The sequence below is a fragment of the Chitinophaga nivalis genome, assembly GCF_025989125.1.
In the GTDB taxonomy this organism is placed as follows: Bacteria; Bacteroidota; Bacteroidia; order Chitinophagales; family Chitinophagaceae; genus Chitinophaga; species Chitinophaga nivalis.
Genome location: NZ_JAPDNR010000001.1, coordinates 5,161,458 through 5,392,143, shown reverse-complemented (window position 1 = coordinate 5,392,143; position 230,686 = coordinate 5,161,458). Strand labels below are relative to the sequence as shown.

Annotated in this window: 114 protein-coding genes (2 of these 114 only partly in view); 63 read left to right on the top strand and 51 right to left on the bottom strand. The window is 48.2% G+C overall.

Translation table 11 applies throughout. The annotated features are described in order from the left end of the window. The 10 genes from OL444_RS20945 to OL444_RS20900 form a co-directional block, all read left to right on the top strand. Window positions 1-2,321: the 3' end of a non-ribosomal peptide synthetase gene (locus tag OL444_RS20945; protein WP_264729961.1), read on the top strand. The gene continues 4,237 nt to the left of window position 1, outside the view; the window shows 2,321 of its 6,558 coding nt (coding positions 4,238-6,558); its start codon lies off the left edge, out of view; the stop codon is at window positions 2,319-2,321. A gap of 11 nt (window positions 2,322-2,332) precedes the next feature. Further along, complete coding sequence (locus OL444_RS20940) at window positions 2,333-11,986, top strand: non-ribosomal peptide synthetase (protein WP_264729963.1); 9,654 nt, start codon at window positions 2,333-2,335, stop codon at window positions 11,984-11,986. Continuing rightward, complete coding sequence (locus OL444_RS20935; RefSeq protein ID WP_307734952.1) at window positions 11,973-16,421, top strand: type I polyketide synthase; 4,449 nt, start codon at window positions 11,973-11,975, stop codon at window positions 16,419-16,421. Before OL444_RS20940 ends, OL444_RS20935 begins: the two co-directional genes overlap by 14 nt. Before the next feature lie 2 nt (window positions 16,422-16,423). Then, a complete protein-coding gene (locus OL444_RS20930) occupies window positions 16,424-20,452 on the top strand; it encodes a non-ribosomal peptide synthetase (protein WP_264729965.1) in 4,029 nt (1,342 codons plus the stop codon). Between the two features lie 25 nt (window positions 20,453-20,477). Further along, window positions 20,478-21,458 carry an NAD(P)-dependent oxidoreductase gene (locus OL444_RS20925; protein ID WP_264729967.1) on the top strand — a complete coding sequence of 327 codons (981 nt, stop codon included), beginning with the start codon at window positions 20,478-20,480 and terminating at the stop codon, window positions 21,456-21,458. After that, complete coding sequence (locus OL444_RS20920) at window positions 21,389-21,859, top strand: RidA family protein (protein WP_264729969.1); 471 nt, start codon at window positions 21,389-21,391, stop codon at window positions 21,857-21,859. The genes OL444_RS20925 and OL444_RS20920 overlap by 70 nt, the downstream gene beginning before the upstream one ends. Before the next feature lie 19 nt (window positions 21,860-21,878). After that, window positions 21,879-23,180 (top strand): PLP-dependent aminotransferase family protein, encoded by a 1,302-nt coding sequence (locus tag OL444_RS20915; RefSeq protein WP_264729970.1) that lies wholly within the window; start codon window positions 21,879-21,881, stop codon window positions 23,178-23,180. Window positions 23,181-23,205: 25 nt separating this feature from the next. Then, window positions 23,206-24,870, top strand: a complete 1,665-nt coding sequence (locus OL444_RS20910; protein WP_264729971.1) for a cyclic peptide export ABC transporter — start codon at window positions 23,206-23,208, stop codon at window positions 24,868-24,870. 49 nt (window positions 24,871-24,919) lie between these two features. Next, the gene (locus tag OL444_RS20905) at window positions 24,920-26,020 is read left to right on the top strand and encodes a D-TA family PLP-dependent enzyme (RefSeq protein ID WP_264729972.1); all 1,101 of its coding nucleotides are present in this window, start codon (window positions 24,920-24,922) and stop codon (window positions 26,018-26,020) included. Window positions 26,021-26,648: 628 nt separating this feature from the next. After that, entirely contained in the window at window positions 26,649-27,056 is a 408-nt protein-coding gene (locus tag OL444_RS20900) for an EamA family transporter (protein ID WP_264729974.1), read from the top strand. Between the two features lie 12 nt (window positions 27,057-27,068). Here OL444_RS20900 and OL444_RS20895 read toward each other — a convergent pair whose 3' ends face one another. Next, on the bottom strand, window positions 27,069-28,076 hold the full coding sequence (locus OL444_RS20895; RefSeq protein WP_264729976.1) for a D-alanine--D-alanine ligase family protein: 1,008 nt from the start codon (window positions 28,074-28,076) through the stop codon (window positions 27,069-27,071). 332 nt (window positions 28,077-28,408) lie between these two features. Here OL444_RS20895 and OL444_RS20890 point away from each other — a divergent pair, with 332 nt between their 5' ends. Together OL444_RS20890 and OL444_RS20885 are read left to right on the top strand one after the other, a co-directional pair. Further along, window positions 28,409-28,669: a hypothetical protein gene (locus OL444_RS20890; RefSeq protein ID WP_264729977.1), complete on the top strand. Its 261-nt coding sequence runs from the start codon at window positions 28,409-28,411 to the stop codon at window positions 28,667-28,669. A 285-nt stretch (window positions 28,670-28,954) separates the two neighbouring features. Then, window positions 28,955-29,308: a hypothetical protein gene (locus tag OL444_RS20885; protein WP_264729979.1), complete on the top strand. Its 354-nt coding sequence runs from the start codon at window positions 28,955-28,957 to the stop codon at window positions 29,306-29,308. A gap of 146 nt (window positions 29,309-29,454) precedes the next feature. Here the strand turns inward: OL444_RS20885 and OL444_RS20880 are convergent, their stop codons facing one another. Then, complete coding sequence (locus tag OL444_RS20880) at window positions 29,455-30,180, bottom strand: MBL fold metallo-hydrolase (protein WP_264729980.1); 726 nt, start codon at window positions 30,178-30,180, stop codon at window positions 29,455-29,457. Between the two features lie 938 nt (window positions 30,181-31,118). Between OL444_RS20880 and OL444_RS20875 the strand changes: the two genes are divergently transcribed. From OL444_RS20875 to OL444_RS20795, 17 genes are all read left to right on the top strand, one after another. Next, a complete protein-coding gene (locus tag OL444_RS20875; protein ID WP_264729983.1) occupies window positions 31,119-49,760 on the top strand; it encodes an SDR family NAD(P)-dependent oxidoreductase in 18,642 nt (6,213 codons plus the stop codon). 31 nt (window positions 49,761-49,791) lie between these two features. Then, on the top strand, window positions 49,792-66,678 hold the full coding sequence (locus OL444_RS20870) for an SDR family NAD(P)-dependent oxidoreductase (protein WP_264729984.1): 16,887 nt from the start codon (window positions 49,792-49,794) through the stop codon (window positions 66,676-66,678). Then, window positions 66,675-84,047, top strand: a complete 17,373-nt coding sequence (locus tag OL444_RS20865) for an SDR family NAD(P)-dependent oxidoreductase (protein ID WP_264729986.1) — start codon at window positions 66,675-66,677, stop codon at window positions 84,045-84,047. Before OL444_RS20870 ends, OL444_RS20865 begins: the two co-directional genes overlap by 4 nt. 43 nt (window positions 84,048-84,090) lie before the next feature. Next, window positions 84,091-86,373: an ACP S-malonyltransferase gene (gene fabD / locus OL444_RS20860; protein ID WP_264729988.1), complete on the top strand. Its 2,283-nt coding sequence runs from the start codon at window positions 84,091-84,093 to the stop codon at window positions 86,371-86,373. Between the two features lie 23 nt (window positions 86,374-86,396). Further along, window positions 86,397-86,642, top strand: a complete 246-nt coding sequence (locus OL444_RS20855) for a phosphopantetheine-binding protein (RefSeq protein ID WP_264729989.1) — start codon at window positions 86,397-86,399, stop codon at window positions 86,640-86,642. Continuing rightward, complete coding sequence (locus OL444_RS20850) at window positions 86,639-86,893, top strand: acyl carrier protein (RefSeq protein WP_264729990.1); 255 nt, start codon at window positions 86,639-86,641, stop codon at window positions 86,891-86,893. The genes OL444_RS20855 and OL444_RS20850 overlap by 4 nt, the downstream gene beginning before the upstream one ends. Next, on the top strand, window positions 86,890-88,152 hold the full coding sequence (locus OL444_RS20845) for a beta-ketoacyl synthase N-terminal-like domain-containing protein (protein WP_264729992.1): 1,263 nt from the start codon (window positions 86,890-86,892) through the stop codon (window positions 88,150-88,152). The genes OL444_RS20850 and OL444_RS20845 overlap by 4 nt, the downstream gene beginning before the upstream one ends. A gap of 33 nt (window positions 88,153-88,185) precedes the next feature. After that, entirely contained in the window at window positions 88,186-89,430 is a 1,245-nt protein-coding gene (locus OL444_RS20840; protein WP_307734946.1) for a hydroxymethylglutaryl-CoA synthase family protein, read from the top strand. Between the two features lie 2 nt (window positions 89,431-89,432). Then, window positions 89,433-90,215 (top strand): enoyl-CoA hydratase/isomerase, encoded by a 783-nt coding sequence (locus OL444_RS20835; RefSeq protein ID WP_264729994.1) that lies wholly within the window; start codon window positions 89,433-89,435, stop codon window positions 90,213-90,215. Then, a complete protein-coding gene (locus tag OL444_RS20830; protein WP_264729996.1) occupies window positions 90,203-90,949 on the top strand; it encodes a polyketide synthase in 747 nt (248 codons plus the stop codon). Before OL444_RS20835 ends, OL444_RS20830 begins: the two co-directional genes overlap by 13 nt. A gap of 12 nt (window positions 90,950-90,961) precedes the next feature. Beyond that, window positions 90,962-91,918 carry an acyltransferase domain-containing protein gene (locus OL444_RS20825; protein WP_264729998.1) on the top strand — a complete coding sequence of 319 codons (957 nt, stop codon included), beginning with the start codon at window positions 90,962-90,964 and terminating at the stop codon, window positions 91,916-91,918. 70 nt (window positions 91,919-91,988) lie between these two features. Continuing rightward, on the top strand, window positions 91,989-92,627 hold the full coding sequence (locus OL444_RS31830) for a CatB-related O-acetyltransferase (protein WP_307734944.1): 639 nt from the start codon (window positions 91,989-91,991) through the stop codon (window positions 92,625-92,627). Between the two features lie 69 nt (window positions 92,628-92,696). Then, window positions 92,697-93,356, top strand: a complete 660-nt coding sequence (locus OL444_RS20815; protein WP_264730000.1) for an MBL fold metallo-hydrolase — start codon at window positions 92,697-92,699, stop codon at window positions 93,354-93,356. A 207-nt stretch (window positions 93,357-93,563) separates the two neighbouring features. Next, window positions 93,564-94,673, top strand: a complete 1,110-nt coding sequence (locus OL444_RS20810; RefSeq protein ID WP_264730002.1) for a fatty acid desaturase family protein — start codon at window positions 93,564-93,566, stop codon at window positions 94,671-94,673. A gap of 291 nt (window positions 94,674-94,964) precedes the next feature. Continuing rightward, a complete protein-coding gene (locus OL444_RS20805; protein WP_264730003.1) occupies window positions 94,965-95,375 on the top strand; it encodes a fasciclin domain-containing protein in 411 nt (136 codons plus the stop codon). Between the two features lie 273 nt (window positions 95,376-95,648). Next, a complete protein-coding gene (locus tag OL444_RS20800; RefSeq protein WP_264730004.1) occupies window positions 95,649-96,131 on the top strand; it encodes a DUF1572 domain-containing protein in 483 nt (160 codons plus the stop codon). A 317-nt stretch (window positions 96,132-96,448) separates the two neighbouring features. Beyond that, a complete protein-coding gene (locus OL444_RS20795) occupies window positions 96,449-97,483 on the top strand; it encodes an FG-GAP repeat domain-containing protein (protein ID WP_264730006.1) in 1,035 nt (344 codons plus the stop codon). A gap of 57 nt (window positions 97,484-97,540) precedes the next feature. On the opposite strand, the gene OL444_RS20790 is transcribed toward OL444_RS20795, so the two are convergent. The 3 genes from OL444_RS20790 to OL444_RS20780 are packed head-to-tail and all read right to left on the bottom strand — an operon-like array spanning window position 97,541 to window position 99,831. After that, window positions 97,541-98,461: a helix-turn-helix domain-containing protein gene (locus tag OL444_RS20790; RefSeq protein ID WP_264730008.1), complete on the bottom strand. Its 921-nt coding sequence runs from the start codon at window positions 98,459-98,461 to the stop codon at window positions 97,541-97,543. Between the two features lie 35 nt (window positions 98,462-98,496). Further along, the gene (locus tag OL444_RS20785; protein WP_264730010.1) at window positions 98,497-99,213 is read right to left on the bottom strand and encodes an MIP/aquaporin family protein; all 717 of its coding nucleotides are present in this window, start codon (window positions 99,211-99,213) and stop codon (window positions 98,497-98,499) included. Window positions 99,214-99,231: 18 nt separating this feature from the next. Further along, window positions 99,232-99,831 (bottom strand): short chain dehydrogenase, encoded by a 600-nt coding sequence (locus OL444_RS20780; RefSeq protein WP_264730012.1) that lies wholly within the window; start codon window positions 99,829-99,831, stop codon window positions 99,232-99,234. A gap of 161 nt (window positions 99,832-99,992) precedes the next feature. Here OL444_RS20780 and OL444_RS20775 point away from each other — a divergent pair, with 161 nt between their 5' ends. Then, window positions 99,993-100,610 carry a hypothetical protein gene (locus OL444_RS20775; RefSeq protein ID WP_264730014.1) on the top strand — a complete coding sequence of 206 codons (618 nt, stop codon included), beginning with the start codon at window positions 99,993-99,995 and terminating at the stop codon, window positions 100,608-100,610. 140 nt (window positions 100,611-100,750) lie between these two features. Here OL444_RS20775 and OL444_RS20770 read toward each other — a convergent pair whose 3' ends face one another. From OL444_RS20770 to OL444_RS20760, 3 genes are all read right to left on the bottom strand, one after another. Further along, the gene (locus OL444_RS20770) at window positions 100,751-101,584 is read right to left on the bottom strand and encodes a hypothetical protein (protein ID WP_264730015.1); all 834 of its coding nucleotides are present in this window, start codon (window positions 101,582-101,584) and stop codon (window positions 100,751-100,753) included. 113 nt (window positions 101,585-101,697) lie between these two features. Beyond that, a complete protein-coding gene (locus OL444_RS20765) occupies window positions 101,698-102,078 on the bottom strand; it encodes a hypothetical protein (protein WP_264730017.1) in 381 nt (126 codons plus the stop codon). 246 nt (window positions 102,079-102,324) lie between these two features. Further along, window positions 102,325-103,278 carry an MBL fold metallo-hydrolase gene (locus OL444_RS20760; protein ID WP_264730018.1) on the bottom strand — a complete coding sequence of 318 codons (954 nt, stop codon included), beginning with the start codon at window positions 103,276-103,278 and terminating at the stop codon, window positions 102,325-102,327. 178 nt (window positions 103,279-103,456) lie between these two features. Between OL444_RS20760 and OL444_RS20755 the strand changes: the two genes are divergently transcribed. Then, the gene (locus tag OL444_RS20755; protein WP_264730020.1) at window positions 103,457-103,840 is read left to right on the top strand and encodes a winged helix-turn-helix transcriptional regulator; all 384 of its coding nucleotides are present in this window, start codon (window positions 103,457-103,459) and stop codon (window positions 103,838-103,840) included. Window positions 103,841-103,851: 11 nt separating this feature from the next. On the opposite strand, the gene OL444_RS20750 is transcribed toward OL444_RS20755, so the two are convergent. Together OL444_RS20750 and OL444_RS20745 are read right to left on the bottom strand one after the other, a co-directional pair. Further along, window positions 103,852-104,682, bottom strand: coding sequence for an HNH endonuclease family protein (locus tag OL444_RS20750; RefSeq protein WP_264730022.1), 831 nt, complete (start codon window positions 104,680-104,682; stop codon window positions 103,852-103,854). Continuing rightward, the gene (locus tag OL444_RS20745; protein ID WP_264730023.1) at window positions 104,679-106,829 is read right to left on the bottom strand and encodes an AAA family ATPase; all 2,151 of its coding nucleotides are present in this window, start codon (window positions 106,827-106,829) and stop codon (window positions 104,679-104,681) included. The genes OL444_RS20750 and OL444_RS20745 overlap by 4 nt, the downstream gene beginning before the upstream one ends. A 433-nt stretch (window positions 106,830-107,262) precedes the next feature. Between OL444_RS20745 and OL444_RS20740 the strand changes: the two genes are divergently transcribed. From OL444_RS20740 to OL444_RS20715, 6 genes are all read left to right on the top strand, one after another. Next, window positions 107,263-108,102, top strand: a complete 840-nt coding sequence (locus OL444_RS20740) for a hypothetical protein (protein WP_264730024.1) — start codon at window positions 107,263-107,265, stop codon at window positions 108,100-108,102. Between the two features lie 85 nt (window positions 108,103-108,187). Next, window positions 108,188-108,946 carry a DUF2314 domain-containing protein gene (locus OL444_RS20735; protein WP_264730026.1) on the top strand — a complete coding sequence of 253 codons (759 nt, stop codon included), beginning with the start codon at window positions 108,188-108,190 and terminating at the stop codon, window positions 108,944-108,946. Window positions 108,947-109,080: 134 nt separating this feature from the next. Further along, a complete protein-coding gene (locus OL444_RS20730; protein WP_264730027.1) occupies window positions 109,081-109,974 on the top strand; it encodes an arginase family protein in 894 nt (297 codons plus the stop codon). A 183-nt stretch (window positions 109,975-110,157) separates the two neighbouring features. Continuing rightward, entirely contained in the window at window positions 110,158-110,868 is a 711-nt protein-coding gene (locus OL444_RS20725) for a hypothetical protein (RefSeq protein WP_264730029.1), read from the top strand. A gap of 7 nt (window positions 110,869-110,875) precedes the next feature. Continuing rightward, a complete protein-coding gene (locus tag OL444_RS20720; RefSeq protein WP_264730031.1) occupies window positions 110,876-111,985 on the top strand; it encodes a hypothetical protein in 1,110 nt (369 codons plus the stop codon). Between the two features lie 28 nt (window positions 111,986-112,013). Next, entirely contained in the window at window positions 112,014-113,033 is a 1,020-nt protein-coding gene (locus OL444_RS20715) for an acetate and sugar kinases/Hsc70/actin family protein (RefSeq protein WP_264730032.1), read from the top strand. 155 nt (window positions 113,034-113,188) lie between these two features. Here OL444_RS20715 and OL444_RS20710 read toward each other — a convergent pair whose 3' ends face one another. From OL444_RS20710 to OL444_RS20700, 3 genes are all read right to left on the bottom strand, one after another. Further along, window positions 113,189-113,350 carry a hypothetical protein gene (locus tag OL444_RS20710; RefSeq protein ID WP_264730034.1) on the bottom strand — a complete coding sequence of 54 codons (162 nt, stop codon included), beginning with the start codon at window positions 113,348-113,350 and terminating at the stop codon, window positions 113,189-113,191. A 121-nt stretch (window positions 113,351-113,471) separates the two neighbouring features. Beyond that, window positions 113,472-114,182: an SDR family oxidoreductase gene (locus OL444_RS20705; RefSeq protein WP_264730036.1), complete on the bottom strand. Its 711-nt coding sequence runs from the start codon at window positions 114,180-114,182 to the stop codon at window positions 113,472-113,474. A 234-nt stretch (window positions 114,183-114,416) separates the two neighbouring features. Continuing rightward, window positions 114,417-115,949 carry a SulP family inorganic anion transporter gene (locus OL444_RS20700; RefSeq protein ID WP_264730038.1) on the bottom strand — a complete coding sequence of 511 codons (1,533 nt, stop codon included), beginning with the start codon at window positions 115,947-115,949 and terminating at the stop codon, window positions 114,417-114,419. Window positions 115,950-116,294: 345 nt separating this feature from the next. Here OL444_RS20700 and OL444_RS20695 point away from each other — a divergent pair, with 345 nt between their 5' ends. Then, window positions 116,295-116,876, top strand: coding sequence for a TetR/AcrR family transcriptional regulator (locus OL444_RS20695; protein WP_264730040.1), 582 nt, complete (start codon window positions 116,295-116,297; stop codon window positions 116,874-116,876). Window positions 116,877-116,988: 112 nt separating this feature from the next. After that, window positions 116,989-117,783: an SDR family NAD(P)-dependent oxidoreductase gene (locus OL444_RS20690; protein ID WP_264730042.1), complete on the top strand. Its 795-nt coding sequence runs from the start codon at window positions 116,989-116,991 to the stop codon at window positions 117,781-117,783. 163 nt (window positions 117,784-117,946) lie between these two features. Here OL444_RS20690 and OL444_RS20685 read toward each other — a convergent pair whose 3' ends face one another. The 3 genes from OL444_RS20685 to OL444_RS20675 form a co-directional block, all read right to left on the bottom strand. After that, a complete protein-coding gene (locus tag OL444_RS20685) occupies window positions 117,947-118,207 on the bottom strand; it encodes a hypothetical protein (protein ID WP_264730044.1) in 261 nt (86 codons plus the stop codon). Between the two features lie 232 nt (window positions 118,208-118,439). After that, a complete protein-coding gene (locus tag OL444_RS20680) occupies window positions 118,440-118,754 on the bottom strand; it encodes a hypothetical protein (protein WP_264730046.1) in 315 nt (104 codons plus the stop codon). A gap of 64 nt (window positions 118,755-118,818) precedes the next feature. Then, a complete protein-coding gene (locus OL444_RS20675) occupies window positions 118,819-120,489 on the bottom strand; it encodes a vitamin K epoxide reductase family protein (RefSeq protein ID WP_264730048.1) in 1,671 nt (556 codons plus the stop codon). 621 nt (window positions 120,490-121,110) lie between these two features. Between OL444_RS20675 and OL444_RS20670 the strand changes: the two genes are divergently transcribed. The 3 genes from OL444_RS20670 (at window position 121,111) to OL444_RS20660 (ending at window position 123,627) form a co-directional block, all read left to right on the top strand. Continuing rightward, window positions 121,111-121,833: an SDR family NAD(P)-dependent oxidoreductase gene (locus OL444_RS20670; RefSeq protein WP_264730049.1), complete on the top strand. Its 723-nt coding sequence runs from the start codon at window positions 121,111-121,113 to the stop codon at window positions 121,831-121,833. 134 nt (window positions 121,834-121,967) lie between these two features. Beyond that, entirely contained in the window at window positions 121,968-122,702 is a 735-nt protein-coding gene (locus OL444_RS20665) for a carboxypeptidase-like regulatory domain-containing protein (protein ID WP_264730051.1), read from the top strand. A gap of 178 nt (window positions 122,703-122,880) precedes the next feature. Continuing rightward, window positions 122,881-123,627 carry a peptidase associated/transthyretin-like domain-containing protein gene (locus OL444_RS20660; RefSeq protein WP_264730053.1) on the top strand — a complete coding sequence of 249 codons (747 nt, stop codon included), beginning with the start codon at window positions 122,881-122,883 and terminating at the stop codon, window positions 123,625-123,627. A 330-nt stretch (window positions 123,628-123,957) separates the two neighbouring features. On the opposite strand, the gene OL444_RS20655 is transcribed toward OL444_RS20660, so the two are convergent. Continuing rightward, window positions 123,958-124,656, bottom strand: a complete 699-nt coding sequence (locus OL444_RS20655) for a hypothetical protein (RefSeq protein WP_264730055.1) — start codon at window positions 124,654-124,656, stop codon at window positions 123,958-123,960. 469 nt (window positions 124,657-125,125) lie between these two features. Between OL444_RS20655 and OL444_RS20650 the strand changes: the two genes are divergently transcribed. Both OL444_RS20650 and OL444_RS20645 read left to right on the top strand, forming a co-directional pair. After that, window positions 125,126-127,516, top strand: a complete 2,391-nt coding sequence (locus OL444_RS20650; protein ID WP_264730056.1) for an ABC transporter permease — start codon at window positions 125,126-125,128, stop codon at window positions 127,514-127,516. A 126-nt stretch (window positions 127,517-127,642) separates the two neighbouring features. After that, window positions 127,643-128,791: an alpha/beta fold hydrolase gene (locus OL444_RS20645; protein ID WP_264730057.1), complete on the top strand. Its 1,149-nt coding sequence runs from the start codon at window positions 127,643-127,645 to the stop codon at window positions 128,789-128,791. A gap of 107 nt (window positions 128,792-128,898) precedes the next feature. Here OL444_RS20645 and OL444_RS20640 read toward each other — a convergent pair whose 3' ends face one another. Beyond that, window positions 128,899-129,066: a phosphatidate cytidylyltransferase gene (locus OL444_RS20640; RefSeq protein WP_264730059.1), complete on the bottom strand. Its 168-nt coding sequence runs from the start codon at window positions 129,064-129,066 to the stop codon at window positions 128,899-128,901. A 285-nt stretch (window positions 129,067-129,351) separates the two neighbouring features. Between OL444_RS20640 and OL444_RS20635 the strand changes: the two genes are divergently transcribed. The 4 genes from OL444_RS20635 to OL444_RS20620 all read left to right on the top strand — a co-directional run bounded on the left by OL444_RS20635 (window position 129,352) and on the right by OL444_RS20620 (window position 134,354). Continuing rightward, complete coding sequence (locus tag OL444_RS20635) at window positions 129,352-130,578, top strand: MFS transporter (RefSeq protein ID WP_264730061.1); 1,227 nt, start codon at window positions 129,352-129,354, stop codon at window positions 130,576-130,578. 76 nt (window positions 130,579-130,654) lie between these two features. Then, window positions 130,655-131,572, top strand: a complete 918-nt coding sequence (locus OL444_RS20630; RefSeq protein WP_264730064.1) for a helix-turn-helix transcriptional regulator — start codon at window positions 130,655-130,657, stop codon at window positions 131,570-131,572. Window positions 131,573-131,660: 88 nt separating this feature from the next. Beyond that, window positions 131,661-132,596, top strand: coding sequence for an alpha/beta hydrolase (locus OL444_RS20625; protein ID WP_264730066.1), 936 nt, complete (start codon window positions 131,661-131,663; stop codon window positions 132,594-132,596). Between the two features lie 477 nt (window positions 132,597-133,073). After that, the gene (locus OL444_RS20620) at window positions 133,074-134,354 is read left to right on the top strand and encodes a TCR/Tet family MFS transporter (protein ID WP_264730069.1); all 1,281 of its coding nucleotides are present in this window, start codon (window positions 133,074-133,076) and stop codon (window positions 134,352-134,354) included. Between the two features lie 248 nt (window positions 134,355-134,602). Here the strand turns inward: OL444_RS20620 and OL444_RS20615 are convergent, their stop codons facing one another. Next, window positions 134,603-135,499: a helix-turn-helix domain-containing protein gene (locus OL444_RS20615; RefSeq protein WP_264730071.1), complete on the bottom strand. Its 897-nt coding sequence runs from the start codon at window positions 135,497-135,499 to the stop codon at window positions 134,603-134,605. Between the two features lie 158 nt (window positions 135,500-135,657). On the opposite strand from OL444_RS20615, the gene OL444_RS20610 reads away from it, so the two are divergent. From OL444_RS20610 to hmpA, 3 genes are all read left to right on the top strand, one after another. Then, on the top strand, window positions 135,658-136,641 hold the full coding sequence (locus tag OL444_RS20610) for an aldo/keto reductase (RefSeq protein ID WP_264730072.1): 984 nt from the start codon (window positions 135,658-135,660) through the stop codon (window positions 136,639-136,641). A gap of 322 nt (window positions 136,642-136,963) precedes the next feature. Beyond that, window positions 136,964-137,395 carry an RrF2 family transcriptional regulator gene (locus OL444_RS20605; protein WP_264730074.1) on the top strand — a complete coding sequence of 144 codons (432 nt, stop codon included), beginning with the start codon at window positions 136,964-136,966 and terminating at the stop codon, window positions 137,393-137,395. 51 nt (window positions 137,396-137,446) lie between these two features. Then, entirely contained in the window at window positions 137,447-138,661 is a 1,215-nt protein-coding gene (gene hmpA / locus OL444_RS20600) for an NO-inducible flavohemoprotein (protein WP_264730076.1), read from the top strand. A gap of 58 nt (window positions 138,662-138,719) precedes the next feature. Here hmpA and OL444_RS20595 read toward each other — a convergent pair whose 3' ends face one another. Together OL444_RS20595 and OL444_RS20590 are read right to left on the bottom strand one after the other, a co-directional pair. Then, window positions 138,720-139,064 carry a 5-carboxymethyl-2-hydroxymuconate Delta-isomerase gene (locus OL444_RS20595; RefSeq protein ID WP_264730078.1) on the bottom strand — a complete coding sequence of 115 codons (345 nt, stop codon included), beginning with the start codon at window positions 139,062-139,064 and terminating at the stop codon, window positions 138,720-138,722. A gap of 79 nt (window positions 139,065-139,143) precedes the next feature. Further along, window positions 139,144-140,022 carry an MBL fold metallo-hydrolase gene (locus OL444_RS20590; RefSeq protein ID WP_264730080.1) on the bottom strand — a complete coding sequence of 293 codons (879 nt, stop codon included), beginning with the start codon at window positions 140,020-140,022 and terminating at the stop codon, window positions 139,144-139,146. Window positions 140,023-140,124: 102 nt separating this feature from the next. Here OL444_RS20590 and OL444_RS20585 point away from each other — a divergent pair, with 102 nt between their 5' ends. Both OL444_RS20585 and OL444_RS20580 read left to right on the top strand, forming a co-directional pair. Continuing rightward, entirely contained in the window at window positions 140,125-140,472 is a 348-nt protein-coding gene (locus OL444_RS20585) for a winged helix-turn-helix transcriptional regulator (protein ID WP_264730082.1), read from the top strand. A 707-nt stretch (window positions 140,473-141,179) separates the two neighbouring features. Then, window positions 141,180-141,563 (top strand): hypothetical protein, encoded by a 384-nt coding sequence (locus OL444_RS20580; RefSeq protein ID WP_264730084.1) that lies wholly within the window; start codon window positions 141,180-141,182, stop codon window positions 141,561-141,563. A 79-nt stretch (window positions 141,564-141,642) separates the two neighbouring features. On the opposite strand, the gene OL444_RS20575 is transcribed toward OL444_RS20580, so the two are convergent. From OL444_RS20575 to OL444_RS20530, 10 genes are all read right to left on the bottom strand, one after another. Beyond that, on the bottom strand, window positions 141,643-142,362 hold the full coding sequence (locus tag OL444_RS20575; protein ID WP_264730086.1) for a hypothetical protein: 720 nt from the start codon (window positions 142,360-142,362) through the stop codon (window positions 141,643-141,645). A gap of 464 nt (window positions 142,363-142,826) precedes the next feature. Then, window positions 142,827-143,558 carry a hypothetical protein gene (locus OL444_RS20570; protein WP_264730088.1) on the bottom strand — a complete coding sequence of 244 codons (732 nt, stop codon included), beginning with the start codon at window positions 143,556-143,558 and terminating at the stop codon, window positions 142,827-142,829. 149 nt (window positions 143,559-143,707) lie between these two features. Continuing rightward, the gene (locus OL444_RS20565; protein WP_264730090.1) at window positions 143,708-143,893 is read right to left on the bottom strand and encodes a hypothetical protein; all 186 of its coding nucleotides are present in this window, start codon (window positions 143,891-143,893) and stop codon (window positions 143,708-143,710) included. Window positions 143,894-143,906: 13 nt separating this feature from the next. Then, a complete protein-coding gene (locus tag OL444_RS20560) occupies window positions 143,907-144,632 on the bottom strand; it encodes a hypothetical protein (RefSeq protein WP_264730091.1) in 726 nt (241 codons plus the stop codon). Window positions 144,633-144,890: 258 nt separating this feature from the next. Further along, on the bottom strand, window positions 144,891-145,685 hold the full coding sequence (locus OL444_RS20555; RefSeq protein WP_264730093.1) for a class I SAM-dependent methyltransferase: 795 nt from the start codon (window positions 145,683-145,685) through the stop codon (window positions 144,891-144,893). Window positions 145,686-145,864: 179 nt separating this feature from the next. Continuing rightward, the gene (locus OL444_RS20550; RefSeq protein ID WP_264730095.1) at window positions 145,865-146,512 is read right to left on the bottom strand and encodes a ClpP family protease; all 648 of its coding nucleotides are present in this window, start codon (window positions 146,510-146,512) and stop codon (window positions 145,865-145,867) included. Window positions 146,513-146,514: 2 nt separating this feature from the next. Next, the gene (locus tag OL444_RS20545) at window positions 146,515-146,772 is read right to left on the bottom strand and encodes a hypothetical protein (protein ID WP_264730096.1); all 258 of its coding nucleotides are present in this window, start codon (window positions 146,770-146,772) and stop codon (window positions 146,515-146,517) included. After that, window positions 146,753-147,280, bottom strand: coding sequence for an RNA polymerase sigma factor (locus OL444_RS20540; protein WP_264730097.1), 528 nt, complete (start codon window positions 147,278-147,280; stop codon window positions 146,753-146,755). Before OL444_RS20540 ends, OL444_RS20545 begins: the two co-directional genes overlap by 20 nt. A 247-nt stretch (window positions 147,281-147,527) precedes the next feature. Next, the gene (locus tag OL444_RS20535; protein WP_264730099.1) at window positions 147,528-148,778 is read right to left on the bottom strand and encodes a putative sensor domain DACNV-containing protein; all 1,251 of its coding nucleotides are present in this window, start codon (window positions 148,776-148,778) and stop codon (window positions 147,528-147,530) included. Window positions 148,779-148,862: 84 nt separating this feature from the next. Beyond that, on the bottom strand, window positions 148,863-149,420 hold the full coding sequence (locus OL444_RS20530; protein ID WP_264730100.1) for a GNAT family N-acetyltransferase: 558 nt from the start codon (window positions 149,418-149,420) through the stop codon (window positions 148,863-148,865). Window positions 149,421-149,658: 238 nt separating this feature from the next. Between OL444_RS20530 and OL444_RS20525 the strand changes: the two genes are divergently transcribed. Then, entirely contained in the window at window positions 149,659-150,192 is a 534-nt protein-coding gene (locus tag OL444_RS20525) for a hypothetical protein (RefSeq protein WP_264730102.1), read from the top strand. A gap of 83 nt (window positions 150,193-150,275) precedes the next feature. Here the strand turns inward: OL444_RS20525 and OL444_RS20520 are convergent, their stop codons facing one another. After that, entirely contained in the window at window positions 150,276-150,428 is a 153-nt protein-coding gene (locus OL444_RS20520; protein WP_264730104.1) for a hypothetical protein, read from the bottom strand. A 205-nt stretch (window positions 150,429-150,633) separates the two neighbouring features. After that, window positions 150,634-150,783, bottom strand: coding sequence for a class I lanthipeptide (locus OL444_RS20515; RefSeq protein WP_264730105.1), 150 nt, complete (start codon window positions 150,781-150,783; stop codon window positions 150,634-150,636). A gap of 318 nt (window positions 150,784-151,101) precedes the next feature. On the opposite strand from OL444_RS20515, the gene OL444_RS20510 reads away from it, so the two are divergent. Continuing rightward, the gene (locus OL444_RS20510; protein ID WP_264730107.1) at window positions 151,102-152,001 is read left to right on the top strand and encodes a hypothetical protein; all 900 of its coding nucleotides are present in this window, start codon (window positions 151,102-151,104) and stop codon (window positions 151,999-152,001) included. A 139-nt stretch (window positions 152,002-152,140) separates the two neighbouring features. Here the strand turns inward: OL444_RS20510 and OL444_RS20505 are convergent, their stop codons facing one another. After that, window positions 152,141-152,290, bottom strand: coding sequence for a hypothetical protein (locus OL444_RS20505; protein ID WP_264730109.1), 150 nt, complete (start codon window positions 152,288-152,290; stop codon window positions 152,141-152,143). 534 nt (window positions 152,291-152,824) lie between these two features. Between OL444_RS20505 and OL444_RS20500 the strand changes: the two genes are divergently transcribed. Together OL444_RS20500 and OL444_RS20495 are read left to right on the top strand one after the other, a co-directional pair. Further along, window positions 152,825-153,790 carry a hypothetical protein gene (locus tag OL444_RS20500; protein ID WP_264730111.1) on the top strand — a complete coding sequence of 322 codons (966 nt, stop codon included), beginning with the start codon at window positions 152,825-152,827 and terminating at the stop codon, window positions 153,788-153,790. 186 nt (window positions 153,791-153,976) lie between these two features. After that, window positions 153,977-156,979, top strand: coding sequence for a polysaccharide lyase family 8 super-sandwich domain-containing protein (locus OL444_RS20495; protein ID WP_264730113.1), 3,003 nt, complete (start codon window positions 153,977-153,979; stop codon window positions 156,977-156,979). A 65-nt stretch (window positions 156,980-157,044) separates the two neighbouring features. Here the strand turns inward: OL444_RS20495 and OL444_RS20490 are convergent, their stop codons facing one another. Both OL444_RS20490 and OL444_RS20485 read right to left on the bottom strand, forming a co-directional pair. Continuing rightward, a complete protein-coding gene (locus OL444_RS20490; RefSeq protein ID WP_264730115.1) occupies window positions 157,045-157,680 on the bottom strand; it encodes a response regulator transcription factor in 636 nt (211 codons plus the stop codon). Continuing rightward, window positions 157,670-159,655, bottom strand: coding sequence for a tetratricopeptide repeat-containing sensor histidine kinase (locus tag OL444_RS20485; RefSeq protein ID WP_264730116.1), 1,986 nt, complete (start codon window positions 159,653-159,655; stop codon window positions 157,670-157,672). The genes OL444_RS20490 and OL444_RS20485 overlap by 11 nt, the downstream gene beginning before the upstream one ends. Window positions 159,656-160,095: 440 nt before the next feature. Between OL444_RS20485 and OL444_RS20480 the strand changes: the two genes are divergently transcribed. The 3 genes from OL444_RS20480 to OL444_RS20470 all read left to right on the top strand — a co-directional run bounded on the left by OL444_RS20480 (window position 160,096) and on the right by OL444_RS20470 (window position 162,408). Next, window positions 160,096-160,800 (top strand): DUF2461 domain-containing protein, encoded by a 705-nt coding sequence (locus OL444_RS20480; RefSeq protein ID WP_264730118.1) that lies wholly within the window; start codon window positions 160,096-160,098, stop codon window positions 160,798-160,800. Window positions 160,801-160,884: 84 nt separating this feature from the next. Then, complete coding sequence (locus OL444_RS20475) at window positions 160,885-161,469, top strand: hypothetical protein (protein ID WP_264730120.1); 585 nt, start codon at window positions 160,885-160,887, stop codon at window positions 161,467-161,469. A 30-nt stretch (window positions 161,470-161,499) separates the two neighbouring features. After that, entirely contained in the window at window positions 161,500-162,408 is a 909-nt protein-coding gene (locus OL444_RS20470; RefSeq protein ID WP_264730122.1) for an aminoglycoside phosphotransferase family protein, read from the top strand. Between the two features lie 4 nt (window positions 162,409-162,412). On the opposite strand, the gene OL444_RS20465 is transcribed toward OL444_RS20470, so the two are convergent. From OL444_RS20465 to OL444_RS20410, 12 genes are all read right to left on the bottom strand, one after another. Then, window positions 162,413-162,757 carry a darcynin family protein gene (locus tag OL444_RS20465; RefSeq protein ID WP_264730124.1) on the bottom strand — a complete coding sequence of 115 codons (345 nt, stop codon included), beginning with the start codon at window positions 162,755-162,757 and terminating at the stop codon, window positions 162,413-162,415. Between the two features lie 46 nt (window positions 162,758-162,803). Continuing rightward, a complete protein-coding gene (locus tag OL444_RS20460) occupies window positions 162,804-163,397 on the bottom strand; it encodes a Crp/Fnr family transcriptional regulator (RefSeq protein WP_264730126.1) in 594 nt (197 codons plus the stop codon). Between the two features lie 104 nt (window positions 163,398-163,501). After that, a complete protein-coding gene (locus OL444_RS20455; protein WP_264730127.1) occupies window positions 163,502-164,440 on the bottom strand; it encodes an alpha/beta hydrolase in 939 nt (312 codons plus the stop codon). A 92-nt stretch (window positions 164,441-164,532) separates the two neighbouring features. Continuing rightward, window positions 164,533-165,306 carry a 4'-phosphopantetheinyl transferase family protein gene (locus OL444_RS20450; RefSeq protein WP_264730129.1) on the bottom strand — a complete coding sequence of 258 codons (774 nt, stop codon included), beginning with the start codon at window positions 165,304-165,306 and terminating at the stop codon, window positions 164,533-164,535. A gap of 249 nt (window positions 165,307-165,555) precedes the next feature. Continuing rightward, on the bottom strand, window positions 165,556-166,083 hold the full coding sequence (locus tag OL444_RS20445; RefSeq protein WP_264730130.1) for a hypothetical protein: 528 nt from the start codon (window positions 166,081-166,083) through the stop codon (window positions 165,556-165,558). A gap of 1 nt (window position 166,084) precedes the next feature. Then, window positions 166,085-166,336, bottom strand: a complete 252-nt coding sequence (locus tag OL444_RS20440) for a hypothetical protein (protein ID WP_264730132.1) — start codon at window positions 166,334-166,336, stop codon at window positions 166,085-166,087. Between the two features lie 11 nt (window positions 166,337-166,347). Next, window positions 166,348-166,797, bottom strand: coding sequence for a hypothetical protein (locus OL444_RS20435; protein WP_264730133.1), 450 nt, complete (start codon window positions 166,795-166,797; stop codon window positions 166,348-166,350). Between the two features lie 312 nt (window positions 166,798-167,109). Continuing rightward, window positions 167,110-168,203 (bottom strand): IS3 family transposase gene (locus tag OL444_RS20430; RefSeq protein WP_371878118.1). Its coding sequence is split into 2 segments (ribosomal slippage): window positions 167,110-167,954 and window positions 167,954-168,203, totalling 1,095 coding nucleotides; the frame shifts between segments, so codons are not numbered across the junction. Window positions 168,204-168,410: 207 nt separating this feature from the next. After that, window positions 168,411-168,839 (bottom strand): hypothetical protein, encoded by a 429-nt coding sequence (locus tag OL444_RS20425; RefSeq protein WP_264730136.1) that lies wholly within the window; start codon window positions 168,837-168,839, stop codon window positions 168,411-168,413. 231 nt (window positions 168,840-169,070) lie between these two features. Further along, window positions 169,071-169,409, bottom strand: a complete 339-nt coding sequence (locus OL444_RS20420) for a hypothetical protein (RefSeq protein ID WP_264730138.1) — start codon at window positions 169,407-169,409, stop codon at window positions 169,071-169,073. Between the two features lie 10 nt (window positions 169,410-169,419). After that, window positions 169,420-173,820: a DUF6443 domain-containing protein gene (locus OL444_RS20415; RefSeq protein ID WP_264730140.1), complete on the bottom strand. Its 4,401-nt coding sequence runs from the start codon at window positions 173,818-173,820 to the stop codon at window positions 169,420-169,422. A gap of 55 nt (window positions 173,821-173,875) precedes the next feature. Continuing rightward, window positions 173,876-174,247, bottom strand: a complete 372-nt coding sequence (locus OL444_RS20410; protein ID WP_264730142.1) for a winged helix-turn-helix transcriptional regulator — start codon at window positions 174,245-174,247, stop codon at window positions 173,876-173,878. Window positions 174,248-174,335: 88 nt separating this feature from the next. Between OL444_RS20410 and OL444_RS20405 the strand changes: the two genes are divergently transcribed. Beyond that, window positions 174,336-175,145 (top strand): alpha/beta fold hydrolase, encoded by an 810-nt coding sequence (locus tag OL444_RS20405; RefSeq protein WP_264730144.1) that lies wholly within the window; start codon window positions 174,336-174,338, stop codon window positions 175,143-175,145. A 2-nt stretch (window positions 175,146-175,147) separates the two neighbouring features. On the opposite strand, the gene OL444_RS20400 is transcribed toward OL444_RS20405, so the two are convergent. Then, window positions 175,148-175,831, bottom strand: a complete 684-nt coding sequence (locus tag OL444_RS20400; RefSeq protein WP_264730145.1) for a response regulator transcription factor — start codon at window positions 175,829-175,831, stop codon at window positions 175,148-175,150. Beyond that, window positions 175,828-177,324 (bottom strand): sensor histidine kinase, encoded by a 1,497-nt coding sequence (locus OL444_RS32005; RefSeq protein ID WP_264730148.1) that lies wholly within the window; start codon window positions 177,322-177,324, stop codon window positions 175,828-175,830. The genes OL444_RS20400 and OL444_RS32005 overlap by 4 nt, the downstream gene beginning before the upstream one ends. 159 nt (window positions 177,325-177,483) lie before the next feature. On the opposite strand from OL444_RS32005, the gene OL444_RS20390 reads away from it, so the two are divergent. After that, window positions 177,484-178,278 (top strand): GLPGLI family protein, encoded by a 795-nt coding sequence (locus tag OL444_RS20390; protein ID WP_264730150.1) that lies wholly within the window; start codon window positions 177,484-177,486, stop codon window positions 178,276-178,278. A gap of 12 nt (window positions 178,279-178,290) precedes the next feature. On the opposite strand, the gene OL444_RS20385 is transcribed toward OL444_RS20390, so the two are convergent. Continuing rightward, window positions 178,291-181,113: an outer membrane beta-barrel protein gene (locus tag OL444_RS20385; RefSeq protein ID WP_264730152.1), complete on the bottom strand. Its 2,823-nt coding sequence runs from the start codon at window positions 181,111-181,113 to the stop codon at window positions 178,291-178,293. A 1,604-nt stretch (window positions 181,114-182,717) separates the two neighbouring features. Here OL444_RS20385 and OL444_RS20380 point away from each other — a divergent pair. Continuing rightward, window positions 182,718-230,686 carry the 5' portion of a non-ribosomal peptide synthase/polyketide synthase gene (locus OL444_RS20380; protein WP_264730154.1) on the top strand. It continues 29,029 nt past the right edge of the window, so 47,969 of the gene's 76,998 nt are visible here — the first part of the coding sequence; the start codon lies at window positions 182,718-182,720; the stop codon falls past the right edge of the window.

The following is a 230,686-nucleotide window of genomic DNA, read 5'->3' as shown; positions in this document are numbered from 1 at the left end:
CATTGCCGTTACGCATGAAGGTAACCGGAAGCCTGAGCTATAGTACCCTGCTGGCACAGTGGCGCAGCCATATATTACAGGCGTTCGACCATCAGTATTTCCCCTTCGAATTACTCGTGGAGGCCTTGCAGCCCCGGCGTGATCTTTCGCATTCTCCGCTGTTCGATGTAATGGTGGTGTTGCAGGAGGCAACCGGTATCAGCGGATCGGCGACTACGTTTTCAGATGGTGTGGTGCTGGAACAGCTACACCTGGATGCCGGGGTCACTAAGTATGACCTGACTTTCTCCTTTGAAGTGAAGGAGGAGCAGCTCTTACTGGAACTGGAATACAACACCGATTTGTTTGTGGAAGCAACGGTGGCAAGGTTTGTGGGCTATCTGCAGAAAATCATACATACAACCTGTCTTGCCCCCGATATCCTGATAAAGGATATTGCCGTGTCCGGGCAGCGGGAGTTGCAGCTGATATGTGACAAGGCAGATCAGACAGCAGTAGGATACCGTAAAGATGAAACCATCGTATCCCTGTTCAGGCGGATGGTGGCCGCTTATCCGGACAATATTGCCCTGAAGGTAAAGGACAACAGTATCAGTTATCAGGCATTGGATGAAAGCAGCGGAAAGCTGGCCAGGCTGTTAAAAGAACAATACGAGGTCGCCTCACAGGAGCTGGTGGCATTGCATATGGATCGTTCCGAATGGATGCTGGTAGCCATACTGGGCGTACTGAAAGCAGGAGCAGCATATGTACCCATAGATCCGGCCTATCCGGCTGCGAGGATCAGGTATATAGTATCCGATGCTGGAAGCCGCCTGCTATTGTACGATATATTACCCGTGCATGCATTGCCGGATGACGTACTGCTGGTAGATGTTGCCCGGCAGCCGGATGAAACGCTGACGCCCTATGCAGCCGCTGTACAGCCGGAAGATCTGGCATATGTGATCTATACTTCCGGTACAACCGGTCATCCCAAAGGGGTATTGATAGAACACCGGCAGGTGAACAGACTGTTTTTTAATGATGAAAATATTTTTGACTTCACCGAAAAAGACAGTTGGTCATTATTCCATTCCTACTGTTTCGATTTTTCGGTATGGGAAATGTATGGCGCCTTGTTGAATGGTGGCCGGCTGGTGATGGTACCGAAAGAAACAGCGCAGGATGCGCTTTTGTGCTACGATTTTCTGAAAGCGGAAAAAATTACGGTACTGAATCAGACACCTACTGCTTTCAGAAGTCTGCTGTTATTGAACGGACAACGTCTCGCACAGGAGGACCTCCGGGTGAGGTACGTCATTTTTGGTGGAGAAGCCCTGATGCCAGAACTATTGGCGCCCTGGAAAAAAGTATGTAGCGAATGCCGGCTGATCAACATGTATGGTATCACCGAAACAACGGTGCATGTCACCTGGAAAGAAATTACCGATGAAGCGATTGCGTTGAACAAAAGTAATATCGGCATACCTATTCCCACACTCAGTTGTTATGTACTGGATCAGGACCTGACTTTATGCCCGGTGCAGACCATCGGTGAACTATGTGTAGGGGGCGCAGGAGTGGCAAGAGGATATCATAACCGGCCGGAACTGAGCCGGGAAAAATTTGTACCGCATCCGTTTAAACCGGATGAACGCATTTATCGCTCAGGGGATTTCGCCAGAATATTATCCAATGGTGATATAGAGTATATCGGCCGGAAAGATGAGCAGGTGAAGATACGCGGTCACAGAATAGAGATGGCGGAAATAACCTCCGCTTTGCTGGCACTGGATGAAGTAAAAGATGCGGTGGTACTGGCGAAGAAAAGTGCCGGCGATGCGTATGAACTGATGGCCTATATCATTCCGGCAGCATCGGCAGATGTACCTGCCGCCAGCTGGCGCGGGCTGCTGGAAAACCGCCTGCCTGCCTATATGATACCTACCTGCTTTTTCCTGCTGGAAGCATTCCCGCTCACGGCAAACGGTAAACTGGACCAGCAGGCTTTGCCTGCATCTCTACAGGCAACAACTATCGGCAGTACTTATATAGCACCCAGGAATGAGATAGACAGACAGATTATTGACATCTGGAAAGAGGTATTGGACAGAGAGGTCATAGGACTCCGGGATGATTTCTTCGACCTCGGTGGCCATAGCCTCAAAGCAGCCCGGGTGATTTTAAAGATCCAGGAGATATATGGCGTAAAGATAGATCTGAAGAATCTCTTCATCTCACCTACCGTAGAACATCTCTCCAACTTTGTGGAAACGATGAAGTGGATGGAGGATGAAAGTAACAAAGCAGAAGAGAACCAGGAAGAGCTGATACTGTAAAATAAGTAACCATGCTAACGATTTTCAATAAATATAAATCCAAGGGTATCATCATTTCGCTCGATACTCCCGGCGAAAACCTAAGTCTTAAAGGTAATCTGGCCAGCCTCACCGCAGCCGACAAGGACGAGCTGAAACAACATAAGGAGGCGCTGATCAACTTCATGAAGGCGCAAAGGCAGGCCAGGCAGTTCATTCCGCAGGCGGTATCGCGGGATGCCAGGTATCCGTTGTCGCCTGGCCAGAAAAGTATCTGGGTAGATGATCAGCTGGCAAATGGTAAACATACCTATATCATCCCTGCTGTATATCGTTTCAGTCTGCCGGGCTTTACAAGGGAAAACCTGATAGCTGCTGCAGGCGCCCTGGCGGCGCATACGGAAATATTACGTACGGTTATCCGCAGTGAAGGAGGAGAACCCTATCATCTTACGCTGGAGCATATCGATATAGATCAGCACCTTTCTTTTATAGACTACAGCAGTCACCCGGATCCTGAAACGCCTATCCGGGCAGATATGACTATGATCCTGGCAAAGCCGCTGGCATACGAAGCGTTGCCGCCCTGGCAGATGACCTGTTTTATGCTGCCGGGAGAGGAGTGCTGCCTGCTGCTGAAGATTCATCACCTCATTGCAGATGGTGAATCGCTGGGATTGATGGTGCAGGAAATGATGGGGAAGTACGATCTGGTGTTGTCGGGAAAAGAGATGCCTACCCCAAAGGATACCTTTCAGTTCCGCGATTTTGTGAACTGGATCAATGATAAAAATCTGTTTACCCCGGCTGCGGCTTTCTGGCAACGGGAGTTATCCGGTTTTGAAGAAAATGCCGAACTGCCGGCACTATGGCCGGAGGCAGGTGCTATGGGCGCTGGTAATGAATATGCAGTAGTACTGGCAGCGGAAGTATATGAGCAGGTGATGCACTACGTGCAGGAGCAACGCATCCATCTTTCTGCTTTGCTGACGGCCTGCTACAGTATTGTAGTCAGTAAGTATACCGGCAGCCGGGACTTTGTTATCGGTACGCCTGCTGCCGGCAGAAGCCATGCACAGTTGCAGACCGTGATCGGCGATTTTGTAAACGTATTGCCGGTGAGGGTGAAGATGGATTATACACAGGGACAACATGCGTTTATTGCTGCGGTGCAACAAACGTTTTATCAGGTGCTGGAACACCAGTTGTATCCGTTTGAATATATACTGGAAGATATTGGGTATCAGCATAAAGGGGAAGGCTATCCGCTGTTTAATGTGATGATATCCTTTCCGAATAACCTGTCGTTGGACATAGAAGAAAGCGGACTGCATGCTACCCGTAACAGGAGCATGTATGATCTTACCTGCACGGTCATTGCGGCGCCGGCAGGATTGAAGCTGGTATTTGAATATAAAACATCGAAGTTCAGCAGCCAGGCTATTGCCCGGTGGGCGAAAGAAATGGAATGGGTGCTGACGCAACTGATACAACCTGTATCTGTACCATTGTCGGCTATTAAGTTGCTGACACCGGAAGAAGAAACGGCCATGCTGCTGCTGGGAAAAGGACAGGAGAAAGTGGAGGTGCCGTTTCTTTCGGTACCGGCGGCTTTTGTACACCAGGTACTGATAAATCCCGCTGAAACGGCGGTGATAGCGGGAGAGAGAAGGAGTACTTACGAAGAAATTTACCGGGAAGCCACGAAGCTGGCTATCAACCTGCAGCGCAATGGTGTTCGTAAAGGAGATAGGGTGGTCACCCTGTTACCCGCTTCCACGGCGCTGATTGAACTCATGTGGGGGATATGGTTTGCCGAAGCCGTATATGTACCTGTGGATCCGGAAGGCCCGGCAGAGAGAACAAAGGCAGTACTGGAAGATTGTACACCGGCACTGGTGGTAGACGGCTCCGTACTTTCCGGACTACGGTCTGTCGCCGTGATTCCTGATGTGGCGAACGAGTGGTCGCAACCGGACGATATGGCTTACCTGTTGTATACATCCGGCAGTACCGGTATCCCCAAAGGGGTGATGGTATCTCATCGTAACCTGGTCTGCAAGCTGTTTGAGGAGAAAGCATTGTTGGCACATGCCGGAAAAATAGTGACGCTTTCACTTACCAGTCCTGTATTTGATGTTGCTTTTCTGGAGACGGTTTTTCCGCTGATATGCGGAGGTACCGTTGTCGTGACAGGCAAAACCACAGCAGTGCCGGCTGATATTATTATCCGCGAAAAGGTAACGTTGCTGCAGGGGACGCCGACCTATTTTACCCATTTTATATCAGAGCTGCAGGCAGCCGATGCAATAAAGCTGAATGCCACATTGAAAATCATCTGTATCGGAGGAGAGTCGCTCAATGAAGTTTTATTGGGTAATATAAAGAAATTGCTTCCGGACGTTTGTGTGAATAACCACTACGGCCCTACAGAGATTACGATAGACGCCGTAGTGAACAGGAATGTAACTTCCTTTCATCAGAATATCATTGGAAAGCCTATCGGAAATACCGGGGTGATGATCACAGACAGTTGTGGTAACCTGCTACCTGTCGGGGTGGCCGGCGAATTATTGATTACCGGACCATCGGTGGCAGCAGGCTACTGGAACCGGGATGCGCTGACGGCAGCGCAATTCCGTACGCATCCGCTATCTGCCGATAAGGTGTACTGTTCCGGCGACCTGGCCAGATGGACTCCTGACGGTAATGTTGCCTTCATCGGCAGAAAAGACAGGCAGGTAAAACTAAGAGGATACCGTATAGAGCTGGAGGAAATTACCCATGTATTAAAACGGTATCCATTGGTGACAGATGCCTTTTCCGGAGTGATTGGACAGACCCTGGTAAGCTGGATAGTATGTAGCGGGGAAACAGATGAAACACTTATCAGGCATTGGTTAAAACAACAATTGCCCGATTACATGATCCCATCCGCAATTGCTTTCATCGACCATATGCCAGGGAATAGCAATAATAAAGTCGATACCCGGCAGCTGCCTGTACCTGCAACATTACAGGTAGCCTATGTTGCGCCGCGCAACAGACTGGAAGAAGAGATCACCGCTATCTGGCAGGAAGTATTGCAGCAGGAACAGCCGGGCATCTATGCCAACTTCTTTGAACTGGGCGGACATAGCCTCAAACTCATGAAGCTGATCAACCGTTATGCCGCAGTCTTCAATGTAGCGCTCAACCCACGTGAACTGTTTAACCGGGTAACGATAGAAAGTCATGCCTGGCTGATAAGCCGCACGGGCAAAGTATACCAGGATACTATTGAACGTATACCGGAGGCCGCAGATTATGCTGTTTCCTTTGCACAAAAAAGAATATGGGTGTTGAGCCAGCTGGATGCCGGCTCAAAGGCGTATCACATGCCAACAGCCATGCGCCTTGCTATGCCCCTGAATGTACCGGCCTTCCTGGAAGCCATGGAACAGGTGGTGGCAAGACATGAAATGCTCCGCACGGTATTTCTGCAGAATAGTCAGGGAGAGCTAAGGCAACGGATATTGCAGCCGGCGGAAACCGGGTTTAAAGTAGATTACGAAGATTACAGTCACCGGGCCGATGCCATCACCTATCTCACTACTACCTATTTCGATCGTATCAGGGAAGCCGTATTCCCGTTGGATAAAGGACCACTGCTGCGTGCCGGTCTGTTCAGGACCGGACCGGAAGACTACCTGTTCCTGCTCAATATGCATCATATTATCAGCGACGGCTGGTCTATGGAAATATTGATCCGGGATGTGCTGCATACTTATGGGGTGCTTACAGGCAGTATAACCACAGCGCTGCCACCATTGGAGATTCAATACAGGGATTATGCCGCCTGGCATAACCAGCAGTTATCCGGTGATTCGCTGCAGGCACACCGCTATTACTGGCAACAGCAGCTGGCAGCACTGCCCGGTGTGCTGGACCTGCCTGGCTGGCAGCAACGGCCTGTCATGAAAACCTATAATGGCGCCATCATACCATTTGCCTTCTCCGAAACAACTACCCGGCATATACATACCTTTATCCGGCAACACGGAGGCAGCCTTTTTATGTGTCTGCTGGCAGGATTGAATGGCGTATTATACCGTTATACGAGACAAACAGACATGATTATCGGTACGCCGATGGCTACACGCAATCATGCTGCACTGGAAGACCAGATTGGTTTCTATATCAACACGCTGGCACTGCGTTCCCGCTTTGCGGCAACAGACAGCTTTGCGGCACTCTATGAACACGTAAAGCAAACCACCCTCGATGCTTATAATCATCAGCAATATCCTTTTGATAAACTGGTAGATGATCTCCGGTTGCCGGTAGCCATCAACAGAAATCCGCTGTTCGATATCATGCTGGTATTGCAAAATACAGAACAGGAACAACACGATGCCAAAGCCACCTTCCGGCAGTTTGCTGCCGGCATCAGCTATATAGCAGATCATACCACTACCAGTCATTTTGATATTACGTTGCTGTTTACAGAAACGGAAGAAGGGATATCAGGTACGGCTGAATATAATACGGATATCTATCAGGAAGCATTTGTCGCACAGTTGCTGCGTCACCTGGAATCCTTTATCAATAAGGGAATAGTGGAGGAAGACGAGGCAATAGCCACACTGGATTACCTGCAGGAGGAAGATAAAACCTACCTGTTGCAGACACTCAATAATACCGATAGTGATTATGCCCGGAATGGCACTGTCATTTCTCTCTTCGAGTCACAGGTAGAAAGTACCCCCGATCACATCGCACTGGTTGCCGGTGAAATAACCCTGACTTACCGTCAACTGAATGAATGGTCGAACCGGCTGGCGTATTATCTGGTGACGCATTATCATATACGGCCTGACGACCTGATTGGGATGAAGCCGGACCGGGATGAATGGATGATCATTACCGTGCTGGGGATATTGAAATCCGGCGCCGCATATGTACCCATTGATCCGCAGTATCCGGAGGAAAGGATCCGCTTTATGGAACAAAACAGCGGCTGTCGTACGATTATCGACAGCCGGGAGCTGGCGGTTTTCAGAAGCCATTTTTCGGATTACAGTGAGCGTAATCCTGAAAAAATGTACACCGCAGCTAATCTCGCTTATATTATCTATACCTCCGGGTCTACCGGTAATCCTAAAGGCGTGATGATGGAGCACCGGCAGCTGAATAATCTCATTACCTATCACCGCCGGCTGGATATCAGCTACGAAAGGGTGACGCAGTTTACCAGCATCAGTTTTGACGTTTCTTTCCAGGAAATATTTTTCACCATCACCAGGGGCGGTACCCTGCATGTACTTAGTGAAGCCACAAAAATAAATCCTGAGTTGCTGATAGCGTATGTACAGCAGCATGCGATTACCACTTTGTTCCTGCCTACTTCATTTTTCAGGAATCTGGGGAACGATCGTCATTTTCTGACCGGGTTGAAGACGGTCAGCGACATCGTAGTGGCGGGTGAACAGTTGTTGTTGTCACCAGCCGTACAGGATTTTTTACAGGAAAATACTGTGAGGTTACATAATCATTACGGCCCGGCCGAAGCACATGTGGTAACTACCTATACGATCCCGGCTGCACAGGCGGCAACAGTGCCCCCCATCGGAAAACCCATTGCCAATACCCGTATTTACATCCTGGATGAACTGCTGGGATTACAACCCAACGGCACTTTCGGGTACCTGTACATCGGCGGCGATGCCGTTGCCAGGGGCTATCTGAACCGGGAAGACCTCACGGCAGAAAGATTTATTGCAGATCCTTTCGGACAGACGGCCCGCCTGTACCGGACCGGTGATCTGGGGCGATGGCTGCCGGATGGCAATATCGAATTCCTCGGAAGAAATGATGATCAGGTGAAGATAAGAGGATTCCGGGTGGAGCTGGGTGAAATTGAAAGTCAGTTGTTACAGCATCCTTTCATTACTGCCGCTACCGTGATGCTCCGGAAAAATGAAGATAGCGCGGAAGGTAAACTGGTAGCGTACCTGGTAAGTATACAGCCGCTGACGCCCGGAGACGTAAAGGCATTTCTGCTGACCCGTATGCCCCGTTATATGGTACCTGACTATTATAGCAGGATAGATAGTATACCGCTTACCAGCAACGGGAAAGTAAATCGTGCCCTATTACCGGAAGTAACAGCTGAAAACGGTGCTAACGATATCGCCTATACGCCACCGGCGACAGCTGCGGAGAAAAAGCTGACAACCATCTGGCAGCATATTCTCGGTATCGGAACCGACAGGATAGGCGTAGATGATGATTTTTTTGAACTGGGAGGACACAGCCTGAAGGTCATCAGCCTGTTGACTGCTGTCAGAAAAACATTTGGGGTGGCGCCGCCGCTCACGGGATTTTACCGGCATACCACTATCAGGAACCAGGCACTCCTGATCAGTCACACCACCACCGGGCAGGAAATAGCGATTCTGCCCGCGGCACCTGCTGATGGCTATACGCTTTCGCCTTCACAGCTGCGAATATGGCTGGTAGAACAATTGACAGATAACGCTGCCGGATATACGATAGGCGGTAGCTACCCCCTGGACCCCGACATCAACCCCGAAGTGTTGCGTGTAGCGCTGGACAGTGTGATACGCCGTCATGAAATACTGAGAACCATTTTCGGGGAAAAAGAGGGCGTTCCTCATCAGCTGGTAAAGGAAACCTACGATATCAACGATTATCTCGACATACATCTTGCTACTGCAGATGAAGAAAGTGTAACGGAGGAGATAAAAAATAACATAGCCGGTACCCGGTTCAACCTGGAAACAGGGCCTTTGCTGAAACTGGCTTTCGTAAACAATGGAAAAAAGGCGGTATTGTTTTTCAATATGCACCATATCATCAGCGATGGCTGGTCGATGGAAATATTGCTCCGCGACCTGTTTACTTATTACGATGCAGCGATAGCGGGTGAAATACCGCAGTTACCGCCCCTCCCCATACAGTACAAAGACTACGCGGCATGGTTGCCGCCATATCTCGCTGGTGAAAAACTGCGTAGCATGGAGGAGTACTGGATCGCACAGCTTTCCGGTACATTGCCGCTACTCCGGTTGCCGGCCGATTTTGAGCAGGATAACGCTATCTCCGCTACAGCCGGTACATATGAAGTAGTAGTAGATGCTACATTACATAACCATATCCGGCAGTTCATCCTGGAGCATAACAGCAGCCTTTTCGGCCTGTTCATTGCGGCCTGTAAAATTGTACTGAGCCGGCTCACGGGCCTGACAGACATCATAACCGGCATACCGGTGGCCAACAGAGATCCTGATGAGGTCAAAGACCTGATAGGTTGTTTTCTGAATACGTTGATGTTAAGAGATAAAGTGGATGCACAGCAGCCCTTTGTCGCCTTTCTGCAAGAGGTGAATAATACCCTGGTCAACGGATTGGAAAATCAGGCCTATCCGTTTGAACAGTTGCTCGATAAACTGCAAATAGATAAGCACTTTCATCATTTTCCGGTAAGCCCCGTGTTCCTGAACATGCTGAACTTCAACAACACGGTTCGGGCCCTGCCGGAAAACTATGTACCCGTCGATAATCCACATACAGGCTTTACCAGATTTGATCTGGAATGTTACTTTGAAGCAGTGGAAAACGGCCTGATAATCAGTTGTACCTATAAAAACAAATTGTTTAAACCGGCGACTATTGCTTCCTGGATGAATGCTATAGTGGATGTCTTACAGCAGGTGATGGTGCATCCGGCCATCCTGATAAACGAGGTGGCGCTTTTCCGGGAGCCGGTTGAGCGCACCTTGATGCCGGTACCCCGGCAACCATTTGTACCTTTTGAAGCCACCGCTGTGAACCAGTCAGTGGTGGCCCGCTTTGAGGAGATCGTGCAACGCTGCCCGGATAATGTAGCAGTAAACGAGGAGGGCATCATCTTCACCTATGCCACGCTGAATGCCTGCGCCAACGGACTGGCTACGCGATTGATGGAACAGCGCATGGCGGATCGGTACAAAGTGGCATTACTGATGGAACACGGCATTGAAGCGATCATCGGTATGTTGGCCGTATTGAAGGCAGGCCTGACTTATGTACCATTAGATCCTCACTTCCCGGTGGAAAGGCTGGTATATATCCTCGAAGACATTGACTGCGGGTTGATGATTGCTTCACCGGGAGAAATGGAACTGGCTGCCACCATCACAGCAAAGCTGCCTGAGGTGCCCGTATTGGTGTATAAGGACATCGCACCGGAAGAGGAAAATATAGGTGTTGACATCGCGCCGGATAGTCCGGCTTACATCCTGTATACCTCCGGTTCTACCGGCCAGCCCAAAGGAGTGATACAGCTGCACGGCAATATCCTGCATTTCATCAGGGTGTACACCAATAACCTGCATATCGATGCTGCTGACCGCCTCAGTCTTATGCCGGCATATACCTTCGATGCTGCCGTCATGGATATATATGGCGCATTGCTCAATGGCGCCTCGTTGTATCCCTATGATATCAAACAAAGAGGTCTGGAACAGCTGGGAGACTGGCTTACGGCCTGCGGCATTTCTATCGTTCATACCGTGCCTACGATCTACCGGTATTTTATATCCAAACTGCAGGAAGAAGTATTTGAAAACATACGACTTGTTGTACTGGGAGGAGAGGCCGTTTATAAATACGACTTCGACAACTTCAAAAAACATTTTGGCAGTAATGCCATCCTGATTAACGGATATGGCCCTACGGAATCTACCATCACCTTGCAGAAGTTCCTGGATCACCACAGCGTGGTAACAGCAGGAAGTATCTCGATCGGATATCCGGTAACGGATACGCAGATATACCTGTTGCACGCAGATGGCCGGCTGGCAGGGATATACGAGGAAGGGGAAATTGTCTACAAAAGTAAATACCTCGCACAGGGGTATCTCAACAAACCGGAACAAACGGCAAAAGTATTTACAACCGATCCGTTTACCGGAACAGAACGGGTATATCGTTCCGGAGATCTGGGCCGGTTGCTGCCCAATGGGGAAATTGAATTTATCGGGCGTAAAGACAATCAGGTAAAGCTCAACGGACAACGGGTGGAGCTACCGGAAATAGAACTGCAACTATTGAAGATACCCCTGATCGCAGAAGCAGTGGTGGTGGTGAAAACATGGAATGGGGAAGATACCCTGGTTGCCTACCTGCGGGTAGTCGCTCCGCTGGAAACAACAGAGGTGAAACGCAGCCTGGCAGCAACCCTCCCTGCTTATATGGTGCCGGCCAGGTATGTGTTGCTGGAGCAGTTTCCCCTGACGGCAACCGGAAAGATCAGCAGAATGGACCTGCCGGAACCTGCGGAAACAGCAGTGCCCTTAGCTCCTTATGTGGCTCCGGTCAATAATGTGGAAGCCACATTGGTGGATATCTGGAGTGAAGTGTTACAGATAGCGAAAGAGAAAATCAGTACCGGATATTCCTTCTTCGATCTTGGGGGTAACTCCATAAAACTCATAAAGGCCAATGCCCTTATCTCGCGGGCATTCAACAGGAAACTGCCGGTTACCACACTTTTCAATTACCCCAATATTCATTCACTGGCGGCCTGGCTGGGTGGTGGCGAGCTGGCTGCTGTATCGGCAACAGATGAAGAGTTGGATACAGCTGTAGGCAGGATGGAGGATCTGTTAAAACTTATAAACGATAATCATGATGAAGCATAATCATCCTCTTACAGGACTTGAAATTGCTATTGTTGGTATGGCATGCAGATTTCCCGGTGCATCCGACTGGCGGGAATACTGGCGGAATCTGGTGGCGGGAAAAGAGTCCGTATATTTTCTGTCAGACGAAGAACTGGCATCGATGGGGGTGGATAAGGAGGTGACAGAAAGGAAGGATTTTGTGAGAGCGGTATCGTATCTAAAAGACAAAGATCATTTTGATGCCGGTTTTTTTAATTATACACCGGATGAAGCAAAATTTCTGAGTCCGCAGATAAAGGTTTTTCATGAGTGTGTATGGCAGGCGCTGGAAGATGCCGGGTTTAACCCCGATAAAAATACTGTGCCTGTAAGCCTGTATGCAGGTACCCGGGATGATCTTAACTGGACGATATATAGTATGCTGGGGAATACTGCGCAGGAGGTAGATGAATTTACATTGAGTCATTTGAATAATAAAGATTATCTCACGTCTTTACTGGCGTATAAACTGAATCTGCGGGGGCCTTCCTTTGCATTGCATACTGCTTGCTCCACATCGCTGGTAGCCATTCACGAGGCTTGCAAAAGTTTGCTGCTGAGTGAAACGAAAATAGCAGTAGCCGGTGGTGTGAATATTGTAACGCAGCAACAGGCGGGGTATTTTTTTCAGGAAGGGATGATCAACGCGGCGGATGGGCACTGCCGTACCTTTGATAAAGATGCCACAGGCACCGTATTGGGCGAGGGGGCTGGCGCGGTGGTGTTAAAACGGCTGGCAGATGCCATAAATGACGGGGATCATATTTATGCAGTGATTAAAGGAAGTGCTGTCAATACAGATGGCGCCCGGAAAATAGGCTTTACAGCACCCAGTGTGGAGGGACAGGCGGAGTGTATCCGGAAAGCGCTGCGGTTCAGCAAGGTGGAGCCGGAAACAATCAGCTATGTGGAAGCTCATGGCACGGCTACACCGTTGGGCGATCCCATAGAAATTGCTGCCCTGAATATTGCATTCAGTAAGGCGATATCGCATCGTTGTGCCATTGGTTCCGTAAAAACAAATATGGGGCATCTTGATACGGCTGCCGGCATTGCCGGACTTATCAAAACAGCCCTCAGTCTGAGGTTCAGGAAAATACCTGCCAGTCTGCATTACAACGAGCCTAATCCGGAAATAGATTTTGCTTCCGGTCCCTTTTATGTAAATGCACAGCTGGCAGATTGGACGCCGCAGGGAGATACGCCATTACGTGCAGGCGTTAGTTCATTCGGGATCGGTGGGGTCAATGCGCATGTTATACTGGAAGAAGCCCCGCCGCAAACACCGGTGGCAGATGAAGCGCAGTCTTCTCCGGCTATCAACATCCTGACCTTATCTGCCAAAACAAAAAATTCGCTGGACCGCTATACGGAAAGTCTGAAAAGATTTATACAGCAAGATCCGGCTGTTAACCCGACAGATATTGCCTACACCTTGCAGACCAGCCGCAAGCATTTTGAATATAGAAGAGCGATTGCATTCACTCATCCGGAAACGTTGATGGATACGTTGCAGACAGACGAGGTAAGTCCGGTGGTGAGAAGGCTGGACGGCACACCGGACGTGATTTTTATGTTTCCCGGCCAGGGCTCGCAGTATGTAAATATGTGCCGGGAACTGTATCTCAACGAACCTGCCTTCAGGGCTACTATGGATAACGGATTTGGTTTGTTCAGGCGGGTTACCGGCGAAGATTTGAAAGCAATTCTTTATCCGGAGGGGGCTGATACAGGTGTCATTAACGAAGCGGCGTATGCGCAGTCCATCATCTTCCTGATAGAATATGCATTGGCGGCGCTGTTGATGTCGTATGGAATAAAGCCGCAAGGCATGATCGGGCATAGTGTGGGTGAATACACGGCGGCCTGTCTGAGTGGGGTACTTGATTTTGAAACAACCCTGACACTACTGATAAAACGTGGGAAGTTAATGCAACAAACCCTTGCCGGTAGTATGTTCAGTGTTTCGCTGACGCCTGCTGCTGCGGCGGGCTATCTGACTGTACGTATTGCGCTGGCGGCAGTGAATAGCCCGGACCAGGTGGTACTTTCCGGCGAGCAGGCTGCGATGGCAGAACTGGCGATACAGTTGGATACTGCTGGTATCTCCTATACAAAATTACACACGTCGCATGCATTCCATTCTCCTATGCTGGACCCTATGCTGGACGATTTCAGGCAGGAGGTAGCACGGTTGGAGTCAGGTGCGGCAACCATCCCATATATCTCTAATCTGACCGGTATGATGATGCGCGACAGCGATATCAGTGAGGGTGATTACTGGGTAAAACATATGAGAGACACAGTGCAGTTTTCTGCCGGCATAACAGTGCTCCGGGAACAATTCCGGAACCCGGTATTTATCGAAGTGGGAGCGGGGCATGCCCTCATCAACCTCGTCAGGCAGCATCCGCAAAATAATCAGGCGCCGGTTGCCGTGAACCTGGTGAGGAGTGTGAAGGAAAGCGTTGCGGACGACTGGTATTTTACAACCCGCATAGGCCAGCTGTGGGCGCTGGGTGTTCCGGTAGACTGGAATCGTTTTTATCCCGGTGGAAAAGGAAAAAAGATTTCCCTGCCGCCTTATACTTTTGAACCCATCAGGTATCCTGCAGAAGTGAATGCCTGGAAAATGCTGACAGATAGCGGTATGCTTACCGGTGCTGAAAGCAGGCAGGTAAATGACTGGTTTCACCGCGTGCAATGGAAACAGGGCTGTCGGTTACCGGGTCAGAAAAAGGATTTCTCTGCACAGCCTATACTATTGTTTGCAGCGCCGGGTGATGAAGGTATAACAGCATCCCTGTACCAACAGCTTACAGCCGTAGCTGCAACAGTTACGCTCATTAATAACGGTGATTACTATACGCAGCAGGGCGACGGGTATCTGAAAAAGCCCGGGGATGAAAGCGATATGAATGCCTTGTTTGCAGACTTGAAACGCCGTGGGATAAGGCCGGCGGGCATCATACATTGCGGGGCATGTACGGCAGCCGGTGCGGATGTTTATAAAGAGCTGCTGCATATCGCACGGAGTTATGTACAGTATTTTCCGGAGGACAATCTCCATATCGATGTCATAGGAAAATACTGGTATAACATATCCGGGAATGAAACCATTGTACCATTGAACGCATTGGTGCTGGGAGCCGTAAAGGTGATTCCGCTGGAATTTGAGCAGATTACCTGTCGCGCGGTAGAGATAGACGCTGCAGACAATACGGTGCAGGCGTTGATGCAGGAACTGCATACCCTGCCGGAAGACCAGGAAGTGGCGCTGCGGGGTCGCAACCGGTACATAAAAGGGTTTGAGAAGATCAACTTTCAGCTACCAGCTGCCAGCCCGGATATCCGGGTGAACGGTACCTATCTCATCACCGGAAGTGGCGGCATGGGCCGGCTGTTTGCCCATTACCTGGCCACGGAATACAAGGCCTCCCTGATTCTTGTCAGCCGGGGAGCAGAAGATACCGCCTTTGCTGAACAGATCAGAGAAAAGGGAGGTAAGTGGATATACATCCGTACCGATTTTACAGATGAAACATTACTGGCTGAAGGGATCCGGCAGGCGGAAAGTATACTGGGGCCGGTGAACGGAGTATTGCATACCGCAGGCATAGGCGATTACGCCGGGATGATTTTCCGCAGATCGGACGCCGATGATGAAAAGATATTTGCCGCCAAGGTAGGCGGAACGCAGCTGCTGAGCCGGATATTCCGGGAGAAGGAGCTGGATTTTTTTGTGAATTGTTCTTCACTGGCCGCCTCATTCGCACATATAGGGCAGGTAGGCTATGTAGCCGCCAACATCTTCCTCGACACCTTTGCGGAATGTGGTCAGCCTTCTTACCCGGTGATCAGCATAGAATGGGGCGCACTGAAAGAAGTAGGGATGGCGGTTGACGCCACCAGGCATCTTAATCAAGAAGAACAGCGGGAGCAGCTGAAATATAGCTGTACACCGGCAGAAGCTATCCGTGCGCTAACGGGCGCCCTGTATCTGAAACTCCCCGTGCAGCTCATTGCTACCAGAAGTATTAAAGCACTCTCAGAAAGGCATCTCCGGCGTCCTGATAACCATCAGGGGCATACGGAAGAAAAACTGTTACAGGAAAGACCTGCTTTATCTACTGCATACATTGCTCCGGAAACAGCCACAGAGCATCAACTGTCCGAACTGATACAGCTGGCACTCGGTATTAGTCGTGTAGGCGTCATCGATAAGTTCTTCGAACTGGGCGGAGATTCCCTGAAAGGCATGACGTTGCTGAAAAAAATAAAACAGGAAATGAATATAGAATTTCCAGTCAGACTTTTTTTTGAAAAGCAAACGATCCGGCAACTGGCAGCTGCCATAGATGATATCAGATTTGTACTCGAGAAGAAAGAAAGAACCTCAAAAATAACGATTTGACAATGGAAAATGAAATCTTAACCCTGATCAGAAATCTGAAAGAGAGCAACGTAGACCTGACGCTCGTTGGTAATGACCTGGAAATAAATTATGACGGGACATTATCCGAAATACTTTATGACCGTATAAAAGCACGCAAATCAGAAATCGTAGGATTTTTGAAAGCAATCCAGGAAGAAGCCGGGACGCGGGAAACGACAGGTATAATGGAACAACTCACCCCTTTCCAGAAAGGAATCGTGAGTTATGTCAAAAACAACCCGGATAGTAACCGGTATATCCTGCAATTCACCTTCAGATTCGATGAAACCTTACCCTTTACTTTCTTTCACCAGATATGTAGTATACTGGTATCACGGCATGAAATACTGAGAACCATTTATGATTTTGATGATAGTCAAGGTATGTTTACCGCACAGGTGCTGCCGGCAGACTGCCTGGTATGCAACAAGATCGAAGCCGGAACGGCAGCAGAGATAACCCGGCAGCTGGAACAGTTAAGTACCCGGAAGTTTGATATCAGCACCCGGCCGCTGATAAGATTTCATCTCCTGGAAACACCTACCGGATCTATCGCCGTCATCAACATACATCACCTGATTATGGATGGCAATACCGTATCGCTGTTGCTGGAAGAATTATGGCAGATAGGAGAAGACCTGAAAGCGGGCCGCCCCGTGCCTGTTTCCCTCGCAGACAACCGGCAGTTTTCCACTTATGTGAAGTGGATGAATAATCTTGACAGAAAGAAATCAGTCGCCTACTGGAAACAGCAGCTTAGTAATTGCAGTCCTGCTTTACCGGAATCCTGCAGTGTGGGAGAGGTACCGGCTGCACAACAGGTATATAGGGAACTAAAACAGGAATATACTTTAGATGCAGCTAGTCTCCGGCTGTTGAAAGCGGAAGGGTTATCCTTGTCTGCGGCATTCAATTTTTTCACGGGACAGGCACTCGCCGCCTGCTTTGGCTATCAGGAATTTATATGGGGTAATATGGTAACATTACGCCCTTCGGAATTGCACGGGATAGAAAATGTAATGGGGCCTTGTATCGCTACCATTCCGGTGAGAATGAACTTCGGTACAGACAAACCGGTAACGGACATGATCCGGGAGTTGCAGGCACAGGTGCTGGTGTCCAGAGAAAATGCCAACCTTTCGCTGAGTGAAATATTTAATGCCGGCGGCAGTCATAATCTGTTCAGTGTATTGTTCAGCTATCAGCATTTCAGTAAAACAAACCAACCGGCTACCGGGCAGGAAATCAATATCAGCGATGCCGGCAGAAGTGTAACGTCTCACTTTCCGCTAACGGTGATGGTGTACGAAAGAGATACGGCCGTGAACCTGATCGTGAGCTATCGGGCAGACCTGTTTACCGGATGGGTACTACAGTCGGTCATGCATACTGTGGCAGGTAATTTCAATCAACTTACTTCATTGGCGGAGCAATCTGTCTCCGCTTTGGATATTTTCACTGCGCCGGCAGCCATCAGCCCTGCAGTACTAAGGGGAGAGGTAGTGCCGGCGGGGGCATATCCCGTATCGCTGACAGACTGGTTTATGCAGGCCGTGGAACGGTATCCGCAACAGATTGCCGTTCGTGATCACGATGGTAAGGAGGTTACCTATGCCGCATTGGATCAGATGAGTAATTACATTGCAGCGCGATTGATCAGTCATCAGATCAGCGGAGCGGTGGGCATTCACCTGCACCGTTCCGTGAAGGCCATTGCAGGCGTCATCGGCACACTGAAAGCAGGTTGTCATGTCACGAGCCTGGAGAAGGATTTTCCGGAAGAAAAATTATTGTGGCTGCATGCCGCCATTGGTATAAAAGCAGTGATTGCTGACGAACAAGCAGTTTTGCTGCAGGCATTACCGGCCGATATCCTGCAGATACCACTGGGCGTGGAGGTCCCCTTGTATGATACGGCGATCACCTTCCCAGTGATCACAGCAGATATGGTCTGCGCAGTGAATTATACTTCCGGCTCCACCGGAGAACCCAAAATGGTATTGACTTCGCACGGAAGTCATCTGAACCGGTTGCAGTGGCTATATACACAATTCCCTGCGGAGGGCCACGACGTTTATTGCCAGAAGACATTGCTATCGTTTGCACCGGCTATACGTGAAATATTTGAACCGCTTGTGCAGGGGGCAACCTTATACTTATTTCCGGAAGCAGCTACCAAAGACCTGGAACTCTTTGAGCAAACCCTTGCCAACAGCGCTATTACAAGAATATTTCTGACACCCACCTTCCTGCAGCTGCTGGCAGATAACCATAAAATTTCCTGTTTGTCAGGACTGTCCATCCTGGAAATCAGCGGAGAACCGGTAAAGGTGACACTGTTGGAAAAAATTCGCGGGCAGCTGCCTGCTGTAAGGTTGCTGAACCGCTATGGCGCCACGGAAGCAGCATCAGTGGTGTATTATGAATATACGAATGCAGACAACAGCCCGTCCTCCTTTGTACAATTGGGAACACCTATTGCCAATACCCGGGTGTATGTCATGGATGAATCCCTGAAACCCAGACCGGTAGGAGTAGTCGGTGAAATTGTACTGGCCGGTGATAGCCTTGCCAGCGGTTATAGGGATGAGGTGCCGGAAGCAGGTGTATTTATTCGCGGAGTAGCTGAAAAAGAACCGGTGTTGCTGAAAACAGGTGACCTGGGGTATATAGATAACACTGGTAAACTTTGCTACCAGGGCCGGAAGAACCGGATGATAAAGATACGTGGGTTCAGGATCGAGCCGGGTGAAATAGAATTTAACCTGATGCAGCATACGTCTGTTGAACAATCAGCTGTGATACCGTTGAATACCAATGGGGGGCAGCGCATCATCGCGTTCTGTGTGCCGGCAGAAAAAGAAGTACAGCTGAATAACATCGCTATCAGGGCTTTCCTGCAGGAGCGGATGCCATCTTATATGTTGCCGCATGAAATCAGGAAGATAGACAGCATTCCGGTAACGGCGAGTGGAAAAGTGGATTACAGACGTCTGGAAAGTATGGTGGCTACTGATGTTTCGCGCAACACGGCCAATGCCCCGGTAACTCCTACCGAGCGCGCGATATATGATATTGTGAAGCTGCTCCTGCCGGAGATACAGCTGGATGCGCAGACAGACTTCTTCGAACTGGGGCTGGACTCCATTCTGGTGATGCGGGCAACCTATGAAATAAGAAAGCAGTTCGATGTAAAAATAGCCGGATCGGATATCTATAGCTGTAACAATATACAAAAGCTGGCCGGACTGATTGATAAAGTACGCAGGTCCGGCGATCAGGGTATTGGCTATTATACCCTCAATTTCAAAGCAGCAAACGAACATGTTATTTTCCTGATACCGCCCATTGTTACCAATTCACTCATCTATCATGGCCTGGGACCATTTGTGCCGGAAGGATTGTCTGTTGTGGTGTTTGATCCGTTTGACGTGGAAAAATACAAAGCCCAGAGTGATACCCTGGAAGAAATGGCGGCGGTATATGTAAACAGTATACTGAACATAGGTAAAGAGAAAGTGATACATCTGGCCGGCTGGTCATTCGGCGCCAGTGTTACCTACGAAGCTGCCGTACAGGTGCAGAAAAGCGGGGTGGAAGTGAGGTCGCTGATACTGATAGATCCTGGTTTTAATACCTCCGATTATGACGATGATATCAGCAGGGAGAAACTGGTAAACATTCTTAACCAGCTGTTGATACAGGGAGGAATCGACCCCAAGGCAGAAAGTGGTGTGGCAGAAACGTTCACGGAGCTGATGTATAAAGCTAATTTCCTGATAAAACAGTACCGGCCGGGTGATTTTGAAGGAGAGATCAATCTGGTGAAACCAGCGAGTGTATCCTCTTTTGAACGCAACTTCGACAAACCCTTCAATGGTATTGAAAAATTCAGCGGTAGTAAGGTGCAGGTAAGTACTATTACCGGCAACCATATGACGATGATGTTCAAACCATTTGAAGAAATAGCCGGGATTTTCTTCGGAAATATCAGGTATGATAAGCGTTAGTTGTTTTTCATAAAAAGATCAGCACATGGATACTATTCCCCAAATATTATTACTGGACACAATTGCCGATAAAGGTACAGCAGCGATACGCGAATTTGCCCATATTGTTGACGGAAGGTCCTGGTCGCAGGAAGAGATCAGACAGCGGATCGCCCCTTTTGATGGCCTGGTGATAAAAAGCAATAACTGGATAGGAGCCGATCTGTTGCGGGCGGCGGTCAATCTCAAAGTGATTGGCCGTGCCGGCGCCGGATTGGATAATATAGATGTGGCCGAAGCGGCCGCCAGGAATATCGAAATTATTTGTTCCCCCGAAGGAAATGTCTGTAGTGTAGCCGAGTACGTTATATGTATGGCGGTGTTACTGGGGCATCAGCTGCAGGAGGCACATGAAGGCTCCAGGCGGAATGATTTCAGAAGACATAGCTGGCAGGGCAGGAACCTGCAGCAGATGACAGTGGGCATTATTGGCCTGGGAAATATCGGACGCGGCGTACTTGAAAAAATAGCGCCCCTCTGCCGGCATGTATATGGTTATGATCCTTATGTCAGGCAACTGAATGGCCCATGGGACGAACGTTTTACCATGATGGAGCACTTGCATGAAATATTACAGCTGTCTGATATTGTTACCTTACACCTGCCACTGACAGCAGAAACGACCGATATGTTTGATGATACAGCTTTTTCGTATATGCGGCCGGGTAGTATACTCATCAACTCTTCGAGGGGGCGTATTATCAACGATCAGGCTTTGCTGAAAGCATTGAAAACCGGCGTCGTCGCCTCCTGTGCGTTAGACTCGCTGTATCCGGACCCGGTTTACAACAAGGCGCCGGAAGATGCCACCTATAGCCATTTCTTTGTGCATCACCCCAGGGTGTATTATACGCCACACATTGCTGCAGGAACCAAAGACGCCCTGGAAGAGGTGGCTTGCAATCTTGCCAGGAAAATGAAAGCCTGTTTATACAAGTCACATTCATTTGTTCACCCTTTAAAATAACGGCCATTAAATCCAAGATCCATACAACCGCAGCCCCAACGCCGGGGGGTAAATACTCTCAGGCAATCAAGTCCGGTAACCTCGTGTTTCTCAGCGGACAACTTCCCATGAATGCAACAACCGGCGTCATTGAAATGGATGATCCGCATGAAATGTACAGGATATGTTTCCGTAACCTCGCCGCTATCTGTGCAGCAGCAGGTGGGCATCTTAACCAGATCGTCAAATTACAGGTGTATTACACGGATATCTGCTACGCCTCTTTTCTGGATGAAGTAATTCCTGAATTTTTTCAGGAACCTTATCCCGCAAGGATACGATTGGTAGTAAAAGAAATATCGAAAAAAGCAAAAGTAGAAATAGATGGGATCATGGACCTGGAGATAGAAAGCGGTATTTGAACACTCTAAAGGTATTTTTATGATAGGAAAAGGATTTGAAATAGCAGACAATACCGGTATTGCTGATTATGTACTTGCTTTACTGCAAAGCGAGGAACAACTCAGCAGCGAAGCGCTGCATATGACGGCCAACGAAAATGTGTTGTCGAGAACTGCAGAAAGAGCGTTGGCCAGCGTGCTGTCGCAACGTTATCATATCGGCACTTCAAATGACTACCATTTTAATCATATTGCCCAGAAATCCAGCCTGCTGTTCAGAGGTCTGCCCAATATCTACCGGCTGGAATCATTGTCGCATGAAGTGCTGAGAAAATGCCTGAAAGGTACAGTTTCGGATACCCGGATGTTGTCGGGCATGCATGCCATGATGAGCGCTATCTCCAGCCTTACGGAGCCCGGTGATATGGTACTCTCCGTTCATCCGGATGGGGGCGGGCATTTTGCGACCGGAAACCTTATCAACAGGTTGGGACGCAGGAGTGTTTTTATTGAACATGATCCCCGGGAATTACTGCTTTCCTTGTCTCATCTGAAAAAACTGAAACAGGAACACAAAAATATCAAAGCGGTTTTTCTCGACGACAGCGCTCCGCTATATCGCATGCCCGTGGCAGCAGTAAGGGATATCCTGGGAAAGGAAGTAACTATTGTATACGATGCCTCCCACACGCTGGGACTGATCATGGGAGATGCCTATATCAACCCGCTGAAAGAAGGCTGTGACGTTATACAGGGAAATACGCACAAAACATTCCCCGGTCCGCAAAAAGGGCTACTTCATTTTGCAGATAAAAGTACCGGTGAAAAAGCCATGGAAGTAATCGGCAGTTCCCTGGTATCCAGTCAGCATACGCATCATGCAATTGCCTTGTACATCACGATACTGGAAATGGAAATGTATGGCAGAAGCTATGCGCAGACGACCATCGAGAATGCCCGGCTGTTGTCTGAGTACCTGGCCGGACATGGTTTACAGCTGCTAAGCAACGGAAAGTCATTCACCGACAGTAATCAGTTTCTGTTGCGGGTGCAGGAAGGAATGACCAACCATGAGGCATACCGGCGACTGCATGAATCACATATCTGTGTAAATGTCAAAAATGTGTTTCATCAGAATGTGATCAGGATAGGCGTTCAGGAACTGACCAGATGGGGAATGAAGGGCGATGAAATGAAAGAGATTGCAGATATACTTCGGATTATACTGCTGGAAGGAAGTTCACAGCATACGACGGCAAGAGTGGATGAACTAAGAAAAACATATAATAGTGTACACTTTTCTTTCGATAGCGATCTGGAGAAAATTTCAATGATGCAGTAATATTATCACTGATAACCCATAGTTGATGAAAGCACCCCATTTTGTCCCGTTTCGTTTTGTTGCCGGCTGGCAACTGGTCCGCATCATATTAAAAGGCGTATTGTCCGGCCTGGCAGGTTTTCTTTTTCTGGTGATGGTAAACCGTATGATTGCGTTATTGCTGGCAGGCCAATACAAACAGTTCGACGTTACACAGGTCCTGATATTTGCACCGCTTATCCTGGTTTTTATCCTGGCCAGAAAAAGCTTTGCAACGGATGTAGTCCGGTTTTCTCAAGGTGTTTTCTGGAAAATAAGGAATGAAATCCTGTATATCCTCATCCGGTCGGATTACGCACAGCTACAATCCCGGAAAGAGCAGGTCCAGGCCGCATTGGTGTATGATGTGAATGTACTGACACAGGCATCCCTGAATATAATCCAGTTCGCGATTTCGCTGGTGATGCTGCTGGCTTGTATGGGATATATGGCGATCAGGTCACTGCCACTTTCGGGGATTACATTGGGGGTGGCCGCATTGGGTGTTGCAGGATACCTGCTGAGTACAAAACAGCATAACGGGCACCTCCGCCGGGCACGCGATCTCGAAAACGACTTTATTAAATACTTTGGCGCCATTATGGGCGGATTCAAGGAAATACAGATGGATCCCGCCAAAGGAGACGATATTTATAACAGCAGGATACTGCCGGTGGCGGAAGCCGCATACGATAGCAATACCCGGGCATATACCGGGTTGCTGCATAATCAGATGAGCGGACAGGTACTTTTTTATCTGCTCATTTCCTTTATCCTGATCTACTATAGTGTGGCATCGGGTATAAGTGTATCCGTTACCGTTGGTTTCCTGTTTATATTACTCTATCTGCTCTCTTCCATTGAAACAATTATGGTATTGTTACCCAGCCTGCTGCAGGCGAGGATGTCTGCCAGAAGAATCGCGGAGCTGAAACAACAACTGGTGATGTCAGACAATAAAGTATTCCCGGAACAGCAGCCGGCCACCACAGATACCTTCAGTAATATCAGGATCACAGCGTTGACCTACTGTTACCATAATAAGCAACTGGAAACTACCTTCCGTTCCGGTCCTATCAACTTTCAGGTCACAAAGGGAGATGTTATCTTCATCTATGGCGGTAATGGCAGCGGTAAAACAACCTTTATCCTTTTGCTGCTCCATCTGCTGAAAGCGGATACAGGAACGATTACCTTTAACGGCCAGTTATTGAAAACAGAAAATGCCAGCCAGTATAAATCCCTGTTTGCTATTGTATTCAATGATTTCTATCTGTTCGACGAATTTTACGGACACAGAAATATGGACCGGGAGAAAGCGATGCACCTGATAACATTATTTGAAATACAGGAGAAGGTGACGATAACAGCAAACGGATTTTCGTCCATCGATCTTTCTACCGGGCAACGAAAGCGGCTGGCGTTGATTGCGGTACTCCTGGAAGACCGGCCGGTAGTTATATTGGATGAGTGGGCCGCTGACCAGGACCCTGGTTTCAGGAAGAAATTCTATAGAGAGATCATACCTTATCTTAAAGGGGAAGGCATTACGGTAATCGCTATCACACATGATGATGCCTATTATCATTGTGCAGATAAACTATTTAAAATGGAATACGGGCAGCTAACGGATGAAACCATGATCTTCCAGGAAAAGCGTATGGTAGTCTGATGCCGGGATCAAATTATTTTAATTAACCGCCACATTTATTTATACAACTATGCATTGGTATACCATTACAAATGTTTCAGAGATAGATTCACCATCATTGGTGCTGTACAGGGATAGAGTGAAAGATAATATCCTTGCATTGAAAAGTATGCTCAATGATACGGACCGGCTACGGCCGCATGTGAAAACGAATAAAATGAGCGAAGTATGCCAGATGTTGCTGGAAGCAGGTATCCACAAATTTAAGTGTGCGACCATCGCGGAAGCGGAAATGCTGGCTGCTGTCAAAGCGCCGGATGTATTACTGGCGCATCAGCCTGTAGGCCCGAAAGTGAACCGCTTTTTCAGCTTGATGACGGTCAGTCCTGATACCGTTTTCTCTTGTATTGTTGATAATGCAGGAACCGCTGATATCCTGTCGGCTGCAGCCAGTGAAGCTAACCGGCAGCTGGAGGTGCTGATCGATGTGAATGTGGGGATGAACAGAACGGGTATCAAACCTGAAAAGGCGCTGGAGCTGTATCGTTACCTGCAAACATTACCGGGGCTGATATGCAGAGGACTACATGTATATGATGGGCATATCAGGGATGTGGATCTGGCGGCGCGCAGCAAAAGAGTGAATGAATGTTTTGAAAAAGTGACACCGGTGATAGCTGGCATTACAGCCATATCCGGTGAGCCGCCCCGCATTGTTGCCGGCGGATCACCTTCTTTTCCCGTACATGCCGGCAGAATGGGCGTAGAGTGCAGTCCGGGCACCTTTGTTTTTTGGGATGGACTGTATAAACGTATACTGCCGGATGAACCGTTCGATCATGCGGTATTGATTGTTACCCGGGTCATATCAGTACTGGATGACCAGTTGTTATGCCTGGACCTGGGACATAAGTCTGTAGCGGCAGAGAATCCGTTTCCGCGGGTACATTTTCTGAATGCACCGGAGGCGGAAGCCGTGTCGCAAAGTGAAGAACACCTGGTGATGAAAGTACCGGATACCCGTGTTTATCAGGTAGGAGATGTATGGTATGGGGTGCCGCTGCATATCTGCCCGACGGTAGCATTGCATCAGCATGTGCATGTGATAGAAGCCGGTATGGCGGGCGTTAAATGGAAAGTGACGGCAAGAGACCGGATGATTAATGTATGATTTTTTTCGATGGATAGGTAGATATTACTGCCTCGTGAGGTGATATATGTGGTAATACCATAAAGAATATTGATGGGGATGATAGCCTTTCAAACGACACTTAATGAAATAGGTGGTCGTTTGGGAGGCTGTTATTGTTTATAGCATACCTTTTTTTTGATAAAGATAGCATCGGAGAGGAGAGGTACAGGTATGGTATAAATGCAGGTTGTTAATATGGTTGGAAATGGTGTACTATTGATCGGTAGTATGTTCAGGTGGTGTAATAAACGAACTTTATGGCGCGAAGCCGGGACAGCAGATATGTCCCGGCTTTTAGTTTAATATGACTGTATGGTAGCTCTTGGAAATGGAAGCAGAAGGTGTCGTATTGGGGGATGTCTGTCATATTAAATCAAGTGATTGGGGTATAATAAATAGGTGTCATTTGGACAATTTAATACTTTATTAGGAGGGTCGGATAAATAGCAGACGTAGTAGAGGAATGCGTGTAGGCGTAATGGGTAGTCGCTACAGGCGTGTTTTATTAATGGACAATATGACACTTGTCGTAGTGGTAACGGGTTGGCAATAATGCAGGCTGCGTTCGCTGTTGTGTGTGCGTGTTGGTGGGAGCGGGTAAGTGTTGATGGGTAGGATTGATGGAGGGGTGGAAAGGTGTAATGTGCAGAAGAAATGCAGTATATGTTTATTTGAAAAACATATTGCTGAGCAAATATTGATTGGCGGCCTGGGGTTATTACCATTGGCGCTGCTTACACAAACACAGGAAATACATATAGATACCAGCTTTATATTTTCTTTATGCTGGCTGGTTTTTATGATATCCATTGTAACGATGGCATTGTGGTTTTACCTGCTAAAAAAGGATATTGTAAAAGCCAGTCAGTGGCTATATCTGACACCTGTAGCCGGTTATGTAATGGGATACCTGGTACTGGGCGAACCCATTACCAGGTATTCACTGGCAGGCACCTTGCTGGTATTGGCCGGGCTCCGTATCAGCCACATAAGGTGGCGGGAAAAAAAAGTATAAGCGGCAGGCACTTTATTGTTGTTCCAGCGCCAGCAGGCATATTTTCTCGCACAGCGATGAAAAATCTATACCTGCAGCAGCGGCTGATTGTGGGAAAAGACTGGTTTTGGTCATGCCGGGTAACGTATTTACTTCCAGGCACCACAGCTGTCCGTCTTTGTCCAATCTGAAATCAGATCTGCTGTAGCCTTTTAATTTTAAGGCCTGGTGTACGGCTACTGCCAGTCTTTTGGCTTCCTGTTCAATGGCTGCAGGAATGTCTGCCGGGAATTTTTCTTTGGCAGCACCACTGTATTTGGTTTCATAATCGAAGATGATATCAGATTCCAGGAATATTTCTCCTACGCTGAGTGCCTGATTATCCAATACGCCCACAGATAATTCCCTGCCTGGAATATATTCTTCCAGCAGAATTTCAGCGCCGTATTGCCGGGCCAGTTCAACCGCGGCAAACAGCTCCTGCTCATTCCGGACAACAGACAGTCCCACGGTGGACCCCTGGAAATTCGGCTTAATGACAATCGGGAATGCGGAGGGCAGCTTTAAATCCTGTATGTTGGGCGGTACCATAGTCCAGCTGGGAGTAGGAATACCTGCTACCGTAAATAACCGTTTGGATAAATCTTTGTCCAGTGCGAGGCCGCTGGGAAGCTGAAGACTACCCGTGAATGCAAAGCCTGCTGCTGATAGGATTGCCTGTATAGTACCATCTTCTCCGGTACCGCCATGCAGTGCAAGAAAACAAACATCTATATCTGAGAGCAGGGGGGAACTGATGGCCTGGTGCAGATCATGTCCAAGCGCTGCCAGCGCTGCATTGTCCGGTGGAATGTCGCCCACTGACGTGGCAAACAACTTGTCCTCGGCAGCTGCATCTAAAGGACCTCTGGCAGTATCCACACTGATGACGGTATGACCGAGCTCCCGCAGTGCTTTTATTACCTGTGTACCACTGGCAATTGATACATCCCTTTCCTGGCTGGTACCTCCGAATAATACGGCTATTTTTAATGGCTTCATTTTTAAATAATTGCTTCCGGATTCAATTTAAATAAAAATATCAAACGCCGGAAAAAGTTATCTTGATATAAGATGAAAGCGAAGGATATAAGCGGGATGTATTGTGTCTTGTTTTACAGTACAAACATCGTCAATAATTTTATGCCCTGATATATCCTTTTATAAGTCACTGCCTGCTTAATAACGAATGCTTAACGGAATAACACAAACTGCAATCTTGGTAGTATCGTAGGTAATTGTAACCGGCTATTATCAAAAGCAATTATGTTGTACCCGTCTGGCTTTGCTTAAATGCATGAGTGATATATTGGACAACCTTTAAATGAAGTGTTATGGAAAAGAAGTCTGCAGGAATAATGATCCGGCTTTCCCACGAAGAAATGTATGGCATAAAGGGAGGAATCTCTATCGGTGTTACCTTACACGAGGATCCGGGAAATAATATACTGGGCAATATCATAACATCAAATGCCCTTAGCGTTAATCGGGATTTTTATGGGGATTTACATAATTTTGGCCATGTTGCGATCAGTTATATTCATGAACCTGATGGCAGCCTGGAACAAAGTATTGATATAAAATTAGGGCAGTGATCTTTCGAGGTAATTATTTTTAGCAGATTGTTTGTCGCAGGCAGGAGAGGAGACTGACCAGCCGCAACAGGGCGTATATATCCAGGCATTGGCTGATGTATATACGCCGTTTTTATTTAATGCCGGAATAAATAATGACCCAATATCCTGATTGGATAGTGGGGAATAACATATATGCGGACGATAACGCGTATATAATTATCGTGTTTGTTAACGGGAGTAATGGCTATCATCTCCCTATATATCCGCAGTGAAGAAAATTACTTTTAAATAAAGAAATACGTTATGAAAAAAATTCTCTTCCTGTTGCTGTTCTTTGTAACAGTAGCGCAGATTCCGTTGACCAGGGCGGGTATTCCACCGGTTGCACCTGCGTTCACTGTTTATACCCTGACATTTGAAAAAGAAAATTACATGATTATAGTACGACTTGCAGCAGACAAGGCAACTATTCTTGGGGTAAATGTATATACCCGAAAACCTGATCTGCTGATGTATGAATGCCCTTATCTGACAAGTCAGCTCACTACTTCGGTGGTAGACGCCACCCACAACCGGCTCACGGGATATGTGCTGTTCAGGGAGCTGAACTGGAATAGTAAAACAGTGCATGTGGATGACATCCTGGACGTCCGGTGATTTAGGAGAGTAATTATTTTTGAATGATTGATATTGGTTAAAAAAGACAGCGGGTACTCATTTATTGAAGAGATATCCGCTGCTATTATGTTGTTTAAATAGTTATGGAGGAGGTATATACACTGGATAGTGTGATGGAAAAGCAGTTAACTTTTGAATAAACCGGCGTGAGGAAATTTTCCGGTGGTAAGGAAAGTAATAATACCATAGGTAATATCATACCACCATATCTTCAACGGGCTTCCGTTCGTCTTCATTCTGAAGTTGAGGAAATGTTCTTTGCTCTTCAGCTGAAAGTAGATGTTATGGCGCAGCAGAAAGTCCATGTCTTTTCCTGGCTGCTCTGTAAAAGAATGCCCCGGCCAGAACAATGTATCCTTATGCAGGTATTGTTTCATGAATTGTATGGTGTTGTATAGTTTGTAGATATCTTTGCCCGCACATATGCCTACACCTTCTATGAAGATGCTGTCACCAGAAAAAAGGTGCTGGTCTATTAAGTAGCAAACACTGCCAGGTGTATGGCCCGGCGTGAGTATTGGCGTAATGTTGAAGCCAGCGAGTGATATTTCCTGCATGTGTAAAACCCTTTGCAGGTTGATGCAGTCAAATTGAAAATGATCTGTTTCTATTCCTGATAGGAATACAGGTACCCGATATTGTCTGGCAAATTTTTCTGCAAGATGACTGTGGTCTATGTGGGAGTGAGTGAGCAGGATGCCTGCCAATGTAATTTGGTTGTCCTGCAGGTATCGATTGATCAGTTTGTAATTCCATGCGGGGTCAATCAGTATGCCTGTATTGTTTTCATGGATCAGGTAACATTGGTTTTTAATAAAGAACCTGGAGGTATGAAATGTTTTAACAGTCATTAGCGGTATCTTTTGGGGTGATTATTTGCATGTGAAGGTAGTAGAAAACAACTAACGAACTTTCCACGAAAGTATATTTAAAAATTATTTTTTCGTTACTGTGAAAATACTACAGTTATGAATTATAATTTGCAATCGAATTAATCATTAACCCGTAATATTTTAAAAATATTTGTGAAACCCGATTCCTGCTATGTTTGCTGCCTTGATAGCGCAGCAGTTATAAGTGTATTGATGTCAGTTAATATCAGCCCTGTTAATTTAAATGAAGTATTTATGCATTTGATTTGAAAGATGCACATGCTTATTTTTATTTTATCTAAAAAAATAATCTTCGGTTTTTTTTGTGTAGAATTACAGAAGTGAAAAACCTGATTTGAAATTTAGTTGCATCCTATTTTTTAACAATTAAAATCCTTATGAGTCATCTGCAACTCATTTTACCATTAGCCTTTTCTGTTGCACCTACGGCCGCGAATGATATAGATTGTAATCACTTTGTGTCCATTCAGTAACGGACGGAAACCCCTGTGCTGTAGTACTGTTAGTTGAGAAAATTGAGCGGACAATGTAAAGAATTCATGCCCTTTCCCTTTCCTGTATAGTGTTGCTGCTGCCTGAAAGGCGCCTGCAACAGGGAATGTGTTGCCTGGGAAAGCGGATGATGTATGTCGCTTTATTGCCGGATGAATCGGGGATGAAAATGCCTGTCATGATTCATGCGTATGCGTAGCTTTTTTCCTGTAAAAAAACAGGTATGTGCTACTCATGCCGGTAAAGGCCTGTGTGATGGGTATTTGCTGCTTAATACCACTACCTTTTTAATGTAATTCCAGGTCAGTTTGCTTTTGAAATACAGCATCCGGATACGCTGTGCTTTTAAAAGCGGAATAGGAAGCTTATGCCTGATTTTTTAACCCATGGTAAAATAAATCATCTTGGTAAAGTTATTAAATGCATGGAGCAAAGGGTACATAGTAGTGCCGATACTCCTTTCAATGAGAGCTGCAGGTATTTGGGACCTGTTGATAAATGAAGGATTGTTGTTTGATGAGTGGAGAAAACAGGCGGGTTATAACGCCTCACAGCTGCATGCCGTTATCCATATGCTGCAATCGGAAGGGTGGCTGAGAAAAGAAAATAACGGAAAGTATCACCTGAAAGAAAGTGTAAGTGGACAACAGATTCCTGCTGCCATTATATCGCTTATCAGAGAAGATACCATCAGCTTACAGGCAGCCGATGACAAGGCGACAACTTTTCTGGAAATGCTAAAGGCAGCGCAAGCGCATTGGTTCATGAAGGATCATTCCTTGCGGACCATGCTGGATGGGTTGCTCTTAATGCCGGTTATCCTGCATCTGGGACTGCACCTGCGGGATATGGATAAGATATTTGATGGCAGGATATTTCATAGGAATATACAAAAGGAACTAACGTCGTTTTTGCTGTTGCGAAAATGGATTACCAAAGAAAAGGATACCTGTCTGCTCACGGATACAGGTAAGGCTTTTATTGAACAGGCGACAGCTGTTGCGCCGATAATAGCCGCTGCCAGATTAACCAATATGGCTGACTTTCGCAGTGAACAATACCAGGAGACTGCGGTGACCTGCATCAGTAAGCTGTTTGCACAGTCATCACAGGATAGGCGACCACGTTATATAGCAGAGATCGGCTGCGGTGATGGTAGCTTTTTAAAACGACTTCATGAAGCAATCATAGCGGTAGGAGAAAAAACGGGACAACCGGAAATGGATCCATTAATAATGATCGGAGTGGAGCCCGACGTTATCAATATCAGTGCCGCCAGAAGTAACCTGGAGGAAGTACCTCATTTACTGGTGCAGGGCGAACGGAATGATCCTGATAAAGTAGCGGCCTATTTGGCGGCGAATGATATCGATACCAGCGAAGTATTGTATGTACAGCTGTTTCCGTATCATCCGATCCATCATCCCGTTTTTACCTGTGCAGCGGAACAATCACTGCTACCGCATAATGAATGGCAGCCGGAAAGCTGCGATGTATTTACACCCGGGATATCATCAGCAGATGAGATCCGGCAGCAGTTGAAAGTATGGGCGGCCATGGAAAATAAACATGGCTTAATATTGTTGGAGCGCCATTGCCAGACACCGGAGGAAATATATTTATCACTGGAACAGGCTACTACAAACAATAGTGAGCTACTTCCAGTTTTTGATACCACATCGCCGGCAGCTGCTGCGTCATTAATGATGTATGCAGCCAATGCCGGTTTGTTTTTAATAAAGCCAGCTGAAAAATTCCCACCGCAACAACCAGTGACACAGGTCACCCTGGGGCATTATCAGCAAAGGGATTATCAGGTGCGTTATGCACTGCATAGCGACTTGCCGGTATTAATGCAATTGGAAAATGCCTGCTGGCCACCGGATATCTGTTTGCCTGAATCGGAGATTAAGAGAAGGCTGGAAGTATATCCGGAAGGACAATTGGTATTGGAAGAAAACGGTGCGGTGCTGGGTGTCATTTATTCACAACGCATACAGGATGAAGCCGATCTTTATACAACTACAGTAGATACGGTGGGTGCGTTGCATGATCCCGCCGGAAAAATAGTACAGTTATTATCCATCAATATTTTTCCTGCCTGTCAAAGCAGGGGACTGGGCGATGAATTGCTGGAATTCATGCACCAGCGTACGGCATTAATGAAGGGTGTAGAAAAGGTGTGTGCGATTACCAGAAGCCGGGATTTTAAAGGAAGTACGGATGCGGAATATGCTGCCTATATCCGTCAGGTAGATGAATATGGTTTTTATGTAGATCCCATTGTACGGTTTCACCAGGTGCATGGTGCGGCATTAAAGCAGGTCGTAACCGGTTACCGGGCAGGAGACAAGGAGAATTTAACCAATGGCATATTGGTGACCTATGATGTGCTGAACCGCGTTCCGTTTAGCGGAACAGGCCCGCACCTCGAAGCAGAAATTACGCAGCGGGTAAGCCGGCAGGAGGTATTGGATAGTATCAGCAATTATGTAGCGGGTATGCTAACCGCTGCCTCGGTAGAAGAAGACCAGCCACTCATGGAAATGGGCCTGGACTCCGGCGACCTGATGGGACTAACCCTCTTCTTAAAAAATGCGTATCGTTTAGATGTGCCTACTTCCTTTTTCTTTGAATATAATACCATTCATGCAGTAGTAAATAAACTGACTGCAGATATGGACGTGATGACCGAAGTACCATCGCATCCTGTGCTGCGTGAAACAGACATCCCTATTCAACCTATATCAACCGCCATACCTGCACCTGAAACTATGCAACAACATTTACCCGATTCCGGTACAACAAACGATATTGCTATTATAGGCATGGCATTCCGTGTGCCGGGCGCTCATACCAAAGCAGCACTATGGGATATGCTGATAACAGGCCGTTCCGCCATTACAGCAACACCGGATGACCGCTGGCAATGGCCGCAATGGGTAGACCTGGATGGAGATCATAAAGGAATTAACCAGGGCGGCTATCTCACAGATATTGATAAATTCGATGCCGCTTTTTTCAGGATATCAGCCCGGGAAGCCGCGTTGATGGACCCACAGCAACGACTGCTATTGGAGCTTACCTGGGAATTACTGGAAGAAGCGGGTTATAAACCGGCTACACAAAAAGGAACAAAAACCGGTGTCTATATTGGCGCCAGTGGCAGTGATTACGACCTGCTACTAAATGAGAAACAGGGCAGGGAATTATTAACGGGTACCGGCACATCACTGGCTATATTGGCCAACCGGTTATCTTATTTCTATGATTTTGAAGGACCCAGTTTGTTGATAGATACGGCATGCGCCTCTTCGCTGGTCGCCATCGATGAAGCAGTGAGTGCCATCAGGGCGGGGAAATGTACGCAGGCAGTAGTGGGAGGTATTCACCTGATGTGTCACCCTTCCCGAAGCCTGTCTTACTACCAGTCAAATATGTTGAGTAAAGATGGCCGGTGTAAGACATTTGATGAAAGTGCCAATGGATATGTAAGAGCGGAAGGCGCCGTAGTATTGCTGTTGAAGCCTTTATCTCAGGCGATAGCCGATAAGGATCACGTGCATGGCGTCATCAAAGGTACTGCTGTGAATCATGGCGGGCAATCCGGCGGCTTAACCGTGCCTAATCCGGAGAAACAAAGTAAGTTACTGGAAGATGCGTATAGCCGTGCCGGTGTGGATGTGCGTACCGTCAGCTATATAGAGGCACACGGAACCGGAACAAGCCTGGGGGATCCCATTGAAATAGCCGGACTCATAACCGCATTTAAACATTTGCAGGCTGCCACTGCTGCATCAGCAACGCAGGCGATAACAGGTAACAGTGAACCCTGGTGCGGGCTGGGATCCGTTAAAAGCAATATGGGACATCTGGAGGCGGCAGCAGGTATGGCAGGTATACTGAAGGTATTGCTGGCGATGGCCCATCAACAGTTGCCACCCACTATTCACTTTCATACGTTAAATCCCAAAATCGATTTAGATGGAAGTCCGTTTTATATACAGGCTGCCGTAAAGCCATGGGAGCCATTTTTCGCCGATGTACCCCTACGTGCAGGGGTGAGTAGCTTTGGTATCGGTGGCGCCAATGCACACATTGTACTGGAAGCTTTTGAACAGCCTGCCCCGGTAATCCATAATACGGCAGTAGATAATACACCCCATATTTTTGTGTTGTCTGCTAAAAATAAAGAACGACTAAAACACTATGCCGAAAGCATCATCGATCATATTCATAAAACCCCGGGGATAACTATTTCCGGGCTTTGTTACACGTTGCAAACGGTGCGGGAGGAAATGGAGGAACGGCTCGCATTTGTTTGTACCGATTTGCAGGTATTAAAGGATAAGTTGACAGACTACATCACGGAGCGCCCTGCAGCAGACCGCTATACCGGCAATATAAAAACGGATAAAGTGCTGGCCGCCGAACCGGCCGCCGTAAATAAATGGTGGGAGAAAAGAGACCTGGAAAAGATCGCGCAATACTGGTGTTATGGTTTGGCGGTTGACTGGCAGCTGTTTTATACCACTGATAAACCGCAAAAGATAAGTTTACCGGGATATCCCTTTGCCCGCAAAAGATATTGGTTCGATACGATACTGCCACAGGCAGCCACACCGGTTAATAATCAGCCATTGCCCGTTGTTCTTGACCTGCCGGAGATCCGGCCTGCGATACGTGCGGATGAAAAAGTTGCTTTGTCAGATCTTTCAACCGTAAACCTGTCTGCACGCCCCGGCTCCCGGGAAAAATATACCGGCGCTGAAATAACAACCACTGGTGCAAACCAACAGCAGCCATTAACGGAAAAATCAACCGGGCAACAGGTATTACCCCAATTGCAACAATTGCTGAAACAAATCCTGTATTTGGATAGAGAGGTAGTGGAAGAAGATGTTTTCCAGGAGCTGGGATTGGATTCTATTTTAGGCGTAGAGCTGATAAAGCAGGTCAATGAGTTATTCGGGCTGAAGATAGCGGCCGTAAAATTATATGACTATCCCACCGTAAAAAGAATGGCAGGGTATATCCACGAACAATTACAGGCTGCTGTACCCGTGCAGGATAAAAAAGTACAACTGCCAGGTGTAGGATATACTGTTGTGCCGGAAAGGACAAGTGAGCATAAAGTGGTATTGGAAAAACAACCTTATGCCAATGAGTCGGTCGGATCAAAAACGATACTGCAGGAACTGAAAGTATTGCTCAAAAATACCCTGTATCTGGATGATGATATGAATGAGGCCAGTACTTTTCAGGAACTGGGCCTGGATTCTATTCTGGGGGTGGAATTAATCAAAAACATCAATGAGCAATTCCGATTAACATTAAGTGCAACCAAACTATACGACCATCCGACCTTACATGCCCTGGCAGCTTATATTATAACACAGCAGTCAGGTGCGCCGGTACAGGAAATGGCAGCTTCCTCCCGCAGTGTATCAGCTGCTCCGTTAACTGTTGGTACTGAACCGGTAGTTGTCAGACATACGCCGGTGAATCAAGGCGGAAAAGAGCTGGAAGAAAAAGTAGCCACCCAACTGAAAATACTGCTGAAACATACTTTGTACCTGGAAGAGGAGATGAATGAAACGCAAACTTTTCAGGAACTGGGATTGGATTCTATTCTGGGAGTAGAGCTGATAAAAAATATCAATGAATATTTTGGCCTGCAGCTGGCTGCTACAAAGCTCTATCACTACCCGGGATTAAAAGAACTGACTGCTTACATCGTCACACAATTGCCGGTAGCAGCTGTACCCGTTGTACCGGTATCTCCTTTGCCGGAAGTACAACCGGCTGCACCGGCGCCAATGCAGAGAAAGCAGGAAGTGCCTGCGGCTGTTGACAATAATATTACCGGCCATACGGAAAAGATAGCGATTGTAGGCATGAGTGGCCGTTATCCGCAAGCCGCTGACCTGCGTGCGTACTGGGACAATATCGCAGCCGGCAGGGATTGTGTCACCACTATCGAAAAAGACAGATGGGATGTAGACGCATATTATAAAGCGGGTGGTGAAAAAACCGGCGACGTATATTCAAGGTGGTTAGGTGCCCTGGAAGACATTGATAAATTTGATCCTTTATTTTTTAATATTTCTCCTTCCGAAGCGGAGCTGATGGATCCGCAACACCGGATTCTGCTGGAAGAGTGCTGGAAGTCGCTGGAAGATGCCGGCTACAGACGGTCGCAGTTAGACGGTATCAAATGTGGTACCTATGTAGGCATCATGAGTAATGAGTATGCCGCCCGTATCAGACAACCGGGCCTGCAGCCCAATCAGGCGCAATCATTAACCGGTAATGCGCACTCTATTTTTGCAGCCCGTATCGCCTATGTATTAAACCTGAAAGGCCCCGCCATTGCAATAGATACGGCTTGTTCCAGTTCATTGGTGGCCATCCACCTGGCCTGTCAGGCTTTGCTGCAAAAAGAAACTGATCTGGCCCTTGCAGGCGGTGTAAGTCTTTATCTCGATGTGGAAGCCTATCAGCAGATGTGTGCAGCGGGCATGTTGTCTAAAGAAGGCAAATGCAAAACATTTGATAACAGCGCGGATGGTTTTGTACCGGGCGAAGGAGCGGGCGTAGTGGTGTTAAAGCGCCTGAGTGACGCTGTGCGGGATGGTGATGATATTAAAGGTGTAATACTGGGTACTGGCATCAATCAGGATGGAAAAACAAATGGAATTACAGCGCCCAGCATCAGTGCACAGGCAGACCTGTTAAAAGATATTTATACAAAGTATGCGATCCACCCGGAAACGATCAGTTATGTGGAAGCGCATGGTACCGGTACCAAACTGGGAGATCCGGTAGAAGTGGAAGCCCTGACCAGCGCTTTTAATGCGTTTACAAAGCAACGCGGTTATTGCGGCATTGGTTCCGTGAAAAGTAACCTGGGACATACCTCCGCGGCTGCGGGCGTAGCGGGCCTGGAAAAGATCCTCTTACAGTTTAAACACAAAAAACTGGCGCCGAGTATTCATTACCGGGAAGAAAATGAACACCTGCAATTGTCGGCCAGTCCGTTTTATGTAGTTACATCCTTACAGGATTGGGAACCTGCTCCACATACCCGCCGGCGTGCAGCCTTGAGCAGCTTTGGTTTCAGCGGTACGAATGCGCACCTGGTGGTAGAAGAATATACCGCTGCACCAGCCACACGGGCAACAGGCCTTCCTGTACTGATGGTATTATCTGCCCGTAATACCGACCGCCTGAAAGCGCAGGCACAGGCCCTGAAAGATTTCCTGCTGGCCGAAAACAATGTACTGCTGGAAGATATAGCCTATACCTTACAGGTCGGCAGAGAAGCGATGGAAGAGCGGTTGGCCTTTCCGGCAACAGATATCGCAACGGTCATCAGCCGGTTAGCTGATTATCTATCCGGAAAAGAAAATGACCTGTTTATCGGTAATACCCGCAAAGATACCCCCGGTATTTTACTGACAGGAGAAGCTGGCCGGGCTTATATTACCAGTGCCGTGCAGCATCATGAATTGCCTTCGTTGGCGCAGCTATGGATAAAGGGGGTAGACATTTATTGGGAAGTATTGTATGAAACTACCAGGCCCCGTAAAATCAGTTTGCCCACTTATGCGTTTGCCCGTGAACGTTATTGGATACCTGCCATGCCTGCATCGGCAGTAGTGCCAGTGCTAACCGGCGATCAGTTGCATCCCCTGTTGCATCGGAATAATTCTACCCTGAAAGGACAGACGTTTACCAGTATTTACACAGGTAAAGAATGGTTCCTGGCAGACTATAAAATAGGCGGCGAAAAAGTATTACCAGGTGCGGCACAGCTGGAGCTGGCGCGTGCGGCGGGTGTTTATGCGGCAGAAGCGCCGGTAACCCGTTTAACAGATATTACCTGGCTGGCGCCACTCCGGGTGAATGATGTACCTACTACCGTGCATATTGATCTTTTTACAAGCGAAGACGCAATCGCGTTTGAAATTTATACCCTGGCAGGATCCACCGTACAGGTATATAGTCAGGGACAGCTGCACACCACACCACTACCGGTGCCGGTTGTACAATCACCCGATGCCATCCGGCAAAGGTTACCTCACGTAAAAGAAGGGGCGGCCTGCTATGATCAGTTCAAAACAGCGGGATTAAATTATGGTACGGCATTCCGGGGTATAACAAAAATATATCACAGCGAAACGGAAGCGTTGTCGCAGATTACCGTAGCGCCAGCAGCAGGATATGGTCTTATTCCCGGTGTATTAGACAGCGCCCTGCAAATCTGTATGGGATGGGGAACTGAAAAAGATGTGGCGACGCTATCGCTGCCTTACAGCATGGGAGAAGTGATGATCTACCACGATCTGCCAGCTGTGGTATGGTGTTATGTCCGGCAGCAGGGCGAAGCTACCCCCACTTATGATATTGATCTGCTGGGAGAGGAAGGAGTAGTATTGGTGCGTATAAAAGAGTTGATACTACTGCCGGCAACTGATATGACACGGGAAGAGACACCGGTAGCTGCCAGCTTGTATACCTATAACTGGGAAGAAAGTTTACCGGCGATACCAGCACCGGAACCTACCGCTGTACGTCATCATATTGTATTGGCAGGTGGTGCTGCCGGTTTGGCCGACGCGCTGCAGGCAGCACTGGATGTACCGGTAACCGCTTTACCGACACAGGATGCTACCGAATATTTCATACAGGTGCTGGAAATTGCACAGGCAAAATTAAAAGAGAAAACAGACACACATATCCTCATCGTTTGCAGTAATGCAGATTATGCAGAAGAGAGTTTTGTATCCGGATTATTACAAACAGCCGCATTGGAGCGGCCAGGTATAAGCGGTAAGGTTATCGGGGTGGATCAGCTGTCGCTGCATCACCTGACCAGCCTTACAGCTGTATTGGAAGCAGAACTATATACAACGGATACGCAGGTACGCTATGTGGCCGGCAAGCGGATGATAAAGCAGCAGCAGGCAATACCGGATCTAACGTCAACGCCTGATGGCGTAGCTGTCAAAGCCGGCGGCGTGTACCTGATAACAGGTGGGGCCGGTGGTTTGGGAAAAGTATTTGCCACGCACCTGAGCCGTACCGCCGGTACAAAACTGATCCTGACCGGCCGTAGTGAATTGACGGCCACGCAGGCCGCATTCGTAGCCACGTTGCCGGAGGCGGTGTATCACCGTTGTGATGTGAGTAATAAAGCAGCAGTGGCCGCATTGATAACACTGATTAAAACACGGTACCACCGGTTGGATGGTATTATACACAGTGCAGGTGTGCTGCGCGATAGTTTGATTATCAACAAACAGGCTGCGGGTATTAAAGCCGTACTCGCTGCAAAAATACAGGGTACAAAAAACCTGGATGAATGCACAAAAGAAGAGCCGCTTGACTTCATGATATTTTTCTCGTCGGTAGCTGGAGTGCTGGGAAATGTAGGCCAGGCGGATTATGCAGCGGCCAACGCTTTTCAGGATAGTTATGCATTTTACCGGAATGAAAAGCGGGCAAAGAACGAACGACAGGGAAAAACACTGAGCATCAACTGGCCGTTGTGGCAGGAAGGCGGTATGCAGATAGATACTGTCAACGAACAATACCTGGAAAAACAATGGGGACTACAATCCTTACCTACCACTGCGGGTCTGCAGGCTTTCGATGCCTTGCTGGGCGGCGTATCCGGACAGGCAACTGTGATGTACGGAAAAGTGCAGCCAGCTGCTTCGGTACAGGTTACCCCGGCAGCAGCCCGTCAGCAGGAGGTATTGCCGGTAGCCGTGGAAGCCGGTCTGTCCGAAAAAGTAACCCATAAGATCCTGGAGGTAGCGGCCGCATTGCTCAAACTGCAGCCACATGCCATAGCCGTAAATAATAAATTGGGTAGTTATGGTTTTGATTCGATTTCATTTACCAGATATGCCAATGAGCTGAATAACTATTATGATCTCAACCTGGTACCTACCGTTTTTTATAATCATCCAACGATAGCAGACTTAACAGCTTTTCTGATCAATGATCACCGGGATCAGGTGGTAAACAGACATGCTGTAACATCATCGCAACAGGTAGCACCTATTGCCGTAGCAGACAGGAAGCAACGGCGGGTGGAGCGGATAGCTACCAGATTATTGCGGTCGCCACAAAAGCTGCAGGTGCCGGATCATACCGCGCAGGCAGCGGCCCCCATTGCTATTGTGGGTATCAGCGGCCGTTTCCCGGGTGCAGAGAACCTGGAAGCTTTCTGGGAAAACATAAAAACTAATAAAGACCTTATTGTGGAAGTGCCTGCAGACAGGTGGGATTGGCGCGAATATGATGGTGACCCGCAAAAAGATAAAAGTAAAACAAGGGCTAAATGGGGCGGCTTTATCAAAGATGCAGATAAGTTTGATCCCTTGTTCTTCAACATCTCGCCGAAAGAAGCAGCGCTGATGGACCCGCAACAGCGGATCACGCTGGAAGCCGTATATCATGCACTGGAAGACGCTGGTATCAACGCAGAAGAGTTGTCAGGATCTGATACCGGTGTATTTATCGGTACTTATTTCAATGATTATGCGGCCATCATCCGGCAACAGAAAGCAGGGCATGAAGCGCAGACGGCCACCGGATTATCGCATGCTATTTTAGCCAACAGAATCTCTTATCTGTTTAATCTGCACGGCCCGAGTGAGCCGGTAGATACAGCCTGTTCCAGTTCTTTGGTAGCCATTCATAAAGGCGTGGCACATATCCGGCAGGGAGCCTGCAACATTGTCATCGCAGGTGGGGTAAGCCTCGATCTGATACCAGATACTTTATTGCCACTCAGCCAGGCAGGGATGTTAAGTGAAACCGGCAGGTGTATGACCTTCGATCAGAAGGCCAATGGATATGTAAGAGGAGAAGGCGTGGGTATCGTCATACTGAAATCATTGCAACAGGCGGAGCTGGATGGCGATCATATTTATGGTGTTATTCTGGGTACTGCGGAAAACCACGGTGGAAGAGCCAATACATTAACCTCTCCGAATCCGCAGGCACAAAAGGAATTATTGTTGAAAGCCTACCGGTCAGCGCAGGTGCATCCGGAAAGTGTCAGCTATATCGAAACACATGGAACAGGAACCGCGATAGGGGATCCGATAGAAACAGAGGGATTGAAGCTGGCCTTCCAGGCATTGTATGAAGAACACAATATCGTATCGGCAACAGCACATTGCGGAATCGGCAGTGTAAAAGCCAACATCGGTCATCTGGAAGCAGCAGCGGGTATTGCAGGTGTAATAAAAATGCTGTACGCATTAAAATACCAGACCTTACCAGGTAACCCGCATCTGGAACAACCCAATACCTATTTAAAATTGGAAGGTAGTCCCTTCTATCTCCAGAAAGATACCCAGGAATGGCAAACCGTCAATGGCCAGCCAAGAATAACAGGTATCAGTAGTTTTGGATTTGGGGGCGCCAATGCACATCTTATTATCAAAGAATATCTGCCCAAACCGGTACCGGTGTATACCAGCACAGTGCCAGCCATCGTGGTATTATCTGCTAAAAATACAGACCGGCTTCGGGTGCAGGTAGAACAGCTGAAAGGTTATCTGGATACACACCCGGATGCGCATCTCTATGATGTGGCCTATACTTTGCAAACCGGCCGTGAGCCAATGGAAGAGCGGGTAGCCTTCCTGGCAGCAGATAAGACTGCATTACATGAACAGCTACATCATTATCTGTCCGGAAAAAAACAGGATTATTTCACCGGCAACGTAAGAACGGATCAATCAGATTTCCTGTTGCAAAGTGGCGCCGGCAAGGCTTATATTAAACATGCACTGGAAAATAAAGAACCGGCGTCTCTTGCACAATTATGGGTGAAAGGGGTAAGCATGGACTGGCAGCTCCTTTATGAAGGAAATAAGCCTCAAAAAATCAGTTTACCCGGGTATCCTTTTGAACGGAAGAGATACTGGGTAGAAAATAAAGCATCCCACATTACCAGCAGCTTCGTGAAGGAGGAAGTGACCGTTTCCGTTACCGCAGTAGCACAGGCGGTACCCGTAAAAACAGTGGCTGTTGAAAACAGTCGTCCGGTAGCGGAGAAAATATCCTTGTCCAATGCATGGGATGCAACGGCATTGGTGAAGCCTGCCCTGGAAAATGATCCGGTACGTTTAATGAATACACCTGTGGAAGTACCGGTAAACAGCCCTGCTGATATAAAAACCACCGCAAAAGAAGTAGGGGCTACGCTAACGGATATCCTGAGAAATACCTTGTATCTGGAAGGAGACATTGATGCCACAAAATCTTTTCAGGAGTTGGGGCTGGATTCCATTTTAGGTGTAGAGTTCATTAAAAGCATCAATGAGCAATTCCGTATAGGCATGGGTGTTACCAGGCTGTATGATTATCCGAACTTAGATACCCTGACAAATTATATTATCACGCAGTTGCCAACTGGCCCTGCGCCGGTCGTTGCTCCCCTGATTGTATCGGAGCAGCCGGTAGTTGCCCCGGTGGTGGTATCGGCGGAAATAATAAAGCCCCGGCAGATACCCAATAAAAAAGAGCTGGAAGCGGCGGTGCTGGCACAGTTGAAAAAGATACTGAGCGATACCCTGTATCTGGAAAATGAGATAGATGAAAGCCGTCCTTTACAGGAGTTAGGCCTGGACTCTATTCTGGGCGTAGAATTGATAAAGCATATCAACGAGCATTTTACGTTGCAGTTGAGTGTAACGAAGTTGTATGATTATCCGCTGTTGCGGGAACTGGCCGCATATGTAACGAGTGTGCTCCCGGTAAGTGAAGAAGCTGCACCATTGCCCGTTAACACGCTGCTACCGCCGGCAGCTCCGGCACCCGTTGTGGCATTGCCGGAAGCAGCCCCTGTTATAGCCAATACCGGCGCCGGAGATATAGAAAAGATCGCCATCATCGGTATGAGTGGCCGTTATCCGAAAGCCGCCAACCTGCAGGCTTATTGGGATAACATCGCCGCTGGCATGGACTGCGTGACCACCATTGAAAAAGACCGATGGGATGTAGCCGCCTATTATACACCTGGTGGCGAAAAGACCGGCGACGTATATGCCAAATGGTTAGGTGCGCTGGAAGACATTGATAAATTTGACCCCTTATTTTTTAATATCTCTCCGGCAGAAGCAGAACTGATGGACCCGCAGCACAGGATTTTCCTGGAAGAGAGCTGGAAGTCGCTGGAGGATGCAGGATACAGACGATCTCAGTTGGATGGTATCAATTGCGGTACCTATGTGGGGATATCCAGTAATGAATATGCCGCGCGTATGAGGCAACCGGGTTTGCAGCCCAATCAGGCACAGTCGATGACGGGTAATGCGCATTCCATTTTTGCTGCCCGCATCGCTTATGTATTGAATCTGAAAGGTCCGGCTATTGCAATAGATACGGCTTGTTCCGGTTCATTGGTAGCCATTCACCTGGCCTGTCAGGCCTTGCGGCATAAAGAAACGGATATGGCCCTGGCAGGCGGCGTAAGTCTCTACCTGGATGTGGAATGTTATCAGCAGATGTGTGCGGCCGGTATGTTGTCTAAAGAAGGCAAATGCAAAACATTTGATAACAGTGCGGATGGTTTTGTACCGGGAGAAGGAGCAGGTGTAGTTGTGTTGAAACGCCTGAGCGATGCGATCAGAGATGGTGATGATATTAAAGGTGTCATACTGGGTTCCGGCATCAACCAGGACGGTAAAACCAACGGTATTACGGCGCCGAGTGTGAGTGCACAGACAAAATTGTTAAAGGATATTTATACGCAATATCACATTAATCCGGAAACCATCAGTTATGTGGAAGCGCATGGTACCGGCACCAAACTGGGTGACCCGATTGAAGTAGAAGCCCTGACCAATGCCTTTGGCGCCTTTACATCGAAAAAAGGCTATTGTGGTATTGGCTCCGTTAAAAGTAACCTCGGACATACTTCCGCTGCTGCAGGGGTAGCTGGTTTGGAAAAGATCCTGTTACAGTTTAAACATGGCAAACTGGCGCCTGGTATCCATTACCGGCAGGAGAATGAACACCTGCAGCTGGCAGCAAGTCCGTTTTACGTAGTTACGGCTTTACAGCATTGGGAAACCAACGTACATCCCCGCCGCCGTGCTGCCTTGAGCAGCTTTGGTTTCAGCGGTACGAATGCACACCTGGTGGTGGAAGAATATGTGTCTGCAGGAAAAACAGCTTCCGCCGGATTGCCGGTACTGATTGTCCTGTCGGCGCGTAATACAGCCCGGTTGAAAGCACAGGTGCAGGCGCTGAAAGATTACCTGTTAACAGCACAGCACATTACACCGGAAGAAGTAGCCTATACCTTACAGACAGGCAGGGAGCCGATGGAAGAACGACTGGCTTTCCAGGCAAACGATATGGCTACGATCATCAATCACCTGGCTGATTATCTGGCAGGAAAAGACAGTAACGTATTTATTGGTCATACCCGCAAAGATAAGCCTGGCAACTCGCTGACGGAAGAAGTAGCAGAGGCGGCGCTCAACACCTTACTCCGAAACGGGGAGCTGAACACCCTGGCGCAGTTATGGGTAAAAGGTGCGGAGATTCCCTGGGAAGGGTTGTACGCCGCCGGCAAACCGGGTAAAATCAGTTTACCCACTTATCCGTTTGCCCGTGAACGTTATTGGATCGATGCCGTACCGGCAGGAGGTGTGGTTACCCTGCACCAGTTGCATCCATTGCTGCATGCGAATGAATCTGACCTGACAGCACAAAAATATACAAGTGTATTTACCGGCAACGAAACTTTCCTGGCAGATCATCAGGTACAATCCGCAAAAGTATTTCCGGGTGTAGCTTATCTGGAGCTGGCCAGGGAAGGAGGAACGCGGAGCCTGCACCAAAAGGTAACCCGGCTGCAGGATGTTACCTGGCCTGCTGCATTGCAACTAAAAGATACCGCTACAAAAGTATATACCGGTTTTTATGTTGCCGGGGAAGATACCCGGTTCAGGGTGTACACAGGAGCAGGTGAGCAGGAACAGGTGCATAGTGAAGGCCGGCTCAGTACCACCTTATTGTCAGCGCCGGTAAATCAGGACCTGACTGCCATCCGGAACCGGATGACAAACGAAAAAGACGGGGTAGCCTGTTATGAAATATTTACCACCCTTGGACTGCAATATGGTCCTGGATTTCAGGGAATAAACAAGCTGTATTATAATGAAACAGCAGCTTTGTCCCGGATTACTTTACCGGTAGCAGCGGGCTATCAGCTGTCGCCCGGAGTATTGGACAGTGCTTTACAAACAATTATTGGCCTGCAGCTCCATCAGGGAGCAGCCGCCTTGTCGCTGCCTTACAGTGCCGGGGAAGTGGCGATATATCAGGATTTGCCGGCTACGGTGTGGAGTTATGTCCGGAAGCGTAGTGATCATCCGGAAAGTGTAGTGACCAGTTATGATATAGATATCCTGGGGGATGCGGGCGAAGTATTGGTGCGTATCACTGATTTTGTGACGTTACCCATCGGGCTGCAGGAAAAAGCGGATAGCCGTATGGGTTTGTATACCTATAGCTGGGAAGATGCCTTACCAGTTGTGCTGCCAAAGGAAACCACCTACAGTCAGCACCAGATTTTATTGGCAGGTGGCTCCGCGGAGCTGGCAGTACAGTTGCAGGCTGCCTTGGAAGTACCGGTCATTGCTTTGCAGGCAGCTGACGCAGCGGCTTACTTTATTGAGGTATGGGAAAAGGTGAAAGCGATCTTACAAACGAAATCAAATACCCATCTGATCGTAGTGGGCAGTCATACCGGCTACGTGCAATACGGATGTGTAGCTGGCTTATTACAAACCGCTACGTTGGAGTATCCGGGCATCAGCGGGAAGGTGATCAGTGTGGACGAATTATCGCAAGATGCGATAACAGACCTTACAACGATCCTGGCAGCCGAATTATATACTACGGATACGCAGGTACGTTATGAAGCCGGAAAACGGGCGGTAAAGCGGGCAAAAACAGCCAGCCTGACAGACGATGGAGCAGGGATCAAAGCAGGTGGCGTATACCTGATCACAGGTGGCGCCGGTGGGGTAGGGAAAATCTTCGCCACCCACCTGAGTCAGACGGCGGGCACAAAGCTGATCCTGACGGGCCGCAGTGAGCTGACAGCAGCCAATGCCGCCTTTGTGGCCTCATTGCCGGATGCGATCTATCACCCATGTGATGTGAGCAACAAAGCAGAAGTAACGGCGCTGATAGCGATGATCAAAACACGTTATCAGCAACTGGATGGTATCATTCACAGTGCAGGTGTGGTGCGGGATAGTTTGATCGGCAATAAACAACTGGATAACATACAGGCAGTATTGGCCGCTAAGATCGCCGGCACGTATAACCTCGACGAATGTACGAAAGGAGAAAACCTGGACTTCCTGGTATTTTGTTCATCGGTATCAGCCGTCATTGGTAATGCAGGGCAGGCGGATTATGCGGCCGGCAATGCTTACCAGGATCACTATGCCGCTTACCGGCAGGAACTACAGTTGAAAGGAGAACGACAAGGGAAAACACTGAGCATCAACTGGCCATTATGGGAAGAAGGCGGTATGCAGGTAGATCCGGCACGGATAACATTCATGGAGAAACAATGGGGGCTGTTACCCATGCCTTCGGCAGATGGGATGGCAGCGTTTACCACCTTGCTTCGCAGTGGCTTATCTCAGGGAATTGTGTTGTATGGCCAGGCCCACCGGTTACCGGAATTATTGCAAGGCGTAATGGATCCGGTAGCAACAGTGCCGGTAATAGCGCCGATGAAGGCAACCACACAGTCGGGGTTGAAACCGGCGGCTATTCGTTTCCTGCAAACCGTATTATCTGCAGAACTCAAAATACCGGCAGACCAGCTGGAACCAGCGGTGGCATTGGAACACTATGGTATAGATTCCATGTTGATCACCCGGCTGACGAACCGCCTGGATGCGTCATTCGACCGGATTCCGCGCACCTTGTTTTTTGAATACCAGACACTGGATGCACTGGCAGACTATTTTGTGGCTGCGCATCCGGCCCGGTTGCAGGCATTAACAGGGCTGGATAAAGTATTACCGGATGTTATCCCTCACCAGCGGCAACGTTTTACGACGTTACCGGTTCGGCAGGCAGCTCCGGCAGTACCATTGCCTGAAGATATTGCGATCATCGGCCTGAGTGGCCGTTATCCGGGCGCGAAAAACATCGCGGCCTTCTGGGAAGTGCTGAAAGCAGGCCAGGACTGCATTACAGAAATCCCCGCAGAACGTTGGCCCATCGCCGGTTTTTACGATGCCGAAAAAAGAAGTGCCGGTAAGAGCTACAGCAAATGGGGTGGCTTTATAGCAGACGTAGATAAATTTGATCCGTTATTTTTTAATATATCGCCGCGGGATGCCGAATTGATGGACCCGCAGGAAAGATTGTTCCTGGAAACGGTATGGGAAACCATAGAAGATGCCGGGTATACCCGAACAGGCATATCGGATACCGCTAGCGGAAAATCAGCGCTGGGTGATAAAGTAGGGGTATATGTAGGCGTGATGTATGAAGAATACCAATTGTTGGGAACCGCAGAAAAACGGAATGGCCAACCCCTCATTCCCGGTAGTAGCCCGGGCAGTATTGCCAACCGGGTTTCTTATTGCTTCAATTTCCACGGCCCCAGCATGGCGGTAGATACGATGTGTTCTTCGTCATTGACAGCCATCCATCTGGCTTGTGAGAGCATCCGTAATGGCCACTGTGAGCAGGCGATTGCCGGAGGCGTGAATATCAGTATTCATCCCAATAAATACCTGTCTTTGAGCCAGGGACGTTTTGTATCGGCATCCGGCCGCTGTGAAAGCTTCGGCGCCGGAGGAGAAGGGTATGTACCCGGTGAAGGCGTAGGCGCCGTACTCTTAAAAAGATTAAGTGAAGCCATCGCGGATGGAGATCAGATCTATGGCGTGATTAAAGGAACAGCGATCAACCACGGTGGTAAAACGAATGGTTATGCCGTACCTAATCCCAAAGCACAGGCGGCTGTTATTAAAGCGGCGATGAATCGTGCAGGGGTACAGGCGGCAGACTTTAGTTACATCGAAGCACATGGCACCGGTACCAGCCTGGGCGACCCGATAGAGATAGCCGGATTGAATCAGGCATTTGCCACCACACAACAACAATATTGCAGCATCGGTTCGGTGAAGTCGAACATCGGGCATTGCGAATCGGCAGCAGGTATATCCGGGCTGACGAAAGTATTACTACAATTAAAACATCAGCAATTAGTGCCTTCGCTGCATGCAGCTACTTTAAATCCGAATATAGATTTTGCGGGCAGTCCGTTTAAAGTACAGCAACAGCTGGAAGCCTGGACGACCACCGATAATAAGCCACGAATTGCTGGTATCAGCAGCTTCGGGGCGGGTGGTAGTAATGCACATCTCATCGTAGCAGAATATCAGCCGGCAACCACCACCACCTACACCAGCTCTGCACCAGCTATCATTGTGTTGTCTGCCCGGGATACCGATCGGTTGCGGGAACAGGTCACCAATCTGAAAGATTACCTGGAACAGCACCCGGACAGTAACCTGTATGAAGTGGCTTACATGCTGCAAACAGGCCGGGAGCCGATGGAAGAACGATTGGTTATACTGGCACAGGATAAGGCAACAGTAATAGCCGGATTAACAGATTATCAGCAAGGAAAAACAGACCGGTTGCTGACGGCCAATATCAAAAAAGTAAAGCTGGATTTTGCACCGGAGGGAGGCGCCGGACAAGCTTATATCAATCATGCCATGGCACATAGAGAATATGCGGCACTGGCCCGGCTTTGGGTGAAAGGTGTCAACATCGGCTGGCACCAGCTCTACGACAGACAACTACCCCGGAAAATCAGTTTGCCCACGTATCCTTTTGCCCGGGAACGGTACTGGATACCGGAGCCGGAAGCACCGCGGTCTTTAAACGGCAACGGGAAATTACATCCGCTATTACATTTTCAGGAAACGCATCCGCTTTCTCCTGTTACACAGGCATAACCAGGTACATAAGTTCTAAATAAAACAAACAATGAAACAACAATTTATAAGCATCTATACAGGTCAGGAATCTTTTTTAACAGACCACCGGATAGGCACAGAAAAAGTACTGCCTGGTGTAGCTTATTTAGAGTTGGCCGCCGCGGGAGCGACGCATCTGAGACAGGAGCAGGTTACCCGGATAAAAGATATTACCTGGCCTGCTGCATTGCAGATCAGAGACACGGCTACGAAAGTATATACCGGCTTTGAAATAGCCGGTGAAGAAACCGGTTTCAAGGTGTATACCCTGGAAGGGGCCACGGCACATGTGCATAGCCAGGGACGACTCAGCACAGCAAAACTGACAGTGCCGGCGAATCAGGACCTGGCGGCTATCCGGCAGCAACTGACAGCAGAGAAAGATGGTGCGGCCTGTTATGAACTGTTTGCTACACTGGGCCTGCATTATGGTCCCGGCTTTCAGGGCATTCAAACGCTTTATTACAATGATACGACTGCTTTGTCGCGGATTGCGTTACCGGTAGAAGCGGGCTATCGCCTGCCTCCTGGTATATTGGACAGTGCTTTGCAAACATGTATCGGCATACATATGGCAAAAGGCACACCCGCGTTATCGGTTCCCTACAGTGCCGGAGAAGTTACTATTTATCAGGATTTGCCGGCAACGGTGTGGAGTTATGTCCGGAAGCGCAGCGATAACAACGGCAGTGCGATAACCCGTTATGATATTGATTTGTTGAACGAACAGGGCGAGGTATTGGTGCGTATCACCGATTTTGCGACACTCCCTGTTGATTTGTTTACAAAAGCGGATAGCCGTACCCGTTTGTATACTTATAACTGGGAAGAAGTATTACCAGTTAGCCCGGCAAAGGAAAACCCCGATAGCCGCCATCAGATTTTATTGGCGGGTGGCCCGGCTGGTCTGGCAGATCAGTTGCAGGCAGCACTGGATATACCGGTAACGGCTTTACTGGCAGATAATGCAACGGAATACTTTATCCGGGTATGGGAAATCGTTAAAGCGGAATTACAGACAAAAACTAATACCCATATTATCGTATTGGGCAGCCATGCAGATTATGTGGAGTATGGTTTAATAACAGGCTTATTACAAACAGCCGCATTGGAACATCCGGGTATCAGTGGTAAGGTGATCAGCGTAGAGGCGTTGTCGTTACATGCGATCACCGACCTGACCGCCATCCTGGAAGCCGAATTATATACTACGGATACGCAGGTACGTTATGCCGCCGGCAAGCGGTCTGTAAAACGCGTAAAAGCAGCCTCCCTGACAGAAGAGGGCGTTGCTGTTAAAACCGGTGGCGTATACCTGATCACCGGTGGTGTGGGTGGTTTAGGGAAAATATTCGCCACACACCTCAGTCAGACGGCCGGTACAAAGCTGGTCCTGACAGGCCGTAGTGAGCTGACGGCAGCCCATGCTGCCTTTGTGGCATCCTTGCCGGATGCCGTCTATCACCGTTGTGATGTGGGCAATAAAGCGGAAGTGGCTGCATTGATAGCGATGATCAAAACGCGCTATCAACAACTGGATGGTATCATTCACAGCGCGGGTGTGGTGCGGGATAGCCTGATGGGCAATAAACAGATAGATAATATCCGGGAAGTACTCTCCGCTAAAATAGCCGGTACCTATAACCTGGACGAATGTACGAAAGGGGAAGCCCTGGATTTTATGGTGTACTGTTCTTCCGTCGCTGCTATAGCAGGGAATGTAGGTCAGGCCGATTACGCAGCCGGCAATGCTTACCAGGATCACTATGCAGCTTACCGGCAGGATAAACAATCAAAAGGAGAACGACAGGGGAAAACGCTGAGCATCAACTGGCCGTTATGGAAAGAAGGTGGGATGCAGTTAGAGGCAGTCCATGAAAACTATCTGGCGCAGCAATGGGATATTTTACCATTGCCTTCGGCAGATGGGCTGGCGGCGTTTACCACTTTGCTCCGCAGCGGTTTATCTCAGGGCATCGTGTTGTACGGTAAATCAGAAAGGGTATCGGCCGTATTACAAGCCGTGACAGATACCAGCGCCACAAAGCCGGCCAGTCCTTCGCTGCAGGTAGCAGCGGAAGCCTTGCTGAAACCGGCCGCCATCCGTTTCCTGCAAGATATTTTATCGGCAGCACTCAAAATACCATTGAATAAACTGGACCCGGATGTTGCCTTTGAGCGGTATGGGATTGACTCTGTTATAATCACCCAACTGACCGGCTTATTGGATCAGTCATTCGACCGGATTCCACGCACCTTGTTTTTTGAATACCAGACACTGAGTGCGCTGGCAGATTACTTTGTCACCTTCCATGCTGCCCGGTTGCAGGTATTAACCGGATTGCAGCCAGCAGACCCTATACAACCGGAAGTGAACAATCAGCCGCAGCCTGTAGTAGTAGCGGTACCTGCAAGGGAGGAAACAGCGGCGTCGTCATTATCAGAAGATATTGCGATCATCGGCCTCAGTGGCCGTTATCCGGGCGCGAAAAACATAGCCGCCTTCTGGGAAGTATTGAAAGCTGGCAAGGACTGCATCACCGAAATTCCCGAAGAACGCTGGCCCATCGCCGGTTTTTATGATGCAGAAAAAGGGAGTGCCGGTAAGAGCTACAGCAAATGGGGTGGCTTTATAGCAGACGTAGATAAATTTGATCCGTTATTTTTTAATATATCGCCGCGGGAAGCCGAATTGATGGACCCGCAGGAAAGATTGTTCCTGGAAACGGTATGGGAAACGATAGAAGATGCCGGATATACGAGAACGGGTGTGTCCGGAACGATAAACGGCAAAGCGGTATTGGGTGACAAGGTAGGCGTGTATGTAGGGGTGATGTATGAAGAATATCCGTTGTTTGGGATAGAAGAAAAAAGAAAAGGACATGCTGTTTCCCCCAGTGGCAGCCCTGCCAGTATCGCCAACCGCGTATCTTATTATTTCAATTTTCATGGCCCCAGCATGGCGGTGGATACCATGTGTTCCTCGTCATTGACAGCCATCCACCTGGCTTGTGAAAGTATCCATAATGGCCATTGTGAGCAGGCTATCGCAGGTGGGGTGAATGTGAGTATTCACCCGAATAAATACCTGGCCCTGAGCCAGGGACATTTTATGTCGGCTATCGGCCGGTGTGAGAGTTTTGGCGCCGGTGGTGAAGGATATGTACCAGGGGAAGGAGTAGGCGCCGTACTCTTAAAAAGATTAAGTAGCGCTATCGCAGCTGGTGATCATATCTATGGGGTGATTAAAGGAACAGCCATCAACCATGGCGGTAAAACGAATGGTTATGCCGTACCTAATCCCAAAGCACAGGCAGCTGTGATCAAAGCAGCGATGGACCGGGCAGGAGTACAGGCAGCAGACTTTAGTTACATCGAAGCACATGGCACAGGTACCAGTCTGGGCGACCCGATAGAGATAGCCGGATTGAGTCAGGCATTTGCCACTACACAACTACAGTATTGCAGCATCGGTTCGGTGAAGTCGAACATCGGGCATTGCGAATCGGCAGCAGGTATATCCGGGCTGACGAAAGTATTGCTGCAATTAAAGCATCAGCAGCTGGTGCCTTCTTTGCATGCCGCTACTTTAAATCCGAATATAGATTTTGCAGGTAGTCCGTTTAAGGTACAGCAACAGCTGGAGGCATGGACTACCATAGATAATAAGCCTCGCCTCGCCGGCATCAGCAGCTTTGGGGCAGGGGGGAGTAATGCGCATCTCATTGTAGCAGCATATCAGCCGGCAACAACAACTGTCTACAGCAGTACGGCGCCGGTTATCATGGTGTTATCCGCCCGTGATACCGACCGGCTGCGGGAACAGGTGACCAACCTGAAAGATTACCTGGAGCAGCATCCGGAAAGTAATCCCTATGAGATCGCCTATACTTTACAAACAGGCCGGGAGGAAATGGAAGAGCGTGTAGCCTTCATTGTTAAAACACCGGCTTTCTTTATCAACCAGCTGACCGATTACCTGGCGGGCAAAAAGCATGATTATTTTACTGGCAATACAGAAACGGCGCCTGCGGGCTTTTTACTGGAAGGAGAAGCAGGACATGCATATATCACCACGGCCATTAAATGCAGGGAGAGTGCTTCGCTGGCGCAATTGTGGGTAAAGGGCGTGCATATTGACTGGCGTCTACTGTATGGAGGTCATCTGCCTAACAGAATCAGTTTGCCGGTATATCCGTTTGCCCGTGAACGTTATTGGATTGCAGTAGCAGCGGAACCCGAAAGCTTTGCTGCAAACGGTCATCATCAGCTGCATCCGTTATTGCATTATAACAGCTCTACCCTGAGGGTACAGGAGTTTACCAGCATCTATACAGGAAAAGAATTATTCCTGTCTGATCATCAGGTGGGAACCGAAAAGATATTGCCTGGTGCGGCACAGGTGGAACTGGCCCGTGCTGCAGGTAGCTATGCTGCAGAAGTGCCGGTGACGCGCTTCTCAGCGATTAACTGGTTGTCGCCGGTGAAGGTAAATGGTACACCGGTAACAGTGCATATCAGCCTGACTGCAGCCGGGGAAGATATCGCCTATGAAATTTATTCCCGGGAGGCCACAGCAACAAAGATATACAGCCGGGGAAAAATGCATACCACAGTGCAGGAGCCGCCAGCAGCGCAACATCCGGATAGCATCCGGCAAAGATTACCATTGGTAAAAGACGGGCCTGACTGTTATGACCTGTTCAAAACAGTAGGATTGAATTATGGTACTTCTTTCCGGGGGATAGAAACAATTTACTACAGTGAAACAGCAGCATTGTCGCGGATTGTGTTGACACCGGCCGCTGGCTACAGCCTGATTCCCGGTGTGCTGGACAGCGCCTTGCAAACATGTATAGGATTAAGTCTGGACGAAAAGGTATTGGGATTGGCGTTACCTTATAGCGTAGGCGAACTTATTATCTACCAGGATTTACCGGCTACTGTATGGAGTTATGTCCGGAAAAGCAGCCAGGAGAAGATAAACAGCAACGGTACTGGTTATGATATTGATTTGTTGGGAGAGCAGGGAGAAGTATTGGTACAGATAAAAGATTTTGTAACGCTGCCTGTCAATCGTACGGAACAGCCGGCAACACCTGCTGTTACCCGTTTATATACCCATCGCTGGGAAGAAAATCCGGCAGCATCGCCAGCCGTGAACCGCACAGATACCAGCCGGCATATCCTGTTGGCGGGCGGCTCCGCTGAGTTGGCCGGTCAGCTGCAAACGGTATTGCAGGTGCCGGTAACCGCTTTATCTACAACAGATAGCACCGACTATTTCATCCAGGTATTGGAAATGGTGCAGACGAAATTGAAGGCACGTACAAAGGCACATTTTATCGTAGTATGCAGCAACGCAGACTATGTAGCAGGTGGTTTCGTATCCGGGCTATTACAGACGGCGGTGCTGGAATATCCGGGCGTAAGCGGTAAAGTTATTGGTGTAGCGGAGCTATCGTTGTCTACCCTTACCAAGATCCTGGAAGCAGAACTATATACTACGGATACGCAGGTACGTTATGTGGCCGGAAAGCGGGAGGTGAAAAAGGCGAAAGAAATCCCGGCCGCTGCACCGGCACCTGATGACATGCACATCAAACCAGATGGCGTATACCTGATAACAGGCGGTGCAGGTGGTTTAGGAAAAATATTCGCCACGCATTTGAGTCGTACTGCCGGTACAAAATTGATTCTCACCGGGCGCAGTGAACTGACGGTAGCGCAGGCCGCATTTGTAGCGGCATTGCCCGATGCCAGCTATCACCGTTGTGATGTGAGCAACAAAGCGGAAGTAGCCGATTTGATCAGCCACATCAAAACACAGTATCAAAAGCTGGATGGTATTATTCACAGTGCCGGCGTCGTGCGGGATAGCCTGATTGTCAACAAACAGACTGCCACCATTAAAGAAGTACTTTCCGCTAAAATAGCAGGTACCACTAACCTGGATGAATGTACGAAAGATGAACCATTAGATTTTATGGTGTTCTTCTCTTCCATTGCATCTGTGTTGGGCAATGTGGGGCAGGCCGACTATGCGGCTGCCAATGCCTGGCAGGACCATTACGCGTTGTACCGGCATGAAAAACAGTTAAGCGGAGAAAGGCAAGGTAAGACACTCAGTATGAGCTGGCCCTTATGGAAAGAGGGAGGCATGCAGCTGGATGCCGACAGTGAAAGATATCTGGAACAGCAATGGGGACTGCAGCCATTATCTACGGCTGCCGGCTTACAGGCTTTCGATACCTTATTAGGTGGTGATGCCGGACAGGTAATGATTGTTTATGGGAAACCAGCAGCCACCGCGAGCTTGTTTGAGCAGGCTGTAAAACAGACTACACCCGTGTCTGGTGAAGCCGCACAGGCATCGTTGAAACCGGTGGCTATCCAGTACCTGCGCACCTTACTGTCCCGGGAATTAAAATTGCCGGCAGGGAAGCTGGATCCGAAAGCACCGTTGGAACGGTATGGTATCGATTCGGTAATGATTACCCGCCTGACCAATTTACTGGGAGAAGTGTTTGCCGGCATATCCGGCACCTTATTTTTTGAATATCAGACCGTAGAGGAACTGGCGGGCAGCTTAGTGGCAGATCATCCGGATACGCTCCGGAAACTGGCAGGAGAAACGATATCTGCCGGCCACAACATCGCCGGCGACATTCACCAGCAGCAGGGAACACGTTTCAGACCGCTGCCGGCAAAAACAGCTACGGATACATCTGCGTTTGAACCGGAAGATATTGCCATCATCGGATTAAGTGGCCGTTACCCCGGTGCCGCAAACGTGACGGAGTTCTGGGAGAATTTAAAAGCAGGCAAAGACAGTATTACAGAAATTCCGGCAGACAGGTGGCAGATAACCGGCTTTTATGATGCTGAAAAAGGCACTGCCGGTAAGAGTTACAGCAAATGGGGCGGCTTCCTCCAGGATATAGATAAATTTGATCCGTTATTCTTTAATATCTCGCCGCGGGAAGCCGGATTAATGGACCCGCAGGAACGCCTGTTCCTGCAAACCGTTTGGGAAACCATGGAGGATGCGGGATATACCAGTGAGGCGTTACAAGGCCGCAAAGATCGGTTGCCGGGAGAACCGCCTGCACGTGTAGGCGTATACGTGGGTGTGATGTATGAAGAGTACCAGTTGTTTGGCGCAGAAGAACGGTTGAAAGGTAATTTTATCACACCGGCAGGCAGTCCGGCCAGTATCGCCAACAGGGTATCCTATTGTTTTAATTTTCAGGGTCCCAGCATCGCCGTGGACACGATGTGCTCTTCCTCGCTGACAGCCATCCACCTGGCCTGCAAAGACCTGCAAACAGGAGATACCGCAGTGGCGATTGCCGGTGGGGTAAACCTGAGTGTACATCCGAATAAATACCTGTTGTTAAGCCAGGGAAAATTTGTATCCGGTAAAGGAAGATGTGAAAGCTTTGGTGCAGGCGGAGAAGGTTATGTGCCGGGAGAAGGCGTGGGAGCCGTATTGCTGAAAAAATTAAGCCAGGCCGAAGCCGATGGCGATCGTATCTATGGGGTGATCAAAGGAACAGCGATCAACCATGGCGGTAAAACAAATGGCTATACGGTACCGAATCCGCAGGCACAGGCGGCTGTTATCAAAGCAGCCATCAATAAGGCTGGTGTAGCAACGAAAGATATTAGTTACATCGAAGCACATGGCACGGGTACCAGTCTGGGTGATCCGATAGAAATTACCGGGTTGACCAAAGCATTTGCTACAGAAGAGAAACAGTATTGCAGCATAGGATCTGTAAAATCCAACATCGGGCATGGCGAGTCCGCCGCCGGTATATCGGGGTTGACAAAAATATTGTTGCAGCTGAAACATCAGCAGTTAGTCCCTTCTTTACATGCCGCTACCCTCAATCCGGTGATTGATTTTGCGAATAGTCCGTTTAAAGTACAGCAACAGCTGGCGGCATGGCCTACAGCCGATAATAAACCCCGCGTGGCGGGTATCAGTGCCTTTGGCGCAGGTGGCAGCAACGCGCATCTGATAGTGGCAGAATACCAGCCCCGGTTAAAGCCGGCATATACCAGTGATGATCCGGTTATTATACTGCTGTCGGCAAAAAATGCAGAGCGCCTCAAAAAACAGGTACAGCAGCTGGCCGGATTTCTGGAAACCCAGCCGCATACCAATTTGTATGACATCGCCTATACCCTGCAGATAGGCCGGCAACCGATGGATGAACGCCTGGCTTTTATCGTAAAGGATAAAGCGGAACTGGCTGCACAATTGCATAACTACTTATCCGGTACGCCAGGAGATATCTTTACCGGTAATACCAGAGAAGAAAAACAGGATTTCCTGCCGGATGATAATGCCGGGCAGGCTTATATAGATCAAGCCCTCAAAGAGAAAGCACTGGAACAACTGATCCGGTGGTGGGTGAAGGGAACAGACATTGACTGGCACTTGTTGTATGAGGAGCATACCCCGGATAGAATCAGTTTGCCCACCTATCCTTTTGCCAGAAAGAGATACTGGTTTGATCATAAAGAACAACGAACAGACAGTCGTCCTGCACAGCCGGCAACCGTATCTGCGACTACTGCCATACAATTGGCGGAACTGATAAAAACCGCGGAGATGTTTAACCACCCCGTTGAAATAGCCGGCATGCAAAAGAAAGTGGCATTAACCAATGTACTGGAAGCCGTAACAGTTACAAATCCGCTTATAGCAAGTGAAACCCCTGATCCTATGCAGAATAACATACAGGTTGAGCAAGACAACCGGTTAATGGAAATGATCGCATCCAATGAAGTACACGCTCAATTGGAAACACTGCTGAAAAATACCTTGTATATCGAGGAAGATATCAATGGTGAACTTACTTTTCAGGAACTGGGTCTGGATTCTATCCTGGGTGTAGAATTGATTAAAAGTATCAATGAACAGTTTGGATGCAGCTTTAGTGCCACTACACTATACGACTATCCCACATTGCATTTGCTGGCAGGTCATATCACGGCACAGCAGTCATTTGCACCGGTGCAGGAAGCAACCGTACAACGGGCGCCTGTTGTTGCTACCCGCGTTGTTTTAGACAGTATTGCAACAGCGCAACCTGTATCCGCACCAGTACCGGATAAGAAGCCTGCAAGGGAAGCCACGGAAGCAAAAATATTATCCCAACTGAAAAAGATGTTGGGCGAAACTTTGTACCTGGATGAAGAGATGGATGAAAACCTGAGCTTCCAGGAACTGGGCCTGGACTCCATTCTGGGGGTAGAACTGATTAAAAGCATCAATGAACAATTTGGATTGCAATTGCCGGCAACCAAACTGTATGACTATCCGGCGTTGAAAGAACTGACAGCTTACATCGCCAATCAGTTGCCGGCGGAGCAGGTCGCGGCAACGTTGCCAGTATTTCGTGAGGAACCACAGCAGCCATTACCACCTGCAGAGCCGGCGCCCATTGTAGCAGTGCCACAGGTGAAAGCAACACGTGAAGAGCCGGTAGCAGTAGCCACCACCACAGAAAAAATTGCCATTGTAGGTATGAGCGGTCGTTATCCAAAGGCCGGTAACCTGCGTGTTTACTGGGATAACATCGCCACCGGTACCGACTGCGTAACGACGATTGCCAAAGACAGATGGGACGTAGAACGTTACTATAAAGCGGATGGAGAAAAGACCGGTGACGTGTATTCCAAATGGCTGGGCGCCGTAGATGATATCGATAAATTTGATCCGCTGTTCTTTAATATTCCTCCCGCTGAAGCAGAAATGATGGACCCGCAGCATCGGATTTTCCTGGAAGAATGCTGGAAAGCCCTGGAGGATGCGGGATACAGACGCTCGCAGTTAGATGGTATGAAGTGCGGTACTTACGTTGGTATCATGGGTAGTGAATATGGTAACCTGATGTTGAAATCAGGAATCGCCCTGAATCAGGCACAATCCATGACCGGCACCGCTCATTCCATTTTTGCCGCCCGGATGTCTTATCTGCTGAATCTGAAAGGTCCCGCCATTGCGATTGATACGGCTTGTTCCAGCTCACTGGTGGCCATTCACCTGGCCTGCCAGGCATTGCTGCAGAAAGAAACGGATATGGCCCTCGCAGGTGGCGTAAGCCTTTATCTGGGGGTAGAGTCCTATCAGCAGATGTGTGCGGCAGGCATGTTATCTAAAGAAGGTAAATGCAAAACATTTGATAACAGCGCAGATGGTTTTGTACCGGGAGAAGGAGCGGGTGTAGTGGTATTAAAGCGTCTGAGCGACGCGATAAGAGATGGTGATGATATTAAAGGGGTGATACTGGGTTCAGGTATCAACCAGGATGGAAAAACAAATGGCATCACGGCTCCGAGTGTAAGTGCACAGACCGCGTTGTTAAAAGATATTTATACAAGATATGCGATCAATCCGGAAACGATCAGCTATGTGGAAACACATGGTACTGGTACTAAACTGGGTGATCCGGTAGAAGTAGAAGCCCTCACCAATGCGTTTAATGCCTTTACAGATAAAAGTAGTTATTGCGGCATTGGTTCCGTGAAGAGTAACCTGGGGCATACCTCTGCTGCCGCAGGTGTGGCGGGCCTGGAAAAAATCCTGTTACAGTTTAAACATAAAAAACTGGCGCCGAGTATTCATTACCGGGAAGAGAACGAACATCTGCGCTTGTCGGCCAGTCCATTTTATGTAGTGACTGCATTACAGGATTGGACAGTTGCTCCTGCTACGCGGCGGCGCGCGGCTTTGAGCAGCTTTGGTTTCAGCGGCACGAATGCGCACCTGGTGCTGGAAGAATATCCTGCTGTATTACCAGCGCAAACAGCGGGACTCCCCGTGCTGATTGTATTATCGGCGCGTAACACCGCGAGGTTGAAGGCGCAGGCGCAGGAGCTGAAAGATTTCCTGTTGGCAACGCCGGATGTAATGCCGGAAGCAGTAGCCTATACGCTACAGGTAGGAAGAGAACCCATGGAAGAGCGATTGGCGTTACTGGCAAAAGATACGGCAGCTATCATCAGGGGATTGTCGGATTATTTATCAGAGAAAACAGCAGATCTTTTTGTGGGTAATACCCGTAAAGAAAAACCGGCTATTTCCCTGACGGGCGAATCGGGCAGGGCCTATATCACCAGTGCGGTGAAGAACCGCGAGCTGGGCGCCCTGGCGGAGTTATGGGTGAAAGGTGTCAATATTTCCTGGGAGCTGTTGTATGGCGCCGGTAAACCACCTAAAATCAGTTTACCTACATATTCGTTTGCCCGTGAACGTTATTGGGTGCCGGCAAATCCTGCTGCGGTATCATCTGCACACAGAGAACCAACAGTAGCGGATAGCAAAGCTTCGGTAGCTACTTTGCAGGAACCGGAGCCACTGATATATAAAAATGATGAAGCTGGTGAAGCCGCTTTTAAAGCTATTTGTGGCAAAGGATTGTTGCAGGTATTATTGGAATTGGGCGTAGCTACCCGGCAAACCGCCGGTCAGTCGTTGGATGAATTGAGAAAGGCACTGGATATAGAAGATAAATATGCGCGTTTGTTTACGGCATTTATTTTGGAGCTGGAAGCACTGGGGTATGTAAACATCACCGCGGAAGGACTGCACATACCGGCAGCTGTCAGGGAAGTGGCGGCTACTTTCCGCCTGGAGGTGGCGTTGCAGGAACTGGTAAAAGACCGGATAGCCTATGCGCCGCATGTGAACCTGGTGAAAGCTTGTCTGACAGCGTTGAGCGGCATCCTGACGGGGAAAACACGGGCAACCGATGTCATCTTCCCGGATGGTAGCCTGGAGCTGGTAAGTGGTATTTACAAAGGCAACTATCTGTCGGACTATTTTAATGAACTGCTGGCCAACATCGTTCGGGATACGGTGGCAGATATGACGAAGGAACTGAAACCCGGTGAAAAGGTACGTATACTGGAGGTAGGCGCAGGTACCGGTGGCACGAGCGAAGTGATCTTCAAAAAACTGATACCTTATAAAACACAGGTGGAATATGTGTATACAGATCTCTCCAAAAGTTTTTTATTCCATGCAGAAAGTACCTACAAAAACCTCGCTCCGTATCTGGTAACGGCGTTGTTGAATATTGAACAACCGCCGCACCGGCAGGGATTTTCGGTGGCTGATTTTGATATCGTGATTGGTGCGAATGTAGTACATGCCACGAGAGATATCACCAGCAGTCTGTTGAACATCAAAAACCTGTTAAAGAAAGATGGGATACTGTTGTTGAATGAAATCGCCAGCAGAGAATTATTTGCCACACTCACCTTCGGCTTGCTGGATGGCTGGGGACTCTATGAAGATACGGCGATACGGCTGGCTGGCAGTCCGGGACTATCGGCAGAAAGCTGGCAACAGGTATTGACCACCGCCGGATATGAACAAACACAAAGCTTCCCGGCAAACAATACATTATCACAGCAGATTATCCGGTCCAGGAGCAACGGTATCATCCAGGCAGTACCTGCGACTGCTGTACCTGTGAGTACGCCGGCCACGCAGGTGAAAGTAGCTGCACCGGCTCAGGATAATGGCTGGTTAACAGAACAATTACTCAACATAGCCGCAGATACCATCAAATTACCCAAGAAAGAATTTGATATCGATGAACAATTCAGTGATTATGGATTTGACTCTATCCTGGGTACTACGCTGGTAAGAAATATCAATGAGTTGCTGCAGATAACGTTGAAGCCTACTGATATTTTTAATTATCCCAATATCCGGCAGCTTGCCGGCTATATCGGGGAAACATTCCGCGAAGAACTATTTCCGGATACACAAAACAAGGAGCTGGTGGATGCTGGCATTGTACAGCCGGAGGTAGTTGTTCCCACTATTACGTTTACAGAAAAACCAACGGTCGCCGTAAAGGAAACGCGTACAACTGCGCCGGCACAGGTAAATGATATTGCCATCGTAGGGATCAGCGGCCAGTTTGGCTCAGCCGGCGACATCGCTGCGTATTGGGAGGCCCTGAAAGAAGGAAGAAGTGTCATAGAAGAAGTACCGGCAGACAGATGGGATGCACGGGAGTATTTTAGCACCGACCGGAATGAGCCGGGTAAGACCTATAGCAAATGGGGCGGTTTCTTAAGAGACATCGACAAATTTGATCCGTTGTTTTTCAGGATATCCGGCAGTGAGGCAGAAGTGATGGACCCGCAGCAACGGCTGTTTTTAGAGCATTGCTGGAAGGCGATAGAAGACGCAGGGATTAGCCCGCAACAGCTCAGATCGGGTAGATGCGGGGTGTATGCAGGGGCCAGTCAGGGCGATTATATCACCAATACCTTAGACAGTACAGAAGCGTCGGCGATGTGGGGCAACTCCAGCGCCATCCTGGCATCCAGGATTTCTTATCTGCTCGATCTGAAAGGACCTGCCATATCCATAGATACGGCCTGTTCCAGCTCACTGGTAGCAATAGACCTGGGATGCGCCAGCCTGCAGCGCGGCGATACCGATGTAATTCTGGCGGGTGGAATATCCATTATGACCTCCTCCGGATTTTATGTGGTGGCCAGCAGGGCAGAAATGTTATCTCCCAATGGAAAATGTTATGCATTCGATAAACGGGCAGATGGCTTTGTGCCAGGTGAAGGAGCGGGGGTAGTGATCCTGAAACGCCTGGCAGATGCTGAACGTGACGGTGATCATATTTATGGGGTGATTAAAGGCAGCTTAACGAATCAGGATGGTACCTCCAACGGGATTACAGCACCCAGTGTGGTTTCCCAGATGAATCTCGAGAAAGAAGTCTATGCAAAATTCAATATCAATCCGGAAACAATCAGCTATGTGGAAGCGCATGGAACCGGTACCAGTTTGGGAGATCCGATAGAATTTGATGCACTCACGGCGTCTTTTAGCTACTATACCAAGAAGAAACAATATTGCGGCCTGGGCAGTGTTAAAACCAACATCGGGCACACGCTGATGGCTGCAGGCGTAAGCGGCGTAATAAAAGTATTGCTGGCGTTGAAATACAAACAGCTGCCACCTACGCTGAACTATGAGGAATGTAATCCGTTGATAGACCTGGCCAACAGTCCTTTTAAAATCCAGGATAAACTGGAAGACTGGGTAACTACTGACAATGCGCCCCGCAGAGCAGCGATCAGCAGCTTTGGCTATAGTGGTACCAATGCACACCTGATTATCGAAGAATACCAGCCATCGCCCCGTCAGCCATATGTGGGTACGGCGCCGGCCATCGTGGTGTTATCTGCTAAAAGTGCGGATCGGTTGAAAGCACAGGTATTGAACCTGAAAAACTTTCTGACCATTCATCCGGATTTGCAGCTATACGATGTCGCCTATACGTTGCAAACCGGCAGAGAGGCCATGGAAGAAAGACTGGCTTTCATCGTAACAGACAAAGCCACGTTACTGACGAAGCTTTCCGATTATCTGGCGGGCAAACCCGGCGACTGGCTTACCGGTAATACGCGGAAAGATAAACCGGAATTTTTGAGTAAAAGCGGCGCCGGACAAGCATACATACAATATGCGATTACCAACAGGGAATCTGCTTCGCTGGCACAGCTATGGGTAAAAGGAACCAGCATCGACTGGCACCTCCTGTATCCGGATAATACGCCGCAGCGGATCAGTTTACCAGCCTATCCTTTTGCGCGGGAACGTTACTGGGCTACCAACAAAACCATAACAACACCGGTATCAGTTGGGTATCATCAGTTGCATCCGTTGTTGCATCGGAATGAATCTGATTTCAGTAAACAATTGTACACGAGTACCTATACCGGTCAGGAATCATTTTTGAAAGATCATCAGGTAGGAGCCGATAAAGTATTACCGGGAGTGGCCTACCTGGAAATGGCACGGGAGGCTGGCGCAAGAAGTACCCGCCGGAAAATCACGCAGCTGAAAGATATTATCTGGCTGGCGCCTATCCGGGTAAATGGTACGCCTGAAACGGTACACATTCGTTTACAGGCAGAAGCAGATGATGCAGCGTATGAAGTGTACACACAAAACAGCGGCAGGGAAAAAATCCATTGTCAGGGTAAAATCAGTACCGAATTACAATCCGTACCTGTAAACGTGGCGCCGGCAACCATCCTGGAACGATTGTATCAGGTAAGAGAAGGGGCTGCATGTTATGCTGCTTTTAAAGAAATAGGATTACACTATGGTACCAGTTTTCAGGGACTTCAGATGTTGTATTATGGCGAACAGGAAGCTTTATCCAGGATTACGTTGTCTGCACAGGATGGCTATGTGTTAAATCCCGGTATACTGGATAGTGCGCTGCAAACCTGTATCGGATTACATCCGGGCAAACAAACAGCCGCGTTATCGTTGCCTTTTAGTATCGGTACCATGACCATCTACCAGGATATTCCTGCAACGGTATGGTGTTATGTAAGAACGAATAAAACGGCCACCGGCAATAATGGTGCGACCTGCTACGATATCGATTTATTGGGAGAACAGGGAGAAGTGCTGCTGGCTATCAAAGATTTTGTAATCCTGCCATTGGATAAAACAGTTGAGGCAAATAAAATAACACCAGGAAACCATACTAACGGAAAAGCCGCTACGGAGTTATTATACGTGCCTTTCTGGGAGCGGGCTACTGCTACAGCAAATGCGTGGACGCCAGCAGCCGGAGAACACCTCATTATCACCGGCGATGCCCCCGATTCACTGGTAGCAGACTTAAAAAATATCCTGACGGCGAAGTATGGAAAAGCCACGGTTGTCAAAACACTCACCACCATACCTACAGATATAACAGCGATATACCTGTTGCAAGGATTATCTGCCGCTGCTGCAGATCATTCACTCAGCAACGGATTTGAACGCAGGGAACTGTCCGTGTTCAATACCATTAAAAAATTACTGGCAGCCGGTTACGGAGACAAAAAGATCAGTGTAAATGTATTCACCTGTCAGACGCAGCAAGTATTGCCTGCTGATACCATTCAGGCGGCGGGCAGCGGTATCATCGGCCTGACAGGCGCCCTGGCGAAGGAACAACCCTTGTGGCAGATCCGGACGATAGACCTGGACACAACGGCTATTACACCGGCAGACCTGGAAAAAGCCATACAGGCGCCGTATGATAAAAGTGATACTTTAATCAGTTATCGCAACGGCTATTTTTATCAGCGCAGTTTGTACCCGCTAACGCTGTCGGCTACACAGCCGGAAAAATTCCGGCATCAGGGCGTATATGTGATGCTGGGAGGCGCCGGCGGATTGGGAAAAGTAACCACTGCGTATCTGGTGGAGCAATACCAGGCGCAGGTGATCTGGTTAGGCAGAAGACCCCTGGATGCGACTATTATGGCGGCGCAGGACGAGATAGCGCAATTGGGTGTCCGCCCCTTGTACATATCATGCGACGCCAATAATGAGGCAGCTATGCGCAACGCCTATCAGGAGATTAAACAAAGCTATCCTGCCATACATGGTATATTCCATACGGCTATTGTGTTGCATGATATGCTGTTGAAAAACATGCAGGAAGCAGATTTCCTGCAATCCTTTTCGCCTAAATCGTTGGGAAGTCATCACCTGATAGCCGCCTTCAAAGAGGAACCATTGGATTTCATTTGTTTTTATTCTTCTGCACAATCACAGTTTAATAATGCCGGGCAGGGTAATTATTCCGCCGGCTGCACTTATAAAGATAGCTATGCCGGCAGCCTGCAACAGCAAATGCCGGCGCCGGTAAGCATTATCAACTGGGGATATTGGGGAGAAGCAGGTATCGTGGCTTCTCATGAATACCGCGACACCATGGCATCCATGGGTATCGACAGTATATCGCGGGAAGAAGGCATGCAGGTCCTCGAAACAGTATTGGCAAACAAACTCCATCAAGTAGTTACTATAAAATTTAATCAGGTATGAAATTTATTAAGCAAAAAAGGGAAATCATTACGGTAGATGCGATCTCTTTGTTAACACCAGCAGCGCCAGGAAATACCACTTATGAGCATAAAGGACAAGCTGAATTAAATTTTGAGCAGGTTTGTTGTAAAGCAATATTGCAGGTACTACTGGATTTGGGATTGGAAACCAGACAGGAAAAGGGGCAGACCTTAAGTGAAATCAGAAAGCGGCTGGAAATAACAGAGAAATATGATCGGCTGTTTGCAGAGTTAATCAGGTCGCTGGAAAATATCGGTTATGTAACTACAACTGCATCCGGACAACTACTGATAGCGGCTGATGTAAAAGCTGAATTGGCCGGGTTTCAGCTAACGGCAGCATTGCAGCAGCTGTTGGAAGAACGGCTGGATGATCAGCCGTTGATTACCCTGTTAACGGTTTGTTTAACGGCTTTCAAAGCTATCCTCACAGATAAAATAGCGGCAACAGATGTGATCTTCCCGGAAGGGAACCTGGATTATGTAACCGGGATATATAAAGGAAATTACCAGGTAGATTATTTCAACACCTTACTGGCAGATATCATCCGCAATAGTATCGCCGGTGTCATTCAGCACCTGAAAAAGGGAGAGAAGATCCGGATACTGGAAATAGGTGCGGGAACAGGCGGTAGCAGTGAAGTGATTTTTAAGCAATTAAAACCTTACAGCGAATATATCGAATACGTATATACGGACTTATCGAAGAGCTTTTTGTTTTATGCAGAAAATACCTATAAGGAGCTAGCCCCTTATCTCAAGACAGCCGTGTTTAATATTGAACGGTCGCCTTATGCACAAGGCTTTGAATGGGGCACCTTTGATATGGTGATTGGCGCCAACGTGGTACATGCCACCCGGAATATCAGCGCCAGTTTAAGAAATGTAAAAGGGCTGCTGAAAAAAGAAGGGTTATTGATCTTGAATGAAATTGCCGGAACCGTATTATTCAATACACTCACTTTTGGTTTGCTCGATGGCTGGTGGTTGTATGATGATCCCGAGCTCAGACTGGAAGGCAGCCCGGGATTATCGGGGGCCAGCTGGCAGGTAGCTTTGACAGAAACCGGTTACGGACAAATACAGTTTTTCCCCGATGACCGCTCGTTGTCGCAGCAGATTGTGCTGGCCAAGAGTGATGGGATAATTGTAGTGGCGGAGGAGGCAGAGAAAACAGGCATACCGGAGGTAAATACACCTAAAGTGCCGGTAGCAGCTGTGAAAGATACCGAAGATGTATTGCTGGCGAATGCGGAAAAATACCTGAAAGGGGTATTCGCCCGGGTATTGAAGTTTGAGGAGAGCAGGATAGATGTGCAGGCACGTTTTGATGTATTAGGGATCGATTCTATTTTAATAGGCACCTTATCTAAAACCTTATCGAAAGAATTTGGTGCGATACCGCCTACCGTATTTTTCGAATATGGTACCATCAGTGAACTGACCACCTACTTTACGGCACATCATCCGGCGTATTTTGCGCCTAAAGAAAAAGCAACGCCGGTGGTAAAAGCGATACCGGAGGCGCCGGCGGCGGCAAAATCTGCCGCACCTAAATTGACAGCACCCAAAGTGCAGCCGGCAGCCACAAAAACAACGAACGTCACAGAAGATATTGCCATCATCGGATTAAGCGGCAGGTATCCTGGCGCCGATAATGTGGCGGCATTTTGGGAGAACCTGAAAACCGGAACAGATAGCATTACCGACATTCCTGAAGATCGGTGGGATATACAGCGTTACTACGATGAACGGAAGGGTACAGCAGGGAGGATCAGCACGAAATACGGCGGTTTTATCAATGGGGTAGCTGCCTTTGATCCCTTGTTTTTTAATATATCGCCGATTGAGGCGGAATGGATAGATCCACAGGACCGGTTGTTTTTACAGACAGCCTGGGAAGCGATCGAAGATGCCGGTTATGATGTGGGACGTCTTTCACAAAAGCATACTGGTAAAGATGCCGTCAGAACAGGCGTATATGTAGGCGTAATGTATGGCGAATATCAGTTGGTAGCAGCAGAAGCAGGTACGGCCACCGCTCCGAAAGCGGTGAGTGTAAGCGCCAGCAGCATCGCCAACAGGGTCTCTTATTTCTGTGATTTTAATGGCCCCAGCATGGCGGTGGATACCATGTGTTCTTCTTCCATGACTGCCATTCATCTGGCCTGTAGAGATCTTTGGTCGGGCGAAACAGATGTGGCCATTGCAGGCGGCGTAAACGTAAGCATCCATCCCAATAAATATTTGGTATTAAGTCAGGCTACCTTTTTATCAGGGAAAGGCCGGTGTGAAAGCTTTGGCAGTGAAGGCGACGGATTTATTCCCGGAGAAGGCGTAGGAGCCGTAGTATTGAAAAAATTAAGTCAGGCAGTAGCAGCTGGTGATCATATCTATGGGGTGATCAAAGGAACGGCCGTCAATCATGGCGGAAAAACCAACGGCTATACGGTGCCGAATCCCAGAGCACAGGCCGCAGTTATTCAGGCAGCTATGCAACGGGCCGGCGTGAAAGCGGAAGACATCAGCTACATAGAAGCCCACGGCACCGGCACCAGTCTGGGTGATCCGATAGAGATAGCCGGACTGGTCAGGGCATTTGCGACCACCCAGCAACAATATTGCAGTATCGGTTCCGTGAAGTCGAATATCGGCCATTGTGAATCTGCAGCGGGTATATCCGGACTGACGAAGGTATTACTGCAGTTGCAACACCGGCAACTGGTGCCTTCTTTGCATTCCGCTACCCTCAATACACAGATAGATTTTGTCAACAGTCCGTTTAAAGTACAGCAAACGCTGACGCCATGGACTACGACTGATAATAAGCCCAGAATAGCCGGTATCAGTGGATTTGGGGCTGGTGGCAGTAATGCCCATATTATTATCGGCGAATACCAGCCGTTATCTAAACCAGTGTATGTTGCCACAACGCCCGCATTGATATTGTTGTCAGCCAAAAATGCAGATCGTTTGCAGCTACAGGTACGTAACCTGCTGCAATACCTGCATACCAATGCCGATAGTCAGCTGGCGGATATAGCCTATACCTTACAGGTAGGCCGTGTGGCCATGGATGAGCGGGTAGTATTCATCGTGGAAGATAAAGCCACGTTGATAACACAGCTGACCGCCTGGCTGGCCGGCCATGCTACCGATGCGATCACCGGCAATGTGCGGAAAGATAAACAGGGCTTTTTGCTGGAAGGAGAAGCTGGGCGTGCCTATATAGAAAGCGCGGTTAAAAACAAAGAGGTAGCGGCGCTGGCGCAGCTATGGACAAAAGGGGTACAGATAGACTGGAGCCTGCTATACACCAACGGTACGCCCCATAAAATCAGTTTGCCTACTTATCCTTTTGCGCAGGACCGGTATTGGATTGCCGGGAAGAAAGCGGAAGAAAACAGCTTGCAACAAAGCGCTATAACAGTAACAGCAGATGAAAAAAATACAATAGCACTACCGCGGGTAACAGCTGCTTCACCGACGGTATTATACGTACCCGTGTGGAACAGATTGAATACCGTAGCAACGGTGCCATTGAGTAAAGGAGGCAAACACCTGATTATAACTGGTAAAGGCACTACGGAGGTATCGGCCTTAATCGCGCAGGCATTGGAAGCCGCGGGTAACACGGTTATCATTGCCGCAGCAATAACAGATATACCTGCCGGTATCACGGGGGTATATTTATTGCAGGGGTTATTACCGGATGAGGGTACTTCCCTGGAAGCCACCCAGGCAGAAAGAGAAGGAGCGGTATTCGGCATCATCAAAAAATTATATGCTGCCGGTTATCAGGATCAGCGTATAAGCATGACCGTGATCACCGCCAATACGCAACAGGTATTGCCGACGGATGTGGTAACAGTACCAGGTAGTGGTATTGTTGGCCTGATTGGTTCCCTGGCAAAAGAACAGCCTTTATGGAATATCCGGATGATAGATATCGCAGCAGGGGAAACAGGTACAGCAGCTATCGCCAATTGGTTAAGCGCCCCTTATGATAAGGAGGGGACGGTAACCGGTTATCGCAACGGTAGCTTTTACCGTCGCAGCCTGTGTCCCATCACTTTACCACAGGTTGCAGGCAGCCGGTTCAGGCAGCGCGGTACCTATGTTATTTTAGGCGGCGCCGGTGGTATCGGGAAAGTAACTACTGCTTACCTGGTGGAGCAATACCAGGCGCAGGTAATCTGGCTGGGCAGAAGACCCCAGGATGCAGCTATAAGCCAGGCCCTGGATGAAATAGGCCGGTTGGGGGTAAGACCCTTGTACATACCTTGTGATGCCAGCAAGGATGCCGATATGGCCCATGCTTACCAGGTAATTAAAAGTGCCGGTTACAGCATCAATGGATTGTTTCATGCGGCGATTGTACTGAATGATAAGCTGTTGAAGAACATGAGTGAAACAGATTTCTCGATATCTTTTTCACCCAAATCGCTGGCAAGTCACCGGCTGATAGCTACATTCAAACCGGAGCCACTGGATTTTATCTGTTTTTATTCTTCTGCACAATCCCATTTTAATAATGCCGGTCAGGCTAATTACGCTGCCGGATGTACCTACAAAGACAGTTATGCGCTAAGTATTCAGCAGCAGCAGATCGCACCGGTGTATATCATCAACTGGGGCTATTGGGGGGAAGTAGGCATTGTGGCGGCAGATGGTTACCGGCAGCAGATGGCTGCAAACGGGGTGGAAAGTATCACGCCAGCAGCAGGGATGCAGCTACTGGAAACCACATTGGCGGGTAGTCTGCAACAGGTAGTGGCGATGAAATTAGCGCCGCAAACCGTAGCAGCCATACCTTTTATTGACGCCCGTAAAACATGGTGGCAAACAGACCAGGTATCCTTACTCCGTCCGCAACAACCAACGCCGGTGTCGTATGTGTATGAGGAAGAGGCGGTGCAATTGTTCAATGATATTTGCAACAAAGGCGTACTCCAGGTACTGCTGCAACTGGGATTAACAGTAAAACAAGGTACGGATGCTTCTTTAAGTACTTTAAGACAGGCATTGGGAATATTGGAAAAATATGATCGTTTGTTTGCAGAATTGATCCGGGTATTACTGGCCGAAGGTTACATCTATGATGAATCGGGCAGACTGCTGGTAGCAGATCCGGTTAAAGCAACCCTGCAGAATTTTGATCCGCAAACCGCATTGCAGCAATTAAGTGGCGAAGGTTCCACCTATCAGTCGCTGATACAGTTGTTAAGCGTTTGTTTGCAGGCATTCGGCGCTATATTAACCGGAGAGAAACGTGCGACGGATATCATTTTTCCGGAAGGCAGCCTGCACCTGGTAACAGGTATTTATCAGGGTAACTATCAGTCTGATTATTTCAATACACTGCTGGCAGATATTGTATATAAAAGTGTAGCCGCCGCCGTTAGTACATTAAAGCCCGGTGAAAAAATCCGCATACTGGAAGTAGGGGCCGGCACAGGTGGCACCAGTGCATTTGTTTTCAATAAACTGCTCCCTTACCAGCAACAGCTATCCTATGTATATACCGATTTGTCGAAAAGCTTTTTGTTACATGCTGCTACCAACTATAAAGGCATAGCCCCTTATCTGGAAACAGCGGTATTCAATATAGAACAACCCGCAGATGCGCAGGGATTTGCACCCGGCACATTTGATATGGTGATTGGCGCCAATGTGGTACATGCGACCAAAGATATCGCCACCAGTTTGCACAACATCAAAAGTCTGTTAAAGAAAGAGGGTTTATTACTGTTGAATGAGATTGCCCGAACCGATCTGTTTAATACGCTCACCTTTGGCTTACTCGATGGCTGGTGGTTGTATGAAGATCCCGCCATCCGTTTAACAGGCAGCCCGGGATTGTCTGCCACCAGCTGGCAACAAGTACTGGCCGAAACGGGTTTCCCGGTTACCGCCATCTATCCGGAAGTAGCTCATTTATCACAGCAGATTATACTAACCAGCAGTAATGGCCTGATGCAGCTGGCCGGAGCACCTGCGCCGCATACCAAGGCGCCTGTTCGGGCCGCCACACCGACTAAAGTACCAGTCCGGCCGGTAGATAACGAATGGCTGATGACCGCACTGATCAACATTGCGGCGGATACCATCAAATTGTCCGGTGCTGCCTTTGATGTGGATGAACAGTTTTCTGACTATGGATTTGATTCGATATTGGGAACGGCGTTGATAAAAAATATCAATGAGTCGTTACAGATTACTCTAAAGACAACGGATATTTATAGCTATCCGGATATTCGCCGCCTCGCGGCTTACATACACGAAACCTTTAGTGAGGTACTCGCGCCAATAACAACAACGCCGGATACAGTGGTGGTACCGGAAGTAGCTACGTTGACAATGGCTCCGCCGGCAGCTGCAGTGGTAGATAAGGTCATACCTGCACCCGTATCATCACCCGTGAATAACGATATCGCCATCGTAGGTATGAGTGGCCAGTTCGGTGCTGCCGGCAACCTGGAAGCCTATTGGGATGCCTTGAAAACAGGAAAGAGCCTGATCGAAGCTGTACCGGAAGAAAGAGGGGCTATTGATAGAATCGATAACCAAAACGGATCTCAGAATAATTACAAGGGTGGATTTTTAAGAGATATCGACAAATTTGATCCGCTGTTTTTCCGGATCTCCGGCAGCGAGGCCGCCGTAATGGATCCGCAGCAACGACTGTTCCTGGAACAGTGCTGGAGTGCCATAGAAATGGCGGCTATTCATCCGCAGCAATTACGTGCCGGCAAGTGTGCGGTATATGTAGGCGCTACACCCAGCGATTACATCAGAACCATCGATAACAAAGAAGCGGCGATGATGTGGGGCAACTCCAATGCGATTCTGGCAGCGCGGATTTCGTATTACCTCGATCTGAAAGGACCTGCCATATCCATTGATACGGCCTGCTCCAGCTCTCTGGTGGCGATAGACCTGGGTTGTACCAGCTTACAACGGGGAGATACAGATGTGGTGATCGCCGGTGGCGTATCGGTGATGACAACGTCTGATTTTTACACGATCGCAGGCAGGGCAGGCATGTTATCTCCCGATGGAAAATGTTACACATTCGATAAACGCGCCAATGGTTTTGTACCGGGCGAAGGTGTTGGGGTGGTGATCCTGAAACGTTTGGCAGATGCAGAACGCGACGGCGATCATATCTATGGCGTGATCAAAGGCAGCTTAACCAATCAGGACGGCGCTTCCAATGGTATCACGGCGCCGAGTGTGGTGGCGCAGATGAACCTGGAAAAAGAAGCCTACGCAAAATTCAATATCAACCCGGAAACCATCAGCTATGTGGAAACGCATGGCACCGGTACCAGCCTGGGAGATCCCATAGAATTTGATGCACTCACAGCTTCCTTTAGTTACTATACCAAACAAAAACAATTCTGTGGTCTGGGCAGTGTTAAAACCAATATTGGTCATACCCTGATGGCAGCAGGTGTAGCCGGCGTGATAAAAGTATTGTTATCATTCAAACACCAGCAACTGCCGCCTACCCTGAATTATGAAGAATGTAACCCATTGATAGACCTGGCCAATAGTCCTTTTAAAATCCAGGATAAACTGGAAGACTGGACTACCACCGGTACTGCACCGCGAAGAGCCGCGATCAGCAGCTTTGGATTCAGTGGTACCAATGCCCACCTGATTATAGAAGAGTACCAGCCCGCGCTGCGTCAGCCATATGTTGGTACCGCACCTGCTATCGTGGTATTATCTGCCAAAAGCACCGACCGGCTGAAAGCACAGGTACTGAACCTGAAAAATTTTCTGGAAGTCCATCCGGATACAAATGTATACGATGTCGCCTATACGTTGCAGGTAGGCAGAGAGGCGATGGAAGAAAGGCTGGCTTTTATCGCTGCCAGCAAAGATGCATTGCAGGCGAAGCTATCCGATTATCTGGCCGGCAAGCCCGGCGACTGGGTGACAGGCAATACCCGCAAAGACAAACCGGAGTTCTTAGGTAAAAGCGGCGCCGGACAAGCCTACATCCAATATGCCATCATCAATAAGGAATCTGCTTCACTCGCCCAATTATGGGTGAAAGGTATTACACCCGACTGGACTTTGCTGTATCCGGCTCATGCTCCGCGACGGATTAATTTACCCGTTTATCCGTTTGCCCGTGAACGTTACTGGATGCCTGCAACAACACCGGTGGTACCAACACCTGGCCAGGCGCCTGTAGTACAGCCGGTTATAAAGAAAGACGTGACTTCGCCGGTAGCAGCAACAACAACAGCTGCGAATATGCACACGCATTTATTCGGATATAACTGGCAGGACACTGCCGGCGAAACAACCAGCGCGCCGAATACGGCAGCAGACCAGTTGGTATTGCTGGCCGGCGCTCCTGCGAGTCTGGCGGATAAACTGAAAGATCACTTAGGGGTAGAGGTGATCGCCATACCCGGAGAAGACGCCACCCAATACTTTATGGCCGTACTGGAAAAAGTGAAAGAAAAACTAAGTACGAAAGCCACTACACATATCATCCTGGTGTACAGTAATGCTGACTACCTGGATCATGCCTTTGTCTCCGGGTTATTGAAAACTGCTACCCTGGAAAATAATAAGGTAACCGGTAAGATAGTGGGAATCGATCATTTATCGTTGCACAATATCGGAGATGTCATCCGGATACTGGAGGCAGAACAATATACCACGGAAACGGATATACGCTATGTGAACGGAAAACGACAGACGAAACAACCTGCCAGTCTGCCCGATCAAACCAATTCCGGTGCGGCGTTATCAGTAAAGCAAGGTGGGGTATACCTCATTACCGGCGGAGCCGGTGGACTGGGAAAGATCTTTGCCACCTACATCAGCCGTACGCCAGGTACGAAAGTAGTACTAACCGGAAGAAGTGAATTGACAGCCAGCCACCAGGCATTTTTAGCCACACTGCCGGATGCCAGCTATCATCGTTGCGACAGCAGCAATAAACAGGAAGTAGCAAAGCTGATAGCAACGATTAAGCAACAGTATCAGCGGCTGGATGGGGTGATTCACAGCGCCGGTGTTATCCGTGATAGTTTTATCGCCCATAAATCAGCGGAAGAAATCCGCAGTGTGCTCGCGCCTAAAATTGCCGGTACCAAAAATATCGATGAATGCACGAAAGACGAAGCATTGGACTTTATGGTGTTCTTCTCTTCGGCATCTGCTTTATTCGGTAATGTTGGTCAGGCAGATTATGCTGCGGCCAATACCTACCTCGACAACTATGCCGCTTACCGCCACGAAGAACAGGTGAAGGGAAAACGACAAGGTATAACATGCAGTATCAACTGGCCTTTATGGAAGGACGGTGGTATGCAGATAGACGCCGCCAGTATACAATACCTGGAGAAACAATGGGGCATGTTACCCTTGCCGGTGCCGGAAGGTATCGAAGCATTTGAAGCACTGTTGCAGCGCAACGTGGTACAAGGCATCGTGGTGTATGGCAAAGATGAACGGATCACCGCTGCCTTTAACAGCGCAGCAACTGCCACCACGGCAACGATAGAAAGTGCCGCGTTACCGGCAGCAGATCAAGCTACATTGACAGCAACCGCCATCCATTTGTTGCAGACACTATTGTCGGATGAATTAAAACTACCGGCAGACAAACTGGATCCGGCAACACCTTTTGATGCCTTCGGTATTGATTCTGTTTTAATCACCCGGATCACCAACCGGTTGGATGAATGGTTTGACAATGTACCCCGTACCTTGTTTTTTGAATACCAGTCATTGGGTGAACTGGCAGGATATTTCGTCACGGCACATACCAGCCGGTTGCAGACGCTCAGTACGACTGCTCCGGCAGCAACAACGACCGCTGTTGCAGCCGATCCGGTTATACTGCCGGAAAGTGCGCCAATACCATTGGCAGCCACACCGATACCTGCCACTGCAGCTACTGCACCCCATATGTCGGAGGATATTGCCATTGTGGGATTAAGTGGTCGTTACCCGGGTGCGAAAAATATCCCGGCCTTCTGGCATAACCTGCAGGCTGGCCACGACAGCATCTCAGAGATTCCGGCAGACAGATGGGAGCTTACCGGTTTTTACCACGAAGAAAAAGGCCTGGAAGGGCATAGCTACAGTAAATGGGGTGGTTTCATCGCAGACGTAGATAAATTTGATCCGCTGTTTTTTAATATATCCCCGCGTGAGGCAGAGATGATGGAACCGCAGGAGCGCTTGTTTCTGCAAACAGTATGGGAAACCATAGAAGATGCCGGCTATACGAAAACAGGTGTGCAGGAAGGTGGCCCGAATGCAGCCGGTCTCAGAACCGGCGTATACGTAGGCGTGACCTATGAAGAATACCAATTGCTGGGAATAGAGGCAAAATATAAAGGGCAGCATATCATACCTGGCAGCAGTCCTGCCAGCATTGCCAACCGGGTTTCCTACTTTTTTAATTTCAGTGGCCCCAGCATGGCGGTGGATACGATGTGTTCTTCTTCTTTGACAGCGATCCACCTGGCCTGTGAAAGTATTCATAATGGACATTGTGATCAGGCCATCGCCGGCGGGGTGAATGTAAGCATACATCCCAACAAGTACCTGATGCTGAGTCAGGGCGGATTTGTATCCAGTGCCGGCCGCTGCGAGAGCTTTGGTGCCGGTGGCGATGGATATGTACCCGGTGAAGGAGTGGGTGCCGTACTGCTGAAAAGATTAAGTCAGGCGGAAGCCGATGGAGATCACATCTATGGTGTCATTAAAGGGTCAGCCATTAATCACGGTGGCAAAACCAACGGCTATACCGTACCCAATCCCAAATCGCAGGCAGCTGTTATTCAGGCGGCCATGCAGCGGGCCGGTGTGCAGGCGGAAGACATTAGTTATGTAGAAGCCCATGGTACGGGTACAAGCCTGGGTGATCCGATAGAAATAGCCGGTCTGGTGAAAGCCTTTGCGACGACGCAACAACAATATTGCAGCATCGGCTCTGTGAAGTCGAACATCGGCCATTGTGAATCGGCAGCAGGTATATCCGGACTGACGAAAGTACTCCTGCAGTTAAAACACCGGCAGCTGGTACCGTCTTTACATTCCGCTACACTCAATGCCCACATCGATTTTGCGAATAGTCCGTTTAGGGTGCAGCAAACACTGACGCCGTGGACGACTACCGGTAATAAACCCAGAATAGCCGGTATCAGTGGCTTTGGTGCAGGTGGTAGTAACGCGCATCTCATTGTTGCGGAATACCAACCTTTGTCTAAACCTGTGTATACGGCAGTAACACCTGCGTTGATCGTGTTATCAGCCAGTAATGCAGATCGCCTCAAAGAACAGGTGCGCAACCTGGAAGCATTCCTGCAAACCGATACCAACAGCCTGCTGGCAGATATTGCCTATACGTTGCAGGTAGGACGGGTAGCCATGGACGAACGGATCGCATTTGTAGCGCAGGATAAGGCAACGTTGAAAACCCGGTTGGCCGCCTGGCTGGCAGGAAATACGGCCGATAGTATCAGCGGTAATGTGCGGAAAGAACAATCCGGTTTTTCGTTGGAAGGAGCCGCCGGCCGCGCCTATATCGAAAGTGCCGTGCAAAATAAAGAAGTAGCTGCGCTGGCGCAGTTATGGGTAAAAGGCGTAGCTGTAGACTGGCAGCTGCTGTATAGCAATGGCACACCGGATAAGATCAGTTTGCCTCCTTATCCTTTTGCACAGGAACGCTATTGGATAACCGGAGGTACACAGTCAATCCTTGTACCGGAAAACAGTCAGCTCCATCCGTTGTTGCATAGCAACGAATCGGATCTCTACGAATTGAAATACACCAGCACCTATACCGGGAAGGAAGCATTTTTAGCGGATCACCAGGTACAGGAAGAAAAGATATTGCCTGGTGTCGCTTATCTGGAACTGGCGCGGGAAGCCGGCCGGAGAAGCACGCACCAGCCAGTTACGCAACTGAAAGATATTACCTGGCTGACGCCCGTACAGGTAAATGGTACGGCTAAGAAAGTACATATATCGCTTGCTCCGGAGGGCGCCGCCATCAACTATGAAGTCTTCAGTGAAAATACGACAGGAAAGCAAATTCATAGTCAGGGCCAGCTCAGTACGGCGCCACAGGCATTGCCAGTCACCCTGGATCTGGCCGATATCCGGCAACGGGTATCAAAGGTGAAATCCGGAGAAGACTGTTATGCATTGTTTAAAGCAAGCGGATTAAACTATGGCGCTAGTTTCCGGGGGATAACAACCCTTTACTACAATGAAAAAGAAGCATTGTCCCGCATCACATTGCCCAAAGAAAAGGAGTATGTATTGTCGCCCGGCGTATTGGATAGTGCTTTGCAGACCTGTATCGGCCTGAATTTTACGAAGGAAGACCAGCAGGGGATTTCATTGCCGTTCAGCGTTGGAGAAGTCAATGTTTACGAGGAGTTGCCGGCATCGGTATGGTGTTATGTCAGGAATAGCCGGAAAGCATCAGGTGAAGAATGGAGCAACAATTATGATATCGATTTGATGAATGAAGAAGGAACGGTGTTGCTGAACTTTAAAAACTTCACAGTACTGCCTTTAAATGGCGCTTTACTTTCTCCGCAGGCTGCCCGTTCAACCCCATCGGGAAATGCCTTATATACGCCTGTATGGACCCGGCAGCACACCACAACTGCATTGCCTTTCCATGCAGCGGGTAAACATATCATTGTAACAGGTCCGGTAGCACCGGCATTATCAACAGCCATCGCCGCTGCATTGCAGACGGCAGGAGCGGAAACGTCCACCGTAGCTACATTAACAACCGTACCTGCTGATATCACCGCCTTGTATTTGTTGCAAGGTTTGTCTGCCAAAGGGGAAGAGGAGGTATGGGATAATGGAGCCGGAGAAAGAGAGCTACTGGTGTTTAATACAATCAAGGCGTTGTTGAATGCCGGTTATCAGGATAAGCGGTTGAGTATAACGATACTGACCGTCAACACACAAAAAGTATTGCCGACAGATCACGTAACGGCCGCCGGCAGCGGCATCATCGGACTGATAGGTACTTTGGCAAAAGAACAGCCTTTGTGGTCGGTCCGGATGATAGATATTACCGCAGTAACGGTTGCCGAAGAGGTGACAAATCTCTTGCAGGCGCCTTATGATAAAGAAGGGGCGGTGATTGGTTACCGGAACGGACATTTTTATCAGCGGAGTCTTTGCCCGGTAGTATTGCCATCAGATAAGGCTGGTAAATTCCGGCAGAACGGTACTTACGTGATATTAGGTGGCGCCGGTGGCATCGGAAAAGTAACCACTGCCTACCTGATAGCGCAATACCAGGCGCAGGTGATCTGGCTCGGCAGAAGGCCCCTGGATGCCACTATCAGTCAATCGCTGGACGAACTGGGTAAAGCAGGGGTAAGGCCCATGTATATGCAGTGCGATGCCAGCAATATCGCTGATGTAGCCAGAGCCTATCAGGAGATCAAACGTAGCTGTCCGGTTATACATGGCGTATTTCATTCTGCCATTGTATTGCACGACCGGTTGTTGAAGAATATGAGTGAAGCAGATTTCCTGCAATCATTTTTACCTAAATCACTGGGTAGTCATCACCTGGCAGATGTGTTCAAAGCAGAGCCGCTGGACTTCATTTGCTTTTACTCTTCTGCACAGTCACATTTTAATAATGCCGGCCAGGGCAACTACTCCGCCGGCTGTACGTACAAAGACAGCTATGCCTGGAGTTTACAGCAACAGCTGACCATTCCGGTTTATATTATCAACTGGGGATACTGGGGCGAAGTAGGCATCGTAGCCGCAGATAGTTACCGGCAGCAGATGGAATTGATGGGCGTGGAAAGCATTCAGCCCGCAACAGGTATGCAGCTGCTGGAAACGATACTGGCCAATGAACAGGAACAGGTGGTGGCAATGAAACTAACAGCCCGCACAGCAGCGGCTATTAAATCTGTGCATACCGATAAAGAGATCATTCCTGTTCCGGTAGTTTCATCATTACACCTGCAAAAAACAGTACCGGTGTTTTATGAAAATAATGCGGCGGAAGAAAAAGCTTTTAAGGAAATCGGCAGCAAAGGCGTATTGCAGGTATTACTGCAACTGGGATTATTGGATAAACAGGAAACAGATCAGTCAATCACGGCGCGTCGCCAAACGTTGGGTATACTGGAGAAATATGAGCGGTTGCTGGCGGAACTGATCCGGTCATTGATGGAAGATGGATATCTCACAACGGTAGCAGGCAGACTGGTGATAACAGCGGATAATAAAGCAGCACTGGATCGTTTTGAGCTGACCTCCTTATTGCACCGGTTGAAAAATGAGAGTAAAGAACATGCGCCCCTGATTGCATTACTGGAGGCTTGTCTGGCTGATTTTGGCGACATCTTAACAGGTACGAAGCGGGCAACAGATGTCATTTTCCCGAATGGTAGTTTACACCTGGTGAGTGGCGTGTATAAAGGCAACTATCAGTCTGATTGTTTTAATACTGCATTGGCAGCCATGGTACGGGAGCTGATAGCAGCAGGCATCTCCCATTTGAAGCCGGGAGAAAAGATCCGGATATTGGAAGTAGGCGCCGGCACAGGTGGCACCAGTGAAGTGATCTTTAAACAACTGATACCGTATGCCACACAGGTGGAGTATGTGTATACCGACTTGTCGAAAAGTTTTCTGCTGCATGCGGAAACGGCTTACAAAGGTATAGCTCCCTATCTGGAAACAGCCATATTCAACATTGAGCAACCTGCGGCTCCGCAAGGTTTACCGTTGGGCGCCTTTGATGTGGTGATAGGGGCGAATGTGGTACATGCTACGAAAGATATTGCCGTGAGCCTGCAACATATCAAAAGTGTATTAAAGAAAGGAGGCGTATTGCTGCTGAATGAAATGGCGAGAACAGACCTGTTTAATACCCTCACTTTTGGCCTGCTGGATGGCTGGTGGTTATATGAAGATGCTGCTATCCGGCTGGAAGGTAGTCCTGGCTTGTCTGCAGGAGGCTGGCAGCAGGTACTCACGGAAACAGGATTTACACAGATACAGTGTTATCCGGAAGCGCAAAACCTGGCATTGCAGCTGATAGTAGCGCAAAGTGATGGTAACATTACAACAACCCGGCATATAGCTGAAAAACAAGTACCGGATGCAAAGATCGGAGCTATCGCCCCGCAGGAAAATAAAAACGACCTGCATGCCCGTGTGGTAACCTTCCTGAAAGGTGTTTTCTCCACCGTACTGAAACTGGAAGAAGGCCGGATCGATACGGAAGTCCCCTTTGAATCTATGGGGGTAGATTCTATTATGATCGGCACCTTATCCAAAAACTTATCAAAAGAATTCGGATTGATTCCGGCTACCATATTCTTTGAATACAGAAGTATTGATGAATTGGCTGCCTATCTGTTAACACAGTTCGCGGATGAACTGACTGCGCGTTTGGGTGGAAGTACGCCTGTGAAAGCGGAAGCCCCCTTGCGCAGGGAACGTTTCCTGCAGGATGATCCGCGTACAACCACCACACCGGTAGCAGCAACTGTTTTACCGGTTGCCGCACCATTACCTGCCAGCACAACGGAGATAGCGATTGTGGGTATCGATGGGTTGTTCCCGGCAGCCGATAACGCTGCAGCGTTATGGACACAGGTGATCACGCATAAAAGAATATCCTTTGCTGGCAATGGAAAAAATGATAACAGGTATAGTGTGCATACAGCGGCTGTAGCACCCTATGCACTGGAATTTACAGGTACAGATGGCCCCGTGAATCGCCAGTACCAATTGGTATTCGGGGTGTTGGGCCGGTTACTTAAACAGGCTGGCATTACAAAAGAAGAACTGTCTGGCAGCAGAACAGGTGTTTTCCTGGCTATTGCACAGGAGTACACATTAGGTAGCGAAAAAAGCACCTATTCCTCAGACAGTATCGCTACCATGATTCCGGCAAGGATCGCCTATGAACTTAACCTGACAGGTCCGGCGGAAGTGATTAATGCTGCTTGCGTAAGTACCTATATCGCGTTGCACAAAGCCGTACAGAGTATTCAGCTGGGAGAATGCGACCAGGCCATTGTAGGCGGCATAAATGTGCTGGCAGAAGATACGGCTAATTATGAAGGCGTAACCGATATGCAGAAACTACTGAGCAGTGACGGGACCATGAAAAGCTTTGATGATGCGGCAGATGGTATGGTACGCAGTGAAGGCATCGGTATGATGATCGTCAGAAAGCTGGAACTGGCGAAGCTGGCGGGGAATGAGATTCATGCCCTGGTAAAGGGGACGGGCTTTGCACACGGTGGAAAAAATATGTCGTGGGATGGTCCCAATTTCAAAGGCATTAAAGACGTCGCCCGGAAAAGTCTGGAACGGGCCGGTATCAATCCTGCTACGATTGATTATGTGGAGCTGCATGGTATTGCCAATCGTGTAGCCGATGCCGTAGAATTAGGCGCCGTGAATGCTGCTTTCAGAGAAGAGAGCGACGACAAGCAAAAGAAGTGGCGGATCAGTTGCATTAAGCCTACCATCGGACATTCGGAATTAGCCTCCGGTATGGCGTCGTTGATAAAGGTGATCAAAGCCTTTGAACACCGGATTATTCCGGGTATTCCCGGCCTGGGAGTGATTAACGCGGAATTAAGTCCGGGCCATTCCATGTTGCTGGAGGCAACAGCCAGTGTCTGGGAAACGGGCAGTCATCCGAGAAGAGCGGCCCTGAACAGTTATGCGGTAGGAGGGGTGAGTGCACATGTTATCCTGGAAGATTATAACACGGATAGAAAGGCGCCGGAGAAAGTACCACAGGTAGCAGTATCCATAGAAGTGGCGCCGATAGCTGTAACCGCACCGGAAGTAATACCGGCAGCGGCGCCCGTGGCAGTAATACCAGCAGATATAGTAGCAGCGCCGGTGGAAGAATGGGTGCCGCTCCGGGAAAACAAAAGAACCCGTACTACCGCTGAATTTAAAAAGCTGTTATCGGGGCTGACGATGGAAATATTCAGGAAAGAGGTGAATCAGTTAGACCGCTCGCAGTCTTTGTTTGACGGTGGTTTGGATTCTGCCAGCATGATCCGGTTTATAGTAGGCATCAAAAGAACATTAGGCCTGTCTATTACCACCGGACAACTGGTAGAAGCAGAAACCCTGGGTGCCTTCTTTGATTTGCTGCAACAAGCCTGGCTCAGTGAAGAAGACGAAACACCGCTATCGGAGCCCAGGCCGGCTACCACAGCTAATGGCCACTACCGGGAAACAGTAGTTACCCGCTATGCTCCGCAGGAAGTGGAAGAGAAGAAGCGGCCGGGTTTGTGGCAAAGAATTTTCCAGGGTAGAAAAAATTGATTCCCTCAAAAAAAATAATCGTTCATCTGTATTCTTTAAAAGTATGAAAGCAATCATGTTTCCCGGACAGGGCTCACAATACAAGGGAATGGGTAAGGATTTGTTCCCGCTGTTTGATAAAGAGACACAACTGGCCAATGAAATATTAGGGTATGATATCGCCGAACTGTGCGTCAAAGATCCCAACCGGTTACTGGGACAAACCGCTTATACCCAGCCGGCATTGTATGTGGTGAACGCCCTGCAGTATTACCGGCAGGAAAGTAATGATCGTCCGGATTATTTGCTGGGCCATAGTTTGGGCGAATATAATGCCTTGCTGGCGGCTGGCGCTTTTGATTTTGAAACGGGCCTACGGCTGGTACAAAAAAGAGGTGCATTGATGGCCGCAGCCAGTGGTGGTGGGATGGCGGCCATCCTGGGCATCGGTGCAGCTGCTGTTAAAGAACAGTTGCTGGAAGAAGGTTATACGGATATTGATGTGGCTAACTATAACACCCCTACGCAAACTGTGATTGCCGGTCCGCAGCAAACAATCGACAAAGCAGTGAAGTACTTTGAATCCAAAGGGACCAAAGCGGTGTTGTTGTTTGTCAGTGCACCCTTTCACTCGCGGTACATGCAACCCGCGGCCGATGAATTTTCGGTATTCCTCCGGCAGTTTACTTTCTCTCCGCTTACAATACCTGTGATCGCAAATGCCACAGCAGCCGTATATGCCGATCATCAGATTGCAGCCTTGTTAAGCCGGCAGATTCAAAGCTCTGTACAGTGGACAGATACGATCCGTGTATTGATGGGGAAAGGCGTCGCCACTTATGAAGAAGTGGGCGGCAAGGTGCTGACCAAAATGGTCAATGAAATTCTGGAGAAATGTACGCCGCTGGAAACAACAGACACAGCACCGATACAACCCGTAGCCATCACGACGCCTGATGTTCCCGTTGCTGCCACCACAGCGGTGATACCGGCTGACTTGTCGGCCCGGCTGGGTAGCCAGGCTTTCCGGGATGATTATGGCGTAACATATACGTATGTAGCCGGGGCGATGTACGGTGGTGTGGCCTCCAAAGAAATGGTAGTACGCATGGCTAATGCCGGCATGATAGGCTTCCTGGGTACCGGTGGCCTTTCCTCGTCCGTCATCGCAGCCAACATCCGGTATATTCAAAGTAAGCTGGCTGCAGGGAAAGCTTACGGCATGAATTTATTGCATCAGCTGACAGACCCGGCATCAGAAATGATCACCGTGGATCTCTTTCTGGAACATGGTATCAAAAACATAGAAGCAGCCGGCTATATGCAGATAACGTCCTCATTGGTGTATTACCGGTTAACCGGATTGCGGAAAGATGAGCAGGGTAAAGTGGTGTGTGACCACAGAATAATAGCCAAGGTATCCAGACCGGAAGTAGCCGAAATATTTATGCGGCCGGCGCCGGAAAAAATAATCAATAAACTGCTGGAAGAAAAACGTATCACAGCAGCGCAGGCAGCGTTGGCCGGTCAGGTGCCGATGAGCCATGATATATGCGTGGAAGCCGATTCAGGCGGACATACAGACAGAGGAATCGCGATGGTATTGTTACCGGCCATTCAACGGCTAAGAAGCGATCTGCAGGCGGCATATCAGTATACTACTGCCATCAGAACCGGACTGGCAGGAGGTATCGGTACCCCGCAGGCAATTGCATGTGCTTATCTGATGGGCGCCGACTTCGTACTCACAGGTTCAGTTAATCAATGTACCGTAGAAGCAGCAACAAGTGATACTGTGAAAGACCTGTTGCAGGATATAAATGTGCAGGATACGGATTACGCGCCTTCCGGCGACCTGTTTGAAATAGGCGCGAAGGTGCAGGTATTGAAGAAGGGAGTATTGTTTCCATCGAGAGCCAATAAATTATTTACGCTCTATAACCAGTATGAATCACTGGAAGATATACCCGCCAAAACAATTGCCCAATTGGAGAAGAGCTGCTTCAATAAGCCGCTGGCCGCCATGTGGGAGGACATCAAAACACATTTAAACAGCAAAGGAGAACAGGCAGAAATCACGCGGGCGGAACAACATGCGAAAAATAAAATGGCCCTCGTCTTTCGCTGGTACTTCGACTATAGTGCGAAACTGGCGTTGGAAGGAAATATCGATCATAAAGTAAACTTCCAGATTCAGACAGGACCGGCGTTAGGCGCCTTTAACCAATGGGTAAAAGGTACAGCGCTGGAAAACTGGCGTAACCGGCATGTGGATGAAATTGGCATCCGGATGATGGAAGCCGCCGCACAGCTATTGAAAGAAACACTTTTGCATATAAACAATTGATTAAAACTAAAAACCATTGTGTAATGAGAAACGAAGTAATAACCCTGATTAAGGAAAACCTGGTAGAGATTATTCCGGAATTAAAAGCAACGCCCATTGAGTTGGATGAAACATTTGTAAACCTGGGCGCTAACTCTGTCGACAGAGGAGAATTGATTACCCTCACCCTCGAGCGCCTGAATCTGGAAGTATCCCGCATTGAATTTGTAAGTGCACAGACCATCAATGAGCTGGCAGATTTAATCATCGAAAAAACGCAAAAGGTATGACCCCGGCATCCATTCTTGACATCATTGCTACAAATATCAGGCAGATCGTTCCGGGATTGGAACAGGTGAACATCAGCCGGGAGGATATGTTGTCGCCATTAGGACTGGACTCCGTTGGCCGGGCAGAACTGATCGAAAAAACGTTGGAAGACCTGGATCTCAGGGTCTCGCGTTTTGATTTTCATTCGGCCGCCAATTTAGGGCAACTGGCAGATCTGCTTTACCAAAAACTGGAGGGGGCACAGCTATGACGCCATCTACGAATGTTGCGAAGGTTACCGGAATGGGCGTAGTGACGCCCACGGGAACAGGTGTGCCTGCCTGGACGGCTGCATTAAAAACAGCTGCTACCCATTATAGTGTGAAAGCATTTCACCAGGGGGAACGTGTTTTCAGCTTTCCGGTTGCTGCCGTCAATGATGTCGACTTGTTATCATTGACGGCCGGTCTCCAGGTGAAAGAAGCGCTCCTGGAAAAGATCCGGCGGTTACGGCATATATCCCGGAGTACTTCCTATGGTATCTACTGTGCTTTGGAAGCCTGGACAGATGCCGGTTTTAATGACGCTGATACCGACTTAACCCGGGTGGCTATTATATCCGGAGGTACCAATATCCAGCAGGCTGCCTTACAGGCGGAGCAGGAGAAATACCGGGAAAAGCTGCAGTTCATGAACCCTAATTATGGACTCAACTTTTTTGATACAGACCTGGTAGGCGCTTTATCCGGTTTACTGGGTATCAGAGGAGAAGGGCATACCATTGGTGCTGCCTCCGCCAGTGGCAACATGGCTGTCATCCAGGGTTGCCGGCTGCTGGCAACGGGAGCGTATGACGTCGTAGTAGTGGTGGCTCCTTTAATGGATTTATCTGTTTACGAATACCAGGGCTTTACTGCATTGGGTGCAATGGCGCCCTGGACGGAAGGCGCCACTGCTGCAGACATATGCCGGCCATTTGATGCGGCACACCGCGGTTTTGTATATGGGCAATCTGCCGGTTGCATCATCCTGGAAAGCGCCGCACATGCTGCCGGAAGAGGTAAAACAGGTTATGGCGACATCACAGGTTATGGCATCAGTCTGGATGCCAACAGAAGCCCTCATCCTTCTGCGGAAGGCGAAACAACCGCCATGTTAAAAGCCCTGACAGCAGCCGGAATAAACGCGGCGCAACTTGGCTATGTCAATACACATGGTTCTTCTTCTGCCCTGGGCGATGCCACAGAAGTGGCGGCATTGCTGGCAGCGGGGTTGTCGGGCGTGAAAGCCAACAGTACAAAATCACTGATCGGGCATGGTTTATCTGCTGCGGGATTGGTAGAATGTATTGCCACGCTGATACAAATCAACCATGGATTTGTGCATGCAAATCATAACCTGGAAAATCCGATCAGCAGCGACATAGACTGGATACAACAACAGGCGCGGGAAGCAGTGATCGATTATGCCCTGACGAATAGCTTTGGGTTTGGTGGTATCAATACGGCCATCATCCTTCGGAAAAATTAATTACAGTTAAACAAATATCAATCTTCCTAAATAATGAAAGCAGGAATAGAAGCCTTAAATATTTATTGCGGTTCCGCCGTATTGAACGTAGCAGAATTAGCCCAGGCACGGAATTTAGATACCGGTAGGTTTGAAAATCTTTTGATGAAAGAAAAAACGGTACCAATGCCCTATGAAGACCCCATTACCAATGGGGTGAATGCGGCAAAGCCGATTATCGACAGCTTAACAGCGGAGGAGCGGAGCCGGATTGATATGGTCATTACCTGTACAGAATCAGGAATTGATTTTGGTAAGTCCATGAGTACCTATATGCATCATTACCTGGGCCTGAACAGAAATTGCCGGCTTTTTGAATTAAAAGGCGCCTGTTATTCCGGCACCGCCGGTTTGCAGATGGCTGTTAATTTCATTCTCTCCGGTAATGCACCCGGTAGAAAAGCCCTGGTGATTTGTACGGATATTATGCGGGTGAATGCGGTAGACGGATCGCTGGAAATGTCTTTTGCAGAACCCAGCACAGGATCTGGTGCAGTGGCTATGCTGGTGAGCGACTATCCGGTCGTATTTCAAATAGACAATGGTGCAAATGGTTATTACGGCTATGAAGTGATGGATACCTGTCGCCCGGTACCAGACCAGGAAGCAGGCGATGCGGATCTGTCGTTGTTGTCTTATCTGGACTGTTGTGAAAATGCCTTTAAAGAATACCAGAAGAGAGTAGAGGGCGCTGACTATGAAGCTACCTTTGGCTATCTCGCTTTTCACACGCCTTTTGGCGGCATGGTGAAAGGTGCCCATCGTACCAATATGCGTAAGTTCAAACAGGCTAGTCCTGCGCAGATAGAAGCGGACTTCCAGAAAAGAGTGATGCCTTCACTGGCCTATTGCCAGCGGGTTGGTAATATCATGGGCGCCACTGCACACCTGGCATTGGCCAGCACCATTGATCATGGCGATTTTGAACAACCTAAAAGAATCGGCATGTTCTCCTATGGATCCGGTTGTTGCTCCGAATTTTACAGCGGTATCGTTACGCAGCAATCCCAGGAAAAGGTAAGACAGTTCCAGCTTTCCAAACACCTGAGCGATCGGTATAAGTTATCTGTCAAAGAATATGAAAACACCTTTGCTGCCAACGAAAATTTAAAATTCGGCACACGGGATTATAAAGTAGACCTGTATCAGTTCCCGGAAACATTTAAACATGTGGAAGGAAAAAACAGGCTGGTCTTTTCAGAAATAAAAAACTTTCACAGAATTTATAAATGGGTATAGTCATGACGATACTGGAAGCAACATACGAAACCATTCGGATCCGGGAACAGAGAGGTGTGCTGTACTTGCAGCTATATCGGCCGGAAGCGAATAATAGTATCAATGCAACGCTGATCAGAGAGATGAAACAGGTGTTACTGCATCTCGAAAGCGTGGCAGCGATTAAAGTAGTGGTACTGGAAGGACTGCCGGATAGTTTCTGTTCCGGCATGGACTTTCAGGCCATCAGTGATGGCCGGGCAGATGGGATGATTGATGACGATCCCCAGGCCTATTATGCCTTGTTGCAGCATTTCTCCCGTTGCTCCAAAGTGATTATTGCGAAGGTGGAAGGAAAAGTAAATGCCGGAGGAATCGGGCTGGTAGCCGCCAGCGACCTGGTCATTGCCGATGAAAAAGCAACGTTTGGCCTGTCGGAAGCTTTGTTTGGTTTGTTACCGGCTTGTGTGATGCCTTTCCTGATTCGCAGGATTGGCTATCAGAAGGCACAATGGATGACGCTCATCACCCAGGGCATTCCCGCGCTGCGCGCTTTTCAGATAGGATTGGCCGATGAGCTGACAACAGATGTAAATGATGCTGTAAGAAGAAATGCGCTGCGGCTGAATATGCTGGAAACAGACACCATCAAGGATTTGAAAAACTATATGGATGAACTGTGGATCATGAATGATAGCACGCGGCAATTAGCTGTGGGGAAACTGAGTGCCCTGATGAAAACAGAAAGGGTCCAATCAAACATTAAAAACTTTATTCAAAACGGAAAACTCCCATGGAACAGGTAGTAAAATTAACCGAACTGGAAGCAGGTATTGTACAGGTCACGATGGAAGATAAAGACTCCCGGAATACCTTTACGAAAGAATTAATGAGTGCATTGATCACGGTATTTGCAGAGATAAGGCGACATCCCGGCTATAAGGTGGTGATACTGACCGGATATGAAAATTACTTCTGCTGTGGTGGTACCAAGGAAGAGTTGATCCGGATTCATCAAAGTGATGCAAAGTTCAATGAACTCAATTTTTTTACCTGTCCGCTGGAGTGTGAGATACCCGTTATCTCCGCTATGCAGGGACATGGTATCGGTGGGGGATTCGTATTCGGATTATATGCCGATTTTGCGATCCTGGGAAGAGAGAATGTATACACGACCAACTTCATGAAATACGGTTTTACACCTGGTTTGGGCGCCACCCTGATGGTGCCGTTGAAATTGGGTGAAGTGCTGGGTAATGAAATGTTGCATTCCGCGAAAAACTACCGGGGAGAAGAGTTAAAAGAAAGAGGCATTCCTTTTAAAGTAGTACCGAAGGCACAGGTAATGTCAGAAGCAATGGCATTGGCAAGAGAGCTGGCAGAAAAACCACGTTTGTCACTTGTTACCCTCAAAAAACACCTGACTGCACACATCAGGGAAAAGCTGCCCATAGCGATAGAACAGGAATTGCATATGCATGAAATTACTTTTCATCAGCCGGAAGTAGGCGAGCGGATAGAAACTTCTTTTGGTAAATAAATCATTGTGATCATGACAACCGGTTTTAAAACGGTATTCCTGTTTTCCGGGCAGGGCAGTCAGTACAGCGGAATGGGGCGAAAACTGGCGGAGCAGCATCCTGTTTTCAGGCATAGCCTTGAACAGAGTGATGCCATCATCCGGCAACAGCTGAACCGGTCGCTGATAGCAGAACTGCACGCCACCAAACAGGATACGCTGGACGATCTGCTGATCACACATCCTGCTATTGTTGCCGTGGAAATAGCCATGTATGAGGTGTTGCGGTCAATGGATATACAACCTGATTACTTGTCAGGGAATAGTCTGGGGGAATTTGCGGCCGCCGTAGCGGGTGGCGTGTGGAGTGCGGAGGTGGCTTTGGAAGCGGCTATTGAGCAGGCAAAGGCAATAGTGAGCAGCGATGCTGCAGGTGGCATGCTGGCCGTTATCCATGAAAGGAAAGACCTGGAAGCTATTTATCTCCGGCATCAGCTTTTCCTGGCAGCGGATAATTTTGAAGGGCACTTTACCCTTTCAGGATCCATCGCCGGACTGAAAGGTTTTCAGGAAGAATTGGACCACCGTGGTATTCATTATCTGCGGCTGCCGGTGAATCATCCTTTTCATGCGCCGCTGATTGAAAATGGCCGCCAGCGGTTTCAGTATTATACAGCAGGTATGCCGCCGCTGTCGAAGCCACAGCCAGGGTTTATTTCCGGCATACAATGCCGGGAGCTCACCACACTCCCCGAAGATTATTTTTGGGAAGTCATCCGGCATTACACGAATTTTTCACAGATAGTAACCCTGCTGGAAGAGCAAGGCCCTTGTCTTTATATTGATCTGGGCCCTTCCGGGACGGCTGCTACCTTTGTGAAATACAATTTAAAACCTGGCTCCGGCTCGCATGTTTTTCCGATCATGACGCCTTATCAACAGGAAATACAACAACTGGAAAAACTGCAGCAGTGGCTGGCCGGAAAATAAGTGCAGGTGGCTGATAACCGATAATACTGTTCAGGTAAATAAATTTTCTACGCTTAAATGCTATTCAACAATGACAGGACCAGATCCGGAACTGCTATATCCGTTACCCAACAATAAAAACCTGGTGTTTCTTAAAAACCTGGTTAACCGCCCCAATATAGAAGTAGGTGATTACACTTATTATAATGATATAGAGGCGCCGGCCAATTTCTTTAAGAATATTTTGTATCATTATGAGTTTTTAGGCGATAAACTGCTGATCGGGAAATTCTGCGCCATTGCTTCCGGCGTTAAATTCATTATGAATGGTGGCAACCATGTAATGGAAGAATTTTCTACCTATCCTTTTTATGCATTCAGACAGGGCTGGGAAAAAGCCATGCCTAAAATAGAACAGATGATGCCGAAGGGAGATACCATTATCAAAAATGATGTATGGATCGGTTTTGATGCGATCATTATGCCGGGAGTAACCATTGGCCACGGCGCTATTATAGCAGCAGGTGCTGTGGTGACAAAAGACGTAGCGGATTATAGTGTGGTAGGAGGCAATCCGGCAAAAGAGATCAGGAAAAGATTTGATGAGGTAACGATAAAGAAACTGATACGCATTGCGTGGTGGGATTGGCCCGTTGATAAAATTACCCGGTACCTGACGCTGATCGTATCTGCAGATATAGCTGGTCTGGAACAGGTGGCCTTGGATTGACCAGCCTATAACGCCTGCTGATGACAGCTTTCAGATGGCTGTCTGGCAGGCGGTATCAAAATAGCCAACATGAAGATTAAAACATTTCAGGTATCTTATTTTGTGATTAAAAACCAATGTTACCTCATCTATAAAAATGGTATGGGTATTTTAATAGACCCTGCCTGGGATTATGAGCTCATCAATGATTTTATGGTCAGCCAGCAGATTGTGTTGAAAGGGGTTTTATTAACACATGCACATATCGATCATACCAATCTGGCAGAGCGGTTTGCCATCGCACATGATGTACCTGTTTTTATGTCGGGGCAGGAAATTGATTACTATGGATTTGATTGTGGTAACCTGAGAAGAATAAATCATTTACAGGAAGAAGTAATAGGCGATTTTGAAATCATTCCGATTGTTACGCCGGGACATACCTTTGGGAGCTGTTGTTATTTAATAGACCGGCATCTTTTTTCAGGGGATACCATCTTTATAGAAGGCGTGGGTATCTGCGACGGTAAAGGGGCTGATGCCAGTAAGATGTATGACTCTGTGCAGCTGCTGAAACATTTTTTACCGGAGCATACCTTATTCTGGCCAGGACACTCCTATGGTCAGACACCGGGAAAAGATCTCCGGTATCTTTTAATAAACAACATTTATTTCCAGTTTGATAACCGCGCACATTTTGTCAACTTCAGAATGCGGAAGGGACAGTCTCATTTGTTTGGATTTACTTAAGGAATAATCATCGTCAGAACAGGGGTGATGCCTTCATACCGAAGGTAATATACATGTGGCTTTTATGCACATCACCTTTTTATATGATTCGTATCAGCTGGCCGGGAATAATATTTCCGGTTTACTGCCATAAAAGAACGACCTTCGTAAGGCTCCTCTCTTTCACTCCTTTTTTAGCCAACGCGATCAGGTGTAACAGTATGCAATATGAAAATGAAAAAAATAAATATCGTCCGTTTTGCGCCTAAAGGTAGTAACAGCTTTATAGAAACACTGACCGCCGCGGTACATGACTATTTTCGATCCAATAATATTTCCCCCTATGCGAATGCTGCCATGTGGCTGAAAACTGCCATCATGCTGCTTTGCTACTTTGTACCCTGTATATTTATCATTTTGGGCGCAGGCGCAAGTAACCTGTGGTTGTTCTGGGGGCTTTGGTTTCTGATGGGATGGGGAATGATCGGGATCGGTACCGCTGTTATGCACGATGCCAATCACGGTACTTACTCTCCGCATAAAAAGATCAACATTTTTATCGGGCATATACTGGAAGTAATAGGCGGATATTCTGTTAACTGGAAGATACAGCACAATATGCTGCATCACACCTATACCAATATAGACGGACTGGATGAAGATATCAGCAGTACTGTTTTGTTACGGTTATCTCCGCAACAGCGCCGGTATTGGTTCCACAGACATCAGCATATATACGCATGGTTCTTCTATGCACTGATGACCCTCTACTGGATGACCGCCAAAGATTATCTGCAGGTAATACGTTTTAAACAGCGTAATCTTTTGCACAAACAAAAGGTGTCATTACCCAAGGCTTTAATGCATATTACCTGGTCCAAAATGTTTTATTATGCCTATATCCTGGTATTGCCTTTATTGTTTTCCGGGCAACCCTGGTATTTTGTACTGACCGGTTTCTTTATTATGCACCTGACCGCAGGTCTTTTTCTTTCCTGTGTTTTTCAACCCGCGCATATCATGCCCAATGCAGCTTTTGCCGCACCGGTAGTTTCGGGCGACAGCCGGCAAATGAAAGATAGCTGGGCGGTTCATGAGCTGGTAAATACCATCAATTTTGCGCCCCGGAATGCCTGGTTATCGTGGTTTATCGGTGGATTGAACTACCAGATAGAACACCACCTGTTTACTGATATCTGTCATGTGCATTACAGAAAGATAGCCCCCATTGTAAAAGCTACTGCTGCTTCCTTTGGATTACCCTATCAGGTGCAGCCCACCTTTTTGAGAGCTTTGCGCGAACATTCCCGGATGTTGAAAATACTGGGAAAAAAATAGCCTGTTCTGCGAAGCTGCTACCTGTAAAGTAGCACCAGATCTCCATATTAAATCAGCGGGAGAAGTAGACGCTGTTGTTTGCCTGATAGGTAGCAGCGCTACTTTACGTATGTCCTGATTACAACAGGATGGTTTGCTGAAAGTAGTAACAGAAAGCTGCTTTGTTCCTGCAATATCTCCACACTAAAAAACGCATTTGCTGGTTGGCCATAATAAATCCTGTTTACCCGATTAATAGGACTACCTTACAGATAGCTGCTGGTTATTCTACCCGCACATAAATCAAATATCATGTCAAACGTTGTGGAAGTTGTAGTGGCCGACAGAAATCTAGCCACTATGTCGAGAAGTATAAAAGCTGCAGGACTGGATATGGTACTATCAAAAAAAGGCCCCTTCACTATATTTGCCCCTACTGATCTTGCATTTGGTAAACTGCAACCCGGCCGCATACCTGCATTGCTGCAATCGGAAAACAAGGAAAAATTGATTGAGTTGTTGAATCATCATGTCGTGGAAGGGTTGACAAGTTTTAATGATCTCAAAGATAACCAGAAGCTGGTAACCGCTAACGGAAGGGAACTGGCGGTAAAGGTGAATGCCGGTAAAGTAACCATCAACGGCGCTACTGTACAAGGCCGTGATAACAGAGGTACCAATGGTGTGGTACATTCATTGGATACTGTGATTGAAATGAAGTAACAGTCAGAGATTAACTCCGCTATCGAAATACAGGCGCCACTGGTAAAACACCAGTGGCGCCTTTGTTTTTATTATACAGGTTATAGACGTTTTTACGGGAATCAGTTGAAAATATCAACAGGAAATAAGATATTGCAACCGCGTCGCATGGAAAATATAAAGGATACACGATGCTGATCCGGATGAATAATAGAAAAGCCCACGTTACAGATAAGCGAACTCCTTTACTGCTGTTATGAAAACATTATTTACGTTCAACTAAAAAAAACGATCATGACTTCCACCAAACAAGTAGCCAAACATTTCAGGGATGTACACTTTGGAGGTAACTGGACTGCCGTGAACCTGCAGGATACTTTAGCGGGCATTAACTGGGAGCAGGCCACTACAAAGGTATATGACCTGCATACCATCGCCGTGTTGGTGTTTCACATCAACTATTATGTAGGCATTATTTTAAAGGTACTGCAGGGCCATCCGCTGGAAGGAAGTGATAAATTCAGCTTTGATCTGCCTCCGGTATCATCCGAGGCAGCATGGCAGGCGTTGGTGAATAAAGCATTGCAGGAAGCGGAGCAGCTGGCTGTATTGATGGAGGCACTGGATGATGCAATACTCCCGCAGGATTTTACGGATGCCCGATATGGTAGTTATCACCGGAATTTACTGGGTGTTACAGAACATACCCATTATCACCTGGGCCAGATTAGCCTGATAAAGAAGATAATCAACGGAAGTAAAACAGTCAACGGATGATATAATATCAGCTGCTGGTTGGCTGATACATGCTGCTGCACCGGGAGGGGTAGCAGCATTGTTATTTTTAGTAGCGGTGTCAGTATTGTATTTACCAGAGAAGCCGTTATTTTTTTCTGCAGCAGGTATGTCATGCATTAGCGGTCCTATAGTGTAAAATTGTATGCATTAAGCTGGTACTTCAACAGATAATAAGCCTGTATTAACATGTCTGCCCATACCAACAGCCTGTATTTAACCCTATTGTCTTCACTGTAAAACTGTTTTTCATGCAACGTTTAATGTACTGTTACCTAAACATCGCCATAGTATGTCTTATGGCTTGTAAAAAAGAAGCTGCTACACCGGCGGATGATAAAACCAATAAGATACCGGAATCCGTTGCCGGTGTGCCTGTATTGCCGAATTATTATCAGATACCCGCGCCGGGACATTCCGCTGATGGTGCTAATATTGCTATTACGGATATTAATGGTAATGGCAAACCGGATATTTTTCTGATGATAGAAGATGCTCCTGTTGGCCCTAATCAATATAGATATGTTGTCGCATATGATGTCAATGAAAATGGCGTCGCTACTACTGTTTCCGGGGTTAAATATGTGCAGGCGCCGGGTGATTATGCGGAAGGATCCGGCATGGCCATTGGCGATATTGACCGGAACGGGGTGCCTGATTTGATATTGATGTCGTATGATGCGCCTCCCGGCCCCAACCAATTCAGGTATAAAGTAGGACTTAATCTGAATATAAACGGCGATGCTGCCTTGTGGACGAATTACTATACTATTCCCGGTGTGAGCGACGATGGACAGGGCGCTGCCATTGCGCTGGGGGATATTGATGACAATGGTCTGCAGGATCTGATATTGGTAGCCGGAGACGGACCCGCTACGGGAGAACTCCGTTATCAGATTGCTTTCAACCTGAATAACGTGGGACAAGCCAGCACTGTATTACCTGCCGGAGTGACCCTTAACCATGTTGCCTCTTATATGCAGGGGGTAGGTGTGGCACTCGCCGATTTAAACGGAGACCGCAAACAGGAAGTGTTCTTTATGGGATATGATAACCCACTTGGTCCGAATGAATTCAGGTGTCTCACGGGCACATTTAATAAACAGGGTGTACTGGAAAGCCGGTCCAATGGTTATGAAAGTTACACCGGCATATGTGATGAATCGCAGGGTGCTGGTATTGCTGTTTATGATATAGATCGGGATGGGATAAAAGATATGGTGTTTATGGCAGATGATAATCCTCCCGGTGCGAATGCTTTCCGGTATTATGTCGGCTTCCAGCTGACTAAAAACCGGATCCGGAATACCTGGGTACCCGCCTATTTTAATTAAACCATTTGCATCAGGCAGACAGGGTACCTATGTAAGCGTACAGGGAAAAGGCCTCTTTCACAGGAGGCCTTTTCCAGCTATAGCTATACGTTGGTTATTGCCTGCCATTTTCCGGAATTGATAAGGGGGGATTTTCATCTCCCGCTTAAAAAAACGATTGAAGTATGCCGGGTCTTCGAAACCCAGCTGATGTGATATTTCCTTTACGGTCAGCACACCATGATACAGGTATCGTTGTGCTTCCAGTAATATGCGTTGTTTGATCAGGTCTCCGGCGGAAGAAAAGGCATATTTTCTGGTCAGCAGGTTTAATTGTTTCAGGGAGATGTGCAGCTGCGCCGCGTAATCGTGTGGCAGATGTAAGGTCCGGTAATGCTGTTCTATCAATATTTTGAACTGCCGGAACTGTTGCCGGCCGGTATGAGAACCGGTTTCGGATATCGTAGATAAGGTTTCTCTTAACTGATAGGCCTGCAACAGGAATATCTTTACATACGACAACAGAATGAGCTTACGCATACTGCCGTCAGCCTGGAAGCTGCGTTGTATCTGACGAATGGAGGCATCCAGTGCCGTTGCTGCCGCGTGGCCGAACTGCAGAAAAGGAATCCGGTCCGTATTATCAAAAACATCTTTCAGCACAAAGGCGCTTTCCGGTCCGCTGTCGAGTGCAAAGAAACGCTCCGGCAACATGAGTATATGTCCGCGTGCATCCGTATTGATATCCATCTGGTGTACCTGGTTGGGCGACAGCAATATCAGCGTAGGTCCGTTGAAGGTATATTCCTGGAAATCCACCCACTGGGTGCCATAGCCTTCCCGGAAGAAGATCACCTGGTAAAAGGTTCGGCGGTGTGGCGACAATTGCCGGATATTGGCCTGTTCAAAACAGGCAACATACACATCATCCGGCATCGGTGTGGCTGGTTCACCGGTTTCGGTATACACGGGTATACTGGTATCGGCAGTCATCTTCATGTTGCTGCATTTTAATGATGCTACAATTTATCGAATTATCGGATGCCGTGGTGAATGCCTGCAGCCAGGAGTGCACCCAACAACGGCCCTGCTACGGGTACCCAGGCATAGCCCCAGTCGTTGCCGGCTTTGTGTGGTATCGGCAACAGGGCATATACGATCCGGGGACCCAGGTCCCGCGCCGGATTCATGGCGCAACCGGTAGGCCCGCCCAGACAAACGGCGATAGCCAGTACAATAAATGCTACGGGTACGGAACTGATGGCGCCGAGGCCGATGTCCGGTTTGGCCAGATTCAATACGGAGAAAATCAATACAAAAGTCGTGATGATCTCCGTTACCAGATTACTGAAGGGACGTGGTATAGCCGGATCGGTACAAAAGCAGGAACGGGTAGCCACACCGTCTGTCGTGGCATTGAAATGTGGCTGATAGGCGATATACACAAGAAAAGATCCGCACATGGTGCCGGCGAATTGTCCGGCCAGATACGCCGGGATGTCGGCATAACCAATGGTACCGTTGAGTACAAATGCCAGGGTAGCAGCGGGGTTCAGGTGTGCCCCGCTGATGGGGGCGGAAATGAATACCGCCACAAATGCGGCCATTGCCCATCCCATGGCCACTACGATCCAGCCGCCGTTATGCCCTTTGCTGGCTTTCAGCAACACATTCGCTACTGCGCCGTTACCCAATAGTATCAGCAGGGCGGTACCAATAAATTCTCCTGTGAAAAGCTGCAATGATGACATAGGTGGTAATTTTTCCCTTTAGTAGACCCGGAGGATCTGGCCATTGATAATTCCTTCTACGCTCTTAATATAGGCCCTTACCACCCGTTCTATCGATACCGGCGTATGGCCGATCATGTTAGGTCCGTTGCGCTCGATGGTATTGTCTGTGACGCCGGGACTGACAGCATTGATGCGGATACCTGGCGGCAACTCCTGCGCCGCCGCCGTAACAAAGCCATGGATGCCGGCGTTGGCGATGGCGTAGTTGACGGAGCCGGCTACCGGGTCATCTGCCAGCACGCCGGAGGTCAGGGTAAAGGAACCGCCGGGGCGTATATAGTTTAAGCCTATACGTACCAGGTGGATCTGTCCCAGTAATTTGTTTTCTATACCAAAGCGCAGCTGTGCTTCGGTAAGTCCTTGCAGCGGCCCCCAGTAAGCATCGCCGGCGGCGCTTACCAGCGCGTCGAAAGGCCCTGTTTTTTCAAAGAAGCTTTCAATGGAGGATACGCTGGAGATATCCAGCTGGTGTACGCTGTTCCGCAGACTGGCGCCTGTAATGTCGTGTCGTTTACCGAGTTCGGCAGACACTTCTTTCCCGATAGCGCCGGAGGCGCCGGTAATAATGATCTTCATGTTTGTAAGGTTGAGATGATACCAGCAAAGCTAAGGCAGGAGCGGCCTGCGAAAAATGGATGTTTGGCCGTAAAAATTGCACTTTCGGGAAAAGGGCGATAACGCAATCACAAAAATGGTTGCTACCTATACCAACAGTTAATATATAAAATCGCAGAAAAATGATTAAGTTAACGCTTCATTTTAAAAACAATACTATGTTCTCCCGGCTCAGCTATTGCCTCCTATTCCTGGTTATAATTGGTTTGCCAGCACTGGCGCAGACTCCCGCCAATAACCTGCATTTTACCAGTGGAAAAGGGCAGATGATTGCGGTGTATAAAGGCACCATCTTCGTAAATGGTAAACGCAGTTACGAATTATCATCCGATAATATTGTCTACAAAAGCAAACGTAACCGGCTGGTAGAAGATAAGGGAAATGTGTTTTTATTCCTGGAGGTGACCGCTGCTCCCAGCAAGAATAGATTATACGTATTCGGCATTAATTATTCCAAAGCCGATTCCCTGATGAGTGCCATTGCCTCTGATATAAAAGATTTCGATCAGGATGGATACCTGGAATTCGGGGGTAGTGAAACGGTGCCGGTGCATCCAGCCGCAGATTCGTTGTATTATGCGCCGGCTAAATACTACGAAGTCAAAAAAGGCGCCATTACTTTCGATGCGGAGTACACCGAAAAGGCAGATAAAAAAGCGAATGGCGTGTATATTGCTACGCCAACAGTCACTAATGCGAATGGCTTTATTTCGATTCCAAAGCGCAAAGGACGTTCCTGAGCGCATAGATGGATAAACAGATAAATAGCCTGTCTCTTTCAACAGAGACAGGCTATTTGCATGAAATAAATGATGGGTAAAGCAGAAAGATTATCTATCTCACGTTATCGTATATACGTCAACCGGTATAATCATAGTTATTAGAGAGAAGCCATGATGGCATCCGCTATATCGCAGGACTGGTGACAGGCCGGACAGCTGGCTTCTCCAAATAAATACGGAATAAGCGGCTGCAGGGTATCGGCTTGCAACTTGTCTGCGTAAAAAGTTAACCACCCGCAGTCATTGTCGGCGGAAATAACTGCAGTGGGTTGCAGCTTGTCAGCCGACCTGGGTATCACCGGAAAACCGGTTTGTGTTTTGTCAAAAACCGGATCTGTTTTGTATAATACCAGTTTTTCTTCCTGGTTCCATAAAAAGAATTCGGTATCACAATGCGGGCAACTACCCATATATTCTTCGTTTTCTATAAAGGTAGAAAAGAGGTAGGCTATGGGGAAGTTCTTATGGGCCACGGCCAATGCTGCCAGGAAGTATCGCTTTTCCGTTTCTTCTTTTTCCATCACCACTTCAAACAGGGATTGCCCGATCGGCTTTAGTTGTCCGAATGCCTGCTGATAGCTGGCAATAATGGTGGCCACGGCAGCGGGATCGCATGCACTGTTGGCGAATATGTTGTGTAATAACTGATCTTCCGGGTCCAGTGTGGCGAGGATAACGGCCAGGTTCAAATAGATGTGTAGTTTGTAATCCGGATCCTGACTGGTTTCGCAAAATTGTATCAGATAGGGGACGGCAGCAAAGGTTACTTCATACACCGTTTGTTGATGATAAATATGTTCCCAGCAAATTTCATCTAATATCTCTCCGGAAGCTGTTTGTTCCAGCTGCGCCAGCAGGCCAGGGACCTGCGCTGCGTCTTCAAAAGGACTATCCAGTTTTTCCCAGATAGCTATATTGTCTAATGTCAGCATGTTGTTTGCCGGTTAAGGATTTATCCGGCAATAATACGCAAAAGTTAAGAGAGTAGGGTATCAACCAGCTCTCCGTAAGCTGGTTGATACGAGTGTGTGACCGGCCGTACCGATCACGATTCTCCTACTACCTGATAGGAGTAGCCAATGTAATTGGAAGGCCCGATGCCACTGACCGTACAGCCAATATAGATATCTCCGCCGGCAGGAATATTCACCACCCGGGTAGAGTAGGTAACATTGGCGTGGTAGCGTTGCTCCACTTGTATGGTCACTGCATAGGCTTTGGAAGGGTTGTTGTTATGCAGCCAGATTTCATAGCCGCGTTCTCCGTAACGGTCCTGGAAACAATAAATACTTTTTTGATAGATAGCCGTGTAAAACAACCATGGTTTTTCATAAACGGCTGTGGAAGGTTTCGGTACACCTGCCTGTACCGGGTGAAAGCAGGAAAGGGCGGCGATGCCCAGGGAAAGTAAAAGGGAATTGCGCATAATCGGGGCGTTTTATGGGTGAATAATAACTAAGGGACGATTGCTACAGGGTTGATTTAACGGGACGGAATAATAGGTTCATGCGTGTGGAATATTCATCTTCTCCGTACTTAAATGTAGGTCTGTCGACTGATACGAGCTGACAGCCGATCGTAGTAGTGCGCTATGCTTTCGAAAGCAATCAGGAAAAGATAGGACGCGCGCATGTTACCCCACTGCGGTGACAGCAGTGGGGCATAAAGTGTATTAGTATTTGTAGATAATGGGCACCCATTCATAGCTTTTTCCAGCGGCGCGGAGATGCCCGATACCCGGAAATGAGATATGGGCTGCGGCAATCCAGTAGCCTTGTCTGGCGGCATCTGCATAGGCTTTTTTGCGTTGTTGTGCGGCGGCTGCCGGATCTACATCAAAAGCAATGGTAACATCCGGTTTTACAAACTGTACCTCCGCTACATGCATGATGTCTCCCCAGAACAGCATTTTTTCATTTTTACTTTCGAGTGCATAAAAGGTATGGCCGGGTGTATGACCGGGTGTAGCGATTGGGGTGATGCCGGGAAACAGGGCCTTGCCATAGGTAAAGGTGCGTACTTTCCCGGCTTTCAGGTAAGGGCCCACTTTGGCGTCGGCCTCCCGGAAGAACTTTTTCAGCCGCTCCGGGGCATTGGCAGCATTGTTGGCATTCATCCAGTAATTGACTTCCGGCTCACTGGCATAAACGAGTGCATTCGGAAATACCATTTTATCTCCCATCATCAGGCCGCCGCTGTGGTCTGTATGAATATGGGTGAGCAGGACGGCGTCAATGTCTTCCGGTTGATAGCCTGCTTCCCGGATGCTGTTGGGCAGGAAGCCGAGCGTAGGTCCATACAGTTCTGCGCTGCCGGCATCAATTAAGATCAGTTTGCCGCCGGTTTTGATTAAAAATGCATTCACGGAAGCCTCTACCGGTGATGTTGTATAGGCGCGTTTCAGGAGTGCCTGTACTTCACCTGGTTTGATATGGGTGAGTGCTTCCGTAGCTGCCAGCGGCACAGTACCGTCCGATAATGCGATCACTTCTATGTCTCCCACCTGCATGCGATAAATACCGGGCTGGTGCTGCCGCACCGGGGTTTGGGCGCTGGTATGGCTGGCCGTGCCGGCAAGCAAAGTGATGGCTGCTGCATAGAGGTATCGTCTTAAGACTTGTTTCATACTGCTATAATTTTTTAAGAGATTACGGATGGAAAATCCATTTTTATTTACAGGGGCAAAGCTAGTGCTGTCAATGGTTACAGCCAATATGGGCGGATGTTGTCACATAGTGATAAATTTCGCACATAGGCACTTTAAGAAAGCGATCCCTTAACTTTATTGTTTAAATGAGTGGGATATGTATGAAAGGAAAATTCCCAAACCGCTGGATTGTGGGGTAGGGATCATGATGGAAATAATCGGCGGCAAATGGAAACCTTGCCTGATTTTCAATATACATAATGGGATAAGGCGGCCTGGTGAGTTGCAGAAAATGAATCCGGCGGCTTCCCGCAGGGTATTAACGCAGCAGCTGAATGAGCTGGAAGAACATGGGGTCGTGAGACGGGTGGTGTATGCCACAGTGCCGCCTAAAGTAGAGTACTATCTTACCGATTTCGGAAACACCCTGGTACCGGTTATTGTGAATATGGAGCGCTGGGGATTGCAGCATATGGACAAGGTGCTGGACTTGATGGCTGCAAAAAAAGAAAGTCGTGTGGTGGATAAGCAGCCATATTAATCCGAATGAAATTACGGCGTCAGGTTGTTGTCCGTCAGAAATCTCCGGATGAAAAAGCGCGCCAGTCCGGCAAAAGGACGTTTATCATCCCCATATGCTATTAAGATATTCAGTTCATCCTGAAAAATTTGCCGCTGCGCTTCGTGCTGATCACGATTATATCTTTCCAATTCCCGTTTGGTCACTGTCATCTGATGAAGTACAAGTGCGATATGTTCTTTTCTGTCTTTCACTAATTCGGGGCGCTGTAAGGCATATACAGCGATTGATGTGGTGGCTTTGGGAGATCTCGCGATGATAGTACCGTGGTTGATGTCGTATTCAAATTGTGCTTCCGTATCCTGATCTGTACAAGGATCTATTAATAGTCGCGAAGGTTCTTCTCCATGCAGGGTATGCATATGGTGAGCTATCCGGTGGCCTTCGTTCAATAGGGGAAACTGATCGTGTTTGCCTTGGGTTGTTTGTACGGTGGTACCAGGCAAGAGGTGTTTGCGTTTCTGATTGCAATGCTGACAGGAAAGCACCAGATTCGTCCATTCATTGGCCAGCCAATAATATCCCGGCGTAGGCGGTATTTTTTCCAGGACGCGGCCTTTAGGCCTGAAATGTTCTACATCACCATCAAAAACAGCGCTGTACCTGCTTTCACAATAAGCGCACTTCGTGAAGGTTTTTTTTAACTCTTCTTTTAACAGCGGATCTTTATATAGTTTAAACTCGAAATCACCTTTCACCGGAGTGATGCTATAGTGTTGGATAGCCTCATTGGTTTCTGCCTGCCATTTATTACCGGGAGCTGTAAGGAAGGCCGGAGCAGGCGGTCTGTTAATTTTTATCATAGCCAGTCCAGGTTCTTGTTTGCCAGTATTGCTTTCACTGCTTCCTTTGTGCTTTCTTTGAGGGCAGCTTTGGTAGCGTGATGATTGTCGGTCAGTTGGCGGGCATACTGCTCGTGAATGATTTCATATAAGATCTGTAACTGCGGCGTATTGCCGGAAAGATCTTTTCCCGCTAATTCCCGGGTATATGTGTTGATTTTTTCCTGTTCTTCTTCCGTTCTTGCTGCTGCCTTTATCGCCAATAGCCGGTAATATTCCTCAAATTGTAAGGTCGTCGCTTCATCCAGGGTATGCATCAACCCAAACAGGTCGGATGTCAACAATTGATCCACCCGTAACAGCGTATGATCGGGGAGGTCTGCTAATGGAACAATGTTAGATTGCTGATCTTTCATCAGCACCACGGCTTCACCGTGTTTGATGCCGCGCAGGCAAAGTGGTTCGTGTGTGGAAACAATAAACTGCAGCCGGGGAAAAGCGTTTCTCAACGCAGGCACAATTTTCATGCGCCAGGCCGGATGTAAATGATTCCCCAGTTCGTCGATCAGTACGATGCCTTTTGCGGTGTGATATCCCGCCTTTTCTACCGATAACGTTTTCATGATGTCGCAGGCAATCGCGATCACGCTTTTATACCCATCACTGATTCTTTCAATGCTGAATTTTTGTACGCCATCATCGATCTTTAATTCCCTTTCTTCATAAATTAATTTCCGGTCGGGAGGAAGATTCAGCATGTCCAGCAACGCCGGGAAAATGCGTTCCGTCATTTCTTTTGGGTCCACGGTGGCCAGCCATTTGTTGGCGTCACTTAAGGAGTAACTATAATCAAACAGGTTGTTGATATTGACGCGCCGGTCTACGTTTTTCCTGGGTTGCAATAGGCCTTTAGGCAGTAGTCTGGTAGCACCGTATCCCAGCAGAAAAGTAGGCGGAGCGGCTAATTCCGACATAAAACCGTCCTGATTAAATCGCAGTATGACCGGTTCATCATTTTCAAAACTCTGGATGTAAATGCTGCCATCCTGTTGCCCGTATTTCAAAAACTCATGTGCGGTTAATCCGAGTTTATGCAAGGTTTCCGCGCCACAAAGTGTCATGGCGATGGCTTGTAATACAGACGTTTTGCCAACACCATTATCTCCCAGCAATAATAACCAGGCTTCGCCTTCCTCTCTGGTGGCTGCTTCCGGAATATCCAGGGTTAAGTGGGCTATTTTTTTAAAGTTCCGGATAGTAATACTTTTGATGGAGAAGCTACGGGTAGTGATACTTTCATTGACCAGTGCTTCATCAATGAGGAGGTCTGCATGATGTTGTGCAGCAACCGGTGGAGGCGGGAAGGCCCGCTTATTAACGGCATGCGACGAGGATAGCTTAAGTATTTTATTCCATTCCTCCTCATGGTTGTCATACCAGTCTGAATACGCGGTTTTTACGGCGCCGGCAAACTGTTGGGCGCCACCACTGCCATTGAATAAATCCATGACCAGGAAGACGATGGCGCTAGCTTGTTGAGGTGATTGGTCTCTTAAAACATTGTCGAGTGTTTGCAGAAAAATATCAATTTCCTGTTTTCTTTTTTCATTGAGTTCTTCCCGGTCTAAAGCCAGTAGTTGAATCGTGGCAAGCCCTTTGGTGGAAAGCGCTACGATTTCGCCCGTATTCCTGAAAGTGAGATGTTCTTCCGGGTGCTCCCGGCAGGGATCTATCAACAGCGTAGCTTCATTCCATAAACCGAAGGAGGTGTCGCCTATGGGCGCTCTGGAGGCCTCTTCGGATAAAGGAAACTGGTTGCCTTTGACCCGGTTGCAGGTAGAACAGGATAAGTATAGATTGTCCCAATTGTAGGCCAGCCACCAATAGTGATCCTTTAAGTATTCCTTGTTGCCGGCCACACCACTTCTCGGGCGGAAATAATCGATTTCACCCTGGTGAGGCTGATAGAGTCTTTGTTCACAATAAGCGCATTTATGATGAAAAGCCGCCGCCAGGTCTGGTTTGATAGGGATCAGTATCTCTGGTAGAAACCGGATCCTTTCTTGTCTTTCGTTATAATAGAAATTGTTTTTTAATGCTTCGATGGCTTTCAGCACTTTGGGAGAATCCAGGTATGCTGGTTTTGAGGGCCGCTGGACAAAAATCATGTAATAAGGTTTGAATAGCTAATGTATTGCTTCTATGATATATTTTGTCAGATATAAGTGGAATTTATGCTTTTTTCTGTATTTATAAATAACCAGGTAATGCAGGAGCCTTGTGCCGTAGTAGCCGGAACGATAAGGCTTTACATGGATAAATACCAGCGCTGCCCAGACGCCGGTTCATCGCTGTCAGGCTGCAGGAGGTCAGTCGCCAGGCATTTGCATAATGGAACAATACATTAAATAGCTTCCCGAATATTCCGGCCCCATTGGTGGTACCGGCATACGACCATATTTTTTTCAGTTGTAAAAAAGACCTATTTTAACCCCGAAAAACCGAACGGGGAACAAACGGTGGCCCCTGTACGAAAAATACGGCTGGCAAATGGAGATCGTTCTCCATGTTATCAACTGATCATCACTAAAACTGAGAATAATGCATACACAAAATGATTTTATTGTCGTGGCTTATCCTGAAATTGAATCAAAATATGGTATCCTTATGCAGGATTATACCGGCAACATATATTTTCAGAACATCCCTACTGCTGAGGAGGTCTATGAAGATCCCTATCTGAATACCTTTGCCGTGTATAATGGGAATACCCGCTTAAAGGACCTGGACCTTTCCGTGATTGGCCCCGGACTTTCCCAGCCTCAAAACAGAGCGGTATTGGTGATCGGTGATCTGGAAGTGGAAGAAACCATTCATATGCATGGTACCGATGTGGGCTACCCGATGTACCTCTATGTGACCGGGAATGTACGGGCAAAAAATATCGTTATTTCCGGATTGGCAGATGTCATTATACGGGGGAATACCACGTTGACAGAAAGCCTGTTTGCTTTGGATCTCAGCAATGGGCAGTTAAGTTTCTATGGCGATTTTTCTGCTAAATACGTTTACCTGGAAAAATTCCCGCTTCATATTGCGGGTAAAGCAGATATTCCGCACCTCTATTATTATGATACGGCCGATAATGGGGACGATGCGGCTACGCTGGCGGAACTGGATATCGACCTCGCACATACAGTTGATGTACATCCGGTTCGCTGTGGAGAATCCGGCATTGCCTACTTCGAAGAAATGGGACAGCTAAACACCGGAGAAATAGATATGGATGATTTAGATAAAACGGAACAAAAAAAACTGGAACAAAAATTTTTGCAACACAGGATTTTCGTCGCTGCTATTTATAAAAGAGAAGATAGTTATGATGTAAACATACATCAGGTTTATAAAGAGATAATAAAAGGTAATCCTGTTTTTCTTTAAACGATACCGGCATAAAGCAGGAACCCATTAAATGATCGTTAGTGTGGCATAAACGACACACGTGTAAGTTGATAAATAGTTTACAATGGCAGAAAATGAAGTATTCTTCTCCGAAGCAGAAGATCCCGGCATGTTAAAAGCCTTTCAGCAGGCACAGGAAACATTTAAATATTTCTGGAGAGAGCTTTCCTGGGAAGCCCGCAGAATTATTCCCGCGCTGGACCTGGCGTGTGTAAAAGTAGCTTTTTCAGAAACAGTAGCCGATCAGCCGGAACCGATCGTTGAGCACATGTGGATCAACGACATCGGATTTGATGGGGAAACAGTGAGCGGCGTACTGGTGAATAATCCGAACAGGCTGACGAATGTACAGAACGGCGATTTTGTAACCGTACCGTTGCAACAGATCAGCGATTGGCTGTTGGCCAGTCAGGGTAAAACCTGCGGCGGATTTACCATCCAGCATTTAAGAGCCGGTATGGAAGAAGAAGAACGGCAGGAGCACGATGACGCATGGGGACTGGACTTTGGAGACTATCAGGATATTTCCGTAGTAAACGGACAAAAAGAACATCCGGAAAATCTCATAGAGCACCCAATGAGCATTAATATGAGAGACAGTTTCATACAGTTCCTGCAGGAGTATCCGCAGGAAGCTACCAACCGCGATGACGCAGGGTATACGCTGTTACACAAGGAGGCAATTGCCGGCAACAAAAATGCTGTGGAAGTATTGTTACAGTTTAAGGCAGATAAAGACAGTAAGACAAATGACGGAAAGTCTGCGTTGGATTTTGCCCGGCAGCTGGACTGGGCTCATATTATACCTTTATTGGAAAAATAGGAATATACAAATGGGGGAGAGGTGTCAGTCGGTACAATGACTGGCACCTCTCCCTGCTTTTTGGGAAGTGTCATCATCTCCCCGGAAAAATCTTTAGGCCATACCACTTGCCGGTATTCCAATATATTTGACACATGAAACCGCTGACCATTGTAGCATGTCCCAGCAATCTGGGTTTGAAAGAGCCGGCGCCAGGAGTAGAGCCGGGGGTAAAGCAATTACCTGTCTGGCTGCAGCAACATGGATTATGTGAACAGCTGGGCGTAACAGCCATGCATACGCTGGCCGCTCCGCCTTATTCCATGGAACTGGACCCCATATCCGGTGTCAGGAATGCCGACGCAATTGTTGCCTATGCACAGCAACAGGCAACTTATCTGCAAACACTGGTTACCGGTGGACAGCTGCCGTTGGTGATTGGTGGCGATTGCAGTATACTGATCGGCCATATGCTCGGGCTAAAAAAGCTGGGTCGTTATGGCTTGTTTTTTCTGGATGGGCATACTGACTATATACCGGTTTCGCTGTCTGCAACAAAAGCCGCTGCTGGTATGGACTTAGCCATCGTTACCGGCTACGCACATCCTAAGCTGGCAGATATAGCAGCAGCCGGTCCTTATGTGCAGGAAGCAAATACCTGGGCTGTTGGCAACCGTTACCTGGAAACCGCCTATGTGCAGGAAATAGAGCGATCGGCCATCCGGTATGTGGCGTTGCAGTCGCTGCGTCAGCAGGGGATAGCTGCCTGTGTGGCAACATTCCTGAACAGCGTGACTACTGCTGACCTGGATGGTTTCTGGATTCATGTAGATGCAGATGTGTTACACAACGATATCATGCCTGCCGTAGATTCCCCGCAGGAAGACGGGCTGGCTTACGCAGAGCTGGAAGCATTGCTGATGCCTTTGCTCCGGCACCCGAAAGCAGCCGGTATCAACATCACCATCCTCGATCCGGATCTGGATCCAACGGGTAAGTATACACGCCCGTTTATAGATAGCCTGGTAAGGATCTTCCAGGCGCGGTAGCAAGCTGCTTTATTTTTCCGGCAGCTAAATAATTGATGACCTGTTCGTAGCTGTATTTTATCTTCACAAGATAACTTTAAAAGAAAAAGTGCGTATACCTATTATATTTTCAACTGATTATCCGGGATACAACCTTTGCGGATCAATAAATTTGCTATTTTTAGCCCGATCTAATCTGTAGGCATGAACGAGGAAAAAGAAAAGAAATCATCCGGGATACTGAGCAGTCTTAAGAAGCTTATTTTCGAAGATGCGCCTGAACCGGAGGCTGTCACCCCTAATCCATCTGTAGCTCCTGTAATACCGGCAAATAAGGCGACTGCACCGGCCACCCCGCCACCGCTGCCTGTTCAACCGGCGAATACAGTAGAAGCACCTGTGTCAGATGTCAAACAAATGAAACTGAAAGTGCTCGAAATGCTGGAGAAGCTGAATGAGCCGGGTATTGACTTTTTTGAGGTATGGAATGCGGCAGCAGAAATGGGTAACGTAGATGCCTCTACGTTAAAAGCGGCTTTTACCTCCCTGAAGTATGTAGACAAAAGCCTGAACAAAGAAAAGCTGACCAGCTCCGCACAACGGTATGTAGCAGCCCTGCAAAAAGTAATTGACCGGGAAACCAGTCAGAAACAGCAGCAACAACAGACGCTCCAGCAAAACCTGGTACAGGAAAAAGCCAGTCTGAGTGGAGAGATTGCACAACTGGAAAAACAACTGGAAACACTGCGGGAACAACTCCGGAAAAAAGAAACCGATTTAAAGGAGATCAACAGCAAATACGAGCCACAGCTCCGCGAAATCGATAGTAAGATAGCGATTGGTAATTCCGCAGTAGCCGAAGTAGTGAAAGATATACAGCATGCATTGCAACTGATTGAAAGCAGTATAATTTAATATCCCTATGGTAAACAAAAATGAACAGGTAAGTATTCCTGCAGAATTGAAGAGCCAGCTCCCGATTTTCCAGGTATTGGGAGATCATTTACCCCGCCAGCTCCAAACACCGGAAACCAAAAAGAAGGTGGCCGCTGTGTTCTTCTGGGCGCTGATACTGGGTGGCGCTTTTGCTTTTTTTAAGTTCCTGCCCATTATGCTGGCATATGCCGCCAAAAGCATATTGCTGGTGATTTTCAGCATTATCCTGATTGTACTGTTGTTACTGGCGCCGCGCATTATTGCCGTATTGCACCGGTTAGGTACCATCTTGCTTTTTAAAGGCGAGAAGGCCATCATTCGCAGCAACCCGGTTGAAACCCTGCAGTTGTTGTCGAAAGATGCGAGAGATACCCTGAAAAGAGTAAAAGAGAAAATTGCGAATGTAGACGGCGTGCGTATTGATATGATTCAGAGTGGGGAAGCTGCACAGAAAACAGCGGAAGAAAAATATACCTACGCCAAACGCTTTACGGTGGAAGCAGCCAGCCTGGAAGAAAAGAGCAAACAGGAAAGCAGCAACAATAACCAGGAGAAGGCGAATGAATATACGCGGGATGCAAAAGAAACCCGTACCAAAGCATTTCTGCTGGGTAAGGAAGGCGAAGCAGAAGAACAGAATGCCAGAAGTTATGTGCAGTATGCCAATCAGTTTGCCAAAGTACTGGAAGTGCTGAAAGACAACGAAAGCGCGGCACGTATTTATGTCAGCACACTCGATAGCAGTATTTCCATCATCTCCAAAAAACTGGAGGCCACGCAAAAGATGAAGCATGCTACAGAAGGATTGGCGGAAGTCTTCAATATTAAAGACGGCTGGGTATTCCAGGAAGCGATGAATGCCGCTACCGGCGCCATCAGCCAGAATATTGCCTCTATTCGTTCCAACCTCGATTTTCTGGATCAGAATAATAATATCACCGTGGGTGGTACGCCTTCACAGAGTGAACTGGAGGCATTTATTCATAAGGTAGATGAACGTAACCTGAAAATGCTGAACGTCAGCAAAATGGCAGATTCCTACTATGATTTAAAACCTGAAGAGAAAGTAGATAAAGGCTTTTCCTTGCTGGATTAATTAAACGAACCCAAATACAAAACACCATATGGAACAAAAATCTACCTGGGCAAGACTGCGTTGGCCAGTCAAAGCAGTGATCATTGCGATTCCTATTATAGGCATCGGGTACTGGGCATTTGAGAGCGGTAAACTGGATGCGGTTGCCGGTAAACCCGAGACCACCAAAACAGATAGTGGCTGGGCGGCCGAATCCGGTACAAAGCCTCAGCCATCCAAAGCCACCAAGGCGACGGAAGACAGACGTACCTTCAACTATAGCCCCGAAAAACCGGTAGACGGTGAAATGAAAGGTGTGGTGGAAGTAGGCGCTTCCGGCTTCAACTCCTTTGTAGTAAATATCGATAAGGATAAACACTGGGAAATTGTGTCTAAAGATTTCGGTAAGTCTTTCGTATACGAGGGGATGGCTACTACCGCCGATATCCGTATGGGCCTGAAAGACTATATCGGTGCGATGTTCGATAAAGGCGTGAAATCCAGAAACGTTCATTTTGTGATCAGTTCCGGCGCGCAGAAAGATCCTAAAACGGCCACTATCTCTGCTGAGTTGAAGAAGATGGGTTATGTCGTAAACCTGGTAACAGCAGAACAGGAAGGTAAACTGGCCCTGAAATGCGTATTACCGCCTACCTATGCAGAGAACTCCTTTGTTGTGGATATCGGTTCCGGCAATACGAAAATCTCCTGGATGGAAGGGAATAGTATCAAGTCGCTGGAAGGACCTGGCGCCAAATACTATGAAAAAGAAATGAAAGATGACGCGGTATATGCCCAGATCAAAGCGTTGGCGGAAAAAATACCGGCCACAAAAAGAGAAATCTGCTTTATCATCGGTGGGGTACCTTTTGAACTGGCCAAACAGATCCGTGATGGAGAAGAACGGTTTACGGTACTGAATGAGCCGGCAAAATATCAGTCCGACAAAGTAAAAATCAAAAGTGGCCTGAACATTTACAATGCCATCAAAGCTACTACCAATTGCGATACGTTCGTATTCGACTGGGATGCCAATTTTACCATCGGCTTCCTGCTGTCCCTGAAATAAACGCTTTTGCCTGATAAGCAACCGGGTATCCTGTTTAAGGGGTACCCGGTTTTTTTATTAAGGGTTCTTCAAAAAGTAATCAGCAAAAAAATACAGGCATGATATGCCTGCAGGCAAGGAAGTAAGCCGTCTGCGGGAAACGGCTCACGGGTCATTTACTTTGCTTCACAGCGTCTCCACAGCGTGCTGCAATAGCAGGTGAAGAAGCAGTCAAAGTCAAATACACAGGGCTTCTGGAAAATACAGGGAGAATAACCACCGCCACCATTAACGGATTTAATCTCATTACGGGAAAGCCTTTTGCCTAAATTTTTCATAACGACTTTTTTAAAAGTGAGGAATACCGGAAGATAAATGCCGCCACTGCTGTAATAGGGGGAATGTGTACGTATGGCGTAAGAATAATGCCGGTATAACCCCCAGGTATATACGTTGGTATCAGATATGGTGATCTTTCGGTAAAATCATCAGTTTGGGTATCCGTACATGCGCAGGCTGTTGCAGGATGTATAATACAGCGGCTACAATATCAGCTGTTTGCAGTGGTTCGTGAATACCCATACTATCTTTCGGATGAACTTCCCAGTCTTTGTGTAGTTCCGTCATCACCAATCCTGGTTCTATGCAGGATACCTGGATAGCGGTACCGCTAAGTTCCATGCGAAGTGCTTCGGATAAGGCTTCAATGGCAAATTTAGAGGCCGCATAGGCGCCGGCGGTAGGGCGTACCTTTGTGCCCAGTACACTGGATATATTGATCACATGTCCGTAGCCCTGTTGTTTAAAACGTTTGAGGAGCTTATAGGTCAGCGTAAAAGTAGCTTCTACATTCAACCGGAGCATGGCGGCAACTTTTTCGATCTGAATGGTCTCAATGGGCCCTGTTTCCAGCATGCCTGCACAGTTAAATAAATAGTCGAGCCGGCCTGCTGTTTCAAAGATGAAGTGTTCCAGCTGATCCTGGAAGGCCGGCGAGGTAAGGTCGCCGGGAAATACTTTTACCTGGGCAGCGGGGAAGTCGTTGAGCAGAGCTGCCCGTCTGGCGGTAACGATCAGTTGGTAGCCTCTTTCGGCCAGTGCATGGGCGATGGCATAGCCGATGCCGCTGCTGGCGCCTGTAACTAATGCCACCGGAGAGGTATGGGTCATAGCTGTTTATTTTAAGGAAGTGGTATTTTGATAGCCGGGACCCAAGATATTAAAAAGATAGTAGGGTTTTATATTAGATAATAAAATGCCATCCCGCTGGCTGCAAAGAGAAAGGGTGGGAGAAACGATTTTATGATGTATAGCGCAGCAGTGGAAGCAAACATCCGCCGGGATAGTTATCCGGAGGAACCATCCTTTGCCTGATCCATAAGGCCGGATGGTTCCTCACAGGGCTTAATCCTGAACAACCTTATAGGTCGGATCTTCCATAATATTTACCTCAATGACAGCAGCCGCATTTTTCAGTAAAGCGATGCAGTCTGCGCTTAAATGACGCAGGTGTAATGTTTTGCCGGCCTGCTGATAACGCTCGGTTAATTTATGCAGGGCTGATATCGCGCTCATATCGGCAATCCGGCTCTCCTTGAAGTCGATGATGACTTCCACCGGATCGTTTTGTACATCAAATTTCTCTGAAAAAGTACCTACCGCACCAAAGAATAGTGGGCCGTAAATTTCGTAATGTTTTACGCCATGCTCATCTACATATTTGCGGGCCCGTATTCTTTTGGCACTTTCCCAGGCAAATACCAGAGCGGAAATAATAACGCCTATCAATACCGCGAGGGCCAGGTTATGCAGCCATACGGTAATGAGCGCCACCAATATGCCTACGAATACATCATGGCGGGGCATTTTGTTGATGATGCGTAGACTGATCCATTCAAAGGTGCCAATAGCCACCATGATCATGACGCCTGTCAACGCTGCCATCGGTAGCCTTTCTATCACCGGTGCGCCGAATAATATGATCAGCAGAATCGTCAGGGCAGCAATAATGCCGGACAACCGGGCCCTGGAGCCGGCAGAGAGGTTTACAAATGTTTGGGCAATCATGGCGCAGCCACCCATACCGGTGAAAAAGCCATTCAATACATTGGCCGTTCCCTGTGCCACACACTCTTTGTTGCTGTTGCCTTTGTTGCCGGTTATTTCATCTGCCACATTTAAGGTAAGTAAGCTCTCAATGAGTCCTACACCCGCCATCACCAGCGAATAGGGGAATATTATTTTTAGCATATCCAGGTCAAAAGGAACGGAGGGAATATGAAAAGGAGGGAACCCGCCGCTGATGGTGGCGATGTCCCGTACTGTTTTGGTGTCAATGCCCAATCCTGCTACGATGCCAAAAATAACGATGATGGCTACCAGCGAAGCTGGTACTGCTTTGGTGATCTTCGGAAAGAAAATAACGATCAGCATGGTCAGTATAACCAGTGTCAGCATGATCCATAGCGGTGCGCCTGTCAGCCACGCAGTACCGGTGCTGGTTGTTATTTTGAATTGTTGTAGCTGCGCCATGAATATAATGATCGCAAGTCCGTTGACAAATCCATACATCACGGACTGAGGCACTAAACGAATGAACTTCCCTAACCGGCATACCCCTACGATGAGCTGTAAAATGCCCGCTAATACAACGGCGGCAAAAACGTATTCGACCCCATGCGATTGCATCAGGGCGATCAGTACCACCACTGTGGCGCCTGCACCACCAGATACCATTCCTGGCCTGCCGCCCAGGATGGCGGTCACCAGTCCCATGATGAAAGCGGCGTATAAGCCGGTAAGCGGAGAGAGGCCTGCGAGTATGGCAAAAGAAAGGGATTCAGGAATCATGGTCATGGCTACGGTAAGCCCGGCTAAGATCTCTGTGCGGTAGTTTACTTTCTGTTTGAAATCAAATAAATTAAGGTAAGCCCTCATGAATGATGGTGTATTAAAAAAAATAAAGTAATGAATTCAGCCAGGAGCCCCACTTTTAATAAGCGGAGCCTTAAAACAGGAAAGTCTGTTCATCAAGGTGGAGTAACCACAGAAGTGAGAAGCATGTTCGTCATAGCGGAGGCAAAGGTACAAAAATATGCTACGGCAGTCAATAGGACGGGATAGGAACCCATTTTAAGCATATTATTCCGTCTTGTTTTTTTAGTCAGATCGTTTTTAAGAAAAATTACTATTTTTGTAGTGAATAACACAAAATTAAATATCCGCTGTCTGATACCAGACAACAATAAGGGTATCATTTCGTAACACCTTTATACCAGCAGGATGAGAGGCAGACCAGTCATATACAACAATAAAGAGGTAATAGAGAAAGCCCAGCAGGTTTTCTGGACGAAAGGCTTTACCGCCGCTTCGCTGGAAGAGGTATTGGTGGCAATGGGCATGGGAAGCGGTAGTTTTTACAACGCTTTTAAAGGCGGTAAAAAAGAATTGTTTAGTAAGGCTATTCAGCAACGACGGGAAGCCTTTCAGGCATTTAAAGCGGAGCTGCAACAAAGTGAAGCGCCGGTTGAGCTGATCAAGGATTTTTTCCGCAGCATTGCAAAAGCAGATCAGCAGACGCATTTACAGGGTTGCCTGATTGTAAATACCGTCGTGGAAATGGCCTGCCTGGATGAAGACCTGGAAAAAGAAGCCGTCACTATTTTGAAAGAAGTAGAAGCGCTTTTTACCGCTACCATTGCACAGGCGCAGAAGAAAGGGACTTTGAAGAATCAGACAGACCCGGTGATACTGGGCCGCTACCTGATTACTTTCTGGAATGGCTTAAACATTACCCGGCGGATGTATCCTAACCGGAAAGTGCTTAGTCAGCAGATCGAAATGCAGCTGGCAATCATCAGCTGATTTTTTTTGCCGATTTTTGTAGTGATCAACACAAAAATAAAAATAAGCTATGCAAAGGTGATTTTATCCTTATGCAGCAACGTATTTCACGGAAACCAGACAAATAATATTTATGGATTTACAATTGAAGTCAAAGGTCGCTTTTGTGAGTGGCTCCACCCAGGGCATTGGTTTTGCCATCGCCAAAGGTTTGTTGCAGGAAGGTGCAACGGTCATCATCAATGGCAGAATACAGGAAAAGGTAACAGCCGCCATCGCCCGACTGCAGCAGGAACTACCCGGTGCACCCGTATCCGGCATTGCAGCGGATTTTGCCCATGCTGATCAGGTCACGGCCTTATTAGATAAGCTACCCGCCATCGATATACTGGTGAATAATGTAGGGGTCTTTGAACTGAATGATTTCTTTGACATCCGGGATGAGGAGTGGACGCGCTTTTTTGAGATCAATGTACTAAGCGGTATCCGCTTATCCAGGGCGTTGTTGCCAGGAATGCTGACCCGGAATCAGGGCCGGATTATTTTTATCAGCAGTGAGGCCGGCGTGAATATTCCGGGCAACATGATACACTATGGTATGACCAAAACCGCAATGCTGGCCGTAAGCCGTGGCCTGGCGCAGCTAACAAAAAATACAGCGGTAACCGTCAATACGATTTTGGGTGGGCCTACTTACTCCGATGGTGTAGCCACGGTGGTAGAACAGATGGCTGGCGCACAGCAACAACCTGTGGCAGACATAAAAAATAATCTGATGACTACTATGAATCCAACTTCTTTATTACAGCGCTTTATTGAACCGGAAGAACTGGCACACCTGGCAGTATATCTGGCGAGCCCTTTATCAGGTGCTACGAATGGAGCGGCACTCCGGGCAGATGGAGGAGTGCTGAACAGTATACTATAGACTATACCTGTTAAAACCAGGATGTGTGTTGGAATATAAGTAACAAATAACCGGTACAAGTAGCTACAGCAGATACTTGCACCGGTTTAAGAAAGAATAGTTCCGGTAATGTCGCAGTTATGTGAAAGGATTAAATACGACCGGGACTATTGCAGGTGAAAGCTTACTTAATACAGTCGGTGGAAAGAGCACTGGCGTTGTGGTTAAGTGCCCTGCAAACACATTGGTCATTTGAATTACTTTCACACACGCCCGGAGAGCCGCCGGGGTATCCCGTAACACTGATGATACAGGAGCCATGGCGGCACCTGTCTTCCTCGAAGCCCCTGTTAAGGTCTTGCCCACCACTAATGTGTTGTAATTGCGCTCTGGTTAACACTTCTTCCGCGCCCAATTCCAGCGCTGTTAATTTTAGTTTTTTCATGTTGTTGACATTTTAAATGTGGAGATATACAATTTTGGTTCAGAAAAACAGGGTATTGAAATGATTCATTCATTTTCCGGGGACACTCATAGTGGCAACAGGTAACCAGGATGGGTGGCTACATAGCGGGGGCTATTATGATGTATGTCTACCGGTTGCTATTTTCAAGAGGGCTGTTATTATATAGAAGTTACCTTATCCGGAGTAACGATCCGGATAAGGTAAGGAGATGCTAATTCAGACATTCGTTGGAAATGGAACTAGCGCCATGGTCTAATGCCCGGCATACACATTTGTTGCGGGAGTTGGTCTCGCAGGCGCCGGCAGCGCCGCTTGTGCCTGGCACGTCAATGCTACAGGAGCCACTGGAACACCTGGGGGTGATACAATAACCATCAACGCAGATGAAATCGTAGGCACACTCCTCGTCTACCTGACACCGTGCGGCTGCCATGTTCATGTTTCCTCCGCTAACCCCGCGGAGCTGATCTCTGGTTAATACTTCCTGTGCGCCGAGTTGCAGCGCTGTAAGCTGTAGTTTTTTCATGTTGTTACAATTTGAAATGTAGGGATACACGATATTGATTAAAAAAGAAGATGGTTGGTATGGATCAACTATAAAAAAAGTATTTCAGGTCGTTGACAGTATAGATTTCAGGGAGCTGATGAAAGTCAGCTACGCCACCATTGATGGTTGCCGGTGAGAGAAAGAAAGTAGGCGTAAAACTGACACCCACCTGCTGACACCAATTACGCATTTCCTGTACCCGGGTTTGCTGCGCTGATAAAGCGGCGGTTGTTATTGGATGCCGGACAGCAAAGGCATCATAGTCTTTTTGCGCTGCCAGATACCAGTCATCCAGCGCCTGCATCAATAGCTGCGGATTGCCTTGTTCCGCGATGGCCAGAAGATGCTTCACCGGTAGCAACCGGGCATGATCTTCCTGAGCCGCAACAGAAAAAATAATTTGTATCTGCAGGTCTTCGTTGTGATGCAATAGTTCTTCCAGCGGCGTATGTGCTCTGGAACAAGGCCCGCAATAAGGATTACAGACTTTGATGATTTTGTTGGCAGCCTTGGGATTACCGAGTATGATGCCTAAACCATCGGCTGTATGCGTGAGGTGCTTTTGTTTAACCAGCAACGATTCAAATATCATTGCGTTGTGTTTGAGCCGTTGTAATTCGGTACCCTTACGCTGATTGTTTTTAGCGTTACGAAAAACCGGTAAAAACAAGGAGGCCGTTAAAGACGGAAGCAGGTAAGACAATAGCAGCGGAATCACACTGCTGGTAGCTGTTGGTAAGGAGATATGATGCCAGCCTCCCGTCAGTACTGTCAAAAATTGTAATACCAGTATTCCCTGCACACATAAGCATAATACACACCATTGCCGGGCAATGCTATACTGATAGTATAAAGAGAAAAACACATAAGGCACTGCCAATGTATTGATCCAGGTAATGACGGATAAAGTGGTGGGCGAAAAGAAACCACCGGTCAGTAAAAAAAACAGGCCGCCGGTGAAGTAGGTGAACCCAATCACACTCCAGCTGACACCCGCTATTTTGGATGCTTTGGAATGGAGGATCGCACTGCAGTTTACTTTTTTGCCGGCACTGCATATCTGTTGTAGTAAAGGATTGTGCAGGTCCAGCTCATACCAGATAAGTAGCCCGGCAATGAGGCTGCCCGCCAGCATTTCTACCAGCAATAAAAAGGGTAGGAGTACCGCTGCTCCTGTCTGGAAAAAAGCGAGGAGACCTGCCAGTACAACAATCGCTGGTATACTGAACAATGCCAACAGAGAAAACAGGGAATGTCGTTTTTCCTGTTGCTGATTTTTGATATAATCCCGTTCTCCTGCTGAGGGCTTCGGTTCGGCCATTAACACAATACCGGAACAACGGGCACTAAATGCAGCGTGGGAAAGCGTGGCCCAGACACGCTTTTCCGGATCAAAGAAAACAAAACTGTCAGCAGTAATTGTTTTCACCACTGTATAGAAATCCATATCATGTTGCTGGCCTTTTATCAGCGTGATGAAAGGCACGGGTACCTGTATTAGTTTATCGGCAGAGAACCTGGCAGAAAGATTGTCTACACCGAAACTATGCAGGATATCACTGATACTGATGATGCCAGGATAATCAGGATGTTCGGAGATGTCTTTTTTAAGTGTGGTGGTGGTAATATTAACCTCCAGGAGATGTAATAATAATTGCGTGATCTCAACGGCATTGCTCTTCGGCTCAAAAAGCTGATGGATATAGGATAACATAAGGGAAATAAAATTATCGTGATGAAAACCAGGCATGTCGCGTTTTTACAGGTTCCGGTGCCTGTATGGTATGTGGTCAGGTATTAGTATGAGTATTATTCGTTTATTCGTTACAGTTAGTATTTTTAAAATGATTAGTCAGTTCGTGGAAATGATGCATAGCGTTAAACAGGATGTAAATGTTGGTTGTTAAAATGATGACAGCATTGCTCGTATGTGATGATCTAATGTAGTAAGATATATTTAATAATTGTATCCATTTAAAGGGAGGATTTTTTTTGAACAAGAAAAGCGTATAACGATATCTTCCGCAGTATTGCTGGATTTCCTGCCGTAAAAAGAAGGAGCGTCTGCATAGACGATGAGGTGAATTTTTTTTATTAAACATATCAAGCCCCTGTTTGATATATCGTTGTGCGTACTTTAGGAAATATTATGATGGATGCCTTCCTGCTTTTTTAAACCATTAGATAAATACAACGTTGTACTGCACTGAATCGGACATTTGGCTACAAATTAAGGGAATCTGGCTACAGCGATATACAACACCATGCAGACCTTTGCAATAGCGGGGAGACCAATAGTCTACCCGTTATTTTAACATTTTAATGTGGAAACTTTATGAGAACCATTTTGATAACCGGCGCCAATAAAGGTATTGGTTTGGAAACAGCCCGGCAGCTGGCGCAGTTGGGCAATTTTGTGTATGTAGGCAGCAGAGATATACGTAACGGAGAAAAAGCAGTTGCGGAATTGAAAGCTACCGGCATTACACAGGTGGCGGCGATTCAAATTGATGTAACAGACATCGCTGATATCCGGCGGGCGCAGGAGGAATTAAGTAGTCAGATCGATGCACTGGATGTGCTCATCAATAATGCAGGTATTGCAGGAGAACAGCCGCAGGAGCTGTCTGTAGATAGTATGGAAAATGTGCGCCGTTTATTTGAGACCAATTTTTTTGGTGCGGTGCAAACCACACAGCTGCTATTGCCGTTGTTGAGAAAATCGGTAGCATCTGCCATCATTAATGTATCGAGTGAAGTAGGGTCATTAACGATGAATATGGCGGTAGACAGACGTCCCAATTGGCGTAACTATTCGGCATACGGGGCTTCCAAAACGGCCTTGAATGCTTTCACCGTGATGCTGGCCAACGAATTGCGGGAGCAAAACATCGCAGTGAATAGTGTTACACCAGGTTATACCGCTACGGATCTCAATCAGTTTAAGGGTTTCAAGCATGTTTCGGAAGGGGCGAGGCCGATTGTAGCACTGGCGATGGCTGCAGACAGCAGTATCACTGGCAGATTCTTCCAGGATGGGGGAGAACTTCCCTGGTAGTTGTCTGCCTGCCTGTTGTTTGATTACAGCGTTTTTTTATTGCAATTTTATCAAGAGAATTTTCCGCTGATAAGGGTCGTTATGCTATGGGCTTTACCCATAATTTTAGTAAATTAGGCGTAAAGCCCTGTACCATGAAGACAACACGTCCACTCATTGTATCCATCCCTCATCCCTGCTCGCAACGCCTGCACGATATGACACAGGTAAAGGAGGGGAGGTATTGCAGTGAATGCCGGAAAACGGTCATCGATTTCTCCCTGCTGACGGATGCTGCCATCAGCCACCGCTTGCAACAAGCCAACGGAGAGGTATGTGGTATGTTTCTGCCTTCTCAGTTAAACCGGCCACTGGAAGTTGCTCCCAAAAAAAGATGGCTGCCTGTAGCCTTACTGACAGGCCTTTTATCCGGCGGAAGTCTCTTGTCCCTGCAGGCTAAAAACCTTTCTCCGGCTTCATTGCTGATTCCCGGTTCAACAGATGCATCAGCGGCTACCAGCGGAGAACCTGATTCATTAAGGGTAATAAAAGGTAACGTAAGCGCAGAAAATATACCCCTGGGAGGAGCTACTGTAGTATTAAAAGATACAAAACATGGTGTGGTAACAGATAGCGCCGGCAATTTTACGTTAACGATACCAGATACGACTCAAGGCAAGACCTTTACTATAATTATTAGCTTTGTCGCCTTTTACCCGATTGAATTGACAGCAACGACTGATATGCCTGTTGCAGCAGTACTCCAACCGTATTCTCCTGCAGATAGTGCCAAGATAGGCTACGTTGTCAGGGTAGTCAAACCTACCAGGTGGGGACAACTAAAAAGAGATTGGCGTCGCCTCTGGCATATCCGCAAGGAACCACATTAATGGCTATACGCTGTCTGTTCACAGAGGGCGGGTATTGTAACCCTACTGCAATTCGGTTACAGGGAAATATCCTTTTTACCATAGCCGTTTAATCGGGGAGATTTTTTGCCTGGCAAGGGTCGTAATGGTATAGGTTTGCAGCCATAATTTTAGTAAATTAGGCGTAAAGCCTTGTACCATGAAGACAACACGTCCCCTCATCGTATCCATCCCTCGTCCCTGTGCGCAACGCCTGCAAGATATGACACCGGTAAAGGGCGGAAAGTATTGTAGTCAATGCCGGAAAACAGTCGTCGATTTCTCTCTGCTCACAGATGCCGCCATCAGCCACCGTTTGCAACAAGCCAACGGAGAGGTATGTGGCAGCTTTCTGCCTTCCCAGTTAAACCGGCCACTGGAAGTTAACCGGAAAAAAAGGTGGCTGCCGGTAGCCTTACTCACCGGTCTTTTATCCGGCGGAAGCCTCTTATCTTTGCAGGCTAAAAATTTGTCTCCGGCTTCATTGCTGATTCCCGGTCCGACCGATGCGCCTGTGACGACCAGCGGTGATCCCGATTCTTTACGGGTGATAAAAGGTCACGTCATTGCGGATAGGGATAGTATGGCTGTGGCATTTGGAATTGTAACACTCAAGGGCGCCAAAAACATAGGAACGATGACTAAGACGGATGGTAGCTTCACGTTAACCATACCGGATAACATACCAGGCAATACCTTTACGATACACATCGGGGGGATAGGCTACGAGCCGCTTGAATTGACCGCTACTACCGGTATACCCGTTACGGCCGTACTCCCGGTATCGTTGTCGACGCTCGATAAGGTGGTGATGACCGGTGGTATCTGTTGCTCCCACTTAACCCGGTGGCAGCAACTAAAAAGAGATTGGTATCGCCTCTGGGATGTCAGCAGTTGGTTACGTTAATGACTATACGCTGTAAATGGACGCCTTAACGAAGAGGGCTAATGTTGGCGATGTTTTCAAAGTGTATATCCGCATGCGGGCAGGCCAGCATGCCTTCCACGTCATAATGATGGTGAGTGGTTAGGTAGGTTGCTATAATAGCTGGAGCGTGCATTGTCGTGTTATCTGTTTGCATTGCGCTGATTAATATAACCCCAAGTAATCCATAAAATGCAGGTAAATGCCCGTTGTTCATCTCCCGTAAAATAACAGATAAAAAAAGGAAAATAAAATATCCCGCTATGCATGCATAGCGGGATATTTTGTAGGAGCCGAAATATTATAACAGGATTAAAGATTCAACCGTAATCCCGCAGAAAGATTCAGGTGGGAGAGGTTTTCCTTTTCATCGTCTTTGAGGGTCACTTTTACCCTGGAATAGCCATCATATCGGGTGTAGCTGTTCAGTTTTCCTGTGATCAGCGACAACTGGGCGCCGGCAGACAGTTTACGGGCTATCCGGATATCATAACCCATGTCCCATCCCAGTCCTACAGTGCCACCGGTTAGTTGCACTTTTTGAGCAGATACGGCGCCATCATCCCGGAAGCCCAGATAGCCAAGCGATATATTGAGATGAAACGAATTCGTTTTTTTGGGATTAAATATACGGGCCGCAAAAGTAGCCGCAATGAAGTTGATCGCAATATTATCCTTTACGATCTGTCTTGCCGGTCCTACAGCTGTATTCACCAATAAAGCCGCGCTTTGGGAAGACTGAAACCGACTGTATTTAATACCGGTTCCCAGTGTCTCATTAAAGTAATACAAGGCATCGGCGCTGATGTTAAAGCCGGATTTCATTTTTTTCATGTAATCCCGCGCCTCTCCGGTGAGCTGTGGCGAGATCTTACCCAGGCGGTAGCCGTAACCACCGGTGACCGCTAAACGAAAATGAGGAATGTCTGTAGCAGTAGTAGTGCGCGATGTCTGGGCAGCCGCCTGCAGGGCCAGCAAACTGGCAGAAAGTATAAGGACCAGCCTTTTCATGATGATGAGATTAAGTGATATATAGTTGATAATGTGTCTCAGGTATAGTGAGCGGTAAGGGTACTTTTAGATCGGGATAATGCCTGCCTTGATGCGTTACAGATATAGGTTGCTGATCTGATGGTTTATTCCGGCCACATATTTAATGATATTGTCTGACATTTCCATGATTTTCCGGCAGAACGTCTGATAAACAATGATTATGACCGGCTATCTAAATTATCAAGCCTATACGAAAATAACAGGGTGTAAAAATACGGCAGGGGTATAGGACCGGTGATTCCTTTATTTAACTTTACACTTCGATGCATATCGGGCAAAACCGGACATACCGGTGTATCAAAAGCGGACAATCTGATCACTATGCCGTAAATTAAAACATTGATAATCAACCAAAATGTAAAATGGCACTATACTGGTTTTCTGCTGAACCGTCCGTACGAAGGAATCAAATAATAAAACAGCTTTAATGATTAAGAATCATTTTCTCATCGCCATCAGAAATCTTTGGAAGCACAAAGGATTTTCTGTGATCAACATAGCGGGTCTTGCATTGGGTATTGCCTGCAGCCTGCTTATCCTGCTCTGGGTACAGGATGAAAGTGAGGTAGATGGATTTCATAAAAATAATACACAACTATACAGCGTATATCTCCGTTATTTTCCGGAAGGAAAAACAGAGGCTTCCTATTCCACACCAGGGTTGCTGCCGGAGGAGTTACAGCAAACAATGCCGGAAGTGGAGCTGGCATCCGGCCTGGCCTGGACCACCAACAATTCGTTTACTGTCGGAGATAAGGTCCTGAAAGAAGACGGTAGTGCCGCAAGCCCCGGATTCTTCCGGATGTTTAGCTACCCATTGCTGGCCGGCAACGCGGCCGAAGCGCTGAAAACGCCGGAGAGTATTGCTATCTCCCGCAAAATGGCTACTGCTTTTTTCGGTAGCCCGGAGTTGGCTATAGACAAAACGATCCGCTATGACAACCGGGAGAACTTCACAGTAAAAGCTGTATTTGAAGATTTACCTGCGCAGGCATCCGAAAAATTTGATTTCCTGCTCAACTGGGAATTCCTGAAAAAAGAAAATGAGTGGCTGACAGATTGGAACAGCAATGGGCCTAAGACCTTCCTGCAGTTACGTGCCGGTACCGACCCGGAACTACTGGAAAAGAAATTGCTGCATTTCCTGGATGCCTACAACAAAGAAAACAAAACCATGCGGTACGAAATGGGCCTGCAGCGTTTTGATGCCCAGTACCTGCACGGACATTTTGAGAATGGTTACCTGCACGGCGGCCGGATTGAATACGTGCGGCTTTTCAGCCTGGTAGCGGTATTCATTCTGCTGATCGCCTGTATCAATTTCATGAACCTGACCACTGCCCGTTCCATGAACCGCCTCAAGGAAATCGGTATCCGCAAAGCCATGGGGGCGGTACGCTGGCAGCTGATCCGGCAGTTTGTCGGGGAGGCTATTATCGTTGCCGTGCTGGCAGCTATATTGGCTATCTTCATTGTATGGATTACCTTGCCGGCCTTTAACGGACTTACCGGCAAAGCCATCGTATTGCCTTTTGGCCATCCGGTATTCTGGCTGATGCTGCTGGGACTGACTCTTTTCTCTGGTATTCTTTCCGGCAGTTACCCGGCGCTGTTCCTTTCTGCCTGCAATGCTATTGAGGTATTGAAAGGTACCATGAAATCAGGCGCCGGTTCGCTCTGGCTCAGAAAAGGCCTGGTGGTATTCCAGTTTGTACTCTCCATCATCCTGATTATTTCCACGATCCTCATCTCCCGGCAGGTACAGTATGTACAGCATACCAATCTGGGCTTCGACCGCGAAAACCTGATTTATGTACCACTGGAAGGCGACCTGATTGCCCGGCAGGAAGTACTCCGGCAGGCTGCTTTACGCAGTCCGTATATCAGTGGCGTAAGTAAAATGATGGGTAACCCAACTAACCTGAAAGCACGTACGAGCGGGGTAGACTGGGAAGGAAGAAACCCCGGCAGCATCAATTACTTTACACATTCCCTGGTAGGATACGATTTTATCAAAACATTGCAACTGGAAATCTCACAGGGCCGCGACTTCTCCCGGAATTTTGCGACAGATTCGAGCGCCTATATTATCAATGAAGCGGCACTCAAAATACTGAACTATAAAGAACCGATAGGCAGGTACCTTACCTTCTGGGGAAAAAAAGGACCCATTGTCGGGGTACTCCGAAACTTCCATTTTCAGTCATTGCACAATAACATCCAACCACTGATACTGCGGTTGGAGCCCGCTGCAAAGACGGGATTCCTCAGTGCTTTTACGGGTAATACCTTCCTGGTCAGAACCCGTCCGGGCAAAACCAAGGAGGCGCTGGCCAGTCTGGAACAGCTTTGTAAGGAACTGAATCCTAAATTCCCTTTCAGCTATCAGTTCGCAGATGAAGAATATGCACATCTTTATAAAAGTGAGCAGGTGACAGACCGGTTATCAGTGATCTTTGCCGTGCTGGCGATCTTTATTTCCTGCCTCGGATTACTGGGCCTGTCGATATTCACAGCTGAACAGAAGGCAAAGGAAATCAGCATCCGTAAAGTCATGGGGGCCAGTACTGCTTCGCTCTTCGGACTGTTGTCCACCGATTTTATGATACTGGTTGGTATCGCTTTCCTGATAGCGGCGCCTATCGCCTGGTGGGCTATGCACCAATGGTTGCAGCAGTTTGCCTATAAAACGGATATCAGCTGGTGGATATTTGGGTTGTCCGGTTTACTGGCGGTATTGATAGCCCTCAGTACTGTGAGCTTCCAGGCCATCCGCGCCATCAACATTAACCTGATAAAAAGTCTGCGGGGAGAATAATCGCATATCTCTCAAACTGTCATCACAACGAGGTATTCATCATCCGGCTGCTCAGTAATGGGCATACAGCCGGGTGAAAGGATCTCCTCATCTCTCTAAACTGTCAAAAAAATAATCACATCTCTTATGAACACTTGTTACACGAAAAACGATTCCACTACGTACAAGGCTATACGCACAGGTATTTTTCTGCTAATATGCTGTATGATGCTGCCTGCTTTATTGGTTGCACAACAATCGCAGCCGCCGTTGACAGACAAGTATGCTGCCGGCAAAAAGGTGATTACTGACTTAAGCAGGATTGTTAACCCGAAAGGCATTCAGGAAAATTATAAAGTAAAAATAGGGGGCATTGATCAATCCGTATATGTGCGCGGGCAGGATAGCGATAATCCGGTATTGTTGTTTGTACATGGCGGGCCTGCTTCCCCCTTATCACCGGTGATGTGGATGTTCCAGCGGCCGATAGAAGAATACTATACTGTGGTAACCTGGGATCAGCGTGGCGCCGGCAGTACGTTTCTGAATGTAAATCCTGATTCGATCAGCCATACCATCAAAATAGACAACTATGTCAGTGATGCCCTGGAGCTGGCTACGTATATCAAACAACGTTATCAGGCCAAAAAGATCATCCTGATGGGGCATAGCTGGGGTACCATTGTGGCTATGAAGGCAGCCCTGAAGCGTCCGGACCTGTTCTATGCCTATATTGGTATCGGGCAGGTGATCAATGTACGGGAGAACGAAGCCGTGAGTTATGATTTCGCGGTAGCACAGGCAAAAAAGTTCGGCAATGAGAAAGCATTGAAAGAATTACAGGCAATAGCCCCTTATCCGGGCAATCAGCCGGTAACCCGCGAACGTATTGTAACGGCAAGAGACTGGGCGCAATATTATGGTGGCTTAACGGCTTTCCGGCATGAATCCACATATTTCTACAACGCGCCGTATTTATCGCCGGAATACAGCCGCGAAGAAGTGAAAGCCATCGATGAAAGCAACGTGTTTACGCTGGGGCGTATCTTAGATGAATTTCTGGAGGTGGATTTCAAAAGTGTGCGCACGTTCCCGATTCCGGTATTTATGTTTATGGGCCGGCATGATTACACCACACCTTCTGAGCCTACTGCGGCCTGGCTGGAGCCGCTGAAAGCGCCGGTAAAAAAAGGAATCTGGTTCGAAAAATCTTCTCACATGATACCTTTCGAAGAACCGGGTAAGCTGTTGATAGAACTGAAAGCGTGTCTGGATCCGATTGTACAGCACCGATAATATCGCTGAAATCCTGCCGGAGAAAAGAAGTGTATTTGCTCCGGCAGGATACCTGCATCCGATAACCGCAACATCCTGTCTGCTTCCTGCTTATGTAAGTCTTCCCTTTAATCCCGCCGGGTACCTCTGGTGATCAGGAAAACAATGAGTCCGAGTACTACTGCTACGGCAATGATCCCGGTCCATACGCCGGCTTTGAAAATACCACCGATGACCTCACAGCTGCTCATACTTACCATTAATAGCGCCAGTAAGAAATAAATGGGTTGTTTCATATGCTACTTTTCAAAAATTCATTGCAAATAGCGGACCTGCCGCAACAATAGTACATCCGTGCTGTACAGGACCGGCAAACAGGGGGCAAAGTGGCTGCAACCGCAGTAAAGCTGTGCATGTGAGGTAACAGGTGGTGTCCGGATATTCCTCATGTTGGGGAGACTGGCTGCGATTATTTTTTTGTTATGATTCCTGCCGGCTATCATATTTATGAGAGTATCGTGTCAATAATTATAGCATGAAGTCCTAATTTTGCGGCGAAAGAATCATCAGCAACTGTAACAATGACGACCAGCACTGTTAAACTAAAGAGAATTAAGAACAGCAATATTGGATTAGCGACCCTGTTCGCCTTTGGCATGATACCCATGTCAGGTTTCGCTACAGACATCTATATTCCCTCACTGCCGGGCATGACCAGCGCGCTGGGCATCACCAACAGCCAGGCGCAGCTCACCCTGAGTTTGTTTCTGATCAGCTATGGATTGGCGCAGTTGTTTATAGGTGGATTGTTGGATAGTTATGGCCGGTACAAAATCTCCCTGATATCGATTTTCATTTTCTGTCTCTCCTGTGTTACCATTGCCAATACCCATAGTATCTATGTCATTTATGCGATGCGCATCTTGCATGGTATTACCATCGCTGCCATGGTGGTGAGTAAGCGGGCATTTTTTGTAGATCTTTACTCCGGTGAAAAGCTCAAACACTATCTGAGCTTCTTTACGATTATCTGGTCTACCGGGCCTATTGTGGCGCCTTTCATCGGCGGCTACCTGGAAGTGAATTTCGGTTGGGAATCCAATTTTTATTTCCTGGCCGGTTATGGCGCTGTGTTGTTTCTGCTGGAGTTGTTTTTCAGCGGGGAAACCATTCGTGAAATAAGGCCTTTCCATCCGGCGAAAATATTGACTATTTATTATGAGATGGTGCGCACGGGAAGTTTTATATTGGGCATTGCGATGCTGGGACTGGCCTACTCCATGGTGATGGTGTATAATATGTCCGGGCCTTTTATTGTGGAGCATCATTTTAATTTATCGCCGGTGATTACGGGCTATGCTTCTCTCTTCCTGGGCTTCGCGTGGATGGCAGGCGGCTTCCTGGGGAAGGGGCTGATCCGGCAACCTTTTATCCCGAAGATGACTGGCAATATTATATTACAGTTCCTCTCCGCTACAGCGCTGTTGGGCTTATCCTACTGGGTGGGGCAGCTATGGGTGGTACTGGTATTTGCTTTCCTGGTGCATGTAGGCGCCGGCTTTACGTACAACAATTATTTTACTTTCTGTCTGCAGCGTTTTCCCAACAACGCGGGTATCGCCGGAGGCCTTACCGGTGGCTTGAGTTATGTGATTGTATCCATGCTCAGCTACGGCCTCACTTATCTGTTGCCTGCAGAGGATGGCCGGAATCTGGCGACGAGCTATATGGTGCTGATCGTGGCCAGTGGGCTGGTCATGTACCGGGTGTTGTTGCTGAGCAGGAAGGCTCAGTCGGAAAGAGGCTAAGTACTACAGGATATGCATAGAATTTATATCTTGCGGAGGTCTGCCGGAAGTGCCGGCAGACCTAACCAGGTATCCCATGTACATCACCAGTCTGCCTGATCATACCGCGCCCGGATTTAATGAAGCGTTGCATTTCGGCCGCTTTCAGCAACAGAATATGGTCTTTAATGCCCTGAGTCGTCGTAGCAATTGCGATAATCATGTGGGCTGTCTTTCCTTTAAAACGGTATTGCGCGGAGAAGAATGGTATGGTATCGACCGGCGTAGGGTAGCCGTGAGGCCTGGACAGTTTCTGCTGTTGAATGATGACCAGCGTTACGCCTGTAAAATCGACAGTGAAGAACCGGTCAGCTGTTTGTCGGTCTTCTTCAAAAAAACATTTGCGACCGCCGTCTTCCGCGAAACCCTGCAGTCGGAAGAAAGCTTAATGGATGATCCCTTTTCTCCTGATGGTCATACGCCCACCTTTTTTCAGACCCTGAATCCGGTAACACCTGTGTTGCAGCGGCAATTGCATGCGCTGATAACCGACCTGGAAAGTACCGGATATGAAGCGGCGAAAACAGATGAGCACCTGGTGTTTTTATTGCATCAGCTGCTCCGCAATCAGGGCGCAGCCGTCCGGGAAATGAAACAGGTACATGCCCTGAAACCAGCTGTCAGAAAAGAAATATATCAACGTTTATGCATGGCCAGAGACCTGCTCCATTCCTGTTATATGGACCAGCCGGATCTGCAAATGATCAGCAGGGAAGTCTGCTTATCTGTGCCGCAGCTGGTACGGCAGTTCAAAGCCGTCTTCCGTGTAACGCCTTACCAATATCTTATCCGCATCCGGTTGTATCATGCCGCCATTTTACTCCGGCAAACGAACAAGCCGGTGCTGGATATCACGTGGATGTGTGGTTTTGAGAATATGAGTGCCTTCTGTCGTGCTTTCAAGGCAGTACATGGTTTATCTCCCCTTCATTTCAGAAAACAGTCCATATCCTGAATTGAGCATTTCTGCACATTTCCCGGCTATAGGAAAGTATACATTTAGGTGGTAAAAAACCAGGGTATTCACACCTAAATACTGAAAAATGAATGCGAGAATTGACAGACGGGTCTTGCTGATAATTGCGTTGATCCTATCTTTCCACCTGACCTATGGCCAGAACCAGGTCATCCCACTCTATGAAGGCATGATTCCCAATGCCCGGAAAACACCTGCTGATTATATCGAGGAAACAGATGACGATGGCCTCATTACCAGGGTGACAGTACCTGCTTTAACGTGTTACTTGCCCGAAAAAGAAAAGGCGAATGGCACTGCAGTGATTATTTGTCCGGGAGGTGGTTATCAGGTGCTATCGACCGCAGATGAAGCGGCGGTAGCCCGGGAGTTGGTGCAGGCGGGGATAACGGCTTTTGTATTGAAGTATCGCTTACCGGACAACAGGATCATGGTCAGGAAATCCATTGGTCCGTTGCAGGATGTACAGGCTGCATTGATGCTGTTACACCGCCGGGCGGCGGCATGGGGAATAGATACCGGGAAAATCGGGCTGGTGGGCCTTTCTGCCGGCGGCCACGTGGCTTCCACAGCGGGCGTAAGTTTTCAGCAGCCGGTGATTCCCAATCCGGATCATATTAACCTACGGCCGGCATTTATGGTACTGTTATATCCGGTGATCATTTTCGACCGGATGATTCCCAGCGGAACACGGGAACGACTGGTGGGAAAAGAGGCGTCGGTGGCTTTATTAAACCAGTTCAGCAACGAAAAAAGGGTTACCGCTCAGACACCGCCTTCCTTCCTGGTACATGCAACCGATGATGAGGTGGTACCGGTAAAAAACAGCGTGGCATTTTTTAATGCGTTACAACAGGCAAAAGTAAAATCAGAGATGCATATTTTCCAGGCCGGTGGTCATGGTTTTGGATTGTATGATCCGGTGTATAAAAATAAATGGCTGGATGCGTGCCTGAACTGGTTGTCCATTAATCACTTTTTAAATGAGCCGGTAAAGCACTGATGGCGGATCTGCGGCCGGTAGTATAGCCGAGGGGAGAAACAGTTATCAAAAAGCCTTTCGCAAATTTATGCGGAAGGCTTTTTTCTGTTGGATTTATTTTATAAGTTTGCCGGCGCCGGATACCGCGTTTAATAGTAAATTTGGGATGACCTTCATTTTATTGCATACATATGCCACTGAAAAATATCATGTGAAGATGCCGTTTACGCAGGTGTTCGGATAAACAACCTTTTTTTATTTTACCGGTATAACCATGGCCTTTACCGGTTTAACGGTGGTGCTGACCGGAATAGGCTTTCATCAGCTATTCGTCAGGTATAGTTTTGCTGCTACCGGTTAAACGGAAGAAGAAGTGCCCGGTGTCATGTTTAACCCTGTTGTGAGAACAATAAACCAAAGCGTGTAGTAGCATGGCCGATCCGACCGCATAGAAAAAAAGGATCAACAGTTTTTATTTCCGGTTTCCAAATCATCATTATGTATACATCCAAGAAAGCTGCCATCAGTTTTATTTTCGTTACGTTGCTGATCGACGTAATGGGTTGGGGATTGATTATTCCCGTTATGGCCGACCTGATTGCACAGCTGAAACACATTCCGGTTAACCAGGCCAGTACCTATGGGGCCTTGTTGTTATCGGTTTTTGCGATTACCCAATTTTTATTTGCACCAGTTATCGGTAACCTGAGTGACAAGTACGGACGTCGTCCGGTACTGTTGTTATCCCTGTTGGGATTCGGGCTTGATTATATTATCCTGGCGTTGGCGCCGGCTTACGGATGGCTGTTTGCCGGACGTATTATCGCCGGTATTACCGGTGCGAGCTTTACCACTGCTACGGCTTACATTGCCGACGTAAGCACCGACGAAACATCCCGGGCCAAAAATTTTGGTATGATTGGCGCTGCCTTTGGGCTGGGCTTTGTACTGGGCCCTGCATTAGGTGCATTCCTGGCCAGCTGGGGTATCCGGGCGCCGTTTTATGCGGCGGCGGTACTATGTCTGGTAAACTGCCTGTATGGTTATTTCTTCTTACCGGAATCTTTGAGTAAAGAAAACCGCCGGCCTTTTGACTGGCGGCGTGCCAATCCGTTTGGCTCCCTGAAGTTTTTAACACGGCATCCCGAAATCGGTGGCCTGGCCCTGAGCTTTTTCCTGATTTATCTGGGCGCACAGGCGGTACAGGGTAACTGGAATTTCTTTACCATCTATCGTTTCAACTGGAGTGAAAAAATGGTGGGTATCTCCCTGGCAGTAGTAGGTGTGCTGGTAGGAGCCGTGCAGGCTGGATTAACACGGGTGGTCAATCCTAAACTCGGGAATGAAAAAAGTATTTACCTGGGATTATCCCTGTACACACTGGGCCTGATATTATTTGCTTTTGCTACGCAGGGCTGGATGATGTTTGTATTTCTGGTGCCGTATTGCCTGGGTGGTATCTGCGGCCCGTCGCTGCAATCTGTTATATCCGGACATGTACCACCTAACCAGCAGGGAGAGCTGCAAGGTGCGCTCACCAGCCTGATGAGCCTCACCACCATTATTGGTCCCCTGATGATGAGCACTACATTTGCCTATTTTACCTCAGACAAGGCGCCGTTCCATTTTCCGGGTATGCACTTCCTGATTGGAGGGGCCTGTATGTTACTGAGTATTATCATTACCAACAAGGTATTGACGCGGGAGAAGAAAGTCCGGCCGGAGTTGCTGGATGTGATTAAAGGCGGTGGAGAACTGAAGGATGCGCCGATGCATTAAGTGATACAGCTGATTAAAGCATAAAAGCATTTTAGTTAAACAGTAGCAGGTGTATTCCTGCTGCTGTTTTTCGTTTATAAGATATGTAAAGGGGGCACGGGAAAGGCGCGCCCTTTTTTGCGGGGTAGTTATGTCTGGTTGGTGAGACCATTCACTTTCGTGGTTGATGTTATTTACCGGCAGTGGGTAATGATCGGCCGGCACGAAAATTTCAGCATTCATGAAGATGAAATTTTAAACGGGTTCATTTAATTCATCATCCGGTAATCACTCGGCGTAACGCCTACCTTTTGTTTGAATAAACGGGTGAAATGCTGCGGATATTTAAAGCCCAGTTCGTAGGCAATTTCACTCGCGGATTTATGCCTGTCAAACAGTCTCGCTTTCGCCACATTTATCACTTTTGATTGAATGTATTCCAGCGCAGATTTGCCGGTTTCTTTCTTCACCAGGTCGCCAAAATAGTTGGGTGATAAATGCAGCGCTCCGGCGCAATAAGCTACGGAAGGTAAGCCCTCGTGCTGCGGTATATCGGATAAAAAATAACCGTTTAATAGGTATTCAAACCGTTCCAGGATTCCTTTATTGGCATGGTCGCGTGTAATGAACTGGCGGTCGTAAAAACGGATACAGTAATTGAGCAGCAACTCAATGTTGGATGAAATCAGTCTTTTGCTATGCTTGTCTATATTTTGATCGAGTTCATATTCGATTTTCGAGAAGCAATCAATGACCATACTCTTCTCTTTATCCGACAGGTGAAGCGCTTCATTGACATCATACGAAAAGAAAGAATAGTCCTGCATGTGTTTGCCCAGCGGAGTGCCGTTTATCAGGTCAGGATGAAAGAGCAATACCCAGCCCGTCGGAGTAAATAGTTCAAGGTTGGGTTGTACACCTGCCACTTGTCCGGGCGCTACAAATATCAGACTTCCTTCCTGGTAGTCATAGTGCCTTCTTCCATAGCGCAATTGGCCACAGTGCAATTCTTTCAGCCCCACGGCATACAAACCAAAGTTGAATGATCGGGCGGGCATCGGTTGCGCTTTCGAGAGATCAATCACTGTAACCAGCGGATGTCTGGTAGTTACGCCCCTCATGGTATTGTATTGCGCGATGCTGCTGATTTTTACAATCTCTTCCATACCTTATTCTTTTATCGCTACAAATCTACAGGTTCCGGCCTGCCTTTGGGATACCGGCCTTCCCGATTAGTAAAACTGGTAAGAAAACCAGTAATGTGTATACAAAGCAGCCTGCCCTTCTTCATAATTTTGGAGCAGAAAACATTTAAACATACAAAATGAAAACACGACGATTGGGAACCGCAGGATTAGAAGTGTCTGAACTTGGTTTCGGCTGCATGGGATTAAGCCATGGTTATGGTCCGGCAACCAATGAAAGCGATGCCATTGCACTCATTCAAAAAGCGTATGAATCGGGCATTACTTTCTTTGATACCGCAGAGGCGTACGGACAAGGCGCCAATGAACAGCTGGTAGGAAAAGGATTACACAAGGTACGTGATAAAGTAATCATCGCTACTAAGTTTGGCTTTACAAGCGGTAAGCATACGGCTGGTTTGGATAGTCGCCCGGAACGTATCCGCCAGGTGGCGGAAAACTCGCTCCGGTATCTGCAAACTGATTATATCGACTTGTTTTATCAGCACCGCGTGGACCCGAACGTGCCTGTTGAAGACGTTGCCGGAACCGTAAAAGATTTGATTGCCGAAGGCAAAGTAAAACACTTCGGCATGAGTGAAGCCGGCGTGCAAAGTATACGCAGGGCGCATGCCGAACAACCCGTGACAGCCCTGCAAAGCGAGTACTCTATGTTCTGGCGCGAACCTGAAAAAGACATCATGCCATTGCTGGAAGAACTGGGCATTGGCTTCGTGCCGTTTAGCCCGTTGGGCAAGGGATTTTTAACGGGTAAGATGAATGCGGATACTGAATTTGACAAGACCGATTTCAGAAATATCCTTCCTCGTTTTAGTAAGGAAAACCGCGAAGCGAATCAAACTGTTATTGACCTTGTAACAAAGATGGCAGGAGTGCACAACGCTACGCCGGCGCAGATTGCATTGGCATGGCTGCTGGCGCAAAAGCCATGGATTGTGCCGATTCCGGGAACCACAAAAACGACGCGTTTGGAAGAAAATGCCGGTGGTACAAACATCACCTTAAGCGAGGATGATGTAGCCAATATCAATAAGTATTTGGACAACATCAGCCTTCAGGGAGCACGCTATCCCGCAGGCATGGCAGACCTGCAGGGCAGGTAAGCAAGTCATACTTCCGGTGAGCGTCCCATACCATCGTTGTGCTCCGGTAACCGTTAGCCGCCCTGGTGCAGCTTCCTGGACGTTCCGGAACTTTATGGTCATCGTGTAATCGCTTTGTTTTCTTTTCACACAATTGGGTGCTGCTGCCATAGCTATATCGCTATGGCAGGACCAGACAACACCATCATATAAAGGGACAGCCCGTATGCGGTCTGTCCCTTTTGGTATATAAAAAGTGTATATCCGGGAGGGTAGGGGTAATAAAAGATATTTTTGTCTTTTATTGATGCCCGGCTTATATTTGTCCTGTTAATTACGACAGATGTTTTCAAAAGCGTGTGAATATGCCATCCGGGCAATGATATATATAGCCCAGAAAGGGAATGCCGGCCATAAGGTGGGCGTGAAGGAAGTGGCGGAAGGCATTGACTCACCGGAACACTTTGTGGCGAAAATATTACAGCAGCTAAGCCGGAAAAATTTGGTGCAGTCCCTGAAAGGGCCCAACGGCGGTTTTTTTATGGAGGCAGATGCCCTGCAGACTTCTCTGGCGGATATTGTACTGGCGGTAGATGGAGACGGCCTCTTTACCCAATGCGGGCTGGGACTGAAATATTGCTCCGAAAAAAATCCCTGTCCCATTCATGAACAGTATAAGGCTATCCGCTGTCTGACCAAAGACATGCTGGAACGTACCAAAGTAAGTGAATTTAATGAGCTGCTGAATAAAGGTGTTTTACATCTCCGGAAATAAAAAAAAATTGTCCTAATAAAAGATAAAAAGGTCTTTAAATATTTTATAAGTATGACAACAGCACAACAACACATGATCCTGGCTACCGTGCCGGTGTTAAGAGAGGCGAATGTATTACTGACCACGCATTTTTATAAGCGGATGTTTCAGCACAACGAGGAGTTGAAACATGTGTTCAATATGGGGAATCAGCAAAGCGGCAAACAACAGACGGCGCTGGCAATGACGTTGCTGGCATACGCAGAAAACATTGAAAATCCCGCTGTACTGTTGCCTGCGATCAACAACATCGCCCATAAACATACCAGTCTGCAGATACAGCCGGCGCAATATGCCATAGTAGGACATCACCTGCTGGCTTCTATAGCGGAAGTGTTGGGCCAGGCAGCTACACCGGCTATCCTGGATGCATGGGCCGCTGCTTATCACCAACTGGCCACCTGGATGCAGGGCCATGAAGCAGCCATGTACGAACAACAGGCAGCTACACCCCACAGCTGGACTGGCTGGCGCACTTTTACCGTCAGGAAAAAGATAGCCGTATCGGCAGAAATCACGTCCTTTTATCTTTATCCGGCAGATGGCGGAAAAGTACCGCGGCATCAACCCGGACAGTTCATCAGCCTCCGGTTATTTTTACCGGAAATCGCCTTATTCCAGATCCGTCAATACAGCATTTCTTCTGCGCCTAACAACGACTATTACCGTATTTCCGTAAAGCGGGAAACAGCATCGCAACCGGATAGGAACGGGATGATCAGTAACTACCTGCATGATGCGGTGAGCGAGAACGACAATGTGGAAATAGCTGCACCGGCAGGCACTTTCATCTTACAAGACACCACGCGCCCGGCGATGTTTATCAGTGGCGGGGTAGGACTGACGCCATTTATGAGTATGCTGGAAACCTTGCTGCAGCAGGAGGAAATCCCACAGGTGATATGGATGCATGGTTGCCGGGAAGCAGCAGTACATGCCTTTAAAGCGGAGCTGATACAATGGGAAAAGGAGCATGAAAGTCTGACACAAAAAGTATTTTATAACAAAGTCACGGCGGCAGACATACGGGAAGGCATACACGAAGGATATCCGGATATTCATCAAATGAATATCGCCCAACATCCGGCACATATGCATTACTACCTCTGTGGCCCGGGTGTCTTTATCACGAAACAGTACCAGGACCTGCTGGCAGCAGGCATCAGCCGGGACCATATCTTCTATGAAGAATTCGGCCCGCAGGTACTTTCGCTGTCCACATCCTGATGTTATCCTTTCGGATAGAAGCCCCCGCTGGAGAAGCAGTGGGGGCTTCTATCCGGAATCAGATCATCGAGCGGTTACAATAAGTCGCTTTTTCAAACTCCTGTACATTCATAGAGATGATGGGCACATCGGGAAACAGCTGTACCAGTTTACTGATGACCAGATGCGAAAGCTCCGATCGCTGGGTAATAGACCTGCCTCCCATAATATTGCCGAATACATGGATGAAGTTTTCTTTGGTAGGTCCCAGTTTAAAATGAGTAAACGGATTAATCCGGACTTTGATATCGCCGTCTGCAAACAGGCCGGTAGATTCGGCCACATCATATACTGCCTGCATAATTTCTTCCGGTGTTTTTTGCTGGAGGATAGCGGCAGAACAATCTATTACGAAATGAGGCATACCTGGTGGTTTAGCTATCAATTTACGGATTTGTTCACGACGGCCAAAATAATCAGCCGGGCTTCCCGTTAGCCGCCGCCTATCTGGTAGTTTCAGGTACCCATTGGTACCCGGTAGCGGTTTGCTGTACATGGCCAAACCCCGGCCATGGCAGGTGATAGCCGAATACGCGTTGCCCGGTGCGGGCCAGGTCACCCAGTACCTGTTCCCGGGTGGCGGCTGCCTGCGCAAAATCTGTGTCGAAAATGGTTCCCCAATCCGGCCGTGAAAACAACAACACCGCTTCATGTACAATATCGGCGATATGTATAAACGGTTTATCCCCGTTGGCTATCGCGAACATATAATGCCCGGGTGTATGGCCTGGTGCGGAGATAGGTTCCAGCACATCAAATAAAGGGGTAGTACCCGTGAATAATTGCAGCTGTCCGGCACAGGCGGCGAGTATTTTCGTTACTTCCTGCTGCACGGTTAACCATACATCGGGGCTGTTTTTACTGCGACTGAAATCCGGAGAAGGAGAAAGCCAGAAATCGTATTCTGTCTGCGACAGATGTACCCGGGCCTGTGGAAATACCAGTTGGTCGCCTGCTCCGATAAGTCCGTTGATATGATCCGGATGGGCGTGGGTAATCACGATATCCGTAACCGTATCCGGATGGATGCCTGCCTGCATCAGGTGTACCGGTAGCCGCCCGGCGGCAGGAGCTGCCTGGTGACCATTGCCGGCATCTATCAGTATAATGCGGCTATCCGATTTTATCACGAGGATGTTGTGGGTCAAAGCAAAACCATTAGCGGCAACAGGACGTTCCTGTAGTACCTGCTGTACGGCTTCACGGGGGATGCCCGGCGCAAAACAATCGCTGTCATAATGTACCACACCATCTGTAACAACGGTGAGGGCTATAGCGCCAGCCGGGTAATGTATAAATCCAGGCGTTTCGATGTGTGTCATATGCTGTTTTTTTCTTGCAATAATGTGCTGCAAACGTATTTATTTTGTCTTACCATCAGGAAACAGTCTGATTAAATATACATAGGCAAAAATTTTAGACCAATGACGAAAACAAAGGCCCGTAAGACGAAAGATTTTAATCCGAATAACTGCGCTGTCACTTATTGTATCAATATTATCGGCGGGAAATGGAAACCTATTATTATACACCTGATTCGTAATGAACATAACCGGTATAGTCTGATGCTGAAAATGATTACAGCCATCAGCAAACAAACGCTCACCAACCAGTTGAGAGAACTGGAAGCAGATGGTATCGTAGAACGGGTCATCTTTGCGGAGATGCCGCCCCGGGTAGAGTACCGGATTACACCGCTGGGTAGTAGCCTGTTACCGATTATCGATGCCATGAAGCTGTGGGGCCGGAAACAGATGAACCAAACAACATAACCGATAGATAGCAGGCAGGCATTTTCCGGAAGTACGCATGCGGGATGCAGTCAGGTGGCTTACTTTTAGCTTCCTGTAATTCATGATGATTATTCATCCCTTTAAACCTGCCTGATGTACCAACTATTGTTAACTGGCCGTTCACTGTGCCGTGCTGCCCTGAAAAAGATACAGGGTGGTAGCCGCCGCGCTACAGATCCACCCACCTGTGGCTTCTGGCTTCTTCCTACGCGAAATTGTGAAACCGACTGTATCCGTAGTGGGTGCGCCTGTTATACGTACGATGAGTTGTACTCCTGGTGCACGATTGGTCCTCCGTTGCAGCCGATACCCTAAATAAGCAGATTTATTTATAGCATCAGTTTTTTGTATGGTTGAAATGGCATCGTACTGTTACAGGTACGATGCCTCCTCTTGTTTATGGAATATCAGCTATGGCTGCAAGCCGTGTTGCTATTTTAACATATGCGTGCTGTAGCTGGATTAATTCAGTAACCGGCATAGATCATTGGTTGTATGTGATGTTAAATAGTGTAAACTACACACGCATAACCGCTTGCGTAAATGATAACGGGATCGGATATGTGAAATACGTGTTAATTCGCTGCATAAAGCACGCGTTGGTTAGCTGGAATTTTTTTTCTTTCTTAAGTTGCGCCCCGTTTATTGTAGTGATGAACCGTCGATAGAAAGCAAAAAATACGAGCATGCATATACGAAAACCCATTTATCTGGCAGGTATTTCCCTGATGGTGCTAACAATGTTATCGATCACCTGCAGAAATGACCGCAGTAAGGCCCACTATGCCCTGACCGTGAAAGTCTGCGATAAGCCCCTGTATGTAGAGATGTTTACCGTATTTGGTAGCGGCGCCTTTGGAAGCGACATCATGGGGCAATACCTGACAGACTCCAGCCACTTCCGGATGTTCGTAGGTACTTTTGATAATGGTGATGAATACTACGCCTACCGCTGTAAGGGGGATAGTGTGATCATCACTAAAACGAAGGAAAGTCCTGTGGGGAATAAGGTGTTGCAGATAAGGGCATACAACCTGCTGGATTTAAAACGGCATGGGTTGTTTGAATGATATGTTATAGAATGGCCGGCCTCAAAGTATTGGATACACGAGGCTGGCCGTTATGTTTTTGATAGATTTAAATACCTGTTTACTTCCGGATTAATTTAATCAGAGACGGCTGGTATACAATCGTATCTCCGCTTTTTACAGACAGGCTACTGTTAACAGTGGCTCGCTCAAACCGGGATTTATACCAACAGGAGATATTTCCGTCGTTGCGGGTGATATCAAAAGTAAAAATGGGAATATATATATCATCGCCTATCCGGTTGATGGGGATCGCTGATCTGGTTTTGCATACTTCTTTGTATCCGGTGCTGGATGAAAGTGGTGAGCAGACAGGTGGAAAGTGGACCTGGAGAAGCGGCCAGACATATTGTTCACATCTGTTCATATTTAGCAGAATCAATATGTTGGTGGAATCATAACCACCGAGTACAAAAGAAGAACTGGTATTACCTGTCACCTCAAAAAGTCTGGTAACTGATGGGGCAGATTGCGGATAAGGGGTGACGATTGCCTGGTTGTTTTCTTTAAAATCAATAGCCAGTGGATGCTCATCTACCCAAGATGTTGTGGTGCCAAATATAAAACCATCGGTGTGTTGGTGCCGGGTCAGGTATGCTTGTATAAACATTTGGTCGTTAATGGTACCATTGCTGGTTAGCATGACTGCCGGTAATACCGATAGGTCGGAAGTGGTCTCAAAACGTCCCAGCAGGCGTTGAGGTTCATTTTTTTTACAGGAGATAATAGCTGCGATTGCCAGTATGACCAGATAGCTTTTCTTGTGTCGTATAATGTTCATGGTATTGGATGTTAGTTTCGTAACCTCAATATATTTAAAAGACAACACTACCCATAAAAATACAGATACTGGAAAAGATGCTGTTCATCTGCCGGGCTGTTAAGGAATTGAAGGCTTTTACTACAATGACATATACCGTTATGTTTGCAGGTAAAGTTGCCTTTTGGGGTAGGAGTGCAGAAGGTCTGTCTGAAAGGGAGCTGCAAAATTATCAAGGAAGAAGAGTACTACCGGAGCCAACTCCGGTAGTCTGTATACAACTATAATTTTGTCGTCTGGATAGCCAGGAAAGCAGGCAGGAAGGAGCTGCCGAAACTTTATCGGGGCTGGAAGTATCCGGTTGGTCTTGCAGGTAAAGGCATTTAACCTGCCGGATTTAGAACAGCAATGGGTATTTGCTTTACGCTGTCATGAATCAAATCGTATATCCGATACCGTGAAGTACCTCCTTCACGAATACCTGTTTACTTCCGGATTAATTTAATCCTGGTTGGCTGGTATATAATCGTATCCCCAGGCGCTACAGATAGGCTATTATTGACAACAGCCACCTGAAACCGGGATTGGCGCCAACAGGACGCTGATTCACTGCGGGAGGTGATATCATGGGTTAATAGGGCGATGTACAATTCACCTGATATCACGTTGACGGGAATGGCCATTCTTTCTTTACACAATTCTTTTACTTCGCTACCCGGTGGAAGCGGTGTACAGGCGGGCTGGAAGTGGGCCATCACCAGTTGCCGGCTATATTGATCACATATGGATGTATAGGCTGGTTTCATAAATGATAAAGAATCGAGACTACCCAATACAAAAGAGGAACCAGTATTGTCTGTTATTTCATATTGTTTGGAAATGGAAGGACCCGATGTCGGATAAGCGGTAACGGTTGCCTGGTTGTTTGCTTTAAAATCGACGCCCCATCGTATGTGATCCGCCGGTGCCGTTGTATTGCCAAATACAAAACCATTCATGTGCTGAGTCCGGGTCAGGTATGCCTGTATGAATGCTTGGTCGTGAATGATACCGTTGGTGGTCAGCATGACTGCCGGCGCTACTGAAATAGTGGAGCCGGTCTCGTATTGCCCCTGCAGCAGCAGTGGTTCCGGATCCCGGTCCTTTTTTTTACAGGAGGCAGTAATGATGATGACTATAATGGCAAGATAGCTTTTCTTGTACCGTATATTATTCATGGTATTGGGTTTGTACACTCAATATATTTAAAATATACCAGCACCGCAGAAAATAAGGATGCAGGAAAAGATCCCGTTTGGTTGTTGTGTCGTAAAGGGATCGGAGGGTTTTATCACAATGATAGCTGTCATTATGTTTAGCGGCAAAGCTACCTTTTTGAATAGGAGAGCCGGGGCATGCCGGACCGGGGAGTGAAGTTGTCAAGGAAGAAGCGTACTACCGGGGCCAGCTCCGGTAGTACCGCCTGTAATGATCGTTTTATCGCCTGCGTAGTCCGAAAAATAGCAAAGTGGATTTTATCTGCAATGGTCTGCTTCGTGTACCGTGTGGCCATTGTTTATATCCGCTTACTTCCGGACTAGTTTAATCATGGCTGGCTGATATACAATAGTATCCCGGCCGGTTACAGTTATCCCCTTATTGGGCATACCTACATAAAAGCCGGTAGCGCGCCAACAGGATGCACCCTGATCACTGTACATGATGTCATAGGTTAAAAGTGGAATGTACATATCGCCTGTTACCCGGCTTACCGGTATGGTAAATCGTTCTTTACAGGCCCAGCTGATCCCGTTAACCGAGGGCATTTCGTAACAGGCCGGTTGTAGCTGGACTGCTGTTATTTGCCTGACATATCGATCACATATACTTTCCGGTAAGGGGACATACCGCTGAAAGGAGTCAATGCTGGCCAGTATAAAGGAGGTACCTGCCTTACCTATAATCTCGAATGGTATAGGATATGTGTTACCGGCTGGACCGTGGTAAATGATGCTTGCCCGCCGGTCTTCTTTAAACTCAATGGTTAGTAGAATGGAGGCCGCCTTTGCCGTTGTATTGCCAAAAACAAAAACATTGGTGTGACGATGCCGGTCCAGGTATGCCTGTATGAAATGTTGATCGGTAATGTTACCACCGGCCGTAATCATCACTGCAGGTGACGCGAATAAAGTAGAAGCGTTTTCATATCGCCCTGCGGATACAGGTGCTTCGGAATCACTTTTTTTACAGCTGATAATGACACAGATGGCCAGGATGGCAAGGTAACTTTTCTTGAACAGTATAGGATGCATGATCATTGGATTTGGGCGCGCAAAGTATTTAAAAAACAACAGAGGCATTTTAAAAAAAAAGGAACAGGAAAAGATGCGGTTCATTTTTTACACAGTAAAGGAGGCATATTTTTTTACCTAAAATGATAGGTGCGCTTGTGTTTGCAGGTAGGGACAGTCTGAGGAAACGGACAGTTGTAAGAAGTGTCGGAATGACACAATAAAACTATCAAGCCGTAAAAGTACTACCGGGGCGTTCTCCGGTAGTACCACTGGTAATTATAACTTTACCGCCCGGGTAGCCAGGAAAGTAGGCAGATAATGATCTACCAGAAACCTTGGCCGGGGCTGAAAATCTTCATAAAATCCTGTGAGGACGAATCCGGCTTTGGTTTGTCCGCCAATCAAATCCGTCAGAGAGTGCCCGAATACCAGGGCTTCTCCGGCGTTTACTTTCCGTTCGATATCCGCCGGTTCCAGGTCTTTGACATCCGCGTAGGGAACTTTATACCGGGGTTTGATGATACCCTGGTCTTTATATTCCGGATTGCGGTCGCCGATAAATACAACCGGGTTGTAGAAGCTGGACAACAGCGCACCGCCGGGTTTCAATACGCGGTAGCAGGCCTGCCATACCCCGTTTACATCAGGTACATAGAGGTTGGAAATCGGGTGGAAAATAAGATCGAATGTGTCGGGGGCAAATGCCTGCAGATTGGTCATATCACCTTGTACGGTTTGCAGGGTGAGTCCATCGCGCTCGGCCACCATCTTATCCTGATTCAGTTGTTCGATAGAAAGGTCATACACGGTTACTTCCGCGCCGGCTGCCGCCAGAATCGGACCTTGTTGTCCGCCGGCAGAGGCCAGGCATAAAATACGTTTCCCTTTAATATTGCCCAGCCAGGATTTATCCAATGGTTGTGGCGTAAGGTGTACTTCCCACTGACCATTGCGGGCGGCTGTGGTCAGCTCGCTGCTCACGGGCCGGGACCATTCGTGTTGCGCCAATGCCTGTTTATCCCAGGCAGATTGATTATGTGTTAAAAAATTGAATGTGGGTTGATTCGTCATAACTGCTGTTTTTCTTTTTCCTTACAGGTGATTAAAAATTGTTTCGTTCGTGCGTGGTATGTGTATGGTCGTTGGCCAGACAGTAGATGCGCGAAGATACAGCTTAATTACTTTTCAGTAGCAGTCAGTTGTGGAGAAGATATTGACAGGTATTGGATGGAAACCACCACGGCTATACGTCAGGAGTGACCAATCTGTTTTAATAGGGGGAGGGTATCGGTGGGAAAACGGATATGTTCCCATAGCAACAGGTCCTGTACATCACCCAGCACTTCGTCTACCAGCCCGAATGCCTTTGCTTCCAGCGCATTCATGAACCGGTCGCGCTGATAAGCGGCTTCAATTTCAGCGACCGTGTGTCCGGTGTTTTTAGCGATCATCAGGAAGATCTGTTGTTCAAGCCGTTCCTGTTCGTGGTAGGCGATGCGCACATCTTCCGTATAGCCTTTGGCGCCGCCGGAAGCCGGGTGCATGTGAATAGTAGCATGGGGCAGGGCATAACGCTGACCACGGGCGCCTGCCGTTAGCAGCATGGTACCGAAGCTGCCGGTGAAACCTACGGCTACTGTGGAAACCGGTGATTTCAGCATCCGCATGGTATCATAGATGGCAAAACCGGCATAGATCACGCCGCCCGGACTACTGATATACAGCCGGATCGGATGATGGTTTTCGCTGTCGAGGTACAATAGCTGTGCTACGACCAGATTGGCGGAATGTTCATCGATAGCGGTGCCCAGGAAAATGATACGTTCTTTCAGCAACAGGCTGTAAATGTCGTAGGCGCTTCGGGTGCTACCGTCTATAACTGTGGGTATAATGGGCATGGCTATTTAAATATTTGTTGTAATTGATGTGCAAAATGCTGATCCTGTAATAAACGGGTATGAAGGGCATCCAGTTGTCGCCGCTTGTCGCGCCGTGCCAGCCAGCGAATCAGCTGGTGCACCCGCGACTGATGGGCGGTTTTTTCCGGCAAATCCGGGATGGTCAGCAACCTGGCTTCATATACCCGGCGTTCGCCTGCTGTCATCTCCTGCAGCAGGTACCGGTCTGTTTCCTGTATGTCACGTAATGATGGCCTCATGTTGGATGGTATTTTTTACCTGTTCTCTCACTTTCTCCAGGCATTTATATTTTTGAACGGTAGCAGAATGACGGCTGCGATAACCAAAGCGGGTGGCTATTTCCGGGATGGATAGCTGATCATAATAGAAGGCTTGCAACAGTTGCCGGCATTTTTCACCGGCGCTTTTTAAATAGCGCAGCAAGGGAGCTTCTGCGGCCGCAGGAGCCGTATAAAAATCTTCCGGTACAGTCAGGCGCTCTTCGAGCGGACCCAGATCCGTATGGCGGCAATCGCTGCGGAACTGTTTGTACCAGAGCAGGCGGGTAATACCTATCAGATAGGCTTTGGCAGACAACCGGATTTGTAAGGTGTGCTGACGGTGTTTCTCCAGATAAATGATCAACGCATCATGGAAGAGGTCTTTCGCTGTGGCAGCATCGCCTCCCAGTTGATGCACCATCCGGGCTACATCAGGAAAGGTTTCCCGGTAAAGCGCTTCCAGGCGTTGGTCCTCGTTTGTTTGCATAATAGTCGGGTTTTAATCATAGTGTCAAAAATGAGGAAAATATCACCGGGAAACAGATGATTTTTTTTCAGACCGGAAGGAGCAGGAGGATGTGTACAATAATAGGATAGCGGAATATCCGGTACTGTCAACCATGGCTGACAGCACCGGATATTTTATAGTATAGCATAAAATAGCCGTGAATAGGAAGCGATAAAAAACGCCATTGACAGCTATTGCTGTGAGCCTTATAACAGTTGCCGCGGCATTATTTTTTCCGCGGGGTGGCTTTCCCTTTCTGTATCAGGATGTTTTCCCAGATCACTATTTTGGTACCTACCCGGGTAATGGCACGAATGTCGCCATCCTGCGATACCACAAAGCCCAGACTGCCTGGATGATAATAGCAATAGGAGAACATAGACCGGTGCCGGGTACCGAAATGATTGGGTACAATGATCGCCGTTTTCTCCGGATTGAAATTGATATTGAGTGACTGATACACCTTTTCCGGACCGTCTTTGGTGTCAATGACCACGCCAAACCCCTTTACAACAAAGCTGGTATCGAGCAATACGAGGCCATCTACGCAGGATTGAGAGGCCACAAAACGGATGGCGCCTTTTAATTCGCGGGTGAGGGCCTGCATATCGGTTTGCTCTTCAGGGGGCAGCTGTTTGTTATAAATGATTTTGATGATGGTTTGGGTAATCCGGTCGTAGGTGATCCCATATTTCCTTTTCAGGTCGGTCTGGCCGGGTGTAATCAGCATGGCGCCGCCGTGTGCGTAGTTTTTGATACGGGTAAGAATGCGCTTGAGGCTCCGGATATAAAGTACGCGGCAGCTGACCACCAGCTCGGGTTGAGGCACTGCTTCCAGGCCGTTTTCCTTCATTTTCCGGGCTACTTTTACAGCCGTATTTTCCGCTATCCGGGTAATCAGTTCAAAGACCTGTCCTTTTCTCGACAGCACGTCCAGGTAATCGGTAATCAGGGTGCCTTTTTTGAAACTGGCGATTACATGCAGGTTTCTCATGACAGTAATGGAACCAATCCCGGTAACAAAAGCCTGAAACAGGCCGGGTTGTTCCGGCCGGGCTTCTTCTTCCAGGTTCAGGTAACTCTGCAGGTGTACTGCCTGGTCGATCAGCCCTACGATACTGAGGGTTTGATTAATATGGGAAACCGCTACGGAACCACTCCAGGGATCAGCCGCCTTGGCCAGTTTCACCAGACTGCTTACATTCAATGGAATGGGCTTATCCAGCTGTACAAAGGACCAGCCGTCTTCTTTATCCTGCCGGGCGGGCTGCGAACGCGGATTGTAATAAGTAACCGTTACGCGGATCTCTTGTCCTTCTTCTCTTTCCAGACTGGCGTAAAACAAACAGTCGAAGAATTCCTCCAGCAATGCTTTGGAAGGACGCTGCAGACCGATATCATGAAAGTGTTCATACACTTTCAACGCAAGATTTTCTGGCTTTTGTACGGCAACTTTGCCGGTATTTGAATAAGGCATGCATTCCGGTTTATAAAAATAAAGGTACGTGAAAGGTATTTGCCGGTAAAGCTTTACAGGAAAGGTATCGGCAGCAAGCGTTTATTAATCCTGGTAAAACTGGCTATATTCTTTTTTGAGTAATGAATAAACAACAGCATTTTCCAGGATATTGTTTTTACAATAATGCTCCCGCATTTCTCCTTCCTGCACAAAATGGAATTTCTCCACCAGCTTGCGGGAAGCGATGTTCTGTGGACCGATAAAGGCTTCAATCCTGTTTAACGCCATCTGCTCAAACCCATATTGAATAATAGGTTTAAGTGCTTCAGACATGATGCCTTTTCCTTTGTATGGTTCATCGGTGACGGCATAGCCGATTTCGGCCCGAAAGTGGGCGGGGTACCAGGTATGATATCCGCATAAGCCAATGACTGCCTGGGTGTGTTTATCCAATAGCTGAAACTGTACCAGTGATCTGTTGAAAGTGGTAAATCCCTGGCGGTACTTTTCCCGCTCTTCCGCTAGGGCAGCAGGCGTGTTGAGGCCGAGCAATTCCATCACAACGGCATCATCTGTCAGCGCGAAAATATACTGATAAGCGGCTGCATCCAGCTTTCTTAAATGCAGTCTTTCTGTAGTGATGATATCAAATGTCTTCATCCGCAGTTTGTTCTGGTGTGCTGGTAATCGTACCTCTTACTGCAGGTAGCCTTTAGCAAATACCTGCAATCGTCAATTTAAGTTTTTTCCGTTGAGAAAAAATAACATCGGATGCCTGTGCCGGAAAATAATTTTTATCTGCGATAGATACCTGTATAGCTGCGGCGAAGTATTGTTTGTCTGCTGGCTGCCCCGTGTATGGTAGTTCCCGGATATCTTTGAAACAACAATAGTCAATATGCAACGCAGTATTTTTATTTTTTTAATGCTCCTGGACCTGGCACAGGCAGGCTATGCACAACAACCGGACAAGACCACCAGAAAGGAACTGGAACGGGTAGTAGCTGATTTTATGAAGAGTATCAAAACCAAAGACAGTACCACCTTCTATCAGCTTTTTCATAGTGCACCGGTCGTTTGGATAGGCGTAGACAAAGAAAAAAGCTTTTTACATTTTCAGCAGCAAAACAGCCAGGCAAAAAAGAATTATTTCAGCAGCAGTCCCCGTAGCTTTTTCAAGGGAATAATAGAAGACAGCCGGCAACAGGAAGAACGATTTTATAATCTGGTGATGACGGGAGATGAACGGGTGGCGACGATCACGTTTGACTACAGTTTCTGGTGGGACGGGAAAAAGCAGAACTGGGGAAAAGAGAGCTGGGCATTGATCCGGGCGAATGGTGAATGGAAAATCACGACGGTGCTGTTTTCCATAGAAATGGAAAATGTAGTGCCGGAACCATCGCCCGTTAAAGGTATGGGCAAACGATAGCCTTCCGGACAGATCACCATCTTACCGGAAATAAAAAGCACCTGCCGGACAACCGGGAGGCGCTTTGAATAAGATACCAGTTCTTAACAGCGGCAGCTGCCAGGTTGCCCGCAACTGAGGAGTGAACACTCGAGGATACGGGTGGCGCCACCCTTTACTTCCTGTTGTGCTATCTGGGTGAGGCTGGCGATTTTAATAGTAGTCAGCTGCAATTTTTTAGAAGCAATTTTTTTCATACTTGACACGAAATTTAGATGGTAAACAGATGGGCACTGCCAATGGGATAGCGGCCATGATTATAGCGGAATAGACAGGTAGTAGCCCGTGACAGCACCTTAAATCAACATTGGTTACAGCGGGATGGCTGTATCGTAAACAGCGCATACCTGCTAAAAAATGCCTGCCAGACCACTGGCAGGCATTTTAATACATTTCAGTGCATTAACAGATACAGCTAGGTGGTTGTCCGCAGCTGATATATCTTGTGCAAAGGGAAGAAGCACCACCTTTTACTTCCACTTGTTGTGGTTGGCTAAGGCTGGCAATTTTAATCTTAGAAAGCTGCAGTTTTTTGGAAGCAATCTTTTTCATACGTGACGTGAGGTTTAAATGTTGTAAATGAATATTCGCTGCCGGATTGATGATTAGGCACGTGTATAAATGGAATTGACAGGTGTCCTGCGACAGTACAACAAATTAAGATTAGTTACTGACGTATCTCCGCACCACGGAATAATCTCTCCTGATCATTACTGTCAGCCTGTTTCAGGGGCGTGTATTTATTTTACAGCCCTGATCAGTGGTTAACCCCGGGAATGAATATACCTGTCCACGATGTAGCAATACCCGCTTGTAATAGTAAACGTTTACCTGTATGGTAGCACAATCATTAACCCAATAGTTTATACGATGAAATGCCTTTATCGCTGTATTGTACCCTTGTTATGTGCCGGAATGATTTTGACCGGTGATGCCTGCCGGAAACCAGACGCCGCTATGCTATCCGGACATCCGCATGCGGCTGCCGGCAATAAGGTGGGAGCGCTCCGGCTGATCAGCAGGTCTGTTACTACCAGAGACAACAAAGAGGAAGACGTTGCTTACACCTATAACACGCAGCGGCGGCTTATCCGTTCAGACATAAAATATAAAACAGATGGCAAGTTAGTAAATACAGTCTCTTATCACTATGGCTACAATAACAGTGGCCTGCTGGCTTACCGGACGAGTAAAACCAGTGATTCTATCCATTTCTACTATGATACACAGGGTCGGCTTAGCCGGATGTCGAGTATCATCATTCCCGGAAATGTATGGCTGCAGTTTGAAACCAACTATTATTACAAGGGAGATAGCCTGGCTGAAACTACCTATGCTACCTTGTTTCCCCTTGGTGGCATTTTATTGTCTTATACTGTGCTGGCCCGTAATCAGTATGTTTTTAATGCCAGTCATCAGCTAACGGAAATACGTTTGAGAGAAGTATTTGATCGCAGAACGAAACCAGCCGGCTGGTTCCCCGATTCCAGCTATACACCTGTCATTGTACAGACAGGCAATGATCAGTATCCCAACATTTTAAGTGGTTTTAACCTGGACAAACCTGCTTTTCTGAATAACCTTTTCTATAATGACCGGCACCTGAGTCAAATGCCGGTAGTGCCGCAGCACAACGTGACCAGTGATAATGCTTACCGGCATGTGTATACCTATGATCAGTATAATCAGGTGAAGGAAATGAAAAGTTATGGCATAACAGATAACTGGCTGTATAGTAGCACTACGTTCGAATATAAAGTTATACAATAATGCGTATAGGCATATAACGGAAATGGTTAAACGGTGTGCAGTCAAAAGTATGAAAGATGATACAAATTGCGCCGCTAACCCATTAAAAAACAACGCCTGCCCATGGTCCGGCAGGCGTTGTTGATAAGATGACTGTACATTAACAGATACAGCTATCATTTGGATTACAACTGATAATTTGTGAACAAGGGAAAGTGGCGGCACCCTTTACGTCCTGTTGTTTTACCTGGGTGAGGCTGGCAATTTTAATAGTAGTCAGCTGCAGTTTTTTGGAAACGATCTTTTTCATACGTGAATCAGGTTTAAATGATAAATAAATAGGCACTGCCGATAGGAAGCTATAACAATTGGAATTATGGAATTGACAGGTTGCCTGCGACAGTATCAGCAAAATAGCATGTATGCCTGTGATATCCTTACAGTTGAAAAATGAAGCGGGGGGTGGCTGTCAGCAGGCAATGGAAGTCCGTTGTGGGATCGCACTTGATAATAATAAACCGGCGGACTGATTTTCTGACTACAGTATTATGCGTATAACCAGGTAAAGAAGGCTGAAAGTGATGGGAAGGAGGATAATTATCTGTACGGGGCCACTGCCCTGGAGCATGTTGCCGTGCAATAGAAATAGTTGGGTCAGGTAGTTATTATAGCTGGCAGGGTACAAGATAAGTGTAACTCATTTGTAGCACCGCATATCGGAAGCCATTCCTTACATTTGTTACCTAAAAAACAGGTGTAGGGTATAACCGGTATGACTTACATCCGGATAAACATATTTTTACCGGACTACATTGATATAATAGCTAAATTTTCCCCATTACTTATGCTACAGACTTTACGATCCCTTACCCTGGCAGCCGCCTGCCTGTTAGTGGCCTGCAAGAAAGAAAAACGGATGGAATCACCAGAAGAGCAGGAGGTAGTTACCGTCACCCCTGCACCCGTACCCACCATACCGCCGTCCAGACCACTTTTGCTGACAGAAATTTCCGGCGATTTTAACAGCGGCTACCCCATGAAATTTTTTTATAACGGCAACCGGCTGACCGGATTTAAACCACCTTTTTTAAGGGCGCCGGAGTTTTTTGTGTATTATCTGGCTGATCAACGGCCCGGGTATGTGGCTGTTTCCTATTATGATGTGTACATCACCAAATTAACTGCGGCTATTTTCCGGTATAACGCCGCGGGAGATGTATGTAAGGTGTACTATAAAAAAGTGACCACTGGTAAAACCCTGGAAGATACCAGCTATTTTAACAGTATTACAGATGGTCAGCTGCAATCGGAATATGACTCCCTGAGTTATACCGCAGGGCATCACATCGAAGCTATCTATACAATACGGGATAATGCCGTCTGGAATTATGTACGTTTCAGATATAACACCCCACAAGATAGTATCCCGTTTAAACTGGACAAGTTTGAAAAAGTGGCTGACAGGCATTACAGTTTATATGATCAATTGCAGCTGACGACCAATCAGGTCCGTAGTCCTTACCACGCGATGTGGTTTTTGGCATATATAAATAAACTGACTTCCGATGTAGGGGGCGGTGGTTTATTGCTGCCGTATCTGATGGATGGTCCTTCTACCTACCTGACCTATTATCTGCCCTTTATCAAAAACTGTATTGTGGGATACCAGGTAAGCAACAACTGGGGAAGCTATAATTATAAGAATAGTGTCTTCCAGTATACTTTCAATACCGATTCTACTTTACTGACGGTAACCAAACAGGGTGACCCTTTTTCAAAGGTGCAACTGCACCTGAAACCAGGCGTATAAAAACATCGTGCAGGGGCATTTTGATAAATGGTAAATTCTTAATATATTGTTACAGTAACCAGATCGCAGGAAGTCATTCGTGTAAAATGACTTCCCCAGCAAGTGAACAATGCCGGTCTGACCTGTACAATGATGTTATCCACGTTTTATCAGCTATCCATTCATGCTAATACCTGAACAATGATCATGAAAATCAAATGGAGGATACTGGCAGCCCTGCTGGCTGTCCTGACTATCCATGTACCTGCTGCCGGCAAAGGAAGAGATACCATTCCTACGGTGTATGATTCTGTTATGACCAACATCCGGCAAATACAGTGGGCCGGTGTGAAAGACACAGCTGCCCTGCGCCTCACGGTAGCCGGATTGCTGAACACCATACAGACCGATGGTTCCTGGACCGACATCAACTATGCGGACCGGGCACAAACCAACTGGACGCCGGTGGCTCACCTGGATCGTCTCCGCAGCATGGCGCTGGCCTATACCCGGGCCGGTGGCTATTACTATGGTAACGCACAACTGCAGCAACGGATTGCGGCCGGCCTGGCTTATTGGTACAGCGCACATCCTACCAGCACCAACTGGTATATGCAGCAAATCGCCAGCCCGCAACGGGTGGGCGTTATATTGATCCTGATGCGCACTGGCCTGTTACCGCTACCCGATACCACCGTACAGCAACTGCTGGGCCGGATGGCAACAGAAGGCGGGCGGCCGGACCAAAGCGGATCACAGGGTACAGGCGCCAACAAACTGGATATTGCTACCCACTGGATATACCGGGGGTGTCTGGCCGGTGATGCCGCAGTCTTATCATTCGGTGTGGCCCAGGCTTATTACCCGCTTTTTATGACTACAGGAGAAGGCATACAATATGATATGTCTTACCTGCAACATGGTATGCAGCTTTACATCGGCGGCTATGGCTCGGTACTGCTGAACGGAGAAGTGAGTGTAGCGCTGTTCACCGTAGGTACGTCCTATGCGTTGGCGGGCAGCAGACTGGCACTCCTCAGCAGTTTTATGCGCAACACTTTTCTACCCGTAATACGTGGCCAGTATTTTCATTTTGATGTACTGGGGCGTGGGGTCAGCCGGAACAATGCCCTGTTGCAATCAGGAATGGCGGGTACCGCCGCCAGTATGAAGTTGCTGGACCCTGCCTATGCACCGGTATATGATTCGGCTATCAGCAGGCTTACCGGCGTACAACCCGCGGAATTTGGCGTACAGGCTGGCCACAGCCATTTCTGGAAGTCCGATTACGCCCTGCATGTAAGGCCTGCCTACAGCTTTGATGTAAGAACAGTATCTGCCCGCACGCTGCGTAATGAAAACGGCAACGGCGAAAACCTGAAAGGATATTTTCTGGCAGATGGCGCTACCAACATCGCCACTACCGGCAACGAGTATTACAATATTTTTCCGGTGTGGGACTGGAACCGGATTCCCGGTGTTACGGCGCCGTTGTTAAACACCATTCCCGTACCTGCACAATGGGGCACAGCGGGTACCTCCACCTTTACCGGCGGAGTATCAGATAGTTTGTACGGCGTAACTACCTATGCTTATACAGATAATAACTATAGCATTAATACGACCGCAAAAAAATCCTGGTTCTTTTTCAATGACGAAATAGTATGCCTGGGCGCTGGTATCACTGCTACGGCTGCAGGGGAAGTAAATACCACCGTGAACCAGTGTTTATTGGATGGGCCGGTAACGGTATCCGCAGGTGGTGCTACCACGGTATTGAATAAAGGAAGCCGTAGTTATCCGGGGAATCTCCGCTGGGCATTGCACCATGGCATCGGCTATTTGTTCCCGCAGGGCGGCGCTGTGCATCTGGCCAACGAACAACAGGCCGGTACCTGGAAAGCGATCAATAATACTTCCGCTGCCGATACGGTACGTATGGATGTATTTAAACTGTGGTTGAATCACGGCGGGCAACCCGTTAATAACAGTTACGCCTATATGATATTGCCAGGCAAACAATCCGCGGCGGATATGGAGGCGTATGATACCACCAACATCCGGATACTGGCAAACACCGATTCGGTGCAGGTAGTCAGACATCAGGGACTGGGTATCTGGCAGCTGGTATTTTTCCGGGCGGCTACCTATACGGGAGCAGGCGTGACGATCCGGGCCAATGCCGGCTGTGCGCTCATCCTGAAAAATATCGGTACGCCCCAGGTAACAGTACACCTGGCCGATCCGTCGCAGCTGAAAAGCAGTATTGCCCTGCGTTTGCAGCTACCGGGTATCACCGGCGAAAAACACCTGGTGATGAACCTGCCAACTACGCCCTACGCCGGCGCCACGGTGAGGGGAGTGGTGAATGCCCAGACACCGGACTATACGGAGCCGGCGCCGGAAAATATACAGCGTATCTACGCGGTAGCAGATGCCTATGTGAATGATGGCGCCAACGCTGCGGTGAACTACGGTACCGCCAGTACGCTGATCATCAAAAAAGATAATACCGGCTACAACCGGGAAGTATATACGAAATTTCCATTGCCAGCCATGGATACCTCCCGGATAGCGCGCGTTACATTTCAACTGCAGGTGAAAAACGCCAATATTTCAGTGACCAATACCAACTGGCAGGTGAATGCCGTAGCAGATAACAGCTGGACGGAGCTGGGAATTAACTGGAATAACAAACCTGCTTCCACGGTTCTACCAGGCCTTTTTCCCGGTAGTCCGGTAGGTACGGCGGTGGAATTTGATATTACTGCCCGGGTGAAGGACGTGATCAGCGGCAGCCAGCCTTTGTTGTCACTGCATACAGTGGCTACTGCCCGGGGCGACGGAAAAACGGATGCGGGTTTCTATTCCCGGGAAACGGCGGATAGCGCTTTGCAGCCGCAGCTGAAGATATACCTGAAACCCTTGTCATCGCTGGCAGGGAAGACATTCATGGAAAATACCGACAAGAAACGTACGGGTGGAACCGTTATAACGGTAACGCCTAATCCGGCTACGGATGTGGTATATATCAGTGGCGGAGCTACAGGGCCGGCCGTACTCACCGACGGCCGGGGACAGGTGCTGAAACGGATACAGCTGACCGCCGGCGCCCGTACGACGCTGGATGTATCAGGGCTGCCACCGGGTATTTATTATTTTAAATCCCTTTCGTCAACGGTGGCGCAAAAACTACTGATTGTCAGATAAGTACAATAAAGGAGCTTTTTCCCGGCAGCTGTACGAGTGGTGTGCTGCCGGGAAAATACGTTGGGTTATACCAGTCCCTGTTGGGTAGCGGCTTTAACGACAGCGGCCATATTGGGCGCCTGAAATTTCTGGATGAGATTTTTGCGGTGGGTTTCTACCGTCAGTGGGCTGAGGTTCAGCAGTTGGGCAATATCCAGTGTTGTTTTTCCTTCCGATACCAGCAACAGAATTTCTTTTTCGCGTTTGGTGAGCTGGGGCGTACCTTTTAATTCGGTCATAGAAGGGCGGGCCATAATTTCTTTCACGGCCTTGCTGAATGTAACCAGTCCGCCGAGTGCTTCCTGTATACACGCTACCAGTTCTTCTCCGGATACATTTTTTAGTAAATAGCCACTGGCGCCGTTTTGCAGCATCTGTAATATCAGACTGCGTTCGGAGTGATTGCTCAAGGCCAGTATCCGCGTGGCTGGCGACAGAATTTTTATTTCCTTACATAGTTCTATACCGTTGATATCGGGAAGACTGATGTCGAGCAGCAGAATGTCTACCGGATTGGTTTGCAGATGAGCCAATGTGGCTGCACCTGTGGTGAAGCATCCACTGATCTGTATATCTTTCACATTTGCCAGCAGCTTCTGTAACCCTTCCAATACAATCAGGTGGTCATCTACAATACAAAGGGTGGTAACTTTAGTCAACATATAGTTCAATGTTTATGGTGGTTCCTTCGTTTACGATGGATTCAATGTCAATTTTTCCTCTCAGGAAACCAACCCGGTTTCTGATATTGGAGAGGCCAATGCCTTTTTGCTGATGGGCTGCCTGCTGATCAAAGCCTTTGCCGTTATCTTCCTGGGTAATAAAAAAGCGGTTATCATCCTGGCTGCATTGAAGAATAATATGAGTTGCCTGGCCATGACGGATGGCATTGCTCAGCAGTTCCTGTACGATCCGGTAAATATGCAGCTGTACTTCTTCCCGCAGGGGCGTTTCCATGTTCAGCGTCTGGAAATCAATATGGGTGGTGTCGTTGATGAGTGATTCACAGAGGTCTTTCAAGGCCGTTTTTAACCCGAATTTCAAGAGGTTTACCGGCATCATGTTGTGGGCAATGCGGCGGAGTTCTGTCACGGAATGATCCAGCTGCTGCGTGATTTTTTCCAGCTCGATGTGCTGCCCCTGGGAAAGGGTATTTTCCAGCTGGGCAGACAAATTGATTTTAGCGCCGGCCAGCATACCGCCAAGGCCGTCGTGCAGGTCGCGCGCCAGTCGTCGCCGTTCTTTTTCTTCCCCTTCCAACACGCCCTGACTGAATTGCAGCAGCTGTTGTTGTTCTACTGCCCACAACTGTTGCTGATAGCTGAGCTCTTTTTGTGCCTGCAATTTCTTTTTATGGCGATAGATGATTTGTGCTAAAACCAGCACCACCAACAGGAAGAGTATCGTACCGCCCATCAGCCAGTTCATGAGCCGGGAATTGCTGACAGACAGGGATTCCTGGAGGTTTTTGGCTTTGAGGGCATTTATTTCCTGTTGTTTCTCGGCATTCCGGTATTTTATTTCCATCGCATGTACATCGTTCTTCAACTGGCTGCGGGAGAGGCTATCGCTTAGCTCACTGTACTTCTTCATCCACTCATACGCCTGCGTCATTTGTTCCAGCCCTTCGTAGGTGGCCGCCATACCGTAATAGAGCTGTAGCCGGTTGGTGGCCAGCTGCATCATTTCGGGCTGTTGCAACAGGTATTGCAACACGGACTTCGCCTTGTCAAAATTTTTATCGTTGTACCAGGCGTAGAATTGCTGGAGTACCAATCGTTGTTCTTCATAACGAAGTCCCAGTTGTCTGGCCAGTGCCACGCCTTTATCCAGACTGGCCAGTGCGGCTTTAAACTTGCCCTCTACGGTATAGTTAAGGCCTGCAGCGGCGTAGAAGTCGAGATAGTAGAAGGAGTCCGGATAGGCTTTGAGTAAGGTCTGCGCCGTATCCAGTATCAGCGATGCTTTGGCACTTTGTCCGGATAACGCATAGTTTTCAGCCAGGGTATGATAAGCCGTAATCAGTTCGGTAGCAGCTACACCGGGTTGTTTAAATTCCTGGATGGCATCAAAAATATAAGCGGCTGCTTTTTCATACTCTCCTCCGTTTTTAAATACCAGGGCGAGCGCCAGATAATCCTTGCCGGTAACGGTATGGTCGCCGGATTGTTTGGCCAGCGGAATGGCCTGATGAATCAGGATGTCTGTAAAGGCTTTGGAGTCATCCTGTCTTTGCATGATGGCGCCGTAATCGTACCAGGTCCGGGCCCTGTAGCGGAAAGCCTCAGGGGTAGACCATTGGCGTAGTAACGTGTCGGCTTGCAGGTAAAATGTTTTGGCTTTTTCCGGCTGTAATTTCGCGAGCAGGTAGCCCTGGTAATAAAGGTGTAGTGCCAGCAGAAAAGGTGTTTGCCGGCTATACTGATAACCTTGCCGGAGGTATTGTGCCGCTTTGGCGGAGTCGGAGACAAAGGACGCTGCCAGCGCATAATACGCCATGGCTTTGGCACTATCGGTGGTGGCTTGCTGCAGCTGTTTTTGCAGACTATCGGCAGCGGGGTTGGAAGCAGCCTGCCGGGAATAACCGTTCATGACAACGATCGAAAACAAACATAACAGGAGGAAGCATCTTCTCATAACACCAAAATAAAAAACAAATGCATAGGCTGTATTAAAAAAATCAGAATACCCGAAAACAGGTAGGTGTAAATCCTGTGCCGTGGGTATTGCCGGAAGCGGGGGCTGTTTTACTTTTGTAGCGGAAATATACCGGATCGCCGGTATCGTTTTTCCAGCTGTGCGGCATTTGCTGACACTTGTTATCAGGCAATCATTATCCCTGCATCATAGAGGGGCACAGCGCCGGCATCGGTACAATTGCCGGATGATGTTCCCGCAAAGGACAACAGGCTGTTTTGAAATCCGCGTTCGGCGCGGATTTTTTTTATGTGGATGATGCATCCGCTTTTTCCCGTCATCGTTCCATTGTTATTTTCTCCGGAAGCAGGATAATTTTTTAATAGATGGTATATTTGCCGGCAGTTATTTTCCGCTTTAAAAAGTTATCATTGCAACATATGGCAAAACAGCTGACAGCATTACAGCAGATACCCGCGTCCGGATTTGATTTTTTAGCCACCTTAAAAGAAAACAATAACAGGGATTGGTTCAATGCCCATAAAGAGGTATTCCTGCAGGAACAGGCACAGGTAGCCGTATTTGCAGAGGCCTTGCTGGCCGGGCTGAATACGCACGATCAGATAGAAACGCCTTCCGGCAAACAAAGCCTTCACAGGATTTATCGCGATACCCGTTTCTCTTCCGATAAAACACCTTACAAAACCAACTGGAGCGGTGGTTTCAGACGCGCCACCAAATATCGCCGCGGCGGTTACTATTATCATTTTGAACCGGGCAACAGTTTTATTGTCGGCGGTTTCTGGGGGCCCTCCGCCGGGGACCTGAAACGGGTACGGGATGATATTGCCTTTGATGCAGCGCCATTGAGAAAAATAATCAATAGTCCCGGATTTACGGCGAACTTTAAAACGCTCGAAGGCGAACAGCTGAAAAGTGCCCCGAAAGGCTTTGATAAAGACCATGAAGCCATTGACCTGTTACGTTATAAGCAGTACCTGCTCATCCGCCGGTTTCCGGATAAAGTAGTATTAAGTCCGCAGTTTCTGAAAGAGGCGGGGCTTACTTTTGAAGCCATGCGCCCTTTCTTTGACTATATGAGTGAAGTATTAACCACCGATATCAACGGACTGGAAATACCATAAATTGTCGGCAGCCGGCATACCGGCGCTACCACTTTTACCGTTAACAATGTAACACCATTCATCTTTTCATAAACTTTCTGTATAATGCTAATCAAAGGACTATCCCGTGTAATACTGCTTATTGCATGTTGTTTTTATGCCAGTCAGGCGGCTGCTCAATCGGCCACTGTAACGGATGTTACCAAAGGCATATTCACCTGGGTAAAACATTTGAATAATGATGTGGATAAATACGCTACGCGGGAAAAATCCGCGGAATTAAATCAGCACCTGACAAACCTGAAACAGGAGTTGAATAATTACCTGAAAACCCGGAAATCCCTTTCTGATAGCTTATTGCGGAATAATATCAAGCCCGGTAAACAATCGCCGGAAGACCTGGAAAACGTGAAGTTGAAGATGCGTAATGTGATGGAACAGATCCGTAATATCAATGACCTGACCAACCGGGAAATCCGCGAGGAAGGAGACCGGCTGAATGATGAAATCTACGATGCATTGTTTGGTGAACAAAGTCATTACCTGTCTCACCTGGAAGCCTTCCTGGATGGAAAGGACGTGACCAAAAAAGACCTCGCATTGGATAACAGTATGGGATACGACCGTTTGCAAAGCATCATGCAGCAGGTAAGTGCTACCCAGGAAAAGCTGGACAGAAAATATAAATAATAACAGCGCCGCTGTTGCAATACCGGTAATATGGCTACGCAAAAAATGCATGCTGAGGAAGCAGATACCAGTATACCGCTGGTAAAACGACTCCTGCAGGCACAGCTGCCCCAGTGGGCGCAGCTGCCTGTGGAGGAGGTGCATAGTGCCGGTACCGTTAATGCCATTTACCGGTTGGGTGCAGATCGGGTGATCCGGCTGCCCCGTATTGAAGAAGGCATGTGGCAGGTAGAAAAGGAACACCACTGGTTGCCGGTGCTGGCGCCTTTGTTGCCGTTGACTGTGCCGGTACCACTGGTGAAAGGAGCACCGGGAGAAGGGTTTCCCTGGTCCTGGTCCGTGTACCAATGGATTGCCGGCGACAACGCTACCATTACCCGTTTTGGCGGAGATACGGCGGCAGCTGTGACGCTGGCAAATTTTGTCAATGCCTTACAGCAAATAGATCCGGGTACGGGGCCCGGCCCGGGTACACACAACTTTTTCCGGGGCGTACCACTGGCCACACGGGATGCTGCTACCCGGGAAGCTATCCGCACCTTGTCTCATACGCAGTCTATGGAAGCCGTGACAGCAGTATGGGACCAGGCTTTATCTGCGCCGGTATGGGATCGCTCACCGGTATGGATACACGGAGATCTGCATGGTGGCAACCTCCTGGCCACCGAAGGGCGTTTAAGTGCCGTCATTGATTTTGGTGGCCTGGGTGTAGGCGATCCCGCCTGTGACCTGCTGGCAGCCTGGATGTTATTTACTGCGCCGGCACGTGCAGCGTTCCGCGCCACCGTCCGGGCCGACGAAGCTACCTGGCAACGGGGCCGTGGCTGGGCGCTCTCCGTAGGATTGATTGCCTTACCATATTATGAAAAGAGTAATCCCGTGCTGGCAGCCATGGCCCGTCATGCTATCCGCGAAGCGGTGGCAGACTACCAGGTGTAAGGGATCAGGACTGCCCCGTAATATCCGATACTGCCATAGATCCCCTGAAATTATTAGGTACCCCTATCACCAGTTCCTTCACGCTGAAATAAGGCGCGGCCAACGTTTTAGACTCCCGCAGATACCCCATCAAGTAGCCGAAGGCCTGCAGGTCGCTCGTTTCAATAATTAAAAAATCAGATACCCCCGGATGGGTAAAGTCAGCGTCATACAACCGGACCTTACAGACGTTGCTGTAATGCTGCAGGATAGGGCGAAACTCCGTTTCTACAAACGTGTCGCGTTCGGTGCGGGGCATACTAAGCCATTGTGAGGTGGCATTGACTAAAATGAGAATGGTGTATTCCATCTGTTTTATTTTTCACAAAACTACCTGGGCGCCGGGAACTAAACATTTACATAGGTTGATGTATGCCATTTTTTTCAGCCGCCCTTATACGGGAGAGCTGTGTAGGGGTAATACCCAGGTAGGCGGCAATATGATGTTGTTTAACCCGTGCCGCCAGATCCGGGCAGGTAGCCAGCAGCTCATAATACCGCTGGCCGGCGGATTTTTGTTTCAGGCTGATCTCCAGTGATTCTTTGGCCACCACCCAGTTGCTTTCCAGGTAGCGGATGTAAAACATCGCAATATCATGGTGGGTAGCTACGAGTGCCAGGAAGTCCTGGAACCGGAATTCCAGGAGGTGGGTATCTTCCAGTGCTGTAATCATAAAATCGCCGGGGGTGTGGGTGAGCAGCGCGGTCATGGAAGCGATGAAGGTATGTTCCGGGAAAAACTTTTTGATAATCCGTTGTCCGTTGTCGTCTGTATAAAAATAAGCCAGCAGCCCGCTGCTGACAAAAGCAGCGCATTGCGGGATGTTACCTTCCCGGAGATATACAGCGTTTTTTTTCAGCTGCTTAGGCTGGAGTAGTCCGTTAATCAGTTCCCTGGAGGAAGCTGACAAAGGGTAATAGTGTCCTGTAACTGACCAGAAATGATCCATAGATGATCGTCTTTATCGTATTTATCAGGACGAATACCACCCGTATTTATTGTGTGATGATGGCCGGCATCCTTTCGGACGCCGGCATGGTATAACGCTATGGGCTACACGTTGACAGACGAAAGTAGCCTGTTTTTCAGAAATGCTGCTGCTTCCAGCTGCGCAGCGCTGGCTTCGGGAAACAGGGCATCCATGAGAAAAAACAAATGGATCATGCCCTCATACAGGGAATAGGTAACAGGCACGCCTGCCGCGGCCAGTTTTTGGGAGAGTAATACACCGTCATCTCTCAACGGATCACAGGCAGCTGCAATGATCAGCGTGGGCGGAAAACCTGCGAAATCATTTTGCAGTACCGCAGCCAATGGCGGGGCTGGTTGCAGCCCGTCGCCCAGGTAGGTATGCCAGCAGTATGCCATAGCCGCCCGGGTCAGGCCGTAGCCGGTGGCATAGGCCTGGTACGAACCGGTATCCATACGGTTATCTACAGGAGGATATATTAACAGCTGGGCAGTCAGGGAGATACCTCTTGCTTTGGCTTGCAACAGGGTAGCAATAGCGATGTTACCGCCGGAGCTATCGCCGCCTACTGCCAGCCGGGTAGTATCTATGTCATGTTCCGGGCCATGGGCAAGGAGCCATTCGAGGGCGGTCCATCCATCTGTGGCGGCAGCCGGAAAAACATGCTCCGGCGCCAGCCGGTAGTCGACAGATACGATGGTACAACCAGAGCCAACTGCCAGGTTCCGGCAAAGCCAGTCGTGGGTAGCGATGCTGCCCCGGATCCACCCACCGCCATGGAAATACAATAAGGCCGGTTGCGGGCAGCTACGATCCATCTGATAGATCCGGATATGCAGGCCCGCCTGCACAATATGGTCGCTGATAAAAGGTACGGCTGCGGGAGCTTTACTCCAGCCGGCTACCGCTGTCAGCAACATTTCCCGGAACACGGTAATCGGTGGCTGGCTGCCGGTTGGGGCAGGGAGGCTGTTCAGGTAAGTACGCACTTCGTGGGTGACGGTAGTAGTATACGATTGCATCTTTTTTTTCGCAAAAGTGCGGGATATATACACACGAAAAGATAGCCTACCTGGAAGTAAGATACTTACATAAAGGAGTGTATGGCTGCCGGCTAATCGTTTTTGTCCTGGAAGAAACGGGCATATTGCTGCAGCATCGCCGCAATATCCGGTTGCTGTACCGCCAGCTCACTCCGGGCAGGAATCACGATGGAAATAATATATCGCGGATACACGATACTGATGCCTTTGTATTGTTTACAGTTGGTAAAGGTACTTTCCCAGATCTGGCCGGATGGCTGCAGGCTTTCCACTTCATAGATGCTGAATTCCATCATCATCCCCGTCCGGAATATTTTAGACATGGCTTCCTTGATGGTCCACAGGAGGGTGTAGCCGGTAGCTACCGGCAGCCCGAAACGGGGCAGCAGGGTAGTGGTTTCATGTGGCGTGAGCAGGGATTCAATAGACGACGCTTTTTCTTCATCAATGAATTCGATGTCTATACCCGCCGGATGTTTCTCCGGGAAGGCCAGTGCCAGCCCTACATCATTGCAATGGCTGATGCTTACCTGTATGCTTTCCTGCTGCAGGAAACTGACTACGGGGAATTCAAATACGCCTCTGTCGATCAGGATACTGGCGGGTAATTGTGGGGTAAGCTGAGAGAGCGCTGTTTTGGCGGCTATTCTGCCCAGCAGGTAGCCCTGTTTGCGGGTAGCATGTTGTAGCTGTCCGGCATAGGCCCTTTCGCGGGTATGGAGCAAATGCTCCCGTTGTAAGAGGGCTGGCAGCGATAAGGAAATTAATCCATAGCCAAGGTTGAAATCTGCTTCTTTTCTGTGCAGGGTTATTTTTCCGGAGATGATATTGTGCGTATCGGTCATTTGATCAGTTAACAAAGGGAATAAAGGTTTTTTAACAGGATGCTAATTTCGTAAAAGTTGGTTAACCTGTGTGGTTTTTTTTGTGGGGGATAATAAAATGTGTCAGTCGTACCACATTAAGTACGTCAGGGTTTTAAGGATTTAGTAAAGTGTTTTAGCTCTATTTACTTTAATACTGAAAAGAAGGTATCGGGCTTATTCCCCAGATAACTGATTGTATCGCAAAGGACGAACATTAAAACGTGTCTTCTAAGCCACTATACTACAATGTACCAACAAACTATCAAGTTCTCCTGGAGCTAAATGATCTAAGCCAAAGGTTATTAAATAATCATTATTGTTTGATTTATAAACATAATTATTAGTGAAATCTTGATCACCGCTAATTTCGGAATTATAGTCATCGCCAGAAAACATAAGTTCTATCCATTTACCATCATTAGCTGATTTTGTATATGGATATGCTCCTAATATATTATTATATTTGTGGTGCTCAAATATGCACATCCTGATTCCCACAATAGTAGATTCAGAAGATCTCAACCAATCAAAAAAGCCTATAAATCCATTATTCTCTTTTGACTCATCATCAATGAAATATGTGGTATTATCAATGCCTAAGGAATCTGCAATGTTTATTTTGGTAAGGTAGTGTAACCTAAACCTACTATCAAGAAATTGAATAATTAACATCTCATCATTGTTTAGTAGCAGGAAGGAATTGATTATTGGTACGCTAAAATATTCTAAAAATAATTCGTTAAAAAAAACTGCCATTTTATTTTTTATTCCATATTTGATAAAATTCTTCAGCTGTAATGCTATCAGATGAGTCAAAATCAAGTTGGTGAAGCGGCTGATCTCCCAATATATGCGCTCCTTCTTCCGGATTATTCTCATCTAGACAAATAACTTTCGAAGGGTAAATTTCTATTTGCTTGGTGATATAATTATCAGCAAATTCGAAATAAAATGTGCCCCATTCACCTGCTGCTGATTCGCCCTCTTTCTTAATATATATATTATTCATAACTGTCTCAGCTAATTAATCAAATTAAGATTTTCTTTCTTGTAATTGTTCTTATCCAGTAAATTCATCATCTCTGAATTACTTAGTTCAATTTGGGTTATATTGAACGAGTTAATCCAATTCGGTGGAGTTATTGATGCTACGGAACAGAAAATATAAATGGTATCATTACTTTGTTTATAGAAAATCGGTGAAAAGCCATTGAAAATATAATCCGTATTTTTACGAGCGCCGATTTTCTCTGCCTTATTATTAGTTATGTATACGAGACGATGATCAGCATTTATTCCCCATATTTTCTGTCTTATAAAAACGGTCATCTCCTTATTACTCGTTGCTACTTCAATAGTTTTATACTGTATAAACGTGTCTTCTCCGGGGATATATACCCACCATACTATGACTACAAATAAAACAAAAAACAAGAAAGAGGCGATAAATACTTTGAGATATTTCTTCATACTGTTTTCTTAAAGTCTTCCTGGGGTCCTCCCATATTTAGGGCCAGTCTGAGGTAGAAAAATCTGTGGTATTGAAAATGAAAAATTTATCCTCAACCTCATTGATATGGCGCTCAGGGATTTTAAAGTAAAAAAAGCACATAATTCATAAAGCAAGAACGCCGCAGATATTATCTTATCTGCGGCGTTCTCATTGTGCGATCTTAATTATTTATAAGAGTATCTTGCTTATATGATGCCTTATTTAGACTATCTTTTTTCAGGTATTGTAGGCTCCCCCTGATTTAGTGCCAAGGGATTTAGAGGATTTGATTATTTTTCATGTTCCTTACCATGTAATTCTGCATAAGCCACCGGAGATAAATATCCTAGTGCTTTATGTGGTCTCTCTGTATTATAGTCTCTGCGCCAGCTTTCGCTATGAGCTCTGACTTCTGAAAGCCGATGGAAAATACAAGTGTTAAGTAATTCCCGCCTGATACTACCATTCTTTCTTTCGATATAAGCATTCTGCATTGGCCTTCCTGGCTGAATATACATTAAAACAATCTCATTTTCTTCGCACCATTCCTGCAAGCGGTGGCTGATAAATTCAGGTCCATTATCCGTTCTTATATTTGCAGGTTTCCCACGCCGGGAAATAATCTGATTCAACACCCTGATAACACGTAAACACGGTAAAGAAGTATCTACTTCTATTGCTAGTGATTCGCGATTAAAGTCATCAAGAACATTTAATAATCGGAACTTTCTCCCATCTGCCAGGCTATCGCTCATAAAATCAATGCTCCAAACCTGGTTCGGGGTCGTAGGAACGGTTAATGGTTGTTTGACCCGTTCCGGAAGCCGCCTCTTGGCTCGTCTTCGAATATTGAGCTTCATAGCGGTATATACACGATAAATTCTCTTGTGGTTCCAGATATGCCCTTTATTCCATAACCTATAACAGCATTGCCAAAAGCCAATCGCTGCATGTTTGTCGGTTAGCCAGGTTAAAGCATCCTGTAATTCACTATCATCTTTCTGTTTCGGATAATATTGACAGGTAGTACGGGATATTCCCATCAATTTACACGCCTTACGGTTACTTAGCCGTTCTTCTGTTGTCAAATAGGTAACAGCCTCCCGTTTCTCCTGTGGCGTCAGAGCTTTTTTTCTATCAAATTTTTCAATGCCCGGTTCTCTAAACTCATTTCTGCAAACATTTTCTTTAGCTCTGCATTCTCCTTTTCCAGATCCCGCATCTTCCCTACATCACTCACTTCCATTCCGCCATACTTGGCTTTCCAATTATAAAAAGTAGCCTCGCTGATACCTAATTCGCGACAGACTTCTTTCGTAGCGATGCCACTTTCCTGCTTTTTAATCGCAGATACTATTTGACTTTCGGTAAACTTCTTTTTCATTGCTGTAAAATTTAAAGATAACAATCATTTCTGTTACCTCTAAATGTCATGGCCGAAATTGAGGGGAGCTGACAGTATTCCTTTACTCTCCTATTGTAAGTATCAATCTGTCTTCTTAGCCTTTCCTCTTTGGAATACCGGAAACAAAAAAATATGACAACAGCTCCAAAAAAGAATAAAAGTATATATTTTACCACTTTCATAAAATTATTTATTAGATACGGCAGACGTTCTAAATCCTGCTTGATACAGCCATCCAGCAATAATCGCCCTAATATCTGCATCAGAATCTTTAGTGTTAAACATAGTAGCTAATTGTTTGGCTTTAAAAACACTATTACCTAATCTATTATTAGCATTACCCCACAGCCAATTGCCAGCATCCATGTGATTATAAGCTATACTATTACTACCTGGAATAAAAAATGGTCCTTTATCAAGATTAAGGATATCATCTCCATCTAGAGGATAATTCCTCCCTGCTTGCTTAGCTATTTCAACTGAAAGATGATATGAAGAAAAATCAAGTTTTCCTCCGTTGGATTCCCAGGCAAGATAAGTCAGCCTAAACAAAGGATTCATATAGTTAGCTCCAGATTCCTTCATCATTTCTTCAATACGCTGATCTGGTAACATGAATACAAATTGTATTTGCTTAAACCAATCTAACCCAAAATAATCTATACTGCTTTTAATGTTTGCAGCGTCCTTTTCAGGGTCATTAAGTTATCAAGTCACTGTATGAGGGGTCAGGCTATCTACTCTGTATCTTATTTATAAGTGATACAAAGTTTATTTTGAGTTACGGGAAAGTTACTCATTTAGAGAGACTATCATTACTATTCTGTAGTTGTCTGAATTTTCTACTTATTCAAGAGACACATACTCTCCATTTCCATTTAAGTAATCCTTAGTGCTTTCAATTTGAGAAACACTTATTATAACATTTTCTTTAATAAAAATGTCATATTCTTCAGCAATATTACTGTTATTACAAAATGGGCATATTGTTGATTCAATAATACCATAGACTTTAACTTCCTTTAAGTCAGAATTTCCAATGTCATTACCTCCCCATTTAATGGGATCTCCAATGTGATATTGAAATTGCCATGTATTACCAAATTTAAATTGGATTTGGGCTTCATGTTTCTCTCCACAATCTGGACATGAAACTTCTACAATTAATGTATTAAATGAACTCATATTTTGTTTTTTAGAACCCTCTCGTTGGATAGCCTATAGCTTTCATGAAATTAGTAAACTTTTTATCGACAGTAAGAACAGCAGCTTTATTATTCATAGCACCTGAAAGTATCATAGCATCATTGTTTCCTAATGCTCGTCCTAAGCTTGCTGCTTTTTGTTGTAAGCCGGCTGCTTGACTAGCCGAACCGCCATTCTTACTAATAGTAGCCCCTATTTCTTTCATAAACCCCTTCAATTCGCCCTTGCTTCCAAAAGAAAGCCATTCTTTCGCCGCTGTCGTTGAAATAATTGGCCTGTCAGAGCCAATTGCTATTTTAACGGCATCCTTTTTCCCTTCTTTGATAGCCGCCACAATAGCATTATTATCTAAGCTAACTACAGATCTTTCTGCTATTTTCGCAGCACCGATTTCCGTCTTTCCTCCTGGAATTAAGGATGCAGCCATCTCAACACCAGATATTACTCTTGACTTGCCTTCTGAAAAACCACTTTCATAGCTTTTGCCAACTGCTAGTTCTGCAGCAGGAACTAATGGGTTTACATATCTGTTTGTGGCTTCTATACCTTCGTTTAAAATTCCTCCTACATATTGTACTGCAAACTTGAGTGCTGATCCTACATCTGTTGGGATGGTCAGATTATACTCCCTACCTGTAACTATTCCAACCTGTTTAATAGGATCTCCAGGACCAGGTTCGTCCCCTAAAAAATCATTATATCTAATCGGATTATCATAGTTAGATACATATGGACTCCATAGTTCCATCTTCTCTATCTTCGGATCTATCTGATTCCATCTTCCTGTCTGTGGATCGAGATTCCTAAACTGGGCATCGTATGTATCAAGATCTAACTCATTCGTATACTCTATTCCGTTATACTTTTTTCGATTTTCAACATAGCGAGTTCCTTTCAACGCATTCGAACTAATCCCTGCCATCGTCAATCCAAATGGATAATAATGTGTTTCTTCCAGTAAAGGGCCATCAGTTTTAGTAACAACAACATCGTCAAAGAACAGGTGGTAGGGGCTTTCGTTGCTCGTATAAACATACATGAAGCCGCTTTTGTTGACAACAATTTTATCGGATTGAAGTATCTGGAGTTGATCAGGGAGTTTTTTTACCTGTTTAACGCCGCTACTTTGATCAACCAGTTTAAATTGGTCGTCAAACAAAATATAGTTAAGATACGCTTTTGGATTTTCCTGATGACGTTGTTCGGGATCTTTTTCTTTCAGGCGCTGGTAGTCGTTGTTGAAAAAACTGATATTGAACGGGGTAAAGTTATCCGTGGTACCAGCGCCATGATCACCATCAGCCGTAGCGTTGCCGCTAAATGTCTGTATCAGATCCGCCAGCATGGTGGCCGCCGGGGTGCTGGTAGCCGCCGGGGCCTGGTCCGTTTTATAGAACGCTTTCGCCGCTATTTGCAGGGTATCTCCGGCCATTACTTTTAATACAAGGGAAGGACCGGTTTTTTTGCCATTGTTACCGGGCGATAGCCGGGCGACGGACTTATTGCTGCTACTATCGGTGGGGTAGCCTGCCGGTCGGGGAACCCGCGTATTGTCGATGTTGCTGAACAGCGTATTTTCCAGGGCCGCCTTATCCGTTTCCATGGTGGCTTTGTAGATGCTGAAATCTGTTTGTTCGGTGAGCACGCTGCGGATATTGCCGAGGTGGTCTTTCAGGAAGTAATCATATACATAGCTGATGGGTTGTTTGTCTCTGAGTACAAGCCTGATCCGGCCTTCTTCGTGGGGCAGGTATTGCAGGGTATCGTTACAATAGACGATGCCTTTGATATAGTCGGTTACCGTGGTGGTAGCCGGGGAGGTGGAGAGGTCGGTGACGGTTTTACGTAGTTTGTTGCCCACGGCGTCGTAGACAAACTGAATGGTGCCTTTACCGGTGACGGTAACGGAAGTGGGCAGATTCAGGTGATTATAGGTGATGCCGTTGGCAGGGATGTTTTTGTTGGCGTCACGGGTCAGGTTACCGTTGTCGTCGTAGCTGTAGTCATTGTTGCCGGTGCCGTTTGTTTCTTTGAAGTCTCCCAGCTGGGAGGAGGGATCATTGGCAGCATCGGCTACGCCTTGCAGTTGATTGCTGTTGGCAGGGTAGGTATAGGTAAGGTTGTCGATGGTGGTGCTGACGGCGCCTTTCAGGCCCTGGTGGGTCATGGCGAGTATATTGCCATTGGCGTCATAGGCGGTGGTGGGATCGGCGCCATTACCCATTTGCATGCTGAAATTGATGCCGGCGGAAGTATTCCAGCCACCGTTGAACTGGGTGAAGTTGCCTTTCAGCAGCCGGTTGGCGCCATCATAGGTGTAGCCATAGGAGCGCCATTGGGGATCTCCTTTGCTGCGCCAGGTGATGCCGGCAATGTTGCCATTATACTGCTGTTGCGTGTATCCGTGATCGTAATGTAGTTCGGTACCGAAAAAATGATTGCCACCGCTGCGGGCATAGTCGGTATTGATACCTTTCAGCCAGCCGCGGATGTTATAGGTGTAGGTAAGACTTTCGAGGTTGTTGCCCAGGGTGGTTGTTTTTAACTGGCCGGTTTCGTGATAGGTATATTGCGCAATGGTTTTAAGGGCGCTGTCGTTGGGGTGTCTGGCTACTTTTTGCAGACGGCCGGCTGCATCGTAGCTAAGGATATTCAGCCACTTTATGTCTGGTGTTACCCGGCTACGCGGATTGCTGTGGCGGTTATAGGTACTGAGTACTTTCCCGTCGAAGCTATACAGGGTGGTGGTGATATCCTGACCGCTGTTGGCATTTTCACTGATTGACTGTACCAGGCGTCCTTTGCGGTTGTAGTAGGAGGTAGTGGTGAGCCAGGTATCGGTGCCGGGTATACGAACTTTGGTGCCGGTAGGGAAACCTTTGGGGGCGCTGACGGGCGCGGAGGCATAGTCCGGATAAGGATAGCCGCCGGTTTGCAACCGGGAGGTATCTACTGGCTGCGAAGGCAGCGCACCGGTATAGTTGTAGTGATCGTAGTAATGATACGTCAGCGGGATGAGTGCCGCCATATTGATACCCGGCAGGGAATGAGTAGCCGTTACCGTAGTGGTGCCACTGGTAAGGGTGGTGTCTATAAAAACATCGGTATCGGTGCCGCCGCCGGTGTCGAAGCCCATTTCCAGGGTGACAGACTCCGTCGCTTTGTATTGCGCACGTCCGTCGAAGTGGTTGACGGATAAATCGGTGACACCCGGAAAGGTATAGCTGATGGCCTGGCTGTTGCTGGTGGCGGTATTAAGACTGTTTTGCAGCGTAGCCCTGGTAGCAGCAGATTTATACAAAGCCGTAGATATAGGCCGGTTCAGGGCATCGTAGAAAGTAACCAGCCATTGTTGTTGATGACGTAGGTTACCATCCCGCGTGAAGGCGGGCCGGTCGCGCACATCATACACGATCTCCGTTGTATCTTCCCCTCGTATCTTTTTGAAGATCGTTCTTCTTTTGCCATCATAACCGTATAGATAACAGAGTCCGGCAGCAACAGCTGGTGTGACGACCCAGTTGCTTCTAATGGCGTCTACTGCTTTCGGTGGGATGACGGCCCGCAGGTTATAGAGGTCGTCATACACATAATACGTGCAAAGCCAGCCGGGATGTCCATCCGCGGCATTGGCCGCGGTGGCCGTTTTACGGAGTAGTATCCGGTCTTCGGCATCTTTAAACACAACGGTACGATTGCCGTTTTCATCGGTGGTGATCTCTTTCAGCAAGGCGCCTGCGGCATAGGTGCGACCGGTATTGCTGGTGGGAAGTGCTCCGGGCGCGATGTCCCAGATACGTACGCCATCGGCAACAGTATTTACCAGGTATTGTTGTGTAACACCTTTGCCGCTACCGCCCCAGCTGTTGCCGGGTGGCAGTGTTTTAGTGACCCGGCTCAGGTGAGAAGGTTCGTATTGCGTTTCCTGGTAATAAATTTGTTCGCCGGGGTATTGCTGCCGCAGGAAAGCCTGTTGCCCGGTGAAAGGAGCTGCTTTAAACTTCCCGTTATTGTCTGCCGCTGTATAGGGCAGATAGGTATAGGCTTCTCTGCCCTGGTCGTCGTATACAACGGGTGTAACGATATCCTTACCGGCAGGACTGGCTCCTTTTTGTACCTGTTGTAATAACCTGCCCAGGCCATCGAAGTATTGGGTCGATTCCCGCACGGCTTTTATATCAGTCGCATTTAATACCACGAGGGTATCTGCAGTGGGGATGGAGGGTTCCCGCTTACGGATGCTATTCACCTGCGTACCGGTATAAGGTAAGGGTAATAAAACCGGCGTAGCGGCAGGTAAACCATTGCCACCGGGTATCTGCCGGGCTTGAACAGCTGTTGTTATACCTGTGAGCAGGTAGCTGAGGAAAAGTAAAAAAACGATCTTCATAGCAGGGGTTTTACCCTATCAATAAAGTCATTTTTACAGCAACTGTATGGCAGTATTATTTATCTTCCGGATGTCCCCAACGTTGCATACCCCATTGATTCAAGCGATGCATAATATCGAGTAATGCGTTACCTTTGGAAGTTGTAGTATACCATGTTTGCGACGGGGTAGTTTCCTGCAGTAAGGTTTTGCAGACAAGTCCTTCCCGGACGAGTTCCCCCAACCTTTTTCCCAGTATCTGATCTGACACATCAGGGTAGTTTTTTTTCAGCTGACTGAATTGTTGTAAACCAATAGAAATACTATAGAGTATCTGCATTTTCCAGCGCGGACTGATATTTTTCAACGCGTCATTCATCGGGCAGGCGGCTGCCAGTACTTTGAGGTTGGCCGCATTGCGGGAATTTTTTTTAACAGCGGTAGCCATGGTGCATAGATTGATTGTGCCGACTCACTTTCGGGTGAGTTATTGATGAAAGATCATCGATTCACTAACATTGCGAAAAATATATTTTATGCAATCAAAGGTAAGTAAATTAATTTTTTGCTGTTTGTTACTATGGGTGATACAGGTAACAATTATGCCTGCACAGGCACAGCAGGGAAAGAAAGGACAGACCTGGGTACTCGTACACGGCGCCTGGCATGGTGGCTGGTGCTGGCAACAGGTAAGCAGCCGTTTACGGGAACAAGGTAATACCGTATATACACCTACGTTGAGCGGGTTAGGTGAATCCCGTCATCTGTCTCATCAATACATCGATCTGGAAACACATATCACGGATATTGTAAACCTGCTGATCATGGAAGATTTACATGAGGTGGTATTGGTAGGACACAGCTATGCCGGCATCGTGATTGCGGGCGTGGTAGACCGTGTGCCGGAGCGCATCAGTAAGGTGGTATGGCTGGATGCCCTGATTGCACGCAACGGCGAAAGTGCGCTGTCAGCGTTGTCGAAAGAAGGGCGTGAATTATTGAAGAAGCAGGCGGCTCCCTATCACAATATCAGCACCGCTATATGGCCGGCAGAGACGTTTGGCGTAGTAGATGCGGCACAACAGAAATGGGTAAACGAAAGATTATTCCTGCAACCTTTCAAAACATTTACACAGCCCCTGGTACTGAAGCATCCTTATGGGAATCAGCGGCCGATGTATTATATCGCCTGTATAGATCCCTGGTTAGAAGGATTGAAACATTTTGCAAAACGGGTGGAGCAGGATAAAAACTGGCATTACTACACCCTGAAAGCAGGCCACGATGCCATGGTGACGGCGCCGGCTGAACTCACCACCCTGTTGCTGGATATAGGTCAGCAGTAACATCAACTCACTACAAACCGGTAGCCAATACCTTTGATGGTAATAATCTGCAGGTTTTCATCTTCCTTTAAACATACCCGTAACCTGGTGATATATACATCCAGGTTACGGCTGTTGAAGAAGGAGTCGTTGCCCCAGATCAGGTCCAGTATATGTTTCCGGTCGATGATACGATCGCGGTATTCGTAGAGTAGTTTAAGCAGCTCACTCTCCCGGTGTGATAGCTTTTTTTCTGTTGTTCCGTTCACCAGTGTTTGCCGCCTGGTATAGAAATGAAACCGGCCGAGTCTTACCGGGTCGGTCAGCGGAGGAGGTATATGCCTGCTTTTGCGCAATACATTGTCGATGCGGGCAATCAACTCTTCCAGGCTGAAAGGCTTACGGATATAGTCGTTGCCGCCCAGCGAAAATCCTTTCACGAGGTCGGCGGTCTGTGTTTTGGCCGTAAGAAACAGGATCGGTACATGTGGGTTGACGGCACGTATTTCGGTGGCAATTTCAAAACCATCTTTATTAGGAAGCATGACATCGAGGATGCATACTTCCGGATGGAGTTGTTTGAACAAGGACATGGCTTTGGCGCCATCGCTTTCCATAATCACTTCAAAGCCGCGGCGCAGCAGACTTTCCTTCACAATCTTACCTAAAGAAAGTTCATCTTCTATATATAGAATCTTCGTGGTCATATCGTTCCTGTTTTAAGCTGGCCGGTATAGTCTTCCTGATAATCGGGGAGGTCTGCCTGAGCAAGGCCCGGCAGCCTGACAAAAAACGTGCTGCCTTTTCCCGGTTCACTTTCTACTGTGATACCTCCCATATGCTGGGCAACGATGTGGGAAACATAGCTGAGTCCCAGGCCGTAGCCTTTGGTGTTGTGTTTGTTGCCGCTGGGGATACGGAAAAATTTCTCAAATATCCGGTGCTGATATTCACCGGGTATACCTATACCGTTGTCGGTTATACGAATTTCGAGATATGGATCCTGCTGTAATAGCTGTACCTGTAGCCGGGGCGCGTTGCCACTGTATTTCAGGGCATTGTCCAACAGGTTGTACAACACGCTGCTGATATGCAGCTTGTCGGCGCTGAGCATAAAATTTTCACCGTTTGTTTCGAGCAAGGTCACGGCCTGTTTTTTTTCAAACTGTAACTTCATCGATAGCATGACCTGCCGGGTAAGGTGTGCGAGGTCGAACATCTCTCTGTTCAACGTAATCTCCTGGTTTTCGAACATAGATAATTTCAATACTTTATCTACCAGTAATCCCAGTCTTTGCATTTCATTGGCAGATATCTCCAGGTATTCGCTGGTTCTCTCCGGATCTTCCAGGGCATCAAAACTTCGCAGGGCTTCAATGGCTACACTGACAGTGGCAATAGGTGTTTTCAGCTCATGGGTCATGTTGCTGATGAAATCATTTTTTAGCTGTGTCAGTTTCCGTTGTTGTTTAAGATTGCGATATAGCAGGAGAAAAGATAATATAGTTACGCCCAGCAGCAGTACGGAAATGAGGATCGATAAACTGATCCGTTGCAACAGATACCAGGTGGTGTTGGCAAATATAACCTGATAGCCCACGGGATTAGTGAAGCCGATGCGGACCATGTTGGTGGCCGGGTCATCTGCGGGCAGGAAAGGCGGTGTGGCCGGCTGGATGGGCGGCAGTGGTAACATACGGATCTGAAAAGCGGCGTAGATCTTCTCTTTTTCCAATACTTTCCGGTACTGGTCTGCTATCTGTGGTATTTTAATGGTGCTGCGTAACGAGTCTACGTTGGCGAGAAATGCTCTTACCTGTTTTTCGGGTATGTTTCTGGCGTTCGGCGGCAGGGCCGTCAAGGAGTCTTTGCCCGGTAAGTGGGTGGTAAAGATCATGGTACGGGTACCGGTCTTCCTGCGTGCGTCGGCGGTATCCCGCAGATTTTCTTCCAGTACGTTGGAGATACTGAGCACATCTTCCCGGTCTTCTATCCGGATATTAATGTTGGCGCCCAGGTTTAGCTGTGCTGCCTGCAGGCGGTAAATGGTCTCCCGGAAAAGCAGATGCGTGCGGGCATTGAATAACCTTTTTTCTTCCTGGTAGTTTTTGTAGAGCCAATAGCCCTGAAAGGTGGTGATCACAACAATGGTCAGCACAATCAGGATAGTAGTTACTGGTATGGAAAGCTTGTATCGCACGTATCAGCAGCATTGGATTGGACCATAATGTTACAACAATTGTGGCATACCTGGAAGAGCTGTTGCCCGGTTATTAACCTTAATTAACATTAAAGCAAGGGCTGTTAACCTGTGTGCCTGGAAGGACGCTTTAGTTTTAGTGCTTTAAAAATATACCGTATGAAAAAAATGGTTTTAACAGGTTCCCTGATGTTGGGATTGCTGGCTGCCAGTGGCCAGCAGCAACAAGGCAGGGTAGTTTATGAGCGCACCATGCAGGTGCAGGCACGACTGAAAGGCCTGGGGGCAGGAGGGGAAGACCGGATATTGCCCAATACCCGGAGAGATAAGCTGGAAGTGTTATTTGGCAATAACCAATCGTTGCAGCGAACGCTGGAAGAAGAAACACCGGAAGATCCCGGCGGCGGGGAAAATGGGATACAAATCAGGTTTGTGGCTGCCGGTGCCAGTGATGTTACTTTCATGGATTTTGGCCGCAACCGGAAAGTAACCCAACAGGAACTGGCGGGGAAAAACTATCTCCTGACAGATACGATCTCCCGGATGCATTGGAAGCTAACGGGCGAAACCAGAACCATCCTGAACTATCCCTGCCAGCAGGCCATTACCCGTGAAATCAGTAAACGCAGTGCGCTGACACTCATAGACGGAACGATGAAAAATGAGACGATAACGGATACGGCTACGGTTACCGTGTGGTTTACACCCGCGATTCCTGTATCAGCCGGCCCTGCTTTCCAGGGCCAGCTACCAGGGCTGATACTGGCCATCGATATCAATGATGGCAAAACCGTTTATCAGGCAACTACCTTCACTGATCAGATAAAGCTGACGGATATCCGGGAACCTGTGAAAGGAAAGCAGGTGACCCAGGCCGTATTTGAGCAGGAACGTGAAAAAATGATCCGGGAAATGATGCGTAACAACCCTGCCGGGAGAACGACCAGTCATTGATACCGCACTTCATCAGGGCATCCGCATAATCCGGATGCCCTCTCCCTGTTTATTTGCCGCCAGCCCGTTTTTGTGAAGACTATACGTAAAGCCCAGCTGGAAGAAACGTTGCAGATTTTTGGTCTGGCTGTCTTCAATATAATTCTGATTACTGGTCCGGTTGATGCCAACGTTTTGATTGAAAAGATCGTATACACTGAGTTTCAGTTCGGCTCTTTTGAAACGCAGAAACTGCCGGCTCACCGATAAATGCCATAAGGGTATATTGCGGTTGTAGCCCGCTGCCCGGCGGCTGTTGATGGTATAGGTGATGCTGGTAGACAGGCTGAAATTTGCCGGTAGCTCACAGTTAAAGTTACCTTCATATTGCTGGGAAAGATATTGGGTATTCAGCGCGGGTTGTAATGAATAGGTGCTGCTGTAATAATCAATGCCGGCGCTGAAGGAGAGATCTGTTTTATCTCCCGGTAGCAGATCTGCCCGTATCGATGGCCCGATACGCAAAGTATGAATGGTATTGGGAACGGTATTGATGAACTGTTTATTTTTGCTGTAACCTGTATTGGCGCTGAAATGTAGCGTACCCTTAACGAAACGGAGGGGTAGGGAGAGTTGCAGGTTACCGGTGATGTTATAGACGCCGTTCACATTCACAGGTCGGCTGCGTTTCACGCCCAGACTATCTACGGTATCGTAGTTCACAATCTTCTGTTGCGTTTCCTGTAACGTAAAGAAAGCAAACAGGTTTTTATTACGGAAAGGATTTACTGCCATAAAATTGAGTTGCAGCTGATAATTGACTTCCTGTTTCAGATCAGGATTTCCTTCGCTGATATTGAGCGGATCCGTAATGTCCGGTACGGGTTGCAGTTGAGCCAAGGTAGGTTGATTGGTGGTCGTGTTGAACTGAATATTAAGGTGCTGGTAGCGCGTGAAATCATATTTAAACCGGACTACAGGCAGTATATTGTAAAAGGTGGTTTGAATGACAGAGTCAGTATTGCGGGCAATGATCTTTCCCTTTAAGGCGGCTTCCTGCCAGGCGGCGCCAAATGCCAGACTGAATTTTTTCCGTTGGATACGCAGGCGTAGTCCGGCATTGGTATAACCGTAGGTGTTTTCAAAGTTGTTGGTCAATGCAGGATTCAACCGGTCATAGCGGCCACTTTTAGGATCATAGTCATAGGTGGTTTTGTCGGATGTACTTAGGGTATGGCTGCGACTTAAACTGAATTCCAGCAGAACGCGCCGTGATAACGGTTCCGTATACACGCTTTGAACAGTATAGCTGTTGAGCAGTCCCGACGTCTTGTTTTGCTGATGGATGGAATCTGTATCGGGCAATGAAGCGGGTCTGTTGAAGAACCGGTTTACGGAAAGCAGTGTGCCGTCGCTGTTACTGCTGTTGTAACTGTTTTGCAGCTGGAAAGAAAACGTACGGCCTTTACGCCGGAATTTTTTCCTGAATAACAGACTGCTGCTGAAGTTAGTACCTTGTCCGTTGGTAGCATTGTTGCTGTAGCCCTGGTTGATGAGTTGCTGTTTTTCAGTTAATGTTTCATAACGGTTGTTGCTATGATGGCGGGTAGCCTGATAACCCGCTGTTGCGGTGACTTTAAGCGAGTGAAAGGAGTCCAGTGGAATATCGGCCCCCAGGTTTAACCGGTGCGAATTGCTGCGATTATGCGTGTTGCTTTGCTGGTTGTAATAATAGGAGGAATCGGGCAGGAAGTAATGGCGTTGTAAGGTGTTTTCCAGTTGGGGCTGATAATGATTGTAGAAATAGTTGCTGGTAATATCCGTTTTTTTACCAAGGGTATTGTTGTAATTAATGCCACCGCCGGCAATGGTTTTAATGCCATTGTTGTTATTGCCGCCGGCAAATGCCGCCAGTGGATCATCGGCATTGATAGTAAAGTTAATATTACCCTGGCCGTTTTGCCGGAGCCGGTTTAGCTCTCCGCTGAAATTCATCAGGTCCATAAAAGAAAAACCTTCCGCATTGGTGTTGTTAGCCATACCGATAGCGGAGAACTGCCGGTTCCCTTTAAAGGAGTTCACATTAAAGCGGCCTTCATATCTCCCGGCGGTGCCACCTCCGGCCATTGCTTTCCCGAAGAGACCTTTCTTTTTATCGGGTTTTAGCTGCAGGTTCACAGTTTTTTCGCTGTTCCCGTCATCCAGTCCGGTTAAGCGGGCTACATCACTTTGACGGTCATATACCTGTACTTTATCAACGGCGTCTGCAGGCAGATTTTTAGTGGCCATTTTAGGATCTGCACCAAAAAATTCTTTACCATCCACGAGTACCCGGTTTACTTTTTGTCCCTGGGCTTTTACGGTACCGTTTTTATCTACTTCAAGGCCCGGTAATTTTTTTAATAGTTGTTCTACAGTGGCGTTAGGAATGGTTTTAAAAGAGGCGGAATTGTATTCGATGGTGTCGCCGATGAGGGTTACAGGTGGCACTGCTCCGCTGACGACTACTTCCCGTAATACGGTACTACGGTCATACAATAGTATCGTATCCATATTGCCGGTGGGTGCATCCGGTTTGATGACTACCTGGCGGTTGGTGGCATGATAATTTACATGGGTGATCAGTAGCCGGTAGGTACCACTGGTAACGCCGGTGAGCGAGAAATAACCTTTGTTGTCTGACATGGTAAAACTCACCAGCGAAGAATCTTTTTGCTGTAGCAGGGTGATCGTGGCCGCTGCTACCGGATGCCGGGTAGTAGCATCAGCTACATAACCTTTGATCGTACCATGCTGCCGGGCATTGGCTATCAGGGTACAGCAACAGCATAGCAGGAATAAACAGTTTTTGAACATCGTATACGTTACTTTAGGAACAGGCTACGAAAGTAACGTTGGGGTATAAGGCAATAGGTTAATGATCCTTGCATTAAGGTGAAAGAATGTTAACAATGCCGGGTAGTACGCAGGAGATAGCGATACTGCTGATAGGGTAAATGGCCGGAACCAGCGTATATAGCCGGTCGGCGGTTGTACCGTATGCAGGTTAGAGCAGTGTTGTACCTTTCATCTGTATGAAGGATTGCCCGTTAGTTTGTATCCAATTTTCCGGTTATAGGTAGCAGGTTTTATAAAGTGTAGGCAGTTATTTTTCCTCTTGTGTTGTTTTGTTGTAGTAGAACAGGAAAGTTCCTGTGTGGCGGATAGTTTCGAAACGGCACGCATAAATGCTGATCCGGAACATTGGATGCTGTAAAGATAGTGAGCCGGGCTGCTGTGTTGTTGCATATTGCTAAAAAATAAAGATATAGCATCGGAAAGCAGTGATGTATACAGGTTTTCGAGATGGATGTATCGGCGTATATAACAGGATGATGATAAGTATTGAGCTGTAAAAATGCAGGTATTTGATTTTTTTTTTGAGCAGATGAAATATTTTTTTGCGCTTTTTTTACCTCTTTTTTGATTTTATCTGGTAGGAAGATAATTTATTCATTCTCTATACATGGAAAAAATAGCGCACTGCAGAATGCTCATTTTTTGTCTTTGAATTCCGCTTTTTTGACTGCAGTTAGCATGGCGACATTGGCTGTATGTGCAATGTTTTCAATGGTTTGGGAGAAAAAAAGTTGTTCCTGCAAGTTTAATTCAGGGTTGCCAGCTACATTTGTTTTACCATTTAAAAAGCTGTGAATGCAGTCATATAAGTGGTGTATTCTTTGGTGTTGTTAATTATAAACTCATTTTAATGAAACGTCCTATTGCGTATTTAGCATAATCAACGGTTTGATGCTATTTTTAAAAGTAAGAGGTATAAATGGTGCATGCATGTTTTTATCTGTAGTCGCCTATATTGTGTGTAGAATGATGATGGATGTTATTGCTCATTATATCGGGAAACCATTCTTCAGGAAAGGATTTTTATTGCAGGACGGCTATACGAAATGGATGCTGTTAATCCGGTGAACGTGATATGTCGAACAATCACTTTTTGCGGAAACGTTGAAATAGCCCCCTGATATGTTTGCCCAGTTAATTTACAGAGGAAACGAAGCTTAGTATTTCTGATACAATAAGTAAAATTTATTGTCTGCACACTTTTACGCTGTAGTGTTATGGATCATCATCCCTGACATATATGGTAGTTGTTCTATTGCATATTGTAATTGACGCTTGCACCCGTTTTTGTTCGCTTCACTTTTAAATGATTGATTACAGGTATACCCTGTAACAGGCTTGTTCTTGCCTGTTGTACCGGTATACGTGGAAAGGGGGGATTGCTGTGTCATCTCCTGCAAAATAGCACATCAGCTCACCGTTTTACGGATGTCCTTTTTATGTACATCGGGGTTTCCCCTTTGTAACGGGGATGTCTTGTCTGTTATCATCATGGATTTCATCTGAACATCTTGTCAACCGGTACTTATCCGGCAGGTTAACCAAAAATAATTGCGTCTATTATGGAAAACAGAAATCATCTTACTGATACCTTGAATAGTGAATTTTTATCTTTCAAAGCAGAACTGACCATACTTCAAAGAACTTTCTATTATGAATGGTTGTTGCAACCAACACGAAGTGATTACCATATTGTATGGGATCAGATTTTATCCGGCGCATTCAATCCCGTTCGGCTGAATGAAAGCCTTGTCAGACTAGTGAATGATTATGGTATTGTCAATAGTAATGTTCGCAGGGAAGAAGATCTTTTATACTGGTCCGGCAGGCCTGCATTACCACCAGATACGCAATTGCTGGTATACTATAATAATCCGCTGCCGGCAACGGAGTTGTTGTCATTAATAACACGTCCTTTTGACCTGGAGCAAGACCTGCTGGCAAGATTTTATCTCATTAAATTAAATGATGACCTGTACCGCATCATTTATATACTGCCACATATCCTGACGGATGGAATGGTGTTCGACACATTTATAACGGAACTGGGACGATATTACAATGAAGAGGGGTATCATTATCTGCCGGATATTGCCGCGCAAAGCAGCCATCACCAGGAGGCGGCACTGGAGCTGAATAGCAGGGTACATCAGCATCAGCAACCCATACACGCTTTCTGGAAATCTCATCTGGCTGATGTTGCCGGTGCAGACTTACAATTCCTGGAAAAAGTACATCAGCCGGCAGATAATCATCTTTCCACTATTTATCATCCACCTGCGGAACAACGTTTTCGGTTAAACGAAAATCTGACCATTGCATTGGCGGCTTTAAGAGAACAATACCACCTCTCTTTCTTTGCGTTCGGGCAACTGATATTCGCGATCCTGCTGTACCGGATAACCGGTCAGGAGAACATCGGCGTGGCTTATCCGGTATCGGTACGGCGGGATGATACGCCGCTCTTTGGCGCTGCCATCAATACAATTATCCGGGCTTACCGCTTTCATGCGGGAACAACGTTACAGGAACTGATCACCGCTACCCACGATTTTATCCGGGAACTGAATGACAGCCAGGCAAAATACCTGCCCGTAGCAGAGATTGTGCGACATACCGCCAATGGTAAGCTACCGGATTATGTATTCGGACAAACAAGTCTGAAAGAACAGCCGATTCAATATGAGGGTATTCATCAGGTACAGATCAATAATGAATATGACCTGAACCTGTCGTCGAAACTATTGTTCCAGCAGGTGACAGGAACGGAACCATTACAATACCGGGTATTATATGATAACCGACAACTGGATGATACGCTGGTCAGCAATTTTATAGAGATGTACCAGCGTTTGTTTCAGACAGTGCTGACAGACCTGTTGCAAAACCGGGTGATGAAACTGATCCGGGAATATCCGTTACTCAGTGAGCTGCAATACACCACACAGATACACGATAGTAATGCTGCTGTGGTGGCATATCCTGCCGGTAAACTGGTACATCAGTTGTTTGAAGAGCAGGCACTGGCCATACCGGATCATACTGCGCTCGTATTTGAAGACAGACAGCTCAGCTACCGGGAACTGAACGAAGCTGCCAATCGACTGGCGGCTTATCTGAGAGATACCTACGCCATCTGTCCCGACGACCTGGTAGGGGTGTGTATGGACCGGTCGGAATACATGCTCATTGCGGTACTGGCTATCCTGAAAGCAGGAGCAGGTTATGTGCCGATTGATCCGGCCTATCCGGAAGACAGGCTTACATTCATTATATCAGATACGCATGCCAAAGTTGTATTGACGAATGCGATATATAGCGCTTACCTGAAACATATCACAGCGGCATTATCGGTCATCATTGCCGGTATAGACGATGATCTTTCAGACACTTATCCCAGCACGAATTTACCTGCCATCAATACCGCCGGCCACCTGGCTTATGTGATATATACCAGCGGTACTACCGGTAAGCCCAAAGGAGTAATGATTGAACACCGCGCAGTTACCAACTACCTCTATAATCTGCAGGAGATAGTACCGGCTGAGGTAAAGCACGTGGACTATTCCAGCAACCTGTTTTTTGACCTGTCTGTGACCACTACTTTATATCCGCTGTGTTATGGCAAAACCATTTTTATATATGGAAAGGATGTGGTGCAGATAGCAGATTATAAACAACACCTGATACAGCACCGTATTGACATGGTGAAATCCACACCGGGATACCTGGCGCTCCTGGATGCAGCAGATGAAAACCTGCATCTCCGGCTCACGGTAGTAGGTGGCGAAAAACTGTTGCCTGCGCATATAGCAGGTATCCTGCAGTTTTCAGATAAGATCATCGATGAATATGGTCCTACAGAAACAACGGTAGGGGCTACGTATTATGAAATCACCCGGGACACCACTGCTTTTTCCATCGGCAAGGCTTATAATAACTACCGTGTTTATGTATTGGATGGACAGCTGGCGCCATTACCAATCGGTGCAGCCGGAGAACTGTATATTGGCGGGGCAGGCGTGGCCAGAGGATACCTGCATCTGCCGGAGCTGACAAGAGAACGGTTTATCAATAATCCATTTCAGACAACAGGAGAAAAATTAACCGATAGCAACAGCCGGTTGTATAAAACCGGTGATCTGGTGAGATACCTGCCGGATGGTAACCTGGAATATATTGGTCGCAATGATTTTCAGGTGAAGGTACGAGGGTACCGTATTGAACCGGGCGAGATAGAAAGCCGGCTGACAGCCTATCAGGGCATCCGTCAGGCCGTTGTACTCACCAAAGAGCATGCATCCGGTCAGGGCAAATACCTGGTCGGTTTTTATGTATCGGAAGCCGTGCTGGATGCAGTAGCCTTATCAGATTATCTGCATAACTACCTGCCGGATTATATGATTCCGGCTTTGTTGGTACACCTGGATAAATTACCGCTGACCGCCAATGGAAAAACGGACCGTCGTGCCCTCGATGCGTTGCCATTGACTACGGAAGATACCTACCAGGCGCCTCTGAATGAAATACAGGCGGTGCTGTGCGACATTTATGCGCAGGCACTTGGGTTGCCGGTAGCTGCGATTGGTATACAGGACGACTTTTTCCATTTGGGTGGCGACAGCATCGTCAGCATCCAGATCATTCATAAAATCAGACAACGTTTAGGCATTGGGGTAAGTGTGGCGGAGATATTCCGCTACAAAACCATTGCCTCTCTATATGAGCAGGTCCTGAGCCGCTTCTCACCGGATGACGGCCCCATTGCGCCGGAACAAGGTGTTTTACAGGGTGAAAGCACCCTCGCACCGTCGCAGGCCTGGTACTTTGAAAAGCTGACAGCCGGCGGGCATAAACAGGTGGTGGCGATAACCGCCGCTATACCCTCGCCGGATAAAAGGATCCTGGAACAAAGCATACAGTTGCTGACTATCTATCATGATGCGTTGCGTTTCCGTTATGAGCAGCAGGGCAATCATTACCGGCAATGGTATGAGCAGGCAGGAGCTAAAGTACCGCTCTATGAAATTACCGACAGCCGGGAAGTGACGGACCACCTGTCGGAAGAATGGGCATACAATACTGCAGAACCTTTACTGGCCATTTATTATCAGCCAGGTGCACAGGGCCGGATATGGCTATCTGCCCACCCGCTGGTGGCAGATAAAACAGGTGCAGGTATCCTCCTGCAGGACCTGTACCGGATTTACCAATACCTGTCGGCCGGCAATCAGCCGCCTGCCGCTATCGCTTCATGGCTGGGGCCTAAAGGACACAGCTACCGGCAATGGGCCAACGCACTGGCCGTGCGGACTATTACGCCGGCAGAAACTGACCACTGGACGATGGCGGCTGCCGGTATTGCGGCAGATAATGCCCGGTTGCAGCCATACCGGGTTGCCACTGTCAGTCAGGCTGCATTTAGCCTGGATCATTCGCTGACAACGCAACTGCTTACTACCAACAATGAGGTGTATCATACCCGCCCGGAAGAACTGTTGCTAAGCGCTTTTAAAACGGCATTGACGGATGTTACCGGCCTGGCAGCTGTATATGTATTGCTGCAGGAAGAACGGGCTGCGACGGAAGGACTGGATATCAGCCGTACCGCCGGCAATTTTGTCACCCTTCGTCCCGTGCAGTTGCCGGCTATACCGGAAACGCCCGACGCGGTTACGACAGCAACAACGGTAAAAGAATCACTGCGAAAGGTCACCTATAACGGTACCGGCTATGGGAAGTTATATGGCTACCGGCAGGAAGCCTGGCCGTGTATCCGTTTTAGTTACACCGGGGCAATAGAACAGCCGGCAGACCAGGATGGGCAGGTGGTTGTACCCACTGCTACATCGCATGATCCTGCCGGGTTGTTAACAGTAACTGTTACGGTGGTGGATGGTCTGCTGCAATGCAGTATCAGCGGGTATCTGCCGGCAACCGTACTGGCTGCTTTTGCAGATGCATATCAGCAGGCATTGACCTCTTTGAGCAGCAGACTGGCTACTGCTGGCCGCAGTTACCTCACCGGCAGCGATATCGGCCATGTACTATCTGACGAAGCCTTACAGGCCTTGCAGGCAGAACGGGAGATAACCGGCGTTTTCCTGGCCAACGGTTTGCAGGAAGGCTTTATTTACCACGTATTACATGCCGGTGCGGCACATGATGCCTATGGTATACAAAGAGAAATAGATTACCATACCCGGCTGCAGCCCACCTCTTTGCAACAGGCATGGCACTATGCGCAACAACAATTCAGTGCCCTGCGGCTGCGGTTTTCCTGGGAAGAAACGCTGGTGCAGGTGGTAGACAAAAACGGTGTGCTGCCATGGGAATACCACGATCTGAGCAGCTTATCGGAAACCGCTCAGGAGGAGTATATCCGTACGAAGATAAACGTGGCATTGTCGGAACCATTTGAGCTGGCTACCGGCAAATTGTTCCGGGTATACCTGTTGCAGCTGGCGGAGGCGCATTACCGCTGTATCTTCCAATATCATCATATCATCCTCGATGGATGGAGCGAACCGTTGCTGCTGGATTTCGTGCATACTACTTATTTACAGCTGTTACAGGGTACACCGGTCTCCATACAACCGGATAACAGTTTTGTGGCCGCCCGGCAGTACCTGCAGGCGCACCGAGATGACCACCTGCAGTACTGGACTGAGCAGGTGAACCGGATAGCGGAGCGGGAAGACCTGAGCGGCTGGTTGAAACCAGAAAAAAGAAAAGTGGTACTGTCCACTTACCGGCAGGTAGCAATATCCGCTGTATTGGAATTATCGTTTAGCCGGGAGCGTTATCATGCCCTGAAAAATTATTGCCATACACATGGCGTGACTATTACCGCGGTCATGCAGTATATCTGGCATAAGCTGCTGCATACCTATGGTTACGGCAATACTACGGTAGCAGGGCTGGCAGTGGCTGGCCGCAATATCCCTGTGGCAGGAGTGGAGCAGTCGGTAGGTTTATACCTGAATACACTGCCCGTAGTGGTGGCGCATACGGGTGGCCATGTACTGGCAGCCATCCGCGCATTGCAGGAGCAGGTACAGGAGGCCAGTAGCCACAGTGCCGTGAGCCTGGCCCGCATTCAGCAACAGGGCGAACGGTTGTTTAACAGCGTGTTCATGTACGATAACTATGTGGTAGCTGCCAACGAGGCTACCATAGCGGCGCTGGGCTTGTCTTTCCGATATGCAGTAGGACAGCTGGAATATCCGCTGGGCGTATCCGTAACAGACCGGGATCAGCAGCTGGTATTTATGCTGATGTATGCCGGAGAGCTGTTTGAGGAAGCCATGATGCGGCAGGTGCTGGCGGGAGTAGAAAGCCTGACCGACCAGCTGATAGGGCAACCCGAAATCACCACCGCCGCTTTGCGTTACCTGGATGAAACCCGGTATCAGGAAGTTGTTTACCGCTGGAACGAGACCGCGGTGGCCTATCCGGCAGAGCAGACGCTGCATGGCTTGTTTGAAGCGCAGGTGATACGTACCCCGGCCGCAACGGCAGTGGTATATAACGGACACGCACTAACGTACCGGGAGCTGAGTGAGCAGGCCAATGTACTGGCGGCTTATCTGCAAACAAAGTACACCATCCGCCCGGACGACCGGGTAGCGCTTTGCCTGGAACGCTCCACACATATGCTGATAGCCATGCTGGCCGTACTAAAGGCTGGTGGCGCCTATGTACCGCTTGATCCTACGTATCCTGCGGAACGCATTACCTATATCATATCCGATACGGCTGCTGCGGTGATATTGACAGACAGCGCTACCATAGAACGGTTAACAGCCATCGTAGCAGATCAGCCATGGGCTATTGAAAATATAGACAGTGAATACGGTCAGTCAGCAGTTGCCGGCATTTATCCAAACGTAAATCCGGCTGCGCTGACGACGGGCGATCACCTGGCCTATGTGATTTATACCAGTGGTACCTCAGGGCAGCCCAAAGGGGTGATGATCCCACATCATGGGGTGGTGAACCTGGCCAGGGTGCAGGGCGCCGCGTTTGGCCTGGCAGATGGCAGCAGCAGGCAGTGTCTGTGGTATGCCAATTATGTGTTTGATGCACATGTGAGTGAAGTGTTTACCAGCCTGGTATACGGGCATGCGTTACATATCCTGGATAATAAGTGCAGAACAGATCTGCATCTGCTTAAAAACTATATTACTACCCATCACATTCATACGGCCACTATTCCGCCTGCTTTACTGGATACGGCCAACCTGTTGCCATTGCATACCCTGGTGGTGGCAGGGGATACTACAGCAGCCTCCCTGATGGAACAATACCGGCAACAGGGTACGCAGGTGATCAATGCCTATGGTCCTACGGAAGTCACAGTATGCGCTACGTTGCAGCCGTATACCGCTGGCGGTAGTCATCTGAACATCGGCCGTCCGCTGGGCAATGTAACGGTGTACGTGCTGGATGGGGAAGGACAGCCGGTACCGGCTGGTGCCATAGGAGAACTATATGTAGGCGGCGCCGGGGTAGCCCGCGGATACCTGAACCAGCCTGCATTAACAGCAGAACGTTTTATTCCCAACCCTTTCCAGACAGCAGTAGCAAATGAACAAAACAGCCGGTTATATAAAACCGGAGACCTGGTAAGATACCTGCCGGATGGCAGCCTGGAATTCGCAGGCCGGCTGGATTTTCAGGTGAAGATCAGGGGGAACCGTGTAGAGCCGGAAGAAATAGTGGCCTGCCTGATAACCTATCCCGGTATACGGCAGGCCGTGGTGCTGGCGCAGGAACATGCTTCCGGCAGCGGCAAATACCTGACAGGATATTATGTTGCGGAGGAAACCTTTGATACGGCTGCTTTACAGGCGCATGTAGGCGCCCGCTTACCGGAGTATATGGTGCCGGCTGTGTGGGTACACCTTACTGCTTTGCCTTTAACCGCCAGTGGGAAACCAGACCGCAAAGTGCTGACTGGCCTGGCAGCAGCGCCCGAAAAGCAATACCAGGCGCCGGAAAATGAAACACAGGTATTGTTATGTGAGATCTATGCTGCCGTGTTGGGTCTGGAGATATCCGAAGTGGGCATTCAGGATGATTTTTTCCGCATGGGAGGCGACAGTATCGTCAGCATTCGCCTGGCCAGCCGGATCAGACAGCGTATAGGTATCTCCGTGAGTATTGATGATATCTTCCGCTACCGGACGATCGCCGCACTGTATGGATTTATACAATTGCAGGCAGGCGGTGAGGCAGATCGGTTGGCGGCAGAACAGGGGATATTGAGCGGCGCCTGTCCGTTGTCGCCGGTGCAAAGCTGGTGGCTGGAGCGGGAAGTACCCTGGGCGGCAGGTGAGCGGCTATCCTTCCTGGTGGACGTACCGGTGCTGGACCTGGACATCCTGGAGCATAGTCTTCATAAACTGGTAACCTATCATGATGCATTAAGGCTGCGTGTTCAATCCTCCGAAAACGGTCCGTTACAGTATTATGAAGATGCGATAGCAGCGCCCTTACTGCAGCTGGCGGATGCTGCCGGCCCGGAAGTATCGGGAATATTACAACCTGATGGTGGCGCGTTGTTCAACGCCGTTTACATCACCGGCGATACGAATGCGCGTTCCCGCCTGTGCTTGTCCGTGCATTACCTGGTTGCAGATGCGGTGAGCGGCTATTTGTTACTGGAAGACCTCCGGCAGATCTATGATGAGCTGGCTACAGGTATCCGGGATAATCGTATCTCCCTTAACGAGATAGCTGGTATCACTGCAGCAACCATACTCGGGGCTAAAACCAGTAGCTACCGGCAATGGGTACACGCTGTAGAAGACACCACTGTTGCTAACCAGTGGGGAGCTGCAACAGGCAATACCTGGTGGCAGCAACAGACCATACCGGCAGTAAATCGGACTGTTTTTACATTAAACCGGGAAGAGACGGCGCTGCTCACAGGTGCGCTCAACCAGGTATATCATACCCGTGTGGAAGATTTGCTGTTAACTGCGTTGGAACAGGCATTATCTGCTTGCACCGGGCAGACCCGGCATGGGATCTTACTGACTACAGATAACAGAAGCGCCACACCGGCAGGTATCGATATTACCCGTACCGCCGGCCGCTTTACGACCTGGTATCCTATATGGCTACACGCTACGGGAGCTACAGATAGTGGAGCAGCGATCATCGCGGTGAAAGAAACCCTGCGGAAAGCGGCTGCTAACGGTGTCGGCTATGGGAAATTAACAGGGTATAGTAAAGAGGTCTTGCCCGATCTAAGTTTTGCCTATACCGCAGCTCCGGAAATCCTGGCAGGTTCAGACTGGCAGTTGATCAGCGGCGATGTGGAACCGGCCGCACCGGTGAATGGCCTGCATATACAAGCAAGCGTGAAAGCCGGACAACTGCAATGTAACATCAGCGGGCAGCTACCTGCAGCATTGCTGGCGGATGTCAGTAGCAGTTACCAACAGGCGCTGGGGGCATTGGTACAACAGCTGGCCGGCGCGCAACGCACTTATCTCACCGGCAGCGATATCAATCAGGTGATCTCTCCTGCGCTGCTGCAGGTATTACAGGCAGACCGGGAAGTGGATGGCATCTATCTGGCCAATGGCTTACAGGAGGGTTTTATATATCAGTCGTTACATGCCACCACAGGAGATGATGCCTATCATGTACAGCTTATCTGGGATTATCATAACGAGCTTGATGTAGCGAAACTGGAACAGGCGTGGCAATATGCCTTGCAGCAATACAGCACATTGCGGCTGCGCTTTTCCTGGGAAGAGTCGCTGGTGCAGATCATTGATAAAAGCGGTACACCTGACTGGCGTTACATCGATCTCGCACATCTCACTAAAACAGATCAGGAAAACTATATCCGGCAGCTGCTGGCATCCGACCGGCAGGCGGCCTATGACCTGGCAGCCGGAAAGCTATGGTGGATATACCTGTTGAAGCTGGACGAAACAGCTTACTGTTGCATTTTTAGTCACCATCATATCATACTGGATGGCTGGAGTCAGCCGATATTACTGGACTATGTACATACCGCCTACTTGCGTTTGCTGCAAGGGCTACCGGTACTGATCACACCGGAAACCAGCTATGCTGCGGGACGTGCCTGGCTACAGGCGCACCGTGCCGATAATGAGGCTTATTGGGAGGCATATGTGGAGCAGCTGCAATCAAGAGAAGAATGGGGCGGACTGTTGAAAGCAGAAAAACGACAGGTGGTATTGTCTGCGTACCGGGATATTCAGCACTCGGCAGTATTGGAGTTACCTATCAGTGGGGAACGTTATCAGGCGCTGAAAAAATTCTGTGCAACACACGGATTAACGATGAATGCCGTATGGCAATATCTGTGGCACAAACAACTGCAGGTTTACGGGCATAGTGATACCACCGTAGTAGGGATGACTGTATCCGGGCGTAGTATTCCTGTAGCTGATATTGAATACTCAGCAGGGCTGTATATCAATACCCTGCCTGTTATTGTAACCCATACTGCCGGCAGTGTGCTGGCTGCCATCCGGTCTTTACAACACCAGATACAGGAAACCAACAGGCGGAGCGAAGTGAGTCTGGCCCGCCTGCAGAAAGGGGGCGAACGGTTGTTTAACAGCCTTTTTGCCTACGAAAACTATACTGCTGCAGCCAATAATTTTGCAGCAGGTGCATTGTCTTTTTCTTTCCGTGAATCAGTCAGCAAACTGGATTATCCGTTGGGGATAAATATTGCCGATCATGGCCGGCAACTAAACATCCTGCTCTTATATGCCGCTGAACTGTTTGAGCCAGCCATGATGAAACAGTTGCTGGAAGGCGTAGGTGAACTGGCAGATCAACTGGTGGCGCATCCTGCTATGACCACAGCTGACTTCCGTTATCTGAATGAAAGACAGTACCAGCAAATCATACATACAGAAAACAATACCATCACTGCCTATCCTGCCACACACACGCTGCAGGAATTATTTGAAGCGCAGGCGGCGCGTACGCCGGAACATACGGCCGTAATAGATGCCGCCACATCGCTGACCTATCGGCAACTCAATGAAGCCGCCAATCAGCTCGCCGCGTACCTGCGGCATACCTGTAATGTACAGCCCGAAGAGCTGATCGGACTTTGTATAGACAGAACCACCGACCTGCTGGTAGCCGTATTGGCCATCCTGAAAGCAGGTGGGGCCTATGTACCTATGGACCCGGGTTATCCGGCGGACAGGATCGCCTATATCCTGTCAGATACCGGTGCAAAAGTATTGCTGACCAATAAAGCACATGCAGCAGACCTGGAACAACTGGCCGTGTCATTACCTGTTACCGTCATCAGTGTAGATCAGACAGCCGCTTTCCTGGCTTATCCGACGGAGAACCTCCCTGCTGTAACAGCAGCCGGTCACCTGGCCTATGTGATGTATACCAGCGGAACGACAGGTAAACCTAAAGGAGTAATGATTGAACACCGGGCTTTGGTGAACCTGCTGACATACTATCAGGATACTTACTTCACGGCAGGAGCAGCCATCAATACCTGGTCAGTCACCAATTATGTATTTGATATATGGGGCCTGGAATATGGATTGGCGTTGCTTTCCGGCGGATTTATAGAACTGGCAGACAGCAAGGTGCTGACTGTGGATACAGACCGCTATACTTTTATTCAGCTGACACCAGGGCTGCTGTCGGCTGGTTTTGATCAGTTCCGGTTTAATAACCCGGCCTTGAAACTCTTTGTAGGCGGAGAAGCCATCACCAGTGAACTATTGACCAAACTATTTACCCAAACGGAAATAACCTTTGTACTGAACGTATACGGACCTACGGAAACAACAATCTGGTCACTGAATCAGTTGAATACGCCGGCACAATGGAATACGCATATCGGACGTCCGATAGCCAATACTACTGTGTATGTGCTGGACAATGAACTTAGGCCGGTTCCGCCGGGTGCAGCAGGAGAGCTGTATATCGGTGGGGCAGGCGTTGCCCGCGGCTACCTGAATTTGCCGGCGTTGACAGCAGCACGTTTTATCCGGAATCCATTTCAGACAACAGCAGAAAGAGAACAGCAGTATAATGACCGGTTGTATAAAACCGGAGATTTAGTGAGATACCTGCCGGATGGAAGTCTGGCATATATTGGCCGGAATGATTTCCAGGTAAAGATCAGGGGATATCGTATTGAACTGGGCGAAATTGAAAGCCGGTTGTTACTGTATCCTGGTATTCGTCAGGCCGTTGTATTGGCAAGGGAACATGCCACCGGCAGTGGTAAGTACCTGGCCGGTTATTATGTGGCAGATACTGCTGCAGATGCCGGCGAATTGCAGGCTTATCTGACCCGGCACCTGCCGGAGTATATGGTGCCGGGTGTACTCCTGCACCTGGATGCACTACCACTTACCGTCAACGGTAAACTGGACAGGAAAGCATTACCGGATCCGCAGCTGGCAGAAAGCCGGCATTACCATGCTCCGGAAAATGAAACGGAGGCATTGCTATGTACCACCTATGAAGCCGTACTGGGGCTGCCGGCAGCAACGGTAGGCATCCACGATAATTTCTTTCACCTGGGAGGCGACAGCATTGTCAGCATCCGCCTGGTGAATAGCATCAAACAACGTTTAGGGGTCACTGTTAGTGTAAAGGATATTTTCCGGCACCGGACAGTATCGGCCCTTTATCAGCATATTGCGACGGGGATACCCACTACCGCAGTACTGGCGGAACAGGGACTGCTGGTGGGGACCAGCAGTCTGCTGCCGGTACAGGAATGGTTTTTCCAACAGGTAGATAACGGCATTTTACCGGCATATCATCACTGGAATCAATCTTTTCTGGCAACGGTACCCGTACTGGATAAAAAGCTCCTGGAAGAAAGTATCGTACGGCTGGTGAATCAGCATGATGCCCTGCGTTTCCGCTATGAACGGAAAACCGACGGATATCAGCAGGTATACAGTGAAGCAGCGGTATTTGTCAAAGTACATTATCAGGATATCCGTCTTTTACCCGCGGAAGCCTCCATCGCAGCGATATTAACGGAATGGCAAAGCAGTTTTGATATACACAATGGACCTTTGTGGGCAGCCGGTTATCTCGAGGGCTATGAAGATGGCCTTGCAAGGATATGGTTTGCCTTCCATCATTTGCTGATAGATACTGTCAGCTGGCGTATTATCCTGGAAGATCTGCAAAAGATCTATACGCATTTATTCCGGATTGTCAATAGTGGCGATGCTGATCAGTCAGATCTTTCAGGTATTACTGCCCATAGTATACTAGGCGCCAAAGGTAGTAGCTATCGCCAATGGGTAAACGAAATACACATTTATGACACCGCAAAGGAAAAAGATTACTGGCAACAGGTCACAACGGCTATAACGGCCGGTAATGCCGTACTATCTGCCCATGCAGTAACAGGCGTGAATAAGGTCGGCATCTCCCTGAATACGGAGCATACCGGTTTATTGCTGCATGCTTGTAACCAGGTGTATTATACCGGTATCAATGATATTTTACTGAGTGCATTGGGGAATGCCTTGTCATCCCTGACAGGCCGCAACAACCACCCGGTGCTGGTGGAAAGCCACGGCCGGGAAACGGGGTCAGATACCATCGATCTCACACATACCGTAGGCTGGTTTGCGGCCATGTATCCGGTTGTATTGGAAACGATTCCCGACAATCCCGGTGCCTCACTGATACACACCAAAGAAATGTTGCGGGCAGTTCCTGGCAACGGCATCGGTTTTGGCGTACTGCATGGGTATCATAGCGAAGGGCTGCCGCTGATCAGTTTCAACTATACCGGTCGTTTTGAAGCACAGACAGGTGAATGGCGGATTACCGCAGAAGATAGCGGGATCGCCATAGCCGGAGAAAATAAGGAACAACCATTCCTGCACATCAACGGCCAGCTGCTGAACGATCAACTGGATTTTGTGATAACCAGCCGTCTGGAAGGAAGCGTATTGACTGCCTTTGCAAAAACGTACCAGGAAACACTGATATCGCTGATCCGGTACCTGCATGCGGCTACCCGTAGTTATCTTACCCCCAGTGATGTGAATCATATCATCTCACCGGAAGAACTGGAACAACTGCAGGCAGCACAGGAAATAGCAGGCATTTACCTGGCGAACAGTTTGCAGGAAGGATTTATTTACCATGCCTTGCATCAGGGCACAACGGATGATGCCTACCGGATACAGATTGCGTGGGATTACAAACAACACCTCGATGCAGATCTGCTGCAACAGGCCTGGCAGCTGGCGCAGCAAAAGTATCCGGCATTGCGGGTACGTTTCTCCTGGGAGACATCGCTCTTACAGGTGGTGGGTAAAACCGGCGAACTGGACTGGCGTTATAAAGACCTGAGCCACCTGGCTGCGGCAGACAGGGAAAACTATATCCGGGAACTGCTGGCTGCAGACCGGCAGATTCCTTATGATTTGTCCGGCAAACTGTTTTGGGTATACCTGATAAAATCGGCAGCCGATGACTGGTGCTGCATCTTCAACCACCACCATATTATCCTGGATGGATGGAGCATACGGATCTTGCTGGATTACATCCATACCACTTATCATCGCCTGCAACAAGGGGAAGCAACGGATGTGGTACCGGATCATACCTATGCTGCCATAGCCCGCTATTCGCAGGAGCATCGGCAAGATAACCTCACCTATTGGGAAACCATTACCACCAGGTTAACGGGGGGAGAAGATTTGAGTGGATTACTGCAGGCGGAAAAGAAACAAACGGTATTGACGGATTACCGGCATATTCAGGAAACGGCCGCCTTGTACCTGGATTTCGGACAAGTGCGTTATCAGGTATTAAAGGCTTATTGTGCCGCCAACGGGCTCACAGTAAATGCGGTATTACAATATGCCTGGCACAAACAATTGAGTGTGTACGGCCACACGCAGGTAACTGTTTCCGGTATGACCTTGTCCGGCCGGAACCTGCCGGTAGCAGGCATTGAACAGGCAGTAGGTTTATATATCAATACACTGCCACTGATAGTAGAACATACCACCGGCCCGGTACTAACGGCTATACGTCAGCTGCAGGACCAGATACAGGAAGCCAACAGTCACAGTGAAGTGAGTCTGGCCCGTTTGCAGCAAACAGGAACGCGGTTGTTTAATAACCTCTTTATATATGAAAATTACCCGGTACTGCCGGCAGTGGGCTTATCCTACGATTTCCGGGAATCTATAGACAAGTCCGATTATCCGTTGGAGATAGCAGCCTTTGACCGCGAACAACGCCTGACGTTCCGGTTGCAGTATGCGGCAGAACTGTTTGATCCGGTACAGATGCAGCAGTTGCTGGATGGCCTGGGAAGTCTGATTGATCAGCTGGCAGGTTATACTGCAGTAGAAACCGGCGACTTCCGCTATCTCACAGATACACAGTACCAGGAAGTAGTGTATAACTGGAACGCCACTACGCAGACTTACCCTGCGGAACAAACATTGGCATCCTTGTTTGAGGAACAGGCAGCCCTTACACCGGATCATATCGCCGTGATATACGAAAATCATTCTTTGACGTATCGGACGTTGAATGAACGGGCTAATGTATTGGCGGCTTCTCTGCGGGCTACCGTGGCTATTGAACCGGATGACCTGGTAGGTATTTATATGAGCCGGTCGGAAACCGTCATCATTGCGATACTGGCTGTATTGAAAGCCGGTGGCGCCTACGTTCCCATTGATACGGCTTATCCGGATGAACGGATTGCGTATATCCTGGCAGATACCCGTGCTAAAGCAGTATTGACGGATCATGAACATGCAGCACACCTGCTGACTTTCCGGACTGCAACATCGTTCGCGGTCGTGGATATCACGGATCCGTTTTTCCTGGCAGCAGCTATCAACGCATATCCCGCTGCTGATCTGCCGGCAACAGCTGCTGCACATCACCTGGCCTATGTCATGTATACCAGCGGTACCACCGGATTGCCGAAAGGCGTGATGGTCCCCCACAGCAATGTGACCCGCCTGGTGAGAAATACCAATTACCTGCAAATAAGCGCGGCAGATGTATTCCTGCAGGTGTCTACGATTGTATTTGATGCCTCGGTTCTGGAAATATGGGGCGCTTTGCTGAATGGTGCAAAAATGGTGCTGGTGAAAGATGCCCTGACATTGAGTGAAGAGGTGGCGACATTCCGTGCTTTGCTGGCAACACACCAGGTGAGTATATTATCACTGACAAAAACATTATTTGATAGTTTATACCTGCTGGATCAGCATTTTGCCGACCGGGTCAGCTACCTGTTGGTAGGTGGGGAAGCATTGGATAAAGTACTCATCGACCAATTGGTAGCGCAGGCAGAAAGACCCGGGCATATCCTGAACTGTTACGGCCCTACGGAAGGAACCCTTTTCTCTACTACCTACGAATGCCGCGCAGGGCAACATCATACGCTGCAGGGAGTGCCCATCGGACGCCCTGTTGCCAACACAACTGTATATGTGCTGGACAGCCAGCTGATTCCCGTACCACCAGGCGCTGTGGGTGAACTGTATGTAGGAGGAGCGGGGGTTGCACGTGGTTACCTGAACCAGGTAACGTTAACGGCAGAACGTTTTGTCGTGAATCCGTTTCAGACCCACGCAGAAATGGCGGCTGGTTATAACAGCCGGCTCTATAAAACCGGCGACCTGGTACGTTACCTGCCGGATGGTAACCTGGAGTTTATCGGCCGCAACGATTTTCAGGTGAAGATCCGGGGCCATCGGATTGAACCGGCGGAAATTGAAAACCGTCTTGCTGCTTATCCTGGCATCCGCCAGGCCATTGTGCTGGTGAGAGAACAGGCATCTGTTACCGGCAGATACCTGGCTGGTTACTATGTGGCAGCAGAAGCATTGGATCATGCCGCGATACTGACTTATCTGGCAAGCTATCTGCCGGAATACATGATACCGGCCGTGCTGATACACCTGGACCGGCTACCGCTGACCATTAATGGTAAGCTGGATCGCGACGCCCTGCCAGTACCGCAGCTGACAGATAACCGCTACTACCAGGCGCCGGAAAATGAAACAGAAGCGATCCTGTGTAGCATCTATGCAGATGTACTGCAATTACCATTAACAGCTATTGGTATTCATGACGATTTCTTCCAGCTGGGGGGAGATAGCATCGCCAGCATTCAGCTGGTGAACCGTATCAAACAGCGTTTAGGCCTGACCGTACATGTGAAGGACATCTTCCGGTACAAAACAATTGCGTTGTTGTATCAACAGGTGATCTCCGCAGGAGGGGGCACTGTGCCTACCTTGACGGAACAGGGGCTGCTCACGGGAGAAAGTGGTTTGTCGCCGTGGCAATCCTGGTTTTTACAGCAGGCAACTACCGGTGTTTATCCGGTTGCGGAGCATTGCAACCAGGCTTATCTGGTGGATGTTCCCCTGTTGGATAAAACCATCCTGGAACAAAGTATCCGGAAACTGACCGGATACCACGACGCCTTGCGCTTCCGGTATGAACCTGCCACCACCGGATATCGCCAATGGTATGACGATGAAACAAGGGCGGTTACCCTACAATACCAGGATGTAACCGGCCTGTCGCAGGAAGCGTTGGCGCATATCCTTACCACCTGGCAGCAACATTTTGACCTGGAACAAGGACCGCTGCTGGCAGCTGGGTACCTCGATGGGTATACCGGTGGCCGTGCCCGTATCTGGCTGGCTGTGCATCAGTTGCTGGCCGATGATATCAGTTGGCGTATCCTCCTCGACGACCTGCAAAAAATCTATGATTATTTATCGGATGCCCTCAGCAGTGGCCGGGCTACACCAGCGGATCTGCCACGTATCACCGGTGCGATGATCCTGGGCGCCAAAGGCAGCAGCTACCGGCAATGGATACACGCCATCAAAACAAACGAGATACCAGCCGCTGCAACTACAGCAGTAAAACCTGCTGCTGACAGCTGGCTGAAAAACAAGGTGGTGGAACAATCCGGCCGGGCAGTCTTTACATTGGAACCTATCACGGTTGCATCGCTGGAGGATGCCAATCAGGTATATCATACCCATACCACAGAGCTGTTGCTGAGTGCCGTAAACCAGGTGTTGACCCGCCTTACCGGTCTACCGGTAGCGGAGGTGCTGGTAACAGATGATGGCCGTTGGTGGGCAACGCCGGAACTGGATTTGACCCATACCGTTGGTAGTTTCGCTACCCGTTATGCGGTATCCTTACCGCTTGTGCACCCGGGAGATACTGGTGCGCTGATCATAGCAGTAAAAGAAACCCGCAGGAAAATAAAAGCTAACGGTGCCGGCTATGGGATTTTAGCGGTAGATGCCAACAGTGACTGGCCGGCGGTACATGTTGCATATGTTGATCAGCTGAATGCCGCTACAACCGGTGGCTGGCAGGTATTGCCGGAAAGCGGTGGACAAACCGTTGCTGCCGGCAATAAAGAACCAGGCATGCTCCACATCCGTCACGAGAAGCTGGATGGCCGGTTGTATGTGACCATCAGTGGGCACCTCCCGGAAGCTATCTTACAGACGATTGCAGATAACTATCAGCAAACGTTGGATCAATTAATCCGCGAACTGAGAGCGATACCCCGTACCTATCTGACGGCCAGCGATGTGGCACACGTTGTTTCACCGGAGGTCTTACAGACCATACAGGAAACACGGGAAATTGAAAACGTTTTTCTCGCCAACGGATTACAGGAAGGTTTCATTTACCAGGTATTGCATGCGGGCGTTCACCAGGATGCCTACCGGGTACAACGGGAACTGGATTACCGCAATGAAATAGAGGTGGCGCTGCTGAAACAGGCGTGGCAATATGCACAGCAACGCTATAGTGCCCTGAGGCTGCGATTCTCCTGGGAAGAGGCACTGGTACAGATCGTAGATAAATACGGGCAGCTGGATTGGCGTTATGAAGACATCAGTACGCTGGCTGCTGCTGAACAGGAGCATTATATCCGGCAGGTGTTGCTGGCCGATCAGGCCGAAGCCTATGATATGGCAGCAGGCAGGTTATTCCGGGTATATCTGCTGAAACTGGAAACAGCCGTTTATCATAGCGTATTCAGTTATCATCACGCCATCCTCGATGGCTGGAGTGAACCACCGTTGTTGGATGAGGTGCATAATACCTATCTGCAACTCCAGCAGGGTATCGTACCTGACATACAACCGGATGCAGTGTATACTGCCGCACGCCGGTATTTGCAGGACCACCGCGACGATCACCTGGCCTATTGGGAACAATGTGTAGGACAGCTGCAAGCCAAAGATGACCTGAGTGGATTGCTGAAACCGGACATGCGGCACGTAGCGCTGATGGATTACCGGCAGGTCACAAATGCCGAAGTGCTGCATCTCACCATTGATGGCAACCGTTATCATGCATTGAAAGATTTCTGTGCGGTACATGGTTTTACGGTGAATGTGGTGATGCAATACCTGTGGCACCGGCAACTACATGTTTACAGCCGGAGTAACACGACCGTACTGGGTATGACGGTAGCAGGCCGTAACCTGCCGGTACAGGGCATTGAACACGCTGTTGGTTTATACCTGAATACGTTGCCGGTTATCTTTGAACATACCGCGCAGCAGGTGCCGGATGCCATCCGCTCCCTGCAGGATCAGATACAGGAAGCCAATAGCCGCAGTGAAGTAAGTCTTGCCCGTATTCAGCAAAACGGGGAGCGCTTGTTTAATAGCCTGTTTGTTTATGAAAACCTGCCAGGTACCGCTAATAATCTGGGGGGAGATGGTTTATCATTATCGCTCAAACAACTGGAGCTGAAATCGGAATATCCATTAGGGGTAAATGTAACAGATCATGACCAGCAGGTAGTATTGTTGATGCGGTATGCCGGTGAATTATTTGATGCCCGTATGATGCGGCAGTTCCTGGATGGCATCGGCTTCCTGGCAGATCAGCTGGGACAGCTGGCTGTCACGGAAGAGGCGCCGGTATTACGTTACCTCAACAATACACAGTACCAGGAAGTTATCCGTAACTGGAATAATACTGTCGCGCCTTATCCCGCAGATCAAACGCTGCATGCTTTATTTGAACAGCAGGTATTGCGTACGCCTGATCGGGAAGCAGTGGTGTTTGATGGCCAGGCGCTCACGTATCGGGAGTTGAATGAACAGGCCAATGTATTGGCGGCTTTCCTGCGCGCCAATTACTTTATTCGTCCCGATGAACTCGTGGGTATCTGTCTGGAACGGTCGGCACATATGCTGATAGCCATGCTGGCCGTCTTAAAGGCTGGTGGTGCTTATGTACCGGTAGATCCGGCCTATCCGGAAGAAAGGATTGCCTATATCCTATCAGATACCAACGCGCGGGTAGTACTGACAGACAATAATACGGAGCCACGTTTAACAGATATCCTGGCGTATCATTCGCTGGCGATAGAAAATATTACCGGTGATTTTTATCAGCACAGTGTAAGGGGTATCTATCCTACCGTGAATCCGGTGGCTACAGCCGGCCCGCGGCATCTGGCCTATGTGATTTATACCAGTGGTACTTCCGGTCAACCCAAAGGAGTGATGATCGAACATACCGGTGTCGTGAATCTGGCTTTATCACAGGGCGCTGCCTTTGGCCTCGCTGATAACCGTTACCTGCATTGCTTGTGGTATGCCAACTATGTGTTTGATGCACATGTCAGTGAAGTGTTTACCAGCCTGGTATACGGGCACAGGTTATATATAGCGGATAATGATACCCGAACAGATCTTTATCTGCTGAAAGCTTATATCACGGCACACGATATCCATATTGCCACCATACCGCCTGCATTGCTGGATACGACCAACCTGCTGCCGCTGGAAACTTTAGTGGTGGCAGGCGATGTGACCAGCGCCTCGCTGATGGAACATTACCAGGCGCAGGGTACGCAGGTCATTAATGCCTATGGCCCTACAGAAGTGACCGTGTGCGCAGCGTTACATCATTATACGTCAGCCAGTGGCTCCCTGACCATTGGCCGGCCGTTGCCCAACACAACCGCGTATGTACTGGATGAACAATTGATTCCCGTACCGCCAGGCGCCATCGGAGAACTATGCATCGGCGGGGTGGGCATCGCCCGCGGCTACCTGCATCAGGAAACGTTAACGGCTACACGTTTTATCGCCAACCCTTTTTATACATCTTCTGAAAACACGACAGACTATAACAGCCGTCTCTATAAAACCGGCGACCTGGTGAGATACCTGCCGGATGGTAACCTGGAATTTATTGGCAGGAGTGACTTCCAGGTGAAAATACGCGGTAACCGCGTAGAGCCGGGTGAAATAGAAAACCGCCTGACCACTTATCCTGGTATACGACAGGCAGTCGTATTGGCCTGTGATCACGCTTCCGGCACCGGTAAATACCTGGCCGGATATTATGTGTCCGATGAACCATTGGATATTACTGCACTGGAAACATATATCGGCGCACATTTGCCGGACTATATGATTCCCGCTACCTGGGTACATTTGGTACAGTTACCGCTGACACCCAGTGGTAAGGTAGACCGGAAAGCCCTTGCTGTCCCTGTACTCACAGCCAGTGAGGGATATGCTGCTCCACAAACGGAAACAGAAGTATTGTTATGTGAAATTTATGCAGATGCATTGGGCCTGTCTGTAGCAGCAGTAGGTATATACGACGATTTTTTCCGGCTGGGCGGCGATAGCATTGTCAGTATTCGTGTCGCAAACCGGATACGGCAGCGTTTAGGCCTGGCAGTGAGTATCGATGATATCTTTACCTATAGTACCATTGCCACCTTATACACTTACCTGAAACAACAAACGGACAATGCGGCTATTGCGGTACAGGCAGAACAGGGCATACTGAGCGGAGAAAGCGGTTTATTGCCGATCCAGGAATGGTTTTTCCGGATGACGGAAGAGGGGTATTACCAGACGCCCCATCATTATAACCAATCCTTCCTCATAGATGTGCCCACACTGGATATAGCTATCCTGGAGCAAAGCCTGAAAATATTATTACAACAGCATGATGCTTTACGGTTCCGTTACCAGCGTACGGACGGTACGTACCGGCAGTATTACAGCGAAGTAGCCGATACCATAAAAATAAATTACCTGCAGGTGAACGAACTGCCGGCCGGCACAGAGCTGTCTGCAGTATTCACCAACTGGCAAAGTGGTTTCGATCTGTATAACGGTCCATTGGTAGCCTGCGGCTACCTGGAAGGTTATGCAGCAGGGCGTGCCCGGATTTACTTTGCTGCGCATCACCTGTTGATGGATACGGTCAGCTGGCGTATCATCATGGAAGACCTTCACAAAATTTACACCCATTTAGCCGAAGCACATCAGGCCGGAAAACCCCAACCTGCTGATCTTTCCAACGCGGAAATCAAACAGATAACCGGGCCTAAAGGAAGCAGCTACCGGCAATGGGTAAACGTTATTAATTCATACAACACTATTATGAAAACGAATTTATCTGCAGAAGTATCTTATTGGAAAGAAATCATAGCCAGTGTACCGGGAAGTAATGCCTTGCTGAAAAAGCAGGCTACCGGTGAGATCAACCGGACCGCTATTGAGCTTAGCAAGGAATATACATCTTCCTTACTACGGGACAGTCATCATATTTACCATACCCGTATCAACGACCTGTTGCTCAGTGCATTGGGTATCGCCTTATCCGGACTGACGGGCAGCCACCGGCACCATGTATTGCTGGAAGGACACGGCAGGGAAGAGCTGTCTACGGAAACAGATATTACACATACCGTAGGATGGTTTACCAGTATATATCCGGTGGAAATACTAACGGCTGCGGATAAACATATAGGCGACACGGTTATAGCGGTCAAGGAAGCCCTGCGGAAGGTCCGGCATAACGGTATTGGCTACGGCGTATTGCATCATTATACGACCGATGAGCTCCCGGTGATCAGTTTCAACTACCTGGGGCAATTGGAAAATCAGGATAAAGCCGATACCAATGGCTGGTTTATTACCAATGAAACCAGTGGCTGGTCTGTTGCTTCCGGCAACAAAGACCACAGTGTGCTGAGTATTAACGGCTTTGCGATCAATGGTCAGCTGCAGTTTATGGTGACCGGTTTATTGCCGGAGGCTATATTGACGGAGTTTGCAGCGGGATTCCGCGAAGCGCTGATAAGCCTGGTAGATTATTTGGGAACAATAACGCGGAGTTACCTGACAGGCAGTGATATCGGGCATATTATATCTGATAAACACCTGGAGGCGATACAGGCAGAGCGGGAAGTAACCGGCGTTTACCTGGCCAACAGCCTGCAGGAAGGATTTATTTATCAGTCCCTGCACCAGGGCGTGGCGGGTAATGCCTATCGGATGGTGACGGTATGGGATTATAATAATACCCTGGATGTGCCGCTGCTGGAACAGGTATGGCACCACGCACAACATAAGTATCATGCCTTACGCCTGCGCTTTGCATGGGAAGAAGCTTTGATACAAATCATCGATAAAACAGGGCAACTGAACTGGCGTTACCTGGATCTCAGCGACCTGGATGAAGCGGCGCAGGAAGCCCGCATAGCAACGTTGCTGGCAGATGAATGGTTTGTTTCCTATGATCTGGCAGGAGGTAAGCTGTTCGCCGTATATCTGTTGAAGTTAGGAGAGGCCTCGTATCGTTGTACCCTCAGTCACCACCACATTATGATGGATGGCTGGAGCGTATCGCTGTTACTGGGGTATATCCATACCACCTACACGCAGTTGCGGCACGATGGAATCGCAGATCTGCAACAGGACGAAAGTTATTTCACCGCCAGCAGGTATTTGCAGGAACACCGGAATGATCATCAGACTTATTGGGATAACTACGTAGGTACCCTGCAGGAAGAAACGGATCTGAGCGGACTGCTGTTATCATCACAGCGGCACCTGGCGCTGGCAGATTACCGGCATATTCTTGAAACCACTTACCAGGATCTGGTGATACGGGAAGACCGCTACCAGGCCTTGAAAAAATATTGTGTCGAACAGGGCGTGACGGTAAATGCCGTGCTGCAATATATGTGGCATCTGCAACTGCGCGTTTATGGGAATGCGGATACTACAGTGACAGGTATGACCGTATCCGGCCGTAATCTGCCGGTAGAAGGCATTGAACACTCCGTTGGTCTGTATATGAATACGCTGCCGGTGATTCTGGAACATACGGCCGGTACAGCATTGTCGGTCATCAAATCACTGCAGGAGGCGATTACGGCAGCCAACAGCCGTAGCGCTACCAGCCTGGCCCGGCTACAAAAAGATGGCCAGCGGCTGTTCAGCAGTTTGTTCGTGAATGAAAATTATCCTTTCTCAGCAGAGGATGCGGTTAAAAAAGAATTATCGTTGTCTTTCCACGAAGCGAAAGAAAAACTGGATTATCCATTGGGCGTAATTGTGTTGGAACAGGGCCGGCAACTGCTGTTCCGGCTGAATTATGCGGCCGAATTATTTGATCCGGTGATGATCCGGCAGGTACTGGATGGTATTGGCAGTATGGTACAGCAACTGGTCGGTAATCCGGATATTGAACCGGATGATTTTCAATTCCTCGATCCTTCCGCCTATGATGAAATCGTACATGGATTGAATAACAGACAATCTTCTGATCAGACGATACATGGTGTGTTTGAACAACAGGTACTACGTACGCCGGAAGATACCGCCGTTGTATTCGAAGATCGTTCACTGACTTACCGGGAATTGAATGAACGCGCCAATGTGCTGGCGGCACATTTGGTGGCTACGTATGCCATTCAGCCGGATGAACTGATTGCCCTGCAGCTGGAACGAACAGAAAATACCCTGGTAGCGATACTGGCGGTACTAAAATCCGGCGCCGCCTATGTACCAATTGATCCGGCTTATCCCGCAGACAGGGTACGGTTTATCCTGTCTGATACCCGTGCACGGGTGATCATCACAGACGCCGGCAATGTGACACAGCTAACGGCTTTGGCATTACCGGCAGCTATTGGCATCGTGAACATAACGGATACGGCTTATCAAACCAATGCGGCGCCTTATGCGAAGTACAACCCGGTGATGCCGGTAGAAGGCCATCATCTCGCATATGTCATCTATACCAGTGGTACTACCGGATTGCCCAAAGGGGTGATGGTAGAACATAAAAGCGCTGTAAACCTGGCCGCTGTACAAGGGGCGGCATTCGGTTTAGCAGGTACGGTACCGGTAACGGCACAACGTTGTCTTTGGTATGCGAGCTATGTGTTTGATGCGCATGTGAGCGAAATATTTACCGGTTTGTTGCATGGACACAGTATTTACATCCCGGACAATAAAACCAGAACAGACCTCTATCTGTTGAGAAACTACCTGGTGAAACATGCAGTGGATATCGCTACTATTCCGCCTGCCTTACTGGATACATCCTGCCTGCTGCCATTGAAAACACTGGTAGTAGCCGGCGATACCACCAACCCGCAGATCATGCAGCAGTACCATGCACAGGGTACGCAGGTCATTAACGCCTATGGTCCTACAGAAGCAACCGTGTGTGCCACGCTGCATCACTATACGGCTACCAGCAGCCATCTGACGATTGGCCGTCCGTTGCCGAATACAACCGTGTATGTGCTGAACAGCCGCCTGGCGCCAGTGCCGAAAGGTGCTACCGGGGAGCTGTGTATAGGTGGTGCCGGTATTGCCCGCGGCTATCTCCATCAGGAAAAACTGACAGCAGAACGATTTGTGGCGAATCCTTTTCAAACAGCAGTAGAAAAAGCCAATCAGCAGAATGGTCGTTTATATCGTACGGGTGATTTGGTGAGATACCTGCCGGATGGTAACCTGGAGTTTGCCGGCCGGAGTGATTTTCAGGTGAAGATACGCGGACATCGTATTGAGCCGGGTGAGATAGAAAACCGGTTGTTGAATTATCCTGGTATCAGCCAGGCTGTCGTGCTGCCCAAAGACCATCCTTCCGGCAGTGGCAAATACCTGGCTGCATTTTACGTGGCGGCCGAAGCGGAAGATAGTGCTGCGTTATCCGATTTTATTAAGGAGGCTTTACCGGAATATATGGTGCCGGCCACTTTTATGCACCTGGAAAAACTACCGCTGACGATCAGTGGTAAACTGGACCGGAATGCACTGGAGGCATTGCAGTTTACAGAAAGCCGCACCTATCACGCACCGGAGAATGACACCCAGTCTTTACTGTGTGACATCTACGCGGAAGTGCTGGGACTGGCTGTGGAGGCAGTAGGTATTCAGGACGACTTTTTCCAGCTAGGCGGTGATAGTATTGTCAGTATCCGGTTGATTAACCAGATCAGACAACGTATGGGCTTTGCCGTTAGTATAGATGATATTTTCAATCATACTACTATTGCTGCTTTATTTGATAATGTATTGGCAGCCATCATCACCAGTACGCCGGCGGTGGAAGCAGAAGCCGGGCTGTTGAGTGGAGAAAGTGCACTGGCGCCGGCGCAGGAATGGTTTTTCCGCGAAGTGGCGCAGGGTGTTTATACAACACCGGCGCAGTATACGTCATCACTATTGATAACGGTGCCTGCATTGGATAGGGAAATACTGGCACATAGTATCCATAAGCTGATTACCTATCACGATGCGCTGCGTTTCCGGTATGAAAAACAGGAAGGAACGTATCGCCAGTATTATGCAACAGAAACGCCAGACATTCCGCTTCATTATCTCCATATCAATGACGGTATCACGGCAGCGGAGCTGCCGGCAGTCTTGCTGTCCTGGCAGGAAGATTTCGATTTGCAACAGGGGCCGCTGGTAGCAGCAGGTTACCTGGATGGATATGCCGATGGCAGTGCCCGGATCTGGCTGGCCGCGCATTATTTGCTCACGGATGCCTACAGCTGGCATTTGCTCGCGGAAGACCTGCAGCGGCTGTATGAATATTTTGCAGCAGGTATACAAAACGGACAGATACAGGTGGCAGATATCCCGGGTATCGCGGCTGGTACCATATTGACGGCTAAAAGCACCAGCTACCGGCAATGGGTAAACGCTGTATCGGCCATTAATGCGGATACGCAGGATACCTACTGGCAAACTGCTACCGAGGGTATTCCGGCTTATAATGCCTTATTACAGGAAAAAGCCACGGCCGATTTCAGTAAAGCTGCCTTTGTATGGAATGCAGCAGCAACTGCCCGGCTGCAGGGAAATATAGGTGACGTATATGGGACCACGGTAAATGATCTGCTGCTAAGTGCCTGGGGTGTGGCGTTACAGGAGTTTACAGGAGCTGGTCAGCATTATGTATGGGTAGAAGATAACAACCGGACATTTACCGGAGGAGATATTACCCGTACAACAGGCCGGCTGGCGATTGCATATCCGGTAGGTCTATCGGTACCGGAACCAACCAATGCCAGTGCCGTTATCATTGCGGTAAAAGAAGCATTGCGGAAGGTGCCTGCCGGTGGCATTACCTGGAATGCTTTATCAGATCAGACAGCGGCCATACCTGTCATCCGGTTCAGTTATTTACCGGTACAAAACAACGATCATAACAACTGGCAGATCGCCGCTGAAAACAGCGATGCCTGGTTACCGGCAGCCACGCAGGGGAATGCATTACTCCGTTTACAGGCAGGCATTACCAATGGAACGCTGCAGGTTGTCATCGCGGGTCGTTTACCCGAAGCCGTTACTACAACCATTGCAAACCTGTTCGAACAAGCCCTGTCGACATTGGTCAGCCAGCTGGAGCAAACCAACCGGTCTTATCTCACAGGCAGTGATATCGGCCATATCATCTCAGATACCTATCTGCATACGTTACAGGCCAATCGGGAAATCAATGGTGTTTACCTGGCCACCAGCCTGCAGGAAGGATTTATCTATCATGCCCTGAACCAGGGAGCGGAAGATGATGCCTATCGCGTACAGGCTTTATGGCATTATCACAATCCGATAGAGGAGACTAAACTACAACAGGCCTGGCGGCATACCCAGGAGAAATACAGTGCTTTGCGCCTGCGTTTTGCGTGGGAGGAAGCATTGGTGCAGGTGATTGATAAAACAGGTGAACCGCAGTGGCAATACCTGGATATCAGCCGTACGCCGGCCGCAGCACAGGACGCACAGGTAAAAGCATTGGTGGATGCCGACCGCTTAATCCCTTATGATTTGTCTGCCGGTAATCTGTTCCGGATATACCTGATCAAAAGGGCGGCCGGTCATTACAGCCTGTTATTCAGTAATCATCATGCTATCCTGGATGGCTGGAGTTTTCCGATTATCGTCAACTATGCACACGATACCTATCTGCAATTACTGAAAGGAGAAGCCGTGGAAGTCGTGCCGGACAACAGTTACGACCTGGCTTGTCAGTACCTGCAAACCCACCGCGATGCAAATCAGGCATACTGGGAAGCATATGTACGTAAGCTGGAAAATGGAGATGCCCTTACCGGTTGGTTAAAGGCAGACAAAAAGCAGGTGATCTTATCTGATTACCGGCATATTGATGAGATGGCAACGGCTTCGCTGGCATTTACCGGTGAGCGTTATCAGGCATTGAAAGATTTCTGCGCTGCCAACGGACTAACGGTAACGGCTGTACTGCAATATGCCTGGCACCGGCAATTGAGTGTTTATGGCAACAGTCAGACTACCGTGGTGGGCATGACGGTATCTGGCCGTGTGCTGCCTATTCCAGGCATTGAACACTCCGTAGGTTTGTACATCAATACCCTGCCGGTGATCCTGGAACATACGCCGGGTAGTGTACTAGCGGTCATCCGGTCTTTGCAGGAGCAGATACAGGCGGCCAACACCCGGAGTGAAGTGAGCCTGGCGCGTTTACAAAAAGAAGGTGAGCGGTTGTTCAATAGCTTGTTTGTATATGAAAATATTCCTGTGCCTGCCAATAACTTCACCGCTGCGGAACTGTCGATCTCTTTCGGGGAAACGGAAGGCAAGCTGGATTATCCGTTGGGAGTAGCCGTGGTGGATCATGAAAAACAATTGTCTTTTATCCTGCAGTATGCCAAGGAATTGTTTGATGAAACCATTATCACGGAAGTAATAGCCGGGGTAGATCACCTGTTGGAACAACTGGTGAAAAATCCGGCCATAGATTCCCGTGCCTTGTCACATCTCGAAGAATCCCGCTACCAGGAAATTGTACATGTATGGAATGATACCCGACAAAATTATCCGTCAGACCTGACGCTATCTGCTTTGTTTGAAGAACAGGTGCTGCTGACGCCGGACCACATCGCCCTCGTATATGAAAACCATCGCCTCACCTACCAGGAGCTGAATGAACAGGCCAATGTATTGGCGGCTTATCTGCGTGCTACTTACCACATCCGCCCGGATGAACTCATCGGGTTGTATATGGAGCGCTCCGAACAGGTTATCATTGCTATCCTGGCCATCCTGAAATCGGGTGGCGCCTATGTGCCCATTGATACGGCCTATCCGGCGGAAAGAGTCAACTATATTCTGTCGGATACACAGGTACGCGTTGTACTGACAGACGATACCTATGCCGCTGCACTGGCGGATTTCCAGACTTCGTTACCATTTGCAGTCACCAATATTACCGATACAGCTTTCCTGTCGGCAGCAAAAGCTACCTGGCCGGCTGAGAATCCGGCTATAACCGGTGAGGCCCACAGCCTGGCCTATGTGATGTATACCAGTGGTACGACCGGTCAGCCTAAAGGGGTGATGGTACCACATAATAATGTGACCCGGCTGGTACGGAATACCAATTACCTGGAGATCACAGCTGCGGATGTATTCCTGCAGGTATCTACCATCGTATTCGATGCGTCTATCCTGGAAATATGGGGTGCGCTGCTGAATGGCGCCCGGATGGTACTGGTAAAAGATGCTTTAACACTGAGTGCAGACGTGGCCGGCTTTAAATCATTGCTGGAAACACAGCAGGTTAGCATCCTGTCGCTTACTAAAACCTTATTTGATAGTTTGTACCTGTTGGATCATACCATCGCCAACAGTGTGAAATACCTGCTGGTAGGTGGGGAGGCACTGGATAAAGCATTGATAGACCGGCTGGCATCGCAGGAAGTACGTCCTACGTATATTCTTAACTGTTATGGTCCTACAGAAGGCACCCTGTTTACCACTACTTATCTGTGTGATCCGGAAGAACACCGTTCCCTGAGTGGCGTGCCGATTGGCCGCCCGATTGCCAATACGACGGTATATGTACTGGACAATAACCTGGCGCCGGTACCGGTAGGGGCTACCGGAGAGCTGTACATCGGTGGCGCCGGTGTGGCGCGTGGTTACCTGAACCAACCTACGCTAACGGCTGCACGGTTTATCGATAATCCGTTCCGGATTACGCGCACGCATACAAGTGGCTACAACAGCCGTTTGTATAAAACAGGCGATTTAGTGAGATACCTGCCGGATGGTAACCTGGAGTTTGTCGGTCGTAATGACTTCCAGGTGAAGATTCGAGGTCACCGCATTGAGTTGGGTGAAATAGAAAACCGGCTGGCTGCTTATCCGGGTATCCGGCAGGCTGTGGTGCTGGCACGGGACCAGGCGGGCGTAACCGGTAAGTACCTGGTGGGCTACTATATAGCAGATGATGCGCTGGATGCTACCGCTATCCAGGCTTATCTGGGTGCTTATCTGCCGGATTATATGGTGCCCGACATCCTGGTGCACCTGAATGAGCTGCCACTCACTATCAATGGTAAGCTCGACCGGGAGGCATTGCCGGATCCGAAATTCACACTGGCACGGATATATCATGCGCCACAAAATGAAATACAGGTGATCCTGTGTGAAATATATGCTTCCGTATTAGGACTGGAAGTGGCCGCTGTGGGTATCCGCGATGATTTCTTCCAGCTGGGAGGGGATAGTATTGTGAGTATTCAGCTGGTCAACCGCATCAAACAGCGGTTAGGCTTAACCGTTAGTATAAAAGATATTTTCCGGCACCGGACCATTGCGTCGTTGTACGAGCAGGTGCTGGCCATAGCGTTGGCAGCGCCGGGTCTGCGTACAGAACAAGGTATATTGACCGGTGAAAGTGATTTGTCGCCGGCGCAGTTATTACTCCTGCAACAGCCAGCAGTGGCCAATCCGTTAACCGTTACTTCCTTTACCCTGGAAGTACCGGTACTGGATAAAACCATCCTGGCACAAAGTTTACAGTGGCTGGTGAACCAGCACGATGCACTGCGTTTCCGCTATACACAACAAGCAACCGGTTATCAGCAGTATTATAGTGAAGTGGCGATTGAATTACAGGAAGCCCATGTTAATAGTGTAATCGAAGTACAGGACGTGATAGCCGGCTGGCAGCAAGCTTTCCGGTTGTATGATGCCCCATTGGTGGCGGCAGGCTACCTGGAGACTACCGGTACTGATCGGCATTGGTTATGGCTGGGCATTCATCCCTTAGTGGCAGATACAACCAGCTGGCAACTGCTGCTGGAAGATCTGGAACAACATTATCATCAGCTGCTTGCACAGGGTACTGCACCCGCTGTTGTCAAAGGCAGCAGCTACCGGCAATGGGTAAACGCTATAGCAGCATATGAGACAGATGAAAAAGAAACGGACTACTGGCAACAAGTATCAGCAGCCGTGTCATCAACAGATGAATGGTGGTCTGCTGCCGCCACAGAAGCGGTGCATCAGGTATCATTTGTGTTGAACAATTTTAGCACAGCCTTATTGCAGGGCGATGCCAATGCGGTGTATCATACCCGCACAGAAGAGTTGCTGTTAAGTGCTGCCGGCCTTGCGCTGAACAGCCTCACAGGTAATCGCCAGCATCCCGTGCTGGTAGCGGACCATCCCCGGCCGGCATGGACGGGAGATCTTTCTGTCAGCCGGACGGCGGGTATGTTCACCACTTTATATCCGGTAACTGTAACTGCGGCGGCTGATATCGCCGGAACCATCGTAGCGGTGAAAGAAGCCTGGCGCCAGGTACCTGGTCACGGTATCGGTTATGGGCAGCTATATGGTGATACATTAGCAGCATGGCCATTGGTGAGCTTTAACTATGCCGGTAGTATTGATCGCGGCGAAAGCAGCTGGCAGCTGGCTGATGAGGCAGCGTTACATACCAACATCGCTGCGCAGGTGAGCCAGGGTATATTGCAACTGTCTGCCTATATCCTCCACGGACAGCTGCAGGTAGCTATTACCGGCCGTTTACCGGAAGCCACCCTGACCGCGCTCTCTGCTGCTTATCAGGCGGCATTGGATCAACTGATCACCGTATTAGGCAATACCGGTCGTACTTATCTGACGGGTGCAGATATCGATCATATTGTATCAGATGGCTGTCTGCAAGCACTGCAGGCCGACCAGGAAATCACCCATGTATACCTGGCCACCAACCTGCAGGAAGGCTTTATTTATCATGCCCTGCATCAGGGTGCAGCAGCAGATGCCTACCGGGTACAGATGGTCTGGAACTACCACAATACCCTGGATATAACGAAGCTGGAACAGGCCTGGGAATATGCACGGCATAAATACGCCGCACTCCGGCTGCGTTTCTCCTGGGAAGAATCTTTGGTACAGATCATCGACAAAACAGGTACGTCAGACTGGCGCTACCTGGATATCAGTGACGTGCCGGCAACGGAACAGGAAGCGGAGATAGAAAAATTGCTGGCAACAGACTGGGCCAGGGGCTATGATTTAGCCGCCGGTCCTTTGTTCCGGATGTACCTGGTGAAACGGGATACGGCACACTATAGCTTCCTGTTTAGCAACCATCACATTATCCTGGATGGCTGGAGCTTCCCGGTCATCGTCAACTATGTACACACGACCTATCTGCAATTGGTAAAAGGATTACCGGTAGATACGGAACAGGACAACAGTTATGTGGTGGCCAGTCGTTATTTGCAGGATCACCGGGATATCAACCGCGCTTACTGGGAAACCTATGTGAAAGGAATAACCACCGGTGAAGACCTGAGCGGCCTGCTGAAACCGGAACAAAGAAAGGTAATATTGGGAGATTACCGGCATATAACGGACATGGTAACACGTGACAGAACGTTTAGTGGTGCCCGTTATCAGGACCTGAAAAAATTCAGTGCGGTACACGGCCTTACCTTGAATGCCATCCTGCAGTATATCTGGCACAAGCAGCTGAGTGTTTACAGCAATAGTAGTACAACGGTCATCGGTATGACGGTTTCCGGACGTAATCTGCCGGTACCGGGTATTGAAAGCGCCGTAGGGTTATTCCTGAATACCTTGCCTGTGATAGTGGAGCATACGAATGGCCCGGTGTTGTCGGCCATCCGCTCCCTGCAGGATCAGGTACAGGAGGCCAACAGCCGTAGTGAGATGAGCCTGGCACGGCTGCAAAAAGAAGGGGTTCGCCTGTTTAACAGTTTGTTTGTGTACGAGAACTTCCCGATGCCGGCCGGCGATTTTGCCGAAGCAGAACTGTCTACGTCGTTTGCGGCCTCCGTGCGGAAACTGGATTATCCATTGGGCGTATCCGTAATTGATTATGACCAGCAACTGATCTTTGTGTTGCAGTATGCGGGTGAGTTGTTTGACGCGGCCATGATTGACCAGTTACTGGATGGGGTAGTAAACCTGGTCGATCAGCTGGTGAATTATCCGGCCGTGGAAACACAGGCCTTGCATCATCTCAACGATACACAGTACGAAGAGGTAGTACACAGCTGGAATGCAACAGCAAGGCCATATCCTTCCGGTCAGACTATCCAGTCGCTGTTTGAAGAACAGGTGGCATTAGCGCCTGATAAGGTGGCCATTATATGTGAAGACCATCAGCTGACTTATCGGGAGCTGAATGAACAGGCGAATGTGCTGGCTGCTTATCTGCGGGCGACCTATCATATTGGTCCGGATGATTTCATCGGGCTGTATCTCGAACGTTCAGAACAGGTGTTGGTGGCTATATTGGCGGTACTTAAAGCAGGTGGTGCCTATGTACCACTGGATACCCAATACCCGGCGGAGAGACTGGCCTATATTTTATCAGATACGAACCTCCGGGTAGTACTGACGGAAGCGTCAGGTGTACAGCCACTGGAGGCATTCCGTGAGCAACTGTCTTTTGAAATAGAAAATATCACCGCACCGGCATTTACGGCAGCACTGAAAACAGGGTATCCTGCAGATAATCCGGCGCCGGTTAATACCGCCCGCGACCTGGCTTATGTAATGTATACCAGTGGTACCACAGGGCAGCCGAAAGGAGTGATGGTCGCCCATTACAACGCTGTGCGACTGGTGAAAAATACCAATTTTGCCGCTATCACATCAGCTGATGTGTTCCTGGGGATATCCACCTTTGTGTTTGATGCGTCTGTACTGGAAATATGGGGCGCCTTGCTGAATGGTGCGCAACTGGTGCTGGTAAAAGATATCCTGGAACTCAGTGCGGATGTGACAGCGTTTAAGTCGCTGCTGACAACTGCCGGCATAAGTATTTTGTCTCTCACTAAAACGTTGTTTGATAGTTTATATCTGTTGGATAATAATATTGCCAACGGGGTGAAATACCTGCTGGTAGGAGGAGAAGCCCTCGATAAACCATTGATGGACCGGTTGGTGGCACAGCCGCAGCGCCCTGCGTATATTCTTAACTGTTATGGACCTACAGAGGGTACTTTGTTTACAACTACCTATCTGTGCGGGCCTGATCAGCATCAGGCGCTGAATAGCCTGCCTGTTGGCCGCCCGGTAGCCAATACCACGGTGTATGTACTGGACGGCAATCTGGCGCCGGTACCACCGGGTGCTATCGGGGAATTATTCATTGGTGGCGATGGGGTAGCACGTGGTTACCTCAATCAGCCGGTGCTGACGGCGGAACGTTTTGTGGCGAATCCTTTCCGGACAGCGGCAGCACAAACCAGTGATTACAACAGCCGGCTTTACCGGACAGGTGACCTGGTGCGTTATTTACCGGATGGAAATCTGGAGTTCGTAGGCCGTAATGATTCCCAGGTGAAGATCCGTGGTCATCGTATTGAGCCGGGAGAAATAGAAAACAGACTGGCCAATTACCCTGGTATCCGCCAGACCGTAGTGGTGGCAAGAGAACAGGCGGCCGGCAACAAATACCTGGTGGGCTATTATGTGGCCGATGCAGCATTGGATACAGCGGCCATACAATCCTACCTGGCGGCATATTTACCGGAATATATGGTGCCGCAGGTATTGGTACATCTTGATCAGCTGCCACTGACGTTAAATGGTAAGCTCGATATCGCAGCATTACCAGATCCGCAATACCAGGATGCACTTACCTACGAGGCGCCGGCGAATGAAACAGAAACCGTATGGTGTGGCATCTATGCGGATGTCCTGGGATTATCTGCCACAGCTGTGGGTATGCAGGATGACTTCTTCCATCTGGGAGGAGACAGTATTGTGAGCATTCAGTTGGTGAACCGTATCAAACAACGTTTAGGGGTTACCGTCAGTATCAAGGATGTTTTCCGTTACCGTACCGTGGCCGCTTTATACCGGCAGGTGATTGCGCGTGGGCAGGAAGCTGCTTTGATACAATCGGAACAGGGAATCCTGACGGGAGAGAGCCCCTTATTACCGGTACAGCACTGGTTCTTCCATCAGGCAGATCAGGGTATCTATGCGGCCGCGCATCATTTCAATCAATCCTTTATCCTTACTGTGCCGGAACTGGATACGCATATCCTGGAAGAGAGCCTGGTAAAACTGATCAACTACCATGATGCTTTGCGTTTCCGTTATGGTAAGCGGAACGGGGGCTATTATCAATATTATAGCGAAGCGGTGACCACTGTGCCGGTGCATTACCTGGAGGTGAGCAGCTTATCAGATGCTGCAGCCTTACCGGCCATACTGACCAGCTGGCAGGAAGGCTTTGACTTATTCAATGGACCATTACTGGCGGCAGGTTACCTGAGCGGTTATCCGGATGGTAGTGCCAGACTGTGGTTTGCCTTCCATCACCTGGTGATGGATACCGTGAGCTGGCGCATCTTCCGGGAAGACCTGGAGAAGATCTACCAGTATTTATCGGAAGCTGTCCAGAACAAACAAACAGCACTGTCGGATATTACCGCAGGGGAGATCCTGGGTGACAAGGGCAGCAGCTATCGGCAATGGGTAAACGTAGTAGCGGCCGTGTCTGCTACCGCGAAAGAAAATGATCGTTGGAATGAAATAATAGCTGGTATTCCGGCCAGCAATGCCTGGTTGAAAGCAGCGGCTACCGGGGAAACCAGCTATGCAGAGATAGCGTTGGAACAAAAACATACCGGCTTCCTGTTGAGGGAAAGCCATCAGGTATACCACACCCGTATCAACGACCTCTTGTTAAGTGCGTTGGCTATTGCGCTGACAGAACCAGGTAACCAGAACAAGCATTATGTATTACTGGAAGGGCATGGCCGGGAAGATCTGCAGGCAGATATTGATACAACGCATACCATAGGATGGTTTACCTCGTTGTACCCTGTGGAGATAACTGCCGCAGTTGGGACTGCTTTGGGCACGACTATCACAGCCGTAAAAGAATCACTGCGGGCCATCCCGCATAACGGCATCGGCTATGGGAAAATACATGGCTATGGCGCACATGAATTGCCCTTAATCAGTTTCAACTACCTCGGCCAGGTAGATGTACCTGAAAAGGTAATTACAAGCGGCTGGCAACCAGCCGCTGAAAGCAGCGGGTTGCCCGTAGCGGCTACCAATGGCGATCACAGCATCCTGGCAATTACTGGTATTGTACAGCAAGGACAGCTCCGTTTTATATTAAACGGTCGTTTGCCGGCGGCAGTAATGACCGCATTGGCGGAACGGTATCAACAGGCACTGGAAGCTGTGAGCAACTATTTACAACAGGCTACCCGCAGTTGGTTGACTGGCAGCGATGTGGAAAATATCGTGTCGGAGGAACTGTTACAAACCTTACAGGCAGATCAGGAGATCACAGGCATCTATAAGGCCAATAGCCTGCAGGAAGGGTTTATCTATCAGCTGTTACATCAGGGCGCAGCCAACAATGCCTACCGCGTGCAGATGATATGGGACTACCGGAATCCGCTGGAAGTACCTTTGCTCGAACAGGCCTGGCGTCATGCACAGGAGAAATACAGCACCCTGCGCTCCCGGTTTTCATGGGAAGAATCACTGGTACAGATAATCGATAAGCACGGTGAAACAGACTGGCGTTATCACGACATCAGCCATTTGACGACCGCTGATCAGGAAACCTATATCAACGAATTGCTGGCGGCCGACCGGCTGATTGATTACGATTTATCAGTAGCTAAATTATACTGGGTATACCTGTTGAAATTAGGTGAGGCATCCTATCGCTGTATTTTCAGTCATCACCATATCATCATAGATGGCTGGAGTATGCCGTTGCTGTTTGGTTATATTCATCATATTTACCTGCAGTTGCAACAAGGGCAAACGCTGGTGGTAGAGCAGGATAGCAGTTATGCGCTGGCTTGTCAGTATCTGCAGGAACACCAGGAGGATAACAAAGCTTACTGGGAAGCATACGTGGGTAAATTGCAGTCCAGGGAAGATCTCAGCGGACTGCTGAAAACAGATAAAAAACAGGTGACGCTTACGCATTACCGGCAGATAGCGGAACCGGCTACGGCCTACCTGGCGTTTAGTGATGACCGTTATCAGGCCTTAAAGCGTTTTTGTAAAGCGCATGGCTTTACGGTGAATGTGGTATTACAATATCTGTGGCATAAACAGTTAAGCATATACGGTAACAGCGATACCACCGTGGTGGGAATGACGGTATCCGGCCGTAACCTGCCGGTATCCGGCATTGAACAGTCAGTGGGTTTATACATCAATACATTGCCGGTTATCCTGGAACATACGGAAGAGCAGGTATTGACAGTCATCCGCGCTTTGCAGGATCAGATACAGGAGGCCAATATCCGCAGTGAAATTAGCCTGGCAGGCTTGCAGCAATACGGCGAACGTTTGTTCAACAGCCTGTTTGTATATGAAAACTATCCCGTAACAACGGATGATGCCGTAGATAATAACCTGGTATTGTCTTTCCACGAAGGGGAAGAAGGATTGGAGTATCCGTTGAGTGTAACCGTGGTGGATAACGAACAGGAGTTGTTCTTCCGGTTGCGGTATGCAGGTGAATTATTTGAACAGCCGATTATACAGGAGCTATTGGCGGGGGCTGGATATTTGCTGGATCAGCTGGTGAACCAGCCTGCTGTAAAGGCCGCTGAGCTATCTTATCTGCCGGCATCCGGATATGAAAAAGTAATACATCAATGGAACGATACGGCCGCATTGTATCCTGCTGATCGTACGCTGCATAGTTTCTTTGAACAACAGGCCGTATTAACGCCGGATAAGGTGGCAGTGGTAGATGAAGCCACCACGATCACTTATGGTGCCTTGAATGCAGCCGCCAATCAGTTGGCTGCCTGGCTGAAATCAAGCTACCATATACAACCGGATGAACTGGTGGGTATTTGTATGGACAGGTCAGCAGACATGCTGGTGGCGGTACTGGCTGTGTTGAAATCCGGAGGGGCGTATGTACCCATGGATCCGGCGTATCCGGAAGACAGGCTGACTTATATTATTGCCGATACGCAGGCGAAAGTAGTGCTGACGAATAATATACATGTAGCACGCCTCGAACAAATTACGGCGACTGCCGGCGTAAACATCACGGCTATAACAGCAGATGCAGCATGGCGTGATTATCCGGTGGAGAATCCGGCAACAGACACAGCTGCGCATCACCTGGCCTATGTGATTTATACCAGCGGTACTACCGGAAATCCTAAGGGAGTAATGATTGAACACCGGGCAGTAGTGAACTATGTACATAATCTGCAGGAAGTAATACCGGCTGCTATCAGTAAGGTAGATTTCTCCGGTAATCTTTTCTTTGATCTCTCTGTAACAACTACGCTGTTCCCACTTTCATTTGGTAAAACCATCTATATCTTCGGAAAAGATATTACGGAAGCAGGGGCCTACAAACAGCATTTGTTACAACATGGTATTGAGCTGGTAAAATCCACACCCGGTTATTTATCATTATTAAGTGAGATAAACGAACAGGCTGATAATGAAGTGTCAATAGCTGGTAACTTACAGGTTCCCTTGATATTCGTGGGTGGCGAAAAACTGTTACCGCATCATATCAGTGGTATCCTTTCTTTTGCCACAACAATCATCGATGAGTACGGCCCTACAGAAACAACCGTAGGGGCTACTTACTATGAAATCACACGGGATACCGTACACTATGCGATTGGTAAACCGTACAAAAATTATACGGCATATGTGCTGGATGCTCATGGGATACCAGTACCGGTAGGCGCTATCGGAGAATTATATATCGGAGGTAATAGTGTGGCAAGAGGTTATTTAAACTTGCCGGAGCTCACCGCCACCCGTTTTGTATCGGATGTTTTCCGGCATACAACAGGGCAACAGTCTGTCAATAATCGCTTATATAAAACCGGTGATCTGGTGAGATACCGGCCGGATGGTAACCTGGAATATATTGGTCGTAACGACTTTCAGGTAAAAATAAGAGGATACCGGGTAGAGCCGGGAGAAATTGAAAACCGCTTGGCTGCCTATCCTGATATTCGCCAGGCAGTAGTATTGGCGCAGGAACAGGCAGCGGGTAATGACAAATACCTGGTAGGGTATTATGTGGCTGCAACACCATTGGATACAACCGTATTAACGGCTTATCTGGAAACTTATCTGCCAGGATATATGGTGCCGGCTGTGCTTATACAGCTGGATCAGTTGCCATTGACCGTCAATGGTAAAGTAGACAGGAATAAGCTGGCAGCATTGCAACCGGCCACAGGTCAGGTTTACCAGGCGCCGGAGAATGAAACAGCCGCCTTGCTGTGTGAGATTTATGCAGAAGTACTGGGCCTGCCGGTAACTGCCATAGGCGTCCAGGATAACTTTTTCCATCTGGGAGGAGACAGTATCGTCAGTATTCGTCTGAGAAGCCGTATCCGGCAGCGTTTAGGCTATACGGTTAGTATAGACAATATTTTCAAATATCCTTCGGTGGCAGCGTTGGGTAAATATATTACAGCACATGCCGGAGATACTACCGTAACCATACAGGCCGAACAGGGTGTGCTAAACGGAGAAAGCGCGCTGCTACCGGTACAGGCCTGGTTCTTTGAAGGAGTGGCAACGGGCATATATCCTGCATACCATCACTTCAATCAATCATTTATCATTTCTGTGCCGCAGTTGGATAAAAATATCCTGGAACAAAGTGTTACCCACCTGCTGCGCTATCATGATGCGTTACGTTTCCGCTATCAAAAAGAAGCGGGTGGCTGGCAGCAACATTATGCCGGAGAACTGACCACCACACCGCTGCATTATCTGGATGTAAGCACGCTGCAGGAAACGGCCGCATTGCCGGATATCCTGACGGAATGGCAAAGCAATTTTGATCTCCATAACGGGCCACTGCTGGCAGTCGGCTATCTCGATGGATATGCAGATGGCCGCGCGCGTATCTGGCTGGCATGCCATCACCTGTTGATCGATGCGGTAAGCTGGCGCATTATACAGGAAGATCTGCAGAAGATCTATGATCATTTATCTGCTGCTTTCCGTAATGACGTATCCCTGCCGGCATTATCAGCTATTGCTACCAGTACCATACTAGGTGCAAAAGGCAGCAGCTACCGGCAATGGGTAAACGCCATTACGGCTTATCCGGTGCTTACCAGTGCCACACTGGAGAAAGAGCAGGCATACTGGCAAAATATCATCACGCATATACCAGCCTATAATGACCGGCTGCAGGCATTGGCCACCAACCAGTTCAGCCAGTCTTCTTTTGAATTGGATGAACAACATACAGGCTTGCTGCTGCGAAAAAGTAACCAGGTATATCATACCGCTATCAACGACCTCCTGCTAAGTGCCCTGGCTACTGCGCTTTCCCATCTTACGGATAGCAACAGGCACTACGTATTGCTGGAAGGACATGGCCGTGAACTATTGTCGGCAGGCATCGATATAACACATACCGTAGGTTGGTTTACCCAGCTATATCCGGTAGCATTAATAACACCGGATAACAATGATCTGGCAGCCGGCGTAGTGGCGGTGAAAGAATCCCTGCGGGAACTGGTGCATAACGGTATTGGATTTGGCGCGTTGTATGGATATGCCGCCACTACATTACCATTGATCGCCTTTAACTATCTGGGGCAGTTTGATCAACAGACTACAGGCGCGGAAGGAGAGTGGTTCATCGCAGCAGAAGAAAGCGGCAGAATGGTAGCGGCAACCAATAAAGGAAAAGAGCTGCTAACGCTGAACGGACTGGTGATAAACGGCCGCTTGCAGTTTACGATCGGTGGCTATTTGTCGCCGGAAGTGATCCATCATTTCGCTGCATCTTATCACGCCGCACTGGAACAGCTGTCGGTACAGCTGAGTGAGGCTACGCGTACTTACCTTACGGGCAGCGATATCGGACATATCATATCTGATCAGACTTTACAAACGTTGCAGGCAACCGAAGAAGTAACGGGAGTATATCTGGCGAACAGCTTACAGGAAGGGTTTATCTATCATGCCCTGAACCAGGGTACAGAAGATGATGCGTACCGGGTACAGGCCCTGTGGCATTACCATAACCCGATAGAAGAAGCGATATTGAAAGAAGCCTGGTCGTATGCCCAGCAACGATATAGTGTATTGAGATTGCGTTTTTCGTGGGAAGAAGCCCTCGTGCAGGTAATCAATAAAAAAGGTCGCCTGGACTGGCACTTTGTGGATGTGAGTGAATGGTCAGCAACGGAGCAGGAAGAACAGATACAGGCTTTACAGACTGCCGATCGTGCAACACCTTACAACCTGGCTGCCGGCAGTTTGTTCCGGCTCTATCTGATTAAACGTAGTGCGGGTTCCTATAGTTTCCTCTTTAGTAACCACCATGCGATCCTGGATGGCTGGAGCTTCCCGGTCATGATGGGATATGTGCATGATACCTATCTCCGGTTGTTGAAAGGCTTGCCGGTAGTGGCAGAAGTGGAAAGCAGCTATACGCTGGCTGCTAAATACCTGCAGGATAACAGGCATATAAACCGGACCTACTGGAAAGATTATATCGGGAAGATGCAGGCCGGAGAAGACCTGAGTGGTTTGTTTAAGCTGGATAAAAGACAGGTGGTATTAACCGATTACCGGTTGATCGGAGAGCTGACGGCATTGCCACTGACTTTCTCCGGAGAACGGTATCACCGGTTGAAAAATTTCTGTGCGGTACATGGATTAACCCTCAATGCGGTATTGCAATATCTATGGCATAAGCAACTGAGTATATATAGCAATAGCCCGACTACCGTGGTCGGGATGACAGTATCTGGCCGTAGCCTGCCAATAGCTGGTGTAGAACAATCCGTAGGGTTGTATATCAATACGCTCCCGGTTATGCTCGAACATACTTCCGGATCGGTGTTAACCGTAATCCAGTCGTTGCAGGAACGTATACAGGAAGCCAACAGCCGGAGTGAAATAAATCTTTCCGGTTTGCAGCAGGATGGTGATCGTTTGTTTAACAGCTTGTTTATTTATGAGAATTATCCTGTGCAGGTGAATGATTTTGGAGAAGATGAATTAAAGATTTCTTTTGGCGCATCGGTAGAAAAAACAGATTATCCGCTGGTGATCGCAGTACTGGATCATCACCAGCAATTGTCTTTCATCCTGCAATATGCAAAAGAGTTGTTCGATGATACCCTGATGGAACAAGTGATTGCCGGAATTTCCAATCTGGCCGATCAGCTGGTACAAGACCCGGCTATTGTTTCCGGTGCCTTGTCGCACCTCGAAGCATCCCGCTACCAGGAAATGGTACACGACTGGAATGCAACGTACCAACCCTATCCGTCAGATCAGACACTACCTGCGCTGTTTGAACAACAGGTGCTGCTGACGCCGGATCACATCGCCCTTGTGTATGAAAATCATAGCCTCACTTACCGGGAGCTGAATGAACAGGCCAATGTGCTGGCGGCTTATCTGCGCGCTACTTACCATATCCGCCCGGATGAACTCATTGGGTTGTATATGGAGCGCTCTGAACAAATTATTATTGCTATCCTGGCGATCCTGAAATCAGGTGCTGCCTATGTGCCGATCGATACGGCCTATCCGGCAGAGCGGGTGAGCTTTATCCTGTCAGACACCAAAGTACAGGTGGTATTAACAGATGAGGTGCAGGCTGCTGCATTAACAGATTTCCAGACTTCGTTGTCATTTGATATTATCAATATTACCGATACTGCTTTCCTGTCGGCAGCAAGAGCTAGCTGGCCGGCTGAGAACCTTGCTATCACCAGCAACGCCTACAGCCTGGCTTATGTGATGTATACCAGTGGTACGACCGGTTTGCCTAAAGGCGTGATGGTGCCACATCGTAATGTAACCCGGTTGGTGCGCAATACCAATTACCTGGAGATCACAGCAGCGGATGTATTCCTGCAGGTGTCTACCATTGTATTTGATGCATCTATCCTGGAAATATGGGGGGCATTACTGAATGGCGCCCGGATGGTACTGGTGAAAGACGCCTTGACGTTGAGTGCAGACGTGGCGGGCTTTAAATCATTGCTGGAAACACAGGAAGTCAGCATCCTGTCGCTCACCAAAACCTTATTCGATAGTTTGTACCTGCTGGATCATACCATCGCCAACAGTGTGAAATACCTGCTGGTAGGCGGGGAAGCGCTGGATAAGACGCTGATAGACCGGCTGGTGTCGCAGGAAGTACGGCCTACGTATATTCTTAACTGTTATGGTCCTACAGAGGGCACCTTGTTTACGACTACCTATCTGTGTGGTTCAACGGATCATCGCTCCCTGAGTGGCGTACCGATTGGCCGCCCGATTGCCAATACGACGGTATATGTACTGGACAACAACTTGGCGCCGGTACCGGTAGGAGCCACCGGAGAACTGTACATCGGCGGCGCCGGTGTGGCGCGTGGTTACCTGAACCAGCCTACGTTAACGGCTGAACGGTTTATCGACAATCCGTTCCGGCTCACCAGTCCGGATACAAATGGCTACAACAGCCGTTTGTATAAAACGGGCGATTTAGTGAGATACCTGCCGGATGGTAACCTGGAGTTTGTAGGTCGTAATGACTTCCAGGTGAAGATCCGTGGTCATCGTATTGAGTTGGGAGAAATAGAGAACCGGCTGGCTGCTTATCCGGGTATCCGGCAGGCAGTAGTGCTGGCGCGCGACCAGGCGGGTGTAACCGGTAAATACCTGGCAGGCTATTATGTAGCAGATCAGGCACTGGATGCTACCGCTATCCAGGCTTATCTGGGTGCTTATCTGCCGGATTATATGGTGCCCGACATCCTGGTGCATCTCAACGAATTGCCACTTACCATCAATGGAAAGCTCAACCGGGATGCGTTACCGGATCCAAGGTTCACCGATGCGCGGGTATATCACGCACCGGAAAATGAAACCCAGACAATCCTGTGTGAAATATATGCAGCCGTACTGGAACTGGAAGTAACTGCCGTAGGTATCCGCGATGACTTCTTCCAGCTGGGAGGGGATAGTATTGTGAGTATTCAGCTGGTCAACCGGATTAAACAGCGGTTAGGCTTAACCGTTAGTATAAAAGATATTTTCCGGTACCGGACTATTGCATCCTTGTATGAGCAGGTGATGGCCGCATCGTTGGCGGCGCCGGGCCTGCATACAGAACAGGGCTTGCTGACCGGTGAGAGCAGCTTGTCGCCGGCGCAGTGGTTATTCCTGCAACAGCCGGCAGCAGCCAATCTTTTAACAGTTACTTCCTTTACCCTGGAAGTGCCGGTGCTGGATAAAACCCTCCTGGCGCAAAGCTTACAGTGGCTGGTAAACCAGCATGATACGCTGCGTTTCCGTTATAAACAAGTGGGATCGGGTTATAGCCAGTATTACAGTGAAGCGGCTATTACATTACAGGAGGCGACTGTTAACAGCGCAACGGAAGTATATAATATCATCTCCGGCTGGCAGCAAGCTTTCCGGTTATATGATGCCCCATTGCTGGCGGCGGGCTATCTGGAAGATACCGATACCGATCGGCACTGGTTATGGCTGGGCATCCATCCATTAGTGGCAGATACGGCCAGCTGGCAGTTGCTGCTGGAAGACCTGGAGGCACATTATCATCAGCTGTCTGCAGCAGGTACCGCACGGGCTGTTGTCAAAGGCAGTAGCTACCGGCAATGGGTAAACGCTGCGGCAGCGTATGAAGTATCCGACACAGCAATTACCTACTGGCAGCAAATAGCAGCAGCCGGGCGTCTAACAGATACCTGGTTGTCTGCTGCCGCCACGGAAGGAGTGCAGCGGGTATCATTTGTGTTGGATACTTCCGGTACGGCCTTATTGCAGGGTGATGTCAATGCAGTGTATCATACCCACACAGCGGAGCTGCTGTTAAGTGCGGCCGGCTTTGCATTGAACAGTCTCGCAGGCAACCATCCGCATCAGATACTGGTGGCAGATCATCACCGGCCGGCATTAGCGGGAGATCTTTCCGTTGCCCGGACAACAGGTTTGTTCACCACTTTATATCCGACAGTCATCACAACGGCTGCTGATATAGCTGAAACCGTGGTGGCGGTGAAAGAAGCCTGGCGTCAGGTGCCTGATGGCGGTATTGGTTATGGGCAGCTATATGGCGATACATTAACTGCGTGGCCATTGGTGAGTTTTAATTACGTAGGTCATATAGACCGCAGTGAAAGCAGCTGGCAGCTGGCTGATGAAACAGCATTGCATAACAATATCGCTGCGCAGGTGAACCTGGGTGTATTACAACTGTCTGCCTATATTCTCCATGGTGAGCTGCACGTGGATATTACCGGCCGTTTGCCGGAAGCCACGCTGACTGCTTTATCTGCTGCCTGGAAACAGGCCTTGCATGAATTAATTGTAACATTAGCGAGTACAGGTCGTACTTATCTGACAGGTACTGATATCGATCATATCGTATCGGACACCTATCTGCAATCCCTGCAGGCCGACCGGGAAATTACCGGTGTATACCTGGCTTCCAGCCTGCAGGAAGGCTTTATTTATCATGCGCTGCATCAGGGAGCGGTAGATGATGCCTATCGGGTACAGATGATATGGGATTATCATAATCCTATGGATATCGTCAGACTGGAAGAAGCCTGGCGCGCTACACAATATAAACATACCGCATTACGGCTGCGTTTCTCCTGGGAAGAAAGACTGGTGCAGGTAGTGGATAAAACCGGCGAGTTCGACTGGCAGTATCGGGATATAAGTGAGCTGACGGCCGCTGCACAGGAAGAGCAGGTACAGGCTGTGGTAACAGCAGACTGGCAAAAGACCTATGACTTGTCTACCGGCCGGCTGTTCCGCATGTATCTCTTTAAACGGAATGAAGCGCATTATACCTTCCTGTTCAGTAACCACCATATCATCCTGGATGGCTGGAGTTTCCCGATTATCCTGAATGAAGTACATGGTATTTATCTGCAACTATTAAAAAATCAACCGTTACAACTGACGCAGGATAATAGTTATAACCTCGCCAGTCAGTATCTGCAGCAACACAGGGATGTTAACCGGTTGTACTGGGAAGCATATGTATCACGGATACAGGGCCGCGAAGACCTGAGTGGTTTACTGAAACCGGAACACCGGTATGTGTCCATTGCAGATTACCGCGGAATTACGGACCTGGCTATAAAGAAATTTACGATCAGCCGTGACCGTTACCATGCCCTTAAAAATTACTGTGCAACACATGGATTCACCCCGAATGCAGTGATGCAGTATGTGTGGCATAAACAGCTGAGTGTATATGGCAACAGCAATACTACAGTAGTGGGGATGACGGTTTCCGGCCGTAACCTGCCGGTAACAGGCGTAGAGGGATCGGTAGGGTTGTACATTAATACCTTGCCGGTTGTTTTTGAACATACCGATGAGCAGATCCTGACAGCCATACAGTCGCTGCAGGATCAGATACAGGAAGCTAATATCCGGAGTGAGATGAGCCTGGCGCGATTGCAGCAGGAAGGAGAAAGACTGTTCAACAGCATCTTTGTGTATGAAAATATTCCGATGCCCGCCAATGATTTTGGAGAAGATAAACTGTATGTTTCGTTTGGAGAATCACTGAGAAAGCTGGATTACCCGCTGGAAGTAAATGTGATCGACCATGAACAGGAACTGATCTTTATATTGCTGTATGCCGGCGAATTGTTTGAAGACCGTATGATCACGCAGTTGCTCGATGGCGTTGAGCTGCTGCTAACGCAGCTGGTAGACCACCCTCAGCTGGCTACAAGGGCGCTCAGTTATCTGCATGAAACACAGTTCCGGGAAATAGTTCACCACTGGAACGAAACAGCGGAAGTGTATCCCGCAAATCAGACCATTCACACCTTGTTTGCACAACAGGCGGCACGTACACCAAACCAGACGGCCGTGGTATTTGAAAATGAAAGCCTGACCTACCGGGAACTGAATGAACGGGCCAATGTGCTGGCAGCCTATCTGCGCAGCAGTTATGGCATCCATCCGGATGATCTGGTAGCGCTTTGCCTGGAGCGTTCCAACCACCTGCTGGTCGCTATCCTGGCAGTTCTAAAGGCAGGCGGCGCTTATGTACCCATAGATCCGGCTTATCCGGAAGAAAGAATTGCCTTTATCCTGTCGGATACCCACGCGGATGTGGTATTGACAGATGCTACCCATGAAAACCGGCTCACGGAAATACTGGCCTATCACAGTGTGGCGATTGAAAATATCGAAAGTGCATTCCTGGATACCGCGGCTATGGCCATTTATCCGAAAGCCAATCCGGTAACCGCTACGGGGCCTGCTCACCTGGCCTATGTGATCTATACCAGTGGTACCGCGGGCCAGCCCAAAGGTGTGATGATTGAACACCGTGGTGTGGTGAACCTGGCTTTGAAACAAGGCGCTGCTTTTGGTCTGGCAGATAGCGGCTATCAGCACGCTTTATGGTATGCCAACTATGTATTTGATGCGCATGTCAGTGAACTGTTCACCGCCCTGGTATATGGTCATCAGCTACATATACTGAATAACAAAACGAGAACAGATCTGTATCTCCTCAGAAATTACATCGTGGCCAATTCCATTACCATTGCCACGATACCGCCGGCCCTGCTGGATACTACGTGCATATTGCCGCTGGATACCTTGATTGTAGCAGGAGACACGACCAATGTCTCCCTGCTGGAACAATACCATGCGCAGGGTACCCATGTGATCAATGCCTATGGTCCTACAGAAGTAACGGTGTGTGCGACCCTGCATCACTATACACCAGCCGGTAGTTCGTTTAATATCGGCCGGCCATTACCGAATGTAACTACCTACGTATTGGATAGCCGGTACTTGCCGGTACCGCCCGGTGCGATAGGAGAATTGTTTGTCGGCGGGCCGGG

Coding starts and splice junctions, on each gene's coding strand:
- OL444_RS20940 (WP_264729963.1), top strand. CDS start 2,333: ATGCTAACGATTTTCAATAAATATAAATCCAAGGGTATCATCATTTCG.
- OL444_RS20935 (WP_307734952.1), top strand. CDS start 11,973: ATGATGAAGCATAATCATCCTCTTACAGGACTTGAAATTGCTATTGTT.
- OL444_RS20930 (WP_264729965.1), top strand. CDS start 16,424: ATGGAAAATGAAATCTTAACCCTGATCAGAAATCTGAAAGAGAGCAAC.
- OL444_RS20925 (WP_264729967.1), top strand. CDS start 20,478: ATGGATACTATTCCCCAAATATTATTACTGGACACAATTGCCGATAAA.
- OL444_RS20915 (WP_264729970.1), top strand. CDS start 21,879: ATGATAGGAAAAGGATTTGAAATAGCAGACAATACCGGTATTGCTGAT.
- OL444_RS20910 (WP_264729971.1), top strand. CDS start 23,206: ATGAAAGCACCCCATTTTGTCCCGTTTCGTTTTGTTGCCGGCTGGCAA.
- OL444_RS20905 (WP_264729972.1), top strand. CDS start 24,920: ATGCATTGGTATACCATTACAAATGTTTCAGAGATAGATTCACCATCA.
- OL444_RS20900 (WP_264729974.1), top strand. CDS start 26,649: ATGGGTAGGATTGATGGAGGGGTGGAAAGGTGTAATGTGCAGAAGAAA.
- OL444_RS20895 (WP_264729976.1), bottom strand. CDS start 28,076: ATGAAGCCATTAAAAATAGCCGTATTATTCGGAGGTACCAGCCAGGAA.
- OL444_RS20890 (WP_264729977.1), top strand. CDS start 28,409: ATGGAAAAGAAGTCTGCAGGAATAATGATCCGGCTTTCCCACGAAGAA.
- OL444_RS20885 (WP_264729979.1), top strand. CDS start 28,955: ATGAAAAAAATTCTCTTCCTGTTGCTGTTCTTTGTAACAGTAGCGCAG.
- OL444_RS20880 (WP_264729980.1), bottom strand. CDS start 30,180: ATGACTGTTAAAACATTTCATACCTCCAGGTTCTTTATTAAAAACCAA.
- OL444_RS20870 (WP_264729984.1), top strand. CDS start 49,792: ATGAAACAACAATTTATAAGCATCTATACAGGTCAGGAATCTTTTTTA.
- OL444_RS20865 (WP_264729986.1), top strand. CDS start 66,675: ATGAAATTTATTAAGCAAAAAAGGGAAATCATTACGGTAGATGCGATC.
- fabD (WP_264729988.1), top strand. CDS start 84,091: ATGAAAGCAATCATGTTTCCCGGACAGGGCTCACAATACAAGGGAATG.
- OL444_RS20855 (WP_264729989.1), top strand. CDS start 86,397: ATGAGAAACGAAGTAATAACCCTGATTAAGGAAAACCTGGTAGAGATT.
- OL444_RS20850 (WP_264729990.1), top strand. CDS start 86,639: ATGACCCCGGCATCCATTCTTGACATCATTGCTACAAATATCAGGCAG.
- OL444_RS20845 (WP_264729992.1), top strand. CDS start 86,890: ATGACGCCATCTACGAATGTTGCGAAGGTTACCGGAATGGGCGTAGTG.
- OL444_RS20840 (WP_307734946.1), top strand. CDS start 88,186: ATGAAAGCAGGAATAGAAGCCTTAAATATTTATTGCGGTTCCGCCGTA.
- OL444_RS20835 (WP_264729994.1), top strand. CDS start 89,433: ATGACGATACTGGAAGCAACATACGAAACCATTCGGATCCGGGAACAG.
- OL444_RS20830 (WP_264729996.1), top strand. CDS start 90,203: ATGGAACAGGTAGTAAAATTAACCGAACTGGAAGCAGGTATTGTACAG.
- OL444_RS20825 (WP_264729998.1), top strand. CDS start 90,962: ATGACAACCGGTTTTAAAACGGTATTCCTGTTTTCCGGGCAGGGCAGT.
- OL444_RS31830 (WP_307734944.1), top strand. CDS start 91,989: ATGACAGGACCAGATCCGGAACTGCTATATCCGTTACCCAACAATAAA.
- OL444_RS20815 (WP_264730000.1), top strand. CDS start 92,697: ATGAAGATTAAAACATTTCAGGTATCTTATTTTGTGATTAAAAACCAA.
- OL444_RS20810 (WP_264730002.1), top strand. CDS start 93,564: ATGAAAATGAAAAAAATAAATATCGTCCGTTTTGCGCCTAAAGGTAGT.
- OL444_RS20805 (WP_264730003.1), top strand. CDS start 94,965: ATGTCAAACGTTGTGGAAGTTGTAGTGGCCGACAGAAATCTAGCCACT.
- OL444_RS20800 (WP_264730004.1), top strand. CDS start 95,649: ATGACTTCCACCAAACAAGTAGCCAAACATTTCAGGGATGTACACTTT.
- OL444_RS20795 (WP_264730006.1), top strand. CDS start 96,449: ATGGCTTGTAAAAAAGAAGCTGCTACACCGGCGGATGATAAAACCAAT.
- OL444_RS20790 (WP_264730008.1), bottom strand. CDS start 98,461: ATGAAGATGACTGCCGATACCAGTATACCCGTGTATACCGAAACCGGT.
- OL444_RS20785 (WP_264730010.1), bottom strand. CDS start 99,213: ATGTCATCATTGCAGCTTTTCACAGGAGAATTTATTGGTACCGCCCTG.
- OL444_RS20780 (WP_264730012.1), bottom strand. CDS start 99,831: ATGAAGATCATTATTACCGGCGCCTCCGGCGCTATCGGGAAAGAAGTG.
- OL444_RS20775 (WP_264730014.1), top strand. CDS start 99,993: ATGATTAAGTTAACGCTTCATTTTAAAAACAATACTATGTTCTCCCGG.
- OL444_RS20770 (WP_264730015.1), bottom strand. CDS start 101,584: ATGCTGACATTAGACAATATAGCTATCTGGGAAAAACTGGATAGTCCT.
- OL444_RS20765 (WP_264730017.1), bottom strand. CDS start 102,078: ATGCGCAATTCCCTTTTACTTTCCCTGGGCATCGCCGCCCTTTCCTGC.
- OL444_RS20760 (WP_264730018.1), bottom strand. CDS start 103,278: ATGAAACAAGTCTTAAGACGATACCTCTATGCAGCAGCCATCACTTTG.
- OL444_RS20755 (WP_264730020.1), top strand. CDS start 103,457: ATGTATGAAAGGAAAATTCCCAAACCGCTGGATTGTGGGGTAGGGATC.
- OL444_RS20750 (WP_264730022.1), bottom strand. CDS start 104,682: ATGATAAAAATTAACAGACCGCCTGCTCCGGCCTTCCTTACAGCTCCC.
- OL444_RS20745 (WP_264730023.1), bottom strand. CDS start 106,829: ATGATTTTTGTCCAGCGGCCCTCAAAACCAGCATACCTGGATTCTCCC.
- OL444_RS20740 (WP_264730024.1), top strand. CDS start 107,263: ATGCATACACAAAATGATTTTATTGTCGTGGCTTATCCTGAAATTGAA.
- OL444_RS20735 (WP_264730026.1), top strand. CDS start 108,188: ATGGCAGAAAATGAAGTATTCTTCTCCGAAGCAGAAGATCCCGGCATG.
- OL444_RS20730 (WP_264730027.1), top strand. CDS start 109,081: ATGAAACCGCTGACCATTGTAGCATGTCCCAGCAATCTGGGTTTGAAA.
- OL444_RS20725 (WP_264730029.1), top strand. CDS start 110,158: ATGAACGAGGAAAAAGAAAAGAAATCATCCGGGATACTGAGCAGTCTT.
- OL444_RS20720 (WP_264730031.1), top strand. CDS start 110,876: ATGGTAAACAAAAATGAACAGGTAAGTATTCCTGCAGAATTGAAGAGC.
- OL444_RS20715 (WP_264730032.1), top strand. CDS start 112,014: ATGGAACAAAAATCTACCTGGGCAAGACTGCGTTGGCCAGTCAAAGCA.
- OL444_RS20710 (WP_264730034.1), bottom strand. CDS start 113,350: ATGAAAAATTTAGGCAAAAGGCTTTCCCGTAATGAGATTAAATCCGTT.
- OL444_RS20705 (WP_264730036.1), bottom strand. CDS start 114,182: ATGACCCATACCTCTCCGGTGGCATTAGTTACAGGCGCCAGCAGCGGC.
- OL444_RS20700 (WP_264730038.1), bottom strand. CDS start 115,949: ATGAGGGCTTACCTTAATTTATTTGATTTCAAACAGAAAGTAAACTAC.
- OL444_RS20695 (WP_264730040.1), top strand. CDS start 116,295: ATGAGAGGCAGACCAGTCATATACAACAATAAAGAGGTAATAGAGAAA.
- OL444_RS20690 (WP_264730042.1), top strand. CDS start 116,989: ATGGATTTACAATTGAAGTCAAAGGTCGCTTTTGTGAGTGGCTCCACC.
- OL444_RS20685 (WP_264730044.1), bottom strand. CDS start 118,207: ATGAAAAAACTAAAATTAACAGCGCTGGAATTGGGCGCGGAAGAAGTG.
- OL444_RS20680 (WP_264730046.1), bottom strand. CDS start 118,754: ATGAAAAAACTACAGCTTACAGCGCTGCAACTCGGCGCACAGGAAGTA.
- OL444_RS20675 (WP_264730048.1), bottom strand. CDS start 120,489: ATGTTATCCTATATCCATCAGCTTTTTGAGCCGAAGAGCAATGCCGTT.
- OL444_RS20670 (WP_264730049.1), top strand. CDS start 121,111: ATGAGAACCATTTTGATAACCGGCGCCAATAAAGGTATTGGTTTGGAA.
- OL444_RS20665 (WP_264730051.1), top strand. CDS start 121,968: ATGAAGACAACACGTCCACTCATTGTATCCATCCCTCATCCCTGCTCG.
- OL444_RS20660 (WP_264730053.1), top strand. CDS start 122,881: ATGAAGACAACACGTCCCCTCATCGTATCCATCCCTCGTCCCTGTGCG.
- OL444_RS20655 (WP_264730055.1), bottom strand. CDS start 124,656: ATGAAAAGGCTGGTCCTTATACTTTCTGCCAGTTTGCTGGCCCTGCAG.
- OL444_RS20650 (WP_264730056.1), top strand. CDS start 125,126: ATGATTAAGAATCATTTTCTCATCGCCATCAGAAATCTTTGGAAGCAC.
- OL444_RS20645 (WP_264730057.1), top strand. CDS start 127,643: ATGAACACTTGTTACACGAAAAACGATTCCACTACGTACAAGGCTATA.
- OL444_RS20640 (WP_264730059.1), bottom strand. CDS start 129,066: ATGAAACAACCCATTTATTTCTTACTGGCGCTATTAATGGTAAGTATG.
- OL444_RS20635 (WP_264730061.1), top strand. CDS start 129,352: ATGACGACCAGCACTGTTAAACTAAAGAGAATTAAGAACAGCAATATT.
- OL444_RS20630 (WP_264730064.1), top strand. CDS start 130,655: ATGTACATCACCAGTCTGCCTGATCATACCGCGCCCGGATTTAATGAA.
- OL444_RS20625 (WP_264730066.1), top strand. CDS start 131,661: ATGAATGCGAGAATTGACAGACGGGTCTTGCTGATAATTGCGTTGATC.
- OL444_RS20620 (WP_264730069.1), top strand. CDS start 133,074: ATGTATACATCCAAGAAAGCTGCCATCAGTTTTATTTTCGTTACGTTG.
- OL444_RS20615 (WP_264730071.1), bottom strand. CDS start 135,499: ATGGAAGAGATTGTAAAAATCAGCAGCATCGCGCAATACAATACCATG.
- OL444_RS20610 (WP_264730072.1), top strand. CDS start 135,658: ATGAAAACACGACGATTGGGAACCGCAGGATTAGAAGTGTCTGAACTT.
- OL444_RS20605 (WP_264730074.1), top strand. CDS start 136,964: ATGTTTTCAAAAGCGTGTGAATATGCCATCCGGGCAATGATATATATA.
- hmpA (WP_264730076.1), top strand. CDS start 137,447: ATGACAACAGCACAACAACACATGATCCTGGCTACCGTGCCGGTGTTA.
- OL444_RS20595 (WP_264730078.1), bottom strand. CDS start 139,064: ATGCCTCATTTCGTAATAGATTGTTCTGCCGCTATCCTCCAGCAAAAA.
- OL444_RS20590 (WP_264730080.1), bottom strand. CDS start 140,022: ATGACACACATCGAAACGCCTGGATTTATACATTACCCGGCTGGCGCT.
- OL444_RS20585 (WP_264730082.1), top strand. CDS start 140,125: ATGACGAAAACAAAGGCCCGTAAGACGAAAGATTTTAATCCGAATAAC.
- OL444_RS20580 (WP_264730084.1), top strand. CDS start 141,180: ATGCATATACGAAAACCCATTTATCTGGCAGGTATTTCCCTGATGGTG.
- OL444_RS20575 (WP_264730086.1), bottom strand. CDS start 142,362: ATGAACATTATACGACACAAGAAAAGCTATCTGGTCATACTGGCAATC.
- OL444_RS20570 (WP_264730088.1), bottom strand. CDS start 143,558: ATGAATAATATACGGTACAAGAAAAGCTATCTTGCCATTATAGTCATC.
- OL444_RS20565 (WP_264730090.1), bottom strand. CDS start 143,893: ATGGCCACACGGTACACGAAGCAGACCATTGCAGATAAAATCCACTTT.
- OL444_RS20560 (WP_264730091.1), bottom strand. CDS start 144,632: ATGCATCCTATACTGTTCAAGAAAAGTTACCTTGCCATCCTGGCCATC.
- OL444_RS20555 (WP_264730093.1), bottom strand. CDS start 145,685: ATGACGAATCAACCCACATTCAATTTTTTAACACATAATCAATCTGCC.
- OL444_RS20550 (WP_264730095.1), bottom strand. CDS start 146,512: ATGCCCATTATACCCACAGTTATAGACGGTAGCACCCGAAGCGCCTAC.
- OL444_RS20545 (WP_264730096.1), bottom strand. CDS start 146,772: ATGAGGCCATCATTACGTGACATACAGGAAACAGACCGGTACCTGCTG.
- OL444_RS20540 (WP_264730097.1), bottom strand. CDS start 147,280: ATGCAAACAAACGAGGACCAACGCCTGGAAGCGCTTTACCGGGAAACC.
- OL444_RS20535 (WP_264730099.1), bottom strand. CDS start 148,778: ATGCCTTATTCAAATACCGGCAAAGTTGCCGTACAAAAGCCAGAAAAT.
- OL444_RS20530 (WP_264730100.1), bottom strand. CDS start 149,420: ATGAAGACATTTGATATCATCACTACAGAAAGACTGCATTTAAGAAAG.
- OL444_RS20525 (WP_264730102.1), top strand. CDS start 149,659: ATGCAACGCAGTATTTTTATTTTTTTAATGCTCCTGGACCTGGCACAG.
- OL444_RS20520 (WP_264730104.1), bottom strand. CDS start 150,428: ATGAAAAAAATTGCTTCTAAAAAATTGCAGCTGACTACTATTAAAATC.
- OL444_RS20515 (WP_264730105.1), bottom strand. CDS start 150,783: ATGAAAAAGATTGCTTCCAAAAAACTGCAGCTTTCTAAGATTAAAATT.
- OL444_RS20510 (WP_264730107.1), top strand. CDS start 151,102: ATGAAATGCCTTTATCGCTGTATTGTACCCTTGTTATGTGCCGGAATG.
- OL444_RS20505 (WP_264730109.1), bottom strand. CDS start 152,290: ATGAAAAAGATCGTTTCCAAAAAACTGCAGCTGACTACTATTAAAATT.
- OL444_RS20500 (WP_264730111.1), top strand. CDS start 152,825: ATGCTACAGACTTTACGATCCCTTACCCTGGCAGCCGCCTGCCTGTTA.
- OL444_RS20495 (WP_264730113.1), top strand. CDS start 153,977: ATGAAAATCAAATGGAGGATACTGGCAGCCCTGCTGGCTGTCCTGACT.
- OL444_RS20490 (WP_264730115.1), bottom strand. CDS start 157,680: ATGTTGACTAAAGTTACCACCCTTTGTATTGTAGATGACCACCTGATT.
- OL444_RS20485 (WP_264730116.1), bottom strand. CDS start 159,655: ATGAGAAGATGCTTCCTCCTGTTATGTTTGTTTTCGATCGTTGTCATG.
- OL444_RS20480 (WP_264730118.1), top strand. CDS start 160,096: ATGGCAAAACAGCTGACAGCATTACAGCAGATACCCGCGTCCGGATTT.
- OL444_RS20475 (WP_264730120.1), top strand. CDS start 160,885: ATGCTAATCAAAGGACTATCCCGTGTAATACTGCTTATTGCATGTTGT.
- OL444_RS20470 (WP_264730122.1), top strand. CDS start 161,500: ATGGCTACGCAAAAAATGCATGCTGAGGAAGCAGATACCAGTATACCG.
- OL444_RS20465 (WP_264730124.1), bottom strand. CDS start 162,757: ATGGAATACACCATTCTCATTTTAGTCAATGCCACCTCACAATGGCTT.
- OL444_RS20460 (WP_264730126.1), bottom strand. CDS start 163,397: ATGGATCATTTCTGGTCAGTTACAGGACACTATTACCCTTTGTCAGCT.
- OL444_RS20455 (WP_264730127.1), bottom strand. CDS start 164,440: ATGCAATCGTATACTACTACCGTCACCCACGAAGTGCGTACTTACCTG.
- OL444_RS20450 (WP_264730129.1), bottom strand. CDS start 165,306: ATGACCGATACGCACAATATCATCTCCGGAAAAATAACCCTGCACAGA.
- OL444_RS20445 (WP_264730130.1), bottom strand. CDS start 166,083: ATGGCAGTTTTTTTTAACGAATTATTTTTAGAATATTTTAGCGTACCA.
- OL444_RS20440 (WP_264730132.1), bottom strand. CDS start 166,336: ATGAATAATATATATATTAAGAAAGAGGGCGAATCAGCAGCAGGTGAA.
- OL444_RS20435 (WP_264730133.1), bottom strand. CDS start 166,797: ATGAAGAAATATCTCAAAGTATTTATCGCCTCTTTCTTGTTTTTTGTT.
- OL444_RS20425 (WP_264730136.1), bottom strand. CDS start 168,839: ATGTTACCAGATCAGCGTATTGAAGAAATGATGAAGGAATCTGGAGCT.
- OL444_RS20420 (WP_264730138.1), bottom strand. CDS start 169,409: ATGAGTTCATTTAATACATTAATTGTAGAAGTTTCATGTCCAGATTGT.
- OL444_RS20415 (WP_264730140.1), bottom strand. CDS start 173,820: ATGAAGATCGTTTTTTTACTTTTCCTCAGCTACCTGCTCACAGGTATA.
- OL444_RS20410 (WP_264730142.1), bottom strand. CDS start 174,247: ATGGCTACCGCTGTTAAAAAAAATTCCCGCAATGCGGCCAACCTCAAA.
- OL444_RS20405 (WP_264730144.1), top strand. CDS start 174,336: ATGCAATCAAAGGTAAGTAAATTAATTTTTTGCTGTTTGTTACTATGG.
- OL444_RS20400 (WP_264730145.1), bottom strand. CDS start 175,831: ATGACCACGAAGATTCTATATATAGAAGATGAACTTTCTTTAGGTAAG.
- OL444_RS20390 (WP_264730150.1), top strand. CDS start 177,484: ATGAAAAAAATGGTTTTAACAGGTTCCCTGATGTTGGGATTGCTGGCT.
- OL444_RS20385 (WP_264730152.1), bottom strand. CDS start 181,113: ATGTTCAAAAACTGTTTATTCCTGCTATGCTGTTGCTGTACCCTGATA.